Annotated in this window: 224 protein-coding genes, 2 pseudogenes and 2 riboswitches (2 of these 228 running past the window's edge); of the genes and pseudogenes, 93 read left to right on the forward strand and 133 right to left on the reverse strand. The window is 63.6% G+C overall.

Annotated elements, in window-relative coordinates; genetic code table 11:
* Both CLV78_RS07925 and CLV78_RS07930 read right to left on the reverse strand, forming a co-directional pair.
* Positions 1–1,918, reverse strand: the 5' portion of a protein-coding gene (locus tag CLV78_RS07925; RefSeq protein ID WP_425427925.1) for a type I secretion system permease/ATPase. It extends 332 nt beyond the left edge of the window; the window shows 1,918 of its 2,250 coding nt (coding positions 1–1,918); it begins with the start codon at positions 1,916–1,918; the stop codon falls past the left edge of the window.
* Between the two features lie 16 nt (positions 1,919–1,934).
* Positions 1,935–3,335 carry a TolC family protein gene (locus CLV78_RS07930; RefSeq protein WP_106204241.1) on the reverse strand — a complete coding sequence of 467 codons (1,401 nt, stop codon included), beginning with the start codon at positions 3,333–3,335 and terminating at the stop codon, positions 1,935–1,937.
* 181 nt (positions 3,336–3,516) lie between these two features.
* On the opposite strand from CLV78_RS07930, the gene CLV78_RS07935 reads away from it, so the two are divergent.
* Entirely contained in the window at positions 3,517–4,194 is a 678-nt protein-coding gene (locus CLV78_RS07935; RefSeq protein WP_245924876.1) for an OmpA family protein, read from the forward strand.
* Between the two features lie 196 nt (positions 4,195–4,390).
* Here CLV78_RS07935 and CLV78_RS07940 read toward each other — a convergent pair whose 3' ends face one another.
* Together CLV78_RS07940 and thyX are read right to left on the reverse strand one after the other, a co-directional pair.
* A complete protein-coding gene (locus CLV78_RS07940) occupies positions 4,391–4,723 on the reverse strand; it encodes a TraR/DksA family transcriptional regulator (protein ID WP_106204242.1) in 333 nt (110 codons plus the stop codon).
* A 346-nt stretch (positions 4,724–5,069) separates the two neighbouring features.
* Positions 5,070–5,975, reverse strand: coding sequence for an FAD-dependent thymidylate synthase (gene thyX / locus CLV78_RS07950; protein WP_106204244.1), 906 nt, complete (start codon positions 5,973–5,975; stop codon positions 5,070–5,072).
* Positions 5,976–6,173: 198 nt separating this feature from the next.
* Between thyX and CLV78_RS07960 the strand changes: the two genes are divergently transcribed.
* The 4 genes from CLV78_RS07960 (at position 6,174) to CLV78_RS07975 (ending at position 10,010) form a co-directional block, all read left to right on the forward strand.
* A complete protein-coding gene (locus tag CLV78_RS07960) occupies positions 6,174–7,280 on the forward strand; it encodes a hypothetical protein (RefSeq protein ID WP_158263477.1) in 1,107 nt (368 codons plus the stop codon).
* Positions 7,281–7,455: 175 nt separating this feature from the next.
* On the forward strand, positions 7,456–8,667 hold the full coding sequence (locus CLV78_RS07965; RefSeq protein WP_211300962.1) for a surface lipoprotein assembly modifier: 1,212 nt from the start codon (positions 7,456–7,458) through the stop codon (positions 8,665–8,667).
* A 94-nt stretch (positions 8,668–8,761) separates the two neighbouring features.
* Entirely contained in the window at positions 8,762–9,190 is a 429-nt protein-coding gene (locus CLV78_RS07970) for a VOC family protein (RefSeq protein WP_106204247.1), read from the forward strand.
* Between the two features lie 43 nt (positions 9,191–9,233).
* Positions 9,234–10,010 (forward strand): DUF1194 domain-containing protein, encoded by a 777-nt coding sequence (locus CLV78_RS07975; RefSeq protein ID WP_245924877.1) that lies wholly within the window; start codon positions 9,234–9,236, stop codon positions 10,008–10,010.
* A 164-nt stretch (positions 10,011–10,174) separates the two neighbouring features.
* On the opposite strand, the gene CLV78_RS07980 is transcribed toward CLV78_RS07975, so the two are convergent.
* From CLV78_RS07980 to CLV78_RS23855, 10 genes and pseudogenes are all read right to left on the reverse strand, one after another.
* Entirely contained in the window at positions 10,175–10,672 is a 498-nt protein-coding gene (locus CLV78_RS07980) for a MarR family winged helix-turn-helix transcriptional regulator (RefSeq protein WP_106204248.1), read from the reverse strand.
* A 395-nt stretch (positions 10,673–11,067) separates the two neighbouring features.
* Positions 11,068–11,349: an FAD assembly factor SdhE gene (locus CLV78_RS07985; RefSeq protein WP_106204249.1), complete on the reverse strand. Its 282-nt coding sequence runs from the start codon at positions 11,347–11,349 to the stop codon at positions 11,068–11,070.
* Positions 11,346–11,747, reverse strand: a complete 402-nt coding sequence (locus CLV78_RS07990; protein ID WP_106204250.1) for a helix-turn-helix domain-containing protein — start codon at positions 11,745–11,747, stop codon at positions 11,346–11,348. Before CLV78_RS07990 ends, CLV78_RS07985 begins: the two co-directional genes overlap by 4 nt.
* Before the next feature lie 554 nt (positions 11,748–12,301).
* Positions 12,302–13,084, reverse strand: coding sequence for a hydroxypyruvate isomerase family protein (locus tag CLV78_RS07995; RefSeq protein WP_106204251.1), 783 nt, complete (start codon positions 13,082–13,084; stop codon positions 12,302–12,304).
* Position 13,085: 1 nt separating this feature from the next.
* Positions 13,086–13,608: pseudogene (locus CLV78_RS08000) on the reverse strand (class II aldolase/adducin family protein); the annotation flags it as partial.
* A 33-nt stretch (positions 13,609–13,641) separates the two neighbouring features.
* Positions 13,642–13,773 carry a hypothetical protein gene (locus CLV78_RS24760; RefSeq protein ID WP_281261137.1) on the reverse strand — a complete coding sequence of 44 codons (132 nt, stop codon included), beginning with the start codon at positions 13,771–13,773 and terminating at the stop codon, positions 13,642–13,644.
* 167 nt (positions 13,774–13,940) lie between these two features.
* Positions 13,941–14,696 (reverse strand): tripartite tricarboxylate transporter permease, encoded by a 756-nt coding sequence (locus CLV78_RS08005; RefSeq protein WP_106204252.1) that lies wholly within the window; start codon positions 14,694–14,696, stop codon positions 13,941–13,943.
* A 385-nt stretch (positions 14,697–15,081) separates the two neighbouring features.
* The gene (locus tag CLV78_RS08010) at positions 15,082–15,675 is read right to left on the reverse strand and encodes a hypothetical protein (RefSeq protein ID WP_106204253.1); all 594 of its coding nucleotides are present in this window, start codon (positions 15,673–15,675) and stop codon (positions 15,082–15,084) included.
* Between the two features lie 257 nt (positions 15,676–15,932).
* A complete protein-coding gene (locus CLV78_RS24265; protein ID WP_146136663.1) occupies positions 15,933–16,124 on the reverse strand; it encodes a hypothetical protein in 192 nt (63 codons plus the stop codon).
* A 285-nt stretch (positions 16,125–16,409) separates the two neighbouring features.
* Positions 16,410–16,562 (reverse strand): hypothetical protein, encoded by a 153-nt coding sequence (locus tag CLV78_RS23855; RefSeq protein ID WP_158263481.1) that lies wholly within the window; start codon positions 16,560–16,562, stop codon positions 16,410–16,412.
* A 116-nt stretch (positions 16,563–16,678) separates the two neighbouring features.
* On the opposite strand from CLV78_RS23855, the gene CLV78_RS08020 reads away from it, so the two are divergent.
* Positions 16,679–17,050 (forward strand): FCD domain-containing protein, encoded by a 372-nt coding sequence (locus tag CLV78_RS08020; protein ID WP_106204255.1) that lies wholly within the window; start codon positions 16,679–16,681, stop codon positions 17,048–17,050.
* A gap of 476 nt (positions 17,051–17,526) precedes the next feature.
* Here CLV78_RS08020 and CLV78_RS08025 read toward each other — a convergent pair whose 3' ends face one another.
* The 8 genes from CLV78_RS08025 to CLV78_RS08060 all read right to left on the reverse strand — a co-directional run bounded on the left by CLV78_RS08025 (position 17,527) and on the right by CLV78_RS08060 (position 26,333).
* Positions 17,527–18,612 carry a M24 family metallopeptidase gene (locus tag CLV78_RS08025; protein ID WP_106204256.1) on the reverse strand — a complete coding sequence of 362 codons (1,086 nt, stop codon included), beginning with the start codon at positions 18,610–18,612 and terminating at the stop codon, positions 17,527–17,529.
* A gap of 59 nt (positions 18,613–18,671) precedes the next feature.
* A complete protein-coding gene (gene dgoD, locus CLV78_RS08030; RefSeq protein ID WP_106204257.1) occupies positions 18,672–19,820 on the reverse strand; it encodes a galactonate dehydratase in 1,149 nt (382 codons plus the stop codon).
* Between the two features lie 2 nt (positions 19,821–19,822).
* Complete coding sequence (locus CLV78_RS08035) at positions 19,823–21,058, reverse strand: CaiB/BaiF CoA transferase family protein (protein ID WP_158263483.1); 1,236 nt, start codon at positions 21,056–21,058, stop codon at positions 19,823–19,825.
* Positions 21,059–21,074: 16 nt separating this feature from the next.
* A complete protein-coding gene (locus tag CLV78_RS08040) occupies positions 21,075–21,860 on the reverse strand; it encodes an enoyl-CoA hydratase/isomerase family protein (protein ID WP_106204259.1) in 786 nt (261 codons plus the stop codon).
* 14 nt (positions 21,861–21,874) lie between these two features.
* Complete coding sequence (locus CLV78_RS08045) at positions 21,875–22,708, reverse strand: hypothetical protein (RefSeq protein ID WP_106204260.1); 834 nt, start codon at positions 22,706–22,708, stop codon at positions 21,875–21,877.
* Positions 22,709–22,713: 5 nt separating this feature from the next.
* Entirely contained in the window at positions 22,714–23,769 is a 1,056-nt protein-coding gene (locus CLV78_RS08050) for an ABC transporter permease (RefSeq protein WP_158263484.1), read from the reverse strand.
* 22 nt (positions 23,770–23,791) lie between these two features.
* Complete coding sequence (locus CLV78_RS08055; RefSeq protein ID WP_106204509.1) at positions 23,792–25,291, reverse strand: sugar ABC transporter ATP-binding protein; 1,500 nt, start codon at positions 25,289–25,291, stop codon at positions 23,792–23,794.
* Positions 25,292–25,361: 70 nt separating this feature from the next.
* Entirely contained in the window at positions 25,362–26,333 is a 972-nt protein-coding gene (locus tag CLV78_RS08060) for a substrate-binding domain-containing protein (protein WP_106204262.1), read from the reverse strand.
* Positions 26,334–26,426: 93 nt separating this feature from the next.
* Between CLV78_RS08060 and CLV78_RS08065 the strand changes: the two genes are divergently transcribed.
* Positions 26,427–27,221 carry an SDR family oxidoreductase gene (locus CLV78_RS08065; RefSeq protein ID WP_106204263.1) on the forward strand — a complete coding sequence of 265 codons (795 nt, stop codon included), beginning with the start codon at positions 26,427–26,429 and terminating at the stop codon, positions 27,219–27,221.
* 42 nt (positions 27,222–27,263) lie between these two features.
* Here the strand turns inward: CLV78_RS08065 and CLV78_RS08070 are convergent, their stop codons facing one another.
* Positions 27,264–28,337, reverse strand: coding sequence for a glycoside hydrolase family 88 protein (locus tag CLV78_RS08070; RefSeq protein ID WP_106204264.1), 1,074 nt, complete (start codon positions 28,335–28,337; stop codon positions 27,264–27,266).
* Positions 28,338–28,360: 23 nt separating this feature from the next.
* Positions 28,361–29,155, reverse strand: a complete 795-nt coding sequence (locus CLV78_RS08075; RefSeq protein WP_158263485.1) for a FadR/GntR family transcriptional regulator — start codon at positions 29,153–29,155, stop codon at positions 28,361–28,363.
* A gap of 477 nt (positions 29,156–29,632) precedes the next feature.
* Here CLV78_RS08075 and CLV78_RS08080 point away from each other — a divergent pair, with 477 nt between their 5' ends.
* A complete protein-coding gene (locus CLV78_RS08080; RefSeq protein ID WP_106204266.1) occupies positions 29,633–30,835 on the forward strand; it encodes a pyridoxal phosphate-dependent aminotransferase in 1,203 nt (400 codons plus the stop codon).
* Between the two features lie 342 nt (positions 30,836–31,177).
* On the forward strand, positions 31,178–31,591 hold the full coding sequence (locus CLV78_RS08085; protein ID WP_106204267.1) for a hypothetical protein: 414 nt from the start codon (positions 31,178–31,180) through the stop codon (positions 31,589–31,591).
* A gap of 3 nt (positions 31,592–31,594) precedes the next feature.
* Here CLV78_RS08085 and CLV78_RS08090 read toward each other — a convergent pair whose 3' ends face one another.
* Positions 31,595–32,962 carry an MATE family efflux transporter gene (locus CLV78_RS08090; protein WP_106204268.1) on the reverse strand — a complete coding sequence of 456 codons (1,368 nt, stop codon included), beginning with the start codon at positions 32,960–32,962 and terminating at the stop codon, positions 31,595–31,597.
* A 449-nt stretch (positions 32,963–33,411) separates the two neighbouring features.
* Between CLV78_RS08090 and parE the strand changes: the two genes are divergently transcribed.
* Positions 33,412–35,373 (forward strand): DNA topoisomerase IV subunit B, encoded by a 1,962-nt coding sequence (gene parE / locus CLV78_RS08095; RefSeq protein WP_106204510.1) that lies wholly within the window; start codon positions 33,412–33,414, stop codon positions 35,371–35,373.
* A 162-nt stretch (positions 35,374–35,535) separates the two neighbouring features.
* Positions 35,536–36,126: a hypothetical protein gene (locus CLV78_RS08100; protein ID WP_146136665.1), complete on the forward strand. Its 591-nt coding sequence runs from the start codon at positions 35,536–35,538 to the stop codon at positions 36,124–36,126.
* 232 nt (positions 36,127–36,358) lie between these two features.
* Here the strand turns inward: CLV78_RS08100 and CLV78_RS08105 are convergent, their stop codons facing one another.
* Together CLV78_RS08105 and CLV78_RS08110 are read right to left on the reverse strand one after the other, a co-directional pair.
* Positions 36,359–36,790 (reverse strand): methylglyoxal synthase, encoded by a 432-nt coding sequence (locus CLV78_RS08105; protein ID WP_245924878.1) that lies wholly within the window; start codon positions 36,788–36,790, stop codon positions 36,359–36,361.
* Positions 36,791–36,812: 22 nt separating this feature from the next.
* Positions 36,813–37,919: an isocitrate/isopropylmalate dehydrogenase family protein gene (locus CLV78_RS08110; protein WP_106204270.1), complete on the reverse strand. Its 1,107-nt coding sequence runs from the start codon at positions 37,917–37,919 to the stop codon at positions 36,813–36,815.
* A gap of 408 nt (positions 37,920–38,327) precedes the next feature.
* Here CLV78_RS08110 and CLV78_RS24270 point away from each other — a divergent pair, with 408 nt between their 5' ends.
* The 17 genes from CLV78_RS24270 (at position 38,328) to CLV78_RS08185 (ending at position 55,815) form a co-directional block, all read left to right on the forward strand.
* Positions 38,328–42,797 (forward strand): LamG-like jellyroll fold domain-containing protein, encoded by a 4,470-nt coding sequence (locus CLV78_RS24270; protein WP_158263486.1) that lies wholly within the window; start codon positions 38,328–38,330, stop codon positions 42,795–42,797.
* 500 nt (positions 42,798–43,297) lie between these two features.
* Positions 43,298–43,507, forward strand: a complete 210-nt coding sequence (locus tag CLV78_RS08120; RefSeq protein ID WP_106204272.1) for a hypothetical protein — start codon at positions 43,298–43,300, stop codon at positions 43,505–43,507.
* Complete coding sequence (locus CLV78_RS08125; RefSeq protein WP_106204273.1) at positions 43,507–44,391, forward strand: 5-bromo-4-chloroindolyl phosphate hydrolysis family protein; 885 nt, start codon at positions 43,507–43,509, stop codon at positions 44,389–44,391. Before CLV78_RS08120 ends, CLV78_RS08125 begins: the two co-directional genes overlap by 1 nt.
* 29 nt (positions 44,392–44,420) lie before the next feature.
* Positions 44,421–45,620: a toxic anion resistance protein gene (locus CLV78_RS08130; RefSeq protein WP_106204274.1), complete on the forward strand. Its 1,200-nt coding sequence runs from the start codon at positions 44,421–44,423 to the stop codon at positions 45,618–45,620.
* Between the two features lie 5 nt (positions 45,621–45,625).
* Positions 45,626–46,576 (forward strand): DUF2927 domain-containing protein, encoded by a 951-nt coding sequence (locus CLV78_RS08135; RefSeq protein WP_106204512.1) that lies wholly within the window; start codon positions 45,626–45,628, stop codon positions 46,574–46,576.
* Positions 46,577–46,644: 68 nt separating this feature from the next.
* A complete protein-coding gene (locus CLV78_RS23860) occupies positions 46,645–46,815 on the forward strand; it encodes a hypothetical protein (RefSeq protein ID WP_158263487.1) in 171 nt (56 codons plus the stop codon).
* A gap of 130 nt (positions 46,816–46,945) precedes the next feature.
* Entirely contained in the window at positions 46,946–48,103 is a 1,158-nt protein-coding gene (locus CLV78_RS08140; protein WP_106204275.1) for an SPFH domain-containing protein, read from the forward strand.
* A gap of 15 nt (positions 48,104–48,118) precedes the next feature.
* On the forward strand, positions 48,119–49,315 hold the full coding sequence (locus tag CLV78_RS08145) for a TFIIB-type zinc finger domain-containing protein (protein ID WP_146136666.1): 1,197 nt from the start codon (positions 48,119–48,121) through the stop codon (positions 49,313–49,315).
* Between the two features lie 314 nt (positions 49,316–49,629).
* Positions 49,630–50,562, forward strand: coding sequence for a carbohydrate kinase family protein (locus tag CLV78_RS08150; RefSeq protein ID WP_106204276.1), 933 nt, complete (start codon positions 49,630–49,632; stop codon positions 50,560–50,562).
* Positions 50,559–51,005, forward strand: a complete 447-nt coding sequence (dtd, locus tag CLV78_RS08155; RefSeq protein ID WP_106204277.1) for a D-aminoacyl-tRNA deacylase — start codon at positions 50,559–50,561, stop codon at positions 51,003–51,005. Before CLV78_RS08150 ends, dtd begins: the two co-directional genes overlap by 4 nt.
* 139 nt (positions 51,006–51,144) lie before the next feature.
* On the forward strand, positions 51,145–52,572 hold the full coding sequence (locus CLV78_RS08160; RefSeq protein WP_106204278.1) for a circularly permuted type 2 ATP-grasp protein: 1,428 nt from the start codon (positions 51,145–51,147) through the stop codon (positions 52,570–52,572).
* Between the two features lie 4 nt (positions 52,573–52,576).
* Positions 52,577–53,518, forward strand: a complete 942-nt coding sequence (locus CLV78_RS08165; protein ID WP_106204279.1) for an alpha-E domain-containing protein — start codon at positions 52,577–52,579, stop codon at positions 53,516–53,518.
* A gap of 3 nt (positions 53,519–53,521) precedes the next feature.
* A complete protein-coding gene (locus CLV78_RS08170) occupies positions 53,522–54,328 on the forward strand; it encodes a transglutaminase family protein (RefSeq protein ID WP_106204280.1) in 807 nt (268 codons plus the stop codon).
* A 31-nt stretch (positions 54,329–54,359) separates the two neighbouring features.
* Complete coding sequence (locus CLV78_RS08175) at positions 54,360–55,112, forward strand: proteasome-type protease (RefSeq protein ID WP_106204281.1); 753 nt, start codon at positions 54,360–54,362, stop codon at positions 55,110–55,112.
* Positions 55,113–55,189: 77 nt separating this feature from the next.
* Entirely contained in the window at positions 55,190–55,330 is a 141-nt protein-coding gene (locus CLV78_RS23865) for a hypothetical protein (RefSeq protein WP_158263488.1), read from the forward strand.
* A 5-nt stretch (positions 55,331–55,335) separates the two neighbouring features.
* Positions 55,336–55,497, forward strand: coding sequence for a hemin uptake protein HemP (hemP, locus tag CLV78_RS08180; protein ID WP_245924900.1), 162 nt, complete (start codon positions 55,336–55,338; stop codon positions 55,495–55,497).
* Between the two features lie 102 nt (positions 55,498–55,599).
* The gene (locus CLV78_RS08185; protein ID WP_281261142.1) at positions 55,600–55,815 is read left to right on the forward strand and encodes a DUF1289 domain-containing protein; all 216 of its coding nucleotides are present in this window, start codon (positions 55,600–55,602) and stop codon (positions 55,813–55,815) included.
* A 70-nt stretch (positions 55,816–55,885) separates the two neighbouring features.
* Here CLV78_RS08185 and CLV78_RS08190 read toward each other — a convergent pair whose 3' ends face one another.
* Positions 55,886–56,860, reverse strand: a complete 975-nt coding sequence (locus CLV78_RS08190; protein ID WP_106204283.1) for an SLAC1 anion channel family protein — start codon at positions 56,858–56,860, stop codon at positions 55,886–55,888.
* A 57-nt stretch (positions 56,861–56,917) separates the two neighbouring features.
* Here CLV78_RS08190 and CLV78_RS23625 point away from each other — a divergent pair, with 57 nt between their 5' ends.
* The 3 genes from CLV78_RS23625 to CLV78_RS08200 all read left to right on the forward strand — a co-directional run bounded on the left by CLV78_RS23625 (position 56,918) and on the right by CLV78_RS08200 (position 58,850).
* Positions 56,918–57,265, forward strand: a complete 348-nt coding sequence (locus CLV78_RS23625; protein WP_146136667.1) for a hypothetical protein — start codon at positions 56,918–56,920, stop codon at positions 57,263–57,265.
* Positions 57,266–57,549: 284 nt separating this feature from the next.
* Positions 57,550–57,990, forward strand: a complete 441-nt coding sequence (locus CLV78_RS08195; RefSeq protein ID WP_106204284.1) for an Rrf2 family transcriptional regulator — start codon at positions 57,550–57,552, stop codon at positions 57,988–57,990.
* A gap of 98 nt (positions 57,991–58,088) precedes the next feature.
* Positions 58,089–58,850, forward strand: coding sequence for a YbaY family lipoprotein (locus CLV78_RS08200; RefSeq protein WP_106204285.1), 762 nt, complete (start codon positions 58,089–58,091; stop codon positions 58,848–58,850).
* Positions 58,851–58,854: 4 nt separating this feature from the next.
* Here CLV78_RS08200 and CLV78_RS08205 read toward each other — a convergent pair whose 3' ends face one another.
* The 5 genes from CLV78_RS08205 to CLV78_RS08225 form a co-directional block, all read right to left on the reverse strand.
* Complete coding sequence (locus CLV78_RS08205; RefSeq protein WP_106204286.1) at positions 58,855–59,547, reverse strand: HAD-IA family hydrolase; 693 nt, start codon at positions 59,545–59,547, stop codon at positions 58,855–58,857.
* Positions 59,544–60,212 carry a phosphoglycolate phosphatase gene (gph, locus tag CLV78_RS08210; RefSeq protein ID WP_106204287.1) on the reverse strand — a complete coding sequence of 223 codons (669 nt, stop codon included), beginning with the start codon at positions 60,210–60,212 and terminating at the stop codon, positions 59,544–59,546. The genes CLV78_RS08205 and gph overlap by 4 nt, the downstream gene beginning before the upstream one ends.
* Before the next feature lie 4 nt (positions 60,213–60,216).
* Positions 60,217–60,765 carry a thioredoxin family protein gene (locus CLV78_RS08215; RefSeq protein WP_106204288.1) on the reverse strand — a complete coding sequence of 183 codons (549 nt, stop codon included), beginning with the start codon at positions 60,763–60,765 and terminating at the stop codon, positions 60,217–60,219.
* Positions 60,766–60,994: 229 nt separating this feature from the next.
* Complete coding sequence (gene rpe, locus CLV78_RS08220; RefSeq protein ID WP_106204289.1) at positions 60,995–61,678, reverse strand: ribulose-phosphate 3-epimerase; 684 nt, start codon at positions 61,676–61,678, stop codon at positions 60,995–60,997.
* A 96-nt stretch (positions 61,679–61,774) separates the two neighbouring features.
* Positions 61,775–62,110 carry a hypothetical protein gene (locus CLV78_RS08225; protein WP_106204290.1) on the reverse strand — a complete coding sequence of 112 codons (336 nt, stop codon included), beginning with the start codon at positions 62,108–62,110 and terminating at the stop codon, positions 61,775–61,777.
* A 172-nt stretch (positions 62,111–62,282) separates the two neighbouring features.
* Here CLV78_RS08225 and CLV78_RS08230 point away from each other — a divergent pair, with 172 nt between their 5' ends.
* Positions 62,283–63,110, forward strand: a complete 828-nt coding sequence (locus tag CLV78_RS08230) for a sulfite exporter TauE/SafE family protein (protein ID WP_106204291.1) — start codon at positions 62,283–62,285, stop codon at positions 63,108–63,110.
* A gap of 105 nt (positions 63,111–63,215) precedes the next feature.
* Here CLV78_RS08230 and gap read toward each other — a convergent pair whose 3' ends face one another.
* The 3 genes from gap to CLV78_RS08245 form a co-directional block, all read right to left on the reverse strand.
* Positions 63,216–64,217, reverse strand: a complete 1,002-nt coding sequence (gene gap / locus CLV78_RS08235; RefSeq protein ID WP_106204515.1) for a type I glyceraldehyde-3-phosphate dehydrogenase — start codon at positions 64,215–64,217, stop codon at positions 63,216–63,218.
* Between the two features lie 600 nt (positions 64,218–64,817).
* On the reverse strand, positions 64,818–66,179 hold the full coding sequence (gene melA, locus CLV78_RS08240; RefSeq protein ID WP_106204292.1) for an alpha-glucosidase/alpha-galactosidase: 1,362 nt from the start codon (positions 66,177–66,179) through the stop codon (positions 64,818–64,820).
* Positions 66,180–66,734: 555 nt separating this feature from the next.
* Complete coding sequence (locus tag CLV78_RS08245; protein WP_106204293.1) at positions 66,735–67,085, reverse strand: phasin family protein; 351 nt, start codon at positions 67,083–67,085, stop codon at positions 66,735–66,737.
* A 324-nt stretch (positions 67,086–67,409) separates the two neighbouring features.
* Here CLV78_RS08245 and CLV78_RS08250 point away from each other — a divergent pair, with 324 nt between their 5' ends.
* Together CLV78_RS08250 and CLV78_RS08255 are read left to right on the forward strand one after the other, a co-directional pair.
* Entirely contained in the window at positions 67,410–68,036 is a 627-nt protein-coding gene (locus CLV78_RS08250; protein ID WP_106204294.1) for a 50S ribosomal protein L25/general stress protein Ctc, read from the forward strand.
* A 229-nt stretch (positions 68,037–68,265) separates the two neighbouring features.
* The gene (locus tag CLV78_RS08255) at positions 68,266–68,823 is read left to right on the forward strand and encodes a rhodanese-like domain-containing protein (RefSeq protein ID WP_106204295.1); all 558 of its coding nucleotides are present in this window, start codon (positions 68,266–68,268) and stop codon (positions 68,821–68,823) included.
* A 109-nt stretch (positions 68,824–68,932) separates the two neighbouring features.
* Here the strand turns inward: CLV78_RS08255 and hmuQ are convergent, their stop codons facing one another.
* Entirely contained in the window at positions 68,933–69,244 is a 312-nt protein-coding gene (gene hmuQ, locus CLV78_RS08260; protein ID WP_106204296.1) for a heme-degrading protein HmuQ, read from the reverse strand.
* 107 nt (positions 69,245–69,351) lie between these two features.
* On the opposite strand from hmuQ, the gene pth reads away from it, so the two are divergent.
* The 3 genes from pth to CLV78_RS08275 all read left to right on the forward strand — a co-directional run bounded on the left by pth (position 69,352) and on the right by CLV78_RS08275 (position 71,547).
* Complete coding sequence (gene pth, locus CLV78_RS08265) at positions 69,352–70,050, forward strand: aminoacyl-tRNA hydrolase (protein WP_106204297.1); 699 nt, start codon at positions 69,352–69,354, stop codon at positions 70,048–70,050.
* Complete coding sequence (locus tag CLV78_RS08270; RefSeq protein WP_106204298.1) at positions 70,047–71,099, forward strand: DUF2332 domain-containing protein; 1,053 nt, start codon at positions 70,047–70,049, stop codon at positions 71,097–71,099. Before pth ends, CLV78_RS08270 begins: the two co-directional genes overlap by 4 nt.
* A 70-nt stretch (positions 71,100–71,169) precedes the next feature.
* The gene (locus tag CLV78_RS08275) at positions 71,170–71,547 is read left to right on the forward strand and encodes a DUF2237 family protein (protein WP_106204516.1); all 378 of its coding nucleotides are present in this window, start codon (positions 71,170–71,172) and stop codon (positions 71,545–71,547) included.
* 9 nt (positions 71,548–71,556) lie between these two features.
* Here CLV78_RS08275 and trpB read toward each other — a convergent pair whose 3' ends face one another.
* The 15 genes from trpB to CLV78_RS08350 all read right to left on the reverse strand — a co-directional run bounded on the left by trpB (position 71,557) and on the right by CLV78_RS08350 (position 85,972).
* Positions 71,557–72,789, reverse strand: a complete 1,233-nt coding sequence (gene trpB, locus CLV78_RS08280) for a tryptophan synthase subunit beta (RefSeq protein ID WP_106204299.1) — start codon at positions 72,787–72,789, stop codon at positions 71,557–71,559.
* A 158-nt stretch (positions 72,790–72,947) separates the two neighbouring features.
* Positions 72,948–73,400 (reverse strand): GNAT family N-acetyltransferase, encoded by a 453-nt coding sequence (locus tag CLV78_RS08285; RefSeq protein ID WP_106204300.1) that lies wholly within the window; start codon positions 73,398–73,400, stop codon positions 72,948–72,950.
* Positions 73,397–74,038: a phosphoribosylanthranilate isomerase gene (locus CLV78_RS08290; RefSeq protein ID WP_106204301.1), complete on the reverse strand. Its 642-nt coding sequence runs from the start codon at positions 74,036–74,038 to the stop codon at positions 73,397–73,399. Before CLV78_RS08290 ends, CLV78_RS08285 begins: the two co-directional genes overlap by 4 nt.
* Positions 74,039–74,045: 7 nt before the next feature.
* Positions 74,046–74,411, reverse strand: a complete 366-nt coding sequence (locus tag CLV78_RS08295; protein WP_106204517.1) for a LapA family protein — start codon at positions 74,409–74,411, stop codon at positions 74,046–74,048.
* Positions 74,412–74,425: 14 nt separating this feature from the next.
* Complete coding sequence (gene ihfB / locus CLV78_RS08300) at positions 74,426–74,713, reverse strand: integration host factor subunit beta (protein ID WP_106204302.1); 288 nt, start codon at positions 74,711–74,713, stop codon at positions 74,426–74,428.
* Between the two features lie 340 nt (positions 74,714–75,053).
* Positions 75,054–76,733: a 30S ribosomal protein S1 gene (gene rpsA, locus CLV78_RS08305; protein WP_245924879.1), complete on the reverse strand. Its 1,680-nt coding sequence runs from the start codon at positions 76,731–76,733 to the stop codon at positions 75,054–75,056.
* Positions 76,734–76,989: 256 nt separating this feature from the next.
* The gene (locus CLV78_RS08310) at positions 76,990–77,610 is read right to left on the reverse strand and encodes a (d)CMP kinase (RefSeq protein ID WP_106204304.1); all 621 of its coding nucleotides are present in this window, start codon (positions 77,608–77,610) and stop codon (positions 76,990–76,992) included.
* 66 nt (positions 77,611–77,676) lie between these two features.
* Complete coding sequence (locus tag CLV78_RS08315; protein ID WP_106204305.1) at positions 77,677–78,081, reverse strand: GFA family protein; 405 nt, start codon at positions 78,079–78,081, stop codon at positions 77,677–77,679.
* Positions 78,082–78,088: 7 nt separating this feature from the next.
* The gene (aroA, locus tag CLV78_RS08320; RefSeq protein WP_106204306.1) at positions 78,089–79,441 is read right to left on the reverse strand and encodes a 3-phosphoshikimate 1-carboxyvinyltransferase; all 1,353 of its coding nucleotides are present in this window, start codon (positions 79,439–79,441) and stop codon (positions 78,089–78,091) included.
* A 301-nt stretch (positions 79,442–79,742) separates the two neighbouring features.
* Positions 79,743–80,456: a tRNA (guanine(46)-N(7))-methyltransferase TrmB gene (gene trmB, locus CLV78_RS08325; protein ID WP_106204307.1), complete on the reverse strand. Its 714-nt coding sequence runs from the start codon at positions 80,454–80,456 to the stop codon at positions 79,743–79,745.
* A 136-nt stretch (positions 80,457–80,592) separates the two neighbouring features.
* Entirely contained in the window at positions 80,593–81,762 is a 1,170-nt protein-coding gene (gene metK, locus CLV78_RS08330; protein WP_106204308.1) for a methionine adenosyltransferase, read from the reverse strand.
* Between the two features lie 3 nt (positions 81,763–81,765).
* Positions 81,766–81,814: riboswitch (SAM-SAH riboswitch) on the reverse strand.
* 32 nt (positions 81,815–81,846) lie between these two features.
* Entirely contained in the window at positions 81,847–83,379 is a 1,533-nt protein-coding gene (gene lnt / locus CLV78_RS08335) for an apolipoprotein N-acyltransferase (protein WP_170111656.1), read from the reverse strand.
* Positions 83,380–83,385: 6 nt separating this feature from the next.
* Complete coding sequence (locus CLV78_RS08340; protein ID WP_106204310.1) at positions 83,386–84,360, reverse strand: transporter associated domain-containing protein; 975 nt, start codon at positions 84,358–84,360, stop codon at positions 83,386–83,388.
* 38 nt (positions 84,361–84,398) lie between these two features.
* Positions 84,399–84,899, reverse strand: coding sequence for an rRNA maturation RNase YbeY (gene ybeY / locus CLV78_RS08345; protein WP_106204311.1), 501 nt, complete (start codon positions 84,897–84,899; stop codon positions 84,399–84,401).
* A gap of 56 nt (positions 84,900–84,955) precedes the next feature.
* On the reverse strand, positions 84,956–85,972 hold the full coding sequence (locus CLV78_RS08350) for a PhoH family protein (RefSeq protein ID WP_106204312.1): 1,017 nt from the start codon (positions 85,970–85,972) through the stop codon (positions 84,956–84,958).
* A 592-nt stretch (positions 85,973–86,564) separates the two neighbouring features.
* On the opposite strand from CLV78_RS08350, the gene CLV78_RS08355 reads away from it, so the two are divergent.
* Entirely contained in the window at positions 86,565–86,897 is a 333-nt protein-coding gene (locus CLV78_RS08355) for a hypothetical protein (RefSeq protein ID WP_106204313.1), read from the forward strand.
* A gap of 81 nt (positions 86,898–86,978) precedes the next feature.
* On the opposite strand, the gene miaB is transcribed toward CLV78_RS08355, so the two are convergent.
* A complete protein-coding gene (gene miaB / locus CLV78_RS08360; protein WP_106204314.1) occupies positions 86,979–88,292 on the reverse strand; it encodes a tRNA (N6-isopentenyl adenosine(37)-C2)-methylthiotransferase MiaB in 1,314 nt (437 codons plus the stop codon).
* Positions 88,293–88,458: 166 nt separating this feature from the next.
* Between miaB and CLV78_RS08365 the strand changes: the two genes are divergently transcribed.
* Complete coding sequence (locus CLV78_RS08365) at positions 88,459–89,322, forward strand: glycosyltransferase family protein (protein ID WP_106204315.1); 864 nt, start codon at positions 88,459–88,461, stop codon at positions 89,320–89,322.
* 67 nt (positions 89,323–89,389) lie between these two features.
* Here CLV78_RS08365 and irr read toward each other — a convergent pair whose 3' ends face one another.
* Positions 89,390–89,806 carry a Fur family transcriptional regulator Irr gene (gene irr / locus CLV78_RS08370; RefSeq protein ID WP_106204316.1) on the reverse strand — a complete coding sequence of 139 codons (417 nt, stop codon included), beginning with the start codon at positions 89,804–89,806 and terminating at the stop codon, positions 89,390–89,392.
* Between the two features lie 176 nt (positions 89,807–89,982).
* On the opposite strand from irr, the gene fabA reads away from it, so the two are divergent.
* From fabA to CLV78_RS08415, 9 genes are all read left to right on the forward strand, one after another.
* Complete coding sequence (gene fabA / locus CLV78_RS08375) at positions 89,983–90,495, forward strand: 3-hydroxyacyl-[acyl-carrier-protein] dehydratase FabA (protein WP_106204317.1); 513 nt, start codon at positions 89,983–89,985, stop codon at positions 90,493–90,495.
* A 28-nt stretch (positions 90,496–90,523) separates the two neighbouring features.
* Positions 90,524–91,756 carry a beta-ketoacyl synthase N-terminal-like domain-containing protein gene (locus CLV78_RS08380; protein ID WP_106204518.1) on the forward strand — a complete coding sequence of 411 codons (1,233 nt, stop codon included), beginning with the start codon at positions 90,524–90,526 and terminating at the stop codon, positions 91,754–91,756.
* A gap of 10 nt (positions 91,757–91,766) precedes the next feature.
* A complete protein-coding gene (locus CLV78_RS08385; RefSeq protein WP_106204318.1) occupies positions 91,767–92,555 on the forward strand; it encodes an enoyl-ACP reductase FabI in 789 nt (262 codons plus the stop codon).
* 185 nt (positions 92,556–92,740) lie between these two features.
* On the forward strand, positions 92,741–93,427 hold the full coding sequence (locus tag CLV78_RS08390) for a haloacid dehalogenase type II (RefSeq protein ID WP_106204319.1): 687 nt from the start codon (positions 92,741–92,743) through the stop codon (positions 93,425–93,427).
* A complete protein-coding gene (locus tag CLV78_RS08395) occupies positions 93,424–94,260 on the forward strand; it encodes an alpha/beta fold hydrolase (RefSeq protein ID WP_106204320.1) in 837 nt (278 codons plus the stop codon). Before CLV78_RS08390 ends, CLV78_RS08395 begins: the two co-directional genes overlap by 4 nt.
* Entirely contained in the window at positions 94,257–95,228 is a 972-nt protein-coding gene (locus tag CLV78_RS08400; protein ID WP_106204321.1) for a threonine ammonia-lyase, read from the forward strand. Before CLV78_RS08395 ends, CLV78_RS08400 begins: the two co-directional genes overlap by 4 nt.
* A gap of 58 nt (positions 95,229–95,286) precedes the next feature.
* Positions 95,287–96,072 (forward strand): 3-oxoadipate enol-lactonase, encoded by a 786-nt coding sequence (pcaD, locus tag CLV78_RS08405; RefSeq protein ID WP_106204322.1) that lies wholly within the window; start codon positions 95,287–95,289, stop codon positions 96,070–96,072.
* A gap of 4 nt (positions 96,073–96,076) precedes the next feature.
* Entirely contained in the window at positions 96,077–97,327 is a 1,251-nt protein-coding gene (locus CLV78_RS08410) for a TCR/Tet family MFS transporter (protein WP_106204323.1), read from the forward strand.
* Positions 97,328–97,360: 33 nt separating this feature from the next.
* Positions 97,361–98,443, forward strand: coding sequence for a Zn-dependent alcohol dehydrogenase (locus CLV78_RS08415; protein WP_106204324.1), 1,083 nt, complete (start codon positions 97,361–97,363; stop codon positions 98,441–98,443).
* A gap of 256 nt (positions 98,444–98,699) precedes the next feature.
* Here CLV78_RS08415 and CLV78_RS08420 read toward each other — a convergent pair whose 3' ends face one another.
* Positions 98,700–98,960, reverse strand: a complete 261-nt coding sequence (locus tag CLV78_RS08420) for a hypothetical protein (RefSeq protein ID WP_106204325.1) — start codon at positions 98,958–98,960, stop codon at positions 98,700–98,702.
* Positions 98,961–99,355: 395 nt separating this feature from the next.
* Here CLV78_RS08420 and CLV78_RS08425 point away from each other — a divergent pair, with 395 nt between their 5' ends.
* The gene (locus tag CLV78_RS08425) at positions 99,356–100,591 is read left to right on the forward strand and encodes a mandelate racemase/muconate lactonizing enzyme family protein (RefSeq protein ID WP_106204326.1); all 1,236 of its coding nucleotides are present in this window, start codon (positions 99,356–99,358) and stop codon (positions 100,589–100,591) included.
* Positions 100,592–100,669: 78 nt separating this feature from the next.
* On the opposite strand, the gene CLV78_RS08430 is transcribed toward CLV78_RS08425, so the two are convergent.
* Complete coding sequence (locus CLV78_RS08430) at positions 100,670–101,779, reverse strand: CaiB/BaiF CoA transferase family protein (protein ID WP_106204327.1); 1,110 nt, start codon at positions 101,777–101,779, stop codon at positions 100,670–100,672.
* Here CLV78_RS08430 and CLV78_RS24765 point away from each other — a divergent pair.
* From CLV78_RS24765 to CLV78_RS08440, 3 genes are read left to right on the forward strand one after another with little or no spacing between them, the layout of a single operon-like run.
* A complete protein-coding gene (locus CLV78_RS24765; RefSeq protein ID WP_281261138.1) occupies positions 101,778–101,909 on the forward strand; it encodes a hypothetical protein in 132 nt (43 codons plus the stop codon). The two genes, CLV78_RS08430 and CLV78_RS24765, sit on opposite strands and share 2 nt — an antisense overlap.
* Before the next feature lie 20 nt (positions 101,910–101,929).
* A complete protein-coding gene (locus tag CLV78_RS08435) occupies positions 101,930–102,583 on the forward strand; it encodes a CoA transferase subunit A (RefSeq protein WP_106204328.1) in 654 nt (217 codons plus the stop codon).
* A 1-nt stretch (position 102,584) separates the two neighbouring features.
* Positions 102,585–103,238 (forward strand): 3-oxoacid CoA-transferase subunit B, encoded by a 654-nt coding sequence (locus CLV78_RS08440; protein WP_106204329.1) that lies wholly within the window; start codon positions 102,585–102,587, stop codon positions 103,236–103,238.
* Positions 103,239–103,314: 76 nt separating this feature from the next.
* Here the strand turns inward: CLV78_RS08440 and urtE are convergent, their stop codons facing one another.
* The 23 genes from urtE to hutI all read right to left on the reverse strand — a co-directional run bounded on the left by urtE (position 103,315) and on the right by hutI (position 127,026).
* Positions 103,315–104,010 (reverse strand): urea ABC transporter ATP-binding subunit UrtE, encoded by a 696-nt coding sequence (gene urtE / locus CLV78_RS08445; protein WP_106204330.1) that lies wholly within the window; start codon positions 104,008–104,010, stop codon positions 103,315–103,317.
* Between the two features lies 1 nt (position 104,011).
* On the reverse strand, positions 104,012–104,752 hold the full coding sequence (gene urtD, locus CLV78_RS08450) for an urea ABC transporter ATP-binding protein UrtD (protein ID WP_106204331.1): 741 nt from the start codon (positions 104,750–104,752) through the stop codon (positions 104,012–104,014).
* Positions 104,749–105,981: an urea ABC transporter permease subunit UrtC gene (gene urtC, locus CLV78_RS08455; RefSeq protein WP_106204332.1), complete on the reverse strand. Its 1,233-nt coding sequence runs from the start codon at positions 105,979–105,981 to the stop codon at positions 104,749–104,751. Before urtC ends, urtD begins: the two co-directional genes overlap by 4 nt.
* 34 nt (positions 105,982–106,015) lie before the next feature.
* The gene (locus CLV78_RS08460) at positions 106,016–106,423 is read right to left on the reverse strand and encodes a DUF6636 domain-containing protein (RefSeq protein ID WP_106204333.1); all 408 of its coding nucleotides are present in this window, start codon (positions 106,421–106,423) and stop codon (positions 106,016–106,018) included.
* Positions 106,424–106,494: 71 nt separating this feature from the next.
* Complete coding sequence (urtB, locus tag CLV78_RS08465; RefSeq protein ID WP_106204334.1) at positions 106,495–108,450, reverse strand: urea ABC transporter permease subunit UrtB; 1,956 nt, start codon at positions 108,448–108,450, stop codon at positions 106,495–106,497.
* A gap of 70 nt (positions 108,451–108,520) precedes the next feature.
* Entirely contained in the window at positions 108,521–109,795 is a 1,275-nt protein-coding gene (gene urtA / locus CLV78_RS08470) for an urea ABC transporter substrate-binding protein (RefSeq protein ID WP_106204335.1), read from the reverse strand.
* A gap of 741 nt (positions 109,796–110,536) precedes the next feature.
* Positions 110,537–110,776: a hypothetical protein gene (locus CLV78_RS08475; RefSeq protein ID WP_106204336.1), complete on the reverse strand. Its 240-nt coding sequence runs from the start codon at positions 110,774–110,776 to the stop codon at positions 110,537–110,539.
* Between the two features lie 176 nt (positions 110,777–110,952).
* Entirely contained in the window at positions 110,953–111,690 is a 738-nt protein-coding gene (locus CLV78_RS08480) for an ABC transporter permease (RefSeq protein WP_106204337.1), read from the reverse strand.
* Positions 111,678–112,415 (reverse strand): ABC transporter ATP-binding protein, encoded by a 738-nt coding sequence (locus tag CLV78_RS08485; protein ID WP_106204338.1) that lies wholly within the window; start codon positions 112,413–112,415, stop codon positions 111,678–111,680. Before CLV78_RS08485 ends, CLV78_RS08480 begins: the two co-directional genes overlap by 13 nt.
* A gap of 4 nt (positions 112,416–112,419) precedes the next feature.
* A complete protein-coding gene (gene tenA / locus CLV78_RS08490) occupies positions 112,420–113,106 on the reverse strand; it encodes a thiaminase II (protein WP_106204339.1) in 687 nt (228 codons plus the stop codon).
* Positions 113,103–114,038: an ABC transporter substrate-binding protein gene (locus CLV78_RS08495; RefSeq protein ID WP_106204340.1), complete on the reverse strand. Its 936-nt coding sequence runs from the start codon at positions 114,036–114,038 to the stop codon at positions 113,103–113,105. The genes tenA and CLV78_RS08495 overlap by 4 nt, the downstream gene beginning before the upstream one ends.
* Positions 114,039–114,055: 17 nt before the next feature.
* Complete coding sequence (gene thiD, locus CLV78_RS08500) at positions 114,056–114,868, reverse strand: bifunctional hydroxymethylpyrimidine kinase/phosphomethylpyrimidine kinase (protein WP_106204341.1); 813 nt, start codon at positions 114,866–114,868, stop codon at positions 114,056–114,058.
* Positions 114,865–115,506, reverse strand: coding sequence for a thiamine phosphate synthase (gene thiE / locus CLV78_RS08505; protein WP_106204342.1), 642 nt, complete (start codon positions 115,504–115,506; stop codon positions 114,865–114,867). Before thiE ends, thiD begins: the two co-directional genes overlap by 4 nt.
* A complete protein-coding gene (thiM, locus tag CLV78_RS08510; protein ID WP_106204343.1) occupies positions 115,503–116,288 on the reverse strand; it encodes a hydroxyethylthiazole kinase in 786 nt (261 codons plus the stop codon). The genes thiE and thiM overlap by 4 nt, the downstream gene beginning before the upstream one ends.
* Positions 116,289–116,332: 44 nt before the next feature.
* Positions 116,333–116,427: riboswitch (TPP riboswitch) on the reverse strand.
* Positions 116,428–116,664: 237 nt separating this feature from the next.
* Positions 116,665–117,723, reverse strand: coding sequence for a branched-chain amino acid ABC transporter permease (locus CLV78_RS08515; protein ID WP_106204344.1), 1,059 nt, complete (start codon positions 117,721–117,723; stop codon positions 116,665–116,667).
* 1 nt (position 117,724) lies between these two features.
* Positions 117,725–118,753, reverse strand: coding sequence for a branched-chain amino acid ABC transporter permease (locus CLV78_RS08520; protein WP_106204345.1), 1,029 nt, complete (start codon positions 118,751–118,753; stop codon positions 117,725–117,727).
* Complete coding sequence (locus CLV78_RS08525) at positions 118,750–119,490, reverse strand: ABC transporter ATP-binding protein (protein WP_106204346.1); 741 nt, start codon at positions 119,488–119,490, stop codon at positions 118,750–118,752. Before CLV78_RS08525 ends, CLV78_RS08520 begins: the two co-directional genes overlap by 4 nt.
* A complete protein-coding gene (locus CLV78_RS08530) occupies positions 119,483–120,247 on the reverse strand; it encodes an ABC transporter ATP-binding protein (protein WP_106204347.1) in 765 nt (254 codons plus the stop codon). Before CLV78_RS08530 ends, CLV78_RS08525 begins: the two co-directional genes overlap by 8 nt.
* Before the next feature lie 197 nt (positions 120,248–120,444).
* Entirely contained in the window at positions 120,445–121,617 is a 1,173-nt protein-coding gene (locus tag CLV78_RS08535; RefSeq protein ID WP_106204348.1) for a substrate-binding domain-containing protein, read from the reverse strand.
* 228 nt (positions 121,618–121,845) lie between these two features.
* Positions 121,846–123,513, reverse strand: a complete 1,668-nt coding sequence (hutU, locus tag CLV78_RS08540) for a urocanate hydratase (RefSeq protein ID WP_106204349.1) — start codon at positions 123,511–123,513, stop codon at positions 121,846–121,848.
* A complete protein-coding gene (gene hutG / locus CLV78_RS08545) occupies positions 123,510–124,298 on the reverse strand; it encodes an N-formylglutamate deformylase (RefSeq protein ID WP_106204350.1) in 789 nt (262 codons plus the stop codon). Before hutG ends, hutU begins: the two co-directional genes overlap by 4 nt.
* The gene (gene hutH / locus CLV78_RS08550; RefSeq protein WP_106204351.1) at positions 124,295–125,833 is read right to left on the reverse strand and encodes a histidine ammonia-lyase; all 1,539 of its coding nucleotides are present in this window, start codon (positions 125,831–125,833) and stop codon (positions 124,295–124,297) included. Before hutH ends, hutG begins: the two co-directional genes overlap by 4 nt.
* The gene (hutI, locus tag CLV78_RS08555; RefSeq protein ID WP_106204352.1) at positions 125,833–127,026 is read right to left on the reverse strand and encodes an imidazolonepropionase; all 1,194 of its coding nucleotides are present in this window, start codon (positions 127,024–127,026) and stop codon (positions 125,833–125,835) included. Before hutI ends, hutH begins: the two co-directional genes overlap by 1 nt.
* A 76-nt stretch (positions 127,027–127,102) precedes the next feature.
* Between hutI and CLV78_RS08560 the strand changes: the two genes are divergently transcribed.
* Both CLV78_RS08560 and CLV78_RS08565 read left to right on the forward strand, forming a co-directional pair.
* A complete protein-coding gene (locus CLV78_RS08560; RefSeq protein WP_106204353.1) occupies positions 127,103–128,467 on the forward strand; it encodes a formimidoylglutamate deiminase in 1,365 nt (454 codons plus the stop codon).
* Positions 128,464–129,171, forward strand: coding sequence for a histidine utilization transcriptional repressor HutC (locus CLV78_RS08565; protein WP_106204354.1), 708 nt, complete (start codon positions 128,464–128,466; stop codon positions 129,169–129,171). Before CLV78_RS08560 ends, CLV78_RS08565 begins: the two co-directional genes overlap by 4 nt.
* Positions 129,172–129,345: 174 nt before the next feature.
* Here CLV78_RS08565 and CLV78_RS08570 read toward each other — a convergent pair whose 3' ends face one another.
* Positions 129,346–130,860, reverse strand: coding sequence for a malonate--CoA ligase (locus CLV78_RS08570; RefSeq protein ID WP_106204355.1), 1,515 nt, complete (start codon positions 130,858–130,860; stop codon positions 129,346–129,348).
* Between the two features lie 302 nt (positions 130,861–131,162).
* On the opposite strand from CLV78_RS08570, the gene CLV78_RS08575 reads away from it, so the two are divergent.
* The 3 genes from CLV78_RS08575 (at position 131,163) to CLV78_RS08585 (ending at position 134,479) form a co-directional block, all read left to right on the forward strand.
* Entirely contained in the window at positions 131,163–132,167 is a 1,005-nt protein-coding gene (locus tag CLV78_RS08575) for a C4-dicarboxylate TRAP transporter substrate-binding protein (protein ID WP_106204356.1), read from the forward strand.
* 264 nt (positions 132,168–132,431) lie between these two features.
* Positions 132,432–133,070, forward strand: coding sequence for a TRAP transporter small permease subunit (locus tag CLV78_RS08580; RefSeq protein ID WP_106204357.1), 639 nt, complete (start codon positions 132,432–132,434; stop codon positions 133,068–133,070).
* Entirely contained in the window at positions 133,070–134,479 is a 1,410-nt protein-coding gene (locus tag CLV78_RS08585) for a TRAP transporter large permease (protein WP_106204358.1), read from the forward strand. The genes CLV78_RS08580 and CLV78_RS08585 overlap by 1 nt, the downstream gene beginning before the upstream one ends.
* Positions 134,480–134,926: 447 nt before the next feature.
* On the opposite strand, the gene CLV78_RS08590 is transcribed toward CLV78_RS08585, so the two are convergent.
* Positions 134,927–135,487: a tetratricopeptide repeat protein gene (locus tag CLV78_RS08590; protein ID WP_106204359.1), complete on the reverse strand. Its 561-nt coding sequence runs from the start codon at positions 135,485–135,487 to the stop codon at positions 134,927–134,929.
* A 97-nt stretch (positions 135,488–135,584) separates the two neighbouring features.
* On the opposite strand from CLV78_RS08590, the gene CLV78_RS08595 reads away from it, so the two are divergent.
* Entirely contained in the window at positions 135,585–136,313 is a 729-nt protein-coding gene (locus CLV78_RS08595; protein WP_106204360.1) for a rhomboid family intramembrane serine protease, read from the forward strand.
* A gap of 30 nt (positions 136,314–136,343) precedes the next feature.
* Here the strand turns inward: CLV78_RS08595 and CLV78_RS08600 are convergent, their stop codons facing one another.
* Complete coding sequence (locus CLV78_RS08600; protein WP_106204361.1) at positions 136,344–137,132, reverse strand: inositol monophosphatase family protein; 789 nt, start codon at positions 137,130–137,132, stop codon at positions 136,344–136,346.
* Positions 137,133–137,697: 565 nt separating this feature from the next.
* Here CLV78_RS08600 and CLV78_RS08605 point away from each other — a divergent pair.
* The gene (locus CLV78_RS08605) at positions 137,698–138,666 is read left to right on the forward strand and encodes a cation efflux transmembrane domain-containing protein (protein ID WP_158263489.1); all 969 of its coding nucleotides are present in this window, start codon (positions 137,698–137,700) and stop codon (positions 138,664–138,666) included.
* Here CLV78_RS08605 and CLV78_RS08610 read toward each other — a convergent pair.
* Positions 138,647–139,552 carry a LysR family transcriptional regulator gene (locus CLV78_RS08610; RefSeq protein WP_106204519.1) on the reverse strand — a complete coding sequence of 302 codons (906 nt, stop codon included), beginning with the start codon at positions 139,550–139,552 and terminating at the stop codon, positions 138,647–138,649. The genes CLV78_RS08605 and CLV78_RS08610 overlap by 20 nt on opposite strands.
* A 91-nt stretch (positions 139,553–139,643) precedes the next feature.
* Between CLV78_RS08610 and metF the strand changes: the two genes are divergently transcribed.
* Positions 139,644–140,510, forward strand: coding sequence for a methylenetetrahydrofolate reductase [NAD(P)H] (metF, locus tag CLV78_RS08615; protein ID WP_106204363.1), 867 nt, complete (start codon positions 139,644–139,646; stop codon positions 140,508–140,510).
* 46 nt (positions 140,511–140,556) lie between these two features.
* Positions 140,557–141,042, forward strand: a complete 486-nt coding sequence (locus CLV78_RS08620) for a PaaI family thioesterase (protein ID WP_245924880.1) — start codon at positions 140,557–140,559, stop codon at positions 141,040–141,042.
* Here CLV78_RS08620 and CLV78_RS08625 read toward each other — a convergent pair.
* Positions 141,039–142,007, reverse strand: a complete 969-nt coding sequence (locus CLV78_RS08625; RefSeq protein ID WP_106204365.1) for an NAD(P)-dependent oxidoreductase — start codon at positions 142,005–142,007, stop codon at positions 141,039–141,041. The genes CLV78_RS08620 and CLV78_RS08625 overlap by 4 nt on opposite strands.
* Before the next feature lie 149 nt (positions 142,008–142,156).
* Here CLV78_RS08625 and CLV78_RS08630 point away from each other — a divergent pair, with 149 nt between their 5' ends.
* Entirely contained in the window at positions 142,157–143,455 is a 1,299-nt protein-coding gene (locus CLV78_RS08630) for a DUF3422 family protein (RefSeq protein WP_106204366.1), read from the forward strand.
* A 37-nt stretch (positions 143,456–143,492) separates the two neighbouring features.
* On the opposite strand, the gene CLV78_RS08635 is transcribed toward CLV78_RS08630, so the two are convergent.
* Positions 143,493–144,266 carry a gamma-glutamyl-gamma-aminobutyrate hydrolase family protein gene (locus CLV78_RS08635; RefSeq protein ID WP_106204367.1) on the reverse strand — a complete coding sequence of 258 codons (774 nt, stop codon included), beginning with the start codon at positions 144,264–144,266 and terminating at the stop codon, positions 143,493–143,495.
* Positions 144,267–144,397: 131 nt separating this feature from the next.
* The gene (locus tag CLV78_RS08640) at positions 144,398–145,288 is read right to left on the reverse strand and encodes a DMT family transporter (RefSeq protein ID WP_106204368.1); all 891 of its coding nucleotides are present in this window, start codon (positions 145,286–145,288) and stop codon (positions 144,398–144,400) included.
* Between the two features lie 234 nt (positions 145,289–145,522).
* On the opposite strand from CLV78_RS08640, the gene CLV78_RS08645 reads away from it, so the two are divergent.
* The 3 genes from CLV78_RS08645 (at position 145,523) to CLV78_RS08655 (ending at position 148,145) form a co-directional block, all read left to right on the forward strand.
* Entirely contained in the window at positions 145,523–146,710 is a 1,188-nt protein-coding gene (locus CLV78_RS08645) for an aspartate aminotransferase family protein (RefSeq protein ID WP_106204369.1), read from the forward strand.
* Between the two features lie 78 nt (positions 146,711–146,788).
* The gene (gene argF / locus CLV78_RS08650; RefSeq protein WP_106204370.1) at positions 146,789–147,715 is read left to right on the forward strand and encodes an ornithine carbamoyltransferase; all 927 of its coding nucleotides are present in this window, start codon (positions 146,789–146,791) and stop codon (positions 147,713–147,715) included.
* 130 nt (positions 147,716–147,845) lie between these two features.
* The gene (locus CLV78_RS08655) at positions 147,846–148,145 is read left to right on the forward strand and encodes a hypothetical protein (protein WP_106204371.1); all 300 of its coding nucleotides are present in this window, start codon (positions 147,846–147,848) and stop codon (positions 148,143–148,145) included.
* A gap of 161 nt (positions 148,146–148,306) precedes the next feature.
* Here CLV78_RS08655 and hrpB read toward each other — a convergent pair whose 3' ends face one another.
* The gene (hrpB, locus tag CLV78_RS08660; RefSeq protein ID WP_106204372.1) at positions 148,307–150,748 is read right to left on the reverse strand and encodes an ATP-dependent helicase HrpB; all 2,442 of its coding nucleotides are present in this window, start codon (positions 150,746–150,748) and stop codon (positions 148,307–148,309) included.
* A gap of 8 nt (positions 150,749–150,756) precedes the next feature.
* Entirely contained in the window at positions 150,757–151,461 is a 705-nt protein-coding gene (locus tag CLV78_RS08665; RefSeq protein WP_158263490.1) for a DUF3108 domain-containing protein, read from the reverse strand.
* Positions 151,462–151,774: 313 nt separating this feature from the next.
* On the opposite strand from CLV78_RS08665, the gene CLV78_RS08670 reads away from it, so the two are divergent.
* Positions 151,775–152,470 (forward strand): NAD-dependent deacylase, encoded by a 696-nt coding sequence (locus tag CLV78_RS08670; RefSeq protein ID WP_106204374.1) that lies wholly within the window; start codon positions 151,775–151,777, stop codon positions 152,468–152,470.
* Between the two features lie 562 nt (positions 152,471–153,032).
* Here the strand turns inward: CLV78_RS08670 and CLV78_RS08675 are convergent.
* The 3 genes from CLV78_RS08675 to rpmB form a co-directional block, all read right to left on the reverse strand.
* The gene (locus tag CLV78_RS08675; protein ID WP_106204375.1) at positions 153,033–153,482 is read right to left on the reverse strand and encodes a copper chaperone PCu(A)C; all 450 of its coding nucleotides are present in this window, start codon (positions 153,480–153,482) and stop codon (positions 153,033–153,035) included.
* A 61-nt stretch (positions 153,483–153,543) separates the two neighbouring features.
* On the reverse strand, positions 153,544–153,891 hold the full coding sequence (locus CLV78_RS08680; protein ID WP_106204376.1) for a hypothetical protein: 348 nt from the start codon (positions 153,889–153,891) through the stop codon (positions 153,544–153,546).
* A gap of 105 nt (positions 153,892–153,996) precedes the next feature.
* A complete protein-coding gene (gene rpmB, locus CLV78_RS08685; RefSeq protein WP_106204377.1) occupies positions 153,997–154,284 on the reverse strand; it encodes a 50S ribosomal protein L28 in 288 nt (95 codons plus the stop codon).
* A gap of 317 nt (positions 154,285–154,601) precedes the next feature.
* On the opposite strand from rpmB, the gene CLV78_RS08690 reads away from it, so the two are divergent.
* Positions 154,602–155,666 carry a dipeptidase gene (locus CLV78_RS08690; RefSeq protein WP_106204378.1) on the forward strand — a complete coding sequence of 355 codons (1,065 nt, stop codon included), beginning with the start codon at positions 154,602–154,604 and terminating at the stop codon, positions 155,664–155,666.
* Between the two features lie 99 nt (positions 155,667–155,765).
* Positions 155,766–156,182, forward strand: a complete 417-nt coding sequence (locus CLV78_RS08695; protein WP_211300963.1) for an acyl-CoA thioesterase — start codon at positions 155,766–155,768, stop codon at positions 156,180–156,182.
* 51 nt (positions 156,183–156,233) lie between these two features.
* On the opposite strand, the gene CLV78_RS08700 is transcribed toward CLV78_RS08695, so the two are convergent.
* The 3 genes from CLV78_RS08700 to CLV78_RS08710 all read right to left on the reverse strand — a co-directional run bounded on the left by CLV78_RS08700 (position 156,234) and on the right by CLV78_RS08710 (position 159,043).
* Positions 156,234–156,995 (reverse strand): ABC transporter permease, encoded by a 762-nt coding sequence (locus CLV78_RS08700; protein WP_106204379.1) that lies wholly within the window; start codon positions 156,993–156,995, stop codon positions 156,234–156,236.
* A complete protein-coding gene (locus CLV78_RS08705; RefSeq protein ID WP_106204380.1) occupies positions 156,992–157,942 on the reverse strand; it encodes an ABC transporter ATP-binding protein in 951 nt (316 codons plus the stop codon). Before CLV78_RS08705 ends, CLV78_RS08700 begins: the two co-directional genes overlap by 4 nt.
* Before the next feature lie 504 nt (positions 157,943–158,446).
* Positions 158,447–159,043 (reverse strand): GcrA family cell cycle regulator, encoded by a 597-nt coding sequence (locus CLV78_RS08710; protein WP_106204381.1) that lies wholly within the window; start codon positions 159,041–159,043, stop codon positions 158,447–158,449.
* Between the two features lie 135 nt (positions 159,044–159,178).
* Between CLV78_RS08710 and CLV78_RS08715 the strand changes: the two genes are divergently transcribed.
* The gene (locus tag CLV78_RS08715) at positions 159,179–159,994 is read left to right on the forward strand and encodes an ABC transporter permease (protein ID WP_245924881.1); all 816 of its coding nucleotides are present in this window, start codon (positions 159,179–159,181) and stop codon (positions 159,992–159,994) included.
* Between the two features lie 330 nt (positions 159,995–160,324).
* On the opposite strand, the gene CLV78_RS08720 is transcribed toward CLV78_RS08715, so the two are convergent.
* Positions 160,325–161,386 carry a DUF2235 domain-containing protein gene (locus CLV78_RS08720; RefSeq protein WP_106204382.1) on the reverse strand — a complete coding sequence of 354 codons (1,062 nt, stop codon included), beginning with the start codon at positions 161,384–161,386 and terminating at the stop codon, positions 160,325–160,327.
* Positions 161,387–161,561: 175 nt separating this feature from the next.
* Positions 161,562–162,701, reverse strand: a complete 1,140-nt coding sequence (locus CLV78_RS08725) for a type III PLP-dependent enzyme (protein ID WP_106204383.1) — start codon at positions 162,699–162,701, stop codon at positions 161,562–161,564.
* Positions 162,702–162,896: 195 nt separating this feature from the next.
* Between CLV78_RS08725 and CLV78_RS08730 the strand changes: the two genes are divergently transcribed.
* On the forward strand, positions 162,897–163,328 hold the full coding sequence (locus CLV78_RS08730) for an Lrp/AsnC family transcriptional regulator (protein ID WP_106204384.1): 432 nt from the start codon (positions 162,897–162,899) through the stop codon (positions 163,326–163,328).
* A 25-nt stretch (positions 163,329–163,353) separates the two neighbouring features.
* On the opposite strand, the gene CLV78_RS08735 is transcribed toward CLV78_RS08730, so the two are convergent.
* Both CLV78_RS08735 and CLV78_RS08740 read right to left on the reverse strand, forming a co-directional pair.
* Complete coding sequence (locus tag CLV78_RS08735; RefSeq protein ID WP_158263491.1) at positions 163,354–164,223, reverse strand: aminoglycoside phosphotransferase family protein; 870 nt, start codon at positions 164,221–164,223, stop codon at positions 163,354–163,356.
* A complete protein-coding gene (locus tag CLV78_RS08740) occupies positions 164,220–165,371 on the reverse strand; it encodes an acetoin utilization protein AcuC (RefSeq protein WP_245924882.1) in 1,152 nt (383 codons plus the stop codon). The genes CLV78_RS08735 and CLV78_RS08740 overlap by 4 nt, the downstream gene beginning before the upstream one ends.
* Before the next feature lie 631 nt (positions 165,372–166,002).
* On the opposite strand from CLV78_RS08740, the gene CLV78_RS08745 reads away from it, so the two are divergent.
* Positions 166,003–166,440 carry a DUF1178 family protein gene (locus CLV78_RS08745; protein WP_106204387.1) on the forward strand — a complete coding sequence of 146 codons (438 nt, stop codon included), beginning with the start codon at positions 166,003–166,005 and terminating at the stop codon, positions 166,438–166,440.
* Positions 166,440–167,105, forward strand: a complete 666-nt coding sequence (locus CLV78_RS08750) for an SDR family oxidoreductase (protein WP_106204388.1) — start codon at positions 166,440–166,442, stop codon at positions 167,103–167,105. Before CLV78_RS08745 ends, CLV78_RS08750 begins: the two co-directional genes overlap by 1 nt.
* Positions 167,106–167,212: 107 nt before the next feature.
* Here the strand turns inward: CLV78_RS08750 and CLV78_RS08755 are convergent, their stop codons facing one another.
* From CLV78_RS08755 to CLV78_RS08770, 4 genes are all read right to left on the reverse strand, one after another.
* Positions 167,213–169,387, reverse strand: a complete 2,175-nt coding sequence (locus tag CLV78_RS08755) for an esterase-like activity of phytase family protein (RefSeq protein WP_106204389.1) — start codon at positions 169,385–169,387, stop codon at positions 167,213–167,215.
* Between the two features lie 144 nt (positions 169,388–169,531).
* On the reverse strand, positions 169,532–170,269 hold the full coding sequence (locus tag CLV78_RS08760) for an Nmad3 family putative nucleotide modification protein (protein ID WP_106204390.1): 738 nt from the start codon (positions 170,267–170,269) through the stop codon (positions 169,532–169,534).
* A gap of 89 nt (positions 170,270–170,358) precedes the next feature.
* Positions 170,359–170,997: a VPLPA-CTERM sorting domain-containing protein gene (locus CLV78_RS08765; protein ID WP_146136669.1), complete on the reverse strand. Its 639-nt coding sequence runs from the start codon at positions 170,995–170,997 to the stop codon at positions 170,359–170,361.
* Positions 170,998–171,083: 86 nt separating this feature from the next.
* Entirely contained in the window at positions 171,084–172,568 is a 1,485-nt protein-coding gene (locus CLV78_RS08770) for an NAD-dependent succinate-semialdehyde dehydrogenase (RefSeq protein ID WP_106204392.1), read from the reverse strand.
* A gap of 85 nt (positions 172,569–172,653) precedes the next feature.
* On the opposite strand from CLV78_RS08770, the gene CLV78_RS08775 reads away from it, so the two are divergent.
* Positions 172,654–173,460 (forward strand): alpha/beta hydrolase, encoded by an 807-nt coding sequence (locus CLV78_RS08775; RefSeq protein WP_106204393.1) that lies wholly within the window; start codon positions 172,654–172,656, stop codon positions 173,458–173,460.
* A 92-nt stretch (positions 173,461–173,552) separates the two neighbouring features.
* On the opposite strand, the gene CLV78_RS08780 is transcribed toward CLV78_RS08775, so the two are convergent.
* From CLV78_RS08780 to CLV78_RS08795, 4 genes are all read right to left on the reverse strand, one after another.
* Positions 173,553–174,113: a hypothetical protein gene (locus CLV78_RS08780; RefSeq protein ID WP_106204394.1), complete on the reverse strand. Its 561-nt coding sequence runs from the start codon at positions 174,111–174,113 to the stop codon at positions 173,553–173,555.
* A 64-nt stretch (positions 174,114–174,177) separates the two neighbouring features.
* Positions 174,178–175,173, reverse strand: a complete 996-nt coding sequence (locus CLV78_RS08785) for a P1 family peptidase (RefSeq protein ID WP_106204395.1) — start codon at positions 175,171–175,173, stop codon at positions 174,178–174,180.
* Positions 175,174–175,183: 10 nt separating this feature from the next.
* Complete coding sequence (locus CLV78_RS08790; RefSeq protein ID WP_106204396.1) at positions 175,184–175,510, reverse strand: hypothetical protein; 327 nt, start codon at positions 175,508–175,510, stop codon at positions 175,184–175,186.
* A gap of 3 nt (positions 175,511–175,513) precedes the next feature.
* The gene (locus CLV78_RS08795; protein WP_106204397.1) at positions 175,514–176,254 is read right to left on the reverse strand and encodes a glucose 1-dehydrogenase; all 741 of its coding nucleotides are present in this window, start codon (positions 176,252–176,254) and stop codon (positions 175,514–175,516) included.
* Positions 176,255–176,304: 50 nt separating this feature from the next.
* On the opposite strand from CLV78_RS08795, the gene CLV78_RS08800 reads away from it, so the two are divergent.
* Both CLV78_RS08800 and CLV78_RS08805 read left to right on the forward strand, forming a co-directional pair.
* Positions 176,305–177,291, forward strand: coding sequence for an aldo/keto reductase (locus CLV78_RS08800; RefSeq protein ID WP_106204398.1), 987 nt, complete (start codon positions 176,305–176,307; stop codon positions 177,289–177,291).
* Positions 177,292–177,358: 67 nt separating this feature from the next.
* Entirely contained in the window at positions 177,359–177,628 is a 270-nt protein-coding gene (locus CLV78_RS08805) for a DksA/TraR family C4-type zinc finger protein (protein ID WP_106204399.1), read from the forward strand.
* Between the two features lie 47 nt (positions 177,629–177,675).
* Here the strand turns inward: CLV78_RS08805 and CLV78_RS08810 are convergent, their stop codons facing one another.
* The 8 genes from CLV78_RS08810 to CLV78_RS08845 form a co-directional block, all read right to left on the reverse strand.
* Positions 177,676–179,127 carry an aldehyde dehydrogenase family protein gene (locus CLV78_RS08810; RefSeq protein ID WP_106204400.1) on the reverse strand — a complete coding sequence of 484 codons (1,452 nt, stop codon included), beginning with the start codon at positions 179,125–179,127 and terminating at the stop codon, positions 177,676–177,678.
* A gap of 14 nt (positions 179,128–179,141) precedes the next feature.
* On the reverse strand, positions 179,142–180,710 hold the full coding sequence (locus CLV78_RS08815; RefSeq protein ID WP_106204401.1) for an ABC transporter ATP-binding protein: 1,569 nt from the start codon (positions 180,708–180,710) through the stop codon (positions 179,142–179,144).
* On the reverse strand, positions 180,707–181,528 hold the full coding sequence (locus CLV78_RS08820; protein ID WP_106204402.1) for an ABC transporter permease: 822 nt from the start codon (positions 181,526–181,528) through the stop codon (positions 180,707–180,709). Before CLV78_RS08820 ends, CLV78_RS08815 begins: the two co-directional genes overlap by 4 nt.
* A complete protein-coding gene (locus tag CLV78_RS08825) occupies positions 181,525–182,472 on the reverse strand; it encodes an ABC transporter permease (RefSeq protein WP_106204522.1) in 948 nt (315 codons plus the stop codon). The genes CLV78_RS08820 and CLV78_RS08825 overlap by 4 nt, the downstream gene beginning before the upstream one ends.
* A 338-nt stretch (positions 182,473–182,810) precedes the next feature.
* The gene (locus tag CLV78_RS08830; RefSeq protein WP_106204403.1) at positions 182,811–183,848 is read right to left on the reverse strand and encodes an extracellular solute-binding protein; all 1,038 of its coding nucleotides are present in this window, start codon (positions 183,846–183,848) and stop codon (positions 182,811–182,813) included.
* 19 nt (positions 183,849–183,867) lie between these two features.
* Complete coding sequence (locus CLV78_RS08835; protein ID WP_106204404.1) at positions 183,868–184,674, reverse strand: ABC transporter permease; 807 nt, start codon at positions 184,672–184,674, stop codon at positions 183,868–183,870.
* Positions 184,674–185,603 carry an ABC transporter permease gene (locus CLV78_RS08840; protein WP_106204405.1) on the reverse strand — a complete coding sequence of 310 codons (930 nt, stop codon included), beginning with the start codon at positions 185,601–185,603 and terminating at the stop codon, positions 184,674–184,676. The genes CLV78_RS08835 and CLV78_RS08840 overlap by 1 nt, the downstream gene beginning before the upstream one ends.
* Positions 185,603–186,691, reverse strand: coding sequence for an ABC transporter ATP-binding protein (locus CLV78_RS08845; protein ID WP_281261139.1), 1,089 nt, complete (start codon positions 186,689–186,691; stop codon positions 185,603–185,605). The genes CLV78_RS08840 and CLV78_RS08845 overlap by 1 nt, the downstream gene beginning before the upstream one ends.
* Positions 186,692–187,126: 435 nt before the next feature.
* On the opposite strand from CLV78_RS08845, the gene CLV78_RS08850 reads away from it, so the two are divergent.
* From CLV78_RS08850 to argE, 7 genes are all read left to right on the forward strand, one after another.
* Positions 187,127–188,395, forward strand: a complete 1,269-nt coding sequence (locus CLV78_RS08850; RefSeq protein WP_106204407.1) for a flavin-containing monooxygenase — start codon at positions 187,127–187,129, stop codon at positions 188,393–188,395.
* 74 nt (positions 188,396–188,469) lie between these two features.
* Positions 188,470–188,886 carry a RidA family protein gene (locus CLV78_RS08855; RefSeq protein WP_106204408.1) on the forward strand — a complete coding sequence of 139 codons (417 nt, stop codon included), beginning with the start codon at positions 188,470–188,472 and terminating at the stop codon, positions 188,884–188,886.
* Positions 188,887–188,890: 4 nt separating this feature from the next.
* Positions 188,891–189,565, forward strand: coding sequence for a DUF1028 domain-containing protein (locus CLV78_RS08860; RefSeq protein ID WP_106204409.1), 675 nt, complete (start codon positions 188,891–188,893; stop codon positions 189,563–189,565).
* Positions 189,566–189,581: 16 nt separating this feature from the next.
* Positions 189,582–190,139 (forward strand): aldehyde dehydrogenase family protein, encoded by a 558-nt coding sequence (locus CLV78_RS08865; protein WP_158263492.1) that lies wholly within the window; start codon positions 189,582–189,584, stop codon positions 190,137–190,139.
* A gap of 32 nt (positions 190,140–190,171) precedes the next feature.
* Positions 190,172–191,113, forward strand: a complete 942-nt coding sequence (locus CLV78_RS08870; protein WP_106204411.1) for a LysR family transcriptional regulator — start codon at positions 190,172–190,174, stop codon at positions 191,111–191,113.
* 108 nt (positions 191,114–191,221) lie between these two features.
* Complete coding sequence (locus CLV78_RS08875) at positions 191,222–192,592, forward strand: aminotransferase class III-fold pyridoxal phosphate-dependent enzyme (protein ID WP_106204412.1); 1,371 nt, start codon at positions 191,222–191,224, stop codon at positions 192,590–192,592.
* 18 nt (positions 192,593–192,610) lie between these two features.
* Positions 192,611–193,777 (forward strand): acetylornithine deacetylase, encoded by a 1,167-nt coding sequence (argE, locus tag CLV78_RS08880; protein WP_106204413.1) that lies wholly within the window; start codon positions 192,611–192,613, stop codon positions 193,775–193,777.
* 386 nt (positions 193,778–194,163) lie between these two features.
* On the opposite strand, the gene CLV78_RS08885 is transcribed toward argE, so the two are convergent.
* The 4 genes from CLV78_RS08885 to CLV78_RS08900 form a co-directional block, all read right to left on the reverse strand.
* The gene (locus tag CLV78_RS08885; RefSeq protein ID WP_106204414.1) at positions 194,164–194,934 is read right to left on the reverse strand and encodes a 3-ketoacyl-ACP reductase; all 771 of its coding nucleotides are present in this window, start codon (positions 194,932–194,934) and stop codon (positions 194,164–194,166) included.
* Positions 194,931–196,079: an acyl-CoA dehydrogenase family protein gene (locus tag CLV78_RS08890; RefSeq protein ID WP_106204415.1), complete on the reverse strand. Its 1,149-nt coding sequence runs from the start codon at positions 196,077–196,079 to the stop codon at positions 194,931–194,933. Before CLV78_RS08890 ends, CLV78_RS08885 begins: the two co-directional genes overlap by 4 nt.
* A 112-nt stretch (positions 196,080–196,191) precedes the next feature.
* Entirely contained in the window at positions 196,192–196,968 is a 777-nt protein-coding gene (locus tag CLV78_RS08895; protein ID WP_106204416.1) for an enoyl-CoA hydratase/isomerase family protein, read from the reverse strand.
* Between the two features lie 5 nt (positions 196,969–196,973).
* Positions 196,974–198,557, reverse strand: coding sequence for an acyl CoA:acetate/3-ketoacid CoA transferase (locus tag CLV78_RS08900; protein ID WP_106204417.1), 1,584 nt, complete (start codon positions 198,555–198,557; stop codon positions 196,974–196,976).
* 238 nt (positions 198,558–198,795) lie between these two features.
* On the opposite strand from CLV78_RS08900, the gene CLV78_RS08905 reads away from it, so the two are divergent.
* Positions 198,796–199,428 carry a TetR/AcrR family transcriptional regulator gene (locus CLV78_RS08905; protein ID WP_245924883.1) on the forward strand — a complete coding sequence of 211 codons (633 nt, stop codon included), beginning with the start codon at positions 198,796–198,798 and terminating at the stop codon, positions 199,426–199,428.
* Positions 199,429–199,733: 305 nt separating this feature from the next.
* Here CLV78_RS08905 and CLV78_RS08910 read toward each other — a convergent pair whose 3' ends face one another.
* Complete coding sequence (locus CLV78_RS08910) at positions 199,734–200,207, reverse strand: NUDIX hydrolase (protein ID WP_106204419.1); 474 nt, start codon at positions 200,205–200,207, stop codon at positions 199,734–199,736.
* A 240-nt stretch (positions 200,208–200,447) separates the two neighbouring features.
* Here CLV78_RS08910 and CLV78_RS08915 point away from each other — a divergent pair, with 240 nt between their 5' ends.
* The gene (locus CLV78_RS08915; RefSeq protein WP_106204420.1) at positions 200,448–201,932 is read left to right on the forward strand and encodes an inorganic phosphate transporter; all 1,485 of its coding nucleotides are present in this window, start codon (positions 200,448–200,450) and stop codon (positions 201,930–201,932) included.
* Positions 201,933–202,055: 123 nt separating this feature from the next.
* On the opposite strand, the gene CLV78_RS08920 is transcribed toward CLV78_RS08915, so the two are convergent.
* From CLV78_RS08920 to CLV78_RS08945, 6 genes are all read right to left on the reverse strand, one after another.
* Positions 202,056–202,313 (reverse strand): hypothetical protein, encoded by a 258-nt coding sequence (locus CLV78_RS08920; RefSeq protein WP_106204421.1) that lies wholly within the window; start codon positions 202,311–202,313, stop codon positions 202,056–202,058.
* Positions 202,314–202,373: 60 nt separating this feature from the next.
* The gene (locus tag CLV78_RS08925; RefSeq protein WP_106204422.1) at positions 202,374–204,176 is read right to left on the reverse strand and encodes a Na/Pi cotransporter family protein; all 1,803 of its coding nucleotides are present in this window, start codon (positions 204,174–204,176) and stop codon (positions 202,374–202,376) included.
* Positions 204,177–204,191: 15 nt separating this feature from the next.
* Positions 204,192–205,763 (reverse strand): inorganic phosphate transporter, encoded by a 1,572-nt coding sequence (locus tag CLV78_RS08930; RefSeq protein ID WP_106204523.1) that lies wholly within the window; start codon positions 205,761–205,763, stop codon positions 204,192–204,194.
* Positions 205,764–206,110: 347 nt separating this feature from the next.
* On the reverse strand, positions 206,111–206,821 hold the full coding sequence (locus CLV78_RS08935; RefSeq protein ID WP_106204423.1) for an alpha/beta fold hydrolase: 711 nt from the start codon (positions 206,819–206,821) through the stop codon (positions 206,111–206,113).
* A gap of 209 nt (positions 206,822–207,030) precedes the next feature.
* Positions 207,031–208,011, reverse strand: coding sequence for an alpha/beta hydrolase (locus CLV78_RS08940; RefSeq protein WP_106204424.1), 981 nt, complete (start codon positions 208,009–208,011; stop codon positions 207,031–207,033).
* Complete coding sequence (locus CLV78_RS08945) at positions 208,008–208,760, reverse strand: alpha/beta hydrolase (RefSeq protein WP_106204425.1); 753 nt, start codon at positions 208,758–208,760, stop codon at positions 208,008–208,010. Before CLV78_RS08945 ends, CLV78_RS08940 begins: the two co-directional genes overlap by 4 nt.
* 104 nt (positions 208,761–208,864) lie before the next feature.
* Here CLV78_RS08945 and CLV78_RS08950 point away from each other — a divergent pair, with 104 nt between their 5' ends.
* Positions 208,865–209,968 carry a pyridoxal phosphate-dependent aminotransferase gene (locus tag CLV78_RS08950; RefSeq protein ID WP_106204426.1) on the forward strand — a complete coding sequence of 368 codons (1,104 nt, stop codon included), beginning with the start codon at positions 208,865–208,867 and terminating at the stop codon, positions 209,966–209,968.
* Positions 209,969–210,039: 71 nt separating this feature from the next.
* Positions 210,040–210,222 (forward strand): hypothetical protein, encoded by a 183-nt coding sequence (locus CLV78_RS08955; RefSeq protein ID WP_106204427.1) that lies wholly within the window; start codon positions 210,040–210,042, stop codon positions 210,220–210,222.
* 71 nt (positions 210,223–210,293) lie between these two features.
* Here the strand turns inward: CLV78_RS08955 and CLV78_RS08960 are convergent, their stop codons facing one another.
* On the reverse strand, positions 210,294–211,490 hold the full coding sequence (locus tag CLV78_RS08960; protein ID WP_106204428.1) for a pyridoxal-phosphate-dependent aminotransferase family protein: 1,197 nt from the start codon (positions 211,488–211,490) through the stop codon (positions 210,294–210,296).
* Between the two features lie 370 nt (positions 211,491–211,860).
* On the opposite strand from CLV78_RS08960, the gene CLV78_RS08965 reads away from it, so the two are divergent.
* Both CLV78_RS08965 and CLV78_RS08970 read left to right on the forward strand, forming a co-directional pair.
* Positions 211,861–212,562, forward strand: a complete 702-nt coding sequence (locus CLV78_RS08965) for a tyrosine-protein phosphatase (protein WP_106204429.1) — start codon at positions 211,861–211,863, stop codon at positions 212,560–212,562.
* Positions 212,559–214,352 (forward strand): ABC transporter ATP-binding protein, encoded by a 1,794-nt coding sequence (locus CLV78_RS08970; RefSeq protein ID WP_106204430.1) that lies wholly within the window; start codon positions 212,559–212,561, stop codon positions 214,350–214,352. Before CLV78_RS08965 ends, CLV78_RS08970 begins: the two co-directional genes overlap by 4 nt.
* A gap of 72 nt (positions 214,353–214,424) precedes the next feature.
* Here the strand turns inward: CLV78_RS08970 and CLV78_RS08975 are convergent, their stop codons facing one another.
* A complete protein-coding gene (locus CLV78_RS08975; protein WP_106204524.1) occupies positions 214,425–215,150 on the reverse strand; it encodes a TIGR04283 family arsenosugar biosynthesis glycosyltransferase in 726 nt (241 codons plus the stop codon).
* A 147-nt stretch (positions 215,151–215,297) separates the two neighbouring features.
* Here CLV78_RS08975 and ygfZ point away from each other — a divergent pair, with 147 nt between their 5' ends.
* Together ygfZ and CLV78_RS08985 are read left to right on the forward strand one after the other, a co-directional pair.
* Complete coding sequence (gene ygfZ / locus CLV78_RS08980; protein WP_106204525.1) at positions 215,298–216,050, forward strand: CAF17-like 4Fe-4S cluster assembly/insertion protein YgfZ; 753 nt, start codon at positions 215,298–215,300, stop codon at positions 216,048–216,050.
* A gap of 57 nt (positions 216,051–216,107) precedes the next feature.
* On the forward strand, positions 216,108–216,911 hold the full coding sequence (locus tag CLV78_RS08985) for a fructosamine kinase family protein (protein WP_106204431.1): 804 nt from the start codon (positions 216,108–216,110) through the stop codon (positions 216,909–216,911).
* A 118-nt stretch (positions 216,912–217,029) separates the two neighbouring features.
* On the opposite strand, the gene efp is transcribed toward CLV78_RS08985, so the two are convergent.
* Positions 217,030–217,593, reverse strand: a complete 564-nt coding sequence (gene efp / locus CLV78_RS08990; protein ID WP_106204432.1) for an elongation factor P — start codon at positions 217,591–217,593, stop codon at positions 217,030–217,032.
* 212 nt (positions 217,594–217,805) lie between these two features.
* Here efp and CLV78_RS08995 point away from each other — a divergent pair, with 212 nt between their 5' ends.
* Complete coding sequence (locus CLV78_RS08995) at positions 217,806–218,126, forward strand: DUF6280 family protein (protein WP_106204433.1); 321 nt, start codon at positions 217,806–217,808, stop codon at positions 218,124–218,126.
* A gap of 664 nt (positions 218,127–218,790) precedes the next feature.
* On the opposite strand, the gene CLV78_RS24770 is transcribed toward CLV78_RS08995, so the two are convergent.
* From CLV78_RS24770 to rsmI, 5 genes and pseudogenes are all read right to left on the reverse strand, one after another.
* Complete coding sequence (locus CLV78_RS24770) at positions 218,791–218,976, reverse strand: alpha/beta hydrolase fold domain-containing protein (protein WP_281261140.1); 186 nt, start codon at positions 218,974–218,976, stop codon at positions 218,791–218,793.
* A pseudogene (locus CLV78_RS24775) lies at positions 218,973–219,434 on the reverse strand (alpha/beta hydrolase). The gene CLV78_RS24770 and the pseudogene CLV78_RS24775 overlap by 4 nt, the downstream one beginning before the upstream one ends.
* A 136-nt stretch (positions 219,435–219,570) precedes the next feature.
* Complete coding sequence (gene gshB, locus CLV78_RS09005) at positions 219,571–220,515, reverse strand: glutathione synthase (protein WP_211300964.1); 945 nt, start codon at positions 220,513–220,515, stop codon at positions 219,571–219,573.
* Between the two features lie 64 nt (positions 220,516–220,579).
* Positions 220,580–220,936 (reverse strand): YraN family protein, encoded by a 357-nt coding sequence (locus CLV78_RS09010; protein ID WP_106204434.1) that lies wholly within the window; start codon positions 220,934–220,936, stop codon positions 220,580–220,582.
* Positions 220,933–221,835, reverse strand: coding sequence for a 16S rRNA (cytidine(1402)-2'-O)-methyltransferase (gene rsmI / locus CLV78_RS09015; RefSeq protein ID WP_106204435.1), 903 nt, complete (start codon positions 221,833–221,835; stop codon positions 220,933–220,935). Before rsmI ends, CLV78_RS09010 begins: the two co-directional genes overlap by 4 nt.
* Before the next feature lie 93 nt (positions 221,836–221,928).
* On the opposite strand from rsmI, the gene CLV78_RS09020 reads away from it, so the two are divergent.
* Both CLV78_RS09020 and CLV78_RS09025 read left to right on the forward strand, forming a co-directional pair.
* The gene (locus CLV78_RS09020) at positions 221,929–223,104 is read left to right on the forward strand and encodes an ABC transporter substrate-binding protein (RefSeq protein ID WP_106204436.1); all 1,176 of its coding nucleotides are present in this window, start codon (positions 221,929–221,931) and stop codon (positions 223,102–223,104) included.
* Positions 223,064–224,712: the 5' portion of a [protein-PII] uridylyltransferase gene (locus CLV78_RS09025; protein WP_106204437.1), read on the forward strand. 1,168 nt of this gene lie beyond the right edge of the window; 1,649 of the gene's 2,817 nt are visible here — the first part of the coding sequence; its start codon is at positions 223,064–223,066; its stop codon lies beyond the right edge, outside the window. Before CLV78_RS09020 ends, CLV78_RS09025 begins: the two co-directional genes overlap by 41 nt.

The raw sequence follows: 224,712 nt of genomic DNA on the forward strand, positions 1-224,712 counted from the left end.
TCGCGAACCCCTGCGGATGGGCGGCAGCGATCCGGTCCACGCCGGCGATACGGGCGGCCTCAAGAACGTCGCTGTCACGGGCCTGCGGAACCCCGAAGGCAATGTTCTCTGCCAGCGAACCGGAAAACAGCACTGCATCCTGCGGCACAAGCTGCACCTCGCTGCGCATCTGCGCAGCCCCGAGTTGCTTGATGTTGGTGCCATCCAGCAGAACCATTCCCGAGGTCGGCTGGTAGAGGCCGGCCATCAGGCGCACCAGCGAGGTTTTTCCGGCGCCAACCGGGCCCACAAGGGCCACCCGCTCCCGTCCGGCAATGTCGAGCGAAATGTCTTCGACGGCGTTCAGTTCGGTGTCGGGATAACGCAACCCGACCGCGTCGAGGCTCAGTGCCCCCTGGTCGATCCGGGCATTGAGCGGCTTGTGTTCGGGCGCAGAATCGGAGGCCATGCCCATCACTTCGTTCAGGCTCTTCAACGTGGAAAAGGCAAAGCTGCCGCGTAGGAAAAGTCCCGATAGTGCCGCGCAGGGCGCCAATGCGCGGCCGGACAGGATCATTGCCGCGATCACGGCGCCCATGGTGATCCGCCCCTCAAGCGCGAGATAGACGCCAACGATGACGATCCCGACGGATGACGCCTGCTGGAACAGGGCCGTCGCCGTGGTGGCGAAGGTTGCGAGCCGCCGGTTGCGTTCCTGCGCCATGGCGCTTTCGGTCACCTGGGTCTCCCAGCGGCGCTGCATCCGCCCCTGTCCGGCCACGGCCTTGAGCGTTTCAAGGTCGGTCACGGCCTCCACCGCCACCGCGTTTTTAACACTGCCCGTGGCTCGGGCGGCGCTGGCGGCACGGCGCATCGGGATCAACACTCCGACCCCGATCAGCAGTGTCAGGGTCAACGCGATTGCGGGCGGGATCGCAAGCGGTCCCCCGATATAGGCGATGACAGCGAGAAACAGCACGGAAAACGCCAGATCCGTCAGCGAGGCGACGGTCTGGGAGCCGAAGAAATCCCGCACCTGTTCGTAGTCCTTGAGCGTGTTCATCAAGGCACCGGTGGAGCGGTTCTGCGCCTCCAGCTTCAGGTCCGCGATGTGACGGAAAAGCGCCGATGACACCGAGAGGTCGACACGCCGCCCCACCTTGTCCACCACGCCTGCTCGCAGCCACTTCAGCGCGGCGTCCAGTGTCAGAGCAATGCCCACACCGGCCACCAGAGACCAGAGCGTGACCGTCGCAGCATTGGGAAACACCCGGTCATAGACGTTCATTGTGAAGAGGGGCACCACGAGGGCAAGCAGATTCACCACCATGGAGGCAAGTACAACCTGCATGTAGTCGGGCCAGTGCCGGTTGACCGCCCCCCAGAACCAGTGCCCGTTGCGGGTGGCGTTTGGAGCGGTCTCCGCCACCTCCTCGCTCTCGGGGCTCAGGACCAGCGCGTGTCCGGAGTAGGCCTTCTCGACCGCGCCGAGCGGCAACGTCATTGCCTCCTCGCCCTTCGCCGGCCAAATCACCCGCGCCTTGCCGCCCGGCTCGCGGGACACCAGCAGGCAGGCATCGCGACCATCGAGGAACAGCACCGCGGGAAGAACGGCCTCCGGCACATCGGCGAGCTTTCCACGGCGGGTGACCATGGCCCGAAAGCCCTGCGCCCGCGCCGCGTGCAGCGCCACCTCCGGTGTCATTCGCCCGTCGGCGGGCAATGCAAGGCCCGCACGTAGCGTGGGGAGGCTCACGTCGTGCCCGCGCAAACGCATCGCTTCAGCCAGCGATGCGGCCAGCGCATCTATGGGACCTTCGGGGAACGCCCAGCCGGGGGCCGAAGGCTGGGCCGATCTGGCCTCAACCCTGATGCGCCCTGCCGGTGCCGTGTCCTGTGAATCCGGCGTGGAAATGCCGCCCCCCTCTGCCCCGGCCAATCCGCGGCGATGGCACTCAGTTGTCGAGGCTCTTGCGCCAACTCCGGAAATCCCGCGCGTCAAACCGGGCACCGGTCTCGGCGGCATTCACCGGCGGTGCACCAACCTTTTCGCGGGCATAGATCTCCGAATCCTCCGGAGGCTCGATGCCCAGCGAGCGCAGAAGCACGCCGGAGGCCGCCAAAACACGGTACTTCACATAGGTGTCCAGAACGCGCGTGTTCACGAGGCTAGCCTCGGCGCGAAAAAGCGCGTTCTGGGTATTCAGCACATCGAGCAGTGACCGGGTCCCGACCTGGAACTCTGTCTCGTAGGTCGCGCGCAACTCGCGCAGTTCCGCGACCTGCTCCGACAGCAGGCCGACCCGTTCGCGGGCGGTCTCCATGTTGGACCAGCTCTGGCGCATCTCGCGTTCCACGAGCCGGGTCTGCGATAGCAGCCTCGCGCGGCTCTCGTTCACGCGACGCACGTGCTCCTGACGGTTGGCCTTGTTGGCGCGGCCCTGGAACTCGTAGCGGAACTTCAGCCCGACGGAGACATCGTTCACGGTGCCTTCGAGCCCCTCGACATCCTCGCCGTAGCGCCCTTCGACCTCGAGGTCTACGGTCGGAAACCGGTTGTGCGCGACGCGGCGCGACAACGATTCGGCAGAACCGACATCGGCCTGCATGAAGCGGATCGTCGGGTTGGTACGACGCGCCGTGGACAAGGCTGCGTCCAGTGATGACGGCATCCGGCTGGCAACGCTCGGCACCGAGCCGAGGCTCTCTGCCTCGACGCCGACGACCTCCAGGAAGAAGGCCCGCGTGTCGTCATAGTCGAGCTCGAACTCCAGCAGCACATCTTCGGCCACGAGCAGCCGTTCTTCGGCCTGAATCAGGTCCCCGGGGCCAACAACCCCGGTATCGAACGCCCCCTGGATACGGCTCACCACCTCCCGGTGATAGGCGACGTTGCTTCGGGCCAGACCGAGAAGTTGCTGCATTCGAAGTACGTCGGCGTAGAGGCGTACAGCCTCCAGTGCCAGGAACTCGGACCGTTCGAGAACGCGCAGCGCCGCGGCGTCTATGCGGTACGCCTGCCGTTCGATCTCCGAACGGGTGAAAAAGCCGTCGAAGATGCGCTGACTGACGATCGCACTGACTTCGTATCCTTCGACGGGACTACCCGGCCCCGCGGAATTGCTGCCGAAATCGCGGCTGGACCCCGCCCAACCCTCGAGCCTGAACTTTGGCGTCCGGAAAGCCTGTGCCCGGTCCAGTTCGAACTCGATTGCCTGCTTGTTGGCTTCAGCCGCCTGAATATCCGGATTGGTTTCAAGAACATAAATGATCGCGTCTTCAACCGTGAGGGCCGACGCCGGAAGTGCTGCCGCGGAACAAAGCAGGAGGCTGCGAGCCAGTCTCAAAAATTGCACAACGAACCCCTCTCGTGGATACGCTTGAAGATAGCCCAATCATCCAGACTCGCAAGCAATTCAACGGCGCAAGTGTCGCCTGTACGGCGGTAATGCGTCAATCCTGCCACCTGCACTTGCCCCGTCAGGGACTTGGCGACAGTATGTCGACGAAACAGCGCTTTCAAATAAAGGTAAAGCCATGCGTATTCCGGCCTTCCTCCTCGTGGCTCTCTTGTCGCTGCTACCGCTCCAGCTGCATGCGCAGACGGTCGGCACCATCAATTTCGATTTTGATTCGGCAACACTGGACGCCGAGGCTCTGGCAAAGGTCGCCACGATCGCCGAACAGCTCAAAACCAACCCGAGCTACAAACCCACGGTTGTTGTCGGCCATACCGACGCGGTGGGCAGCTATGGCTACAACCAGTCCCTGGGTCTGCGCCGGGCACAGGCCGTTGCCAACGCACTGGTCGCCGCGGGCGCACCAGTGGCGCGCGTCGGAACCGTGGAAAGCCGAGGCAAGAACGAGTTGCTCGTCGCGGTGTCCGGCCCGGAGCGCCGCAACCGCCGGGTGACCGTGACCCTTGAGGATATGCTGGCCGCCTGCCGCAGCTGGCGGGACATTGGCCTCGATGCCTCTGCCGTGGGCGAGGCGCTGCAGAACGACCTGAACACACGCCTCGGCGAGGCCGTATCCTTCTACCAACAGCTTGCGTCAAGCGGAGGCAACGGGCCGGCATTCCAGATGGCCGGTGCCGCGCGGGAGGATTGCGGCAACGCGGTTGGTTTCGATGGCGGATCCGTGCGCAAGGTCGAATATGCGCAACGCTGCATGTGCTCTTCTGCAAGGATGCGGGTCGCAGCCGGTATCAACTGACCTGCCCGGCAGCACAGACCAGCCCTGCCCTCTGATTGTGACGACGAAGCAATCGCGTTCGGCAATAGCCGACTGAAAGGTGCCCGCAAGTTCGGTTGGCTTCACTGTCCGACACCGCTCTTCATCGCGACCATCGAATGAACCCGCGTGCCGCCCGGACATCGCCACACGGGCACGCGCGCCGACCGCCGTACGATCAGGCGTTGCGAGTGCAATCGGCGCACCGGGCGAGCGCCGGGTCCACCTGCAATCGGGCGGGCGCGATGGACTCGCCGCAATCGGTGCAGAAACCGTATTCGCCGTCCTCCAGCCGCGCCAGCGCCGCTTGCAGGCGCAGCCTTTCTCCGGCCCGACGACGCAACTGCGCCTGTGCCATGGCCTGATGCTGAAGCGCGTCCATGCGTGACAGGCGCCCCGTAGAACTCTGGTCAAGCTCGACGATCTGCCGTGCCCCTGCACTGGCTTCGTCCTCCGCATCGAGCGTGGACAACAGGGCTTCAAGGCGGTGGCGGATCTCGGCGTCAGTCATCCAGGGAGCGTCGCAGGCCCGGTGCGGAGGATCAACCCGGTGTTGCGTCCGCTGTCGCGCACCGCACGGTGGACCGACCCAAAGCGCAACACCCGGCAGCACGGGGTAATGTGTCCGTGCAACGGGGCGCGGTGAAACTGCAGTTGGCTCCTGACCGATCCGCGTCCCGTTTGCCCGTCCGCCTCCCCCGGATGCAGATGCTCGGCCCGCGGCTGCCCGCGAGACACCGCTGCCGGAATGCCCTCAGCCTGTCCGGGCGTATCCTCCGTGCCTTTTTTCAGGGCCCTTGGGATCGCGAGATCGGGCTGCCGCGTTGGCTGCGAACGCTCGATCAGACCAGAGGACCTCAGGCGATCGTTGCCTCGAACTCGCGCCATTCGCCCTTGGACATTCCGGACGTCTCCTGTGTGACGTCTTCTCCCTTCAGCATCCGCCGCACGCAGTCCAGCGCCTTTGCCGAGAGGTTTACGCCACCCAGGCGATAATCCTCGAAGGCGCCGTAGGCCGCGGGCACCCAATCGGCAACGATATCGCAGATCGTCTCGGCATAGACGCGGATTTCGTATTGCGCATGCTCGTCCGCGCGTAGCCGCAGAAAGTGGAACAGGTTGTGCAGATCCACCTTCCAGTACCATTGGGTGTAGATATTGGCCGGCAGGTTCATCCGCGCCAATTCGCGCGCAAGGCCTTTCTGCCCCTCCTGGTTCAGCATCGCCTCGTAATTGTCATAGCTCCGGCCAGCATCCGTTTTCAGGATCTCGAGAACCCGCGCAGCTTCGTCTCCGGTCAAAACCTCGCCCCGGCCCTGGTTGTTCACCGTCGATTGCGCCGCAAGGTTTTCCGGCGCCGGAATATAGAACTCACGATCCAATATCGAATAGCGCGCCGAATACTCGTTCACATTCGCCGTGCGGTGACGGATCCATTGCCGTGCAACGAAGACAGGCAGCTTCACATGCAGCTTTACTTCGCACATCTCGAAGGGGGTGGAATGCCAGTGCCGCATCAGGTAGCGGATCAACCCGCTGTCATCGCGGGACTTTTTCGTTCCCGCCCCGTAGGACACCCGCGCCGCCTGGACGATGGCCGCATCGTCGCCCATGTAGTCCACCACCCGGACAAAGCCGTGATCAAGCACCTCGTGCGCGGTGTAGAGGTGCTTTTCCATCCCCGGGGACACGGCCCGAAGCGTGGATTGCGGAGAGGTTCGCAGGGTGGCGATTTCGGACTGTTGGTCGTCGGAGAGTGGCATGAGGCGAATCCCTTGAGGTTCGGAACCGGTTGACTGGCACCGTATCTATGCTCCGCCCGGCAGGAAACCTCCATATCCGGTATGTTCGCAGAAGAGTCACAGGTTCACCTTTTTGCGAGGCCCCAAGGGGTTGACAGTTGACAGAATTGCGAGCGGTTGCGCACATTTGCACAAAACAAACCGAGGCAGAGCAGTCCAATGACAAAGAATCTGGCGCTACTACTGGCGCTTCTCGGCATGCTTGCGGCATGCGGTGACGGCAGTGGGTCGAACCCCGTCTACAACACCGGCGACGATACCGAAGACACCGATGACGGTGACGACGGCGACGATGGTGACGACGGCGATGACGGTGACGACGGCGATGAGGACGATGGCGACGGCATCGGCGGCGACACCGACCTGCCGCCGGGCACGTCCAGCCCAACCCCCCAAAGCGCAATTGTCCGCTATGAGTCCAAAGCGGATGGAAACGGCAACGGCTACGCCCAGTCCATCTCCTACAACGCAAAGAACGATACGTTCAGCGTCGACAACCTCGCCTTCGACGGCGACAATGTGTACCAGCGAGCGAGTATCGGCGGAAAGAAACTGGGCAGCCTCGGCCCCTTCGCCGTTTACGAGAACGACGCAGAGTTCCTTGATTCCGTTACCGGCAAACCCGTCGACCAGCTTGAGCACAAGGCCATCTATGGCGTCAGCAAGAGCGGAAACACCCGCTTTGCCCTCGTCCGCACCGGCGCCTACGTGGAATACGGCTTTGGTGGTTTCGTCTACCAGCGCGACGGCGGGGTAACGCTGCCGACAACGGGTCAGGCGATCTACTCGGGCGACTACGCAGGCCTGCGCGATCGCAACGGCGCGGGCGGTATCGAGTATTCGACCGGCGACATGACGGTGAAGATCGACTTCGAGGACTTCAACAGCCCGACGGGTGTGCGCGGGTCGGTTTCCAACCGTGCAATCTTCGACACCAACGGCAACGACATCACCCAGGAGCTGGTGGATGCCATCAGCGACACGACCGGCTCCAGTGCCTCGTCGCTGCCGGTGCTGAACTTCGTCGTCCAGGCTGGTGTGCTCGACAAGAACGGCGAACTGGCCGGGTCGATCAACTCCTATGTGGCGGGTTCCGGCGGCACCTCGGAAGTGTTCGAGAGCGGCAATTACTACGCGGTCATCGCCGACGGAAAGAACGGCAAGGCAGCCAACGAGATCGTCGGCGTGATCGTCGTCGAAGGTGAAGACCCCCGATTTGATGGTGTGACCACACGTGAAACCGGCGGATTTATCGCAACCCGGTAAGCGCCCGGGCCGGCGCATTGCCCGGCCCTGGTTGCAGCTTCTGACGGGCGCTTCCCTGCTCTTGGGGAGCGCCTTTTCGGCATTTGCAGACACCGGACCACTCACGCTTTCCGTTGAGGAGATGCGGGCAGCGGCAACAGCCTCCCTGCAGGCACGCAACCCGGAACAGGCACTCATGCTGACCGACGCGCTTATCGCCCGCGACCCCGGCGATGTGGAGGCTCTGGTGCTGAAGTCCCGTGCGCTGCGGGACATGGGCCGGTTTGACGAGGCCACCGACATTGCGCGCGAAGCCTATGGCAAGGCGGAGACCGATCAGGAAATCTTCGCCGCCGCGATGGTTCGCGCCCAGGCGCTGGCCTCCAACGGCGCGCGCACCCGGGCACAGCTCTGGCTCCGGATGGCCGGCCAGCATGCACCAAACGAGCAAGCTCGAGCTCAGGCCGTGCGCGACTTTCGCTATGTCCGTAGCCGCAACAAGTGGTCCACGAGTCTTTCCTTTTCCGTGGCACCGAGTTCCAACGTTAACGACGGTTCGACCCATGACCGTATCAGCTTCGGCGGGTTGCAAGGTGTGGTGCTCAGCGGCGCGGCCCGCGCGCTGTCCGGCCTCGAGTTTTCGGCCGGGGCAACCACCGGATACCGCTTCTCGGAGGGCAAGAATCACTCGACTGAAGTGGGCCTGCACCTCTATCACGAGACCTACATCCTTTCCGATGAAGCCAAGGAAATCGCGCCGGACGCGAAGGGCAGCGATTTCGCCTACTCGTCCGTGGCTGTTGGTCTTCGTCACCAGTTCCGGCTCGACGACTGGAACACCCCGATGGAGCTTTCGGTGCTGACCGGACGCGGCTGGTACGGGGGCGAGGACTACTCGCGCTACACGCGGACCTCTGTCGCCAAGGCCTTCTTGCTCGGAAAGGGCAACATCTTGCGTGTGTCAGCGGGGGGAGAGACCTTCAACCGGGTCTGGGACGACGCAAGTTCCCATACGCTCCATACCAATGCGATCTGGCTGCGCGAGTTCGACAACGGCGCCGGGCTCAGGCTGTCCCTTGGCGTGCGTGACACGCGGTCCGATCTCGATTCGCTCGACTACCTGCGCAAGATCGGCGGCTTCGGCTATACGCTTCCCAAACCGGTGGGACCGGCGCTTGCAACTCTGATGCTCGACTTTGAAGAAAAAACCTACGAGGAGTACCCATTCGAAGTGGACGGGCGCGAGGATTTGCGAGCGACAGCGGGCGTGCGGTTCCTCTTCGAGCGGATGGACTACTATGGTTTCGTACCGACCGTCACCATCAGCCACGCCGAAAACCGCTCCACGTCCGATCGCTATGACACGGTGGAGACGGGTGTGAAGGTCGGCTTCCTGTCGGCCTTCTGAGGTCACGGTAAACTCACGAGATTGGCAGCGCATTCCGATTCAGCTTCGAGTTGAAATGGGCTAGGCTCTCCAAGAGTATGAATGGGAGAGGTCGATGGGACCCAAATATCTGCACACGATGGTCCGGGTGAAGGACCTGGAGGCCTCCATGGCCTTCTACCGGTTGCTCGGGCTGGAAGAGATCCGGCGCAGCGACAGTGAAGGCGGGCGTTTCTCGCTGATTTTCATGGCACCGCCGGACCAGCCCGAATGCCCAATTGAATTGACGTTCAACTGGGATGGGGACGACGGATTGCCGTCGGACGGACGCCATTTCGGGCACCTCGCCTATGAGGTGGACGATATTTATGCGACGTGCCAGCACCTGATGGACAACGGTGTGACAATCAACCGGCCACCGCGCGACGGCCGCATGGCCTTTGTTCGATCGCCGGACAATATCTCTGTGGAACTGCTTCAGAAAGGCGAGGCGCAGGCGCCGGCCGAACCCTGGGCAAGCATGGAGAACACCGGTCACTGGTAGGATCAGACGCGGGCTGGCCGCATGCGTTGCGGCCACTGCCCTGTTGCCGGCGCCTGTGGCCTCGGCGCAGGATGCCTGTCGGCTGGCCCTTCAGTTCGGGCTCGACGTTTCGGGCTCGGTCAGCGCCGCGGAGTACGATCTTCAGTTACAGGGGCTCGCCGCTGCACTAGAGGATGCCGAGGTTCGTGCGGCGCTGTTGGCCATGCCGCAGGTCCCGGTTGCCCTCTCGGCCTATGAGTGGAGTGGACGGGATGCGCAGCGGCTTCTTGCGGACTGGCAACTGATCCGCGACGAGGCCGACCTGTCCATGTTCGCCAATCAGGTTCGCGGAGCGACACGGGCCGTGATGGGCGTGAGTACTGGCCTCGGCACGGCGCTTCTCTACGGACAGGCGAGGTTCGCCAACGCGCCTGGCTGTTTGCGGCGTGTGATCGACATCTCCGGCGACGGCAAGAGCAATGACGGGCCGCGTCCGCAGGATGTTCCCGCGGACACACTTGACGGCACATTGGTGAACGCCCTGGTGATCGGGCCGGACCAGGCCAATGCCATCGGTGCGCAGGCGACAGCGATCACGGAACTCATCGCCTATTTCCAGGCCTACGTGATCCGCGGGCCGGAGGCTTTCGTGGAGGTCGCCGTGGGGTACGATGACTACGCGGCGGCCATGAAACGAAAGCTCCTGAAAGAGTTGGACGTTATCGTTCTCGGGCAGGCGAGGCCTCCGATGCGACCTTCGACACCGGGAAAAGCGTCCGACAGGCACCCACCGCGTCATGAACGCTTCGTAGCTGGGCCGGTTCCCGTTTCCTCTCCCTGATCGAAGAAGCGTTTGAAGCCTGTCGTCCGTGGGCCTCCGCCGCCGGACCACGGGCACGGGTTCGGGTTCGTCACCGCCTGCGTCCGGGAGCCCCCATCCCAGACGCAGCACGACGACAACCCGGCAAACGCGGCCCGGCTAAAATGGCCAGGTCGCGGCCGGGATCAGTAGATGTAGCGGATCTGCTCACTCCAGTATCGCTCCAGACGTCGCAGTGAAGTGGTGATATCCTCCAACCCCTCGAATGTGATGATTTCCCGGTCGATCAGACCAGTCGCATGCCGCTCGAAAAGCTCCGAGACAATCGAGCGGATGTTGCGCCCCTTCTCCGTCAGGCGCACGCGCACGGCCCTCCGGTCGATCTCACATCGCTGGTGGTGCATGTAGTCCATCTCAACCAGTTTCTTGAGGTTGTAGGAGACGTTGGACCCCTGGTAGTAGCCGCGGGTCTTCAGCTCGCCGGCGGTGACTTCGTTGTCACCGATGTTGAACAGCAGCAGCGCCTGCACGGCGTTGATATCGAGAATTCCCACGCGTTCGAATTCATCCTTGATCACGTCCAGCAACAGACGATGCAGACGTTCCACCAAGGCAAGCGTTTCCAGGTAACCGGACATGATGCCATGCCGTTCTCCGGGAAGGACGCTGCTGTGGATACTCATAATGGCCTCCGCCTTGGCTTCTTGCCTTTTGGTACGCGGAAAAGTCCCAACAACCCGTTACGAAAGTTTCAGAAATTTGCAGGGAAGTGCGCATGCAAGTGCACACGGCCTTTTTGGACCATAACTACAAGGCACTACGCCCCACGGTGCGGATGAGAACTGCAGAGTCTTCGGGCCCGTCGGGCCCTGCCATGCCGCGAGCCTGCCGGTGCGCGCAAGCTTCCGACCGGTGTTGAAGGCCGATGGAAGCCGATCACGGTTGCGGGCTCGGCTGGTGTCCGGAGATGTCGCAGACCAGAATCTGCCTCGCGATTTCAACGCGATAAGCGACGCGTCTGGCTGCGCGGGCAAATACCGCGGCAGGCGACGGCTCCGGCCCTGCCGAGCGCTTCACTTTACGAGCGCGCCGTGCCCCGAGAATGCGCATGATCGGAGATTCGCGCGAACAGGTCACCATATGGGGCAGGCACCGGATCCTGCCCGGTGATCCAGCGCAACATGTCCTGATCGTTCTCCGACAGCAACGCATCGTAGAGCGCAAGATCATCGTCGCTCAGATCTCCGAGGTGGTCATCAGAGAATTTTCCGAGCACAAGGTCCATTTCCTTGATACCGCGTCGCCAGGACCGCATGTGCAGCCGCTTCAGCCGGTTCTCGCGGCTCTCGTTGGGGTTCATTTCTCAGGGGCCTCCAGCAATGCGGTCCGGAGCCTCTTCTCGACCCGCGCCAACCTTTCGGCAGCGTCATCGACCTCGCTGCGGATCTGCCGCATCTCCAGCAAGAGCAAACGGATCTCCGGCACCAGCGAGTCGGGTTCCTCGGACGGGGCTTCAAGCCCGTCGCCCTCTCCATTGAGCAGCCATGTGAGCGACACGCCAAGGATGCCCGAGAGCATCTGCAACTTGTTCGCACGCGGTTCACTCAGGTCGTTTTCCCAGGCCCGGACGGTTTTGACCTTGACCCCAAGGCGCTTTGCCAAACCGGGCTGATCCAGCCCGACCGCCTCACGTGCACCTGCGACGCGATCACCGAATGTCGCTGTTTCGGCACCAAACCAGTCTGAATTGTCTTCCATAGGGGTCTCCATGGGGTCGGTTAAACCTTGAATAGCCTCGGGTGCAAGCCCGGGATGTGCGCACTGCGTCCTTGTGACATTGGCCTGCACGCCCTCATCGGAAAGATCGCGATCACGACATGTCCACCAGCCGCGACCGGCCGAGCAAATTGCCCTGCCCCACCGCTCATTCAGCGTCGTATGTGCCACTTGGAACTGGGGCGTTCTGGTCGGGTTCCGACCCCCCGTCACCATGTCGCGACACGGCGAGCTTGATCCGGACTGCCGCATCTCCCGATGGACAGCTTCCAGGGGCGAAGGGCGACTCGTCCCGAACCTCTCCGCGCGCACCCCTGGGCAATTGACCCGCCGCCAAGATGCTCCGCCCTCATTTCGGGGGCCGGCAATGCGCGAAGCGGCCGCCAAAGGCGCCGGGCATCAGCGAGCCTGCGCGAACGGGCCAACCAAGGGCCGTCAGTCGTTGGCGTCTCCAACGTGGCGCCAGTTCATGCGTAAACAGTCCTCTGCGCCTTGCGACGCTGGATCTCTGCAAGAAAAGGCATCAGGCGACGGCGCTATTGCCCCGGGCTGGCGTCCCTGTTCTGTTGGAACTTCAACCAGCCGAGGCCGTCGTCGGTGCTGCTGCGCGGCCTGTACTCGGCGCCGAGCGGGGCTGTGTATCCGAGCGCGTCAATATGGTCGAAGATGTGGGTGTAGTTGACCTCGCCGCAATCGGGTTCGGTCCGGTCGGGGACGGAGGCGAACTGGATGTGGCCGATCACTGGCATCAGGTCGGTCAGCCGCCGGGTCAGATCGCCCTCCATGATCTGGAGGTGGTAGCAGTCGAACATCAGCTTCAGGCTCGGGTGGCCGATCTTGGCGATGATCCGGGCAGCTTGCGCAGAGGTTTTCAGGAAGTAGCCCGGCGCGTCGTGGTGGTTGAGCGGTTCGATCAGGATCGTGACGTCGTGGGGCGCTGCCCGGTCGCAGGCGTATTGCAGGTTCGACAGGAAGACGCTCCGCGCTGAGGGCCCCTCTGCGACACCGGCCATGACATGAACGTTGGCGGCCCCGATGGCCACGGCATAGTCGATGGCCTGGTCGATGGCCGCACGCGCCTCCACTTCGCGCCCGGCCAATGCCGCGAGACCGTTTTCACCGGGTTTGCCACGGACGGTGTTCAGGCCCAGCATGGCAAGGCCGGTCTCCGCCAGCGCCGCCGCGACCTCTTCGGCCGGGATATCATAGGGCCAGTGACATTCCACGGCGTCAAACCCGGCCGCCTTCGCCGCACGGATTGCATCGGACAGGGAAAGCTCGGTCCAGAGGAATCCGAGGTTGGCGGAGAAGCGGGTCATCTCAATCGTCCCAATCTACATTGAACTTGCGCACCAGGCCCCCAATCTCGGCGTCGGTGAACAGCTTTGGGTCCAGGCCACGTGTCAGGATGGCGATTTTCGGGGTCTCTTCAAGCTCTTCCATCGCATAGCAGGCGGCCTCGATGTCCTTGCCAACGACCACCGGTCCGTGATGGGCCAGCACGACTGCGCTGCGCTTGCCCGCCAGCCCCGCCCATCGCCGGATCGCCCGGCATGAAATGGGGCAGCAGCTTCACCTTGCCGAGTTTCATGATGCCATAGGCGGTCAGCAGCGGGATCATGTTGTCTGGGTCGGTGTCCGGCAGCATCGACAGCGCGACCGAATGGGTCGAATGCAGGTGCACCACCGTGCCGGTCCGCGCTGGTCGGGTCTCGTAGAAGGTGGCGTGGAGTGCCACCTCTTTGGTGGGCTTGTCACCGTGGACACGGCGCTGGGCGCCATCACGCACCGAAAGCCGCGCCGGATCGACCCGGCCGAAGCAGCTCTCGGTTGGCGTAGCCAGCGGCCGCGCCGGGTGCCTGTTGTGCATTTGGAGTCAGCGGGTCATCCTCATCGGGTTCTCTGCCAGCAGCGGCTCGCCAACGAACCGGTTGCCCATGAAGGTCGACCGGTCGGTTTCCGCGAACGCCGGGAAAAAAAACCTCTTATGTGCATCCAGATCGGCCATCTACGCCTCGACCACGGGGCCGATATCGTCCTCGGCCGTGCTGTCGAAGGTCGATCAAGGCGAAGAAGTTCCTGCTGTGGCTGTTGAGGACGCGCCTGAAACTGCGGTCCGCCAGCAACCCGAACACGAAGCCCAGCACCGGGGAAGCGGGGTGGTATCCGTACTCCTCAGACACGTAGCCAATGCTGCCCGCTATCACGAGCACGCAGATATAGAGCATGTTGTCGGACACCGAGTGTGTGCCTGCAGACGCACAGGATCGCAATCAAGGGGGCGAGGATGCGCGGTGGCACTTTCAGGATCATGACCACCGGTCTTGCCGACAGGATGCCAATGACCTGCAACATGATCGTCGCCCAGCAATGCCACACCCCCTTGTCGAACAGAAACTCGGCAAACCCGATCGGCAGCATCGGACCCGAGCGGATGTTGTGCAGCACCAGCGCGCCCATCAGCACGGCCGTCGGCGGGCTGCGCGAAATGCGGAGAACAAGGAGGACAAGCACGGCGCCGGAAATAGTGGCGTTGATTGCCGTCTCCGGCGCAATGGTGCCCGCCATCACCCCCTTGCCAAATCTCTCTGGCTCATCGGAGGAGTTCCTTGCCATACCATAAGCGCCGCAGGCGGCGATGTTCTCGCTCACACCTGAAAGTGCACCGATCCCGACGCCGGTCACGGCCCATTTGACGATGCCGGCTGCGTTCTCCACCGGGTTCCGGAGTACTTGGATCCAGCGCCCCGTATCCGAACGGAAGTCGGCCAAAAGCGTCTTCTGTAAATATTGATGCGTGCGGAATGGCGAACAGACCGATCGCATCGGCACCCAGCGCAGGCCCCCATAGAGGTCGAGACTGCCATAGCTGAACCGCTCATAGGCCCAGAGAACCTCGGTCCCTGCGGGCGACGACATGATGCCGATCAAAATGGCAACGCCCCGAAGAAGAAACCCAGCACCGACGAAATGGCCATGAGACCCGATTGGCGTCGATTGATAAACTCGACGATGGCTCCCAAGAACTGGGCGAAATCGCCGACAATACTCGCAAGATACTCCACCGGTTTGGCATCTGCTCAGGCGCGTTCATTTGCGGCACGGATCGCAAACGCCGCGGGACACCAGCTCGACCAGCCAAGAAATGGTCGGATCGTTCGGAAACTGCGTCGCGGCAATACGGGTTAAGACTGAACGACGAGCACCACGTAGGGCACTATGATCGCAAGAATGGCCCAAAAACTCGCAGCGCGGCGGATCGCCATCTTGGCGATTCCGAAGGCCGCCGTGGCCGACGAGAACGGCACCCATCCGATCAGATCAAAAAACGAAGAAGAGCGCCACAGCGATGACAGGCTCTCACATTTCCCATTGCCCGAAATACGCCTTGAGCACGTCTGGAGGCAGGAATCAGTACCCTACGCGGGTGCGAATGGCCCCCAACACAGACCCAGCAGGAGCGGCGAAAGATCAGGACACTGGTCAGCGTCGAGAACAGACCCGGCGATGTGGCAATCTTCGACACGCCCGATGACACGGTATTGTGGATCATCAGAGCCGACTGGATTGCGAAAACGAGCGAGATCAGCATCAAGATCGGACTGATTACCAGATCCCCGGAGCGCAATCTGCGGGTTCCTTCCTCGAGTTCGAATGTGCTTCCGCCGGGGCTGGCGGCTATGTCCTTTCCGCCTTCCGCATCGTGGGGCTGGGGTCCGGTGTCAGGATCGTGTGTCATATCATCCCGCAGGGCCTGTTCGCGACCTTGGGTCACGATCGAAGAGTGGGAGAGGTGGTGGCCCATGGGCAGGAATTTCTCGGTTTTCGGGAGATTCTTGGTCATCGATGGTGAAATACCGCCATTGGCAAAGGTGAAATCATCTAGCTCGGCGGCGGCAGGAACACGCATCTTGCCATCCTAGACGTAGGAAGCGACTTCGACCGTGTTGGCACTGGCGGCAGCCACTTTGCCAGTCAGAGCCAAGGTATCACCGGCTTGGAGCCATGGAGCCCACCGCCCCTGTATTTCACGTCTCCGGCCTTTTCAAACATCGCGACCTCCACGTACCACAACTGGCCGATGCCCAAGTTGGCGACCGTAGCCGTCTCCGGGGCTTCTTTCGCGGCGGCAACGAGACCCTCGAAGGTCACGTATGGAGAATCGGCCTAGGCGGCGATGACGCCCGGCGAGCCACCGAACACGAAGTAGTTCCAGCCTTTTACAGTTGTTGTCGAGGCACCGTTGACACCGTAGGTCGTCCAGGTTTCCGACATGACTAGTACGGTGCAACCGTCTGTCGGCGCCTGCCATACGGCTTCGCCTACCTTGCCGCCAAGGCCGCCGGGCATGTTCGTCACTCCGAACGCCACGCCAAGCGGCGCTTCGACCAGTGCCCTGACTTGCGCGCGAATCTGTCTGTTCCGACGCCGGCGCTCGATACAACAATGACCCGAATGGTCTTGCACGGTTTATCGACAGCGACCACCGATCCGGCCGCCCCCTCGAACAACAACGAAACTGCAGCGAACCCTGCAAAAGCCCTCTTCATCCGTCGGGTCCTTCTTGTCAGGCTGAAACGCACCACCTCGTGCTTTCGTGTCCACCAGTCCTTTTTTGTGCTTCCGCCGTTCCGGGCGGAGCCATCAGGCGGCTTCTGCGTGGACGGCCAAGGGCGCGGCCGCCAGACTTCCTGCAAACAGCTTGGAGATTTCGGGGGTAGAGGCGCACTGCGCGAACATGTCCCGCAGTCGGACCCCGCCAAAGGCCTTGGTGACATGGCATATACCGTCGATCATTCGTGCATTGCACGCTCGCGGAAGGGATGGGGAAAAGTCGGCCACCGGTACGATAGGCGCTGCAGCGCCTGTCCAACGAGGGTCTGGCGTCCGTTGGTCTCCGGCACGGCATTCGCGTGTTGCGGTTGCCGCCCCACGACCCGCGGGAGATCTACGAGGAATTGACAGGAATCGAGACGATGGCGGTGGATTTGCTTGGCCATCGAAATCCCACCCACGAGGATCTCGCGCCGCTCTACGAGGTACTGGACGAAATGGACAAGCAACTCGCGAAAACGGACCTTGATGGCTTTGCGAACGCCGCCGAGAAGTTCCACCGCACCCTGCTGACGCTTTGCGGCAACCGGCGGATCGCCTCGATCGCGTATTCCCTTTGGGACCTTGCATTGCCCTCGCGCCGCCTGACGCTCAGGCTGCTTCCCGTTCCGCACCGCCCCAAACATGCATCGCCGCACGGTCGTTATTCTGACAGAAGGGCGGACCGATGAGGCGAGAGCGTTGCACTCTGAACAACGTGCCAGCGGTAGTACCGCAATTACCGAAGCTGTCGCTCGGTTCCACATCGAGCGCATGTAGGCGACAACCGGGCTACCTGCGATTCTCACAACCTGTCTCCAACCGCAACGGTTCCGGGGCGCGGTCCTATTCCACCAGATCGGAACGGGCCAACATGGCCGAACCCCATTGCCTCGCAGGCTCCAATCCAAACCGCGCCCGCCTGTCCCGGCCGGGCACGGGGACATAGCTGTTTCGGGCCAACAATGTGCGGACTGTGCCGCCATTCCCCGCAACGGCCGTGAGGCCCCCTTTGGCCTGGAACCGGTCGCAGGTATGGAAAGCCAAAGACCGTCACCAAACTACGCCAGGCGTGGTCGCATCGCCCTTGAACCATGGGGTTGGAACGCCAAGATCCCGCCCATCAATCCGAACGACGCCGTTGCGACGATGGCCAGCAATACAACGGTCAGAACGTCGCCATCGGCTCCGCGCCGTCGTGCGTGACGCGCAGCATGAACTCGCAGCGGATGCCGCCGAGGTCGGGCAGGTAGCTTCCGGGTTCGACCATGAGGACCATGTTTTCCTCGATCAACGCGGTCTCGTCCGGCACCAGCCGGGGCCATTCATGCACCGACGCGCCGATCCCGTGGCCGGAATGGTGCGGATAGGAATAGCCAGCGGCCTCAAGGTGCTCCCGCAAGAGGCGGTCGAAATCGCAGACCCGCATGCCGGGACGCAGCTCCGAGATGGCCAGTTGCAGCGTGCCGAAACAGGCCGCGTGCATCTCCCGATAGGCCTCGGACCCCTCGCCATCGACGATGAACCCGCTGCAACTGTCGCCCCAGTAACCCTGCACCCGCGGGGCAAGGTCGCAGACAACCGGATCGCCCGTCCGGAGCCGGTAGGCACCGGGCGGCAGGCCGAGCGTTGACGACCGTTCGACACCGGCCAGATACTCACCCGCCAATGCGCAACGAATGCCGGCTTCCGTCTCCATCCGCGCCCGGATCGCGTTGAGCACGTCGAGTTCGGACCGCCCCGGAACGGAGGCGGTCAGCGCCTCGCGCTGGCCCATCGCCGCGATCTCGGCGGAGCGTTTCAGCAAGCCCAGTTCGCGTTCGGTCTTCACCGCGCGGAGGCGCTTCAGGGGCGTGTCGATCACCACGCGCTCCGAGGGCAAGAGATCGGCCACGGCCGCCGTCAGGCTCGCAGGCTCCACCGCGACCCGGCCCGAGATGCCGAGTTTCGCGATCATCTCCTGCGTGGCCTTGAGATAGTTCCCGACCTGATCCACCACCGAACAGGCGAAGCCGGGATAGGAAACCTCTTCCCACTCGCCCCCCTGCCCTGCATCCGTGTTGGGGCAAACCACCCCGACCGCCTCGTCACGACCCACGAAGGCGATGGTCGGCCCGCCCGAAAACGGGTTCGGCCCGATCTCCACCGGCACGACATGGCCCGTGGCAAAGCATACGGAATCCGGCCCGGTCAGAACCGCCCAGTCCGCCCCGATCTCGGCCAGCATCCCGGCCAGGCGTTTTGCGTTCTCCATTCCATCCTCCCTGTGCGGCCCCTGCCGCGCGTGTGCTCAAGGCTTCCCCGAAAGGGATGTTACCATTCCGAGATCGACCCGTCCTCATGCCGCCAGACCGGCGCGCGCCAGCGGTGGCCTTGTGCTGCGGCCTTCTCCACCACGGCCTCGTCCACCTCGATCCCAAGGCCCGGGCCGGTGGGGATGGCAAGAAATCCATCCTCGACCCGCAGCCCGTTGCCCGGTGTCGTGTAATCGCCCAGATCGCTGGTGGAGTTGTAGTGAATCCCGAGGCTCTGCTCCTGGATGAAGGCGTTGTAGCAGACCGCATCCACCTGCAAACAAGCGGCCAGCGCAATGGGGCCAAGCGGGCAATGCGGGGCAAGCGCCACGTCATAGGCCTCGGCCATATGCCCAATCCGCACCATCTCGGAAATACCGCCCACATGGGCCGTGTCCGGGTTCACGATGCTGGCCGCGCGCTTCTCGAACACCGGCTTGAAGTCATACCGCGAATGCAGCCGCTCCCCGACCGTGAGCGGGATCGACGTGCCGGCGGCAAGGTCGGCCATCAGGTCGATCTGGGTCGAGACCACCGCATCCTCGACGAACATCGGCCGGATCGGCTCCAGCTCCCTGAGCAGCACCTTGGCCATCGGCCCATGCACCCGGCCATGGAAATCAAAGGCAAGGTCCATCGACGTGCCCACCGCCTCGCGCAACTCGAAGAGCTTTTTCACGATACCGTCGACCTTGGCGTAGCTGTCGACGATCTGAAGCTCCTCGCAGATGTTCATCTTGGCGGCCGTGTAGCCCTGCGCCTGAAGGCCCTTCACGCCCTCGATCAGGTTTTCGGACCGATCTCCGCCCACCCAGCAATAGGTGCGCACCTTGTCCCGCACCGGCCCGCCGAGCACAGAATGCACCGGGGCGCCAAGGTGCTTGCCCTTGATGTCCCACAGCGCCATGTCGATGCCGCTGAGCGCGCTCATCAGCACCGGCCCGCCGCGATAGCAGCCGTTGCGATAGAGCATCTGCCAGATGTCCTCGATCCGCATCGGATCGGCACCGATCAGGAAGTCTTCGAGTTCCGCGATCTTGGCGGCCAGCGTTTCCGCGTGGCCTTCGAGCACGGGCTCGCCCCATCCGGCGAGACCTTCATCGGTCTCCACCTTCAGGAACAGCCAGCGCGGCGGCACCACATAGGTGCGCAGGGCCGTGATCTTCATTGTCAGCTTTCGTTTGCCAGCACTGCGCCGCTTTCGACCAGCCCTGAGATTTCATCTCCGTCGAAACCGTAGGACGCAAGAACGTCCCGGGTGTCGGCACCGTATTGCGGGGCGTGCTTCAGCTTGGGCTCGGGGTTTTCGGAGAAGGAAATGCCCGGCGCGACAGCGGTATAGGTGCCCCCAACCGGATGCTCGATCTCCACCAGCCGGTTCCGCGTCTGCGGGTGATTGAGGAAGTCGTCGTAGTCGTTGACGACCACGCACCACACGCCGAGCGGCGCCAGCAGCCCGTCCCAATGCGCCGCCGTGTTGGTCAGCAGCAGCGCGGCCACCTCGGCATAGATCGCATCCCGCCACGCGGCCACGGTCTTTCCGTCCGATTGCTCGGGCCGGGCGGCCTTCATCTCGGCCAGCTTCGGCAAGCCCAGCGCCTGCGCTAGCACGTCAAGATCGGCTTGCGCGATGGACAGGAACCCTTCCGAACACTTGTAGATGCCGTAGGGCGGCTCCTGATAGATCGAGACCTGCGGCGAGGTTCCGCGCTCGGGCGGCGCATCGGCGGCGATATAGGACATGATCTCCTGGCACTGCATCTCCATGATGGCACCCATCATGGTGACCTTCACCTCCTGCCCCTCGCCGGTAATCGAGCGTGCGACCAGCGCGGCCAGCACGCCTTCGCAGACCATGTGCGAGGCAGAGACATCGACCATGTAAAGCGGGCTGGCCTGCGGAAGCTCGCCCGCCTTGCCGCCGTTCATCGTCAGGCCGGTGAAGCTCTGCAACAGAAGGTCCTGGCCGGGGCGGTCCTTCATCGGGCCGTCCTCGCCGTAGCCCGAGACCGAGCCGTAGACGAGCCGTGGATTGATCTCGCGCAGGGTTTCGTACTCGATCCCCAGCTTCTTCGCCACGCGGGGGCGGAAGTTCTGGATCAGCACATCGGCCTGCTCCACCATGCGATACAGAACCTCTCGGCCAGCGTCGGATTTCAGGTCCAGCACCAGCGACTTCTTGTTCTGGTTCAGCGTCACGAAACAGGTCGCATCGCCGAACTTGGTGATCCCGGCCATCGGCGCGTGGCGGGAGAAATCCCCGCCTCCCGGCGCTTCGATCTTGATGATCTCGGCGCCCATCTCGCCCATCCGCTGCGTGCAGAGCGGGCCAGCCATGGCAATTGTCAGGTCGAGCACCTTCAGCCCTTCGAGCGGTGCGCGGGTCGTGGTGGCGGTGTCAGGCATCACTTGGTCCTTCATCTTACCGTCCCCGGAAAACGGGTTCGCGCTTCTCGCCGAAGGCAGCCATGCCTTCCTGCGCATCCTCGGTCATCATGCAGAGCGTGTAGCCGTCGTTTTCCATTGACAGGCCCTGTTCGAGCGACGTGCCTTGGCTGCGCTTGATGACGTTCTTGGCGGACTGCACGGCAATCGGCGGGTTCTTGGCGAGCCGCACGGCAATGGCCTTCGCGGTCGGCATCAGGTCGTCTACCTCCACCAGGCGCTGCACGAAACCAACGCGATAGGCTTCCTCGGCGGGGAACTTGTCCCCCGTCAGGATCCAGAGCGCGGCATTGCCGAAGCCGATCATGCGGGGCAGCACCGACGTGTTGCCCGCGCCGGCGTGCCAGCCGCGCTGCACTTCGGGCGCACCGAACGTCGAGCGCGGGGTGGCAACACGAATGTCGCACATCATCGCCACTTCCAGACCACCGCCGAGGCAATAGCCGTCAATCGCGGCGATCACCGGCTTGCGCATCCGCTGGATCGGCTCGACATAGTCGCGGTCGTATTGCGCGCGGTTGCGTCCGTCCCACGGTGTGCCGAGGTCATCGAGCATGTTCACGTCGCTGCCAGCGGCAAAGGCGCGCTCCCCTGCCCCGTCGATGATCAAAACCTTGACGGTATCGTCGATGTCAATCTCCCGGCAGAGCTGCGCGATGCGGCTGCCCATGGCGGCGGTGATGGCGTTCATCTTCTCGGGGCGGTTGATCGTCAGGTAGGCGATGCCGTCCTCGACGCGGTAGAGAATGTTTTCCTCCGACATGATCGGGCTCCTTGTTATTCTGGTGTCCTGGGCAGGATCGCAATCTCGACCTGCCAGTGTTCTGTCTGACCGGGCTCCAGCCAGCGTTCGGTGCCGCTGGCCCGAGCGACCGCAAGGTCATCGGCGGGGGCCGTGGTCGGCTCCAGCGCCATCTGGTGCAGCGGGGCTTCTGGCGTCGGCCAGCCGCCAAAGCCCAGCCAGACACCGCAATAGGGCATCTGCGCTGCGCTCCACCGCAGGCGGATGCCGCCATCGGTGCCGTCGATGCCGATGCAGGCCTGATCCTGCACGGTCCCGTAGGTCTTTTGCGCAAGCCCGGAGGTCAGGTCCTGAACCTGCATCGTTTCAGGAACCGTTCCGTGGTCCTCCCACTGGCCGACTCCGTCGAGCACGATCCGTTCGCCCGGATGTGTCGCCAGCAGAAGGTGCTGGCTCCACATCCACGGCAGGCGAGCGTGAGTGGTGGCGGTGATCGTGTAGTCGCAGAGAAGGCACGGACCATCGAGGCGCAGGCCACGCGTGAACGTGAACTCCGGGCCCTCGAAACGGTTGGTCACGTTGCCCCGAGCCCGTTCGGCTTTCCAGGGCCGGCCCCAGAGATCGCCATGATCCCGCAGACGCCGCCCCCAGTCGGGGTCTTCACAGGGCGCGACGGTTGGGGCGCATTCGTCCCACCCGCGCGCTTCGGTTCCCAGATAGGCCGCAGCCTCCCCGGTGTCGCCCTCGCAAGCACCACCGACCAGCCAGTTGCGGCCCGAGCGGCGGTCCACAAGCTCGGTCACACGTGCGCCGAACTCCGGCGCGATGCTGATCGCGATGTGGTCGTTGGAGAGGGAAATCTGAGACATCGGACTTACTTTCCGGCGGCGGCCAGCTTGGACTGCTGCTTCTCGGCCCGGGCGAGGCGCCATTGACCGATGGCAACGGCCAACACCAGCAGCAGGCCCTTGGCGACGAGCTGATAGAAGGTCGCGATACCAAGCAGGTTCATCCCGTTCGACAGCGTCGCCAGCAGCAGCACCGCCAGCATCGAGCCCACGATTGTGCCCTTGCCGCCCGCCATCAGCGCCCCGCCAAGAAACACGGCCGTAATCGCTTCAAGCTCAAGGCCCTGGGTTCCGGAGGCCGGCTGACCAGAGGAGGTCCGCGCCGTGACGATGACACCGGCCAGACCGGACAGCGCGCCGGAGATGGCGTAGATCGCATAGCGCATGCGGGTCAGGTTGATACCGGCAAGGCGTGCCGCCACCGGGTTGCCGCCCATGGAGTAGATGGAGCGGCCAAAGACGGTCGAGCTCATCACGAAATGGGCGACACAGGCCACGATGATCAGGATGATGAAGGCAACCGGCAGACCGGGGAACGTTTCGGTCTGGAACAGGCGGCCAGAGCCGAGCCAGGCAAGGTTCTGGTCCAGAACGCCGATCGGGCGACCGCCTGGTGCAATCAGGAAGGCCACGCCGCGGAACGCCGAAAACGTCGCCAGCGTCGCCACGACCGGGTTCACCCGCAGGATAGAGATGATCGTCGCGTTGATCAGCCCGAGCACAACCCCGATGCCCATGCCGAATGCAACGCCGCCGATGACCGTTCCCATCTGGGTCACGGTCAGCGCACAGACAACGGAGGCACAACCGGCGATCGAGCCCACGGAAATGTCGAGCCCGGCAGAGACGATGACCAGGGTCATGCCCACGGCGATCAGGCCGACGACGGCCATGTTCTGCCCGATGTTCATCAGGTTGCGCGGAGAGAAGAAGAACTCCGTCTGCGTGGTGATCAGCGCCACCATGATGATCAGCGCAATGACCAGCGACAGGTTCTCGGCGCCGACTGCGTTGGTGATCCGCTTGAAGAGCCCGGGCCCCTCAGGGGCCATTTGCGGCGCGGCTTGTTCGGTAATGCTCACTGTCTTGTCCTCCGTGGGCATGTCAGGCGGCCTTTGTTCCGAGAGCAAAATTCACGATTGCCTCCTCGGTGGCGTCTTTCTTTTCGATTGGGTCGGAAATCACGCCGTCGCGCATGACGATGATGCGGTCGGACATGGAGAGCAGTTCGGGCATTTCGGAAGAGATCATCATGATCGCCATGCCCTGCTTGGCCAGATCGTCGATCAGCCTGTAGATTTCGGCCTTGGCCCCGACGTCGACGGCACGGGTCGGCTCGTCGAGGATCAACAGGCGCGGCGCCGCCGCCAGCCAGCGAGCCAGGACGACCTTCTGCTGGTTGCCGCCCGAAAGCTTGCCGACCTCCTGCTCCATGCTGGGGGTCTTGATCTCCAGCTGGCGCACGAAAGGCGACACCTTGTCGACCATCTGCTGGGTGCGCAGGATGCCGAAACGCGCGAGCGCGGAATAGACCGCCATCGAGGCGTTCTCGATCACTGAGCGGACGAGGATCAGGCCCTCGGCCTTCCGGTTTTCGGGGGCGAAACCGATATTGGCGGCGATGGCATCGGCGGGGGAGCGAATATCCTTCACGTCGCCGCAGATCTTGACGGTGCCGCCTTCCTTTTCAAATTCGCCGAACAGAACCTTGGCAAGCTCTGTGCGACCCGCGCCGACCAGCCCGGCAAAGCCCACGATCTCACCGGCGCGGATCTGGAAGCTGATCCCGTCGTGCCAGCGGCTGCGGAGGTTTTCGACCTCAAGCACCACTTCGTCCGTGGTAACCTCATCGCGCTTGTAGCCATGCGCCAGTTCGCGCCCGACCATCAGGCGGACGATCTCTTCCTCGTCGGTGTCCTTGATCATCAGGTTGCCGGTCGGCACACCGTCTTTCAGCACGACGACCCGGTCCGAGATCGCCATGACCTCGTGCAGCCGGTGCGAGACATAGATGATGCCCAGCCCTTCTTCGCGCAGCTTGCGGATCAGGGCAAAGAGGCGGTCGGCCTCCTTGGTGGTCAGCGACGAGGTCGGCTCGTCGAAGGCGACGACCTTCACGCCTTCCTTCAACGCGCGCAGGATCTCCACGATGTGCTGCTGCGCGGGCGAGAGCGTGCGCCCGAGGGCGTCGATATCCAGCACACCGGCAAAGCCGTAGCGCTCAAGCAGGTCGGTGGTGATCCGACGCATTTCCGCGTGATCGACACGCCCGCCGGGCAGGCGTGGATACTCGCCGATGAAGATGTTTTCCGCCGCCGAGATATGCGGCACGATTTCCGGCTCCTGCCGGACCAGCCGGAACCCGGCATCGCGGGCCTCGAGCGGGCTGGCGTGGCTGACTTCGGCGCCGTCGAGGTACACCGTGCCCTCGTCCAGCGTGTAGTCGCCACAGAGAATTTTCAGCAGAGTTGATTTTCCGGCCCCGTTTTCGCCGACGAACGCGACGACCTCTCCGGGGTGGACCTTCATATTGACATCAGAGAGCGCCTTCACACCGGGGAAGGACTTGCCTACTCCCTGAACGTCGAGGATGGCAGACGACATTGCCTGGTCCTTCTTGTTCTGGAAATTGGAGGCGAGCACCACGATAGGTGCCCGCCCGCCAGGGAGGAAATCAGTCGCAGGGCATAACGTCTGCGTAGTTGCTCGGATCAACGATCGTGGTGTTGGCCACGGTCTTGAGCGGCAGAGGCTCGCCGGTTTCGATCGAGTTGATGAGCGTGCGCGCGGCGGCGTCACCTACATCGGTGCCCGAGAGGTACAGCGCGGCCTTGAAGCCCGAGGGGATGCCGGCTTTCCAGGGGCGGCAGGCCTCGTAAGCGCCCAGACCCACGGCGATCACGTCGTCCGGCCCGTAGCCCGCGTTCTTCAGCGCGTTGTTGGCGCCCAGCACACCTTCGTCGTTGCAAGCAAAAACCACCCACTTGTCGATGCCCGGGTTCGAGGTCAGAACCGGCCCGGTCGCGGCGAGCGAGGTGTCGGCGGTGCCATCGTAGGACACGTGCACGATGCTGTCGGCGCTTGCACCGGCGGCAATGACTTGCTCCTGCGCGGCGTTGGTGCGGTCGTTGCAGACCGAAAGGGTCTGAACCTCTACGCTGAGCACACCGTACTTGGCGCCGTCCAGCCAGCCGCTTTCGACAAGCAACTCGCCGGCGCGCTTGCCGACCTCGGTGCCCATGGCCTTGCCGTCAAACCCGACGAAGGGAACGGGATTGCCGTCTTCCTGCATGATCGGGTCATCGGTCGCCACCATGAGAACACCGGCTTCGGCGGCTGCGCGCGACACGGCCGGCCCCATCGCCTGGTCGGGTGCGGTGATGCCGATCCCCTTGGCGCCGGACGCGATGGCGTCGGAAACGGCGGAGATTGCAAGGTTGGCGTCCAGTTCGACGTTGATGATCTTGGCGGTGTAGCCAAGTTCTTCTGCCGCTGCTTTGAAGCCGTCGCCCTGGTCGATGAAGTACTGCTGCGTGCCGCTCTTGTAGATCGCCACAATCTCCTTGTCCTCGGCAATGGCCGCACCGGCGCTCAGAATCGCACCGGATACAGTCGCAAGGAGTGCAGTTTTCAGATTGATGCCCATTTTTTCCTCCCAATGGTGTTCTCATCTGGATAGGTAAAGGATATGATCTGTTTATCTTATAAAGTCAACGACCAGATCGAGGAGTAGGTTCAAGTGCGCAGGTTGGAAGGAAAAATCGCCATCGTGACCGGAGCGGGACGCGGAATCGGAGAGGCAATCGCAAGGCGATTCGCCTCCGAGGGCGCCCGTGTTGTCATCGCGGAACTGGACCAAGAGCAGGGCCCGAAAACCGCAGAAGCGATCGCCGCTGACACAGGCTCCGAGACTCTGTTTGTCAGAACGGACATTTCTGACGCCGCCAGCGTCTCGGCGATGCATAAGGCTGCGCTGGAGGCTTTCGGCCCCGTCGACATCCTCGTCAACAACGCCGGCATCGCGGTGTTCCGCCCGCCGTTGGAGACCACCGACGACGACTGGGACCGGTGCATGAACGTCGACCTGAAGGGCGCATGGACCTGCACGAAAACCGTGCTGCCCGACATGGTCGGCAAGCAGAACGGCGCGGTGATCAACATCATCTCCAACCACGCCTTCTCGATCATCAAGGGAACCTTCCCCTATCCCGTCGCCAAGCATGGGCTGTTGGGGCTGACCCGCTCGCTGGCGCTGGAGTACGCCGATCAGGGAATCGCGGTGAACGCCATCTCGCCGGGATACACGGACACGCAGATCGCCGAAGACGATTTCCGGGCGACCGGCAATGCCGCCAAGGCACGGGCCAAGGTCGAGGCCATGCAGCCGGTGGGCCGCCTCTGCCGCCCCGACGAGATCGCCGCAGTCGCCGCGATGCTTGCTTCGGAGGAAGCGCGGTTCATGATCGGGGAAAACATCGTCATGGATGGCGGCGTCACGATCCGCATGTATGACGACATTCGCACGGCCGACTGACCGGACAGCCGGGCCACCTTGGGCCCGACCATCCCGTGCGCGTCACGCCAGCCAGGCCGCCCGTGCGGATGCGGCCGTCAGGACAGGCCCCTGCCCCCAGGGCACGATTCGGTCCAGCGGCACGTGCCAATAGTGTTCGTCGACAAGCGCCGACATGACCGCCGCGGACACACCGCGCAGGTTGCCCGCCTCGTCCAGATTACCGACCATCGCGCGGAATGCCTTGTCCGCGGGACCGGCAAAGGCCTCTTGCAGGACACCCTGCTTCATCCCGCGATAGAAAGCCGTCGCCATGAACGCGGCGGTCGAGGATTCCGGACCTGAGCGCGGCTCATGCACCATGCAATGCCAGTTTCCGTCCTCAAGCTGGAAGTCGACCATGGTCTCGGCCAGTCCCACGGCCTGGGCCTGAAGGGTGTCCGCACCTTCGACGTTGCCGCAGAATTTCAGAACATCCAGCATACCGAGCAACGCCCAGCCCTGTCCGCGCCCCCACCCGGGGATCTGCGAATGGCCCAGCTTTTCCAGCCAGTAATGGCGATAGGTGCCGGTGGCCTCGTCGAACAGGAAGGGACGATAGCCAAGGATCTCCCGCACGGCCGCCGCGGCCCAATCGCCATCCGCATCAACCTTCGACAGGTGGGCAAAGAACGGCGCGTCGAAATGCATGCAGTCGAGCCAGATCCCCGCACCGGGGTCGTCCATCAACGCCTGTTGCTCCGAAGAAAGCGGCACGCCGCCATAGGGCTGCCGCAGGGAACGCAAAGTGTCCTCGAATGTCACGGAAACGCCGTCGATCTTCCGCCGGTCCCGCAGATGCTGCGCGAGATCCAGAACGGCGTCCCGCAACACGGCATCCCCGGTGCGGTCGACGATGTCGCACATCACATGCCCCGGCGCGGTGTTGTCGTCGGGATGGAACGGGCGTCGACGGGTGGCCCAGGCACGGAAGAACCCGTGGCTGAAATCGACCCACTTCGGATCATCCAGCATGTCCGCCGCTGCCACCAGCCCTTCGAAACCGACCGAGTCCCCGTAGAACCAGCCCTTGAACTCATGCGCCGCCAGGCGTTCGGCAACTGCCGCAATCAGCCCTGGCTGAAGCGTCTCCGACATGATCGTCTCCACGTTGTCTGTTGTTAGGGTGTCTGCTGCGCGAGGCCGTCCTGCATATCCCGGATGGCGTTCTCGATCACCTTGCGCATCGCGGTGCCGGCGCGTTCGGCGTCGCCATCCATGAAGGCGAGATAGACCCTTTCGTGCAGTTCATGGCTCTCGTCCATTCCGACCATCTCATAGACATATCCAACGGCCGCCATCTGCAGGTCGATCGATATGCTCAAAGACGCCTCGATCACGGAGTAGAGTTGATCCAGAAGCTCCGAGTCGACGCATTCGATCAGCGCACGGTGAAAATCCAGATCGGCATCGATGAAGTTCTGCCGCTGATCGGCGGCGTCGGCCTCCGTGTCCTCCGCCACTTCGACCTTCCGGTTCCATGCCGCCTGAACCCGCGACCGCTGCTCCGGCGTCGCCATCTGGGTGGCGGTGAGCGCAATCCCCGGCTCCATGACCAGCCGCACCTTCTGTAGGTCGTCCAGCAAGGTAATCGTGTCACCGGCCTTGATACGCCAATCCATCACGTCCGGGTCCAGCAACCGCCACTCCGACCGCGGCGTAACCCGGGTCCCGTCAGAGGTCCTGCTACGGATCAACCCCTTGGCGCCGAGAATCCGAAATGACTCCCGGACAACGGACCGGCTTACGCCCAGTTCCTCGACCAGATCGGCCTCCCGGCTGATGGCATCGCCCTCCGCCCAGTCTCCGCCAACGATCCGTGTGCCGAGGTTTTCGACCGCTGCACCCAGAATCCCGCGGACTTCGATAACGCCGCCAATAGCAGACTTTCGACTGAGGGGACTCCGCTTGATCATTTCAATGTCCTTTCTTTTGTAAGATAAACGTATAAAGAACTTCCTGCAACCGGGTAATTCAGCGCCTCGCCTGCGAAGAAAGTCCGCTTTCGGCAGAGCGACATGCCATCTACACCCTGACTCGGCCCTTGGATCAAAGCTCAGCACCTGTCCCGCCGATGCCAGCATCGGCAGCGCACTGCCTGCCAGCCGCTACCGGAAAGTCCAGAGCGTATTCCCATTCCGCTTGCCCATCGGCGGCACATCGAGAAACCCCGTGCCGTCCCCGGCTTTCCGCCAGCCAAGAAAGACTGCGAGGCGCCTGAGGAACAGGCGTCCTGTGGCCAGCCAAGCAGTTGTTTTCCAATGGCTTCCAAAAGCCGGGATCCCGGGAGACCGGCAGCGGTCGCAGCCGTCGCGCAGTTGACCGCACGCCCCCGCAAGCCTAAGAAGCCCGCGGACCAATTTGCCACAACCACAAAACACCGGAGGCTGCCCATGTCTTTCCTCTCCGCGACCCTCGACCGGGTGAAACCCTCGCCGACCATCGCCGTGTCGACCAAGGCCCGCGAGTTGAAAGCCGCCGGCAAGGACGTGATCGGCCTCGGCGCGGGCGAGCCCGATTTCGACACGCCCGACAACATCAAGGCCGCCGCGAAGGCTGCCATCGACGCGGGCGACACGAAATACACCGCCCCTGACGGTACGCCGGCGCTGAAGGATGCGATCTGCGCCAAGTTCAAGCGCGACAACGGGCTGGAGTACACGCCGGCACAGATCTCCGTTGGCACGGGCGGAAAGCAGATCCTATACAACGCGCTGATGGCGACGCTGAACCCCGGCGACGAGGTGATCATTCCCGCCCCCTACTGGGTCAGCTACCCGGACATGGTGCTTCTCGCCGGTGGTGAGCCGGTTTGCGTCGAAGCCACCGCCGAGACGGACTACAAGCTGACACCGGCCGCCCTGGAGGCCGCGATCACCGACAAGACCAAGTGGTTCATCTTCAACTCGCCGTCGAACCCGACCGGTGCCGCCTATACCCGCGCCGAGTTGAAGGCGCTGACCGACGTGCTGGTGAAGTACCCGCATGTCTGGGTGATGACCGACGACATGTACGAACACCTCGTCTATGACGGGTTCGAGTTCTGCACCCCGGCGGAGGTCGAGCCGGCGCTTTATGACCGCACATTGACCTGCAACGGTGTGTCGAAGGCCTATGCGATGACCGGCTGGCGGATCGGCTATGCCGGCGGGCCGGAGAAGCTCATCGCGGCGATGCGCAAGATTCAGTCGCAATCGACCTCCAACCCCTCCTCGATCAGCCAGGCGGCGGCCGTCGAGGCGCTGAACGGCACCCAGGATTTCATCCCCGCCAACAACGAAGTGTTCAAGCGCCGCCGTGATATGGTTGTGGAGATGCTGAACGCCGCCGAGGGTATCTCCTGCCCGAAGCCGGAAGGCGCCTTCTACGTCTATCCTTCCATCGAAGGCTGCATTGGCAAAACGTCCCCCGGCGGTGTGAAAATCGAAAACGACGAGGTCTTCGCGACCGCGCTTCTGGAGGAAAAGGGAGTTGCCGTGGTCTTCGGCGCGGCCTTCGGCCTGTCCCCCTGCTTCCGCGTGTCTTACGCAACGTCGGACGAGAACCTGAAGGAAGCTTGCACCCGTATCCAGGGTTTCTGTGCGTCTCTGAACTGACGGGTTTCAGACAAGAAGCAAGCCGCCACATCCACGGGTGTGGCGGTTTTCCATTTGGACAACAGGCCCATCCACGGCGCCACGCGTGACCGTCCGATGGCTCGCCGGATCGCCCGCCGGAGGTGCGGTTGCCACTGCCGCCAGATGGCCAACACCCGTGTCCGGGACTTTCTCTCCGCCCTGATTGCCCACGTTCTCACCGCGTGCCGTGCCCGCGAAACGTCGCGCCACTCCGGGATCTGAGGGTGGCACCCCTTGCCGCCCGAGACGACAAGACCGCCCTTTGACAGGCCTCCCCCCCACCAATAGGGTTGGCTGCAGGCCGAGACGAAGGGCGCGGAAATGTCAGATCTTCCAAAGTATTACTTCCGGGTGCGGGAGAACGGAGCCGCGGTTTTCCGGGTCGACACCGAGAACCGGCACAAGCGGCTCGACATGGAGCAGATCGCAGTCCTCAACATCCGAAACGGCGAGGTGAAGCCCCAGGGGCAGAAGGTCCTGACAGAGCGTGACCTCGCGGAGATCCACACATGGATGGCGGCCCGCAAGGAGACGCTCGCCCGGCGGGATATCGACGACATCTACCGGGCCGTCGACCACCTGAACCTGACAACCCAATGGGCTCAGGCTCGGGCCACCGAGGAACAACTGGAAGAGGTTACCGACGCGTTGCTCTTCGCCATGCACGACCTGCGAACGATGCTGGTGCGGAAGAAGGCGGACAGGATGCTGAAGGCCCGCGCGACAGAAGGGTGATCGTCAGGCGGCCTGTGCCTGCAAGCGCGGCAGCGACCGGCGCCAGAAACGCCACATGAGCAGTACGTTTGCCACCAGCAGGCCAAAGACAAGCCCCGCCCAGACCCCGATCGCCCCATAGCCCAGCGTAAAGCCCAGCAGATAGCCGCTCGTGATCCCGACTGGCCAGTAGGCAGCGGCCGACATGAACATCGGCACACGTGTGTCCTGAATCCCACGCAACAACCCATGTGCGATGACCTGCCCCCCGTCAAAGAGCTGGAACAGCGCCGCCATCGCCATCAGACCGACGCCAATGGCAATGATCTCCGGCTTGCGCGGATCGTCGGGGTCGAGGAACAGGCTCAGAAGTTCCTCGGGCCAGGTCAGGAAGATCGCAATGGTGATAGCGGCAAAGAGGATGGACATCGCGATGGCGACCTCCGCGCCTCGTTTCAGCCGCTCAACCTCTCCCCGACCGAAAGCCTTGCCCGCACGAATTGTCGTGGCGTTGGAGAGACCGAGATGCACGAGGAAGGTCGCGGAGGCGAGTTGCAAGGCGATGCCATGGGCAGCCAGGGGGATCGTGCCCAGCCACCCCACCATGACTGCAGAGAAGGCGAAGAGCCCGACCTCGGACAGGTTGGTCAGGCTGATCGGCCAACCGAGCTTGAAGACCTGTGCGAAGGCGACCCAATCCGGCCTCCAGAACCTCACGAACAGCTCATGCTGAGGAAACGCCCGGATCGCATAGAGCATCAGCCCCACGAGCGATGTCACGTGAACGGTCACCGAGGCTATGGCGGCACCACGTATCCCCAACTCGGGAAAGCCGAAGGAGCCGAAGATGAGCAGGTAGTTCACCAAAGCGTTCACAACCGCGGCGAGGATCGTCACCCACAGCACGACGTCAGCCTTCTCCAGCGCGCTGAGGTAGGATTTCAGCGCCATGACGCCAAGCGCGGGTATCATGCCCCAACCGGCAATGGAGAGGTATTGCGAGGCTGCCTGCGCGATCTCGGGTGGCTGGCCGATCGACAGGAGGATCGGCTCCGACCAGATCATGATCGGCATGGCAAGGGCAGAGTACATCAGCGAAATCCACAGCCCCATGCGGGTCACGCGGCGAATATGCGCATCGCCTTCCTCATTTTCCGTCGCGGCCGCGACCATGGGCATCACCGCAAAGGCAAAGCCCGAGCCCATGATGAAAAACGTGAAGAACAGCGATCCGGCAAGCACCACGGCGGCAAGCGCCTCGACATCATACCAGCCCAGCATGATCGTATCGGTCGCCTGGATCGCGAATTGCGCCAGGTGGCCGCCGATCAGCGGAACGCCGAGAGTGAGCAACGCACGCGCGTGCCCGAGATATGACATCGATGTGGACATGCAGCCCCTTTAGGGCTGACGGTCGAACTGCACAAGCGCGCGTGTGCCAAAAAAAGGGCACCAACAGCAGCCAGGGCGCGCGAACGGCAGCGGATCGGCGGAAAGGCGCGGATGGCAAAGGGTCACCGTCTTGCCTGGCAGGTTCGACACCGTGCAAACCCTGCAACCGATCGGGATGGAAGCGACGACGCTTGCCGCCAGCGGTGAAACTCTCACAGTTTGCCGCCCGGAGCGGCCGCCTGACGTCCCTCTCATGCTCCGCGCGGGCCTGCGACCTGTCCAACGGGTCTGTCCGAGGTTCTCCAGCAGCAACGCGGCCCGTGCAAGGAAACCGATCCATCGGCTCGCCGCACGCACATCGCAGCCCGACGCGGCCTCTTCCCCAGACTGGCCATTCCTGCCAGTATGGGCCACAAGATATGCCAATGAACAAGAGCAAGAGCAGTTCCATGCCAGAAGATCTCCTTGCGGGCGGTCTCGCTGACCAGTCCTATGATGCCTCCTCCATTGAAGTCCTCGAGGGCCTCGAACCCGTGCGCAAGCGCCCGGGAATGTACATCGGCGGCACCGATGAGCGCGCATTGCACCACATGGTGGCCGAAGTGCTCGACAACTCCATGGACGAGGCCGTTGCCGGGCATGCCAACCGCATCGAGGTCGAGTTGCACGCCGACTACGCCATCACCATCCGCGACAACGGTCGCGGCATCCCGATCGATCCGCACCCCAAGTTTCCCGACAAGTCGGCGCTGGAGGTGATCCTCTGTACGCTGCACGCAGGCGGCAAGTTCTCCGGCAAGGCGTACCAGACCTCGGGCGGGCTGCACGGCGTGGGAGCCTCGGTCGTCAACGCGCTGTCCGATTCGATGGTGGTCCAGGTGGCGCGGGACCGGCAGGTTCACGAGCAGCGGTTCTCGCGCGGGCTGCCCCTCGGCCCGGTGGAGATTGTCGGCAAGGCTGCCAACCGTCGAGGCACGACGGTGACATTCCACCCAGACGAAGAGATCTTCGGCTCCCACCGCTTCAAGCCGGCCCGCCTCTTCAAGTCGATTCGCTCGAAGGCCTACCTCTTCTCAGGTGTGGAGATCCGCTGGAAGTCGGAGATCGACGATGGTGAAACGCCCACAGAGGCCACGTTTCACTTCCCCGGTGGCCTCGCGGACTACCTGAAGGAAACGCTGGGCAAGTCGACCACCTATTCGGAGGTCCCGTTCTCCGGCAAGGTCGATTTCCAGGAGAAGTTCGGGGAACCCGGCTCCGTCGAGTGGGCGATCAACTGGACGCCGGTCCGCGACGGGTTCATCCAGTCCTACTGCAACACCGTGCCGACCCCCGAAGGCGGCACCCATGTCGCCGGCTTCTGGGCCGCCATCCTGAAGGGCATTCGCGCCTATGGCGAGCTTTCCGGCAACAAGAAGGCGGCGCAGATCACCCGCGAAGACCTGATCTCCGGTGGGTGCGCGCTGGTCTCCTGTTTCATCGCGGACCCGTCCTTCGTCGGCCAGACAAAGGACCGGCTTTCCACCGAGGCGGCGGCGCGGATGACCGAGAACGCCGTGCGAGATCACTTCGACAACTGGCTCGCCGCTGACACCAAATCCGCCGGCGCCATCCTCGACTTCCTCGTGCTGCGCGCGGACGAACGGCTCCGCCGGAAACAGGAGAAGGAAACCGCCCGCAAATCGGCCACCAAACGGCTGCGCCTGCCGGGCAAACTCGTCGACTGCTCCAACTCCAACCGCGAGGGCACCGAGTTGTTCATCGTCGAGGGGGACTCCGCGGGCGGCTCCGCCAAGATGGCCCGCAACCGCAAGACGCAGGCCCTGCTGCCATTGCGGGGCAAGATCCTGAACGTGCTTGGCGCGGCGTCCTCGAAACTGGGCAGCAACGCGGAGATCAGCGACCTCACACAGGCTCTCGGCACCGGGCTGGGCACCAAGTTCGTGCTCGACGACCTGCGCTACGACAAAGTCATCATCATGACCGACGCCGATGTGGACGGCGCCCATATCGCGGCGCTGCTGATGACCTTCTTCTACAGCCAGATGCGCCCGATGATCGACGCCGGGCACCTCTACCTCGCCTGCCCGCCGCTTTACCGGCTGACGCAGGGCGCGAAACGCGTCTACTGCCTCGACGAGGCGGAGCGGGATACATGGCTGGAAAAGGGCCTCGGGGGCAAGGGCAAGATCGACGTCAGCCGCTTCAAGGGCCTGGGCGAAATGGACGCCAAGGACCTTAAGGAAACCACGATGGACCCCAACTCCCGCAAGCTGATCCGGGTGAGCATCGACGAGGACGAACCCGGCGAAACCGGCGACCTGGTGGAGCGCCTTATGGGCAAGAAACCGGAAATGCGGTTCCAGTACATCCAGGAGAACGCTCGGTTCGTGGAGGAGTTGGATGTGTGAGTGGTTTTCTCGCCCACCTGACGAAGCAATCGCTCGTACAATCGGCGAAGGATCACAACTAGCGTGAACCGCTCCCCCGAGAAGACCCGAAAGTGGGCTCCGCTACGGCGATGGCCCGGCCTTTGGGGACGACACCTCATGTCTGGGTGGCGCGGTTTGACAATGTCGTTCGTCGCAGTTTTGTTGGTGCTTGCACCGTTTTACGTGGATTTCAACTCACAGGACAGGCTTGAGACTTGGGTCCGGTGGTACGGGATGATCCTGCAGCTCATCGGCTTTGGCATGGCATTCTGGGGCGTCGAAGGATCACTCAAACAGCTAGGCGTCCCGACGATCCGACACAGGATGTCATCCTACGCAACTGGGTTCCTCTCTGCCCTTCGCGTGAAGAACGTCACCGCCAATCCAAAAGCTGGGAAAGCTCAGGGAGGCGGGTTCAGAGCCGGCTCAAAAGTCACTCCCGGCCCCGACGCAACGCTAAAGCACCGCATCGAGTTGCTTGAAGGCGCTCTTTCCTCGCTACAAGACGAAGTCGATGGGCTGACAAGCTCAACCAATAGTCAGTTCTCGGAGATGGCACGGGAATTGAAAAACGTAGATCGGTGCGCAGAGCGAAGAACACTAGACGAAAAGAAGCGAGTTAGCGATCTCTTGGTTGGCAACGCGAGTTTGGAAGCCGCCGGCATCCTCTTGTTTTTTCTCGGAGTTGTGTTTGCAACGGCTTCTCCAGAAATTGCCAAGGCGCTCATGTAGCTCTCTCACTTCCACATCTGAATCTACCAGAAATTCGCGTTTGGGGCCGCGCCCGATCCTAGGTGGGCGCTTCGGAACGCCAGTTCCTCGCGTTTTCTGGCGCGCGGCACTCCAACGACATCTCGGTCCACAGCCTCTCAAATGCGCCCTGCCGGGGGGAGGGTCGGGCGCAGCCCGGACTGCTTGCCTATGCCAAGCGAGATCGAAAGGGACGGTCTCAGGTCGAGAACGCTCACCCCGAGTGCGCGGCTTCATCCTTCTGGGGCGTGTACTCTGCATCCAGCATGTCGGAGGCCACCACGAAGTCTGCCGTGGCGGCATTGCAGGCGATCACGACCTGTTCCAGCGTCGAGATTCGCAGCAGTGCCTTCACGTCCACGTCATGCGGCATCGCCGTAAGGGGATCGGAGAAGAATATCAGCACGTCGAGATTGCCTTCCGCGATCATGGCGCCGAGTTGCTGGTCGCCGCCAAGCGGGCCGCTCTTCAGCCGTGTCACGTCGAGCCCCGTGCCCTCGGCCACCCTGCCCCCTGTCGTCCCGGTGCCATAGAGCTCATGCCGCGCCAGAGCCTCCCGGTTCCGTGCCGCCCATGCGACCAAAGCGGGTTTCATGGCGTCATGCGCCACCAGCGCGATACGCTTGCGCGCGGGCATCCGTGTCATGCGAAAATCCTTCAGCGGTTCATCAGCCGCGCGCCGTCACCAACTTCAGCAACTGGTCCGTGACCGCCCGCGTGCCCATATCGCCGCCGAATTCCATCGGACGCAAGAGGTTCTGTTCGAACCCGGTCTCCACCGCGGTGTCGATAGCCGCCGCCGCCTTGGCAAGGGTGGCCTCGTCCAGTTTTTCAGCGAGGTAGTCGAGCATCAGGGCGCCGCTCAGGATCGCGGCCAGCGGGTTGGCCTTGTCCTGGCCCATGATGTCCGGCGCGGAGCCATGCGCGGGCTGGAACAGCCCGATCTTGTCGCCGATCTCTCCACAGGCCGCCATGCCCATACCGCCGACAAGCCCGCCGGCGAGATCGGAGAGAATGTCTCCAAACATGTTCTCGGTCACCATCACGTCGAATTCCCAGGGCTTGCGGATCAGGTCCAGCGCCTGGGCGTCAACGTAGTTGTAGCCGACGTCCGCATCGGGGAATTCCGCCTTCACCTCGTCGAAGATCTTGCGGAAGAAGGCCATGGACGCGAAGACATTTGCCTTGTCCACGCAGGTCACACGCCCAAGCTTCCCCCGGGCCTTGCGCTTCGCGGCCAGCCGGAAAGCAAATCGGTGCAGCCGCTCGCAGACAGAGCGGGAGATCTTCATCGTGTCGTAGGCTTCCTCGTCACCAACAAACCGGGTGCGACCGTGAACCGCCGCGGAATAGAACAACCCTTCGGTCGATTCCCGCACGATCACCATGTCGATGGCGGCGGCGCGCGGGTCGGCGAGCCGCTGTGGAGCATTCGGGAAGGCTTTCACCGGCCGCATTCCAGCATAGAGCTCGTAGCGGTCGCGCAACCGCAGGTGGGGAGAGATCTCGGTTCCGTCCGCGTGGCGAATCGCCGGAAGACCGATGGCCCCTAGGAATATCGCGTCCGCCTGCCCGGCTTTCTCCTCACCCCCGGGCTCGATATCGACGCCGTGGTCGCGGAAATAGCCCGCCCCGGCCAGCACCTCTTGCGTGGCAAGCGCCGGTCCGCCCACGGACTCGAGGGCTGCGGACACCACCTCCATGGTAGCATCGGTGACATCGACACCGATTCCGTCGCCCTTGATGATGGTGATCAGCGGTGTCTTCGTGCTCATGGAGCGGCCCTCGTTCCCGGCTACCGCGCCAAAGTCGGCGCAACCGGATGGTTTACGGTTACGCATACATTAAAGCATCCATTGACAGTTTCAATGGCCAATTGCGCACTGGGGAGCTGTGACTCCGTGGACACAATTCGTCTCAACCTTGCGCATCAGAGAAACAAAGCGGTCTATCGCCGAAACCGTTTCGCAATCGTGCAAAATCCTGCCGCCCTCTCGGTGCTTAACCCTTCTGGTGTGGCAGGCAGATAAAATCCAACGAAAAAAGGAGCTTCCGACGTCACTGTGGCGCAACTACCGGCCTTGGCCCGAGGTTTCGGGAAAAGGGCAGCGGTCTTGCCACATTTTTTCCATGATCCGATGCCACGCCCAGTGCGCCGGGGGGCAAGAAACAGGACGAGAACGATGGCCGCGCGCGCGAACACGACCACCCTTCCCTCCGGGAGCACTCCCGTATTCAGCCGGATGGCAGATCGCCGCTACAGCGGCGAGTCGGGCGACCACATCCAGGTCGGCCATTCCAGCAAGCTTGCGCTTGGCAAGGGAACGATCTCACTTAGCTTCTCTGCCGACAGGCTCTACGGCAGCGCGGCGCTTGTTTCGAAAGACCTCGACGGCAACGGCAAGGGTCAGTTCAGCGTCTGGATCAAGGACGGCACGCTGGTGGCCTATTTCGAAGACGGCAAGGAGGCCGAGTACCTCAAGGTCCCCGATCTCGTACTGGCCGAGGACAAGACATACCAGCTGGCGATCAGCTTCGGCGGTCGGGGGCTGGAGATCTGGGTGAACGGGCAATTGGCGGCGACCGAGCCGACCTGGAAACACGGGCTCGACGGAAATGGCCAGCCGCTGCTGATCGGCGCCACCCGGGCATGGCGCGACAAGAAACAGGACGCACCGCACAGCCATTTCGACGGCGATATCGGCAACGTCCAGATCTTCAACAAGCAACTCGGACAGGGCGACATGCAGGCGCTGGCCGCCGATGTCTCGGCGGCTGCGGGCCGCAAGGCAGCCATTGCCAATGCGATGGCCGACCTGATGCCCGGCCTCGACCAACTGCACCACGGCTCCGACACCCTGAAAGATATTGCCGCGAAGTTCGGGATCTCGGAGCACGGGCACCTGATGCGGCCTGTCACCATGAAAGCCGGTGGCGGTGGCAACAACACCTTGTCCGGCACCGGCAAGGACGACACCATCGACGGGCGCGGCGGCAACGACAGGATCAATGGACAGGGCGGTGACGACCTGCTGCAAGGCAGCGCGGGCAATGACCGGCTCTATGGCGGGGCCGGGCGTGACATCCTCGACGGCGGACATGGTGAAGACATCCTGCAGGGCGGCGCCGGGCGCGACCTCCTGATCGCGCGATCCGATGCCCGCGAGCCAAAAGTCGCCTTTGATCCAAACCGTGACGAGGGAGATCCCTACCGGGAACTGACCAAAGGCAAACTCTACCCGAATCAGCCGGTCCCTGGTGACGATGTCCTGACCGGCGGCGCGGGCGCCGACATCTTCTATTTCCAGACCCTGATCAACGCCAAGAAACGCTACATCGAAAAGCACACCGGCGATGATGGCATGGTGAACTGGCATGGGGTCGCTGGCGAAAACGACAAGATCCACGACCACTGGGTCGATCACCTCGGCAACGACGTCGTCACCGACTTCAGCTTCGCCGAGGGCGACCGGATCATCATCGAAGGCCACACGACGAAGCTGCGCTCGATCTCCTACGGTGATGCCAACAAGGACGGGATGATGGATCACACGTTGATCCGCCTGTATTCCGACCAGGGCAGCAATGGCGGCGCACACAACGACGACAGGCTGGGCAGCATCACGATCTATGGCGACCTGCTGAAGCCGTCGGACATCGAAACGACAGCAAAGCCTGCCTATGGCATCGTGAAGTCCAGCGTGGACATCGCGGAGGCCGTCAAGGCGCCGGCAGCGAAGGATCGCGGTCCTATCAAGGCGCCGGCCGACCTTGCCAAGGCCCCCGACAACCCGACGTCCGGCAAAGGGCCTGTGCTTGCGCTGCCGGGCAAGACCCGACTGTCGGGTGAAGATGGCGACTATCTTGATGTGGGCCATTCCAAGGCGCTGGAGATCGGGCGCGGCACCGTTGCGCTGAGCTTCTCGCTCGACAAGCTGGCCGGAACATTCGCGTTGGTGTCCAAGGATCTGAGGGACCGCTCCAAGGGCGAGTTCACGCTCTATGCCAAGGACGGGACACTGTTTGCGGTGATGGAGACCAACGGCGAGTATGAATACCTCAAGGTCCCGGACCTGATGCTCAAGGCCCAGACCACCTATCACATTGGCCTGACCTTCGGACCGCGGGGGCTGGAGATCTGGCTCAACGGGCAACTCGCCGCCTCCGAACCGGAGTTCAAGACCTCGCTGTCAACCAACGACGCCCCGCTCGTTGTGGGCGCAACCCGCGCCTGGCGGGAAAAGGCAACCGACAGCGCCCACGACCTGCTCGACGGCACGGTGGGCCATGTGAAGGTCTATGCCCGGCAGTTGAGCGAAGCCGACATGGCGGCGCTGGCCGGCGAGGTGGCCCCAAAATTTGCCAAGGCCGGCCTCATGGCCCGGAATATGGAAGACCTGATGCCGGGCCTGACCCAGTTGCATCATGGCTCTGAAGAGTTGCAGGCGATCGCCAAGGGCTATGGCGTGAACATGCATGGCCACCTGACCCGCGACATCATGATGAAGCGCGGCACGCAAAAGGCCGATACGCTGAATGGATCGGTCAAGGCCGACGGCATCGACGGTCGCGGCGGCAACGACAGGATCGACGGCAAGGGCGGCAATGACATCTTGCAGGGCGGCTATGGCAATGACCGCGTGACCGGTGGCGGCGGGCGCGACATCCTGGACGGCGGGCATGGCGAGGATATCCTGGCTGGTGGAGGCGGCAATGACCTTCTGATCGCCCGGGCCGATGCCCGGGAGCCGAAAATCGCCAATGATCCCGGACGCGACGAGGGCGATCCTTACAAGGAATTGACGAAGGGCAAGCTCTACCCCGGCCAGCCAATCAACGGCGATGACCAGCTCTGGGGCGGCAACGGCGCGGACATCTTCTATTTCCAGACCCTGATCAACGCGAAGCAGCGATATATCGAGAAGCACACGAGCGACAACGGCATCATCAACTGGCACGGCGTAGCTGGCGAGAATGACAAGCTGCACGACCACTGGGTCGACCACCTCGGCAATGACGTCGTGATGGACTACTCCCGTGCAGAGGGCGACAGGATCGTCATCGAGGGCCACACCACCAAGATCGCCTCGATTCGTTATTCGGATGCCAATGGCGACGGTGTTCTGGACCGTTCCGTGATCCAGCTCTACTCCGATCAGGGAAGCAATGGCGGCGCGCACAACAAGGACAAGTTGGGCAGCGTGACGGTCTACGGCGACCTTGTGAAACGCTCGGACATCGAGACGACCGCCAAGCCGGCCTATGGCATCGTGAAGGCAGCGACAGACATTGCCGAGGCGATGACACCGGAGGCCGGGGCGAAAGACCGCGGGAAAATCAAGGCACCTTTCGCCAACTTGCCAAAGGGCAAGGACCTGGTTCTGGAGAAAGGCATAAAGCCGGTGCTTGCGGTTCCGACGAAGCAGTTTTTTTCGGACGATGTCGCCGATGCGATGATCTTCCAGCACAGCCCGAAGCTGGCGCTGACCCAGGGGACCGTCGCTTTCCGTTTCAAGGTGGGCCAGGAGCTGAACTGGCAGGGGCTGTTCTCCAAGGATGCCGAGGACTACGGCAAGGGCGGACATGTCTCGGCCATCGTTGAAGATGACGGCGACCTTGTGGTGCGCGTGCAGACGAAGATGGAGAGCCAATGGTTCTCCGCCCCCGGGGCGATCAAGCCCGGCAGCGCCCACGACTTCGCCTACAGTTTCGGACCGAAGGGCGTAGCCTTCTACCTCGACGGGGTGAAATTCGCCTACGACCCGAACCTCAAGGTCAACTGGAGCAGCAATCCGGAGGCATTGATCGTCGGCGGCATCGGATGGCGCAACAAATCCGGCAGTTCCGATGACGTTATCGGGCGCTTCGACGGCATGATCGACGATTTCGCGGTCTATGGACGGCAGGTCGACTCCCAGACGCTCTACGGTGACGCGGCGCGCAAGAACTACGTCTATATAGACGGAAAGGCGGCGAGTTTCGACTTCGCGGAGAAGAAGTCCGGAGCGCTCCTGATTTCAAAAGGCAACAAGACCAAGAACGTGGATGCCGGGACCAAGCAGGTCGTGTTCGATGACATGACCGTCGACCCGGACAACGTGAGGATTGGCACTGGCAGGGCGGACGAGATCGAGGGCAGCAACGCCTCCGACATCGTGATGGCGGGCAATGGCGACGACCGCGTCAATGGCCACGGCCACGACGACGTTCTTTTCGGCGGCAATGGCGATGACGCGCTCTATGGAAGCGGCGGGCAGGACCAGCTTTTCGGGCAGAATGGCGACGACTACATCGATGGCGGCGACCACGACGACATCCTGAAAGGTGGAAGCGGCAACGACCAGCTCAAGGGCGGCAATGGAAACGACCGGTTCTTTGGCGGCACCGGCGATGATTTCATTTTCGGCCAAAGTTGGGGTGACGCCGGGACCGCAAGAAATGACCGGGCTGTCTTCAGCGGCAACTTTGCCGACTACCGGTTTGAAACCGAGACGATGGGCAATTCCAGCCGCGGCAAGGACATGAAAGTCCTCGTGGTGACGGACCGGGCCAACGGCGGCAGGGACGGAATCTACGAAGGACGTGACAAGCTTGTGGACATCGATGTCCTCGTCTTCGCCGACCGCAGTGTCGACTTCATGGACCTGATCTGAAACCACAGGGCTTGTCTGTCTGCTGGCAGCGTCATTGCGGGATGTGCGCGGGAAGCGACCGGGCGGCCAGCGTTCGGTGCAATGACGCCAACGGGCGCCAAGCTGTTCTATGGCTGCGTCCTGTCGGCACCTTGGCGGGCTTCCCGCAAGATTGACCGTTGGCCGTGGTGACCTGTGGGCCAGGTGCATTCGGGGGCACTGATCCCGTGGCCGCCGATTGCCAGGTGCCGCCGTGCCCGTCCGGGGCTTTGGCGCAGAGGCTTCCCTTTTTCAAAGGTGTTCTGCCCGACGCGGGGCTTGCCGTCGAGCAAAGCTCGTACGGCGATGGCGCCGCTTCGCGGCGTGCGCAGGATTGGATAGCGCCAAGCACCCAGTGTCTATCGCAACGCATGCGATACCCGGTGCGGCGCGGCAAGGCGCAGACTGTCAAACCTTGACGCTGGCCGACGCCAATTCCATGTCCTATAAGCAAACTCAGGTGAGGCGAAAGGGGCGACCCCATGCATATCCTACTGTCCCTGGTCCTGGCACTGGCGGTGATGATCGCGCTTGTCTTCGGCATCGTGTTCCTCGGTGTGTCGCTTGCTGGATCAGCCGGGAAAGCCGTCCAGCATGGCCCGATGAAAAGCGGCCTTGTCCCGCGCATTGCCTTCGTCCTGCTTTGGGTGCTGATATTCGGCACCTCCTTCGGAATGATCGGAGCCGCCTGATGGCACAACGTTTCGGCGGCAAATACTCTCCTGACGGCGACACCCGAACCGAGCATGTAGCTCCCGTTCAGGCGCCGGTGACACGCGCACGCGCCGCAGCACGGGTGAACCTGCTGTACCTCGCTCCCGCACCGCTTCTTTTTACGGCCTTCGGCCAAAACGCCGTTGGCATGGCAGTCGACCTCGCCGCTGCCGCGGTTCTCGTCTTCGCGACCTTCACGCTCTCCGAAGGCCTCAAGGCCGAAGCCGCATACAATGAACGCAAGGTCGCGCGCCGCCCCGCCCTGCCGCGCAAGATCATCGCCGCAGCTCTGGCGGGGTTCGGCGTCGTGCTTGCGACCTTTTCGCCGGAGGCCGGAGGGCTTCTGGAGCCGCTGATCTATGGCGCCATCGCCCTGGTCTTGCATATCGCGGCCTTCGGACTCGACCCGCTGGCGAACAAGAACCTCGATGGGATCGACACGTTCCAGCAGGATCGGGTGGCCCGTGTCGTTGACGAGGCGGAGGAGCAGCTGGTGCGCATGGGCGCAGCAATCGCGCGGGCGAACGAACGCGGCCTGGAACGTCGTGTCGAGGGTTTTCAAGCGACAGCCCGCCATATGTGCCGAACGGTCGAGGAAGACCCGCGTGACCTGACGGCAGCACGGAAATTCCTCGTCGTCTACCTCAAGGGCGCGGCAGAGGCGACGATCAAGTTCGCCGACCTCTATAGCCGCAAACGCGACCCCGAGGCCCGCGCGAAGTATATTGCTCTCCTGGATGACCTGGAGCGCAATTTCAGCGCCAAGACCGAGACACTGATGGTTTCTGACCGCAGCGCGCTCGACGTCGAAATCGAAGTTCTTCGCGACCGCTTGCAGCGCGAAGGCGTGAGAATGGATTGAACGCCATATTTTTTTGGGAGGGAAACGCGATGTCACAGGAAGTTCAGAAGAAGGCCGCGGAAGTTGTGACCGCCGTCGAGGAAGTGACCGCCGTGGTCCTGCCGGAACCAGCCCACGCGACCGACATCGTGCCCCTGGAAGAGGCCGACGCGCCGATTGGTGCAGAGATCCGCAAGCGGATGGACGAGATCGACATGGGCGACACCAACTCCATCGTGGCGTTCGGGTCTGCCGCGCAGGCCGAGCTTCAGGAGATCTCTCAGGCGATGCTCGCCGACGTCAAGAACAAGGATGTCGGGCCGGCCGGGGACAGCCTTCGCAACATCGTCGGCACGATCCGTGGCTTTTCTGTCGATGAACTCGATGTGCGTCGCGAGCGCACCTGGTGGGAGAAGCTGCTGGGCAGGACCGCGCCCTTCGCCAACTTCGTGGCCAAGTACGAGGACGTCCAGGGGCAGATCGACAAGATCACCGACGATCTGCTTGGCCACGAGCACACGCTGCTCAAGGACATCAAGTCCCTCGATCTGCTCTATGACAAAACACTCCAGTTCTACGACGAGCTGGCACTCTACATCGCTGCTGGCGAAGCGAAGTTGAAAGAAATGGACGAGAATGTCATCCCGGCAAAAGCCGCCGAGGTCGATGCTGCCCCGGAACAGGAGCAGGTGATGAAGGCGCAGGAGTTGCGTGACCTGCGGGCCGCGCGCGACGACCTGGAGCGCCGGGTTCATGACCTCAAGCTCACCCGCCAGGTGACCATGCAATCGCTGCCCTCAATCCGCCTGGTGCAGGAAAACGACAAGTCGCTGGTCACCAAGATCAACTCGACGCTCGTCAACACCGTGCCTCTGTGGGAAACGCAATTGGCGCAGGCGATCACCATCCAGCGCTCGGCCGATGCAGCCACCGCGGTGCGGGATGCCAACGACCTGACCAACGAGTTGCTGACGTCCAACGCTAGGAACCTGCGTGAAACCAACAAGGTCGTGCGCGAGGAGATGGAACGCGGCGTGTTCGACATCGAGGCGGTCAAACAAGCCAACGCCGACCTGATCGCGACCATCAACGAGAGCCTCGCCATTGCTGACGAGGGCAAGGCGCGCCGGGCGGCCGCCGAGGAAGACCTGGTAAAAATGGAGCATGAATTGCGCGACACACTGGCCTCAGCGAAGGCCCGCAAGGACGGGTTGGGCGACACGGCCTCCACATCGGTACCGGCCAGCTAGGCGTGGTGCGAGCGGTCCTTCGAACGGCTCTGCTGGGCGCGGGGCTTGCGGTTCTTGCCGGCTGCGAGCCCACCGGAACCTCCACGTCGGCGCCCGGCCCGGTGGCCGTCCCAGACATTCTCGTTCCACAGCAGACGATTACACGATCCGAGACCAGCCTCGCGCTTGAAAGGCACTACGCCCGTGTTCAGGCCGACCTGCTTGCGCAGGGACTGCTGCGAACCGATGGCGGCGGACCGGACACGCCGTTCGCGGCCCACACGCTGGTCAACAATTTCGTCCGTATCGCGCTTTATGATGAGTACGTGTCGCGCGGCGGAACGCTCGTGGCACAGCAAACAGCAAGCCAACTCCGCCGTTGGGAGCAACCGGTTCGGCTGCACATGAGCTTTGGCGCCTCGGTTCCGAAGGCCAAGCAGGATTACGACAGCGCCGCGCTGAACACCTATGCCCGGCGCCTGTCTCGCGCGGCCAACCACCCGATTTCAGTGTCCAGCCAGGCCAGTGCCAACTTCCACGTTCTGGTCCTGCACGAGGACGAGCGCCGATCCTACGGCCCCGAATTGCGCCAGCTGATCCCGGGGATCGGCGACACGGCAGTACGCACGGTCGAATCCATGCCGCGGGAGACATTCTGCCTCGTCTTCGCCTTTTCCCGCGGAGACAACCCAGCCTACACGCGCGCCGTGGCGGTCATCCGCGCGGAGCACCCCGACCTGCTGCGTCTGTCCTGCCTGCACGAGGAGGTGGCGCAAGGCCTGGGCCTTGCAAATGACAGCCCCGCCGCGCGCCCGTCGATCTTCAACGACGACGAGGAGTTCGCGCTGCTGACGCGCCATGACGAGCTGCTTCTGCGCATTCTGTATGATCGGCGCCTGTCTACCGGCCTCGACGCCGAGACCGCGCGCCCGATCGTGGCAGGCATCGCCAAGGAGATGATGGCCGGCGGCAGCTGACCATTCCGGCCCCGAGTGATCCGACCGCGCACATCCGCCGTACACGGAAGTGTGAAACGGAGGACATCATGAAAACACTTCTCACCATTGCCCTGATCGTGACTGCATCCGGCGCGTCAGCAACCGAGTACTGCCTGGTCAAGCGAGCGGGTGGCGAGCCCGCAAAGTGCTTCAAGACCAGCGGACAATGCGATTCCAAGGCCGACCGCATGAATGGCTGGCGGTGCGAGAAGCGCTAGCCCGCGCGCGATCCACACATCGGCTGGCAGGGAATGGCCCTGCGGCCCCCGATATTTGGCGCTCCGCTGTTGGAACAGCGACGGGCGGTGCCTATAGTCTCCGCAACCAATTTGCTGCGAGGATATGCTGATGGGCATTCTGGATTTTCTTTCGGGTCAATTCATCGACGTCATCCACTGGACCGATGACAGCCGGGACACGCTGGTGTGGCGTTTTGAGCGACAGGGCCACGAGATCAAATACGGCGCCAAGCTTACCGTTCGGGAAGGTCAGGCGGCTGTGTTCATCCACGAAGGCCAGATGGCGGACGTGTTTACTCCCGGTCTCTACATGCTGGAGACCAACAACATGCCGATCATGACGTCGTTGCAGCACTGGGATCACGGGTTCCAGTCGCCCTTCAAGTCGGAGATCTACTTCGTCAACACGAACCGCTTCACGGATCTGAAGTGGGGCACCAAGAACCCGGTGATGCTGCGCGATCCGGAATTCGGCCCGACCCGCATCCGTGCTTTCGGCACCTATTCGATCAAGGTCACGGACCCGGCGAAGTTCATGACGGAGATTGTCGGAACCGACGGCGAGTTCACCACGGACGAGATCACGTTCCAGATCCGCAACATCATCGTGCAGGAAAGTTCGCGAGTGATGGCAGGCTCCGGCATTCCGGTGCTCGACATGGCAGCCAATACGGCGGACATGGGCAAACTGATCGCCACGACCGTTTCGGACGTGTTGGCCGAGTATGGCCTGATCATGCCGGAATTCTACATAGAGAACATTTCTTTGCCCCCGGCGGTCGAGGAGGCACTGGACAAACGTACCTCCATGGGGCTGGCCGGCGATCTGGGAAAGTTCACGCAGTATTCGGCGGCCGAGGCGATGACGGCAGCCGCGCGCAACCCCGCAGGTGGCGGCATGGGAGCCGGTCTCGGAATGGGCATGGGGATGGCCATGGCCCAGCAAATGGCGAACCCCGGCGCGGCCGGCCCATGGGGCGGTGCACCGCAGGGCCAGCCAGCCGGCGGGCCCTCCGCCGCGCCTGCTGCGGCGCAACCCGCGCCACCGCCACCACCGGTCGAGCATGTCTGGCACATCGCCAAGGACGGCAAGACCTCCGGCCCCTTCTCCAAGGCCGACATGGGCCGGATGGCTGCCGACGGTTCGCTTGCACGCGACAGCCATGTCTGGACACCAGGTCAGGATGGCTGGATGAAAGCCGGCGATGTGCAGGAACTCGCACAACTCTTCACCATCCTTCCGCCTCCGCCGCCGCCGGGCGTATAGGGCAGGTTTCCAACGATGAGCGACATCCCGAAGGTATCGCGCTCGCGGCGTGGCGGGGCACCCACCCCGCCGCCCGCGCCCGAAGACGAGTGGCCCGAGGACACCACCCCCGAGGAGAGGGCGGCCGTCGAAGAGCATCGCTTTCCCTGCCCCGCCTGTGGCTCCGACCTGAGGTTCTCTGCCGACGCAGGGGACCTGGTGTGTGACCATTGCGGCTATGTGGAACACGTCGCCGCCACTGGCCGCGCCCAGCAAGACGAGGCGCTACGCGAACTCGACTACGAGGCGGCGCTCCGCAATCAGGTCCCGGCGGACGAGGTTATCGAGGTCCGCGCCGTCCACTGCGAGAGCTGCGGCGCCGATGTCGAGATGTCCGGGGTGGAGCAGGCCAAGGAATGCCCGTTCTGCGCCTCTCCCATTGTCACCGACACCGGAACCAGCCGGCACCTGAAACCGCAGGCACTGCTGCCATTCGCGCTCGACGAGAAGACCGCGCGCGGCAAGATGACCGACTGGCTCGGCCGGCTGTGGTTCGCGCCAAACGGGTTGAAGGAATACGCCCGCAAGGGCCGAAAGATGAAGGGGATCTACGTTCCCTACTGGACCTATGACGCCGACACACGCTCCCGCTACACCGGCCAGCGCGGCGACGATTACTACACCACCCGGACCGTCATGCGGGACGGCAAACGCGTGACCGAGCGGGTGCGAAAGACCCGCTGGACCCGTGTGTCCGGACGGGTCGCACGGGATTTCGACGACGTTCTGGTGCTCGCCTCCGACAGCCTGCCACGTGACTACACGGATGCGCTGGAGCCGTGGGACCTTGGCGAGTTGAAACCATACAGCCCGGAATACCTCGCCGGATACATCGCGGAGGGGTATTCTGTGGATCTGGAACCTGGCTACGCCATCGCCCGGCACAAGATGGACGCGGTCATAGCCAGCGATATCCGCCGCGACATCGGCGGCGATCACCAGCGGATCGGCGATGTGCAGACTGCTGTCAGTGACGTGACCTTCAAGCATATCCTGCTGCCGGTCTGGCTCGCGGCCTACAAGTTCAAGGGGAAGTCCTACCGGTTCGTGGTCAACGCGCGCTCCGGCGAAGTGAAGGGGGAACGCCCCTACTCGCCATGGAAGATCTTCTTTGCCGCTCTGCTTGCGGTGATCGTGATTGGCGGGCTGATTTACCTGAATCAGGGGGGCTGAAATTTCTTCAGCAGCTCGCCGCTGTCACTTGAACGCCGGTCGGGGCACCGGCGATCCGGCACTCGTCGTTGGCTGGCTCTCGACCCTCTGCCGTGTCCGTTTCGCGAGTGCGATGTGGAGTTGGAGAGGCTTCACCCCGTGCGTGTCCGAAGGGCACGTCTCCTTCGTGCCGAGTGTCGAAATCCACCCCAAAGCCCACACCAGGGCGCCCGAGCACCAACCAGCCCAGCGGGAGTGAGAATCTCGGCGGTGATGGACCTTCGGGCGCAGCGCCGTTAGGAATGCATGACGTTCGTGACAAGGAAGCAGACGCAATGATCCTGTGTGCCGGGGAAGCCCTTATCGACATGCTGCCGCGCAGCTCCACCGAAGGGGAGCCGAGCTTTGCCCCCGTCGCGGGCGGGGCCGTGTTCAACACCGCCATCGCGCTGGGACGGCTGGATATTCCCGTGAAGTTCTTTACCGGACTGTCCACGGACCTCTTTGGCAAGAAGCTCGAAGACTCGCTGGCAACCAGCAATGTCGATGCCACACTGTGCAACCGCTCCGATCGCCCGACAACGCTGGCCTTCGTCGAACTGACTGATGGACACGCAAAATACGCGTTTTATGACGAGAACACGGCCGGGCGCCTGCTGGGGGTCGATGACCTGCCACCGCCAGAGGCACTCGACGGGATCGAAGCGATCTTCGTCGGTGGCATTTCGCTGCCGGTGGAGCCGTGTGGCAAGGCCTACGAAGCACTTGCCCTGCGCGAAAGCCCCAGGCGGCTGGTGATGATCGATCCAAACATCCGGCCCGGGTTCATCAAGGACGAGGCCAGCTATCGCGCCCGGATCGACCGGATGATCTCTGCCGCCGATATCGTGAAAGTCTCCGACGAAGACCTTGAGTGGATCTCCGGTGATGGCGACATTGATACGCTGGCCAATAACTTGCTGACCAAGGGACCACGAATCGTCTGTGTGACCAAGGGCAAGGAGGGCGTGACAGCATACCTGCCGGGCCGCAGCCACACCGCCGTGGGGAGCCGGGTCGAAGTGATCGACACGGTGGGCGCGGGCGACACGTTCAACGCCGGCTTCCTCGCCGGGCTGTCGCGCCTTGGTCTTCTCTCCAAAGATGGCATTGACGGGCTGAACGAGGAGGAGGTGCTCTCCGCGTTGAACCTTGGCAATGCCGCCGCCGCGGTGACTGTCAGCCGCGCCGGTGCAAATCCCCCGACGGCCGCGGAACTCGGGCTTTGAGGGCACTGGTTCAACGGGTCAGCCGCGCCTCTGTCACCGTGGACGGGGAGATCCTTGGGGAGATCGGTCGCGGGGTTCTGGTGCTTGTCTGCGCCATGCAGGGGGACACCACGTCGGAGGCGGAGAAGCTCGCCGCGAAACTCTCCAGGCTGCGCATCTTCCCGGACGATGACGGCAAGATGAACCGCTCGCTCCTGGACACCGGCGGAGACGCCCTCGTAGTAAGCCAGTTCACGCTGGCCGCCGACACCTCCCGCGGCAATCGTCCGGGGTTCTCCGCCTCGGCCCCGCCAGAGCTGGGAAACCGCCTCTACGAGCATTTTGCCGACCATCTTGCGAGCCTGGGCCCCCCGACCGAGCGCGGAAAGTTCGGCGCCGACATGCAGGTGGAGCTGGTCAATGACGGACCGGTCACGATCTGGCTCGACATGCCCCCGGCGTAGCCCTTTTCTTGGGCGATTGTCCCGACGATTGCCCACGCCGCGCACCCGACGCACGTTTTCATCGCTGATAGCCTGCGCTTTCAGCCGCGGATGCGCGCCACCGGTTGCGCGAAGGCAAAGGCCACGCCAATGTGATGACATGACCAAGCAGGCCACGTTCTTTGATGAATTGCTCGGGACCGACAACGTCCCCCGCAGCCCCTATTCCAATTATCACGAATGGTTCGAGAGCGAAGATATCGCCCGCCTTCGGAAAAAGTCATCCGAGGCTGAGGGGTTCTTCCGACGCACCGGAATCACGTTCAATGTTTACGGACAGGAAGAGGCTGACGAGCGCCTGATCCCTTTCGACGTGGTGCCGCGCATCCTTTCGTCGCGGGAATGGGGTCGCCTGCAACGCGGGATCGAACAGCGGGTGCGTGCAATCAACGCCTTCCTCTATGACATCTACCATCGGCGGGAGATCCTGCGTGCCGGCCGGGTGCCGGTCGAGTTGATCGAGGGCAACGATGCCTTCCTACCGCAGATGGTCGGCGTTTCGCCACCGGGCGATGTCTATACCCACATCGTAGGCACGGACCTCGTACGAACGGGCGAGGATCAGTTCTACGTTCTGGAGGACAATGCCCGCACGCCGTCCGGTGTCTCCTACATGCTGGAGAACCGGGAGACGATGCTGCAGATGTTCCCGGAGCTTTTCAACAAGATCCGCGTGCGACCGGTGCAGGACTATCCGACGCGGCTCTCCCGGTCGCTGGCGGCCTGCGCGCCACGGGCCTGCTCGGGCAAGCCGGTGCTTGCCGTGCTGACGCCGGGAATTCACAACTCCGCCTACTACGAGCATTCCTTTCTCGCCGACAACATGGGCGCCGAGTTGGTCGAGGGCTCCGATCTTCGAGTGGTCGACGGACGGATCGCGATGCGCACGACCGAAGGATACAAGGCCATCGATGTGCTCTATCGCCGGGTCGACGACGACTTTCTGGACCCGCTGAACTTCCGCCCGGACTCCGTCCTGGGTGTCCCGGGCATCATGGACGTCTATCGCGCCGGCGGGATCACCATCGCCAATGCACCCGGGACAGGGATCGCGGACGACAAGGCCATCTATTCCTACATGCCGGACATCATCGAGTTCTACACCGGCGAGAAGGCGATCCTCCAGAATGTGCCGACCTTCCGCTGTTCGGAGCCGGACAGCCTTGCCTACGTGCTGGACAACCTGTCCGAACTGGTGGTCAAGGAAGTCCACGGCTCCGGTGGCTACGGCATGCTGGTCGGCCCGGCCGCCTCGAAAAAGGAGATCGCGGCCTTCCGCGCCAAGCTGGAGGCCAAGCCCGCCAACTACATCGCCCAGCCGACGCTGGCGCTGTCCACCGTGCCGATCCTTTCGAAGGCGGGGCTGGCGCCACGCCATGTGGACCTGCGGCCATTCGTGCTGGTCTCGCCCAAGGGGATCGACCTCACGCCGGGAGGGTTGACCCGCGTCGCCCTCAAGGCCGGATCGCTGGTGGTGAACTCTTCGCAAGGGGGCGGCACCAAGGACACCTGGGTGCTGGAGGACTGAACGCATGCTCGGAAAGACCGCCGGCGGGCTCTACTGGATGTACCGCTACATGGAGCGCAGCGAGAACACCTCGCGCCTGATCGAGGCCGGGTTTCGCATTGCGCTGACCCGTGCTGCAACTTCGGACGACGAATGGTCGAGCGTGCTGGAAGCCGCCGGGGTCCGCGAGGCCTATCTTGCCCGCCACGATCAGTTCGAGCAGAGCGCCGCCATCGACTTCATGCTGCGCGACAAGTCGAACCCGTCGAGTGTCCTGAACACGATCGAGGCAGCGCGCAACAACGCCCGCCTTGTGCGCACCGCATTGAGCCGCGATGTGTGGGAGGCCACCAACGACCTGTACCTTCAGGTGAAAGCCGCGCTGGCCCGTCCTGTTCGCGACCGCGACCTGCCGGAGGTGCTGAACCTGATACGGCAGCAGAACGCCCTCGTGCGCGGCTCTACACACGGCACGATGCTGCGCAACGATATCTTCAACTTCGCGCGGGTCGGGACGTTCCTCGAACGCGCTGACAGCACGGCCCGGATCCTCGACGTGAAGTACTACGTGCTGTTGCCATCCATCAGCCAGATCGGGTCGGCGCTCGACAATGTGCAATGGGAGAACATTTTGCGATCTGTCGGGGCGCAAAGCTCGTTTCGCTGGCTCTACGGCACCGATGTGAACGCCATGGGCATCGCGGAGTTCCTGATCCTCGACCGCCGCATGCCAAGGTCACTGACCTTCTGCGCCAGCAAAGCTGCCGGTAACCTGGCCTACCTTGAAAAGGAATACGGCACGCGCCACCCGTGCCACGACCAGGCGGACGCCTTGGTCGGGCGGTTGTCGGCCACCACTATCGACGAGGTCTTCGACAATGGGCTGCACGAGTTCGTTCTCGACTTTCTTTCCGATACCAGCAAACTCGGTGCGTCAATCGAAACCGATTATCGTTTCAACGGATAAGACATGCGGCTGAAGATCCAGCACCGGACGACCTACACCTATTCCGAGCCCGTGGCCTATGGGCTGCAACAGCTGCGATTGACCCCCAAGAGCCGCCACGGACAGAGCGTGCTGACCTGGCAGACGCAGGTCGAGGGCGGCAAGATCGAGCTCGAGTTTGATGACCAGCACGCCAACCGCGTCGAGCTGATGTCGTTCAGTGGCGAAGGACACGACGTGGTGGTCAGTTGCCAGGGCGAGATCGAGACCGCCGACACCAACGGCGTGGTCGGCAAACACGCCGGTTTCGCCCCGCTGTGGTATTTCGAACGCCAAACGCCGCGCACGCGGCAAGGCGCCGGCATCCGGTCGCTGGTCAAGGGTTTGAATACGGAGATCGATGACCCGATAGCCCGGTTCCACGCGCTTTCTGACAGGGTCCGGGAGGCGGTGACCTACGAGGCGGGCAAAACCGATGTCACCACCACTGCCGAAGAAGCGTTGAGCATCGGCGCAGGTGTCTGCCAGGATCACGCCCATGTCTTCATCGCTGCAGCCCGGCAGCTTGGCCTGCCCGCGCGGTATGTCTCAGGATATCTCCTGATGAATGACAGGGTGGAGCAGGAGGCCAGCCACGGCTGGGCCGAGGTACATATCGCCCCCATCGGCTGGATCGGCTTCGACGTGTCGAACGAGATCTGCCCGGACGAACGCTATGTCCGGGTCGCCACGGGGCTCGACTATTCAGAGGCCGCTCCGATCCACGGCTTGCACTTCGGCGAGGCCGATGGTGAAAGCCTCGGTGTGGACATCCAGGTTCAGCAACAATAGGCCCGAACGGCCCCGAGACACGGAAATCGCCATGACCTATTGCGTCGGCCTGAGGCTGAATCGGGGCCTCGTCATGATGTCTGACACGCGCACGAATGCGGGCGTCGACAATATCTCTACCTTTGGCAAGATGCACACATGGTGCGTCCCCGGGGAGCGGATGATCACGCTCATGTGCTCGGGCAACCTCGCCACCACGCAGGCGGTTGTCTCCCTGCTGGAGGAGCGGTCCAAGGCGCAGGTCGACCGCAGCCCATCGATCCTCGAAGAACCCTCCATGTTCCAGGTCGCCCGCCTGGTGGGCCAGACCCTGCGCGAGGTAATCGCGGCCCAGAGCGGCGACGGACAGACCGCCGAAAGCCCTTTTGGTGCAACGCTTCTCATCGGGGGCCAGATCGCGCCGGGACCGACCCGCCTTTTTCTCGTTTACCCGGAAGGCAACTTCATCGAGGCCTCGGAGGATACGCCCTTCTTTCAGATCGGAGAGAACAAGTACGGCCGCCCGATCCTGCTGCGTGCCCATGATCCGGAAATGAGCTTCGAGGAAGCCGTGAAGCTCTTGCTGGTCAGCTTCGATTCCACGCTGAAGGCAAACTTGTCAGTGGGCATGCCATTCGATCTGCAAACCTATGAAAACGACAGTTTCAGGATCGGCCACCAGGCCCGGATCTTGCAGGACGATCCCTATTTCAAAGAGATATCAGACGGTTGGGGCGAGGCGTTGCGCACGGCCTTCGGGCACCTGCCGTCCTACAGCTTTTCGGAAGATCCATCGGAACCTTAGTTCCCGAGTAATTTATTCAGGATTGACAAGGCAAACTGTTTTAATAAGGTATCGGGGAACCTTCACTGGAGACCCCGATGACACACCTTGTCCGGCACATGATCGACACGCCACGCGCCGCGCTGCTGGCCGCCGGCGTGAACGACATGACCCAGCTGCTGCTTCCACGGGGCCTTCGTATCGAAACATTGCTCGACAGGATTGAGACTCACCAATGACCATGATGACCCAGATCAACCTGGAAAGCGGCGCTGCGCTTTCCGGCCTACCGACCTTTGATGCCCGCGCCATGACCGGCGCCGATGGACTTGCGCAGATCGTGCTGGACGAGAAGGTCTATACATTGCGCATCACGAGGGCCGGTAAGCTCATCCTTACGAAGTGATCGTAGGAGTCGGGTTCCGGGCCCGTTCAAGGCAGTTCAGCCACGAGGCACCTCACGGAGGAACTGAGTCCATCAACCTCCGTCCCGACTCCGTCACCCTGTATCGATATCTGTCGCTACACCCGCCGCGGCCATTGCAGCGGCTGCTCCACGACCCAAGCCCGGAAGCGAACCTTCAACGGGTTGAAGAAGCCCGGTGAGCGGGCGGAGTTCGTGGACATGATCCGGGCGCAGCAGGGCAGCCTCGGCCGATACGACCAATGGCACACCGCCTACACAGAGAAATGCCAACGCCTGGGCTACGGTTCAAAGGTGTGACCGCAACCGCTGCCAGGTTCCAACGGCGAGCGGGCCGCCCGCATCCGCAGACGGCACCGGGTGTACCAACTTAGTCGGGAATGCAGATTTCCTCCCGGCGAATGCCGACATAGGTCCGCCCGATCAACGCCGTCATGATCACCAGCAACAGCGCATAAAACAGCCCACCAAGGATGGCATGAACGGGCGATCCCGTGAGAGTGGCATAGTGGAACGTCGCTGTCGTCAACGCAGCAACGGGAAAGCTCAATGCCCACCAACTCAGCGCGAAGGGGCTTTTCGTGAACTTGACCGCCTGCACTGCAACCAGCAGCGCAAAGACATAAGCGGCATTCAGCAGCACACGCGCCAGCGCATCCACCTCGCCTCCGTTGAGGTTGATCCATGCGAGAAAGCCGACCGCCGGCGGCGCGATCAGGATGGTCAATGTCGGCATCAGCTTGCCGGGAAGCGGCTCGTGGAAGATCAGCCGGTTCATGACCAGTGTAAGCAGCACAAGCCAGAAGATCATCCCGGCCGAGAAGAAGAACCAGGACAGTTCCACGAAACCGAGGGCGACACCCCCGAGTGGCGCCACGACATTGCCGACCGCCGGTATGAACCAGGCCGGCGAGATATGCGGCGTCTGGTACGGCTCGTGCCCGATCCAGCCCGAGATGACGCCAAGCACGAGCGCCACCTGGAGCACCGCGCCCAGCAACCAAACGACAGTCGCAAGTCCCGGCAATACCGGGGTCAATGCGGTCGCGATCAGGAGGAGAGAAATCGAGATCGCCGGAAAAAAGGCCTTTTTGACCGGGTGTTTCCACTCCGCCAGGAACTCGGCCCGGTGGCGCCGGTACTTCCGCACCATCGCGACGGATATCGCCAGGAACGCCGCAATCGTGGCAAGCAGGAAAACGGATGACAGCACATTGGGCATGCCCCAGGTCTGCTCAACGACGTGGGTGGCCAGGCTCAGCCCCGCGAGACCCATGACCGCCGCATAGAACGCGATCGGAAAATAGGCGAGGCCGGACGCCTGGGTTGTGGTTGTGTCGGTCATTCTTCGGGCACTCCTGCGGTGTGGACCTCGGGCGATTTGACATCGGAGGTGGGGGCGATGCCTGCAGCCAATGCGTTACGGATCGGTGCGCCGACGTCAATGATACCTCCACTTTCGCCGTTCCCGGAACCGGATGTGACCGATCTGGCTGGCCAGGTAGCGAAGGCTGTCGCCAAGGCCACAGCCCTGGCTGCGCCAGTGTCCAAAGGGCCGCAGCAGGTATTCGACACCCGCCTACGAACCAAGCTGTCCGCGCAACCACCGCTCAACAGTATTGTGGCGTCTTCGTCCCTGTCTCGCTGCAAGTTCCTGTTGCTGTCAGGCTCGCCGGAAGGACCAAACTCTATCCGCATTGCAGAACACCCCGCGATCATTCATTTCCCCGACCGACGCAACACACCTTGATCTCGGTCAATAGAGGCATTCTGCACACATCTTTAATTTGGAGTGGGACCCTCAAGCGTCCTAGTCGCGCCATAGCCGCCAGGAAGCCTCGACAGAGGAAACCGGCCTCGTTCGACAACGGGGCAAAAAACCGTGTGGAACCTGACAGCCTTGTGCAGCCGCCATGCCATTGGTACATTCGCAATACACTAAAATGAGAAATCCGACTGGTCTCGTGACCTGAACCAAGCTGTCCGTGGGCACTCCGGCCCGGAAATCCAGGTGTTGGAAAGGATGTCCCCGCCATGCGTTTGACCGTTCGCACCAATCTCGCCATGCGCGCCTTGATGTTTTGCGCCGTCAACGAGAACCGCACGGTGCGAAAGGCCGAGATCGCCGAAGCCTGTAATTCCTCCGAAAACCACCTCGGCGTGGTCATCAACATGTTGGGTCAGACAGGGTTCATCGAAACCACGCGTGGCCGCAACGGCGGGGTTCGCCTGAAGGTCGATCCTCAGGTGTTGTCGGTCGGACAGGTGTTCCGCGTCTTCGAGTCGAATGTTCCCTTTGCCGAATGCTTCGCGGGCTCCGAAAACCATTGTCCGCTGACGGCAAGCTGCCGTTTGCGGGGCAAACTCTCCATCGCGCTGGAGGCTTTCTACATCGCGCTGGACGACGTGACGCTGGCGGATCTCGTCGAAGACAACACCGGGCTGCACAGCCTGCTGCAACTCGAAACCGCCTGAGACCGGACACGACCTTTCCGCATCGTCACCTTCGCCGGGAGTTGATAGCATGGCGTTGCACGCCCACATGTGCTCTCTCGCCCTGACCGGAGAATGAAATGCGCCGTCTCATCCTGGCCACCCTGGCCCTCCTGCTTGCCCCGACCCTCGCCGCAGCCGACATGCTCACCGGAACCGTCACGTATTTGCAGCGTATCATGCCGCCTCCGGGCGCCGTGCTGGAGGTGACCTTGCAGGACATCTCGCTGGCGGACGCGCCGGCAAAGGAACTGGCGACCTTCACGAAGACGGATCTCGGCGGCCCGCCCTACCGCTTCGCGTTCAAGTACGATCCGGCGACAATCAACCCATCCAACAGCTACGCGCTCCGTGCGACCATCACCAAGGATGGGGCGCTCTGGATGACGACCGATACCGTTTATCCGGTTCTTACCCGCGGTGGCGGGACCGAGGCCGAGATGATCCTGAAGATGGTTGCCGGAATGGAAGAGAGCAGCGCCAAGCCCAACTCGGACTTCGTGAACACCTACTGGAAGATCGAGACACTCGGTGGGGAGGCCATCCCGGCCCCTCAGAATAGCAAGCGCGAGGGTCATATCATCCTGCGCGCAGATGGAAACTACAGCGCAACCGTCGGCTGCAACATGATCCAGGGCGGCTACGCAGTTGATGGCGCAAAAGTGGATTTCAAGCCCGGCCCGATGACGATGATGGCCTGTGTGCCGCCGTGGGACACGTTGGAACGCACTCTTGTCGAGGTTCTCGGCTCCGCTGCGAGCTTCGGCATCAGCGGCGAAACGATGGAACTGGTCGATCCGGCGGGTGGGACGCTGGCAACTTTCCGGGCGGTCTATTTCTGAACTCTCAGGCCGCGGGCGGGAAGCCGAACCGCGGCCAGTGCTCCCGCGCAAGTGAGGGCAACACGGCAAGCGCGCCCTCCAGGTCACCAACCGGTGGACCATGCTCCGACGGTGTCACGACCACCGGCACCCCGGCAGCACGCGCCGCGGCGTATCCAACCCGGCTGTCCTCGAAGACCATGACCTCACCCGGCGCCATCCCAAGCCGCGCGAGCGCCAGTAGATAACCTTCCGGATCGGGTTTCTTCCGCGCCACGTCGTCTCCTGTCAGCACGAGGTCGAAGAGCGCCTCCGCCGGTGTCCCGAAACAGCCCGCAAACAGCGCCTTCAGGCTTTCACGCGTGGCAGCCGTCACCACCGCCAGCCGCATTCCCTCAGCCCGACCGGCAGTGATCAAATCGCGCACGCCCGGCCGCAAGGGCAATGCGCCCCCGGACAACAGGTCCGTGTAGTGGCGCCGTTTGCTGCGATGCACCGCGCGCAACAGATCGTCGGACGCACGCGCCGTCGCCGGCAACCGACTTTGATAGGTCGACATGCGCTCGAACCCGCCAGAAACCGCCAGCAACTCCTGGTTCAACTCTTCATCCCAGTGCCACGCCAGCCCATGTTCGGCAAAGGCGGCGTTGAAAGCCCGCCGATGCGCGTCCTCAGTCTCGGCCAGGGTGCCGTCGACATCAAAGATCAGCGCCTTCATTCGGCTGCCGTCTGTCGCGCACGGGCCTCGCGAACGATCTCTTGAAGGCGGTCAAAATGATCGAACGCCCAATCATGGGGCATCTCCGCCACGGGAGACTTTCGGTAGCCCTCTGTGTAAAGCGCGAAGGGAACCGCCGCCGCCCGGGCCGTTTGCGCATCGGTCTCGCTATCGCCGACATAAAGCGTTGGCCCACCTCCAAGCTCGGCAATACAGACATGCAGCATCTCCGGATCAGGCTTGCGGCTGGCCACCATCCCACCAGCGATGACGACGTCGAACACCGGATCCAGCCCCATGTGCCGCATCACAGCGCGGGCAGGCAACTCGGGCTTGTTGGTGCAAAGGCCCAGACGATGCCCCTGTGCCTTGAGGACCGCAAGCGCATCAACAACACCGGGATAGAACACCGCGAGATCAACGGCGCTCTCGTAGCGCGCCACGAACTGCCCGTAGATTTCTGCATGCCGCGCGGGCGTTTCGGGGATCTCGCGGGCATTCATCATCCGGCTGACCAGCACGCCGGCCCCCTCGCCCACGAAACTGCGCACCTCCTCCAGGCTCAAGGGCGCCTTGCCGAGCCCGTTCAGGATATCAGCGGCAACCGCCTGAATATCCGGTGCGCTGTCGATCAGCGTTCCGTCGAGGTCAAAGACAATGTTCATCGCGTCACTTCCATTTGATCGAGCAGCCCATTGACGGCACCTGTTCCGCCGGCCCCTTTCCTGTGTCAGCGACCAGTCTCATCGCCTCGAACAGATCCCGGCGCAGATCCGGCGACCCGGCCCCAGCGCGGGACGCATCTAGGCGCCCGCGATATTGTAACGCGCCGCCGGCGTTGAATCCGAAGAAATCCGGGGTGCAGGCAGCGCCATAGGCCCGTGCGACGGACTGGTCCTCATCGTGCAGGTACGGGAACGGCAGGCCCCACTCCGCCGCCTTCACGACCATATTGTCGAAATTGTCGGCCGGATAGCTCGCCGCGTCATTGGAACAGATGGCTGCAACGCCGATGCCCACTCCCTGAAGCTCGGTCGCGTCGCGAACGATCCGATCAATCACCCCCAGCACGTAGGGGCAGTGGTTGCAGATGAACATGATCAGGGAGCCGTTCGATCCGGCCACGTCAGCCAGCGAATAGGACTTGCCGTCTGTGCCGGGAAGCGTGAAGTCAGCGGCCGGCCAGCCAAAATCGCAGACGGTTGGGGTTGTGGCCATGGGATCTCTCCTTGTCCGGGACTGCCGCCGGGGTCGGCGGCCATCTGCCCCGTCCTTGAAGACTACTCCGATCCTACGGCAGCCGCACGACCAATCACCTCCCCGGAGCCGTCGCTGGCCGATCCGCCGCAGGCTTCATCGTGCAGGCCTCAACTGCCTGCGAGATGCACTTCGACAGGTCCGGAAACACCGCGCCCGCACTTCTGACAAGGCCAGACAAGGTCGGGTATCAGGGGGTATCGACAGAGGCCCGGATGGCGCGGATATTCTCCCCATAGGGCGCTGGATCCTCAACCGATCCGCCCTTGAACACGGCCGACCCCGCGACGAGCACATCGGCACCGGCCGCGGCCATCAGTGGTGCGGTCTCCGGGGTGATGCCTCCGTCAATCTCGATGTGGACCGGCCGATCGCCGATCATCGCGCGCAGGTTCCGAACCTTCTCCACCTGCGAATGGATGAACTTCTGTCCGCCAAACCCCGGGTTCACGGTCATCACGCAGATCAGGTCCACCATGTCGAGAAGGTAGTCGATATCTTCGATCCCGGTGCCCGGGTTCAGCGCCAGCCCGGCCTTGCAGCCCGCCGCCCGGATTGCCTGCAACGTGCGGTGAATGTGCGGACCGGCCTCCAGATGGGCCGTCAGCACATCGGCACCGGCATCGGCAAACGCATCAATATACGGATCGACGGGCGCAATCATCAGGTGAACGTCCATCACCGTGGAGATATGCGGACGGATCGCCTTGCACAGCGGCGGTCCGAAGGTGAGGTTGGGCACGAAATGCCCGTCCATGACGTCGACATGGATCCAGTCGGCGCCCTGCGCCTCCACCGCGCGGATCTCCTGCCCGAAATTGGCAAAATCCGCCGAAAGGATGGACGGTGCGATCTTTACACTGCGATCGAACATGGCTTTCTCCCCTGCCCTGCCTGTCGCGAAGGCATGTGACAGGAACGAACGCCCGTGTCGAGCCATTCCCCACGTCGAGACGGGACCACGCGGCACTCAGACGGTGTCGAGACGGTTCCAGTGCAGCATCTCGGACTCGACCACCCGTCGGGCAAAGGGCGCCATGCCCTCCGGCCCCGAGGCACGGTCCTTGAGGTGGATGCACAGGTCGGGCCTGCGCGCGGCAATCACACCGACGAGATCGCCGCGGATCGTATCGTCCAGCCCGGCGCCGATGACGACGCACTGGATGTTCGGCTCCGCCTCGATCTGCGCGATCACCTCCTCGCGGTTGTGCGCGCCGAGCCATTGGATGGGCAGGTCCTCCAGTTCCCGAATGACGGTCTTCATCACATCAGGCAGGCGGCCGACCAGAAGCACGACAGGTTTCATTCCCCACTCCTTTCCGCAGCCATTATCCGGGTGCGCGCTCCCTTCGACGCACCCGCCCGATCATAGCACGTTTTGATCCGCAGGTCCGCCCTGTCCGCTTCCGGTTTGCGCCCCCGCGCCAAGCCGTTACAACGAACCGACGCTTCGTGGCGCCCTGACGAAAGAGACCTGAATGTCCGATCTCCCCACCCTCCAGATCATTGCCATCATCACCGGCCTTGCCGGCACATCCGTTTTGGCGGGGATCCTTGCCGGCTTGCTGGGCGTCGGCGGCGGGATCGTCCTGGTGCCGGTCCTGTTCTGGCTACTCTCGGCGACGGACTTTCCGCCGGAGCTGTCGATGCACATGGCTGTCGCGACCTCGCTGGCGACGATCATCTTCACGTCGATCTCGTCCGCCCGCGCCCACAACAAGCGCGGCTCGGTCGACACCGCTCTGTTACGGCTCTGGGCGCCGGGCATCGCACTCGGCGCGCTTACCGGTGGGTTGGCCGCGAAATACATCGACGCGGACGGCCTGAAGCTCGTCTTCGGCTCCATTGCGGTGCTGGTGGCCATCAACATGGCGCTGCCGAAAACGCTTGTGATCTCTGACCACATGCCGCGAAACCGCGCAGTGAACGCGGCGATTTCCTACGGCACCGGCGTCTTCTCCGCACTGATGGGGATCGGAGGTGGCACGCTGTCCGTGCCGTTGCTGTCCGCCTTCTCGGTCGAGATCCGGCGGGCGGTCGGCACTGCCTCGGCATTCGGCTTCCTGATCGCGGTGCCGGCGGCGGCGGGGTTCATCTACTCCGGCCTCGGTGTCGAGGGGCGCCCCCCCCTCTCGCTGGGTTACGTGAACCTGCTCGGCGCGGTGATCATCCTTCCCTTCACGGTGGGCTTCGCCCCGGTAGGGGCGAAGCTGGCACACACGCTCGAAACAAAGTGGATCAAGCGGGCCTTTGCGCTCTTTCTCGGGATCACGGCCGTCCGGATGCTGATGTCTGCCCTTGGATAGCCCGGCAGCGAGACCATTCCCCAAAAACAGCACGACCCCGCCACAAGGACGGGGTCGCACTTTCTTGAGGCTGACCGGGCAGGCCGCCCGGTCAGTCGAGGGAACTCAGAGGAACTTCGCCATGGCGACGGCGGTGTCGGCCATGCGGTTGGAGAAGCCCCATTCATTGTCGTACCAGCTGAGCACGGAGCACAGCTTGCCATCCATGACCTTGGTCTGATCCATGTGGAAGATGGAGGAATGCGGGTCGTGGTTGAAGTCGATGGAGACGTTCGGCAGGTCGGTGTACCCCAGAACACCCTTCATCGGGCCTTCCGCGGCAGCCTTCACGGCGGCGTTGATCTCTTCCACGGACGTGTCACGCTTGGCGATGAACTTCAGGTCCACGACCGAAACGTTCGGGGTCGGCACGCGGATGGCGAAACCGTCGAGCTTGCCGGCAAGATCGGGCAGCACGAGGCCCACGGCCTTGGCAGCACCGGTCGAGGTCGGGATCATCGACATTGCGGCGGCGCGGCCGCGGTAGAGGTCCTTGTGCAGCGTGTCCAGCGTCGGCTGGTCGCCGGTGTAGGAGTGGATCGTCGTCATCATGCCCTTCTCGATGCCGATGGCGTCGTTGATCGCCTTGGCAAACGGGGAGAGGCAGTTGGTGGTGCAGGACGCGTTGGAAACGACGACATCGTCTGCGGTCAGCACGTCATCATTCACACCGTAGACGATCGTCTTGTCGGCGCCTGCGCCGGGAGCGGAGATCAGAACGCGCTTGGACCCATTTTCGAGGTGGAGGGCGGCCTTGTCACGTGCGGTGAAGATGCCGGTGCATTCCAGTGCAATGTCCACATCGCCCCAGGGCAGTTCCTTGGGGTCGCGGATCGCGGTGACCTTGATCGGGCCGCGGCCGACATCGATGGTGTCATCAGTGGTGGTGACGGTGCCGGGGAACTTGCCATGCACGGAATCGAAACGGATGAGGTGGGCGTTGGTCTCGACCGGTCCCAGATCGTTGATCGCAACGACTTCGATATCGTCACGGCCATTCTCCACGATGGCGCGGAGCACGTTCCGTCCGATGCGGCCGAAACCGTTGATGGCAACTTTCACTGTCATGGTCATGTCCTCATGTCTGAGCAGGATCATCGCGGGGATTGCCACGGGACGGCCCATGGCGCCGAGATGGGGATAAAGTCCTCTTGCTAGGGCATACACCCTTGGCCGTTGTCATACTGACATAGGCGCGGTTGTCACCCAACAAAAGCGCAGACCGGGAAGTCGCTGACTGGGTGGCAGATGTTGGATGGGTGCGCGAACCGCTGGTTCGGATCTGGCCAAGGCGCCCCAGGACGCAGAGTTCGGGCGGGGGGGGCTGATGCCGCGAAGGCGCGCGCCTGCCCGGCCAGACCGGCCCCATATCCCTTTTTTTCAAGGCATATCGGCGCATCCGAAGTGCAATGAAGAACGCACGCACCGGCTTTGCAACCATCTTGAGAGATGGTCGGACGGTTTTCGAAATCGGTGGCAATTCGCTCTGTTTAGCGCTCTCAACAGACGGTTTCGCGCTGCCAAAACGGGTTTCGGACGCATTGCGGCGTCAATCTGCCACGCCCCGCCCCGGTTGTGCGCAGCGCGCCGAGACTAGGTCGCCGCGTCAGGCTTGAGCCGTAGCAGCCCGAGTCGCCCATCGACAGCGCAGTTCGACAGCGACCGCACTCAGTCCCGAGCGTGAACCCAATGCGGCAACAGTACCCCGTGGGCCTGGATCAGCTTGTCGACCACTTGCCAGATCTGCTCCAGGTCGAGCTCGGCCCCGGTGTGTGGATCGAGCATGGCGGCATGGTAGATATGCTCCCGCTTCTCCTCGATCAGCGCCGCAACCGTCAGTTCCTGGACGTTCACATTGGTGCGCATCAGCGCCACCAGTTGCGGCGGAATGTCGGAGACGACCGAAGGCTGCACCCCGTTGCCATCGACGAAACAGGGCACCTCCACGGCGCAGCCCTCGGGCAGTTGAGGGACGTAGCCGTGGTTTGGTACGTTGCCGGCCACCCGGACAGGCGTGTCGGTCCAGACGGCATGTACGATATCGGCAGCCTCCTCGACCCGCGTCGAGAGGTCGATTTCCCCCGACGCGTCTAGGCGCGCCTGGCGGGCCTTCCACTCGTCGATCTGCTCTTCGCACCGCTTGGGGTATTCATCCAGAGGGATCTGGTATTTCTCGATCAGGTCAGGGCGGGATTGCTTGATGAACCACGGCGTGTACTCGGCAAAATGCTCCGAACTCTCGGACACGTAGTAACCGAGGCGCCCCATCATCTCGTAGCGGACCAGGTTGGCACATCGCGGATAGGTCCTGTTGTCCGGTCTGGGCAGCACGCCGGCCGCATAACCCTCCCGCAGCGCAGGGTACAGGTCGCGGAGGCTCCCATCCGACTGGACCTGGCTCAGTTCCAGAAAGAACGCCATGTGGTTGATGCCCGCACAGCGGTAGCGCATTGTCTCGACCGGGATCTGAAGATCCTGCGACAGTTCGAGGATCGACAGCGGCACCGAATGGCAGAGCCCGACCTGGCGGATGCCCGGGTAGCGTCGCGCAATTGACCAGGTGTTGATCGCCATCGGGTTGACGTATTGCAGCAGAAGAGCCTCGGGACAAAGCTCCATCATGTCCTCGCACAATGCCCAGAGATGCGGGACCGTCCGAAGCCCGCGCATGATGCCGCCAAGCCCCATGGTGTCGCCGATGGTTTGGCGCAACCCGGCTGCGGTCGGGATGTCGAAATCAATCGCTGTTGCGGGCATGTAGCCGCCGACCTGGAACGCAGCGATAACGAAATCCGCCCCGGCAAGTGCAGCGCGCTGATCATGGTGACAGGCGAAGGTCGCCGAAACGCCCAGCTGTGCCACGAGCGCCTCCGCCACGCGCCCGGCCTCCGCCAATCGCTCCGCATCCACATCGACGAGCGCCACATGCGCCCCAGCCAGCGCAGCACGGCGCAGGATGTCGGCGATTACGTTCTTCATGAAAACCGTGGAACCGGCGCCAATAAAGACAATGCGGGGACCGTCGCTCATGCATAGTGTCCTTTTGCGGAGGGATTTCCGGAAAACGCAGGCCGTGTCGGATGCTCGTCAGGGTTCGCTGCCCCAACTTCCCCGAAAACCGGTGGGAGCGGAAGGGACGTGCCGCGCATGCGCAACGACCATGGCACAGGCCGGTCAAAGAGGTCGCCTCCAACTTCGCGTCCCGTGTCCCGGTTGCCCTGCCCGAACCGGGCCGCCTGTATGTCCGTGCGTGTCGACACTACCACCATCTCACTTTCCGGATGCACTACATTACCTTTGGTGGGATGGCCTACAGCTTTTCTAGCCGTCGCATAAGGGTGCGGCAAAGAGACAGGGCCTGACGCCCGTCCACAACGGGCGGGCAATGCGCTGGCATCGGATAGGGTGAAACACAGGGGCACGACGAAACGCCGACGATGGTCGCCAGCGCGGGCCGTCACACGGACACACAAAAAAATCACCGCCACGTCCTTTCGGAACGTGGCGGCGACCAGAAACAGGTTCCAATTCTCCGAAAGCGCCGCCCCGATGGGTCCTCCCCGGCGTCTCCCGGCTACCGGCGATCTAGCCTCCGGAATTTCGGCCCAGCAATGCATCGATTGCGCAGCGGTTCATTCGAACCAGCTTGCCCGTCTCGGCGCTATACTGATCAAAGGCCGTTTTTAAGAACCGTCCCTGTATCTCTCGCATCTCCACCGGGTTGTCACAGTCAAGCAGTTCCGACTGGGTCCGGAGGTCCTCACGGATCCGATCGGAAATGAACTGTGCGACCTCGGCGCTCATGTCTGCCATCTGCTGTACCCAGACCGGATTGGGCCACCCGAAGGCCGCCACGCCAATACGCTGCCAATGTGCGAAGACCTCCCCGCCGCGCACCATCGGCATGTCCCGGGCCCAGTTGGCATCGGCTGTCATGTCTTCCTCCCCTGCCCATGTCGGTTGAGTCGACACCACAGCATTACGTATGGTTAATGCCCTGTCTTTGACCCGGATCAATGCCGGTGGGTCTGTTTCGGGGCAGGTCACGGGCGTCGAGGGTTGCGATTCGCCGCCCCTCCGGGAGAGGCACCTGTCCCGGCGATCTCCGCAATTTGGCAAAAAACGATGCACGAGCCCCCGAACCCTGCGGCCCGAAGCGCGCTTTTCCCTTTCCAACCACGGAAAACGGCCCTATACGGCGGGCTTCCAAACCCACCGGGCATACACCCTTGGAGGATGCCCATATCTAGGAGAATACCAATGGCTGGTGAGATTCCGGATCTTTACGCCACGGTTCGTGCGGGGACAGGCAAGGGGGCCGCTCGCCAAGCTCGTCGTGACGGGCTTGTACCTGGCGTTGTCTATGGCGGCGGCGAAGACCCCGTCTCGATCAACATCCCCTTCAACGAGCTTCTGAAGCGCCTCAAGGCAGGCCGCTTCCTGGCGACCCTTTTCAACCTGAAGGTTGAAGGCCGGGACGATGTTCGTGTGATCTGCCGTAGTGTCCAACGTGACGTCGTGAAGGACCTTCCGACCCATGTCGACTTCATGCGCCTGCGCCGGACGTCGAAAGTGGCATTGTTCATCCCGGTCGAGTTCACCGGCGAAGCCGATTGCCCCGGCATCAAGCGTGGCGGTGTGCTCACCGTTGTGCGTCCGGAAATTGAGCTTGTCGTGACCGCGGCCGATATCCCCGAGAAGATCGAGATCTCTCTGGAGGGGCTGGACATCAACGATCACATCTCGATCTCCATGGTCAAGCTGCCGGAAGGCGCCAAGGCCACCATCGATCGCGACTTCAACATCGCCTCGATCTCTGCACCGTCTGGCCTGGCCGCCAGCGGCGATGAGGAGGAAGAGGAAATCGAAGAGGTTGAAGAGGTCTGACCTCTCGCTTCTGACGTTTGCGAAAGGGCGTGTCACAGGGCGCGCCCTTTTTCTGTGGAGCCACGCCGGCGATCCGTCTGTTCGGAACCTGGCCACCGCCCACCCTGCCCGCTCGCTCGGCACCCACACCGTTCCGGCGCACCTATCTATCTTGCCGCCAGATGCGGTTGCCATTTGCGCGCCATCACCGAAACCGTGTAGTTTTGTGGCAAGTTGTTGTGAGGATGCGATGAAACCGATCCTGCCCGCGCGCGCCACCCTGGTCGCCATCGCTCTGCTGGCAAGCGCCGGCCTTGCTTTCGCCAGTGACCTGCCAACCTCGAAGCAGACAGCTCTCGGCCTCTATCTTTCCGCGTCGGAGGCGGCGCAGTTCCTGCAGGAGACCCCCGACGCGATCATGATCGATGTCCGCACGCCGGAGGAAATCGACGAAACCGGCATGGCGGAAACAGTCGACGCGCTGATCCCGCTGGCGGTGCTCGACCACGGCCGCTTGATCTTCAACAAGGACTTCCTGCCCGGCGTCGCGAAGCTCGCCAACGACAGGAAGCTTGTGCCAGATCAGCCGATCGTCGTCATCTGCCGCTCCGGCAATCGTTCGGCCGAAGCGGTCGATGCGATCTCACGGCTCGGCTTCACCCGGGTCTACACGGTCACGGATGGGTTCGAGGGCGATCGCGCTGCAACCGGCAATCGCAACGTCAACGGCTGGAAGAATGCCGGCCTGCCGTGGCGGCCGCAACGCGCCAGCAGTTGCGCGCCCGCCCGTGAGGGCGGGTCCTGCTAGCTGTCAGAACACCGCTCGAAATGGGCGCGTTTTTACCCTTGGATGCGAGACGAACCAGCAGCCTTCCTTGTGGCTTCAATTGCCGAGCCAAGGACTTTCGCCACACGGCTCAGCCGATGGATTGCACTGAAGAGAAAACCTCCAACTCAGGTGCCCCGATATAGATATCCTTGCTCGATCGCACTCCGGAATGGGCTTGTCGAAACGCCTCGGACTTCGTCCAGTCGCGGAAGGCGTCCTCGCTGGCCCACATGGTGTGCGAAGCATATAGCGTGTGGTCGTCCATCTCCGGGCCTCGCATCAGGTGAAATGACACGAAGCCGGGCACGTCCGGGAGCTTTGACTCGCGGCCCTTCCAGATCGCCTCGAACGCATCCTCGCAGCCCGGCTTGATCTGGAAGCGGTTCATTGTCAGGAACATGGCACTCTCTCTGTCGTTTTCACCCGCCGGCCAGAGGGCTGGCATTGCATCGCAGTTCAGGGCAAGAGAAGGACAAGGTCAACCACCCGGAACAAAGGAAACCGCCCGTGCAGTTGTTTGTCGGCCTCGGCAATCCCGGCGCCAAGTACGCCCAGAACAGACACAACATCGGCTTCATGGCGCTGGACCGCATCGCCGCGGATCATGGATTTGCCCCATGGCGCGGGAAGTTCCAGGGCGCGCTCAGCGAAGGGCGGCTCGGGTCGGAGCGAGTGTTGCTCCTGAAGCCTGAAACCTTCATGAACCGCTCGGGTCAATCGGTGGGTGAAGCGATGCGCTTCTTCAAGCTGGAGCCGGACGATGTCACCGTGTTCCACGACGAGCTTGACCTTGCGCCGGGCAAGGTGCGGGTCAAGCAGGGTGGCGGGCACGCGGGTCACAACGGTCTGCGCTCGATCCACGCGGCCATCGGCCCGGAGTATCGCCGCGTTCGCCTCGGCATCGGTCATCCCGGCCATAAGGACGCCGTTTCGGGCTATGTCCTTCGTGACTTTCCGAAGGCAGACGCGGACTGGTTGGACGATTTGCTGCGCGGCATATGCGACGGCGCCCCGCAACTGGCGTCAGGCGATACCGGCAGGTTTCTGAACGCGATTGCCCTGCGCGTGAACCCACCCCGCTCCTCGACGACACAGCAAAAAGAGGCAAAGGCCCCGCCAAAGCAATCGCCGGATGAGCGGAAGCCCGAACAGCCAGCTCCGGAGTCCCGGTCGCCCCTGCAAAAGCTCGTCGATCGGTTCAAATGACACCCGCGGACGCGGTTCGTGCCTCCTTCGCGGAGCAAGCGCCGACACTGGAGCGGTTGGGATCGCCTTTCATGGGGCGACTGATGCGGTTGCTGGCGGAGCGCCTCGCACCGGGCACGCCGATCAGTGACAAGGTTCTGGCATGGAAGGGAGATCCCCGGGCCGCTGCGGACAATGTGTCCCTGCGCCTCGCCGGTGGGCTGCATGCGCTCGTGATCTCAAACACCGAGCCGGAACTCGCTTCGGCCTACCCGCCAAACGACGTATCCGACGACGTGCTCTGGTCGGCCATCGATTCTGCTTTCAGGCGGCATTCCGACACGCTTTCCCCATGGCTCGACAGACCGCCGCAGACCAACGAGGTCCGGCGCGCCGCGGCATTGATCCCGGCGCTCCACCTGCTTGCTCGCGAAACCGGCAAGCCCCTGGCCGTGTGGGAGGTTGGATGCAGTGCCGGTCTTGCGCTCCGCATGGATCGGTTCCACCTCTCCGCCGGTTCAACCAGCTATGGCCCAGGGGAGAGCGCTGTCCGTCTGCGGCCCGACTGGACGGGAGCGCCACCGGCACCGTCCCGGATCGAGATTGTCGACCGGCAGGGTGTCGACCTTTCGCCCCTCGATCCCGCCGATCCGGAGCACCGGCTGCGGCTGCTGTCCTACCTGTGGCCTGACCAGCCGGACCGCCGGGCCCTCACCAAGGCCGCCATCTCCGTGGCGCTGGAAACGCCCGCGAGGATCCAGAAGGCGGATGCCCTCGACTGGCTGGCCAGAACACTCCCAACCCGCAGGGAGGGCGTCGCGACACTTCTCTTTCACACGGTTGCCTGGCAATACCTGCCACCGAAGGCGCGTGCCCGCGGTGAAGCGATGATCGCGGCGGAAGGCGCCCGCGCGACACCGGACAGCCCGCTTGCGCGGCTCTCGCTGGAGGGCGACGGCGAGCCGCAGGCCGCGTTGACACTGCAGGTCTGGCCGGGAGGCCGGTGTCGTCACCTCGGGCGTGCGGATTTCCATGGACGGACCGTGGAGTGGGGTTCGTCCAAGAGCTGAGGCGCGCGCCGGACGGTGGACGGCGACAAAGGTGACTTGGCGGCAGGACGCGCCTATCATGGTCGCCAACATGCAAAAGGACCCGTCGCTCAACGTTCTCGGCACCGATCTGCGACCGTGCTCGCAGGATCCCCTGACCGGCTTTTTCCGGGACGGCGCCTGCAACACCTGCGCAGAGGATCAGGGCAGCCACACGGTCTGCGCCGTGATGACAGCCGAGTTCCTCGCATACTCAAAATACGTCGGCAATGACCTCAGCACGCCCAGACCGGAGTTCGGCTTCTCTGGATTGCTGCCGGGCGATCGCTGGTGCCTCTGCGCTGCCCGTTTTCTGCAAGCCTACGGAGAGGGGTGTGCGCCGAAGGTTCACCTCGACGCCACACATGTCCGCGCACTGGATATCGTACCGCTGGATTTTCTGAAGGCGAGCGCCGCGACAGAATCCTAGGCGCCTCTTTTAGTCGGCTTCGCCCATGTCGATGCCAAGCGCACGCGCTACGGTGAAGATGTCCTTGTCACCACGCCCGCACATGTTCATGCAGATAATGTGATCGGACGGCAGTTCGGGTGCAATCTTGATCACATGGGCCAATGCGTGGCTCGGCTCCAGCGCGGGGATGATTCCCTCCTGTTCGCAGCAGAGCTGAAAGGCAGCCAGCGCCTCCACATCGGTGACAGAGACGTATTTTGCCCGCCCGATATCGTGCAGCCAGGAATGCTCAGGCCCGATACCCGGGTAGTCCAGGCCGGCCGAGATCGAGTGCCCTTCCAGGATCTGCCCGTCGTCATCCTGCAACAGATAGGTCCGGTTGCCATGCAACACGCCCGGACGGCCACCCGTCAGCGATGCGCAATGCTCCATCTTTTCGTTCACGCCCTTGCCGCCCGCCTCGACGCCGATGATCGCGACCTCCTTGTCGTCGAGGAACGGGTAGAAAAGACCCATGGCATTCGACCCACCGCCGATGGCGGCGATAATGGTGTCTGGCAGACGACCCTCGCGCTCCAGCATCTGTGCCTTGGCTTCCTTGCCGATGATGGTCTGGAAGTCACGCACCATCGCCGGGTAGGGATGCGGGCCCGCCACGGTGCCGATGCAGTAGAACGTGTCGCGCACATTGGTCACCCAGTCGCGCAGCGCATCGTTCATCGCGTCCTTCAGCGTGCCCCGACCGGAGGTCACCGGCACCACCTCGGCGCCCAGAAGCTTCATCCGGAAGACGTTCGGCGCCTGCCGCTCGACATCCGTCGCACCCATGTAGACGACGCACTTCAATCCGAACTTCGCGCAGACCGTCGCCGTGGCCACGCCATGCTGGCCTGCGCCGGTTTCGGCAATGATCCGGGTCTTGCCCATGCGCCGCGCCAGGATGATCTGGCCAAGCACATTGTTGATCTTGTGCGCGCCGGTGTGATTCAGCTCGTCCCGCTTGAGGTAGATCTTCGCGCCGCCAAGATGCGCCGTCAGGCGGTCTGCGAAATAGAGCGGCGAGGGCCGGCCGACATAATGTTTCCACAGGTCGTCCATCTCCGCCCAGAAGCTCTCGTCGGTCTTCGCGAACTCGTACTGGGCCTCGAGATCGAGGATCAGCGGCATCAGCGTCTCCGACACGAACCGCCCGCCAAACTTGCCGAAACGCCCGTTTTCATCGGGCCCGCTCATGAACGAATTGATCAGATCCTCAGGCATCTCTTCCTCGCTTCTGCCACCGCCCCTGCGGACAGTCCGCAGACCCTACACCGGCCGGGTGCGGGGGAAAACCACTCTGCACGGTGATCTGTTCGAAAATATCCCGACCGACGTGGGTTTTCCGGACGGCTGGCCACTTGCTCCGAAGCGCTCGCACGCTAAGCGCACAGCACCTTCTTGAACCCAACGTGCGAGGCCTCGTAGCCAAGCCCGCGGTAGAAGTCGTGGGCCCTGTCGCGGGATGCGTTGGACGTCAGTTGAATCAAACTGCATCCGGCGTCCCGGGCTCGCGCTTCGGCGTCCGCCATCAACGCCACCCCGATCCCCTGCCCGCGCAACTCGCCATCTACACGCACACTTTCGACCTGTGCCCGCCGCGACGCCTTGAGCGACAAGCCAGATATGAACGTCAATTGGTAGGTCGCGACGATCCGCCCCTCTGACTCCCCGACGATCAGATGATTACCGCCCTCCATGCGCATCGCATCGAAAGCCGCAAAGTAAGGATCGGGATCGGTGTCCTCGCGGGCCTTCCCCAGAACGTCATCGGCCAGCATCGCGACGATGACCGGAACATCGTAGCGCAGCGCCTCGCGCCACAGGAGGGTCATTCGCGGGCGGCCGCAACGAAGGCGGCGATGCGCGCCGGGTCCTTCACCCCGGGCGCGCTTTCCACGCCGGAGGAGACATCAACCTGGTTGGCACCCGTCAGGTGAACGGCTTCACGGACGTTCGCCGGCGTCAACCCTCCGGCCAGCATCCATGGCACCGCCCAGCGGCGCCCGGCAATCAGGCGCCAGTCAAAGGCAAGTCCATTGCCCCCCGGCAGATCGGCGCCTTTCGGCGGCTTTGCATCCACGAGGAGTTGATCGGCCACCTGACTGAACTCGGCAAGCGCGGGCAGATCCTCTTCCGACGCGACACCCAATGCTTTCATCACCGGCAACCCATAGCGCGCACGGATCTCTGCAATTCGGTCGGGGCTTTCGGACCCATGCAATTGCAGCATGTCCAATGGAACGGACTCGACGATGCCATCCAGTTCGGCCTCGCTGGCGTTCACCGTGAGGCCGACCTTCGCGACCCCTTCAGGCGCCTCGAAGGACAGCACCCGCGCCGTTTCCGGCGAGACGTACCGTGGCGATTTCGGAAAGAAGTTGAACCCGACATAGACCCCGCCAGCCGCCGCCACGGCGCCGAGGTCCTGCGGACGTGTTACGCCGCAAATCTTTACCCGGATGTCTGGCATGAGTGCCTCAGCTGGCCTTCTTGACTGCCGCTTCGTCGAGAATGGCGAGCACCTCGTCCTTGCCGGCATGCTTTTCGGTCTTCAGGCGGGACACCTCACGGTTGAGGTCCTTCACCTGCCGCTGCCGCTTGGCAACTTCCGACCGATGCTTGGCTTCGCGAATCCATTCGAGCACGTAGCCAAGGAGCAGCCCCACCGCCACGCCCCCAAGTAGCGCCACGAAGAGCGGCAATTGCAGGGAGAAGTTCCAGGCCGCAAGATTGGCAAGCTCATCAGGCAGCACAGTCAGGGTGACCGCCTGTCGGTTGGCCATGGCCATGACAACAAGACCGGCGATGATAATCGCCAGGAACAGGTAACGGATGTAACGCATCATGCTCGAACCTTTCAGGTCTCCAGGCCGTTCAAGCGGTCTCGCAACAGCTTACCCGTCTTGAAGAACGGCACGTGTTTCTCCTCCACTTCGACGGCTTCGCCGGTCCGTGGATTCCGTCCTGTCCTCGCATCCCTTTTCTTCACCGAAAAGGCGCCGAAACCGCGCAGTTCGACACGATCACCACGCGCCATCGCGTCGATGATCTCCTCGAAGACCGTGTTCACGATCTTTTCGACGTCGCGTTGATAGAGATGCGGGTTCTCTTCGGCGAGAATCTGGATGAGTTCCGATCGGATCATGTATCTCCCCCTCGCCCGCCGGGAATTGACGGTGCACCGTTCGCTCTTCCCGGAGACTATAGGGCCATTTTCCCCAGCGCGGAATGAAAAAGGCGCCGAATCCCCTGAGATTTAACGCACTAAAGCGCGGGAATCAGATGAAAAAAAGGGGCATAGTGGCCAGCGGGTACGTTTACCCTCGTTCCGCAGGCAACGCCGATCGGCATGAAAAGCGGACCGATTCGGCTCACCAATGCCTATGTGGGGGCGGTATCGTCCATAGATCGGGGACATGAAAAAGCCCCCCGCGACACATGTCGCGGGGGGCGGATTTTCTTCAGCGCCCAGGGGACGCCTGAGCTTACTCGTCGCCCTTCAGGGCCGCGCCGAGGATGTCGCCCAGCGACGCACCCGAATCGGAGGAGCCAAACTGCTCGACCGCTTCGCGCTCTTCGGCGATCTCGCGGGCCTTGATCGACAGGCCCAGACGACGGGTCTTGCTGTCGATGTTGGTGACGCGAACGTCGAGCTTGTCGCCAACCTGGAAACGCTCGGGACGCTGCTCGCCACGGTCGCGGGACAGATCGGAGCGACGGATGAAGGACTTCATGCCTTCGTACTCGACCTCGATGCCGCCATCCTCGATCGCGGTGACCGCGACGGTGATGATGGAGCCGCGCTTCACGCCGCCCGTGGCTTCGGCGAACTTGTCGCCGCCCAGCGCCTTGATGGAGAGCGAAATGCGCTCCTTGTCGACGTCCACTTCGGTGACCACGGCCTTGACCACGTCGCCCTTGCGGTACTCCTGGATGGCTTCTTCACCGCGCTGATCCCAGCTGAGATCGGAGAGGTGAACCATGCCGTCGATATCGCCCGGCAGGCCGATGAACAGACCGAACTCGGTGATGTTCTTGACCTCGCCCTCGACCTCGGTGCCCTCGGGGTGGGTCTCGGCGAAGACATCCCACGGGTTGCGCATGGTCTGCTTGAGACCGAGAGACACGCGACGCTTGGCGGTGTCGATCTCCAGCACCATAACTTCCACTTCCTGGGAGGTGGAGACGATCTTGCCCGGGTGGACGTTCTTCTTGGTCCAGGACATTTCGGAGACGTGCACCAGGCCCTCGACGCCCGGCTCCAGCTCCACGAACGCACCGTAGTCGGTGATGTTCGTGACACGGCCGGTGTGCACGGTTTCGAGCGGGTACTTGCCCTCGACGGTGTTCCACGGATCGTCCTGCAGCTGCTTCATGCCGAGGCTGATGCGGTGGGTCTCCTTGTTGACCTTGATCACCTGGACTTTGATGGTCTCGCCGATCGACAGGATCTCGGAGGGGTGGTTCACACGGCGCCAGGCCATGTCGGTGACGTGCAGCAGGCCGTCAACGCCACCAAGGTCGACGAATGCGCCGTATTCGGTGATGTTCTTGACCACGCCGTCAACCGCATCGCCTTCGGACAGGCGACCGATGACCTCGGCACGCTGCTCGGCGCGGGACTCCTCGAGGATCGCACGGCGGGACACAACGATGTTGCCACGGCGGCGGTCCATCTTGAGGATCTGGAACGGCTGCTTGAGACCCATGAGCGGGCCGGCATCGCGCACGGGGCGCACGTCGACCTGGGAGCCGGGCAGGAAGGCCACTGCACCGCCGAGATCGACAGTGAAGCCACCCTTGACGCGGCCGAAGATCGCGCCCTCGACGCGGGCTTCGTCAGCATAGGCTTTCTCCAGACGGTCCCATGCCTCTTCACGGCGGGCCTTGTCACGGGAGATGACGGCTTCGCCACGGGCGTTCTCGACACGATCGAGGAACACCTCGACTTCGTCGCCCACGGCGATTTCCGGGGCTTCGCCCGGGTTCGCGAATTCCTTGAGATCGACGCGGCCTTCCATCTTGTAGCCAACATCGATGATGGCCTGACCAGCCTCAACGGCGATCACGGTCCCTTTGACAACCGAACCTTCGTTCGGGGTGTCGATTTCGAAGCTTTCCTTCAGCAGCGCTTCGAATTCTTCCATGGTTGCTTTAGAGCACATTCAGTTGGGTTTCCTTTACTTGACGCTTTATCTGGCCGAGCGGTTGTCTCCGCCGGTCTTTGGATTGGTCGGGAAAGGCGTATCGAAACAACATACAGGGCCGGAGGTTTCCCCGACCCTGCCCGCATTCCGACGTTGACCGCCTCTTGTTTGACAAGGGGGCTATACGGCCTTCCGTCGCGCAAGGCAAGGGCGTATCGCCTTTGTTTTCATGACTCCGGCAGTGGCGCGCTCACGGCGCCCAGGGCCCCGGCGATCAGATCGCGGCGCTGGCCTGTTGGCCGACACGCTCGATCGCCCTGGCCACGGCATCGTCGATACTCAGTGTCGAGGTATCGAGCAGGAGCGCATCGGCAGCCGCAGTCATCGGCGCCGTGATCCGCGCGGCATCGCGACGGTCGCGTTCTGCGAGATCGGCGGCAACCTCTTCCAGTGTCACCTCATGCCCCTTGCCGACCAGTTCCTTGTGCCGGCGTCGCGCCCGCACATCGTCGGTGGCGGTGACAAAAAGCTTCACCTCGGCATCCGGGCAGATCACTGTGCCAATGTCCCGCCCATCGAGCACGGCACCGCCAATACGGCGGGCGAAGGCCCGCTGGAAGTCCACAAGGGCCGCGCGCACCTCGGGCATCGCCGCCACTTGGCTTGCCGCCTGCGCCACATCCGGCGTCCGCAGCGCGTCGGCATCGGCGACATCCTCGGCCGTGAGCGATTGCGCCGCCATGATGGCGCCTTCGCCATTCAGCGTACGCCGACCAACGGCGCGGTAGAGCAGTCCTGTATCCAGATGGGCGAACCCGAAATGCTCCGCGACCGCGCGGGCAATCGTTCCCTTGCCCGCTGCGGCGGGGCCATCAATGGCAACCGTGAGACTCATTCCCTGCCCTCCTCGCATGAATGGACATTTCTCATAGCCCATTGGCGCGGCGGGGGGAATACGGGATCAGCGTACCATCGTGGTGAGGTCCGGATCGTATCCCTCCGCCCGCGGAAGGTCGTCCGGGATCTCGTAGTAGTCGCCCTTGTCGGCGCAGTAGATGTGGCCGGCGCAGGCGAGCCCGGTGGCCCCGTCAATCGTACCCGCGAAGATCGAGAGGTTCTCGCCCGCTCCATCCCAGAACAGGTTCGACCCGCATGTCGGACAGAAGCCCCGTCGGGCTCTTGGTGAGGATTGGTACCAAGCCGGAGACCCGCTGATTGCGACGTCGTCACGACGCGCCGAGGTGGCGGCAACGTGGTGACCGCTTGTCTTGCGGCACTGGGTGCAGTGGCAAGCAATGACGGGCCGCAATGGGCCGGAAACCTCATAGCGCACCGCGCCGCAAAGGCAGCTTCCAGACAGTCCCACGCCGCCCTCAGCCGTTGCTGCGCACCAGCTGGGCGCCAAGATCGCGCATCAGCTGCTCGAAGATGGGGAAGGAGGTGGCGATCGGCCCGGCATCGTCCACCGTGACCGGCTTGTTGGCCGCCATCCCACAAATGAGGAAGGACATTGCGATCCGGTGATCGAGCCGTGCCTCAGCCAATGCCCCGCCCGGCACACCGCCGGGTCCCATGCCATGCACGGTGAAGCTGTCCTCGGTCTCGTCTACCGTCACACCACAGGCCCTCAGGCCAACCGCCATGGCATCGATCCGGTCGCTTTCCTTCACCCGAAGTTCGTGAACACCGGCCATCACGGTTGCCCCTTCGGCGAAGGAGGCCACGACAGAGAGGATAGGGTACTCGTCAATCATGGAGGCGGCGCGCTCGGGGGGGACGTCGATCCCCTTCATGTCAGGCGAGTACCGGGCGCGCAGGTCGGCCACGGGCTCGCCGCCCTCTTCGCGCTCATTCTCGAAGGTGAGGTCAGCCCCCATATCCTGCAAGGTCTGGAACAGGCCGGCGCGGGTCGGGTTCAGCCCGATGTTCGGCACCAGCACGTCAGAGCCCGGAACGACAATCGCGGCGCACACCGGGAAAGCCGCCGAGGACGGGTCACGCGGAACGGTGATGGTTTGCGGCTTCAGTTCGGGCTGTCCGGTCAGAACGATCCGGTGACCGTCCTCGGTCCGTTCGGTTTCGACTTCCGCCCCGAAGCCACGCAGCATCCGTTCGGTGTGGTCGCGGGTCGCCACGCGTTCCGTCACCACGGTCTGCCCGGGCGCATTCAACCCGGCCAGCAACACTGCCGACTTTACCTGGGCTGAGGCCATCGGCGTGACGTAGTCGACAGGTACCGGGTCGGAGGCGCCGACAATGGTCATTGGCAGGCGTCCGCCGTCTCGGCCAAAGGCCCGTGCACCGAACAACCCAAGCGGATCAGTGATCCGCCCCATCGGCCGGGAGCGCAGGGACGCATCGCCAGTGAAAGTCGCCGTGATCGGAGACGTCGCCATGGCGCCCATGATCAAACGCACACCGGTGCCGGAATTGCCGCAGTCGATCACCTGCTCCGGCTCACCAAAGCCTCCGACACCGACGCCGCGCACCGACCATTCACCAGGGCCGTGGTGCTCCACTTCTGCACCGAATGCCGCCATCGCCTTCGCTGTGTCGAGAACGTCGTCCCCTTCGAGAAGGCCCGCAATGCGGGTCTCTCCCACGGCCATCGCGCCGAGGATCAACGAGCGGTGGGAGATCGACTTGTCGCCGGGCACATCGGCGCGCCCCTTCAACGGTCCGCTCGCGCGGGCGGTCATCTTCTGAGCGGGTCCATTAGACGACATTGGCGGCTCCCTGTCCTGTCGGCATTCCTGTCCCTGCCGGTTACCCCAGCCCCGCCCCAGCGTCCAGCCAGCTCGGTCGGTGGAATGTGCGTCTTCGGTCTGGTCGCAACTCGGGAAGAAAGGCCAGATGGCTCCTACCGCCCCGGCAGACCGCTGACAGGGGCCTTCACCAACCCCTCTCGTCGAGTGATCCCATGCCAGAAACAGGCGACAACTCGCGGCACGCCATGCGCGCAACCGCAACGACGGTTTCGCCGCTGTCGGGGTGCTACAAGTGGAGTTCCAGCAGCCTGCCGGGTGATCAGTCCCGCCGGAATGTCAGGTAGTGTGGGACACGTCCCTCCCGAATGGCCTTCTGTTCATACCGCGTGGAGAACCAGTCATCCCAAGGCTCCCGCCAATCGGCCGGGCGTTCCGCCATCCAGTGAAACCCGTGCTTCGGGACCTGCTCAAGGGTCTGTCGGACATAGTCCGGGATATCCGTCGCAACGCGCAAAACCGCACCGTGCTTCATGACTCGCGCCAGGGGGGCCAGGTGTTCTGGCGTCACGAACCGGCGTCTGTGGTGCTTCTTCTTGGGCCAGGGATCCGGATAGAGCAGGAATGCGCGGGCGATGCTTTGCTCTGGCAGGACATCGAACATGTCGCGTGCGTCGCCGGGATGGACCCGGATATTGTCGGCGCCGGCGGAACGGATCTTGCCCAGCAGCATCGCGACACCGTTGATGAAGGGCTCGCAACCGATGATCCCGACATCGGGGTTTCGGCTTGCCTGGTGCACCATGTGCTCGCCACCGCCGAAGCCGATCTCCAACCAGACGTCACGCCCGCCAAAGAGACCGGCCAGATCCAGAGGGACCCGGTCCGGGTTCACATCCCAGTCGACCGCCCCCGGCGAGAGCTTTGACAGGTCCTCGTCAAGGTAGGTGAGCTGGCTGGGACGCAGGGTCTTGCCATGGCGGCGGCCATAGAAATTGCGCCAAGGGGCGCCGGAGGGAGACTCTTTCTTCGACATGCCGGGCCTTTCGCAAACCCGCGCCGTCCCGTCAAGCTCGCGTCAGGCCGCGCGCCCAACGGGATGAGGGGCCGAACGGCCCTGAAGACGGGCGGGAGTACCCTGCCGATGGCAGGGTCGCCGCCATCCTATCGCGTTACCTCACGGCCTTCTTCAGCGCTTCGACCAGATCGGTTCGCTCCCAGCTGAACCCACCGTCGGCTTCGGGATCGCGCCCGAAGTGACCATAGGCCGCCGTGCGCTGGTAGATCGGCCTGTTCAAGCCGAGGTGGGTCCGGATCCCGCGTGGCGTCAGGTCCATCACGCTTGCAACCGCCCGTTCGATTGCGACCTCATCGATCGCTCCGGTGCCGTAGGTGTCCACATAGATCGACAGAGGCTTGGCCACGCCGATGGCATAGCTCAGCTGCAGGGAGCACCGTTTCGCCATACCCGCCGCCACGATGTTCTTTGCAAGGTAGCGCGCGGCATAGGCCGCTGACCGGTCCACCTTGGTCGGGTCCTTTCCGGAGAAGGCCCCGCCGCCATGCGGTGCCGCACCGCCATAGGTATCGACGATGATCTTTCGCCCGGTCAGGCCAGCATCACCGTCGGGCCCGCCGATCACGAATGTCCCGGTCGGGTTCACCCACCATTCGGTCTTGTCGGTCACCCATTCGGTGGGCAGCACGTCACGAATGTGCGGCTCGACGATGGCACGGATGTCGTCCGAGCTCTGACTTTCTTCCGCGTGCTGCGTGGACAGGACCACCGACGTCACCTCGACGGGCTTGCCGTCTTCGTAGCGGATCGACAGCTGCGACTTCGCATCGGGCCGGAGGCTCGGCTCTGCGCCGGACTTGCGCACCTCGGCCAGCCGACGAAGGATCGCGTGCGCATACTGGATCGGGGCCGGCATGAGATCCGGCGTCTCCTCCACCGCGTAGCCAAACATGATCCCCTGATCCCCGGCACCTTCGCGGTCCACACCCTGCGCGATATGCGCAGACTGCTCGTGCAGGAAGTTCAGGACGTGGCAGGTGTTCCAGTGGAAATGCTCCTGCTCGTAGCCAATATCGCGGATACAGTCGCGGGCGATCTGGCCGATCCGCCCCATGTAATCCTTGAGACGTTCCTGCTCGGACAGCCCCACCTCTCCGCCAATCACGACCATACCGCTGGTCGCGAAGGTCTCGCAGGCCACGCGCGCCGTTTCCTCTTCGGTCAGGAAGGCGTCGAGGACCGCATCCGAAATCCGGTCGCACACCTTGTCGGGGTGCCCCTCGGAAACAGATTCCGAGGTGAAGATATAGTTCTGTCGGGACATGATTGCTCCATTGAAATTCTCCCGCCACGCCAGGAAGCCGTTGTGACGGTCAGGTTTCGGGCTTAGGCCCGTTTGCAGGTGGGGTCAACCGGCCGCCTTCCGCCGTCGCCGTGCAATCAAGACCAGTGTCACCAGCGCCATACCGCCCGCGATTGGCCCATCGCCCGATCTGGCGTAAAGCGGCGCGGCAATCGGCGCGGGCAGGTGGGCGTCCGCATAGCCCGCTTCGCCGAGGTCCACGCGCACAATCTCCCGGCCGTAGGGATCGAACAGGGCCGAAATGCCCGTGTTTGCGGCACGGGCGACCGGAAGCCCCTGCTCCACCGCACGCAGCCGGGCCAGCGCCAGATGCTGGTACGGGCCGGATATCCTGCCGAACCAGGCATCGTTGGTGATATGCACGATCCAGCCACCGCGGTCGTCAAGTGCAGCAATGTCTTGCGGAAAGATCGCTTCGTAGCAGATCAGGGGCACCGCGCGCCCCGCCCGGCCAAGATCCACGAGCCTCGGGCCGGGACCTGCCGAGTACCCTCCCGTGGCATTCGCCGCGAGGCCGAAGACCCCCCAGCGGGAGAACACATCCATCAGCGGCATGTACTCCCCGAATGGCACAAGGTGGTGCTTGTCATAGGTGTCCCGCACAGCACCAGACGCGTCCAGCACCGCAAGGCTGTTGAACCACCGCCCGGCATCGTCACGCCGCTGAACGCCGATCACGACCTCTGCACCATCCGCCGCCTCCGCGATCCGGCGCAGGACCGGATCGGCATGGCGCAATAGGTAGGGCACCGATGTCTCGGGCCAGACAACGACATCCGGCCGAGCACCTTCCGAGGTTGCAGCGGCGGTGTAGCGCAACTTCCGGTCCAGAAAGACCGGGATGAGGGCCGGGTCCCATTTCTCATGTTGCGGCGCGTTGGGTTGAACAAGTCGAATGATCACCGGCCGGTCAGGCCCCGCAGCTGACTCCTCGGGAACACGCAACCGCGCATAAACCGCGGGAAGGGACAGCAGCGACACAGACACGAGGCAGCCCAGAAGCGCCCGCCTGCTGCCGAACAACACCGGCATGGCCGCCGCGAGCAGCGTCATCAGTGTCAGGCCGTGCGCACCGAATATGGCCGCGCCCTGCATCTGCGGCAGGCCGATCCAGATGTGCCCGATCAAGGCCCAGGGGAAGCCCGTGAGGATGTACGACCGCAGCATCTCTGCCGTTCCCAACAGCACGATCAGCCACAACACTCTCTCCCCTGGTCCCCTCCCCAACCACGTTGCGAGCGCAAAAGCCGTGGCCCAGAACAATGCCAGGCCGCCGGCCATGAACACCAATGCAAATGGGGCCATCCACCCATGGCGGGCAAGATCGACAAGGAATGGCTCAACAATCCAGGACAGTGCAATCGCGAAGTGCCCGGTGCCAAGCGCCCACCCCCGCCACCAGGCGATCCGCCCGTCTTCGATCTGGCTGAAAAGTGCGATTGCGGCGCACATCGCAACCATCGCCAGCCAGGCCCATCCAAGCGGTGCCTGCCCCAGCGCGACCAGTGCGCCCAACGCAAAAAACGCGACCAACCCGGAGCGTCGACCAACCATTGCACGCGACACTGCTGTCGCCATTCCAGACTACTCTGCGGCCGCTGCCGTCGGCACGGCCGAACCTGACAACGCGGGGCCGGACATCGAGGGACCGGGAACTGCGGCTCCAACGCCCGGGACACGCACCCGAAGGCGCTTGATCCGGCGCGGATCGGCGTCGATCACCTCGAACTGGGCACCGGACGGATGCGGAATGACCTCGCCGCGGGCCGGAACGCGACCGATCTCCATGAACACGAGCCCGCCGAGTGTGTCGACCTCCTCCTCGTCCTCAGCCTCGACCAGTTTCAGACCGATCTCGGCCTCGAATTCCTCAAGGGGTGTCCGTGCGAAGGCGAGGTAGCAACCGGGCTTCTCCTCGACCCAAAGCTCTTCCTCCTCGATGTCGTGTTCGTCCTCGATCTCACCGATCACCTGTTCGATCAGATCCTCGATCGTCACGAGCCCGTCCACGCCACCATATTCGTCGATCACCAAGGCCATGTGGCGCCGGTCGGTCTGCATCTTTTGCAGCAGCACGCCGATCGGCATCGAAGGCGGCGCGAAGATCAGGGGCCGCAGCATCGTCTCCAATTCGAACGTTTCCGGGTTCCTGCCATTGAAGCCATGCCGGAGAGCAACGTCCTTCATGTGGACAAGCCCCAGCGGGCTGTCGAGCGTGCCGTCGAAAACCGGCAACCGCGTGTTGCCACTGTCGCGGAAGACATCGATCAGTGACTCGAGGTCGATGTCGACCGGCACCGACGTGATTTCCACACGGGGGATGGCGACGTCCTCGACCCGCATCTGGCGCAGGTTGGCCATGCCACGCGACAGGCCATTGGCCGGCGCCACCGCCCGCCCTTCGCCAACTGTGGCGACGGTCGTGAATTCGTCAGGGAGGTTTTTCCGATCACCGAACAGGAGCCAGTGAAGCCGGCCCCAAAACCCCATTCGGTTCGATATGTCGGGCTCTGGCGCGCGCTGCGCTGCGCTAGAAGAGCCCTCGGGAGTGTCGCCCATATGTCCTTTCCAAAATCAACTGGACCTTCCGGTCCGCCCTAATATGGGTTCGGAAGACCGAGTTCGCCAAGTATTGCGACCTCAATTCCTTCCATCAAGGCCGCATCTTCATCACAAATGTGATCATAACCCAACAAATGAAGGATTCCATGGACGATCAAATGCGTCACGTGAGCCTCCACCGGCTTGCCGGCTGCCGCAGCCTCCGCCCGGCATGTCTCCCAGGCGAGCGCGATGTCGCCCAGAAAGGTCGGTTCACCGGGGAAATCGGCCTCTGGCAAGGCCGGCTGTCCGCCGGGTCGTTCGGCTGAAAGGTCTTCTGCTGGCCACGAAAGCACGTTGGTTGCGGTTTCCTTTGCCCTGAAATCGGCATTCAGCACCGCAATCCGCGCGTCATCGGTTGCAAGCAGCGCGATCTCCGCCGCCTCAGGGAGTCGAAGGTGGCGCAGAACCCGGATCGCCGCGGCTTCGGCCAGTTCAGGCAGCCCGATGGTGTCCCAAGGCTCGGCCTCGACCACGATTTCGACAATCTCGTTCATCTTGCGTCCTGCGGCAGGTTTCCGCCGCCCGGAGCGCGTGATCGCGGTGAACGCGATCAGCCCGGCGGCGAATCAGTGTCATAGGCCTCGATGATCCGGGCCACAAGCGGGTGTCGCACGACGTCCTTTGCGGTGAAATAGTTGAAGGAGATTCCGTCGACACCCTTCAAGAGCTGCTCCGCCTCGATCAACCCGGACTTCACACCGCGTGGCAGGTCCACCTGGCTGCGGTCGCCGGTGACCACCATGCGGGATCCCTCTCCCAGACGGGTCAGAAACATCTTCATCTGCATCGTCGTCGCATTCTGCGCCTCGTCCAGAACGACAGCCGCGTTCGCCAGCGTGCGGCCGCGCATGAAGGCGAGCGGCGCGATCTCGATCTTCTTCTCTTCCTTCAGCTTGTTCACCTGCTTGCCGGGAAGGAAGTCGTTCAGCGCGTCATAGAGCGGCTGCATGTAGGGGTCGACCTTCTCCTCCTGCGTTCCGGGAAGGAAACCAAGACGCTCGCCGGCCTCGACCGCCGGACGGCAAAGGATGATCTTGTCCACATGCCCTTCCACGAAGAGGTTTACCGCGACCGCGACCGCAAGATAGGTCTTGCCCGTGCCCGCCGGGCCGATGCCGAACGCCAACTCGTTGGACATCAGCGAGCGTACATAGGCTTTCTGTGCCTCGGTCCGAGGTTCCACGATCTTCTTGCGGGTCTTGATCTCCACGCGCCCGCCCTGGAACATCTCCAGCTGATCGGCGGCCCGCGGCGCGGCCTCGTCTTCGAGCGTCCCGAGCCGGATGGCTCCGTCGATGTCGCCGGGCTCCAGAGAACGCCCCGCTTCAAGACGTTCGTACAACTCCTGAAGGATCACGGCCCCGCGGGCTCGGCTGTCGCCATCGCCGATCAGCGCAAGATGATTGCCGCGCCGGATGATCTGAAGTCCAAGCTGGTGCTCTATCTGCGACAGGTTCCGGTCGAACTCGCCGCAGAGTTCCACCAGTAGGCGGTTGTCGGGAAATTCCAGAGGGGTTTCCAGGATCTCGGAAGATTGCGTCGGGGGGGTCAGGGCGCTGATTCCCAAAAATGCGGCTCCGCTGCTCGTGTTGTCCGTGGTTCAATGCTGCCCTGCTTGCTGCACCTCTGGCAAGTGAAACTGCGGAAAAATCACGTGAGTGACACAAAAAGAGCCGCATGCGCGCGTCACGACTGCCATATCTAGCGTCTGGCACCGTCTCGCACTTCGCGCGCGCCGGTCCCCGCGGATGCTGCGATCCGGTGTGGAAACAACTGCTTGAACCATCCCCGTGCCCACCGCACTGAAACGCATTTTCGCTGCCCCGGCGCCAGCGGTCCGCCAGCTTCACTGAACGGGCCCGTTGTGCGAATCGCTGTTCGACCCGGATTGAGCGGAAAACCGCACCAATGCGGCGATCATTTTGCGACTGTTCCCGATATGGACACAGAAACGGCCGGGATGGGATGGTTTCAATCGGGAGGACGGGACGGCGCGAAGATAATCATTTGAAAATAGTAATGAAATTGATCGTTTCTCGATCCCGGGCTTAACAATCGACGCGGGGCGGGTATGATTTCGTGGGGTTTTACCAAAAATACACCGCTCCGGGGGCTGTCTCGGCTAGTAGGTTGCGTTCAAAAACGGGAAGGACGGTACAATGAAGAAATTGACCATGGTGGCGGTGGCCGCCGCGATTGCGTTGCCTGTGGGAGGGGCAGCATTTGCACAAGGCAAGCCCTCGCATCCCGAATCCTCCGGCAAAGGGACCATCAACATCAGTTGCTACCGCGGCGCCCTGAAGACGGTGGCCTGGGATCGTCCCAATGCCGTCTTCATCGAGGACCTTCTCAGCTACGGCTATACTTGGAAGCAGGCCCACACAATTGGTGAGCGTGTCTGTCGGGACGAATATGGCGTCGGCAATGGCGAACACAAGATCGCAACGCTCAAGCGCCTGATGGTCGAACATCCGGTCGGGTCCGACTTCTGATATACCGCTGACTCTGGCGCAATTTGAAGGGCATCGCTCCGGGCGATGCCCCGAATGCGTTCGCGCGGTTCGCACATTCCCTCAGACGAGCACACCACCCAGTGAGTTGGGTCCGCTTTCGGAAATCAGAACGCGCGCGAGCGTTCCGGCCGGCAGATCGGTCTGAACATGCACGGCATGGAGGTGGTCGGACTTGCCGACCATCTGTCCGTCCATCCGCCCGGCCCTTTCGAACAGCACACCGACCTCGCGTCCAACCATTGCGTCCTGCGCCTCGCGTTGCTGCTTGGTCAGCAATGCCTGAAGGCGTTGCAGGCGATCGTCGGCAGCCTCCGGGTCGACAAGCGGGCGTTCCGCTGCCGGTGTGCCCGGGCGGGAGGAGTATTTGAAGGAAAAACACTGCCCGTATTTCACGGCCTCCACGAGCTCCATGGTGGCACGGAAATCAGCCTCCGTCTCTTCCGGGAAGCCGACGATGAAATCGCCCGAGATCAGGATATCCGGACGCGCCGCACGGATGCGTTCGATGAGCCGGATGTACTCTTCCGCCGTATGCCCCCGGTTCATCCGTTTGAGGATGCGGTCGGAACCTGACTGCACAGGCAGATGCAAATAGGGCATGAGCTTTGCGCAATTGCCGTGTGCAGCGATCAGATCATCGTCCATGTCATTCGGGTGCGATGTGGTGAAGCGAATCCGCTCCAGCCCGTCGATCTCCGCGAGGCGCCGGATCAGGCTGGCCAGCCCCCGGCTCTGCCCGTTTTCCTCACCATGATAGGCATTCACGTTCTGCCCCAGCAACGTGATCTCCCGCACGCCCTGCTCCACCAGTCCCTCGGCCTCACGCAGCACCCGCGAGACCGGGCGGGACGCTTCGGCGCCACGGGTATAGGGTACCACGCAAAAGGCGCAGAACTTGTCACAGCCTTCCTGCACCGTCAGAAACGCGGTCGGACCGCGCTTTGGCTTGGGCCGCCTGGGCAGGTGGTCGAACTTCAGCTCCTCGGGGAATTCGGTATCCAGCGCCTTGCCACCGGCCCGTGCCTGCCGCTCCAGTTCGGGCAAGCGGTGGTAGCTTTGCGGACCGACAACAAGGTCAACCATCGGCTGGCGCCGCATGATCTCTTCGCCTTCGGCCTGGGCGACACAGCCTGCCACTCCAATCTTCAGGTCGGGATTGCCGGCCTTCAGTGGCTTGTACCGGCCAAGCTCCGAATAGACCTTTTCAGCCGCCTTTTCGCGGATATGGCATGTGTTGAGCAGGATCATGTCCGCGCCTTCGGGGCTGTCGACCTGCTCATAGCCCTGCAGCGCCTCTGCCATGCGCTCGCTGTCATAGACATTCATCTGACAGCCATAGGTCTTGATGTAGAGCTTCTTCGGCGTCTCGGTCATCTGCCACATCTCCTGTACGCTGGCGCGCCGGATACCCCAGCCGCATCAAATGCGCAACGTCCGCGCAAGCTGTGCGGCCGCTGTTGCGCGGAACCCGGCCTTGACCGTAGGCTGCCGGCCAAAGCGAGCCGGTCAAGGCGCTTGCAACCAAGGCGACAGGCAACGGATGCACTATCCCGATATCGACTCCTTCGTGAAGGCGGGCAAGGCAGTGCTCGACCGCGGGCCCATTGCCGCGATTTTCGTGGAGGACGACATAGAAATCGCCTCCACCGTCGAACACCATGTCAAATGCGGGTTTCAGACCCTGGTCTTGCTGACGGCCCCCACGGTCGAACTTCCCGGCGATCTGCCGGACTTTGTGCATTCGCTTCCCAACGATCCCCATCGCGACGAGGCCATTTGCGACCCGCTCAACCGCATTGTCGCCGCCGCCCCGGCGGGGACGTGGATGTACTATGGCTACAACGCCGAGTACCTGTTCTACCCCTTCTGCGAAGATCGCACGGTGGGCGAGATGCTGGCATTCCACGCCGAGGAACGGCGGGATGCGATGGTCACCTTTGTCGTGGATCTCTATGCCGACGACCTCGACACCTACCCGAATGCTGTCGCGTGCGACCGAGCGCACCTCGACCGCGCCGGATATTTTGCCCTATCCCGCAATGGCGAGCATGGCCCCAAGGAGCGGCAACTCGACTTCTTCGGAGGCCTGCGCTGGCGGTTCGAGGAACATGTGCCTAAGGACCGGCGCAAGATCGACAGGGTGTCGCTGTTCCGCACGAAACCCGGGCTTCGGCTGCGGCCCGATTTCACCTTCAACGACGAGGAATACAACACATTCTCCTGTCCTTGGCACCACAACCTGACGGCGGCTGTGTGCTCTTTCCGGACGGCGAAGGCGCTGAAGCTCAACCCCGGGTCATCGCCGGAAATCAGGAGCTTTGGCTGGTTCAACAGCACGCCGTTCGAGTGGTCATCCCAACAATTGATGGATCTTGGGCTGATGGAACCGGGTCAGTGGTTCTAGCTGCGGCACGACGTCTGATTCGCGAGGCACTGCAAATCCTGTTGTGCCTTTGAAAGGCGCTTCGGGATCAGGTTCGCCGAAGGCGGATCACCACATCGACACTCGCCAGTTCCGCACCCTCCGGGATCTCCGGCAGGCTTGCGATTTCGAGTTGGTCGGCCGGGGCGTCGGTCAGGCTCTGGCTGTCTTCCCAGTAAAAATGCGGATGATCCTCGGTGCAGGTGTCAAAGTAGCTCTTTGTTCCGTCCACCGTGATCTCGCGCATCAGCCCAGCTTCGCAGAAGGCCCGAAGCGTGTTGTAGACCGTTGCGAGCGAAACCCGCTCCCCGGACTTGCGCGTCGCCTCGAACAGGCTCTCGGCGGTGACATGGCGATTGCAACCGTCGCCAACCAGTAGCGCGGCCAGAAGCAGACGCTGACGCGTCGGCCGCAGGTCTCCCTGCACAAGCCACTCCGATCCGCGCTGTCTTTCCTGGGTATTCATCATGCCTGTCCGTCGCGCTGCCTGACCCATGTTATATGCGGTCCAATGTCTGGAATTCAATTGAAAACAGATCGCAACGCGCCACCGACGGGACGGTCTGGCGCCCTTGCGCCTGATCAATTTGCGGTGATAGACAGCCCGAAACACCTGTAGGGCGCATTGGGAGGCACGGCGGAATGGCCGAGAGAAAAACGAGTTTCGACAAGGAAGACCTGCTGGCGTGTGCCCGTGGAGAGATGTTCGGCCCCGGCAATGCACAACTCCCGCTTCCGCCGATGCTGATGGCCGACCGGATCACCGACATCTCCGACGAAGGTGGCGAGTTCGGCAAGGGCTACCTTGAAGCCGAGTTCGACATCGATCCGGAACTCTGGTTCTTCCCTTGCCACTTCCCCGGAAACCCGGTCATGCCCGGCTGCCTTGGCCTTGACGGGTTGTGGCAACTCACCGGGTTTGGCCTGGGATGGCGCGGGCTGAATGGCCAGGGCTTTGCGCTCGGCGCCGGCGAAGTGAAGTTCTCCGGCATGGTGCGCCCCTCCACGAAGATGATCACCTACAGGATCGACTATTCCCGCGTCATCGACCGCAAGCTCAAGCTGGGCGTCGCCAACGGCAAGGTCTATGCTGACGGCGAAGAGATCTACAACGTGACCGGCCTCAAGGTCGGCCTCGCTGAAGCCGAATCCTGATCCGCAATCGGTCTCAAGGAGAGCCATGATGCGTCGCGTCGTCGTCACCGGTCTGGGAATCGTCTCCCCCATCGGCAATTCCGCAGATGAAGTCACCGACTCCCTGAAAGCCGGCGCCTCCGGCATCGCCTTCGACGAAACGATGGCGGAGCATGGTTTCCGCAGCCAGGTTTCCGGGCAACTCAACATCAACACCGCCGAGCACATCGACAAGCGCACGCTGCGCTTCATGGGCCCGGGGGCGGCCTTCGCCCATATCGCGATGCAGCAGGCCATTGCCGATGCCGGCCTTTCGGACGACGACGTCGTCAACGTCCGCACCGGGCTGGTGGCTGGATCTGGCGGGCCCTCCACCTCCGCGATGCTAACCGCGCACCAGACCGTTCTGAAGACAGGCGCCACAAAGCGGATCGGGCCCTTCGCGGTGCCCAAGTGCATGTCGTCGACCATCTCTGCGAACCTCGCCACAGCGTTCAAGATCAAGGGGATCAACTACTCGATCACCTCCGCCTGCTCGACCTCGCTGCATTGCATCGGCAATGCCTCCGAACAGATCATGATGGGCAAGCAGGACGTGATGTTCGCCGGCGGCGGCGAAGAACTGGACTGGACGCTCTCCTGCCTCTTCGACGCGATGGGCGCCATGTCGTCCAAGTACAACGACACCCCGGAGACCGCTTCGCGCGCCTTCGATGCCTCACGTGACGGTTTCGTCATCGGTGGCGGCGGCGGGATCGTGGTCCTGGAAGAGCTTGAACATGCGAAGGCGCGCGGTGCGAAGATCTATGCGGAAGTGACGGGCTTTGCCGCGACCTCCGATGGTCACGACATGGTGGCGCCCTCTGGTGAAGGCGGCGAGCGGGCCATGCGCCTGGCGCTCGACTCGCTGCCCGAGGGCCGCTCCGTCAGCTATATCAATGCGCATGGCACCTCGACGCCGGTGGGCGATGTCGGAGAGATCGAGGCGGTTCGCCGGGTGTTCGGCGACGGCAGCACACCGCCGGTATCTTCCACCAAGTCGATGACTGGCCACGCTCAGGGTGCGGCCGGGGCGATGGAGGCCGTGTTCTGCCTGCTGATGCTGAAGGGCGATTTCATTGCCCCTTCGATCAACGTGACCGATCTCGACCCGGCCCTGAAGCCGGAGGAAATCGCTACCTCGCTGGTCGAGGGTGCGGGTCTGGACACGGTCATGACAAACAGCTTCGGCTTCGGCGGCACCAACGGGTCGATGCTGCTTTCGCGGTTCAGGGACGGGTAGAGAATTCCAGATGGCAGATCTTCTCAAGGGCAAACGCGGCCTCGTCATGGGCGTGGCCAACGACCGCTCCATTGCCTGGGGCATAGCAAAGGCCATGGCCGGTGAAGGGGCAGAGCTTGCCTTCTCCTATCAGGGCGATGCCTTCGGCAAACGTGTCGAGCCACTGGCAGAATCAGTCGGGTCCGATTTCCTGCTCGATGTGGATGTCACCGACGACGACTCGCTCGACGCGGCCTTCGGCTCGATCCGGGAGCGTTGGGGCGGTTTGGATTTCCTGGTCCACGCCATCGCATATTCCGACAAGAACGAACTCGGCGGCCGGTTCGTCAACACCACGCGGGAGAACTTCCGCAACTCGTTGACGATCTCCTGCTACTCGCTCATCGACGTGGCGCGGCGAGCCGCGCCACTGATGTCCGGCAGCGGTACGATCCTCACGCTGACCTACCAGGGGTCCAACCGGGTGACGCCCTACTACAATGTCATGGGCGTGGCGAAGGCGGCCTTGGAAAGCACCGTGCGCTACCTTGCCAACGACCTTGGCCCGGACGGCATCCGCGTCAACGCGATCTCGCCCGGCCCGATGAAGACACTGGCAGGGGCCGCCATAAGCGGCGCGCGCAAGACCTTCCGTCTGACAGAGGCCAATGCCCCGATGCGGGCGAACGCCACGCTGGAGGCAGTGGGCGGTACGGCGGTCTATCTCGCTTCAGATGCGGGTGCCTGCACAAGCGGCGAGATCATCCACGTCGATGGCGGCTACCACGTGCTGGGCATGCCACAGCCCGAAAACATCTGACGCACACCCGTTTCCCGAGAGGGAGAGAACCGGAACTGGAGGGCGGAGCGATCTCTGCCCTCCTTTCTTTTTCGGGTCCCGGCCCGGGATTTCACGGCCGGCAACGGCCTTCGCTGCGAAGCGGCATTTCCGCCATTCCCATCGTTCGGTCGCTGTGCCAGATTTGCCGCCCAAGGGAGGATGGGATGTCACGGCGTATTGTAGTGTTCGATGCCTATGGCACGTTGTTCGACATTTCTGCCGCCGCTCGACGCGCGGCCGGGGAGCCGGGTGGCGAGCCCCTGCGGGATAATTGGCAGGCCCTTGCGACGCTTTGGCGGGAAAAGCAGCTATCCTACTCATGGCTGCGCGCGATCACCGGCGCACATACCGATTTCTGGCATGTGACTTGCGATGCGTTGGATTTCGCGCTCGAAACGATGGGCTTGTCCGGCAACGCGCTACGGTCGAGGCTGCTGCAACTCTACCGAGAGCTTGACGCCTATCCAGAGGTGCCCGCGATGCTCGGGGAGCTGAAGGCACAGGACCACCAGACGGCAATCCTGTCCAATGGCTCGCCAGAGATGCTTCTGGCCGCGATCACGTCTGCTGGGGTCGGCTCGCACCTCGACGCGGTACTCTCCGTCGAGGACGCCGGGGTCTTCAAGCCGGATGCCCGGGTCTATGATCTTGTCGGGCAACACTTCGGCTGTAGCGCATCGGACGTCCTCTTTGTCTCCTCCAACGGGTGGGACGCGGCCAGTGCCACAGGCTACGGTTTCACCTCCGCCTGGGTCAATCGCACGGGGCAACCATGCGACCGCCTTCCATGGACACCGACCCATACCCTCACCGACCTTGCTTTACTTCCGGAACTGGCTGGAACGCTATGACACAGTTTTTTACCACCACCGACGGCCTGAAACTTGCCTATGACGATCGCGGCAGTGGCCACCCGGTTCTTTGCCTTCCCGGCCTGTCCCGCAACATGGCGGATTTCGAGCCGGTCGTGGATCAATTCGCGGACAAGGCGCGGATCATCCGCCTCGACCTGCGGGGGCGGGGCCAGTCCGACCACGACCCCGACTACCACAACTACAACACGATCCGCGAAGGACAGGATGTGCTGGAACTGCTCGATCATCTCGGGTTGGCGAATGTCACGATCCTGGGCACATCGCGCGGCGGCCTGATTGCGATGGGGCTTGCCATGGGGCACCCCGACCGGCTGCAAGGGGTGATCTTCAACGATATCGGCCCCGTTGTGGAGCCCGCCGGGCTTGCCCATATCTTCGGCTATCTCGGGGTCGTGCCAGAGTACCGCGACCACGAGGACGCGGCACACAAGATGGCGCACGCAATGGCGCCCGACTTCGCGAATGTTCCGCATGAAACCTACCTGCGCCACGCTCGCGCGCTCTATGCCGAGACCGAATCCGGCGTCGCCCTGCGCTACGATCCCCTACTGCGGCAGTCGATCATGGAACAGGCCGCCGATGGTGCCCTGCCCGACATCTGGCCGCTGTTCGACGCATTGAAGGGGTTTCCGACCGCATTGATCCGGGGGGCAAACTCGAACATCCTGTCGGCGGAAACCGCCGCAGAGATGTGCCGCCGCCAACCCGACATGTTTTTCGCCGAAGTCCCTGATCGTGGACACGTTCCCTTTCTGGACGAACCGGAGGCCGTGGCCGTGATCGACGCATACCTGGAGCAGATCTCTTGAACATCTCCGATATCCGGGCCGCCGATGCGCGGCTGGCCGGACGCAAGCGGGTCACACCGCTGCTGTCTTCCCCCTTTCTCGACGAGATTGCCGAGCGCCCTGTCCTCGTGAAGGCCGAATGCCTGCAGCACACCGGCAGCTTCAAGTTCCGGGGCGCCTGGTCGGCGATCTCCGCATTGCCCGAGGGCACCGGTGGCGTGCTCGCCTTCTCCTCGGGTAACCATGCCCAGGGTGTGGCCATGGCCGCGCGGATGCGCGGGCTGCCGGCGGTGATCGTCATGCCCGCCGATGCCCCCCGGCTGAAACTGGAAAACACCGCGGCGCTTGGGGCCGAGGTTGTGACCTACGATCGGGAAACCGAAGACCGCGACGAGATCGGCAGTTGCCTTGCCGACATGCGTGGCCTGTCCCTCGTCAAACCCTTCGACAACCCAGATGTCATTGCCGGGCAAGGAACCTGCGGGCTTGAGATCGCGTACCAGGCGAAAGAGGCGGGAGTGACGGAGGCGACTGTACTCACCTGCTGCGGCGGCGGTGGTTTGACATCCGGTATCGCACTCGCACTGGAAGCCGACGCACCCGGCATGAAGGTGAGACCGGTGGAGCCCGAGGGGTTCGACGACGTGTGTCGCTCCCTCAAGGCCGGCGAGATCCGCTCGAACCCGACGATGGCCGGCTCCATCTGCGATGCGATCGTCACCCCACGACCCGGGGACCTGACATTCCCGATCATGCACCGCCTGTGCGGCCCGGGCCTTGCAATCCCCGACGAGGACGCCCGCCGGGCGATGGCGCTCGCCTTCGTGCGGCTCAAGCTCGTTCTGGAACCCGGAGGCGCCGCCGCGCTCGCGGCCGCGCTGTTTCATGGCAATGACCTGAACGACGGGCCGGTGATCTGCACCGCGTCCGGCGGCAATGTCGATCCCGGGGTTTTCCGAGCGGCGCTGGACCGCTACCCAGAGGGTTGAACCAGTCGTCGTTTTCCCGGGACTCGGGCGCCCGACCGGCATTGGCAAGGAGATCGACATGCACATGGCAGACCTGGGCGATGTGGCCCTGCATTGGCGCGAGGACGGGGATCCGAAGGGCGCACCCATCGTCTTTGCCAATTCGCTCGGCACCGATCTCAGGATCTGGGACAAGGTCGTCGCCCGGCTTCCAGAGACCTACCGGGCGATCCGCTACGACAAGCGCGGCCATGGCCTCTCCGATTGTCCGCCAGCGCCCTACACTATGGGAGCTATGGTCCGCGACGTGGAGCGGCTTCTGGATCGGCTCGAAGTGCGCGATGCGGTGTTCGTGGGCCTCTCGGTCGGCGGCATGATCGCCCAGGGTCTGGCCGTGAAGCGGTTGGACCAGGTGCGGGCGATGGTGCTCTCCAACACCGCGGCAAAGATCGGCACGAAGGAGACCTGGCGCGGCCGGATCGACGCAGCCGAGCGGAGCGGGATCGACACCTTCGCCGATGACGTGATGGAGAAGTGGTTCACCCGGGCATTCCGGGACACCGCGGAAATCAAGATCTGGCGCAACATGCTGATCCGCTGCCCGCTGCAAGGCTATGTCGGGACCTGCCACGCAATCGCCGGCACAGATTTCTACACCCCGACCTCCGGCCTGACCCTGCCCACGCTGGCCATAGCCGGCAGCGAGGACGGCTCCACACCACCTGACCTCGTTCGGGAAACCGCCGAGCTTGTGAAGGGATCGGAGTTCTGTCTTCTGCGCCGGGCCGGTCACATTCCCTGCGTGGAGCAACCCGACGCCTACACCGCACGCCTGGTGGAGTTCATGACCCGGATCGGTCATTGACACGATGACGGTTGAGGCCACGTCCCCGCCGGTCGATCGCCGCGAGCGGCTCTCGCTTACGTTCATCCTGATGACGCTGGTGATCGATGCCATGGGGATCGGGCTGATCCTTCCGGTCATGCCCGACCTGATCCGGGATGTGAACGGCGGCTCGCTCGGACAGGCGGCGGTCTGGGGCGGTATCCTTGCCACTGGGTTCGCGGTGATGCAGTTCCTCTTTGGGCCGATCCTCGGCTCGCTTTCGGACGCCTTCGGGCGCCGGCCGGTGCTGCTCATCTCCCTCGGTGTCATGTCGGCGGACTACCTCGTCATGGCAGTTACCGACTCGATCTGGATCTTGCTGGTTGCCCGTATCATCGGCGGCATCCTTGCCGCGACCCACGCGACGGCAACGGCCTTCGTTGCGGATATCTCCCGCCCGGACCAGAAATCGGCCCGCTTCGGCCTGACTCACGCGGCCTTTGGGGTCGGTTTCGTGCTCGGTCCGCTCATCGGCGGCATGCTGGGGGCACTTGGCCCTCGCGCACCCTTCTACGCCGCGGCCCTACTGGCATTGTGCAACCTGGTGCTCGGCTATTTCGTGCTGCCGGAGACGGTGACGGACCGTATCCGCCGCCCCTTCCGGTGGTCCCGGGCCAATCCCTTCGGCGCAATCTCACATGTGCGCAACCTGCCCGGGCTCGGCCGGCTCCTGTCAGTGTTCTTCATCTACGAATTCGCCCTCTACGTGTACCCGGCCATCTGGGCCTATTTCACACAGGCCCGCTTCGGCTGGGACACGCCCATGGTTGGACTGTCGCTGGGCCTCTATGGCGTCGGCTATGCCATCGTGCAGGCCGGGTTGATCCGGCCGATCCTCAGGCGCCTCGGCGAGCGGCGGACCATTCTCGCGGGGCTCATTTTCGAAGCGGGTCTGCTCGTCGTTCTCGGACTGCTGACCAATGGAACCCTGGCGCTGATCCTGACCCCTATCTCCGCGCTCGGCTCGGTCGCTATCCCGGCGCTTCAGGGACTCATGTCGCAACGGGTCAGCGACGACGCGCAGGGCGAATTGCAGGGTGTGATCACCTCCACCATATCGCTCGCGACAATTCTCGCGCCGCTGGTGATGACGCAGGTGTTCTATTTCTCCACCCGGGAGGGGGCGGCTTTTCACGCGCCCGGCGCCGCATTCCTGCTTGCTGCGGTGCTGATGGTCGTCTGTGTCATACTCTATGTCGCTGGATCACAAGAATCCGACGGCGATCCGAACTGAGCTGGAGGGCACCGCCACTTCGGGAGCGCCCCAATGACCAGTATCAAAGCCGCCGTCTGCCGCGAGTTCAATGCGCCCCTGAGCGTTGAAACCGTCACCCTTGCCAATCCCGGAGCGGGAGAGGTGCAGGTTCAGATGGAAGCCGTCGCCATATGCGATTCCGACATCTCCTACATCGACGGTGGATGGGGCGGTGAGTTGCCGGCGGTCTACGGCCACGAGGGCGTCGGTCACGTGCGCGCCGTCGGCCCGGGCGTACAGGGTGTGGCGGAGGGTGACAGGGTGCTCGTGACCCTGATCCGGGCCTGCCGCGAATGCACCAGTTGCTCCTCCGGTCACCCGGCCTATTGCGAGGGAACCGCGGGCGATGGGACCGGCCCAATCACCGATGCTGCCGGCGCGCCGCTGCTCAACGCAATGAACTGCGGCGCCTTTGCCGAAGCCTCGACCGTCCATGTCAGCCAGGTGGTGAAGATCCCGGACACGATCCCGGCCGAGAGCGCCTGCCTGCTCTCCTGCGGAGTGATCACCGGGGTTGGCGCGGCGATCAACTCTGCCGGGGTTCGGCCCGGGCAGACCGTCGTGGTGATCGGTGCCGGTGGCGTCGGCCTCAATGCTATTCAGGGGGCGATGATCGCAGGCGCGGCGCGGATCGTCGCCATCGACATGTCGGCGGAGAAGCTGGAGATCGCAAGGGAGTTTGGCGCCACCGACGGCATCCTCGCCACATCAAACGCGCCGTGGGAGACACTTCGACGGATCGCGCCCAAAGGTGCCGAAGCCGTGCTGCTGTGTACCGGAGCGATCCAGGCCTACCGGGGGGCTCTCGACTACCTTGCTCCGCGCGGCAAGGTGGTGCTCGTAGGGATGCCACATGTCGGGCAAACCGTCGCGTACGAGCCGGTCAACATCGCCTCCGCTGGTCAGGGCATTGTCGGATCGAAAATGGGGGATGCCGTTCTCGCGCGCGATATTCCGTGGATGATCGACCTGTACCGACAGGGGCGCCTGAAGCTCGACGAACTGGTTTCCGGCCGCTGGGCGTTGGAGCAGATCAACGAGGCGATTGCAGACACCAAGACAGGCGGCGCGCGCCGAAATGTGATCCTGTTCTGACTCGGCGCCTACCGGGTCACTGTATGTTCTTTCCGATGCCGGGGTGGCAATCCGGCACTCCGAAATGCCCGCTCACCTGGAGGGCTGACAGTCTGGCGAGGCTGGTAGCCGACAGGACAAAAACGGCCCGTTCGACTGCGTTGCCTCCCCTGCACGGTGTCGTTCCGCCAGCCGGACCCACGACCGGACAGCGGTGCAGTCTGCCCGCCACATGGCCATGGTGACCCGCCCAGACAGGCGGATCAATGGTCCAGCATCACCGCATCGCAGACAGGTTCGCCATCAGCAACCCGCGCCGGCGCTCGGCTTCCTCGTTGATTTCCTGCGCAACGCCACTGCTGTGACTGAGGTGTTCGGCAACGAGTTCAGCATGTTCTGCCACCCAAACACCGGTCGCCGCGTGGAGCGCGCGTTCGATCACCGCGAGGATCTCGGCATCGTGCTCGTTGCTCAGCCCGCTGCCCTCGATCGCCTTCATCTCATCCAGCGCCGTCCGGGCAATTTCCTTCATCGACATCGCAATCTCCTCCCTTTCGACAACAGGTGGCACGTCCCTTCGGGCTACTCAAGTGCGCCGCGACGTTCGGTCTCGCAGACCGGCCGCCTCCATGGCGCGAAGTCCAGTCCGCGTCGGGCTTGGCGCAGTGACATCCGGAATGGCGTTGCGCGCCCGGCCGCCAGATGCAAATGCCCCGACCCCATCGCCCCACCAGTTGCAAAGCCCGGCATCCCGGCTGCTCATGGCCCGGGCGGGCACTTCGCTCGCCGTGCTGTTCGCTGTTGCCAGATGCCGTCTCGCGCGCCAGACATATCCTACCGGCCCGGCACCGCCTGCCCTATCGCCGCACGTCGCCTGCAAACCGTCACCCGGCACCCGTCCGCGCACCGCCCGACACCATCAATGAGCGATCCATGAAACTTGCCGATCTCGATATCATCGTCACTGCGCCGCCCGCCCCCGGCTGGGGCGGCCGCTACTGGATTTTCGTCAAGCTGACAACGGCTTGCGGGATCATCGGCTGGGGAGAGGTCTACGCCAGCGCGGTCGGGCCAGAGGCGATGGGGGCCGTCATCCGCGACGTCTTCGCCCGCCACATGGAAGGAGAAAGCCCCGAGAACATCGAGCTCATGTTCCGCCGCGCCTATTCCGCGGGCTTTACACAGCGCCCCGACCCAACCGTCATCGGTGCGTTCTCGGGGTTGGAGATCGCCTGCTGGGACATTCTCGGCAAGGCCCGTGAACGGCCGGTCTGGGCGTTTCTTGGCGGCAAGACGAACGAGCGTTTGCGGGCATATACATACCTCTACCCCGGCGCGGACAACGCCCTGCCCGACTTCTGGGGCGACGCGCAGGCGGCCGCCACGGTCGCGGCGCAGCGTGTCGCAGAAGGCTTTACCGCGATCAAGTTCGATCCGGCCGGTCCCTACACGATCCGCTCCGGGCACCAGCCGTCGATGCGCGACATCGCCCGCTCGGTCGAGTTTTGCGCCGCCATCCGGGCCGCCGTCGGTACGAAGGCCGACCTGCTCTTCGGCACGCATGGGCAGTTCTCCACCGGGGGCGCGATCCGCATGGCCAAGGCACTTGAACCTTACCAGCCACTTTGGTTCGAAGAACCCGTCCCCCCCGACAATGTCAACGCCATGGCGCGGGTCGCCGCTGCAACCTCGATCCCCGTTGCCACGGGGGAGCGGCTGTCGACGAAGGCGGAGTTCGCCCCGATCCTGCGCAACGGGGCCGCGACGATCCTGCAACCTGCGACCGGCCGCTCCGGCGGGCTGTGGGAGACGAAGAAGATCGCCGCCATGGCCGAAGTGTACAACGCGCAAGTCGCGCCGCACCTCTATGCGGGCCCAATCGAGTGGGCCGCCAACGTTCACCTGGCCACGACGCTGCCGAACCTGCTGATGGTGGAAACCATCGAAACCGGCGGCGCCTTTCACCGTGCGCTCATTGGCGACACGATCCGCTTCGACAACGGCTACCTTGTCCCGCCGGACGGGCCGGGCCTCGGCATCGAAGTGGACGAACCGCTTGCCCGCGCGCACCCCTTCACAGGTAGCGGGCTACACCTGGAGATGCAGGAGGCCCCCTGCGACTACCATTCCGAAAACCTGTTCGAAGGCGGTGCACCGGTCAAAAGGTGACACGCACCGAAGGCGCACCCGGCCGCGACCCGTCGGCGGCGCGTCAGCGCCAGAGCCGACGGGGCAGTCCGCCTGTGGTCAGTCGCCGGAGCCCAATATGGGGGCGCTTCGATCCAGAGCCAGTTCGGCGTCGGAGAAGCGCCAGGGCCCCCGGACGCCGGGGATGCCATCCGGCGTGATTTTCAGCCCGCGATGCTTGACTTGCGGATCGTCGAACACGCCATGCATGTCGTTGATCGGGCCGCCCGGCACCGTCGCCTTTTCGAGAGCTTGCAGGAGGTCGCTGGTTGTCCACCCCGACGTGAGCGGCTCCAGGAATGCTGTCAGGGCATCGCGGTTGGCGACCCGCGCGGGATTGGTCGCGTAGTCGGGGTGGTCGGCAAGGTGGGGTTGACCGAGGATCTCGCACAAGCGCCGGAACTGACCATCGTTGCCGACGGCCACGATGATGTGCCCTTCGGCGGTCGGCAGAACCTGGTAGGGCACGATATTGGGGTGCGCGTTGCCCCGCCGTTTGGGGGACGTGCCGGTCACAAGGTAGTTCATTGCCTGGTTGGCCATGAGCGCCGTGGCACAGTCGAGCAGCGACAGGTCGAGGTGTTGACCGCGCCCTGTACGGTGGCGTTGCTCGACGGCCGCCAGGATGCCCACGGCACCGTAAAGGCCGGTCACGATGTCCGTGACCGCAACGCCGACTTTCTGCGGCTGGCGGTCCGGCTCGCCGGTGATCGACATCAGCCCCGACATGCCCTGGATCAGGAAGTCATATCCCGCGCGGCTGGCATAGGGGCCGGTCTGGCCGAAGCCGGTGATGGAGCAATAGATCAGGCGCGGGTTGAGTGCTGCCAGCGATGCGTGGTCGAGCCCGTATTTCGCGAGCCCGCCGACCTTGAAGTTCTCGATCAGGATATCGGCGTCGGCTACAAGGTCCCGGACCTTCTGCTGTCCTTCCGCCGTCCGGAAATCTGCCGTGACGGAGGTCTTTCCCCGGTTCGCGGCATAGAAATAGGCCGCCGTGCTGTCACCATCGCGTTCGATGAAGGGAGGGCCCCAGCGGCGCGTGTCATCCCCTTCGGGCGCCTCGACCTTGACCACCTCGGCGCCGAGATCGGCAAGGGCCTGCCCGATCCAGGGTCCGGCGAGGATACGGGCAAGTTCAACGACCTTCAGACCGGACAGCGGCGTCATGGCAGGCTCCTCCAATGGTCCGGCCGTTTTGGCCGATGCGACCCTCGGGCGCAAGGCGGGGGCCGGGCTGCCGCTTGACATGGCCATGTCGCATCGCCGCATCATGGCCCGTGAGGATGTACCGGAATGACATGTACGGGGGACGCGCCGATGAAGACCGCCACCAAGGTTGCGGAAGCCGCCGAGATGATCCCCGAAGGGGCTGTCCTGCTGATCGGCGGTTTCATGGCCGTTGGCACGCCGGAGCGCATGATCGATGCGCTGGTGGCGCGTGGGGTCGGCGGGTTCACGATCGTGGCCAATGACACGGCGATGCCGGGGCATGGCATCGGAAAGCTGGTGTCCGCCGGCCTCGTGGCGAAGGCAGTCGTAAGCCACATCGGCCTGAACCCCGAGACCCAGCAGAAGATGATTTCCGGTGAGATGGAGGTCGATCTGGTGCCGCAGGGAACCTTGGTGGAGCGCATCCGCGCGGGCGGTGTCGGTCTCGGCGGTGTGCTGACAGCCACCGGTGTGGGAACACCGGTCGAAGAGGGCAAGCAGACAGTCGAGATCGATGGCAAGACCTACCTTCTGGAAAAGCCGATCCGCGGCGATTATGCCCTGATCGCGGCCCGTCAGGCCGACTACAAGGGCAACCTCGAATACGCGCTGACGGCCCACAACTTCAATCCGATCATGGCGCTGGCGGGTGCCACCGTGATCGCCGAGCCGCATGTGATCGTGCCGGTGGGCGCGATCCCTCCGGACGCGGTGAAGACACCCGGAGTACTGGTGGATCACCTTCTGGAACGGGGGCAATGAGATGAACGCAAAGGAAATCATCGCGCGCCGGGTTGCACTGGAAATCTCCGACGGGATGCTCGTGAACCTGGGCATTGGACTGCCGAGCATGGTCGCGAACTACCTCCCCGACGATGTCGACGTCTTTTTCCAGGCGGAGAATGGCGTGATCGGCTTGGGCGCGCGACCGCCTGAAGGGATGGAAGATCCCGACCTGACGGATGCCGGCGGCGGGTTCGTGACAGCGGTGCCCGGCGCGGCCTCGATCGATTCCGCGATGTCCTTCGGGTTGATCCGTGGTGGGCACCTGGACATGACGGTTCTTGGCGGTTTGCAGGTCGATGCTCGCGGCTATCTTGCCAACTGGATGGTTCCGGGCAAGATGGTGCCGGGCATGGGCGGGGCGATGGACCTCGTGGCCGGGGCGAACAGGGTGATCGTCGCGATGGTGCACAGCGCGAAGGGCGCGCCCAAGATCGTGCCGGAATGCACCTTGCCCCTGACCGCGGCGCGTCGGATCGACCTGATCGTGACCGAGATGGCCGTGATCGAACCGACAGATGCCGGGCTTGTGTTGCGCGAGGTCGGGCCGGGTGTCACGGTGGAGCAGGTCCGCAGTGCAACGGCGGCCGATCTGATCGTTGAGAGCGACGTGTCGGAAATGCCGGTCCCGTAGGGAGGGGGAAGCGATCGTCCCCTTCTGGAAGACCGCGACCCGGTAGAGCCAAGCTTGGGCGGACGTCCGACGCCGGTCAGACCGAGACGGCGCCCTTGAGGTCCTCCTTGGCCAGGTCGGCCTTGGCGCCAGACATGGAGACATCACCGCGCTTCATCACGACGAAGCGGTCGGCAAGCGTGTAGGCGAACTCGAAATACTGTTCGACCAGAACGATTGCCATGTCGCCCTGGTCGCGCAGGTATTCGATCACGCGCCCGATCTGCTGGATGATGTTGGGCTGGATGCCTTCCGTGGGTTCATCCAGCAACAGCAGCTTGGGCCGGGTGATCATCGCCCGCCCGATTGCCAGTTGCTGCTGCTGCCCGCCGGAGAGATCGCCGCCGCGGCGGCCCTGCATCTCTTTCAGCACTGGGAACAACTCGAAAATCTCGTCGGGCACCGCGTGGTCGGACTTCGGCAGGCAGGCATAGGCCGTTTCCAGGTTTTCCCGAACCGTGAGCAGCGGAAAGATGTCCCGCCCCTGCGGCACGTAGCCGATCCCTTTTCTTGCCAGTGCATGGGCCGGGAGCTTGCCCAGCAGCTCCCCGTCCAACGTCACCGAGCCGCCAGAGCGGGGATGAGTGCCGGAAATCGCCTTGAGCAGGCTGGTCTTTCCGACGCCATTGGTCCCCATGACGCAAGTGACCTCGCCGGAGGCGGCTTCCAGGTCGATGCCATACAGGATCTGGCTTCCGCCGTAGTGGAGGGTCAGGCCTTCGGTCTTCAGCATCTCAGCGCCCCAGGTAGACGTCGATGACGTCCTGATTTTTTGTTACGTGATCGAGGCTGCCCTCGGCGAGGACAGAGCCCTCGTGCAGCACGGTCACCTTGCAGTCCAGACGACGGACGAACTCCATATCGTGCTCGACGACAACGACCGCACGGGTCTTGGCCGCTTCCTTGAGGAGGTCGGTCGTATGTTCCCGCTCCGCCAGGGTCATCCCGGCGGCGGGTTCGTCAACCAGAAGCAGGCGAGGTTCCTGCGCCAGAAGCATGCCGATCTCCAGCCATTGCTTCTGGCCGTGGGAAAGTTCGCCCGACTTTCGGTCGAGTTGCTCTGCGAGTCCGATTTCCTCTGCCAGTTCCCTGATCCGGGTATCGTCGGCAGGTTGTGGACGGGAAAAGAGGACCCCCCAGGGGGTGCGGTCCTTTTTCAGCGCCATGGCGAGATTGTCATAGACCGATTGGTCTTCAAACACCGTCGGGCGCTGGAACTTGCGACCGACGCCCGCGCGGGCAATCTGACTTTCGTTCAGCTTCAGCAACGACTGGCTCATGTCGCCCCAACGGACGGACCCTTCGTCGGGCCGGGTCTTGCCGGTGACGATGTCCATGAAGGTGGTCTTGCCGGCGCCGTTGGGGCCGATGATGGCACGCAACTCCGCCGCGCCGATGGAGAAGCTGAGGTTGTTGATAGCGCGGAATCCGTCGAAGGTGACGGAAACCCCGGACACTTCGAGAAGCTGGCTCATTGTTCCGCCTCCTGTTCCTGCAAGCTGCCGGAATCGGGACCGAGGTCGGCGCCGTGCCGGTTGGGGGGCAGGCGACCGGTGAAGTAGTCGAAGAGGCCACCGATGCCCTTGGGGGCGAAAAGCGTAACGAGCACGAAAGAGATCCCGAGCAGCACCTGCCACCAGTCCACCCAGTCGATCGTGTAGAACCCGAGCGGGATCGAGGGGGCCTGTCCGCCGGTGAACCAGGTCGAGAGCAGCGAGACGACGGCAGCACCGATCACCGCGCCATAGAGGCGCCCGCGCCCGCCGATGGCGACCCAGACCGCGAGGTAGATCGAAGCGATGGGCGCAATTTCGGCAGGGTTGATGATGCCAGCCTGCGGATAGTAGAGCGCGCCCGCGATGCCGGCGATGACAGCGGTGAGGGTGAAGACAAAGAGCTTGTAGCCCTCGACCGAGTAGCCAAGGAAACGGACGCGGGCTTCGTCGTCGCGGATACCGCGGATGACCGAGCCGAACTTGCCCGAAACGACCCACGCGGCGAGAAGGTAGCCCAGCCCGAGCGCAAGGGCAGAGGCCCAGAAGAACCACAGCGAGATGTCGGCCTGCGGGATGGCATCGGCGCCGGGCAGGTTCTGCAGGCCGGAGAGGCCGTTGTTGCCGCGCAGGCCGCTGTCGTTCTGGAACAGGTAGAGGGCAAGGGCCAGCGTCATCGCCTGCGTCAGGATCGAGAGATAGACCCCGGTGACGCGGCTGCGGAAGGCGAGCCAGCCGAAGACCAGCGCCAGCAGCCCCGGGACCAGCACGACCATGAGCAACTGCAACGTGAGGCTGTCGGCGAACGCCCAGATCGTCGGGAAATCAGAGGAGCCGACGACCCCGAAGATCTGCGTTCCGATGGCGTCGATAATTTCCTGATCCGTGGGTGGGATCTCCGCGTTTGCCATAGATGCAGTGACGATCGCCTCGGTCCGGGCATACATCAGCCACATGCCGATCATGTAGCCGCCGAGACCAAAGAAGGCCATGTGACCGAGGCTGAGGATACCCGCGAAGCCCCAGATCAGGTCCATCGCGATGGCCACGAGGCAGAGGCAGAGAGTCTTGCCCAGTGTCTTCACGAAAGACGTCGAGATCGCGCCCGAGCCGATGGATTCGCTCATGACCGTGACCGCAAGGGTAAACAGCGCAAGGCAGGCGATGAAGATCAGCGCGGACGGATTTCGAGCAAAGAAGGAGCGGCTCATACGTGGGCTCCTTCGCGTCGATCCGAAGGCTCGCTCAGAACAGTGTTTGCTTGCGTCGGGACAGGAAGAACCCGTGACCGGATGCATTGCGACACTGGAACCCTGTTCGTTCCGATTGGCAGGTTATGCGCCCGAACTCTCCCGTGACGCCATAGGGAGCCTTGTCGGTGTATCCCACCCGCCTGGGTGGTTTGCCCAGGCACTCCATTCGGGCAGGGCCGGTCTCCGACACGGTGAAACTGTGCCCCCAGGTGCCGGCGCAGGAGGCCGGTTTCGGGCGCGCGACCGGTCCGTTGCGCACGACAATACTGCACGACACCACCGCGCCGCCTTGCAAATGGCCGTTGCAGTAGATGTTCCCCGATGGCGTCTCGAACCCGAAGCCATCCGCATGAGCGGACCCTGCGAGGGCCGCAAAAAGGACCATGGCAATTCGTTGCATTGGCAATTCTCCCACAATTATCAATGGGAGCGAGCATACCGGGAACGGGTATATCCGTTAAGCTCATCGTATTAGTCCCCTGCTGCGCGGCCCTTGAGGGCGATGATGCCCCGCGGCCGGAACTGGATGAAGATGATGATGAAGATGATCATGTAGGTCTGCGCCGCGAGCGTGTTGGACGGGTTCATCCACTCGATGCCCTTTTGCAGGAAGCCGATCATCGTGGCGCCGAGCAGCGTGCCCCAGATATTGCCCACGCCGCCGACGACAACGGTCATGAAGCTCTGGACGATGTAGTCGGAGCCAAGCTCGGACGTGACCTTGGCATAGAGGCCGATGGCGACGCCGGCGATGCCGGCGATGCCGGAGCCGAGCCCGAAGGTCAGCATGTTGATACGGTCCGGGTTGATACCCATGGAGGCCGCCATGCGTGGGTTCTGGGTCACGGCGCGCACTTCCAACCCCAGCCGCGTGCGCTTCATGATGAAGAGGAACACGCCGAGGAAGATCAGCGCCAGGACGAAGATCGCGATGCGGATGTAGCTGATGGAGACCACGTCGTTCAGCACCAGCGCACCATCCAGCCATGCCGGAGAGGTCAGTGGGCGGGCCTGTGTGCCGAAGATGTTCTTGGCTAGCTGTTGAAGGGCGATCGAAATACCAAACGTCGCCAGCAGTGTCTCCAGCGGACGGTTGTAGAGCCAGCGGATCACAAGCCGTTCCATGGCGACCCCGGCGGCGAATGTGACGGCGAATGCCAGCGGCAGGGCGACGAGGATCGACACAGTGTAGTCAGGGATGACCTGCTGCACGACGTAGCCGGTATAGGCGCCCATCATGATAAACTCGCCATGGGCCATGTTGATCACCCCCATCACACCGAAGGTGATGGCGAGGCCGATCGCGGCGAGAAAGTAGATCGAGGCGAGCGACAAGGCGTCGAGCGCGAGGTCGGCGGTCTGGTTCAGGCCGACCTGGGTGTTGATGCTGCCAAGTGCCTTGGCGGCCGCGTCGGTGATGGCCTCGGACGGCTCTGCGTAGCGGTCGAAGAAGATATGGGAGGCAAGCGCCGCAGCGACCTCCGCCTCGGTTGCCGTTGCGGGAACGGTTCCGGCTTCGGCAAGCGCGACATAGGCACGCTCGCGGGCTTCGTCCGTGTCGAGTTGAGCCACGGGGACGCCGCCGACAGAACCGCCTTCGATGTTGTCCTGAAGCGCCATGCGCTTTTCGCTGGCGCTGATATGGGCTGGCGCGAGGTTGCTGGAGACCAGCAGGGCATAGGCTTCGGCTTCGCTGAAATCCTCGCTGCCGGGCTTCAGCCGCTTCGCCACATTGGCATCGTCGGGGATGGCGGCGGCCGCCGTGCGGGTGGTGGCAACAAGCGGGTTCAGGGCACCGCGGGCATCGACGCCGAGATCGCCGGAGAAGCTTTCGATCGCCGAGATCCGCTCGGCGTCGTCCCGGCCATAGGTGATCGTGAGCAGCCGGACGAGGCGCTCCTTGCGCGCACGGATCTCCGGGTCGACCTCCGTCTCGATGGCGCCTTTCAGGGCAGTCAGGTGCTCCGGTGCAGGATCGCGCTGGATTGCGTCGAGCGCCTCGACCCGCTTGGCCGGATCATCGGCCATGAGCTGGAACTGAACCAGGGCCGCGCCGATCATGGAGCGGATGCCGGAATTCGGCTTGAGCTGTTTGAGCTCCTTCTTGGGAAACTCCCCCTCGATCTCGCCGGTAGCGATGTCCAGAAGGCGGTAGGTCTTGCTGTCGATCTTCTCGCCGAAGAAGAACAGCTTGTCCGCCTTGCGCTGCCAGAGCGCCTTGGCCTGCCACTGCTCAAGGACGGCTTGGGCTTCGGGAAGGCCCGAGTCGCGAAGCGCGTCGATCGCCGGCTCGATGGACTTGCGGGAGCTTTTCTCGATCAGGGTCCGATGCTCCTGAAGGAGCTGTTGGATCGGGCTGTCCTGAGCCATGGCCGTGCAGACGCAGAGCATCCACGCAGCCAGTGCTGCAAATATCGTTCTTGTCATTGGTGCCTGCGCAGCGAAGGGAGCGGGAGGGCGCAATGCACGCCCTCCCTTGTGTCGGTCTCGGCTCGGATCAGTAGTTGGACTTGATCTGAACGCAGCTGGAGGTCTCGGTGTTGTACATACCGCAGTCGAGCTCTTTCCAGTCGGACTTCAGCACTGCGGATTCTGGCAGGAAGTCGGTCCAGGCGTCGCCCGGGACTTCCTCGGTCTGGCTGATGATGTCGAACTGACCATCTTCCAGGATCTCACCGATCAGGACCGGCTTGGACAGGTGATGGTTGGTGCCCATCACGGCGGTGCCACCCGTCAGGTTCGGGTATTCCTGGCCCCACATCGCCTCGCGCACGGAGTCGACTTCGGTGGTGCCAGCTTCTTCGACAGCGTTCACCCACATGTTGAAGCCGATGAAATGGGCTTCCATCGGGTCGTTGGTCACCCGCTCTTCGCCCATCTTGGCCTTCCATGCCGCGATGAACGCGTCGTTGGCATCGGACTCGGCGGACTGGAAGTAGTTCCATGCGGCCAGGTGGCCTTCGAGGTTTGACGTGTCGAGGCCGGAGAGCTCTTCTTCGCCCACGGAGAAGGCCACGACGGGGATGTCGTCGGCGGAGATGCCGGCGGCGGCCAGTTCCTTGTAGAAACCGATGTTGGCGTCGCCGTTGATCGTGGAAATCACGCCGACCTTCTTGCCGTCCGCGCCGAGGGCGACGACGTCAGCCACGATCTTGGACCAGTCGGAATGGCCGAAGGGGGTGTAGTTGACGAAGATATCCTCTTCGGCGATGCCCTTGCCCTTCAGGTAGCTCTCGAGAATGTTGTTCGTGGTCCGCGGGTACACATAGTCGGTGCCCAGCAGCGCGAACTTCTCCACGCCAAGCTCTTCGAGGTAGTAATCGGTGGCCGGGATCGCCTGCTGGTTGGGTGCCGCGCCGGTGTAAAAGACGTTCTTGGACGATTCTTCGCCTTCGTACTGCACCGGGTAGAACAGCAGGCCGTTCAACTCCTCGATGACGGGCAGGACGGATTTCCGCGACACGGAGGTCCAGCAGCCGAACATCACGTCGACCTCCTCGACGGTCAAAAGCTCGCGCGCCTTCTCGGCAAAGAGCGGCCAGTCGGAGGCCGGATCGACCACGACCGCTTCAAGCTGCTTGCCGAGCACGCCACCCTTGGCGTTCTGCTCTTCGATGAGCATCAGCATGGTGTCTTTCAGCGTGGTCTCGGAGATGGCCATCGTGCCGGAGAGCGAGTGCAGAACGCCCACCTTGATGGTGTCGTCAGCGGCCATTGCGGAGCTTGCGAAGGCCAGTGCGCCAACCAGCGCGGAGGTCATACGGAGTTTCATGACAATAGGTCCCTGTCATTGGATCGCTGCGGATATGGAGGGTCCTTCATCCCGGGCGCATGGCGCCGGGATGCCACCAGATTGGTCGCAACGCCGGTTATTGTTGGTGCGCTGGCGATGCGATGCACCGCTTGCGCGACTGGACGAGGCGGACGTTCGCTGTCCGCGCGACCTGAATGAACGGCATGCCTCCCGATTGGGCAAATTTCAGGCAGCCGGAATCCGGTCCGAAAGGCGCCTGGCCTCGGTTCGCTCAAAAATTAGGCGCAATTTCCCCACCAAGCCTTCGGTCGGGGCGGCGTACGGTCGTTCCGGCAGCAGAATCGATACCCGGTTGAACAGGGAATGGGCGCTGCGACCTGCCGTTTTGGACAGGTTGGCAGGTGGAGATTCTGAGGAAGACCGGTGAGTGTTGGCGCTAAAACCGTCGGTGCAGGCCCGGCAAACCGGCATTCCGTGCCACCTATACGCAGAACAGGTGACAAGTGAGGGTGTGGTAGGAAGGGTGCGCAACCTCGGTTCTGCGGCGTACCGGGGCGATCAGTGATGCCGCAGCGAGAACCGAAGGCGATGGTGTCAGAAAATGTGCGCCGCCATTCAGGGCACAGGGAACGGTCGCCACCTGCACCTCCGGCACCCTGCCCTTCCGTGCGGAAGTTCGTCGACGGTGGGCGCCTGCTACGCGGGCGGATCTGGGCGCGGGATCTCAGGCTGTGGGCCTATCCTGGATCCGCACTGCGATCAGTCGACGGCCTTCTTGAACCGGTCATAGGCGGCCTTCATCCTCAGTCCAAGTTCCTTGGCCGCCTCTCCGACTTCTTCGCTGCTCTTGTCGAACTGAGCGCGGGTCAGGAACTTGTCCCATTCTCCGGTCAGTTCACCCCATTCGTTCTCGGCTTCCTTGCTGGCGAGATGCAGTTGCAGGCGCATCTCGTCGCGGGTCCGCTTGAGATCTTCCATGAGTTTGTCGATGTCAGCCATGATCAGGAACCTCCGTGGTGCAATCCGGTGGGGTTGGTTTCGGGACCCACTGTAATCCGACCATTCCGGAGTCTCCAAGCGGAATGGCAGGGCCGGATGCCGGCTGGACCCAACGCGGGTTTGGTCGCGGCAGGTGCGGCGGGAGGCAGGCTTTCAGGAGTGCGGCCAAGGCTCGCTCAGTCGAGCCGGCGCAGCAGGCGGTCACACCCCCAGCCGACCAGCCGATGCAGGACCAGTGTCAGCAAGGCCAGCACGATGAGGGTGGCGAACATGAGATCGATCTTCACCCGCCCGTTCGCGAGCAGCATCAGGTAGCCCAGCCCGCCGGCCGCCCCGACCCATTCACCGATCACGGCACCGATGGGAGCGTAGACGGCGGCAAGCCGCAGGCCGGAGGCAAGCGCGGGGATGGCAGCCGGCACCCGGATGCGCCAAAGCTGCCGGGCCGGTGAGGCGCCCATGGTCTGCCCAAGGTCGAGCCATCCCTTGGGAGTGCGCATCAGCCCGTCGAAGAAGGCCGAGGCGACGGGGAAGTAGATGATCAGCACCGCCATCAGGACCTTCGACCAGATGCCGTAGCCAAGCCACAGGGTCAGGATCGGTGCCAGTGCGAAGACCGGGAGCGATTGCGTTGCCACCAGTGCCGGGCGGATCAGGTAGCGGGCAAGAGGCGAGACAGCCAGGTTCAGAGCCGTTGCGATGCCGAGCGCCGTGCCGAGAACGAGGCCGAGCACGACCTCTGCCAGAGTGATACCGGCGTGCCAGGCGATCAGGCCCGCGTTGTCGACCAGTGCACCGGCGACGCGCCACGGACCGGGGAGGATGAAAGGTGGCAGCCCTGCGAAAGTCACCAGCGCCTGCCAGAGACCAAGGAAGAGCGCGGCGGCTGCCAAGCCGCGTTTTACGCTTTCCATTGGTGCCCCTCCCTCAAGGCGGTCAGAAGCCGCGCCTGGAACGCCAGCGTGTTTGGATCGTCGACCGGGCGAACCGTCGGGGTTGCCGGCGGGACCGCCTCCATCATGCCGCCTTCGTCAAGCAGGAAGACCCGGTCTCCCAGACGTGCCGCTTCGCCCGGGTCGTGTGTGACGAGCAGCACGGTGCGGCCGGAAAGCGTCTCGGCGGCAAGATCCTGCATGTCGGCGCGGGTTCGGGCGTCGAGGGCAGAGAACGGCTCGTCAAGGAGCACGATGGGCCGGTCCTCCATCAAGGTCCGGGCCAGTGCCACACGTTGACGCTGTCCGCCAGAGAGTTGGGAGGGGCGCTTGTGCAGATGGGGTTCCAGCCCAAGCCGCGTGACCAATGCCCGCGCGGCATCCTGATCGGGCGCCTCTCCGCGAAGCCGGGCGCCGAGGGTCACGTTGCCGAGGACATCCAGCCACGGCATCAACAGGTCTGTCTGCGCCATGTAGGCGACGCGATCAGGGATCGGCGCGCCATCGCTGGCCGAGATCCGCCCCTCGAACGCCGCACCGGTGTCCAGCCCCGCAATCAGCCTCAGGATCGTGGTCTTTCCGCACCCCGACGGGCCGAGCAGGCAGGACCAGCCGCCTGCGTCGATCTCCAGCGAGACCGGCGGGAAAAGCACGGTCTCGTCGAAAGAGGCCGATCCGAGCAGGTCCACTCCGGGCGCGATCTTCATCGGCCTAGCTCCGGTCCCAGCCCATTTGCCAGAAATCCACCTCCAGCCGGGTGGCGGTCGCGAAACGCTCGCTCAGTTGCGCCCAGCGGGGGGCAGCGGCGAAGTCGGTCCCGATCCGGCGCTCCAATGCCCGGTCGATCATCCCGCCGACATCGCGGCACAGTTGCTGATAGTCGTCGGCTGCATAGGTTTCGATCCAGTCGCGATAGGGCGTGTCGGCGGTGGCCTCGCCGGCGAGCCGCGCGCCGATCTCTCCGTAGCCCATAACGCAAGGCGCCAGCGCAGCCATCAGGTCGGCGAAATCGCCCGAAAGACCGGCGTCCATCACGTAGCGGGTGTAGGTCAGGTTTGCGGTGCTTTCGGATGCTGAATAAAGATCGGCCTCCGGAATGCCCGCCTCCTCGCAAATTCCCACATGCAGGCGCATCTCGTGATTGACCAGCCCGTCCACCGTGGCAGCAGCCGATTTCATCTCCTCCAGTGTCTCGGACTTGACCACGGCCAACGCCCAGGCGCGGGAAAAATGCACCAGAAAGACATAATCCTGCACGAGGTAGTGCAGGAAACACTCTCTCGGCAATGTGCCATCCTTCAGGCCCTCGACGAAAGCGTGCCGGGTATAGGCGGCCCATTCCGTCCGCGCGGCCTCCCGCCAGAGCCCGAAAGCCCGTCCATACTCAGGCACGCTCATTGGGCACCGAGGTCAATGGCCAGATCAGAGACCGACCGGGTGCCCTCGATCAGGCCGGAATCGGCGAGGAAGGCCTCGAACCGGGCGTAGCGACCGGCATCCAGACCGGCAGGCGCCAGCGAAAAGCGCGGCCAGGTATCGACCCAGGCCTTGGCGTTCAACTCGTCCTGCAGTTCGGCCGCGGTGCCGGAGAACACCTCCCATGCGTCTTCGGGGTTGTTGACGATGTAGTGGGTCGCCTTTTCGGTCGCGGCAATGAAACGCTGCAACTTGTCGGTGTCCATCAACTCAGGGTTGGCGACGTAGATCAGTTCGTCATACGGCGGCAGGCCCTCCTCTTCGAGGTAGAAGCAGCGCCCGCCGACACCCTCGATCTCCATCTGGTTGAGTTCGAAATTGCGGAAGGCTCCCATGACGGCATCGACCTGCCCGGTCATCAGCGACGGGGACAGCGACCAGTTGACGTTGATCAGGTCCACGTCGTCCATGCTCAGCCCGCCATTTCCGAGCACCTTCGTCAGCAGCACTTCCTCAACCCCGGCCACCGAGAACCCAACCTTGCGGTCCTTCAGGTCGGACAACTCCTTGATGGGTCCGTCTTCCAGCACCAGAAGGCAGGTCAGGGGCGTGCCGACCAATGTGCCGACACGTTTGAGCGGCAAACCCTCGGCGACCTGCAAATGCAGTTGCGGCTGATAGGAGATTGCAAGATCGGCCTTTCCGGCAGCGACCAGTTTCGGCGGGTCGGAGGGGTCGGAGGGTGCGACGACCTCGACTTCCAGGCCGGCCTCGTCGAAGTACCCAAGCTCTTCGGCAACGATGATCGGCCCATGGTCGGGGTTCACGAACCAGTCGAGGATCAGGGTCATCTTGTCTGCGGCGAGTGCCGGCGTGGCCGTCAGCAGCGCCGCCGCAAAGGCGAGATTTCTCATGGTGTGTCTCCGTTCGGTCAGGCCGTGGCGACGGGCCAAAGCGCATGGAAATGGTGTGTGGGGCCGTGGCCGTGGCCGACCGCAAGGCTGTCGGCCCCCTCGATGGCTCCTGCCAGCCAGTGTTTCGCCGTCCGGACGGCCGAGGCGAGACTTTCGCCCTTGGCCAGCTCCGCCGCGATAGCCGAAGAGATCGTGCAGCCGGTGCCATGTGTGTTCCTGGTCTCGATCCGGGGGCCTTCAAGCCAGGTGGCGGTATCTTCGGAGATCAACAGGTCGGGGGAGTCCGCGCTTTCCAGGTGGCCGCCTTTCATGAACACCGCCGCGGGGCCATGCTCAATCAACTCGCGGCCCTGGGTCTGCATCTCCCCACGGGTGGCTGCCGTGTCACAGCCAAGCAGCGCGGCGGCTTCCGGAAGGTTCGGGGTCAGAACAGTTGCAAGTGGCAGCAGGTCTTGCCGTAGTGCCGCGACCGCATCCTCTGGCAGCAGGGGATGCCCGCCCTTGGCGACCATCACCGGGTCCAGCACTACCGCACCGGTGAAATCTGTCAGAGCCTCGGCCACGCCCGTCGCAATTTCCGCATTGGCAATCATGCCGATTTTGACCGCGTCCACTCGGATGTCGTCGAAGACAGTGCGGATCTGCTGGTGGACGAACTCGGCCGGCACGACATGCACGCCGGTCACGCCTTGCGTGTTTTGCGCGGTCAGTGCGGTGATCGCGGCCATGCCGTAGACACCACGGGCAGAGAAGGCCTTCAGATCCGCCTGGATCCCCGCGCCGCCCGAAGGATCAGATCCGGCAATGGACAGGGCTGTTGGTATGCTCATTCTTGCTGCTCCCTTTGCACCGCCTCGATCAGTTTTCGGCTGGCCGCCTCCGGCTTCGGCTGACCGCAGATCGCGGACACCACCGCCAGCCCCTCCGCACCGGCGGCAAGAACCGGCCCGGCATGCTCTGCCCCAAGACCGCCAATTGCAACAGCCGGGACAGGGCATTCGGCCACGACCCGTGCCAGCCCGTCGAAGCCGAGCGGCGTGGCGTGGTCGGACTTGGTCGCGGTGGCGAAGACCGGCCCCACGCCTACGTAGTCGACAATGGCGGGATCGACCGCACTGGCGTTGGCGACGTTCTCGACAGAAAGGCCAAGGATCATGTCCGGCCCGATGCGGTGTCGAGCTTGCTCGGGGGGCATGTCGCCCTGACCGATGTGGAGCGCGTCGGCCTGCAACTCGATCGCCGCAGCGACGTCGTCGTTCACAACGAGCTTGCTGCCAGTACCGGCAAGAACGGCCTGCACCTGTCGGCCGATGGCGACCATTTCCGCGGTGGACGCCGTCTTGTGGCGCAACTGTACCGTGCGGACACCGGCGGTGACGGCGGCCCTGGTGGTGTCGGCCATGCCATAGGCGGCGCAAAGCCCGGGATCGAGGACGAGGTAGACCGAGAGGTCGAGCGTGCCCCTCATGCCACGCTCACGCGGTCTTCGTTGAGCGTGTCCGGGCCGACGGCGGCCAGCGCATCGAGGAAAGCCGGGATGAAGCTGCCAGGCCCCTCTGCCTTGTCGGCGGCGAGTTCCCCGGCGGCGGCGAAGTGGACAAGGGCCGCGACAGTGGCGTCGAAGGGCTCTACAACGGCCGCATAGGCGCCGCACACCGTGGTGAGCGAGCAGCCGGTCGCGGTGACCCTTGGCATCAGCGCAGAGCCACCGGCGATGCGGACGGCGCGGGTGCCATCGGTTACATAGTCGACCTCACCGGTGACGGCGACGACGGAGCCCGAGGCTTCGGCTACCTTCCGGGCGCCGGCTTCGGCAGCGGCAACCGGATCGCCGGCATCGACACCCTGACCTGAACTGTCCTCTCCCGCAATGGCCATGATCTCGGACGCGTTGCCACGTACGATTGTAGGCTGCATCTGCAGGAGCTTGCCTGTCCCTTCGCGGCGCAGGGTGGTTGCGAAGCAGGCAACCGGATCAAGGACCCAGGGGGTGCCCGCCTTTTGGGCGACGGCGACGGCCTCGCTCATCCCGGCGAGCCAACGGGGCGAGAGGGTGCCGATGTTGACCGTCACCGCACGCGCAACGGCGGCGAACTCGCCCGATTCCTCCGGGTCGTGGACCATGGCAGGCGCCGCGCCTGCCGCCAGCAAGGCGTTCGCAGCAAAGTTCATCGCGACGAAGTTGGTGATGCATTGAACCAGAGGCGCGGCGTCGCGCATTGCGACGAGGGATTCGGACGGGGTGGGCATATGTCTGGGCCTCCTCGGCGGAGCTTCCCGGACATCGGTTCTGACCTCGGATGTCCGCGACTCCCTCCGCCAGCATGATCTGGTTCAGGTTCAAAGGGTGCTTCTCAGTCCGATTGAACGGACGCCCCTGTCGATGGCCGACCAATAACCAGAACGGCGAACGATTGTCACGACCGAAAACGACAGCGAGCCCGCCGCAGGCGCCGCGTGCGAAGCGCGCGGCCCGGCCCAACGGGTGCGGGTGCATCTTCGATGCGCCTGCGGCGGGCGGGAGCCCTCCCGCCGAGGCTCGACGCTTGCGCATCTCGCCCCGTTTGGGCCGGGCGCGCCTTCGGCGCGAAGGACGTCACACGGGTGCCGACGCGGATCCCAAAGGTCAGCCTCTGCCGCGCAATCGGCCGACGACACCGGTTGGAAAGAAATAGACGCTCAAAACGAAGAGGACGCCAAGCCAGAGCAGCCAGCGGTCGGGGTTCAGCAAGAGCGGCAGAACAGGGACGCCTTCCAGACCCTCGGCGGCGGCGCCCATGAGAGTCTGAAGGTAGTTCTGCGCGACGATGAAAAGCGTCGCGCCAATCACGGCGCCATACATCGTGCCCATACCGCCGATCACCACCATGAGGAGGATATCGACCATGATCTCGAAGCTGAGCGTGGTGTCCGGTCCGACGTAGCGCAGCCAGATGGCATAGAGCGAGCCGGCCAGCGCGGCGGCAACAGCCGAGAGGCAGGTCGCGGCGGTTCTGTAGTAGACCACGCGATAACCTATAGCTTCGGCCCGGAAGTCGTTCTCCCGGATCGACTGTAGGACACGGCCGAAGGGCGAGTTCACGATCCGCAGCAGCAGCAGGAACAGCAGCGTGGAGCAGGCGAACACGAGGTAGTAGTTCAACAGCTTTCCGTTCACGCGGACGCCGAACAGCTTCTCGTCCATGTATTTCTGTGCCGATGTCAGGGCACGCGGGATCTTGTAGTTCAGCCCGTCCTCGCCACCGGTGAGCCCGGAGAGCTGCGAGACGAGAACGGCAACCGCCGAGGCGACGGCCAGCGTGATCATCGCGAAGAAAATCGCACGCACCCGCAACGAGAACAGTCCGATGACCAGGGCAAGGGCAGCTGCCGCGATGCCCCCCGCGAGTGTGCCCACGATCAGCGCATCGAAACCGCGGCCCATGTGAATGGAGGCCAGCGCAACCCCATAGGCCCCCATGCCGAAAAACATGGTGTGGGCGAAGCTGACGATGCCGGCATAGCCCAGCATCAGATCGTAGCTGGCCACCAGAACGATAAAGACACAGATGCGCGCGGCCGTGTCCACGGAGCGGGTGCCGGGAAAAAGGAAAGGCGCAAGAGCCAGGCTGACGAGAATGGCCAGCAGGATCAGGGTCAGCGGGAGCGAGCGCGGCGTGTCGCCGGAGAGGAGTCTGGTCAGCATGTCACTTCGCCTTCACGACCGGCATCATGCCCTGCGGGCGCCACATCAGGATTGCCACCATCAGACCGATATTGGAGATCAGCGCCAGCTTGGGTTCAAGGAAGGCGACGTAGTTCTGCATGAGCCCCACCAGCAGCGCGCCGATGAAACAGCCTTCGACCGATCCGAGCCCGCCGATGATGACCACGATGAAGATCATCACCATGAGGTTGGCGCCCATGTGGGCGGTGATGACCTCCTGGTAGAGGCCCCACATCACGCCACCGAGCCCCGCCAGCGCCGATCCGGCGACGAAGACGCCAATGAAGACAAGCCGCAGACGGTAGCCGAGGGCCTCGACCATCTCCCCGTTCTCGACGCCGGCGCGGACGATCAGGCCGATCCTGGTCGAGCGCAGCATCCAGCGCATGACGAGAAAAAGCAGCAGCCCGAAGCCAACCGCAACCAGACGGTATTTCTCGATCGCTGCCCCGGCGAAGGTGACGGCGCCCTTGAGTGCCTCCGGGCGGGTGAGGAAGATCTCGTCGGGCCCCCAGATCACGAGGATCAGCTGTTCCACGATAATCAGCCCACCCATGGTCACCAGGATCTGCTTCAGGTGGTAGCCATAGACCGGCTGCACGATGACCTTCTCGAAGGCGAGACCGAGCAGGCCGGTGGCAAGGGCGGCGGCGGTGATCGCGAGGATCACCGCCAGCAGGTTCAGCCAGAGCGACGGGGCGCCGGTGAGGCCCGACAGCCCCAGCAACACGGTCACGCCAACGAAGGCCCCAACGGAGATGAAGGCGCCGTGGCCGAAGTTGATGACGTCCATCAGCCCGAAGACCAGCGTCATGCCGGAGGCCATGATGAAGATCATCATGCCCATGGCGAGGCCGGACACGGTGAGCGTGAGCCAGGAGGAGGTCGAAGGGATAAGCAGAAACCCGAGCAATGCCAGCACCGGGATGAGCAGCAATGGCACATGTGGCTCCAGCCGCTGCCAGGGGCTGGCCTGTGCCATGGTGGGTAAATGGTCCGGGGCGCTCATGCTGTCTCCATGCTCAGGCCCATCAGGCGTTCCTGAAGGGATGTGTCGTCGGCCAGGTCCGCCATTGCACCGGTCCAGACCGTGCGCCCGTCATCCATCACCGCACAGGTGTCGCCCAGCATTCGCGCGACGCCGAAATTCTGTTCGACCAGCAGGATTGACGCCCCTTGCGCCTTCAGGTCCCGAAGGGCTCCGGCCATCGTGGCGATGATCGCCGGGGCAAGGCCCTTGGTGGGTTCGTCGATCAGGTAGAGCTTGCGCTCCTCCGCCATTGCGCGGGCGATAGCGAGCATTTGCTTCTGGCCACCAGAAAGCGTGCCGGCTTCTTTCTTCCAGAAGGTCTTGAGTGGCGGGAAGGCCGCGAAGATCCAGTCGAGCCGGGCGCTGTCCAGCGGGCCAGAGGCTGCCGCCAACGTCATGTTCTCCTCGACGGTCAGATCAGAGAAGATCCCCATGTCTTCCGGCACGAAGCCGATGCCTGCACGGGAAATCGCTGGTGTGGGCAGCGCGGTGATCTCCTGCCCATCGAAGGTGATCCGCCCCCTGTGGGCGCGCCAGAGCCCCATGATGGTGCGAAGGGTCGTGGTCTTGCCCACGCCATTGCGACCGAGCAGCATGGTCACGGCGCCCGCCGGCACCTCCAGGTCGACACCTTGCAGGATGTGGTATTGCGCGATGTTGGTACACGCTCCCTCTATCCGCAGGATTGGGGCCTTTTGCGGTGCCGGTTCAGACATCTTCCAGCGCCTTTCCCATGTAGGCTTCCTGCACGACGTCGGATGCCATGACCTCCGCGGGGGGGCCATCCGCGGCGAGCGCACCATTGTGCAGCACGATGATGCGGTCCGCGAGCGTCCGGATGACATCCATCTTGTGTTCGACGAGCAGGATCGTCCGCGACGTGTCGGCCTTGAGTTGCGCGATCAGTTCGAGGACCACGGGCGCTTCATCCACGGACATCCCGGCGGTCGGCTCGTCGAACATGTAGACGACCGGGTCGAGCGCGATCAGCATGGCAACCTCCAGCTTGCGCTGGTTGCCATGGGACAATTCCGAGACCGACTGTCCCGACAGGTCCCACAGCCCGACACGCAGAAGCACGTCGCGCGCAGCATCGTTGATACCGTCATGCGCGGCAGCCATGGAGAAGAGGTCGAACCCCTTTTTTCGCCGGGCCTGCATCACCAGCCGGACGTTCTCGAAAACGCTCAGTCCCGGAAAGAGATTGGTCAACTGGAAGGCGCGACCGATGCCAAGGTCGGTGCGGTCGGCAACCGGCAGGCGCGTAATCTCGCGATCCTTGAGGGTCACGGACCCCTCTGTGGCCGGTATCTGGCCGGAGATCAGGTTGAAATAGGTGGTCTTGCCAGCGCCGTTCGGTCCGACGATGGCGGTCAGCTGGCCCGCGTGAAAGTCACATGTGACATGATCGACGGCGACATGGCCGCCGAAGCGGACGGTCAGGTCTCGGGTCGAGAGGAGCGGTGAGGGCATCGTGGATGTCCGGTTGTGCACGGAGACAGAGTGGCAGAGACCCGCGGGGCGAACATGGTGCGCGACCTGCGGGCGCCGTTGCAACCCGGCGGCACCGCCAGGCCAGTGCTTTGAATGGGGTGATGCGCTTCGGCCCGGCCCGGTCACGCATCGCGACCGGGCCGGAGGTCCGAACGGCGCGAACGCCTGCGGCCCGATCAATTCCGGATCGGGATCTCCATGTCCTCGATCGTCAACTCGCGGACAAGCTCGGGAACGCCGTAGTCCACGTCATCCTTCACCACGGTCTTGAAGTGATACATGGATTGAAGCGCCTGATGATCTTCGGCGCGGAACTTCATGGTGCCCTTCGGCGTTTCCCATTCCATGCCTTCCATGGCGGCGATCAGGTCGTCGGTTTCGGTGGAGCCGGCCTTCTTCAGCGCCTCGACCGCGGCGATACCGGCAGCCATGCCACCCGCGGTAAAGAAATCGGGCGGCGTGTCGAAACGCGCCATGTGCTCTTTCACCAGCCAGTCATTCACCGCGTTGTCAGGGATCTCGTAGTAATAATAGGTCGCGCCCTCCATGCCGGGCAGTTCCCGGTACCCCTTGAGCGCGGCGAGGATGTTCCCGCCGGTGGAGATCTCCACGCCGAAACGTGAGGGGTCCATGGCGTTGATCTTGCCCATCGGGTTGCCGCCACCGGCCCAGATGATCCAGAGCTTTTTCTCGCCCTCGATATCCTTCATCGCGGTGAAGATCCGCTCCGCGGCGGCGGTGAAGTCTGTGGTGTCCGTCGGCACGTATTCCTCGTGCGCCAGCGTCGCGCCGGTTGCTTCCAGTGCCTCCTTGAAGGCGGCCACGCCGTCGCGGCCAAAGGCATAGTCCTGCGCCAGTGTCGCCACGGTCACGCCCTCGCCACCGATGGCGACGGCGTTGGAAATCGCATCCTGGCTGGAGTTCCGTCCTGTGCGGAAGATGTAGCGGTTCCAGTTCTCTCCGGTGATCGAATCGGCGACGGCGGGCTCCACGATCAGAATCTTCTCGTATTCCTCGGCCACTGGCAGCATCGCCAGCGCGACACCGGAACTTACCGGCCCGACGGCCAGCGTGACCTCGTCGTCGCCATAGGCTTCTTCCAGCATTGCCTTGCCGATATCGGGCTTCAACTGGGTGTCCTTCTCGATGATGACGATCTTCTCGCCATTCACCTCGCCGGTGCCGCCGGTGGCATATTCGATCCCCATCTGCAGACCGACATGGCTCTGCTTGGCATAGGCCTCGAAGGGGCCTGTCTTGCCGTAGACATGGGCGATGGTGATATCGGCGCTGGCCGCGCCCATACACGCCATCAGTGCCGCGACACTCGCGGTTGCAAGTCGTTTCATGGTGTCCTCCCCTGTCGCCCTTCCCGGGCGATCAATATCCCTGTAGCCGGTGTTCGCGCACCTTGCAGGACGTTTGCGCCACGACACAATAACGGCACCAACGAAAAAAACGATCCCGTCCCGGTGGAATTGTGGAACAAAATTGCGCTGCGGGGCAACCTGTGGAAAGTGGGTATTGCGCAAGGGAACCCGCGGGCGTGCCGCAACGCATGGCGTGTGAAAGATGGACTACAAAAGCCCCGGCAGCTTCAGACCATGTGCCCGCGCGCAGTCCCGGGCGATCTCGTATCCGGCATCGGCATGGCGCCAGACACCGGAGGCGGGATCGTTCCAGAGCACACGTTCGATCCGCTTCGCGGCCTCCGGTGTGCCGTCGGCGCAGATCACCATGCCGGCGTGTTGGGAGAAGCCCATTCCAACCCCGCCGCCGTGATGAAGACTGACCCAGGTGGCGCCCGAGGCGGTGTTGATCAGCGCATTCAGCAGCGGCCAGTCGGAGACCGCGTCGGAGCCATCGCGCATGGCCTCCGTTTCCCGGTTGGGCGAGGCGACCGAGCCTGAATCGAGGTGATCGCGGCCAATCACGACGGGCGCTTTCAACTCCCCGCTGGCCACCATCTCGTTGAACTTCAGCCCCGCCTTGTGGCGATCCCCCAGGCCGATCCAGCAGATCCGTGCGGGCAATCCCTGAAACGCGATGCGCTTCCGCGCCATGTCGAGCCAGCTGTGGAGGTGCTCGTTGTCGGGAAACAGCTCCTTCATCGCCTGATCGGTCTTGTAGATGTCCTCGGGATCACCGGACAATGCGACCCAGCGGAACGGACCCACGCCGCGACAGAAAAGCGGTCGGATGTAGGCGGGAACGAAGCCCGGAAAGGCAAAGGCGTTTTCCAGACCCTCCTCGAAGGCCACCTGGCGGATGTTGTTGCCATAGTCCACCGTGGGCACTCCGGCTTCGTGAAAGCCGACCATCGCCGCGACATGCACCTTCATCGAGGCCCTCGCGGCGGCTTCCACGGCGGCGGGATCGGTTTCGATCCGCGACCGCCACTCCGCCATGCTCCACCCCTGCGGCAGGTAGCCATTGAGCGGATCATGGGCCGAGGTCTGATCGGTCACGATGTCCGGACGTATGCCGCGGGCGAGGATTTCCGGGACGATATCTGAGGTGTTGCCGAGAAGGCCCACGGATTTCGCCGTGCCGGCCCGTGTCCAGCGGTCGATCATTTCCAGCGCCTCGTCGAGGCTTTCCGTGCTTTCGTCGAGGTATTTCGTGCGCAAACGGAAGTCGATGCTGTCAGGGTTGCACTCGATGGCGAGGCAGGAGGCCCCTGCCATCACGGCCGCCAGCGGCTGCGCCCCGCCCATGCCACCGAGCCCCCCGGTCAGGATCCAGCGCCCCGCGAGCGTGCCGCCGTAGTGCTGCCGCCCGGCTTCGGCAAAGGTTTCGTAGGTGCCTTGCACGATACCTTGCGAGCCGATGTAGATCCAGCTTCCGGCCGTCATCTGGCCGTACATCATCAGGCCCTTGCGATCGAGTTCGTTGAAGTGATCCCAGGTGGCCCAATGCGGCACGAGGTTGGAATTGGCGATCAGCACGCGCGGGGCGTTTTCATGGGTGCGGATGACCGCCACAGGTTTGCCCGATTGCACAATCAGCGTCTCGTCCGCCTCAAGGTCCTTCAGGCTCTCGACGATCAGGTCGAAATCCTCCCATGTCCGGGCCGCGCGGCCGATGCCGCCATAGACGACCAGCTCATGCGGGTTCTCCGCAACATCCGGATGAAGGTTGTTCATGAGCATTCTCAGGGGCGCCTCGGTCTGCCAGCTTCTGGCATTCAGCGTCGGGCCGGTGGGCGGAAAGATGTCACGCGTGTTCTTGCGGGTGTTGCTCACGAAGGCCTCCAGTCACACAGGGATTGCAGAAGCGGGCGGAGGATGACGCGTAGCCGATCCGCCTTGGCGCTGTCCCACGGCCAGGGCGGTGCCTCCTCCGCGAGGTAGGTGGACTGCGCGATTTCCATCTGGATCGCGTGCACGCCGTCCTGGGGACACCCATAGTGGCGGGTGGTCCAGCCACCGCGAAACCGGCCGTTCAGCACGCTTGTCAGCCCGTACGCACCGTCACAGGCCGCGCAGACCAAGGCCTCGACCTCCGCATGGCAGGTTGCGCCACCGTTTGTGCCGATGCTGAGGTCGGGAAGTCGGCCGTCGAAGAGGAACGGGATCCGCGACCGGATCGAGTGACAATCGTAGAGCACGGCAAACCCGAACTGCGCCTGCGCCCGATCCAGCTCAGCGGTCAGTGCGGCGTGGTAGGGCGCATGATGGGCGATGCGGCGTGCCTCGATTTCGTCCGCGTCGGGCGCCTGATGCTCCCGATAGATCGGCCGGCCGTCAAAGTCGGTGGTCGGGCAGAGCGCGGTTGTGTTCTGGCCGGGATAAAGGCTCCCGCCGCCAGGGTCGCGGTTGGCGTCGATGACGTAGCGATGGGTGGTGGTACGGACGGTGGTGGCATCGACCAGCCCGTCATAGAGACGGTGGATATGCCAATCCGTATCTGCCAGCGCGCGCCCATTGGCGTTCAGGCAGTCCAGAACGGACTCCGGCACATATGTCCCGGTGTGCGGCAGGCCGAGCACAAGCGGGCTGTTGCCACGGGTCACCTCGACGACACTCATGTGCGGCCTCCGTCGCTCAGCACGGGCAGGTCAAGGCCGGAGGCCAGCCGGCCATCCGCCACCAACGCGGCGGCCGCGGCGATATCCGGAGCCAGAAAGCGGTCGACGCTGATCGACGGGACCTCTTCGCGGAGGCGGGCCACGACATCCTGAAGTGTGGCGCTGGTCCTGAGAGGGGCACGGAATTCGATGCCCTGCGTCGCGCAGAGCGCTTCCACGGCGAGGATCGTGGCAAGGTTCGCGTTCATCTTGCGCAGGCGCCGCGCCGCGTGGGCTGCCATTGAGACGTGGTCTTCCTGATTGGCCGAGGTCGGCGTGCTGTCGGTCGTGCAGGGATTGGCAAGATGCTTGTTCTCGCTCATCAGCGCGGCGGTGGTAACCTCCGCGATCATCAGGCCGGAATTCAGCCCCGGTTCCGGTGTCAGGAACGGCGGCAGATCGAAGCTCAGGGTCGGGTCGACCATCAGCGCGATACGCCGCTGTGCGATGGCCCCGATTTCCGAGAGCGCCAGTGCGATCTGATCGGCGGCGAAGCCCACCGGTTCTGCATGAAAGTTGCCGCCCGAGACGATCCGGCCACTCTCCACCAGTACCAGCGGGTTGTCGGTCACCGCGTTGGCCTCGATCTCCAGGGTTCGGCCGGCGAACCGAAGGACGTCCAGCGCCGCCCCGGTGACCTGTGCCTGGCACCGGATGCAATACGGATCTTGCACCCGGGTGTCGCCATCGCGGTGGCTTTCGCGGATCTCGGAGCCTGCCATGAGCGCCCGTTGGGTGCTGGCCACTTCGATCTGGCCGGGATGGCCGCGAAGCGCGTGGATCTCGGGCAGCAGCGGCGCCGTCGACCCCATGATGGCATCGGTAGAAAGCGCGGCGGTGACGATGGCATTGGTTGCGTGGCGCCACCCGTCAAAGAGCCCGGCAAGCGCGCAGGCCGTGGAGAACTGCGTGCCGTTGATCAGGGCCAGACCTTCCTTCGGGCCCAACACCAATGGAGACAGCCCGGCCTGCGCCAGTGCCGCGTCCCCTGCGAGAATCTCGCCGTCGAGCATGGCCTCGCCGGCGCCGATCATCACGGCGGCCATATGCGCCAGCGGTGCGAGATCGCCCGATGCGCCAACAGAGCCCTGTTTCGGGATCACCGGGGTCACGCCGCGTGCGAGCATCCCTTCGAGAAGCGCCACGGTTTCCCACGCGACCCCTGATGCGCCACGGCCCAGCGAGAGCAGTTTGAGCACCATCATCAGCCGCACGGTCGCGCGGTCCAGCGGCGTACCCACACCACAGCAATGCGACAGGATCAGGTTGCGTTGCAGCGTGGCGGTATCCTCGGCAGCGATCTTGACCGACGCAAGCTTGCCGAAGCCGGTGTTGACGCCATAGACCGGCGCGTCCTCTCGGGCGGCTTTCCGGACCAGCTCGGCGGCCGCGTCAATGCCGGGACGGGCGTCGGGCGTCAGGCGCACGGACATCTCGTTGCGCCAGATCTCTTCCAGCAGATCGAGCGTGACCGTTCCGGGGGCAAGCTCGTGCATCAGGATGCCCCCGCAAACAGGCGTTCGGCGAGCGGGTTGAAGCCGATCCGGTAGGCAAGTTCGGCCGGTTGCGCCACATCCCAGATCGCCAGATCGGCGCGAAGACCGGCCCTGATCTGCCCACAATCGGGGAGACCAAGGGCGCGGGCCGCCTCTCGCGTGACGCCTGCCAGCGCCTCCTCCGCCGTCATCCGGAACAGCGTGCATCCCATGTTCATGGCAAGAAGCAGGGATGTCATGGGGGAGGACCCGGGGTTGCAATCCGTGGCCAGCGCCATCGGCACGCCATGATCGCGAAAGGCCGCAACCGGCGGATGTCGGGATTCGCGCAAGGTGTAGAAGGCCCCCGGCAGCAGGACGGCGACCGTCCCGGCATCGGCCATGGCTTTCGCGTCGGCCTCTGTTGTGTACTCGACATGATCCGCCGACAGCGCGCCGTATCGTGCTGCAAGCCGGGCACCCCCAAGGTTGGAGAGTTGCTCCGCGTGGAGTTTCGGCGGCAGACCCAACTCGCGGGCCGAGCGAAACACACGCTCGATCTGTTCGGGCGAAAACGCGATACCTTCGCAGAAACCGTCAACGGCATCCGCCAGGCCCTCTGCATGGGCGGCGCGGAGCGCCGGAATGCAGATCTGGTCGATGTAGTCGTCCGCGTTGCCGTCAAAGTCACCGGGCACCGCGTGAGCCCCGAGAAAGCTGGTGCGGACGCGGATGGGCCGCGCGGCCGCGATCCGCCGGGCCGCACGCAGCATGCGAAGTTCGGTGTCGATATCGAGCCCGTAGCCGGACTTGATCTCGATCGTTGTGAGCCCCTCGGCGATCAGCGCATCGACACGTGGCAGGGCCGTCGCCACCAGGTCATCTTCGCTCGCGGCGCGCGTCGCCCGCACGGTCGAGACGATGCCGCCACCGGCACGCGCGACCTCCTCGTAGGAGGCGCCCCGAAGCCGGAGTTCGAACTCGGCGGCGCGGTTTCCGCCATGCACGACATGTGTGTGGCAGTCGATCAACGCAGGCGTGACCAGCCGTCCGCCAAGATCCCGTTGCGGCAGTTCCCGGAGAGCGTCTGGCAGGTCTTCCTCCGCTCCGACCCAGGCAATTCGGCCATCTTCCAGCGACACCGCACCGTTCGGGATCAATCCGAACGGGCGGCCCACCACCATCGTGGCGATCGTTGCGTTCCTGAGAAGCATGTCCCGGGGCCTTGTCTTTTTGCGTGGTTTCAGATTTTTATGTCTGCACATATTAACCTGTCAAGGATGTTCACGAATGCAAAGGCTCTGGGCGCGACAGGCGCTGGTCGACGGCGCATGGCAGCGCGATGTGCTGGTCGAGATCGGTGTCGACGGGCGCATCGCGCATGTTGCCGCCGGGCGACCGGCCGAAGGGCAGACGGTCGGACTGCTGTTGCCCGCACCGGCGAATGCGCATTCCCACGCCTTTCAGCGCGCCATGGCAGGCCTGTCAGAAGGACGGGGTCCGGGCGGACAGGACAGTTTCTGGACCTGGCGCCATCTGATGTACCAATTCCTTGGCCACCTGACTCCAGCAGATGTGGAGGCGATTGCCGCTTTCGTGCAGATGGAAATGCTGGAAGCCGGGTTTGGTGCGAGTGTCGAATTCCACTACCTGCATCACCAGCCCGACGGCGCGCCCTATGCTCATCTGGCGGAGATGTCGGAGCGAATTGCCGCCGCTGCCGCAACATCCGGAATCGGGCTCACGCTCCTCCCGGTGGCCTACCAGTTCGGCGGCTGCGATGGACGCCCTCTCGGAGAGGAACAGCGGCGGTTCGGAAACGACCCCGAGCGGTTTGCGCGCCTCGTGGCGGAGGCTGGCGTGGCCTTGGCCGGGCTGCCGGACGATGCCGTGCTTGGGGTGGCGCCCCATTCGTTGCGCGCCGTCGGAGCCGCGGACCTGTCGGGTTTCGCGAAGCTGGTGCCCGGAGGACCGGTCCACATGCATCTGGCCGAACAGATCGGAGAAGTGGCGGAGGTCGAGCATTGCTACGGGCACCGACCTGTCGACTGGATCCTCGACAAGGGGCTGGTCGACGACCGCTGGTGCCTGATCCACTGCACTCAGATGACCCCGAACGAGACAACCGGACTTGCGGCGACCGGCGCGGTTGCGGGGCTGTGTCCGATCACGGAATCCAACCTCGGCGACGGGATCTTCGATGGCTTGCGCTGGGCACGCGCCGGTGGCGCGCTGGCGGTGGGATCGGACAGCAATATCCGGATCTCTCTGAACGAGGAGCTGCGGGTGCTGGAATACTCGCAACGCCTGCGGGATCGGAGCCGGGCTGTTTTAGCTACGCCGGAGATGAGCACCGGGCGGCGGCTGTTCACGGCCGTTGCCACCGGCGGGGCGCAGGCGGCGGGCCGGTCCAGCGGCAGGCTCGCGATTGGCGGATGGGCGGATCTGGTGGCATTGAACGCGGAGGACCCGGCGCTGGCGGGGCTTGACGGCGACCCGCTGCTCGACAGTTGGATCTTTGCTGCCGGTGACAAACTGGTCTGGCAGGTCTGGAGTGCCGGCAGGCATCTGGTACAGGAAGGACGGCATGTACGCCACGAGGAGATCACGGCTGCCTATTGCAAGGTGATCACACGATTGAGGGAACAGCTATGAGCGTGCAGGAATTCAGGAACTGGCGGTCCATCCGCGAGGAAGTCCTGCGGCGGATCGAGGCACGGGAATGGGAGCCGGGCGACGTGATCCCGCGGGAGGTCGCCCTGGCCGATGAGTTCAACTGCGCCCGGGCAACGGTCAACCGCGCCTTGAGGTCGCTTTCGGACGAGGGAATCCTGGAGCGTCGGCGGAAGGCGGGGACCCGGGTCGCCGAGCTTCCGACACGGCGCGCGACACTGGATATCTCCATCCTGCGGCTGGAGATCGAGGCACAGGGCCAGCACTACGGCCACCAGCTTCTTGCGCAGGACCACGAAACGGCGCTGCCACCCGACCTCGAGGCGCTGGCGGGGGTTCCGGTGCCGCACAATCTGCTGCACCTGCGGTCGCTTCACCTCGCGGACGGGGTGCCATATGCGCTGGAGGAGCGCTGGATCAACCTCGAAACCGCCAGAGAAGCGGAAGCCATGGATTTCAGAGAGATCAGTCCCAACGAATGGTTGGTGAACCATGTGCCCTACACGGCCTGCGACTTCACCTTTTCGGCCATGGCAGCCGATCCGGTTGTAGCGCGCAGCCTGAAGGCGCGCTCCGGCCAGCCGCTGTTCCGCATCGACCGGACCACACGCCAACGCGGCGCGCTTGTGACGGCCGTGTGCCAGATCTTTCCGCCCGGATACAGGTTGCGAACAGGCGTGGCCTGAGGGACATCGGATCCATTGCATGGCCCCGGGGGCTCCCGCCCCTTTGCGCAGCAGCAAAGCTGACGCGAAAAGCGTTGGGCCGGGCGCGCCTTCGGCGCGCGTGGGGCGCATCAAGCGGCGGAGATCGTACGCAGCAAATGGGCCCGGACTTCGGAAACTGCACCGGTCCCCAGGTCAGGCGGCGAATACATCGCCATAGGTCTGGCGCAGGATCTTTTTCTGAACCTTGCCCATCGTGTTGCGTGGCAATTCGTCCACGATCACGTAGTGCCGCGGTTGCTTGAACCGTGCCAGCCGCCCGTCCAGCGCATGTTCCACCGCTTCGATATCAAGCGCTGCGCCCGGCTCGGGCACCAGCACAGCCACCACGCTCTCCCCGAAATCGGGATGTGGGGCACCGATCACCGCACTTTCCAGCACGCCAGGCAAGTCATCCAGCACGAGTTCGACATCCTTGGGATAGACGTTGAACCCGCCCGAAATGATCAGGTCCTTGCCCCGCCCAACGATCGTGACATAGCCGTCGTCGCTCATCCGACCCAGGTCGCCGGTGATGAAAAATCCGTTCGGTCGCAGCTCCTCCGCTGTCTTTTCCGGCATCTGCCAATAGCCCTTGAAGACATTGTCGCCGCGCACCTCGATCATCCCGACATCACCGCGCGGGACCTCCTCTCCGGTGTCCGGGTCGGTGATCTTCAACTCCACGCCCGGCAGCGGCATGCCCACCGTGCCCGCCCGGCGTTCATGCCTGTAGGGGTTGGAGGTGTTCATATTCGTCTCGGTCATGCCGTAGCGTTCGAGGATCCGATGGCCGGTCCGCTCCTCGAACGCCTTGTGGGTCTCCGACAGGAGCGGCGCGGAGCCGGAGATGAAGAGCCGCATGTTGGAGCAAAGCTCCTTAGTGAAGGCGGGATCGTCCAACATCCGGGTGTAGAACGTCGGCACCCCCATCATCGTTGTTGCATGCGGCAGGGCCTGCATAACCTGGTCAAGGTTGAACCGCGGCATGAAGATCATCGCTCCACCGGCCAGCAGCATCACGTTGGTGGCCACGAAGAGCCCGTGCGTGTGAAAGATCGGCAGCGCATGGATCAGCACGTCACTGTCGGTAAAGCGCCAGTATTCCTTGAGCACAACGGTGTTCGAGAGCAGGTTGCGCTGGGTGAGCATCGCGCCTTTCGACAGCCCCGTCGTACCGGATGTGTAGAGCAGCGCGGCAAGATCTGTCTCAGCCCGGTCGACGACGTCGAAATGGTCCGGCTGCGATTGTGCCGCTTCCGGGAAGGACCCGGTTCCATCAAGTTCCAGAGTTTCGAACCGGACGCCCATGCGGTCGCAATCCCGTTGCAGGTCCCGCAGCGCGTCCTCCCGGCCCAGCACCAGATTCGCGCCCGAATTCTCGATGAAATAGTCGACTTCGAGATGGGTGTAGCCGGTGTTGAGCGGCAGGAAGACAACGCCGGCCATCACACAAGCCGCGTAGACGGCCAGCGCCTGCGGTGACTTGTCGACCTGCGCGGCAAGCCGGTCGCCGGGTTCCAGCCCCATGTCGCGAAGCACATGGGCGTATTGCGCTGCCATGGACATGAAGGTCCCGTGGCTTATCACGCCGCCCTCGGGCAGCATCAGGAATGGCGTTTCCTTGCCGATATGAGGCGCAAAGAGGGCATCGAACAAAGGGTTGGACATCGGAGAAGACCTCTGGAAGTGCTACCCTTCACCTACCCTTCCGCCGGCCCCGAGGGCAAGATGCCGAATGGCCCCGAGTTTTGCAGTGTCGTCGTGCCGCCTGCTATTGCCGAGGTCATGGCGACAGAGAACCGCAGTTGCCTGCCCACTGTCCCTGCCGCGCGCTGCCATGCCCCGAACATGGTTTGCCCGAAATTTGGGCAAACGCCGCCTTGCAAATCGCCAGTGGCCTGCGCAGGCTCTGAACGAGCCCGCGTCAGGATGTCCCGGCCGGGCAAGAAAAAAGTATCAGGGAGAAAAACATGCACACCGTTGTCAAGGCGGGCACCATTGCCGCGCTGACCCTTGCCTTCGCAGGCGAGTCGTTCGCAACCGAGTGGAACGTCTCGCTCTGGGGAAAACGCCGCGCCTTCACTGAACATGTCGAGAAACTGGCCGAGCTTGTCTCCGAAAAGACAGGCGGCGAGTTCACTCTAAACATCTCCTACGGTGGCCTCTCCAAGAACCGCGAGAACCTCGACGGGATCGAGATCGGCGCGTTCGAGATGGCCCAGTTCTGTGCAGGCTATCACCCCGACAAGAACCCCTCCATCACGGTGATGGAACTGCCGTTCCTCGGGATCGACAGCCTGGAAAAGGAGATCGAGGTCTCCAAGGCGGTCTACGAGCATCCGGCAACCGTGAAGGACCTTGGCCGCTGGAATGCGACGCTGCTGATGCCCTCGCCCCTGCCGCAGTACAATATCATCGGCGTCGGTGGTGCCCCGCACAGCCTTGAGGATTTCGCAGGGCTCTCCGTGCGGGCGACCGGTGGCATCGGCAAGGCGATGGAAACTATCGGCGCCGTGCCGACCTCCATGTCGGCCTCGGAAGTCCGGCAGGCGATGGATTCCGGCGTGATCAAGGCCGCAGCCTTCGCGCCGCATGCGCACATGTCGTTCGGCACCGTCGAGAACGCCACCTGGTGGACGACCAACCTCAACCCGGGCGCCGTCAACTGCCCGGTGGTCGTGAACACCGACGCCCTGGAGATGCTCTCCGATGCAGAGCGCGAGGCTCTGCTCGGCTCGGTGGACGAGGCGCTCGCGCATTACGTCGATTTCTACAACAACAATACGATGGCGAAATGGGGACCGCTGCTGGAGGAAAAGGGCATCGAGCAGGTGACCTTCTCCGATGACGCGCTCGCCGCCTTCCGCGAGAAAGTTGCGGGTCCTGCCGCAGCCGCTTGGGTCGAGGAAAACAGCAAGCGTGGCCTGCCCGCGCAGGAGCTTCTGGACCTCGTGCATTCCAAGGTGGGCATGTAGCACCGGAATGGCCCTTCGCCCCGCCTGGCAGGGCGAAGGGCCACCTCCGAAGCGGTCAGAATGCCATTGCCCACCAAGGGTGACATGGCGCCAACCTGACAAAGAACGCACCGGGAAGCGGCCGCATTCATCCGTACCTCCCGGGAGGCTACCCAAACGCGAAGTGGCCACTTCCCGGGATTTCCCACTCATCGAACGCGCGCAACCACCCGGACGCCCGACCACGCGGACGTCCCTTTCACGCAACAACACCCGAGGGACCACATGGCCGGCGCCTCTTCCGTCCTGACCGACGATTCCGCCCTCAGCCGCACCGACCGCGCGCTGTTCAGACTTGAAACATTCCTCGCCCTGATCGGCGGCATTGCAATCTTCGGGCTCATGATCCTCGCAGTGATCAACGTTGCCGGTCGGAACGGGTTCAATCGCCCGCTGGCAGGGTATGTCGACTGGATCGAGCAGTTCATGCCTATCATCGCCACCATCGGTGTTGCCTATGTCATGCGGCTTGGAGGCCATATCCGGATGGATATCCTGGTTAGCCAGCTCTCCGGACGGGCGCTCTGGCTCTTCGAGGCCATCTCCACCCTCTGCATGCTGCTTGTGACCCTGCTTCTGGTCTGGGGAAGCTGGGCGCATTTCCAACGGAGCTTCGACATGGCGATGCCGATGTGGAGCCGCGACAGCTCCATCGACATCGGATTGCCGATCTGGCCGGCCAAGCTCATCGTTCCCGTGGCCCTGTCGGTCCTCGCACTTCGGCTGCTGCTACAGCTTTACAGTTTCACGCGCGCCTTCCTGCGAGGGGACGAACGCCCGGTCGCCGTGCCGCTCATAGAGGACGCGGCCACGCAGGCCGCGCATGAAGCGGAGCACGTCTCCGGAATGGAGGACGACCGCTGATGGAACCCATTGATATCGGCCTTGTCGTCACCGGCATGCTGCTGGTCCTCGTCCTGATCGGAACACGCGTCGCCTTTGCAGCCGCGATTGCCGGCGTGGTCGGCCTTGTCTGGATCTTCTGGGCCAAGAAGGGCTACGATCCCGAGCAGTTCATGTGGGCCCTCACCGTCGCGACCAAGACAGCAGGCCAGGTGCCCCATTCCAAGGTCACGAGCCAGGCACTCAGTCTGATTCCTACGTTCATCCTGATCGGCTACCTTGCCTACTACGCCGGACTGACCAAGGCGCTCTTTACCGCTGCAAAACGGTGGGTCGGATGGCTGCCCGGCGGGCTTGGCGTGGCAACGGTCTTCGCAACCGCGGGCTTCGCCGCGGTTTCCGGGGCCTCCGTCGCCACCTCGGCAGTCTTCGCGCGCATCGCCATCCCGGAGATGCTGGAGGTCGGATACGACAAGCGCTTCGCGGCCGGTGTGGTCGCCGCCGCCGGCACACTGGCGTCGCTCATTCCGCCCTCTGCGATCCTCGTCATCTACGCGATCATCGTGGAACAGGATGTGGGCGCCCTGCTCCTTGCCGGGTTCATTCCCGGTGCTTTCTCAGCGCTGATCTACGGCGGGATGGTGATCGGCATGGCCCTCGTCTGGAAGAAGCTCGGCCCCCCGGTTTCCGGCTTCACCTGGCGGCAGCGGTTCGAGGCGCTCCCCGGGGCGCTGCCGATCTTCGCGGTTGTCGTGATCATCCTGTTCTTCGTCTACAACCCCTTCGGCGGCGATGCCTGGGGGACACCGACCGAGGGCGGTGCGCTCGGCGCATTCGTGGTCTTCTGCATCGCGGTCTGGCGCGGCATGCGCTGGAGCCAGCTCAAGGATGCCCTTCTGGAGACCGCCAAGCTCTCGGTGATGATCTTCACCATCATCTGGGGCGTGCTGATCTATGTCCGCTTCCTCGGATTTGCCGATCTGCCGGGCGCATTCTCCGACTGGATCACCAGCCTGCAACAACCGCCAATGATGACGCTGCTGCTGATCCTACTGGCTTATGCGGTGCTGGGCATGTTCATGGACGCCATCGGTATGCTGCTTCTGACGCTGCCCATCGTCTATCCGGCCGTGATCGCGCTCAATGGTGGCGAAGGCGTCGCGGCCGCGGATTCGGCCTTCGGCATGTCCGCCACGGGCTGCGCGATCTGGTTCGGGATCATCGTGGTGAAGATGGCGGAACTCTGCTTGATCACCCCACCGATCGGGCTCAACTGTTTCGTGGTCGCCGGGGTTCGGCCCGACCTGTCGGTTCAGGACGTGTTCCGCGGGACGTCGCCCTTCTTTGTCGCCGATGCGCTCACCATCGCAGGGCTGGTGATGTGGCCCGCCATCGTCCTCTACCTGCCGGGATTACTGCTCGGACTATAGGGATTTCCGGCCCTCGCGACCCTGTCCGCGGGGCCGGTTCATCTTCCGTTCACGCAGGTTCCGCGATGCCGGGCTTCAGGCTGTGGATAACTTCCGCCACTCCGAATCCGTTTTCAGCCCGGCTATGACCCGAGGTTACCCCTTGACCCGACGCACCGATCAATGGGTGCGACGATTCTTACAGACACAGGTGTAAGACTTTGATTTATTTTCATATTTTCAGAACTCGACCAAAGTTGGAACGTATGCATTAAGGCGAGAAACCACTGACATTTCTATGCTGCCCCGCCCTGCCCTGTGGATAAGTTTGTGAGCCGTTTCGGCTCCACACCTGAGCAACTTGCTGCAACGCAGCGTTATCGCACACAAATCTCCGGGGGCTCCGAAACGTTTGCGTCGATGGCCCGCACCCGCCTCATCAGGTCCGACAGTGTCGGCTGGGAGATGCTAGAGATCCTGTTCGCCGAGACGGTGGCGCAGGACCGGAACCAGATCGCGCTCCTTCAGCCACGGGTTCATGGTCAACGCCGCCTCAAGATCCGTCAACGCGTCGCGGTTCCGCCCAAGCGCCATGTAGGTCATCGCCCGTCCCGTCAGCGCACCGAGGTGTTCCGGGCTTCGATCCAGCGCGCGGTGCAGGTCTTCCAGCGCCAGTGCAAAATCCTGGCGGATAAACAGCACGAAGGCACGCTGGTTGTAACCCTCCGCATAGTCCGGGCAGTAGGCGATCAACGCCTCGAAGGCCGCCTCCGCATTGGCGAGATCGAAAGCCGCCCGCCGGTCGATCCCTTCGTCCAGAAGCTCCTGCGCATGTGCGTCCGGCGCCTCGGCCCAGATCTCCCAAAGCTCGTTGGCAAGGATCTGCCCGGAGCGGGCATCGGGCGCCTGCTGGACACGGCGCAGGATCTCGTCCCGGCGATCCAGATCGGGATCCGCGGGCGGACAGGTCTCCGCCATCGCGCCGGAGGCGATAGTGGCGAGGGCGACAATGGAAGCGATGCGGATCATGGATCAAGTGTCCCAACGCGCCGGCCCCACCGTCAACTCACGGCTGCGTCATCGTTTCTTTGCTTGACCCCGCAAGCGACACCGATAGCCTCCGCCCATGTTTCCAATCCGCGATCACAATCCTTCCGGCCGCACGCCCTACGTGACCTTCGGGTTGATCGCTGCCAATGTGCTGATTTTCCTGAGCTACTGGCCTCTGTTCGACCAGCCCCGCGCATTGGGCCTGTTCTATGCCAACTACGCACTGGTCCCCGCGCAGGCCGACCTGCACAGCTATCTTACATCCATGTTTCTCCACGGCGGCGTCCTGCACCTGCTGGGCAATATGCTGTTCCTGTGGATTTTCGGCGACAACCTCGAAGACATGATGGGCCACCTGGGGTTCCTGGTCTTCTACCTGGCAAGCGGGATCGCGGCGGGGGTCTTCCACGTTGCCTTTTCGCCGGGATCGATGGTGCCGACGGTCGGAGCCTCGGGCGCGATCGCGGGCGTGATGGGGGGCTACCTGCTGCTGTTTCCGCGTGCACGGGTCGACATATTGCTGATCATCATCATCTTCTTCCGGGTCTTTTCGATGCCCGCGTGGGTGATGCTGCTGGCGTGGTTCTTATTGCAGGTGATCGCAGCGACCGGAGCCAACCCCGATGAAGGAGGCGTGGCCTACTGGGCGCACGCCGGCGGGTTCATCATCGGCGCTGTGCTGACTCTTCCGGTCTGGCTGCGGCTTGGTGGACGGGCATTCTGGTCCCGCACACTTGGCCACCCGCCACACCCGGCGGCCAACTACCGTGTCACGAGCATCCCCACGGTCCGACGTCGTCGCTAGGCAACGGTTTCGGCCACTGACGCTCTTTGATCAGCGGTCCCGCAAAGTCTTTGCGAATTTCTCGAATACGCCGCTGTTGCAGGCGATCACGGCCCCCTGGTCGAAGATGCTGCCATCGGCGCGCAGCGGTTCGACAAAACCACCGGCCTCCCGCACCAGGATAATGCCCGCAGCGACGTCATGGGCGCTGATCTCACGCTCCCAGTAGCCTTCGTACCGGCCTGCCGCGACATAGGCGAGGTCGAGCGACGCCGCGCCCCAGCGACGCACACCAGCGCATGTCGGCATCAACTGTGCCAGGTCGTGCACGGTGGCGGGCAGTGTTTTCTTCGCCCCCCAAGGCACGCCCGTGGCGAAGATCGCCTCGCTCATCCGGTTGCGGCCTGAAACCCGAATGCGGCTCTCGTTCATCCAGGCTCCCGCGCCCTTCTCGGCGTAGTACATCTCGTCCTTCGCCGCGTCGAAGACGACACCAGCCACGATTTCGCCCTTGTGCTCGAGCGCGATGGACACGGCCCAATGCGGCAACCCATGCAGGAAGTTCGTCGTGCCATCCAGCGGATCCACGATCCAACGGCGCGTTGGATCCTTGCCCTCGACCTCGCCGGTTTCTTCGCCAACCCATCCGTATGTCGGACGCGCGGCCATCAACTCGTCGCGGATGATCTGCTCCGCGGACATGTCCGCCTTGGTGACGAAGTCGCCCGGCCCCTTGCGACCGACCTGCAGGTTTTCCACCTCGCGGAAATCCTTGACCAGCGAACGGCCCGCGTTTCGAGCGGTCTTGATCATGATATTGAGATTGGCGCTGCCCTGCATGGCGGAGGCTCCTTTGGTTCAGGCAGCGCGTATAGCGAGACTGATCGCGGAAGGGAACCCGCTTGGGCACATGGCCGGGGTGACACGCGCGGATGACTGCCGCCGGCCTGCTTCGTGGCCGGGGGGGGGCTTGGGCCACAACTGACTGAGAAATGGCCCGCGTTCCGGTATCTGGTGGCCCCTAGGATGCCGATACTTGCTCGTGGGACGGCTTCTCTCTGCCGGAAGAGGCGCGGCATCGTGTGCTTGCCGTTAGATATCTGGCCGATCGGCCGCTCCTCAACGCGATCAACCGGGCCCCGTTTACAGATCAAACCGAAGGGCGCCTGCCGCACCGGACTCCCCCGAAGTGTCGTCGGTGCACCGTGTCGGACAGGCCCATGCCAGCCAACGCGACAATGGCACGAGGCCGCCGCCCAAGAGGCCCGAACACGACGGCGCGGATTTGTCGAACCGGATGAGGCTCGCCCCAAGGCAACTGCCTGTTGGGCGCGACAGGAATATCGCGTATCGCTGTCGGAACGCCCCACGGCCCGTGCGGGCAAGGACATACAGGAGCCCGACTGTGCCTGATCCAGCCAGCCGCCCCGAAGAGATTGCCGAGAATCGCGCCCTGCGTGTTGGCATGGTTGGCAACCTGTTCATGGGGGCCTGCGGGGTCCTCGCCGCGGCGCTGTCCAATTCGCAGGCGCTGCTGCTCGACGGCTTGTTTTCCCTGATCGGTTTTTTCGCGGCTTTTGTTGCACTCCGCATCAGCCGCAAGGTCGCAGCCGGTCCCGATCGGCTGCGACCCATGGGATATGCCGTGGACGAGACGATCTTCACGACATTCAGGTCCCTGTCGCTGCTGGTGCTGGTGTGCGTCGCCAGCGTCTATGCCATCACTTCCATCCTCGCCTATCTGGACGGCACGCAGCCGCCGCCGCTCCAGTACGAGCCGATGGTGGTGTATTTCGCCATCGTCGGGCTGACCTGCGCGGCGCTTTGGTTCTTTCACTACAGTGCGTGGCGCAAGGGCGGACGGCGCAGCGAGATCCTGCACCTCGAAGCCAAGGCCGCGGCCTTTGACACGCTGATAACGGCAAGCGCCGCTGGGGGTCTTCTGGCCATCGCGTTCTTCAAGGACGGTCCACTGTCCGGCATCGCGCCAATTGGTGATTCCATCGTGGTCCTGGCGCTCTGCTGTGTGGCCACGACCAGCTACATAAGCGATTTCCGCTCCAGTCTTGGCGAGTTGGCAGGCGTTACGGCCGCCCCGGACAAGATCGCGATCGCTCGCCGTACAGTGCGCGCACAGGTGCAGCAGGCAGGACTGCGGATCGTCGACCTTACGGTGATGAAGCTCGGGCGCAGCTTTCTCGTGGTGATCTATGTCGACACCGGTGCTCCGGTAACGGCGGCCGACGTCGACAAGCTGACCGCGACGCTGGAACCGGCTCTGGGCGAGGCGCTGGGGCGCACGGATCTCTTTATCGTGCCGTCGCAATACGGTCGGGCCTTTCCCGCGCCGCTGCCTACCCGCGCTGCAACCTGACCGGAACCGTCCGCGCCAGGCGCAGGAAATGCGCCATGAAGGGCTTCTCGATATCGTCAGAGCGGGTCGCGGCAAAAAGCCTGCGGGTGATTCCCGCCTGCGTGATCGGGCGAGTCACATAGTCCGAGTTGTACCGCACCTCCCGCACGACCCAGTCCGGCAACACGGCCACGCCGCGATTGGAGGCCACAAGCAGAAGAATGACGGCGGTCAGTTCCACCTGTCTCACGGAGCGCGGCTCCACCTTTGCCGGCGTCAGGAGTTGGCTGAAGACGTCCAGCTTGCTCCGTTCGACCGGATAGGTAATCAGGACCTCACCCCGGAAATCCTCCGCCTCGACGTACTCCTTTTCCGCCAGGGGATGGCGTGAGGACGCGACGAAGACCGGCGCGTAGTCGAAGAGCGGGTTGAAAGTGACGCCGTCCATATCCTCCGGATCGGAGGAAATCACCACGTCCACCTCCTCCTTCCACAGCGCCGGCATGGCGTCGAATGCAAGCCCGGGACGAATATCGACATCGACGTCAGACCAGGCCTTGCGGAATTCCTCCAGCACCGGGAACAGCCATTCGAAGCAGGCGTGGCACTCGATTGCGATGTGCAACCGGCCGGACTTTCCCGCGCGCAGCCCGCTGAACTCCTCTTCGAGGGCCGCCATTTCAGGCAGGACACGCTCCGCGGTGCGCAACATGCGCAAACCGGCGGCCGAAAGCTTCAGCGGCTTGGAGCGGCGCACGAACAACTCCATCCCGGCCTGGTCTTCCAGCCCCTTCACCTGATGGCTCAACGCGGATTGCGTGATATTGAGCAGATCCGCCGCACGCGCCAGCCCACCGGCCTCGTGGATGGCCTTGATCGTCCGAAGGTGGCGCAGCTCAACATGCATCAGGCACATAACCTTCTTGATGATTATGAAATTGCTTCACCCGGCGTGATATGCGAAGCCCCTTTGCGACACAAGAGGATCAAAACGCGCCATGACCGTGCCCAACGTCTCGTTCGAATTCTTCCCCCCGCGCTCGGTGGAAGCCTCCTTCCGTTTGCACGACACCGTGCAGGCGCTGGCCCCGCTGCAGCCGGAGTTCGTCTCCGTCACCTACGGGGCCGGAGGCACGACGCGGCGACTCACGCACGAAGCTGTCTCCGCGATCCACAGCACGACGGAGCTGCGTGTGGCCGCGCATCTGACCTGCGTGGACGCCACACGGCAAGAGACGCTGGCCATCGCCAAAAGCTATGCCGAAGCCGGTGTGACCGACATCGTGGCGCTGCGCGGTGACCCTCCCAAGGGGGCCACGCGTTTCGAGCCGCACCCCGACGGGTTCCGCGACAGTTGCGAGTTGATCTCTGCATTGAAAGCGTCCGGCGACTTCACCATCCGCGTCGGCGCCTATCCCGACCGCCACCCGGAAGCCGCCTCCGACACGTCGGATGTCGAGTGGCTCAAGCGCAAGATCGATGCCGGCGCAGACGGGGCGATCACCCAGTTCTTCTTCGAGGCGGAGACGTTCTTCCGGTTCCGTGACGCCTGTGCGGCGGCCGGAATCGATGCACCGATCCTTCCCGGCATCCTGCCGATCGAGCATTGGGCGAACACCAAGCGGTTTGCCACGCGGTGCGGCGCGAGCATTCCCGGCTGGCTCGACGATGCATTCGCCCACGCGATTCGCGACGATCGCGAGGAACTGCTGGCCATTGCCGTTGCCACCGAACTCTGCTCGGAACTGATCGACGGCGGTGTGGAGCACCTGCATTTCTACACGCTCAACAAGCCGCACCTGACGCATGACATCTGCCACGCGCTCGGGATCACCCAACAGGCTGCGCTCGAAAACGTCGCGTGATGGGACCGACGGTCCCCACCCATCGCACGATGCCCGGCAGCCGCGTGTGACAGGGCCGTTTTTTGCCAGCACCCGCGAAGAGCTGTCCGACAGGGAAACACTGCTCTCCCTGTCCGGGTTGGACTTCATGCGTCGCGTGCAGGATGGCAGGATCTCCGGACCGCCTATCGGGGCGCTGCTGAACTATCGCGTGGAGGAGGTCGCGCAGGGACGGGTCGTCATTCGCGGCACGCCGGAGTTCGGCCATCTGAACGTGTTGGGCGGTGTGCACGGTGGCTGGTACGGCACCCTCCTGGATTCCGCGATGGCCTGCGCCGTGATGACCCTGCTGCCGAAAGGGTCAGCGCAAACAACCCTTGAGTTCAAAGTCAATCTTGTCCGTGCACTCTCCGAGGGTACGGAGGTTCTCTGCATCGGAACCAGCCAGCATGCAGGCCGCAGCACCGGTGTCGCCAGTGGTGAGTTGCGCGGAGCGGACGATGGGCAGCTCTATGCAAGCGGGTCGACCACCTGCCTGATCATGTCCAGCTAGGCGCCCCGGGCGCGGTGTCTCGGGACGACTTCATAGCCCGGCGCCTCCGGCTCGTCGTCGACCATCTCGGACGGGAAGCCGGAGGCGCGGATGTCCAGACCCGTCGCCTCCTCCAGCCGCTTGATGATGTTGGGAGAAAGTTCGCGTCCGCCAAAGCGTCGCTCCCCATCCTGAAAGATCCGATTGAGCAGGGGCGAAACTTCCAGCGGCACGCCATTGGACTCCGCTATGGACTGGAACAGGCCGATATCCTTGTTCACCAGGTCCATGGTGAAGGAGATGTCGCGAGAGCCATTCAGGATCACCTGGCTTTCTGTCTCGTGCACGAAGGAATTGCCCGAGGAAATGCGTATGGCTTCGTATGTCGTGCCGAGGTCCAGCCCTGCGGCTGCGGATGTGGCCAGAGCCTCGCACAGCGTTACCAGGTTGGCCGTGGCGAGGTAGTTGGTCATCACCTTGAGGACAGAGGCCGTGCCGATGTCGCCGGTATGCAGAACGCGGCGGCCGAGCGTGGTCAGGATCGGCAGCATCCGCTCGAAGGTCTCCCGGTCGCAGCCTGCAAAGATGGAGATATTACCGGTGTCCGCCCGATGACAGCCCCCCGACACCGGGCATTCCACCGCGGCCGCGCCGGTCGCATGCACCTTCTCTGCAAGGCGCGCCACTTCGGACGCGTCGGTTGTGGACATCTCTGCCCAGATCTTGCCGGCGCCCAATCCTTCAAGCAGCCCGTCGGGACCCTCGACAACTGCCGCGCAGGCGACCGGACTTGGCAGGCAGGTCATGACCAGATCACAGGCCTCCGCCATCTGGCGAGGGTCCTTTGCCGCCACCGCTCCGCGCTCGACAAAGGGCGCAACAGCCGCTGGGTCGAGATCCAGTACCATCAGGTCGAACCCGTTTCTCGACAAGCTCCCCGCGAGCTTTGCGCCCACGTTGCCCAAACCCACGAACCCGACACGCATTGGCATCTCCATCCCGCTGTTCCCCACATTGCCCAATTGGCGGGACCTTGAATTGCCTGCATGCGACAGGTGGATGTCGTTCGCGCGGTATGCCAAGGCATGCCCAAAAACCCTTTTACAGCGCTGTTTCCGCTACGTTATCTGACCGCATGACCAGGACCGACCAAGTTGCCGCCATGGCCGATCACCCCCGCCGCTATGACCTCGCCAACGAGTTGCATGCGCGGCCATTCCCCTCGCTCGCTGCACCCGGGCGGGCGTTTTTCCTCGCGCTCAAGCAACCTAAAAACGCCGCAAGGAGGGATCGGGACGCGGATCGCGCCCACCTTTTGGCGCTGCTGGACCGGTTCGGCGCCCCGCATCCGCAACCCGGGGCGACGCATTGGTTCGGCACTTTGGGGCGGCACAAGCTGAAATGGGAATGCCACACCGAGTTCACCACCTACACGCTGTTTCTCGACGGGTTGGAGGACCGCCCTTTCGATCCAAGCGCCTACGAGGTCCTGCCGGCGGACTGGCTCGCGGAGGCGCCAGGCGCTGTCATGACCTCGGCGCTGATCCGCATCGAGCAGTTCGAGGACGAAGCAATGATCGCGGCGAGCCTCGTGGACTGGTTCGTGGCAGAGAGCCTGGCGGCGTCCAGAGTGCTTGACGATGTTGCAATCGCAGCCAGCGATTTCCGGATCGACACGACAGGACATGTCCGCATAGCGCTGTTCGTGCGGCCGGACATGGGGGAACGCCGGGTTGGCCGGATTGTTCAGCGCCTGACAGAGATCGAGATCTACAAGACGATGGCCTTGTTGGGATTGCAGCGGGCGCGGGACCTCGACCGGAAGATGGGCCCGCTGGATCTGCAACTAACGGAGTTGGTTGGCGGGTTGTCAGGGGCTGGCACGGATGCCGAGGGCTCGCTCGGACAATTGCTGGACATCTCCGCAACGCTGGAAAACCTGCTCGCGACGTCAACCTTCCGCTTTGGCGCAACGGGCGCCTACGAGGCCATCGTAGACGATCGGATCCGAGTGCTTCGGGAGGGCCGATTCCAAGGGCGGCAGACCCTGCGGGAGTTCATGACACGCCGATTCGATCCGGCCATGCGCACGGTGCTCTCCACGGAGAAACGCCTTCAGGCGATGTCCGACCGGGCCGCGCGCGCGGGCGACCTTCTACGGACGCGGGTGGATGTGGAGAGACAGGCCCAGAACCAGAAGCTGCTTGAGAGCATGGACCGGCGCGCCGACCTTGCGCTGCGACTACAACAGACTGTCGAGGGGCTCTCCGTCGTTGCGATCAGCTACTACGCGCTGAACCTCGCAAGCTACCTGACCTACCCGCTGCAAGAACCACTGGGGCTCAGCAAGGGCACGACCACGGCGATCCTGACACCATTGGTCGTGCTGATTGTCTTCCTGTTGATCCGCCGCATCCGGAAATCGATGCACTAAGGGGCGCCCCACGGATCAGGACAGATCTCCGCCGCGTTCAGGCGCGCTTCAGGACCGCGTGCCGACCACTGGCCCAGTTCCGCACGGCATCGCCGAACGCCTCGAAGAGTGGCCTTGAAACCGGATCGCGTGCCGCCCGGTATTCCGGATGCCATTGCACGGACATCGTGAATCCCGGCGCGCCCTCGACATAGATTGCCTCAGGTGTGCCGTCCGGTGCGTGACCGTCGATGACGATCCGTTTGCCGGGGTCCTTGATCCCCTGCCCGTGGAGGGTGTTGGTCATGACCTCACGCGCCCCGAAAAGCCGGTGAAACGGCCCGCCCTCGGTGAAGGTGACCGTGTGGCGCAGGGCAAATTTCTCCTCCAGCGTGCCATCCGGCGGCATGCGGTGGTTCGACCGTCCGGGCAGGTCGCGGATTTCCGGGTAGAGCGTCCCGCCCATGGCCACGTTCACCTCCTGGAAGCCACGGCAAACCCCGAGGAAAGGCTGTCCGCGCTCCACCAGTGCGCGCACCAGCGGCAGGGTAATGGCATCGCGGGCACGATCGAACTGACCGTGCGCCTCGGTCGCGGCCTCTCCGTATTCCTCGGGATGCACATTCGGCCGCCCGCCGGTCAGAAGGAACCCGTCGCAGACCTCCATCAGATCCTGCACCGAGACAAAGCGCGGATCGGTGGGGACAACCATCGGCACGGCATCGCAGACCTCTGCCACGGCCTCCGAGTTCATCGTGCCACCGGCATGGGTCGGGTATTCGTCATTGATCAGGTAGTGGTTGCCGATAATGCCGACGACAGGTCGCGCCATGGTGCCTCGCAAGATCTTGTTTGAACCTTCTTAACCGGTGTGGCGGGCCGGACAAAGGGGCAGTGACGCACAGACGCCCTTCCGGATCCGCAGAGACCGAAGTACGGGCGCCTCCGGCCGGCGACGCGCTGTCATTGCGCCCGCCGGGTCTCCCGCCAGGCGAGGAGCGCCGCGCCGCCAAGGATCGTGCCGGCACCGAGGAACGAGATCCAGTCCGGCAGGACACCGAAGATCGCACTGTCATAAATCGTGGCAAAGACCAGTGTCGCATAAGCGAATGGCGCCACGAAGCTCGCCTCGGCTCGCGCAACCGCATTGATGTAGCAGGTCTGGGCGAGCGCCATCGCCGCCCCGAGCCCGCCCATCGCAGCCCATTGCCCCGCCGTCGGCATCTGCCAGACGGGCAGGACAGCGCAGGTCGCAATGCCAAGCCCGATCATGTTGTTGATCAACAGCACCTGAAACGGGCGTTCCCGCCCTGCGAGCTTCTTGATGAAGATCACCTCGAGCCCCATCACGGCCGCCGAGCCTACGGCCAGCAGCGCCGCGGGCTGGAAGGTTCCCGGCCCGGGACGCAGCAGGATGACAGCCCCCAGAAGTGCAATCGCCGCAGCCGACCACCGGACGCGTCCGACGTTCTCTCCCAGCAGCGGGATCGCCAGCATCATCGCAAAAACCGGATTGAGGAAGGTGATTGCGGTCGCGTCCGCCATCGGGATCCGGGCAACGGCGGCGAACATCAGCGTCACCCCCGCGAAACCCGCCGTGGAGCGCGCCACATGCAGCCCCCAATGCGGCCGCCGAACCGAGGGTCGTACAACCGCCGCTACGCTCGACAGCACCAGGAAGGCGAACAGGAACCGGCCGTGGGTGACCTGGACCGGGTGCAGGGCAGGGCCAAGCACATCCGTCCCCAACGCCTTGGCGAACAAGGTCGTAACCGCCACCAGCGAGGAGGCGGCCAGCATCAGCGTCAAGGCCAGCGATTTCGACTGGGCGGGGGCTACGAATGTGTCACTCATGCCGCCCCGCTATCCCAGCTTTGCCCTCACTGCCAGAAAGAACTGGCCCTGTCGGGGGATCTGCGCTATCGCGCTCGACATGACATTGCTGCGCGCCCCCTCTCTCCGACGCATCCGACGTCGCGCCTGACCGCGTTTCACGCGTCCGGTCCGTTCCGCGCACCCTGTCCTTCCCGCATTGACACCTAGCCCCCCCTCGGGCACTCAATTCACTCCTATTGCGAGGATTTTTCGATGATCGCCCCCGTTCTGCCGACCTACAATCGCGCTCCGCTTCACTTCGTGAAGGGAGAGGGCGTCTGGCTGACGGAGAAGGATGGACGACGTTTTCTCGATCTCGGTGCAGGCATCGCGGTGAACGCCCTTGGCCACGCAAACCCGCACCTCGTCCGGGCCTTGACTGAACAGGCCGGCGCGCTTTGGCATACGTCCAACCTCTACCATGTGGACCGGCAGCAGGCCCTGGCGGAACGGTTGGTGGACCTGACCTTTGCGGACACCTGCTTCTTCACCAATTCCGGAACCGAAGCCTGCGAACTTGCCGTGAAAATGGCACGCAAGTACTGGCACGAGACAGGCAGCCCGGAGCGCATGACGATCCTTGCCTTCGAGGGCTCGTTCCACGGCCGCTCAACGGCTGCGATTTCCGCTTCGGGTTCGGAGAAGATGACCGCCGGCTTCGGCCCGATGCTGCCGGGTTTCGTGACATTGCCTTACGGCGACACCGATGCGCTAGAAGCGGCGATGAAGGACACGCATGTCGGCGCCATTCTGGTCGAGCCGTTGCAAGGCGAAGGTGGTATCCGCCTGCTCGACGACGACGTGCTGAAGCTCATGCGCAAGCTCTGCGATGAAACCGGAACGCTGTTGATCCTCGATGAAGTTCAATGCGGCATGGGGCGTACCGGAAAGCTTTTCGCCCATGAATGGGCCGGGATCGCTCCTGACATCATGATGGTCGCCAAAGGCATCGGCGGCGGCTTTCCCATTGGTGCCGTGCTGGCCACGGAGGCCGCGGCCTGCGGCATGGTCGCCGGAACCCACGGATCCACCTATGGCGGCAACCCCCTGGGCTGCGCCGTAGCGCTCGCCGTACTCGACGTGGTGTCGGATCCCGCCTTCCTCGACGAGGTTGTCCGCAAGTCGGGCCAGCTTCGCCAGCGGCTCGAAGGGCTCGTGGCGACACATCCGGACGTCTTCGAGGCGGTCCGCGGCGAAGGTCTCATGCTCGGCCTGGCCTGCACCGCCCCCAATACGGAGGTCGTCGCCGCCGGCTACGCAGAGGAACTGCTCGTGGTGCCGGCCGCCGAAAACGTAGTCCGCCTGCTGCCGCCGCTCAATATCACCGATTCGGAGATCGACGACGCCCTCGCTCGCCTGGAGCGAACCGCGCGCCGCGTCGCAGGCGCCACACCTTCCTGATCCCTATTCTCAATCCCCGTCGCGGGGAGCGCGCATTGCGCCGGGGCAATCGGCCCCAAGACAGACGAAAGCAAAACGATGAAACATTTTCTGGACATCCACACCACCGACGCCAGCGACCTGCGGTCCATGATCGACCAGGCGCGCAGCATGAAGGCCGCGCGGGACGGGCGCCCGAAGGGCACGCATGACGACCATCTGCCCCTCGAAGGGCAGATGGTCGCCCTGATCTTCGAAAAGCCGTCGACCCGGACGCGGGTGTCCTTCGATGTCGGCGTGCGGCAAATGGGCGGGCAGACCATGGTGCTCTCAGGCAGTGAAATGCAGCTCGGCCACGGCGAGACGATCGGCGACACGGCACGGGTTCTGTCCCGCTATGTCGACCTCATCATGATCCGGACTTTCGAGGAAGCGACGCTTCTGGAACTGGCCGAAGCCGCGACGGTCCCGGTCATCAACGGGCTCACCAACCGCACGCATCCCTGCCAGATAATGGCGGACATCCTGACCTTCGAGGAACACCGCGGCCCCATCGCCGGCAAGAAAGTGGTCTGGTCAGGCGACGGAAACAACGTCTTCAACTCCTTTGCGCATGCCGCCGGGCAATTCGGCTTCGACCTGACCTTTACCGGCCCGGAGACGCTCGATCCGGAGAAGGTCTTTGTGGATGGCGCGCGCGCAAGGGGTGTAAAGGTCGAGATCGAGCGCGATCCGTTCAAGGCGGTCAAGGGCGCCGACCTCGTGGTCACGGACACATGGCTTTCCATGCACGATTCCCAGTCCGCCCAGGAACGGCGCCACAATCAGCTGCGTCCCTACCAGGTGAATGCGGAACTGATGAGGGCCGCCGGCGATCAGGCGATCTTCATGCACTGCCTGCCCGCACATCGCGGCGAAGAGGCCACGTCCGAAGTCATGGATGGCCCGCAATCGGTGATCTTCGACGAGGCCGAGAACCGCCTGCACGCCCAGAAGGCCGTGATGCGGTGGTGCCTCGGCGTTTGACGCGATCCTTGCGCGGCGGACCGCCGAAGGCTGGGCCCGCGCAAGAAAACTGTTTGAAACCGCCTCTCTGCATGCGAAAGTTGCGCAAGTGGGTGTATTCTGCTGCCCGCTCTTTTTTGGAGGACGATTCATGAAAAAGAACTATCTGGCCCTCTTCGCCGCAATGGGTTTTGCAATCGCAGCCGGAACGGCCTCGGCAGACACGGTTACCGTCATGTGCGAAAGCGGCACAGCCGGTACGAACAACGCGATCACGTTCAATGAAGAAGACGGCGCGATGCTCAAGGAAGAACTCGGCGCCGGCTTCGAAGACACTGTTTGCGAGGTTGGCAAACAGCTCAACTGGCCGGACTACGAGACCCCGACGCAGGTCAAGGTGACCATGTCGAACGGAAACGAGTACGACATCATGGCGCAACAGGTGAAGTGATCCAACTGGCGGGGGGTACTCCGCCTGAACGCAGATCCGGGCCGTGACGAACCATCGTCGCGGCCCGACTTTGTCCGGAGACTGATGCCCTGCGGACGAGGCCTCACAAAGGTCCCGTTTCGGGTCGTGTCCCCCAGCCCGTGCCACCTGTGGCCCTGACTTCAGCCCTTTCGGCGTTTCGCGCGCAGCGTCGGATCAGCCTGCGTCGGATCCTCCGGCCACGGGTGTTTGGGGTATTGCGCCCGCATGTCCTTGCGAACGTCTGCGTAGGACGCGGCCCAGAAGCCCGGAATATCCATCGTGGTCTGCACTGGGCGGCCGGCGGGTGACAGCAGCGTGACCCGCAGCGGCAAACGGCGCGGTCCGACGGTCGGATGGTCGGTCACGCCGAACATCTCCTGCACGCGCAACTGAATCGCGGGGTGTTCGCCACCAAAGTCTATCGGGACCTTGCGGCCAAGCGGGGTGACGAAAGCGCCGGGGATCTCACGGTCGAGCCGTTGTTGCCCCTCCCATCCGATGTGCAGGCGAAGCGGCTCCACGAGGTCGAGGCGGCGAATATCCTCCGCCGTGCGCACAGCGCCCAGATGCGGCAGGAGCCAGTCTCCGGCCGTTTCCAGCAGTGTCGCATCCAAGAGGTCGACGATCTCGCCCCCCTCGGTACGATAAAGCACCGCCCGGGCCTGCAACCTGCGGGAGGCCTCGCTCCACGGAAGGCCAAGCTGGCGCACGCCTTCAAGCGCAGCTTCGGCGAGAACCTCCGCCGGAGCATTCCGCCAGATCTGGTCGGCCAGCACCAGGGCGCCGAACATCTCCTGCCTGCGGGCAACCACGCGCCGGTCCCGCTTCGACCAGTCCGCAATGTCCCGCCAACTGATCTGCTCGGCGTAGAGGCCTCTCAACTCGCTTTCCGCCAACGGGACGGCGAGGCGGATCTTCGCATCCCGCCGGTCACCGTCGAGATCGGTGGCAACGAGCAGGCGCTGCCCGGCCAGGGCGTCGCTTTCGGCCATGGTCGCCCCCTTGCCGCCCGACAACAGCCACCGCGGCACGTCTCCCGGACGACGCAGGCCGATGCGGTCGGGATAGGCAAGCGCCGCCGCCTCCGCCGGGGACAGCAGGCGCTCTGTTTCCGGGGCGAGGCGGCGAAGGCGCCTTGCCTCCGACCGGATGCGCTCGACGGCCGCGCGGTTGACCTCTCCGGGCAGGTCCCTTCGCCCGTCGAGGGCTTGCAGGCGCAGGGCCAGATCCGCCGGCGCACCGCGCAGCGGGTCGCGATCCGCGAGCAGCGCGGCAAGGGGCGCCGCAGGTTTGCCGGCAAGCAGCAACATATGCGCAAGGCGTGGGTGCAACGGCAGCCGGGCAAGGGCACGGCCATGGGCGGTGATCGACCCTGTCGCATCCAGCGCCCCAAGCGAACGGAGCAACGCCTGCGCCTCGGCCAATGCCCCCTCTGGCGGCGGCGTCAGAAACGGCAACTCGGCGTTGCCCCATAGGGCCAGTTCCAGCGCGAGCCCGGTAAGGTCGGCGGCTTCGATTTCTGCCGGTGGGAAAGCCTGCAGCGCGCCTTCCTCGCCCTTCGTCCAGAGCCGATAGCAGGTTCCGGGCGACAGGCGGCCGGCACGCCCTGCCCTCTGGGTCGCTTCCGCCCGCGTGACCCGTTCGGTCACCAGTCGCGACATGCCCGAGTTCGGGTCGAACCGGGCCCGGCGCGCGCGGCCGGCATCCACAACGCATGTGATCCCGTCGATGGTGAGCGAGGTTTCGGCGATGGAGGTGGCCAGAACAACCTTGCGTCCCTCTCGCGCTGGCGCGATGGCCGCCCGCTGCGCCCGGAACTCCATGGCACCAAAAAGCGGGCGGATAACGGTCGCTGGCGGCAAGTCCCTCGCCAGCAGTGCCTCGGTGCGCCGGATCTCTCCCTCGCCGGGCAGGAAAACCAGCACGCTGCCGTCTGTCTCTCCCAGTGCCCTTCGGGTCAGTTCCGCCGTCGCCTGGTCCAATCTGGCCCGCTTGTCCAGCGGTCGCTCCAGGTGACGGATCGAGACCGGGAAAGCGCGCCCCTCGGAGGTAACAACGGGCGCCCCGCCCATCAGCTCCGCCACGGGGCCAGCGTCCAGCGTGGCCGACATCGGCAGCAGGATGAGGTCATCCCGCAGGGCGTCGCGCACCTCAAGACACAGGGCGAGCCCCAGATCGGCATTCAGCGAACGTTCGTGGAACTCGTCAAAAAGCACGGCACCGATGCCCGACAGCTCGGGATCGGATTGCAACATCCGCGTGAGGATGCCCTCCGTGACGACCTCGATCCGCGTGTCCTTGCCCACCCGGGCCTCGCCACGGATCCGGTAGCCGACGGTCGCGCCCACATCCTCCCCAAGCTGCTCCGCCAGCCGCTCCGCGGCGGCGCGCGCGGCCAGCCGGCGCGGCTCCAGCATCACGATCCGCCCGGCACACAGCCCGGCCTCCAGAAGTGCCAGCGGTACCCGGGTTGTCTTGCCAGCGCCGGGCGGCGCCTGCAATACCGCCTGCCCGGCGGCACGTAACGCCGCCACAAGGTCCGGCAGCACGGCATCGATGGGCAGGACGGGCAGGTCTTTCATGCGGGCCTTCAGCGGCGGCGCAGGACCACCGCGCCAATGGTTGTGGGGACCCGCACCTCTTCCACGCGATGCACACCGCCGTCAAGCACACGGTAGGTGACCGAGAAAGGCCAGTGCACCTTCTCCGCCATATCCTCGTCCGAGAAACCGGCAATGCGGGAATAGGTGCCCGGACATACCAGCCTTTCACCCTGCCGCTTGCCGCCGTTCATGCGGATACGAGTCCGCTCCCGCCCGTCATAGGGGGAGATATCGAGTGCGCAGGCCAGCTCCGCCGGACGGTCGCGCAGGATCGCATAGGCTGTCGTCAGCGGGTCCACCGTTCCGCCCTGGCCTGCCGGATCGGCGTGGTACGACTTTCGCCGGGTGTCGGGCGGCGTTTTCGTTATCGACGGCACTCCGCCACGGTAGCGGTATTTCGCGGTCGTGGTTTTGCTCCGTTTCGCCACCTCCTCGGCATAGGCCGATGGACGATAGCGGTTGCCGGAGACAGATCCATTGGCCGCCGCCTTGACCCGCGCCGGGTACAGGCTCCGCGCGAGCCCGGTGCTGGCCACCTGCCCGTTCACCTTGTAGCGCCCGCCGCTTTCGTTCCCCCGGAACGCAATGGTCCCCGCCCCGATGCCCGCGATGGACACCGAAAACGTGCCCTCCTCGGCGAATGTGGGCAGGGGAAGCAGGAAGGCAAACAGAATGGGAAACAGGCGCCGCATGGAAATCTCCGGACTGACAAATCGGTTGACCCACAGGGGGGCGGAAGCGTCGGTTCGGGTCAAGGCCACCGCTTCCAATGTTTCAACCCTCGGCGAAAACCCCCACATCCCCTATTCGAACCTTTTCCAACGGGATCCTTTGCGACCAAGCATGGATCGGGATTTGTCCGCTCGGACGCGCAAGAGCCGTTGTCCTCCCCCGCGAGAGCAAGCATACCTTGACCATGGAACCGGGCGATCCGGCCCGTCCTGAGCCCCCTTTCTTCGTGTCCCTTGCGGACGCGTTCGCAATGATCGGCGCAAGGAGTCGCAAATGCAGAAGATCGTCCTCCTCACCGGCGCCGGAATCTCTGCCGAGAGTGGCCTCGGCACGTTCCGCGATGCGGGAGGGATCTGGTCCCAATACGACCTTGAGGAAGTGGCCACGCCAGAGGGATTCGCGCGCAACCCCGCGCTCGTCCACTCGTTCTACAACGCACGCCGCGCCAATGCGCTGGATGCTGCGCCCAACGCCGCACACGAAGCGCTCGCCCGGTTGGAACGCGACTGGCCGGGCGAAGTGGTGCTCATTACCCAGAATGTCGACGACCTCCACGAACGTGCAGGGCACAATCGGGTCATCCACATGCACGGAGAGCTGACGCAAGCCCTATGCGCGGCCTGCGGTGCCCATTGGGAGGCACCGCGGGAAATGTTTGCAGAAGATCCCTGCCCGGAGTGCGGAGAGCCCGCCACACGCCCCGACATCGTCTGGTTCGGAGAGATGCCCTACGATATGGACCTGATCGAGCGGCACATCGCGAGTGCTTCATTGTTCGCATCCATTGGCACATCCGGGCAGGTCTTCCCTGCCGCGGGCTTCGTCATGCAAGCCAACGCCGCGGGCGCCGAAACGGTGGAACTGAACCTCGAAGCTTCGGAACTGTCGGGCATGTTCGACGAACGTCACGAGGGCCCGGCGAGCGATGTCGTTCCGCAGTGGGTGGAGCAGATGCTCGAGACACTCTGAAGCGCGACGGGGTGTATTCTCCTCGATGCACCCCACGGGGACGGATTGAAACTCTTACGATGGTATCAAAAGCGCCCCTTTGCAGCAGATACAGTTGCCCGGCGCCCCCTCTCCGCAACTGACCCGGCCGAACGGCCACTGCGCGTTTTATCGCGGTTTTTGACACCATCGAGGTCGGCCCGGACGACCACCATGGCTCCTGCGACTGTCGCCGAAACGACTATCGGCGGCGTCCAGCAACAGAACCAGCCCGACGAGCACCACTTTGGACTTCGCCTGCGCGGGTGCGAGTCCGACCCGGAGTCCGGGTCATCAGGGCGGTTCCCCGGAATGCCCGCGTTCCATTCCTGCCACCCCGTCCATCCACGAATCGAAACGTGCGCAAGGCTGCATCTCTCAGCGGTCGACCTCAGGCCAGGGCCGTCGTTTCCTCTAGCGGCGATGGCCACCGGCGTTGCACCCTGCGCCACGCCTCCGCGGCGCGATTCCCGCACCACGCGCGCCCGGTCGGCGCGTGACGGCCGGCGGATGCCGGCCCGAGCGGGCCGACACCCCGTTTGCCTCAGTGGCTCATCTTGTCCTTGCGCTTCAGGTCGACCGGGATCTCCACGGTCACATCCCCGGCCTTCTCAAAGGACAGGGTCACGGTCACGCTGTCGCCATCGTTCATCGGGCCCTTGAGCCCCATGAACATCACGTGGTCGCCGCCGCGTTTCAGCATGTGCATGCCGCCTGCGGGGATCGCGAATCCCTCTTCGACATGCACCATTTTCATCACGCCATCGCCTGCATCCTTGTGGGTGTGCAACTCGGTCTTGCCGGCGATCTCGGAACTGGCGCCGACCAGGCGATCATCCTCGGTGCCGGTGTTGACGATATGCATAAAAGCGGCGCCAGCCTTGGCATTCGCCATGGCCGCACGGGCATAGGCGTCCTCGATCTTGATCTCGGCAAGCGCGGGGGTTGCGAGGGAAAGTGCGGCCACAGCCGCGAGAAGGGACTTGAGGGACATCTGTCGTCTCCGATGGTCTGTTTGTCGTTGAAAGGGTGTCAGGTGCGGTTGTACCAACCGCTCACGCCACCGGCGGGTCCCGCGCCCCGATCCCGTGCGGTACTGCAACCGCACATTGATCCAACCGCGCCGACGGCCAGTTGCACTGGGACACCATCATGTCTCCGGCGACCACCTTCGTGGGCGACACCGCGGTTGCAGCCATCAGCGACGCGACAGCATCCGGGCACAGCGTCAACGATTCGACGGGCTTGCCATCGGCATCCACGCTGACTGTCAGAAGGCCATGACCGCTGCAAATCACGATCTGGCCGGCGGCCGGCGCCTGCCCGATAGCCATGCCGAACCCGACGGCCGACAGGCCCAGGCTCAGTATCAGGAGAAGGGATATCAGGCGCAGGCGAAACATCGGGCGCACCCTACGGCTGCGCGGAAAAAAGGCAATCTGAAAAACAAAACGGCCTCGCCCGTTTGGGCGAGGCCGTTCTTCATGTCCGGGTTTTCGTGGAAGTGATCAGGCCGCGGCCTGAGACTTCACGATATCCTTCTTGATCTTCAGCGCCTTGGCGGACAGCTCCTCATCCTTGGCTTTCGCCAGGAATGCGTCCAGACCACCGCGGTGGTCGACGGAGCGCAGCGCAGCAGAAGAGATCTTCAGCTTGAAAGAGCGCCCGAGGGCGTCAGAAATCAGCGTCACGTCCTGCAGGTTCGGCAGGAAACGGCGCTTGGTCTTATTATTGGCGTGGCTGACGTTGTTGCCAACCATCGGGCCTTTACCGGTCAGTTCGCAGACACGCGACATGGGGTTTTCCTCGACGTTCGTATGACAAATAGGGCGCAACCCGGGCCAACAGGTTTCGGCCGGGGCGCCCCGAATTCCGTCCGGGGTTTTAAGAGCATGTAGGAAGCGGTGTCAACCCGATTCCCGGCGGCACCTGATCAGCGACGTTCACCAGGCATCCGGCCCCCGCGCCCGCAATCATATCGCCCCTTTCGGCCACCGTGAACATGTCGATTGCACAAACCCATTGCACAAATGCTGCGACATGGGTGGTTCCTCAACGGCAGGCTTTTGGCAACGGACGTGCTGACGTATGGCAGACGCAGGAGGTGCTTGCGATGACCCAACCCATTCCCGTCTTTGACGGACACAATGATTTCCTGCTGCGTCTGGTGCAGGCCCCCGAAGCGCGGGAGCAGCTCTGGCTGGAGCGGGGCGACGAAGGGCACCTCGATCTGCCACGCATGCGCGAGGGCGGCTTCGCCGGTGGGCTCTTTGCGATATTCGTGCCCTCGCCGGACGAGCCGGGCGCGCCCAACATCAACGAGCTCATGGCCAACCCGCCGTATGATGTCCCATTGCCGCCGTTGATGAATGCCCCCGCCGCACTGCCGGTCGCGCTGGCCGAGGCCGCGCTGTTGCTCTGGATGGAGCGGGCCGCGCCGGAGGATTTCACCGTTTGCCGCACAGCCGGAGAGATTCGCACGGCCATGGATGCCGGCCGGATTGCCGGTGTCATGCACATGGAAGGCGCCGAGGCCATCGACGGAAACCTCGATACACTGCACGCCTTCCACGCCATGGGCCTCCGCTCGCTCGGTCCGGTCTGGAGCCGCCCGACGATCTTCGGTCACGGCGTGCCCTTCCGCTTCCCCGCCGCGCCCGACATCGGTCCCGGCCTGACGGACACCGGGAAGGCGCTGGTGCGCGAATGCAATGCGCTCGGCATCCTGGTGGACCTCTCGCACCTGAACGAAGCGGGCTTCGACGACGTCGCGAAAATCTCCGACGCTCCGCTCGTTGCCTCCCACTCCAACGCCCATGCCTGCGCGCCCACCCCGCGCAACCTGACCGACCGCCAATTGTCCATGATCGCCGAGACGGGCGGCATCGCCGGGCTCAACTTTGCAACCTTCTTCCTGCGCGAGGATGGCGGCGGCGTGACTGACTGCGGCTGGGATCCGGTGCTGCGCCACATGGACCACCTATTGGAACGGCTGGGGGAGGATCATCTCGGGTTCGGCTCCGATTTCGATGGCTGCCTCGTCCCGGACGTGATTGGCGACGTGACCGGCCTGCCCGGGCTGCTCGACGCGTTGCGGACACATGGCTATGACGAGCCGTTGCTTCGCAAGATTGCCCACGAAAACTGGATCAACGTACTTGAACGTACCATCGGCTGACCGCGGGCGGCCGCCGCGCCTCTGGCGTCGGCCGCATTTGCCATTTGCCCGAACCGGTCAGATGATAGCCGCGATGCTTCCTGTCCCAGGTCAGCCCGTATGACGATGATCGACAGATCTGCCCCCCACGAGATCGATATCGAGATCCGCGCCAGCGACATCGATATGATGGGGCATGTGAACAATACCGTGTACCTTCGGTGGGTTCAGGACGCGGCAACAGCCCATTGGGACGTCATCGCCACCGATGAAGACCAGGCCAACCTGCTCTGGATCGTGGCGCGGCACGAAATCGACTACAAGCGACCGGCCTATGCCGGCGACGATGCAGTCGCTCGGACGTGGCTGGGGGCTGCAACTGGCGCCTTCTACGAGCGCCACACCGAGATCCTGCGACGCCGGGACGGCCAGCTTCTGGCTCGGGCTCTGACGTTGTGGTGCCCGCTGGATGCGGCGACTCGCAAGCCGGTCCGGCTGACCCCGGCACAGCGGAAACGCTATACCGGTCAAGGTTGAGCCCTGCCACTTGTGTCCGTGACGCCCCGGTCCCGGGCGACGCGACGGGTCCTAGGGTTTGATCCGCCAGCCGGTGCGGAAGATCGCCCAGATCACCGCGATGCAGATCGCGAGGAACACGCAGATCGCGGCGATGGAGATACCGACCGGCACATCCGCCACTCCGAAGAAGGACCAGCGAAAGCCGGAAATCAGATAGAGGACCGGGTTGAACTGCGTCACTGTCTGCCAGCCCGGCGGCAGCATGGACACCGAGTAGAACGCGCCACCAAGGAAAACCAGCGGCGTGATGACCAGCAGCGGGATCAACTGAAGCTGTTCGAAGTTCCCTGCCCAGATGCCGATGATGAAGCCCAGAAGGGCGAAACTCACCGCTGTCAGCACAAGAAAGGCAAGCATCCAGAACGGGTGCGCAATCTGCAGGTCCACGAAGAAGGTGGAGGTGATCAGGATGATTGCCGCGATCATCAGCGCCTTGCTGGCTGCCGCGCCGACATAGCCAATCACGATCTCGATGAAGGAGAGCGGCGCGGAAAGCAGCTCGTATATCGTGCCGATGAATTTCGGAAAATAGATCCCGAAAGAGGCGTTGGTGACCGATTGCTGCAACAGGGTCAGCATGACAAGGCCGGGCACGATGAACGCGCCGTAGTCGATGCCCTCGACGGTGTCGATGCGCTGCCCGATGGCGGAGCCGAAGACCACGAAATACAGCACCGTGGACAGCACAGGGGAAACGATCGACTGCGCGATGGTGCGGAAGGTCCGGTTCATCTCGTAGCGATAGATGGAGAAGATCGCCTGCCAGTTCATTCCGCGCCCTCCTCTGCCGTTGCCCGACCGTCCTGAACCAGTTTCAGGAACACGTCCTCAAGCGAGCTTTGCCGCGTGGATAGGTCCTTCAGGCTCAGTCCTGCTTCGGAAATGGCCCCCATCAACCGTGTCATCCCCGTGCGTTCGGCATGGGCGTCAAATTCGTATGTCAGGTGCAGCCGGTCATCGGAAAGCTCAAGGTCGTATTCCGCGAGGCTCCCGGGCACCTCATCCAGCGGCTCGGCGAGCTCCAGCAGGAGTTCCTTGCGGCCAAGCTGGTGGAGCAGCTTCTGCTTTTCCTCAACCAGCAGAAGCCTGCCGTGGTCGATGACGCCGATCCGGTCGGCCATTTCCTCGGCCTCCTCGATATAATGCGTAGTCAGAATGATGATCACACCGTCGGCACGAAGCTGGCGCACAAGTTCCCACATCTCCCGGCGAAGGGTGACATCGACCCCGGCCGTGGGCTCGTCGAGGAAAAGCACGCGCGGTTCGTGGCTCAGTGCCTTGGCGATCAGTACGCGGCGCTTCATGCCGCCGGAAAGCTCCTGGTTGCGGTTGTTTCGTTTTTCCCAGAGCGACAGCGAGCGCAGCACCTTCTCGATATGCGCGTCGTCCCGCCGTTTGCCAAAAAGCCCGCGGGAGAACCGCACGGTGTTGATGACCTTCTCGAAGGGCTCGATGGTGATTTCCTGCGGCACCAGCCCAATGAGCGAACGGGCCGCGCGGAACTCGCTGGCGATATCGTGGCCACCGACGGAAATCTGCCCGGCGGAGGGCGTGACCAGACCGCAGACCGTAGAGATGAGCGTGGTCTTGCCCGCGCCGTTAGGTCCCAGCAGCGCAAGAATCTCACCCTCGTGGATGTCCAGGTCGACGCCCTTCAGGGCCTCGAAACCATCCGCGTAGGTCTTTTCCAGCCCCTTGATCGAAATGATTGCCGTCACGAAATGTCCTTCCTGTTCCCTTCTGTCCCTAGCGCGAATGTCGCGACAGGCCAATGCACAGACCTCTGCGCAGGTGCACAGAGCGGAAGGTTGATCGCGCGGTACGTGCAAATTCGACCGTGGCAGCGCGGGGCATCCGCGTACATCCGATCTACAATGCTCACGCGCTCGGCGGCTGGGGGCGGACAGGTCACGGCCAGCCATGGACCCTGCCCGGAGTGGCTTGTTGTCAGAAAGCCAACCGGAATCAACGCCCCCATTCGGACGCCGCTTGCCGCGAAAACCTGCCCAGGCTGTAGGATTGCGAACCCGGCCACTACATGGCGACGGCGGAATGAAGGAGACGGTCCTTCGATTGCGAGGGTCATTCCCCTTTTCGGAAACGGCACGGCTGAATGTCAATGGCCCCGACCGCCGGATCTCCAACTGAGAGATCCACAGAAAACCAGAAAACCCGCGACGCATGCCACGGGTACTCGTTGATTCAAATCTGGTCGAGAGTGCCTAGCGGCGGCGATCCCTGCGCGAGGACATCGGCTGGAAGGCAACGCCGACATGCGCCTCGCAATAGGGTTTTCCCGCCTGCACCGGCAGGCCGCAGAACCAGAACTCTTCTGTCGCGGGGTCGCCGATCGGCCATTTGCAGGTGCGCTCGGTCAGGTCCATCAGGCTCAACTTGCGCGCCTTTTTCTCGACCTCGCGAACGGACGCCAGCGCCTCGGGGCTGATTTCATTGGCGGACGGCTGCGGCGGCAGCGGCTGGCCGGCCGGGATGATCTGACGGCGGGCCGGGACGACAGGCGCCTCGCTGGCGGGTTCCGGCTCCGCGGCAGCGACCGGCTCCGGCTTGGCTTCCGGCTTCGGCGCGTCTTTCACGGGCTTGGGCTTGGCCTCTGCCTTCGGCTTCTCCGGTGCGGCCTCGGCCTTCGGCTTCTCCGCGGCCGCCGCGCCAGTGGTCCGGTTCGACAGACCGAGGCGATGCACCTTGCCGATCACCGCGTTGCGGGTAACCCCGCCCAGCTCCTTTGCGATCTGGCTGGCACTCTGGCCTTCGCCCCACATCTTCTTGAGGATCTCGACACGCTCTTCGGTCCAGGACATCGACCATCTCCAACACATGAAGGGCGCCTCCGGGAATGAGACCCGGCGCCGCCCTCGCTTTCAGGTTTCTTCTATTCTATGTCTCCCCATCCGGGGTTACAAGCAGGCGCAACGGCAGTTGGTGGGATGAGACAGATGACGGACCAGACGACAGGCTTTCCGGACATGGGCGTGCGCCGCTTTGGCCGGTTCAACTGGCTGGGTCTGTGGACCCTGATCGTGCGCGAGATGCGGCGTTTCCTGACCGTCTGGATGCAGACGGTGCTGGCGCCGCTTGTCACGGCGGGGTTGTTCCTGGCGATCTTCTCCATCGCCATCGGCCCCAGCCGCGGCGACGTGATGGGCGTGGGATTCCTTCAGTTCATCGCGCCGGGCATCCTGACCATGACGGTTATCCAGAATGCCTTTGCCAACACCTCCAGCTCGATCCTCGTGTCAAAGGTCCAGGGAAACATCGTGGATACCCTGATGCCGCCCCTGTCGGCCGGGGAACTCGTGGCTGGCTACATCGCCGGAGGTGTCGGGCGCGGGCTCTTCGTGGCGTTGCCAATCGGGTTGCTGGTCCTGCCCATGCTCGGTATCACGGTGCAATCCCCGCTGCTGGCGCTCGCCTTCATCACGCTGGGCGCCGCGTTGATGAGTGCGCTTGGCATGGTGGCCGCGACCTTCGCCAACAAGTTCGACCAGATGGCAGCGATCACCAATTTCATCGTCACACCAATGGCGTTCCTGTCTGGCACGTTCTACTCGGTCGAAGCCGCACCGCCGGCGATGCAGGCCCTGCTACACTGGAACCCGATGTTCTACCTCATCGATGGGGTACGGTTTGCGGTGCTGGGGATCTCCGACAGCTCCCCGTTGCTCGGATTCGCCGTACTCCTTGTCACCACAGCCGCCGTCACGGCGCTGTGTTGGTCCTGGATGCGCAGCGGCTACCGATTGAAGGCCTGATACAGGAGCCTTCGTGCTGCGCGTCCACCTTTGTTGGGCGATCGGGAGAGCACCTTGCCATGGCCGGAAGCGCGACGCACGCAAGCCGGCTGGGAGCCGAATTGGGCCAGTCTGAATTCGGACCCGTTGGCCCATTCGCCCGGTCACGTATGCGAGCTACCCCGATCGGGAATCTTCCTTGCGGAACACCACTCGGCGTGGAAGCCTCAATCGCAGCCTGCGGGGAATGCCCGTCGTTTCCATCCGGCACTGCGCGCGAAGCGCGCCCGGCCCAACGGGAGGAGATGGATCCCTGATCCGTTGACGACGGACGGGAGCCGCCCGGCGGCACTATCCGGCGGTCGCGGCCCGCGCGAGATCTGCCTGGCGGTCGATGACCGGATGGAAGGTCTCCGACGGATCGCTGCCGACGCGACGGCGCGTTCGGAGCCAGAACATCTTGGCAAATCCTCGGAACGTGCCGACTGATGGCGCGGTCACATCCCGCGGGAACCGCGCACGCCAACCTTCGGGGAACTCCAGCCCGGCGGCTTCCGCATTCTCCAGCATCCAGACCAGCGGCACATTCGCCAGCGGCCTTGCGTCCTCAAAGCCACCGAGCTGCCCACCGACATCGCCGTGAGCGCCGGGAAACCAGCGTTGCTCGACCACGCCCTGGCTCTCCGGGCGCGTCTCCCACAGAACCGGTTCGAAGGCGAGGCGGGTCTCGTCATGTGCGAGCGCGTGATACCCGCGCCGCACATGCGCCCCCAGTGAATGGTTGTGAAAGGCATGGGTCGGCTCCGTCAACCGCCAGACCAGCGGGATACGAAGCCCCAGCGCCTTGACCGTATCCCAGACGCCAATCATCTCGATGGGCACGTCGCGGTGACAGAACCGCTCCGCAAACAGTTCGGCAGATTCGCTGTTCGGCCCGCACTCGTAGTGACGATACGCGAGCCGCACATTGCGTTCCGTCGCGTGCCGCGCCTGCAGGAGCCCGATCTGGTCGATCACCCCGGCCAGGGAGCGAACCGCGAAGGCGCCCCGGGAATAGCCAAAGAGGAAGATCCGGTCGCCAGGTCGATAACGCGAGGCCAGAAAACCATAGGCGCGCCTGATCTGGCGGTTCAGCCCGCGCCCCATCAGCACATGGTGGGTGGTTGGCCAATCGCGCCACTGCAACCCCGCCTCGTAGAACAGCGAGAGCCCCGCGCGCGGTCCCTCCTCCGCCAGCAGCCGATAGGTGCGCCCGGCGTTGGTCTCCTCGCCTTGCTGAAGCGACGACATCGTCCCGTCGAGGATCACCACGTGGGTGACGGCACCACGCTTGTGCGACGGCGTCCGTGAATGGCGGTGCTTTCGACTTCGGCGAAGGCGGGTCCAAGCCATGAACTGACGGGTCAGGCGCATGGGATTGCTCCCCGCTCTGTCCGTCCGTGCCGCCTCATTACACCACTCCTCGCATGAGCCTATCCTGCCACAGATCTGGGACAGGTCCAGCCCTGCTACCAGTGCAATGAAACCCAACCCCCGAAATCGTGTCCCGCCGGGAACGCTTCGGCCTGACCTCGGAGCGGGATCCGCGTCACGACAAGGCCAGGACCGTCACCACCTCAAGGTTGCCAAAGCCGTTGAACCGGGTTCCCATTGCCGTCGAATAGGCCCCCATGCCGTGAAAGATCATCACGTCGCCCTCAGCAATGTTTCCCGGTAGCCGCAGCGTTCCCGGCAGCCGGTCGATGGAATCGCACGTCGGCCCGAACACAATCCGCGCTACCGCCGCGCCACGTCGCAACGCCCCATCGGTGTTGCGAACCTCGTAGCGATCGGTCGCGCCAATCTGGGGGAACTCCATCAAACCGCCATAGACACCATCGTCGAGGAACACATCCGCGCCGTCCCGCACCGCCCGGACGCGCGTCGCCAGCGAGAAACTCTCCGCCACCATCGCCCGGCCGGGCTCGCAGACCAGCGCCGGGGCATCGGGGCCAAAGGCTTCTCGCGTGACCTGTCCGATACGCGCGAAGATCCGTTCCAGGTCGGGCAGTTCCGCAACTTTGCGCCGCGCGGGAAAGCCACCGCCCACATTCAGCCGGCGAAGCCGCACGCCCGCTGCGCGCGCGATCTCCGCTGCCTCGCGGATATAGGCCTCCCAGGCGTCCGCGCCCATGCATTGCGTGCCCGGGTGAAACGTCATTGACGGGACGAACCCCGCCGCCTCCACCCGCCGCAGCAGATCTCGGGCAAGAGCCGCCGAGGCGCCGAACTTCGACCCGAAATCATAGGCCGCGCCCGCCACAGGCAGCGCGATCCGCACCGACACTTCCGCCCCGGCCGGCACTTGCGCCACCAGCTTCTCCAACTCGCTGCGCGCTTCCACGCTGAAGGAGCGCACACCAAGGGTGACAGCCCGCGAGATCTCTGCCCTGGACCGAACCGGGTTGTTGAAATGCAAAACGGCATCTGGTGCCTGGGCCCTGAGCAGCTCGATTTCCGGCACGGAGGCGACATCGAACCCGGAGATCCCGGCCGCGACGAGGTTCTGCAACACGATCGGATCGGGATTGGCCTTCACCGCATAGGTGACGAACCCGGGAAATCCCCCGAGAAACCGCCGTGCGGTCTGTTGCAGAACAGCCGGAACGAAGAAAAGAACCGGCCCGCCATCGGGATGGGCGCGGATGTATTCGGCCGGTGAGTTCCAGATCGTTTTCGACATCCCCATTGGCTGTCCTCCTGCCAACAAGGCACCCGTCGGCACCCGGGTCGCGGGTCCGTTCAGAATGCGCGTTTTCACTCCTGCACCCACCATCGGGCGCGTCCTGCATACAGTATGACGCAAACTTTGGTTGATACGCCCGGACAATTCGATTGAAACAACGAATATTTACGTCAAAATGACGAAAAACGAGTCAGAAAGATGGACGAGCTCGACCAAAACCTCATCTCGGCGCTGGCCGCGGACAGCTCCACCCCGACCGCGCAACTGGCCCGGAAACTGGGGATCGCCCGTTCGACGCTTCAGGCACGGATCGAGCGCCTCGAACGCACCGGCGTCATCGCCGGCTATACGATCCGGCTGGGTGAGGCGGTCGAACGGCGGCGCATTCGTGCAACCGTGCTGATCCATGTGGAGCCCCGCAGCACGGCGTCCGTTCTGCAACGGTTGCGCCCGATGCGAGCGGTAGAAGCCTGCTACACGACGACCGGGCGCATGGACATGGTGTTGCTGATCGTGGGTGAAACCACGCAGGAACTCGATGAAACGCTGGATGCCATCGGTGCAATCCCGGGCGTCCGCGACACCGAATCCCTGATCCATCTGTCCACGAAATTCGACCGGCGCACCTGACCCCGGCCAACGGCCCGTAGGCCAGTCACGACCGCGTAAGTGGCACGTCCGCCTCGCTGATTTCGAGCAGGATCGACAGGATGTCTGCCTCTTCATGCTTGCCGAGGTGCCCGCCGCTCGACCAGGCCATGGACAACGCCGCTTTGGCCGCCGCCCATTTCAACAACCTCCCGCGGTCCACGCCGAACCCGACCGACCAGAGGTCGGCCAGTCGCCGAATGCGATCGGGTTGGCGGATCAGGTCATCGGCACCGACCGGGTTTCGGAAAGCGTTGGCCAGCTCGTACCCGCGATCGCCGATCACACCCTTTGCATCGAAAGCCAGCCATCCCCGCGCGCCCATTCGGATGTTGTCATGGTGCAGGTCGCCGTGCAGTGGTGTCACATCCCGAGGAGACGCCAGCAACCCGCGTGCAATCGCCTGCGCCCGTCCGATATCGCCGCGTAGTTCGGACGGGCAATCGGAGGTCATGCGCAATGCAAACAGCGCGCTGAACCACGCCTCCAGCGTCGGCAGCGGCTCCGGAAGATCCATCGGCCCGGAATGGAGCTGTCGGGCAACATCAAGCAGGTGTTCACTCGCCACATCGTCCTGCCCGTCCCGAACGAGATCCCCGAGCGATGGCCCCTCCAGCCACTCCAAGAGCGCCAGACCCGGTTCGCGGTCGAGGAGCCGCGCCACACCGCGACCGTCCAGCGCCGCCAGCAAATCGAAGCCGTGGCTCTCGTTGCGCATGTCCCCGCCGTGGTAGAGCTTCAACGCGGCAGGTCCGGACGGTCCGCGCACTTTCCAGACCGTCGCGAGCCCTGTCACGGCAACTCTGGCTTCCACCACGCATTGATGGCGGCGCAACAGGACCTCTGCGGCGTGGCCGATCCTGCCGCCCCGCGTCACGAGAGCCCCTCCCGGTGTCGCAGGACGGCAAGGCGGGCTCGCACGTCGTCGCGGATCGCCCCGTCGCGAGGCGTATCGCGCAGCGTTGTGAACCAGTGTTCCGGCGGGGATTTCCCGCGCCGGTTTCCATCCCACCGGAGGTTTCGCATCACGACCTCTGCGGTAGGTGGCAGGCGGTCAGGGATCTCCAGACCGTTCAACACCGCCCAAACTCCGCTCCAAAGGCGCCCCACCGACCACGGATTGTACCCGCCGCCGCCCAGAACGAGGTAGCGTGGCGCCAACGAGCGCAGGGCCGCAACGACTGCCCAGTGGGCATTGTTGGAAAGGGCCAGATGGGACAGCGGGTCTTCCTCCACCGCATCGGCACCGCATTGCAGCACGATGGCGTCTGCGCGGAACCGCTCGACCAACGGCAGGATCAGCGTCTCGCGCACCAGTGCCATTTCCGTGTCATTGAACCCGGCCGGCACCGGCAGGTTCACCGCGGAGCCGCCCGCGCGCGCGTCAAGGGCACCGGTGAAGGGCCAGCGGCGCTCCTCGTGGACAGAGATCATCAACACGTCCGGATCGGCGGCAAAGGCCAGTTCCACACCGTCGGGGTGATGCGCGTCGATATCCACATAGGCGATCCTGCGTACCCCCGCGCGCCGCAGCGACAACATGCCGAGAACGGGATCATTGAGGTAGCAGAATCCGTTGGCGCGCCCGGGAAGCCCGTGATGCGTCCCACCAGCCGGATGATGGACCACCCCGCCCCTGGCCAGAAGCTCACCGGCGAGCAGCGAGCCACCGGCCGCCGTCGCCGGTCGGCGAAACACCTCAGCATAGACGGGATTGGAATGGGTGCCGAGCCCGAAACGATCCCGCTCCGCATCGCTCACCGCCTGTCGGACCTCGGCGCGCTGAAGCGCCGAAATGTACTCGGGTTCATGCCAGTGTGTCAGCGCCGCAGGACGTGCGCGGGGCGACGTAAGGTACTGGCTTCTGTCCAGCCAGCCCAGCGCCCGGCACAGGTCCATGACGGTCGACACGCGGGGCACGCGCAATGGGTGCCACGCACCATAGCTGGAGCCTCGATAGATCTCCGACCCGATGAAACTCGGCACCTGCTCCACGGCTTTCCTTCCACGTTTGACAAGTGGCAAGCTAGGTCACCCTATCTGCTCATCAACGCGGAGCACCAGAGACGCCCGTACCAGCGCGACGAGCGCATTAGCCTCCCCTCTGCTGTAGCAATTCGGATCGCGTCGCGCGCGCCACACGCTGGTTCGGGGGAGCGTGGTGGGCACAGACACACGCCAGTCGGCCCAACCCTGCCCCCGGATGGAGCAAAAGGCAGGATTGCCCGGCGGCCCGGTGCGCCGCAATCGTATCTTCAAGAGGAAGGTCGGGATCCTGTCCACCTCGCCCCGAGTTCTTCGATGGCGCATCCCCAAGGGTTGGCCGATGAACCTCCGCAGGTTGAGACAGCCACCCAACATCGAACCCGGCAAAAAGGTGGGAGACGCTGACACGCCGGGGACCGGAGCATCGTTTGAAACAGCGACCGGAATGCCGGCAGGAACAGCCATCCCGGCAGCATATCTTCGTCGCAGTCGAGCCGCTGAGGGTTCCTTTGCTAGCTGGCATCGTTGAACGCTATCTCTTACGCGACGCAATGGCGGGATCGCGCCTTCCCGTGATTTTCAGAGGAATTGACCCGGATCGGCACTGTGCGGCCCCTGCGCGGGCCCGAGTTGTCTTGCAACCGGCTGCGGTTTCCTTAAATCTCACCCTATGATCCGCTACAGCCTTCTTTGCGAAAGCAAGCACCGCTTCGACAGCTGGTTTGCCTCCGCCGATGCCTACGAAAAGCTCCACGGCGCCGGCATGGTGTCCTGTGCCGTCTGCGGCTCCACACAGGTGGAGAAGGCAATGATGGCACCCAACGTGAGTTCCGGCGAGAGCACAGCGCAACCCGAAGTGTCGGATCGCCCGCTCTCCAAACCCGCCAGCCCGGCCGAACAGACCGTTGCGGACCTGCGAAAGAAGATCGAAGAAAACAGCGATTACGTGGGCACCGAGTTTGCCCGCGAAGCGCGCGCAATCCACGACGGAGAAGCCCCGAAGCGTTCTATCCATGGCGAGGCCAACGCGAAGGACGCCAAGAGCCTGATCGATGATGGGATTCCCGTCCTGCCCTTGCCCTTTGCCCCCGGTCGAAAGACCAACTGATGCCCGCCAACACCCTGATCACCGGCGCCAATCGCGGTATTGGCCGCTCGATGGCAGCGGCCTTGGCAGCCACCGGCAATGTGATCGGGACGTACCGGGACACGCCACCCGATGCGCGCGGCATCCGCTGGGAACGGCTTGACGTTGCCTCTCCCGACAGCCAGCAGGCGCTGGCAAAGCGGATCGAGGGCCTGCCCGTCGATCTGCTCGTCTGCAATGCCGGGGTCTTTCTCGACAAGGGACACCGGCTGGAGGACGGCTACGCGCAGACTCTATGGGAACAGAGCTTCGCGACCAATGTCACCGGTGTTTTCATGACGATCCGGTCGCTGCTGCCAAACCTCCGCCTGTCGCACACCCCCAGGATCGCGATCATCTCCTCGAAGATGGCCTCCGATGCCGGGGCCCCGGGCGGCAGCTATATCTATCGCGCATCGAAGGCGGCAGTGCTCAACCTTGGTCGAAATCTCGCGGTCGATCTCGCGCCAGAGGGGATCGCCGTGGGGATCTACCACCCGGGATGGGTGCGGACGGACATGGGCAGCGCTGCGGCCGATATCTCCGTCGAGGAATCTGCAATGGGGCTGCTTGAGCGGTTCGACGCGCTCTCGCCCGAGACGACAGGCACATTCCAGAACTACGACGGAACCCCAATCGCGTTCTGACCGCTCCTGCGGATTGCCTGCGAGACGACGGCAAACCCGCCGCGAGCAAAGAGGGCGCCCGCAAAGACCGGACGCCCGAAGACGGTGACATCTGCTGCCGGGCAGACCTACTGGAACGTGCCGACTGAGAAGAACAGCGTCTCACCGGAGTGATCGTCGACCCCGTCGTTGTCGGTGGAGACGAATGCCTCACCGGACACGTCGATAGCCAGCCCCTCGACCTTGTCCTGAACGTAGCCGTTCAGCTGCCGCAGGTCCGGCAGAAGGTCCCGGACCTCTTCCTTGGACACCACTTGCAACGTGCCACCAAGCGGGGCGGGAACCATCTCCGCGGCTGGAATTCGGTAGATCTTCTTGGTCACGGCAGCTTTGCCAATCTGGTTGTCCCGCTCGATCACGTAGACCCAGTCGCCATGAGCCACGATCTCGGAAAGGCCAACCCACCCGGTCTGCGGCGCGGCCTTCGGATAGAGCACGGCTCCCCATTCCTCCGTCTTGGTGTTGTAGGACACCAGCTTCACGTGGTCTTTCGGGTCGTCCCTCCACTCGCGCTGCACCGCCATCCAGAGTGAGTCCCCGATCCGCGTAATACCCTCGAAGCCAAAGCGTCTCTCAACCGCCATCAGCTCCGCCGGCAGGCCGATCTCCTGCTGGATCTCGCCATCGGCGCCCAAGCGGTAGATCGCATGCGGGATCACGCGGTCCGTCCGCCCCTCCGAGGCGATCCAGAAGCCGCCGTCACCATCGAGGGTGATACCCTCCATGTCGAGCTTCTGCGCCGGTTGCCCGTCGCGGGTCACGCGGATGAAGTCCACGATCTTCGCCGGGGTGCTCGTCGCGTCGATCCGGAAGATGGTCGGCTGCTGCCTGTAGAAACTGTCGTTCACCGCATAGAGAATACCGGGCAGCTTTGCGTCAGCCACCTGGCCGGAGATCGCGCCCCAGCCGACGGGCGCGCCGTTGTCCAGCGTGATGCCCCTGGAGGTCAGCATCGGGTATTGCGCCGCGCCTTCGGCCAGTTCGTAGATCATGACATGCGCGCGGACGCCGCCATCCTCGATCAGATCGACCTCGTTGGCGGAGACCAGCAGGTTGCGCTCGGGGATGGCCATGAAACCCTCCGGCCCGATGCCCGACGGCAGCAACTGCCTGAGCACGGGATTTTCCGGATCGGTGGCGTCGTAGACCCCGATAACAGAAGAACGCTCCGCGCCGATGAAGATGTAGGGCGTGTCGCCAAACGTTGCGACCTCGACCGATTCCGGCTCGACACCCTTGTTGCCCGACCGTCTCTCTGGATAGTGGCCGATCTCCACCACGGCGCGTTCGAAATCGAGACCGCTGTCATAGACAACCGAGCCGTCCTTGCGAAAGATCGTCCAGCCGCGGGATCCGCCATCCATGTCACCCTCGTTGGCGGTGACGAAATGCATGTCGTCCAGCCACTTCACGGCATCCGGTTCCCGCACGCGGCCCATCTGCGCCCCGTCGAAGGTGAGAGCCCCTTCTTCGGCAATGTCGACCTTCTCCAGATCCACCGCGCCGGCGGAGAAATCGGCGATCAGCTCGCCCTCCCGGGAGATCACCACGAGGTGGTTGTTCTCCTGCATCGTCACGACCACCTCGCCAAGGCCGTTCACATCGACGAACTCCGGTTCGGGATCCTCGGGCGAGACCTCGGCCAGGCCGGTCACGTCCACGACCGTCAGGCTGTCGCAATCGGCAGCCTCTTCCGCCACCTTCACCAGAACCACGGTTCCGGCCGGCATCTGGCCGGTGCGGCCGTCGCCCGCGTCCTCATCGCGTTCGTTCTCGATCGCAATGGCGATGAAGGAGCCATCCCCGGCCGCGGCGATCGAATCCGGCTGCCCCCCGAGGTCGCAGGAGCCGATGATTTCAGCAGAGGCGATGTCGATCATCGCCAGGTACCCCGAAGGACTGGTGTAGCTCTCGGACGTGTTGATGCCCACGAATGCACGGCCACCGACGATGGCGACAGAGGTCGGCTCGCCATCGAGCGCAACATTGCCGAGCGGCTGCGGTGCCTTCGGATCGGTGATGTCGATCATGCCCACGACGCCCAGCGGGCTGTCGGTATAGACCAGCGTCATGCCGTCCGCAGTCGCGGCGATGATTTCTGCCGAGGTCTCGCGTGCCATGTCTTCGCCCGCGGCCATGTTCATCGGCGTTGCAAAGGATGCGATGCGGTTGAAGTTCATCTCGGCCTGCGCGGCGCCGGATGCGAGCGCCATGGCAGAAGTGAGCAGCAGTAGTCTCTTCATTGGTATCCCCGGTTTGAGTTCCGGGGCACCAGTGACGGCAAAGGTTGAAAGGCAGGTAACACTTGCATGTCGGTTTCATGAAAGCTGCGAGATTGCCGCGAGGGGCGCCATGTCGCGGCCGGGACAATTTACGCCACCGCACGCTCAGCCGCTGGCGCCGGGTGCCAGACGTTCGAGGATTTCGGCCAGCCAGGTTCGCATCTCCGCACTGCCGGAGATATCCACCACGCCTTCCTGCCAGCGCCCCGCCACCGTGAGCCGACCCGGCACACGCCAACGGTCCGGACGCGCGTGGTAGCTCATGCCGCAACCGGCGAGAGCCTCCGGGATTGCCCAGAGCGTCAGAGGCCCGCCCGGAACCGTCAGGCGAAGCGCATCCGATGCATCCCCCGCGCAGCCACCCTGCCCGAGGTAGAGCACGTTGTTTGCATCCCACTCGCCCAGCGTATGGGGATGTGCCGTTCCGCCGATCGGCGCCGCAGGCACCGGCAGGCGGCCCAGTTCCACAACCTGCTCGACCTGTAGAAAACCGAAGATCCGGTGATGGCGTTCCCCGGTCGCGGGATCGGCGAACAGGCCGAAGAACAGGAAGGTATCGCCGATCCCCACACCCTGATTGCGCAGATGGCCTTGGGCGGCGCCATGTTGGCCAAACGCACAGCGCCCCCCACGGAAGAACGGATCCGCATGGCACAGATCTTCTGCGCCGAGCCGCCCACGGGTGGCTTTCGCGACGAGATCTCCCAGCCCGAGATCGCCGTAGCTCGACACACTGTTGCCTTCCGCCGGGATCGGCAGGCTGACCGGGCGTCCCTCGACAATTGGTGACGGCGCGCCGCCAGAGGCGCTGTCAAAGCCTTTCCGCGAAAAGATGATCTTCATGCGCCCCTCGTATCGAAGCCATGCACCCGGCACCAGCAACGAAAAACGGCGCCGAAGCGCCGCCCGTCTGGTAGTGCAGGTCTGTCCGGTCAGGCGCGCCTGTTTCGGCGCAGGACCAGCAGCGCCCCGGCGCCTGCCAGAAGCATCGGAAACCCGGCAGGAAGCGGAACCGGCGCGGTCGGATCCATGTCCGAGACAGTCAGGAAAACGCGGCTGATGGCGCCGCCGGGTTCTCGCCAGACAGGCACGTTGAACGACAGCGACGAAAGCGGATTCTGGGTTCCGAAACGTTTCAGCGTCACCGGGTTTCCGAGAATCGATGTCACATAGGGCCCACTGCCGTAGGAGTTGACATCCCCCCGGTTGCCCAGAACCCCGATCACGTCACCTGACGAGACCGCGATGCTCAGCCCCGACACCGCTGTCGCCTGGTTTCGGACATCATAGAGCACGTCATAGGTCGAAGTTGCGCTGGGAAAGGACGGCGGATTGGCAGGCAACCGCAGGACTGCGGCATGGAAATTGGCGGATGAGGCATCTGTTGGCACATCTATGCCCACGATCCAGAAATCCGTTGGCGCCGTGAACCAGAAGCCGCGAACATCGTTCGAAAACGTCGAGATCTGTGTCCCAACGTCAATGGTGTCCACAGTTGCCGCGGAACCGTCATTGGCCGACAGACACAAGCCCGCGCTTACCAGCGCAACACCCAACCATCCAAATCTCATGGCAATGTACCCCTGCAATCTACCGCAAGGCTAGCACGACCTCTAGCCCGTTGGAAAGACATGGAATTGCGTTGCTCGGCGGAAAGCTACACCGTCATGCAAATATACTTCATCTCAAGGTAGTCCTCGATCCCGTGGTGGCTGCCTTCGCGGCCAAGCCCGGACTGCTTCACGCCGCCGAAGGGCGCAACCTCGGTCGAAATGATCCCTGTATTGACGCCGACGATGCCATATTCAAGCGCCTCGGCGACCTTGTACACACGGCTCAGATCCTTGGCATAGAAATAGGAGGCCAGCCCGAAGATGGTGTCGTTGGCAAGGGCGATGACCTCGTCCTCGTCGGTGAACCGAAAGAGTGGCGCCAGTGGGCCGAAGGTCTCGTCGTGGGCAAAGAGCATGTCGGAGGTGGCGTCCGTCACGATGGTCGGCTCGAAGAAAGTCCCGTCGTTGCCCATGCGCGCACCGCCCATGGCTACGGTCCCGCCCTTCGCCACGGCGTCGGCAACATGCTCCTCGACCTTGGCCACGGCAGCCTCGTTGATAAGCGGACCGAAGGCCACGCCGTCCTCCATTCCGTCGCCGACCTTCATCGTCGCCAGCTTTTCGGCAAGCTTCTTCGCGAACGCGTCATAGACACCGTCCTGCACGTAGATCCGGTTGGCGCAGACACAGGTCTGACCATTGTTGCGGAACTTGCAGATGATCGCCCCCTCGACAGCCGCATCGACATCGGCGTCATCGAAGACGATAAAGGGCGCGTTGCCGCCAAGTTCCATCGAGCATTTCATCACCTGGTCGGCCGCCTGCCGCAGCAGGATGCGCCCCACAGCGGTAGACCCCGTGAAGGACAGCTTGCGTACCGCGTGGTTCTCGCAGAATTCCTTGCCGATGTCGGAGGCGCCGCCATGACCGGAGGTGACAACCGACAGGATCCCCTTCGGCAGTCCGGCCCGATCTGCCAGCTCGCCCAGTGCCAGCGCGGACAGCGGGGTGGACTCGGCCGGGCGCACGATGAAGGCGCAGCCAGCGGCAAGCGCCGGCGCGGCCTTCCGGGTAATCATCGCGTTGGGGAAGTTCCAGGGCGTGATCGCGGCCGCAACCCCAATGGGCTGCTTGATCACGGTAATCCGCTTGTCGGCCTGATGGCCAGGAATGGTCTCCCCGTAAATCCGCTTCGCCTCCTCGGCGAACCACTCGATGAAGGAGGCGCCATAGCCGATCTCGCCCCGCGCCTCGGCCAGCGGCTTGCCCATCTCGGCGGTGAGGATGACAGCAAGGTCTTCCTGGTTCTCCATGATCAGGTCGTACCAGCGACGCAGCATGCCGGCGCGTTCCTTGGCCGTTCTCGCGGCCCAGTCCTTTTGTGCGGCCTCGGCCAGCGCAATAGCTCGGGCCACCTCGGCGCGGCCCAGATGGGGCACCGTGGCCAGCGTGCCGCCATTTGCCGGGTTTATGACGTCGTGGGTCTCGCCACTGTCGGCATCCACCCATTCACCACCCAGATAGGCCTGGGTCCGGAGAAGATCGGGGTCGGAAAGGCGAGCCTTCAGGCTGTCCATGGAATCGAGCATCGCGGTATCCTCCGTTGCATGGCTCTGGCGTGTCTGTGAGGGTGATGCTTAACTCACTGCCGGCCCAGACGCGAGAGACAAGAGAATGACTGACCCGACTGCCTATGACAACGCGGACTTCATCCCCGACGGGCACAGCTATTTTCCCAGATGGGCCGCGGCGGCAGAGGCCTTTCGCGCCGCGCTTCCTGCCTCACGCCAGCGTCTCGACAGGGTCTACGGACCGCATCCGTCCCAGGCATTCGACTTGTTCCTGCCCGAGGGGACGCCCGAGGGGCTGATGGTCTTCATCCACGGTGGTTTCTGGCGGCTTAGTGGTCGAAAGGACTGGTCCCACCTCGCAAAGGGATTCCTGGGCAATGGCTGGGCGGTCGCGATTCCCTCCTATCCGCTTGCCCCGGAGGTCCGGATCGCGGAGATCACCCGCTCCATCGCCCATGCAATGCCGGTCATGGCGGCCGAGGTCGCCGGACCGATCATCATCTCGGGTCACTCGGCCGGCGGCCACCTGACCTGCCGGATGCTGTGCCCGGACGTTGACCTGCCACGGGACGTGTCCGCGCGGATCTCCGGCATCCTGCCAATCTCGCCGCTGGCCGACCTCAACCCGTTGATCATGCTCCCAATGAATGCCGATCTCCGGATCGACGCGGCGGAGGCCGATACCGAGAGCCCGATCCTGCACCCGGAGCCCACCTGCCCGGTCCAGATCGTCGTGGGTTCTGCCGAGCGCCAGTCCTTCATAGATCAGGCGATCCGGCTGGCCGATGTCTGGAATCGCTCCGATCTTTCCATTTCCGATGGATGCCACCATTTCGATGTCATCGACCCGCTGGAGGATCCCCGGAGCGAGATGGTCCTGAAAGCCATTTCAATGGCTTCTACCGACTAGGTGCAGCTGGCCCCAACCGATCGACAGGCGCAAAGGTCCCAATCCGGGTTCAGGACTTCTGGCCGAGGAAGCAGGGCACCTCCGTCGCCCGTTCAGCGTCCGAAACCGCCCATCGCCTCGAAGTCGATCTGCTCCAGCACCGGGATCATGACTTCGACGGCGGCGCCGCTGGCCTGCACGAGAATGCGGTTGTCCACCAGCCCGGTCAGCTCACCGTCCTGGTTCATGAACTTCTCGCTTCCGACGCGCACCCGTTTTCCCATGAGCTGTCCAACACCGCTCAACATGCCTGCGAAGCCCTGAACCATGGCATTGTCGGCCATGATCGTCACATTGAAGCTCTCTCCGTTGCCGGCATATGTCGCTTCGGCACCGACGCCGCCGCCGAACATCGCCATCGCGGCACCCATGTCGGTGTTGATCTCGCGCGTCCAGCCATCGGGGGCGGGTGGCAGGAAATCAGTGAAGCCGGCGGTCTTCATGTCGCGCACGATCTGCTGGGCATAGGCCAGCTCTTCCAGCGTGTCCTGGATGTTCCCATCCTCGTAGGCGACCCGGGCCGCGTCGAGTGTCTCCAGGAACTCGTCGGCGACGGCCGTGTGCGCGCAGAGCGACACGCCAAGTGCAAAGGGCAAAAGGGTTTTACGAAGCATTTTCTATCTCGTTCGTTGGAAATTCACGGGGGACGCTAGCGGACGTCCCCCGGCCGCACAATTGTCAAACCATCGTGGTCCCGAATTTCTCCTGCCATGTGGGAACCGGGTCTCCCGGCGCAGTGGAGGCATGGTAGACTCCACGCGCAATCGCCCGAGCAAGGCAGCACGCGGCGGCGTGACCGAGCGCCGTCGGGCCCAGCAACGGATCCTCAACCTTCCGCGCACCGGTTGCCGCCGCGAAGACAAGATCGCCGTCGAACGGCGTGTGTGAGGGCACCAGCGCCCGCGCCATGCCATCATGGGCAGCGGTCGCCATGCGCTGCGCCTCGGCCTGCGTAAGCGCGGCATCGGTCGCGACAATCGCGATCGTGGTCGCCTGCCCCTCCTTGAGCTGCGGTTCCTCGCCGGGGCGTGGGTCGGTAACGGGACCCAGCCCGCCGAACTCCTCGCCGAACTCCCAGGACCCGGCCCAGAACGCCGCACCGTCCCCACCGGTAGGATTGCCGATCGCATTGACCGCCACGAGCGCCCCGACGGCAATGCCGTTGTCGAGCACCAGCGAGGAAGACCCCAGCCCGCCCTTCAGGCTGCGGGTTGTCGCACCGGTCCCGGCGCCCTCCGTCCCGAGAGCGAAACGGTCCGACGCTGACGCCAGTGCGGCCCGGCCGAGATCCTTGTAGGGGTTTGTCGCCCAAGCCTTGTCGCCGCCATTGAGCAGGTCGAAGAGGATGGCGCCGGGCACGATTGGCACGATCTGGTCGCCCACGGGAAATCCGCGCCCCATGCTGCGCAAGCCGTCCGCCACGCCGGACGCCGCATCGAGGCCGAATGCCGAGCCACCCGAAAGCACCAGCGCGTCGACCTGCTGCACCATCTTGTCCGGGGCTAGCAGGTCGGTCTCCCGCGTTCCGGGGGCACCTCCCATGACGTGCACCGCCGCGGTGAAGGGCGCCTCGCCCAGCAGAACGGTCACCCCGGATTTCACGCGCGCGTCGCTTGCATTGCCAACCCGCAAGCCGGGCACATCGGTGATCAGGTTGGTCTTGCCGGGGCGCATGGCGCGTTCCTCATTCTGGTTCGGGACGATGGCGATGCCCGTCGAAAGTGCCGAGGTGCCGCAACAGGTCGGTGGCATCGGGCAAAGCACCGGGCATGGTTGCCACTGCATCGGGAAAAATCAGCACGCATGTATCGTCCAGCCCCATGGCATCCTCGACCGCCTCCGCTGCTTCGGCAAGAAAAGCATGCGCCAGCCTCCGCCGCGGATCGACACCGCAGATCACCTCGACATCGTCCAGCCGAAGCCCGGGCATTGCCGCACCGAGATGGGCGAAGACCAGCGGCTGGCTGGCAAAGCTGCCGGAATACACATCTATGCGGCAGACCTCACGCATGGCTCAGATACAGCGCCCGCCATCGACCTCCAGCACGGCCCCGGTGACCATGCTGGCCTCGTCCGAACAGAGGAACGCCGCCGTGTTCCCCATGTCCTCCGGCGTGGAGAACCGTCCAAGAGGGATCGTAGAAAGGAACTTCGCCCGCATTTCCGGCGTGTCCTCGCCCAGGAAGGAGGACAACAAGGGCGTTTCACCGGCGACCGGAGCGAGGGCGTTCACGCGCACACCCGAAGGCGCGAGTTCCACCGCCATCGCCTTGGTCGCCGTCACCATCCAGCCCTTCGATGCATTGTACCAGTTGAGCCGCGGCCGCGGCGACAGTCCTGCGGTGGAGGCAACATTGAGGATCGCTCCGGCGCCGCGTGCCTTCATGGCCGGCACAAGTTCTACCGCCGTCAGGTAGACGGACTTGGCATTCACCGCCAGCACGCGATCGAACTCCTCCTCCGTGACCTCCTCCATCGGCTTGGGCAGATGGGTGATGCCTGCGTTGTTCACGAGGATGTCGACGTCACCGAACGCCGCCGCAGCAGCACCGCCCATGGCCTTGACGCTGGCCCGATCCGCGACGTCCACGACCTGCGCGATACCGCCGACCTCCGCCGCGATGGCCTCGGCCGCCTCCCGGTTGATATCAGCCACCATGACCCGCGCGCCTTCGGCTGCGAACTTGCGCACGATGCCGGCTCCGAATCCCGAACCGCCCCCTGTGACGATCGCGGTTTTTCCTTCCAGTCTCATGCAATACCTCCCTATGATCGCACGTGAGCCACGAGCGCAGGAGACACCCGATGACGCTGGACCTCAATAGCAATCCGAGACTTGGACTAGGGTGTTGGGCCATAGGCGGCCCCTTCTGGGAAGGGGAGACGCCGCTTGGCTATGGCGAAATCGAGGACAGCACATCCATTCGCGCGATTCACGCCGCGCTCGATGCGGGCGTTCGGTTTTTTGACACGGCATCGGTCTATGGCGCCGGCCATTCGGAGGTGGTGTTGGGAGAGGCGCTTGCCGGGCGGGACCACGTTGTGATCTCCACCAAGATCGGCCCGCTTGCCGACGAACGGAGCAAGCAGGTCACCGGGGCGATCACGTCGCGGGACGAGGCACTCGCGGAAATCGATCGCTGCCTGCACCGGCTTGGGCGCGACCATGTCGACATGGTTTTCCTTCACCTGAACGAGATGTCGCCGGACGACGCCCTTCAGATTTTCGATGCGCTCGAATCCGCGCGCGAGGTGGGCAAGATCGGCAACTTCGGGTGGAGCACCGACTTCCCTGACTCGGTGCGGGCCTATTCCGATTGGCGCGGGTTCACGGCAGTGCAACACACGATGAACCTCTGGGTGCCTGCAAGCCAGGTCCTTGATGCGGTCGAGGAAAACGGCCTGCTATCGGTCAATCGCATGCCGCTCGCGCAGGGCGTGTTTGCCGGAAAATACACCGCCGACACGACGTTGCAGCCCTCTGACATCCGCACCAACTCCCTGGACTGGATGGAGTATTTCAAGGGCGGCAAGGTGGTGCCGGAGGTGCTGGACATGCTGGAGGCGGTCCGCGAGTTGCTTCAGACCGATGGGCGGACGGTGGCGCAGGGTGCGCTCGGCTGGATCTGGGCAAAAAGCCCCAACACCTGCCCCATCCCGGGTTTCCGCACGGTGGAACAGGCCGAACAGAACGCGCGCGCGCTGGAATTCGGCCCCCTGCCCGACAGCGTCATGGCAGAGATCGAGGCGCTGGTGTCCCGACCGCCGGAGGGCGCCCCGCGCGCACGCTAGGGCCCGCCCGTTGCGCCACATGGGACGGCGGCTATACTTGGCTCCTGGCAAGTAGGAGGGGTGAGACATGGCTGGTGGCTGGGCGAAGGACGGCGCGGTGAACGAGCAGATCGAGGCCTCGATCCAGGACGAGCTGGCACGGATGCGCACCCATGCCGGGCCCGCCGGCGAAAGCGCGACCCATTGCGTTGAATGCGAGGAGCCCATCCCTGAGGCGCGGCGCGCGGCGATCCCCGGCGTGAAGATCTGCATCGACTGCGCTCAACAGCGGGACAGCGCTCCGGTTCTGCGTGCCGGTATCAACCGGCGCGGCAGCAAGGACAGCCAGCTCAAGTAGTGCCCCGCCCACCCGGGCCAGCCATCGCACCGCTACACGCCGGCCTGTCAGCCGTGCAGGCAGGCCACTGTTTTGAGTTCCGAAAACGCATAGAGCGCCTCGAATCCCTTCTCCCGGCCATGGCCCGATTTCCCGACCCCGCCGAAGGGAAGCTCCACACCGCCGCCAGCACCGTAGTTGTTCACAAAGACCTGCCCGGCGCGAAGCTTCCTGGCCATTCGCATCTGCCGTGCCCCGTCGCGTGTCCAGACCGAAGCGACCAGCCCAAGCCCGGTACCGTTTGCGATGGCAACGGCCTCCTGCTCCGAGCCGAAGGGTAGCAGGATCTGCGCGGGGCCGAAGATCTCCTCCTGCTCTAGCACGTGCCCGGGCTGTGCGCCGGCAATCAGGTGCGGGGCAACGTAGTGACCGCCCGCGGGCGCGCCGTCGGCGATCTGACCGGTGGCAAGCACCTCCAGATCGGAGCCGAGGCGCAGATAGCCCTCCACGATCTGCTTTTGGCGGGCGGAAATCAGCGGCCCGACCTCAAGGTCATCCAGTGCCGGACCGACACGCAAGGCGGCATACCGCTCGGCCATTCGGGCCGCGACCTCCGCAAACCGGCTCTCGTGGACGAGGATGCGCGAAGAGGCGGAACAGGTCTGCCCGGCGTTCTGGATGCCCGCATTGACAAGAAACGGCAGCGCGGCATCGAGATCGACATCCTCGAACACCACCTGCGGGGACTTGCCACCCAGTTCAAGCGTGACCGGCACGACATTCCCGGCGGCCGCCTTCTGCACCATCTGCCCCACGGGAAGTGAACCCGTGAAGGAGACATGGTTGATACCGGGATGGGCCGACAGAGCGGCACCGGCTTCCTCGCCCAGACCGGGCACCACGTTCAGGGCACCCGCGAGCAAGCCGGCCTCTTCGGCCAGCCGCGCGAAGGCGAGCGCCGTGAGGCACGCCTCCTCCGCCGGCTTCAGCACCGCCGCATTGCCCATGCAGAGCGCCGCGCCAACCGACCGGCCGATGATCTGCATCGGGTAGTTCCAGGGCACGATATGCGCCGTCACCCCCAGCGGCTCGCGCAGGGTATAGACGGTGTAACCCTCCATGTAGGGGATCGTCTCCCCCATGATCTTGTCAGCCGCGCCGCCGTAGAATTCCATGTAGCGAGCAAGGGCGATGGCATCGTTGCGGGCCTGTGTCAGCGGCTTTCCGACATCCTGCGATTCCAGTTTCGCCAGGTCGTCGACCCGTTCGAGCACGAGTTGGCCGATACGCGACAGAATGCGCCCGCGTTCGGCTGCGGTCGTCCTGCCCCAGGGACCGTCAATCGCGGCGCGTGCGGCTGCCACCGCCTCGTCGACCTCCGCCGTTCCCGCGCGCGCAATCTCACCAATCTCCTGACCGGTGGAGGGGTCTTCCAACGGCAGCGTCGCAGGCGGCTGGCGCCAGCTGCCGCCAATGAACATTTCCCGGCTGTCGAACCAGCCTGCGGTCGCTTCCCTCATGGGCTTCCCTTTCATCATTCGGCCGCCAGAGGCAGCACTGGCGCTGCCTCCAGCAGCGCACGGGTATATGGATGAGACGGGGCATTGAAGACTGCCTCGGTCTCTCCCTGTTCCACGATCCTGCCGGCCTTCATCACCAGCACACGGTCAGTGATCGCACGCACAACCGTGAGATCGTGCGAGATGAAGAGGTATGTCAGACCGTGCCGGTGTTGCAGCTCCGCCAGAAGGTCGAGTATCTGCGCCCGGATCGAAACATCGAGGGCGGAGACCGCCTCGTCCAGAACGATCAGTTCAGGCCGGGTGATCAGCGCGCGCGCGATCGCGATGCGTTGGCGCTGGCCGCCGGAGAACTCGTGCGGAAACCGGTCGGCATCGGCGGACGACAGCCCCACCTGCTCCAGCACCTCGCCGATCCGTGCATCGAGATCCGCGGGCCGGCCCAGAAGGTGGAACGGTTCGGACAGCAGGCGGCTGACCTTGTGGCGGGGATTGAACGAGCCGTAGGGGTCCTGGAACACCACCTGCATGCGGCGGCGCAGATCGGCGGGCATATCGGGTGTGACGGTCTGGCCGTCGAGCCTGATCTCTCCGCCTTGCAATGGCTCTAGCCCGAGGATCGCGCGTGTCAGCGTAGACTTCCCGCAACCGGATTCGCCAACCAGCCCCAGGCTTTCACCTCGACGGATCCGAAGGTCGACCCCATCGACGGCCCGAAAACTCGGGCGCGGACCGAACAGGCGCTGTCGGCGGAGGGTGTAGTCGCGCACCGCGCCGGACACTTCGAGCAAATGCGCCTCGTCCATCTGGGGAATGCGGACCGGGCAGTGCCGGGATGCCTCAAAAAGCGCCTTCGTGTAGGGATGCTGCATGTCGTGCAGCAACGCGTCGGTCGCACCCCGCTCCACCACCTGACCGGCCTTCATCACCGCCACGTCGTCCGCCATCTCCGCCACCACGGCCAGATCGTGGGTGATGAACAGGCATCCCATCCCCTCCTCCCGCACCAGTTCGCGGATCAAGCCGAGAATCTGGGCCTGGGTCGTCACGTCCAGCGCGGTCGTCGGTTCGTCCGCGATCAGCAACTTCGGGCGCAGGGCGATGGCCAGCGCAATGCAGACCCGCTGGCGCTGCCCTCCCGACAGCTCATGCGGATAACGGTCGAGCGGGAAGCGGTCCGACGTGAGGCCGACACGGGCGAGCCGTTCCCGGGCAATCCTCGCGGCTTCGGACCGGCTGGCCGCCCCGTGGATCAACAACGTCTCCGCCACCTGGTCGCCGATGCTCTGCACAGGGTTCAGCGCGGTCATCGGCTCCTGGAAGATCATCCCGACTTCCGCGCCACGCACCGCGCACATCTGCCGCTCTCCAAGGGCCGTCAGCTCGCGCTCCTCCAGCGTCACCTTGCCTGACAGCTCCGCGCCTTGCGGCAGCAGGCGCATGATCGACAGCGCGGTCATCGACTTCCCCGACCCGCTCTCGCCGACGATCCCGAGCGTCTTGCCGGCCTGCAGCCGCAGGGAGACATCGCGCAGGATCGGCTTGCCGCCGATGGAAAGGTTGATCTGGTCGAGCGTGATCACTTCATCGCCCTCCGCAGCCGTGGATCCAGCAGATCCCGCAGGCCGTCCCCCATGAGGTTCAACCCCAGGACCGTCATCACGATGCACAGGCCCGGTAGGATCGCCAGCCGCGGATAGGCGTAGAAGAAGGTCTGCGCATCGGCCAGCATCCGTCCCCACGACGGCGTCGGCGGCTGTGCACCGAGGCCGACATAAGACAATCCCGCCTCCGCCAGGATGCCCATGGAGAACTGGATCGTGCCCTGCACCACCAGCAGGTTGGCGATATTCGGCAGGATGTGCTCGGCGGAGATCAGCGCCCGCCCCTTGCCGGCCACCCGCGCAGCCATGATGAACTCCCGCGGCCAGATCGTCAGCGCCGCCCCCCGGGATACACGGGCAAAGACGGGGATGTTGAAGATCCCGATGGCAATGATCGCGTTGAGGGCGGACGGGCCGAACACGGCGGTGATCAGGATGGCGATGACGAGCGACGGAAAGGCAAAGACAAGGTCATTGCCGCGCATGATGATCTCGTCCAGCAGCCCGCCACGATTGGCTGCTGCCGAAAGCCCGAGCGGCACGCCGAGGACGATGCCAATGCCGACAGCCACCAGGGCCACCGCGATGGAGGTTCGCGCCCCAGCCATGAGCATCGACAGCATGTCGCGCCCGAGGTGATCGGTCCCAAGCAGGTAGCCATCACCGGAGGGCGACAGCTTGGCGGCGATGTTGAGGTCGGTGACGTCATGGGGCGTCCAGCCGAGTGACACAATGGCCGCCACGAGAAAGACGCCGAAGAGGATCGCACCCGCGACGAGTTGAACCGGCCACTTCATCTACCGTGCCTCAGGCGTGGGTCGACGAGCGCATAGGCAAGATCGACGAGGAAGGTCACGAGGATCACGGCAAAGACCAGTAGCATCACGACGGATTCCACCACGATCAGGTCACGCTGGGTGATCCCCTGGAAGATCAGCAACCCGAGTCCCGGCAGGAAGAAGACCTTCTCGATGATGATCGCCCCGGCCAGAAGAAAAGAGAATTGCATGCCGATGATCGTCAGCACCGGGATCATCGCATTGCGCATCCCGTGCCGCCGGATCGCCTGCCCCTCGGTCAGGCCCTTGGCGCGAGCGGTACGGATGTAATCCTGGTTCAGAGTTTCGATCAAAGCCGATCGCATGACCCGTGCAAGGATCGATGCTTGCGGCAGCGCCAGCGCCACCGCGGGCAGGGTCAGCGCCCGGAGCGCCGGGCCGATGCCTCCGTCCCACCCGGGGAAGCCGCCGGACGGGAAGATCGGCCAGGTGATGGCGAGGAGCACCACGAGCAGCATCGCAAACCAGAAGTTCGGCACCGCGATCCCGAGTTGCGTGGCCCCCATGATCCCGTAATCCGTAGGCCGTCCCCGGCGCGCGGCCGCCAGCATCCCCACCGGCAATGCGATCACAGTGGAGAGCGCGAGCGCGTAGAGTGCCAGCGGCAATGACACCCAGAGCCGCGCCGCCACCAGTTCTGAGACGGGCACGCGATAGGTGTATGAGGTCCCGAAATCCCCAGTGAGCATGCCTCCGACCCAAGCGACGTAACGTTCCAGAAGGCCTCCGGACAAACCAAGGTCGTCTCGCAGGGCGGCCACCGTGTCTTCGGAGGCATTGAGCCCCAGCATGAACGAAGCGGGATCGCCCGGAATGACCTCAACCACCGCAAAGATCACAAGGCTTGCCGCCAGCAGCGACAATGCCAGAGAGATCAACCGGGTGGCGGCATAGTGGATCATGGGGCGGACGTTAGTGCCCCCCACGGCGCGATGCCAGAGGGAAGCGTCGCGGGATGCCATCCGGGATGGCATTCCGGGATCGCCTTCACCTCGCAAGCAGGTCCGCGGCATACCCGAGGACAGGTGGGATATGGGAAACCGGATGTCCCGAAGGACGCGGTGAGGCATTGGACGGGGTACTCGGCAATTCTCCAGAACTTGCCGCTGCATCAAAGATATCCGGCAGGCAGTGCGCGGAAGGCGCGGCGCTTTGCCGGTCCCGCGGGTGTGGCCGGGATCCCGCCAGCCCGTATGGACGGGGCCCGCCGCAGGATCGCGGCGAGCCGATTGAACGCGACCTACTTCTTCAGGTTGGTCCAGATCTGGTCATACACCGCCTGGGTCTGCTCGTCGCAGACTGCGATAAAGGCACCGGGGCCGGCATCGGCCGGCGGGTTCGCTTCCGGCAGGGTCGCCAGTTCCGGGTCGAGGAATTCTTCCACGCCCTTCACCCCGGCGCCGTAACGGGCATAGTTGGAGACTGCGGCGATATTCTCCGGTTCCAGAAGGAAATCCATGAACTTCAACGCGTTCTCCCGGTTCGGCGCATCCTTCAGCAGCACGACATTGTCCATCCAGACCACATATCCCTGCTTGGGGAAGGCGTATTCGAGCGAGGCACGTTCGGCGCGGGCCTTGGCACCGAACCCGTCATAGATCTGGCCCACGGCGGCATCGCCCGAGACCAGCACTTCCTTGGCGGTGTCCGAGTTGAAGGACGCCCAGTGCGCCTTTGCCTCCGTCAACATCGCGTTCAGCGCCTTGAGCTTGTCGCGATCCTGGCTGCATTGCTCGATCCCCATGTGGATCGCGGCCATGGCAAGAACCTCGCCCTGGCTGTCCAGCATGTTGATCTTGCCAGACAGCTCGGCTGGCGGGTTGAACAGGATGTCCGTGGTGCTGATGTCGCCATCGTAGACCTCGCGGTCGACCATGAACGAGGTCGAGCCCCACTGGTAGGGGATCGAGTGCTTCCGGCCCGGATCGAAGGCCGGATCTGCCCAGTCGGCGGTGACGTTGCCGATATTGGCCAGTTCGCCGTCGCCGATCTCGTCGAGGATGCCCTCGTTTGCCATGATCTCGACCATGTAGTCGCCCGGCACCGCAACGTCATAGGTCCCCAGGCCGCCGGCCTTCAGGCTGGCCAGCATCGCCTCGTTGGAATCGTAGGTGTCCATTGTCACCTCGATGCCGGTCTCGGCGCTGAACTTGTCGAGAAGCTCCTGCGGCATGTATTCGAACCAGTGATAGATCACGAGCTTGCCCTCGGCGCTCGCGCCCTGCGCGGCGACCGAAAGGGCGAGAGCGGCTGCGCTTGCCTTCAGAAGTGTCTTCATTGCATTTCCCCTTGCTGGACTATTGTGTGTTGTCTTTCTTCGAAACGAAGTAGCTGATCGTGACCATGACGACGGACACACCAAGCAACATGGTCGAGATCGCCATGATATTCGGCTTGATCCCCTGTTTGACCGATCCGAAGATCGCCGTCGGCAGGGTCTCCACCCCGGCGCCCTTCACGAAATTGGTGATGATGAAGTCATCGAGCGAGATAATGAAGGCGAGCAGGAACCCGGAAATGATGCCCGGCCCCATGAGCGGTAGCAATACATATCGGAACGCCTGCACCTTGGTGGCATAGAGGTCCTGAGCCGCCTGTTCGTAGGTGCCCTCGATCCCCTGCATCCGGGCCGCGATCGGGAGATATGCGAAGGGAATGCAGAAAGCGATATGTGCCGCCAGGATCGTGGTGTAGCCGCGCGTGAACCCGATTGCGTTGAAGAAGATCAGCGTGGCAACAGCGGTCACGATCTCAGGCACCATGAGCGGCAGCGATATCAGCCCGAAGGAGAGGGTCCGCCCCCTGAACCTGCCCCCGCGCACCATGGCCGTCGCGGCGCAGGTCGCGATCACCGTCGCCGTAGTCGCCGCCATGATCGCGATGGAGAAGGAGTTGACGGCCGCGGTCTTGAATTTCTCGCTGTCAGGGCCGGTGAAGACATCGGCATACCAGCGCAGCGACACGCCCTCCCAGACCGTGATCGAGGCCGAGGCGTTGAAGGAATAGACAGTGACGACAATCAGCGGCGCATAGAGAATCACAAGGCAGAGAATGGTGATGCCGACGAAGCCGGGATAGTTGCGGACATCGGTGTTCGACGCCATCAGCCTGCCTCCTTTCCGGACTTCGCCTGCTGGCGCGCAAAGACCATCAGGATGACCAGCACCATGCTCAGAAGGATCATCGCGGCGGCCGCACCGAACGGCCAGTTGCCCGCACTGCCCTTGAACTGCTCCTCGATCAACGAGCCGATCATGAAGTTCTTCGCCCCCCCCAGCAGGTCCGGCGCGAGGAAGGAGCCCAGAGACGGGACGAAGACGAGGATACAGCCCGCAATCACGCCGGGTTTGACCGTTGGCAGAAGCACGCGACGGAGCGTGGTCCATTTGCTGGCATACAGGTCGGCCGCCGCTTCGGAGAGGGTGAAGTTGTAGCGCTCCACCGATGCGTAGACCGGCAATACCATGAACGGCAGGTAGGAATAGAACAGCCCCAGCTGCACGGCGAAGTTGGTGTTGATGATGTGAATGGGTTCGGAGACCACGCCAACCGACATCAGGAACTCGTTCAGCGGCCCGTTGTCGCGAAGCAGGAACTTCATCGAGACGGTCCGGATCAGCAGGTTGACCCAGTAGGGAATGGTGATCAGGAAGACCCAGATCGGGCGCACCTTTTCCGGTCGCGTGGCAATGAAGTAGGCCGTCGGGAACCCGATCAGAAGCGACATCACCGTCGCCAGCCCCGCCTGCCAGATCGAGCGCCAGAAGATGTTGATATAGGTCCACTCGATCTTCGGCGCCTCGTCCCCGAACAGCCCGCGGTCGAAGAAGAACTGGTCATAGGCGGCGAGGCTGAACTCCCAGATAACGCCACCGCGGAATTCCTTGGTCAGGAAGGAATAGACGAGCATCATGCCGACGGGCGCCAGCACGAAGAACCCCAGAACCGCCCAGGCCGGAAGCAGCAGCCAGGTCCGCGCCTCGGCGTATGTGTCGGTGGTGACGCTGGCGCCTGTTGCTGCTCCGCCCGCCATCAGTCCACCAACAGGCGCGCCGCGCCCCTGTCCCCGTTGACGAAGACCGGGCTGCCCTCGGGAAAGACCCTGGCGTTGCCACGGTCGGAGTTTGCCGCCCGGATGGTGAAATTCGGCCCGTCGTCCAGATCGACGATGGTCATGATGTTGGTGCCGACAAAGACATTCTCCAGCACCGTCGCATGCAATGCGTCCGGGTCGATCTTCTCATCGGTCAGGAACAGCCGTTCGGGCCGGACCGAAAGGTGGACCTTGGACCCGACGCCGATCCCCTCGACCGCATCGACCTTCATCTCGTGTCCGCCACCGAGGTGACAGACCGCCCGCCCTTCGGCGAAGGCATCGACCGACACTTCCAGCAGGTTCGTTTCGCCGATGAAATCGGCCACGAACATGTTGCGGGGGTATTCGTAGATCTCCCCCGGAGTCCCCAGTTGCTGCAACTCGCCGGCTGACATGACAGCAATGCGATCCGACATGGTCAGCGCCTCTTCCTGGTCATGTGTGACGAAAATGAAGGTAATTCCGGTCTCGCGTTGAATATGCTTCAGCTCGATCTGCATTGCCTTGCGCAGCTTCAGATCCAGCGCCGAAAGCGGCTCGTCCAGCAGAAGCACCTTGGGTTGCGGGGCGAGGGCACGTGCAAGGGCCACCCGTTGCTGCTGCCCGCCCGAAAGCTGGTTGGGCTTGCGGTTTGCAAACTGGGACAGCTGAACCAACTCCAACATCTCGCCAGCCCGCGCCCTGGCCTCGCGCCCCTTGCCGAGCATCTCCAGCGGGAACATGACGTTTTCGAGGACGGTCATGTGAGGAAAGAGCGCGTAGTTCTGGAAAACCGTGTTCACCGGGCGCCGGTTCGGCGGCAGGTCCTCGATTTCCTTGCCATACAGGAAGATCCCGCCTTCGGTGACGTCCTCGAAACCGGCAATCATGCGGAGCAAGGTTGTCTTGCCGCAGCCCGAAGGCCCCAACAGGGTGAAGAACTCGTTGTCGTGGATCGACAGCGAAATCCGCTTGAGTGCAGTGAAGTCGCCATAGCGTTTCACCGCATCGCGAACATCGATCGCGATCTGTCTTGCCTCGGCCACGCACGTCTCCCTGGCAGATCGGTTTTGGGCAATGGTTAGCGCTGACGCCGGAAATTGCGGAGTAATCTGTTCCGCAGGGCACATTAGGTATTTCCTAAGCGCGGCCGAACTCGAGGGCAAGTCAGGCGCGTGCCACCACGCACAACCGCCCTGCACAGGCTCTCAGCACATAAGCCGGAATTTCGTGCGGAATGCAAAAAGCCTTCACGCAGGATGCTCCGATGCGTGTGCTTGTGGAACTCTGGCGCAAACTCTCGCGCTGGCGCCGCCCGCCTGCTGATTAGGGCCAGCCTAATCTTCGCTGTCGCAGGTTGTACTTTTTCGGCGCGACGGTGCTGTGACTTTTGAGGGGACGACATCGCGCAGTCATCTCCAGAACGGGTCAACCTGCATCCTGCGCGATCGACACGGCCGGACAGCCGGGAAAGGCGCGACATGCAGACAGAGACGACAGATACGCTGGTTGTCGGCGGCGGTCAGGCCGGGATCGCCATGAGCGAGCATCTCGGCAAGGCCGGTGTGCCGCACCTGGTGCTGGAGCGGAACCGTATTGCCGAACGTTGGCGGTCGCAGCGGTGGGATTCCCTCGTGGCCAATGGCCCCGCCTGGCACGACCGTTTTCCCGGCCTCGAGTTCAAGGGAATGAGCCCGGACGCCTTTGCCCCGAAGGAGGACGTGGCCGACTATCTTGCTGCCTATGCCGAAAAGATCGGCGCGCCGATCCGCTCGGGCGTGGATGTGAGGTCCGTGCGCCGACTTGAAGGCAGCGCTGGGTTTCGCATTGAAACATCGCAGGGGGTGATCGAGGCAGTGCGTGTGGTTGCAGCCACCGGCCCCTTCCAGAAACCCGTCATCCCGCAGATCGTGCCGCCGACGCCGGGCATCACGCAGATCCATTCCGCCGACTACCGCAACCCGGGTGCGCTGCCGCCAGGCGGGGTGCTGGTTGTCGGCGCCGGGTCGTCCGGTGTCCAGATCGCGGAGGAACTGATGCAGGCGGGCCGCAAGGTCTTCCTTTCCGTCGGGCCGCACGACCGTCCGCCGCGGCGCTACCGCGGGCGGGATTTCGTCTGGTGGCTCGGTGTGCTGGGTCTCTGGGATGCCGAGGCGCCAGGCAACGAGCATGTCACGATATCGGTCAGCGGAGCACATGGCGGCAAGACCGTCGATTTCCGCAAGCTGGCCCATCAGGGCATGACGCTGGTGGGGCGCACTGAGCGCCATGCCGAGGGCGCGTTGCATTTTGCACTGGACCTGGCGGAGAACCTGGCCCGGGGCGATCTGAATTACCTCTCGGTTCTGGACGCCGCCGATGAATATGTCCGGCGCAACGGGCTTGACTTGCCCGAGGAACCGGAAGCGCGCACCACCCTGCCCGAGCCCGATTGCGTGACCACGCCGCTCCGGTCTCTCGATCTCTCGTCGGCCGGGATTTCCACCATTATCTGGGCGACCGGGTTTGCACAGGACTACGGCTGGTTGCAGGTCGATGCCTTCGATGCCGATGGAAAGCCGGCCCACCAGAGGGGGGTGTCAAACGAGCCGGGGGTCTATTTCCTCGGCCTGCCATGGCAGTCCCGCCGGGGGTCCTCCTTCATCTGGGGGGTGTGGCACGACGCGAAATTCATCGCCGATCAGATCGCGATCCAGAGGAGCTATGCGGCCTACGTGCCCAGCCCGGAACGCGAAACCGAAAACGCTTGAAGCCACAACGCGCCAGCCGCTTTCCGGAACATGATGCCGGGGCGTTTGCCGCGACAAGGAAATTGGAGCACCGAATGGCCCATACCCGTATCCGGAAATTCAACACTGCGCAGACATACCCGGAACAGGCCCTCGACAACGATCTCTGCCAGGCCGTTGTCACGCGGGGCGGCAGAACGGTCTGGCTGCGTGGGCAGTGCCCGCAGGATCTCGATGATGCCCGGAACATCGACAGTCACGACCCGGTGGAGCAAACGCACAAGGTCATGCAGAATATCCGGCAGTTGATCGAGGAAGCCGGCGGGTCGATGGAACACCTGGTGAAGGTCGTTGTCTACATCACCGATATTCGGCACCGGGAGGCCGTCTACCGGACGATGGGCGAATACATCCAAGGCGTGCACCCTGTTTCCACCGGGCTCGTCGTCTCCGCTCTGGCGCGCCCCGAATGGCTGGTTGAAATCGACGGCACCGCCGTCATACCGGATTGAGCTGATGACCTTCTCCCTTGTCGCCCGCTGCGCCGAAACGGGCATGTTCGGCATCGCCATCTCGTCCTCCTCCCCCGCCGTTGCCGCGCGGTGCTCCTACGCCCGTGCCGGAGTCGGCGCCGTTGCCTCGCAGAACGTGACCGACCCGACGCTCGGTCCACTCACACTCGACCTGATGGAACAGGGGGCGTCAGCGACGGAAGCCATCGCGGCCATCGTCGCACAGGGCCGGTTCATCGAGTACCGGCAGGTTCTGGCGGTGGACGGCACCGGTGATACAGCAATCCACTCGGGGCCGAATTCGCTCGGCATCTGGACGCAGGCGCAGGCTGACAACGTGGCCTCCGGCGGCAACTTGCTGGCCAACGAGGGAGTGCCACAGGCCATCGTGGACGGGTTCCTCGCTGCCTCAGGCCATCTTGGAGATCGCCTGATCGCGGCGATGCGGTCCGGACTGGCGGCGGGTGGAGAGGCCGGGCCGGTGCATTCGGCGGGCCTGAAGATCGTCGATATGGTTGCGTGGCCTGTGGCCGACCTGCGCTGCGACTGGACGGAGGACTGCCCGATCGAGGCCGTGGCCAAAACCTGGGACGTCTACAAACCGCAACTGGACGCCTATGTTCAGCGCGCGCTCGACCCGCGCGCGGCACCTTCGTACGGCGTACCGGGCGACGAATAGCGCGACGGAGACGTCCATGCCGGACCTTTCTCGCGCCCAGAGGCACGCCGGGGCCGCGGCGATGCGGCCGGGCGTTCCGCTCCCCCCGACCTCGAGTATGGGCGCCATCATGGACGGACAGCAGACCGAGCGAAGCATTCGATTTGCTGACGAAGGCCAGAAATCCGCCAATCGGGTCGCGAGCGGCAAACAAGTGACCGTCGAGGGCAAGGGGCTTTTTGTGCAGCCGACGAACTTTGACGACGTAGGCCATGATAGTCCGCTGATAGGAGACGAGGTTTTCGGCCCCGATTGCGCCACTACGCCCATCGACACCGAGGCAGGTTTGATCGTGATGACCAACGACTCGATATTTGGCACTAGCTGTTTTGCCCGGACCTGCAACCTGAGCCGCGCGCTTCGAACCGCCGAGCCGCTGGATGCGGGTAGCTGCCACCTCGCCACGGTGGATGCTCTCCTGACACGGACGCCGTTTGGCGGGTTGACCCGATCCGGCTTCGGGCGTGAACCGTCGATGCACTGTTCCGACAGGCCCGCCGCACTGAAGACCATCTCGGTTCAGTATCGCTCTTGAAGCCCCGGAACCGCATAGGCTACTTCGGCACCATGCCATTGCGGTTTACCCTTCGCCAACTGGAATACTTCGTCGCCGTTGGCGAGGCGGGGTCGATCTCGCTTGCCTCCGACAAGGTCAATGTCTCCTCCCCCTCCATCTCCGCGGCTATCAGCCAACTCGAAGAGGAGTTCGGCATTCCGTTGTTCGTGCGAAAACACGCCCATGGGCTGTCGCTCAGCCAGGCCGGGCGCCAATTCATGGTTCAGGCCAAGAAGGTGCTGGAGGAAGCGAACTCGCTCAACCATCTGGCCGGGGACGTGATGGGCAAGGTGCAGGGGCCGTTGTCAGTTGGATGCCTGTTGACCTTTGCGCAGCTACTGGTGCCCCGGTTGCGCCGGTCCTTCCAGGACCGATTTCCGGGTGTTGCCGTCAGCCAGCACGAGCTCACGCAGGCACAGATATTCGACTGGCTGCGCCGCGCCGAGATCGACATTGCCCTGTCCTATGACCTTGAGGTCCCGGCGGAGCTGGAATTCGTGCCGCTTGCCGAACTGCCGCCCTATGTGCTCGTAGGGGAGGACCATCCGCTTGCCGAACGGTCCGAGGTTTCCATCCCCGAACTGGTCGACCACCAGATGATCCTGCTGGATCTGCCCTATTCCTCGGGCTATTTCCTGTCACTTTTCACCGAACTGGGGGTCAAGGCCCGGATCGCGGAGCGTACGCGCGACATGGCCGTGATGCGATCGCTGGTCGGCAATGGGTTTGGATATTCCATCGCCAACATCCGTGCCATTTCGGAGCGTTCGCCCGACGGGCGCGTCCTGCGTTCCATTCCGCTGTCCGGAGACGTGCGGCCAATGAAACTTGGCCTGCTCATGACGCAGGGCGCCCGTTCGATCCTGAATATCTCGGCCTTTGTGGAGCATTGCCGGGAGATCGTCGACGTCAACAGCTTCCCGGGGTTGCAAGCGCCGAAGGGGCGCCCTTAGCGTCGCGACCGCGAGTTAACCGCAGCCTAATCCGTGCTTTCGACCGTGATGCTTTAACCTGCCCTACGGATCCGGGAAACTTGCCCGAAACCCAAACAGGGAAACGCCATGACCAAGATGCCCTCGACGGACGAGATCCTGACCAAGGATGCTCACCTGATCCAGTCTTTCGCCAACCTTGACGCCCTCAAACAGGCCGACGCGCGCACGGCCATTGTCGGGGCAGACGGTGTCCATGTCATCGATAGCGAAGGCAATCGCCTGCTCGACGGTATCGGGGGGTTGTGGTGCGTAAATGTCGGCCACAAGCGTCGGGAGATTATCGACGCCATCACGGAGCAACTGGAAACGCTCGATTACTATTCCACCTTCTACAACTTCACCCACCCCAAGGCCGCCGCCCTCGCCGCCAAGGTGGCGTCGCTTGCCCCGGGCAATCTCAACCGCGTGCATTTCGGCAACTCCGGTTCTGTTGCCAACGATTCCGCCGTGCGTATGCTGCACCACTATTTCAACCGTCTCGGCAAGCCGAAGAAGAAGAAGGTCCTGTCACGTCACGGTGCCTACCACGGCTCGACCCACCTCGCGATGGCGATGACGACGCCGGCCTATTCCGATGGCTGGGACACCGCCGCCGATGGGCTGGTGCATCACCTGATGGAGCCTTGCCACTACCACAGGACCGATCCGGAGATGACCGAAGCCGAGTTCCTCGACGTGCTGATCGAGGATGCGCGCAAGGCGATACACGACATCGGACCGGAGAACATCGCCTGTTTCATTGCAGAACCGATCCAGGGAGCCGGCGGCGTGCTGGTGGCACCGGATGGCTATAACAAGGCGATGCGGGAGCTGACGGCCGAGAACGAGATCAAGTACATCGCCGATGAAGTGGTGACCGCCTTTGGCCGGCTGGGGGCGATGTTCGCCAGCCAGGACGTGTTTGGCATGACCCCCGATATCATCACGACGGCAAAAGGCCTGACATCAGGCTACCAGCCCCTGTCGGCGACCATCATCGACGACGAGATCTACGAAGTGATCTCCGAGCCCGGCGCGATGTTCCTTCACGGCATGACCTATTCGGGGCACCCGGCCGCCGCCGCAGCCGCGTTGGCCAATATCGAGATCATGGAGCGCGAGGATATCCCGGGCCGGGTAAAAACAACCGGCAAGCAGTTCGAAACCGGCCTGAAGGGCCTTATCGATCTGGACATCGTCGGAGACGTTCGGGGCAGCCACTTCATGATCGGGCTTGAGTTCGTGCGGGACAAGGCAACCCGTACACCGTTCGAGGCCGACGCCAATGTCGGGATGGCGGTCGCGCAGCATTGCCAGAAACGCGGTCTTGTTGCGCGTGCACTTGGAAACAGCCTGATCCTGTCGCCGACGTTGGTGATGACGCCGGAACAGATCGACGTCGTTGTCGGGACTGTCGGCGAGAGCATCCGGGCGACGATGGCCGACCTTGGCCGGTGATCAGGACCCGGAGCAGGCATGAGCCGAACGCTTGAGATTCTCGATCGGTTGATCGCCTTTCCGACTGTCAGCGCCGACAGCAACCTGTCGTTGATCGACTACGTGCAGGAGTTGCTGCAAGGTTGTGGCTTCCAAACGCACCGAATGAACGACGAGTCCGGCACCAAGGCCGGGCTCTTCGCGTCCATTGGACCAGCAGGTGCAGGCGGCGTGATGCTCTCTGCCCATTCCGATGTCGTGCCGGTCGATGGGCAGCGCTGGCGCCGCGACCCGTTTCGGTTGACCCGGGACGGCTCGCGCCTCCATGGCCGCGGCGCGACCGACATGAAGGGGTTTCTCGCCTCGGCGCTCGCCCTTGCGGAACGTGTCCGTGCGGAGAGGCTCCGGGAGCCCCTCAAGTTTTCGATTTCCTGGGACGAGGAAGTCGGCTGCAAAGGCCTGCCGCAGATGCTGCCATTTCTTGACGGGACCATCGGTGCCCCGAGACTGTGTATCGTCGGCGAACCGACTTCGTTAAAGGTCGGCATCGGCCACAAGGGCAAGGCGGTGTTCCGCGCCAAATGCCATGGACAGGCCGGGCATTCGGCAATGGCCCCCGATCATGTGAACGCGCTGCATCTCGCCGCGGAGTTCATTCAGGGCATACGGGGGCTACAGGCCGACCTTGCCGTGAACGGTGCCCGGGATCCGGGGTACGAAATCCCCTACACAACGGTGCATGTGGGGAGGATAAGCGGAGGAACGGCTCTGAACATCGTCCCTGAGCTTGCCATTCTTGACCTTGAGTACCGCAATATCGCCGGGGATCCTCCCGAGACAATTGCGGACGCGATCGGGGACATCGCACGCGTCGCGGCGGCAAGCGTAGCGGCGGGACAGCCCGGGATCGGGATAGAAGTGGAGAAAGTCGGCGGATACCCGGGGCTGGACGTGCCGGAGCATTCGCCCGCGATCGCCGAGGTCGCCCGCTGCGCCCGCGCGACCGGGACCCTGAAGGTCGGCTACGGAACGGAGGCCGGGTATTTTGCCGGCCTTGGCATTCCCACACTTGTCTGCGGACCGGGATCGATGGCGCAGGGGCATGTCGCCGACGAATACATCGAACGTGCGCAGATCGATGCATGCGACAGATTCATGGAAAGGCTTCACGAGCGGCTCCGAAAGGGCGTGCATGAAGTGGGATAAACTGCTCGCCGACCCTCATACGGCGCTCGCGCATTTCGCTGGGTGTCAGAGGTGAGCTGACCGCGAGCGAAACTGACCCTCTGCCTGTGGGGTGACAGTGCCACGCTCGTCCGATGTCGGGTGCACGAACGGTTCCGCCCCAGTGCCGATGACGATGCGTACGCGTCTGCCGCTGCGGAGACTGTCGGTGGTCGTTCCGAGTGTCCGGTTGTGAGTTGCTTTCGGATGGTGCCACGAGACGGCCACGAGACCACGAAGGACGGAACCAACCGACACCGGTTGTCCAAACGCCAATCGGGTTGGAAGCCAAAGCCCGGGACGGCGTTGCACAAAACAGGTCGAACGCGTGTTTCCAGCCACCATGTGGCGAAACCGCCGCGCCCCGCTCAGAAACGCGGGATCAGCATACCACCGTCGGCGGCGATCACCTGCCCGGTTGTATAGGGCACCTTTCCGGAGGCGAGCGATGCGATGATCCGACCGACCTCCCAAGAATGCCCCACTCGTGGCAACACCGTCAGCCCATCTTCGGCCCGCTGCCGGTAGTGCTCGATCACCGGCGTTGTCATGGCGGTCTCGATCAGGCCCGGACGGATGTCGTAGACGTGGATTCCCTCGCCTCCCAATCGAACCGCAAAGGCCTGTGTCGTCATCGCTGCCGACGCTTTCGACGCGCAGTATTCCGAGCGAGCGACAGAGACCGCGGCGGCATTGGAGGAGGTCACGTTGACAATGGAATGGAACAGGTCGCCATCCCGGTCCCGTGCCAGAAGCTGCCGCGAGAAAGCCTGGCAGAGAAAGAACACAGCCTTGGCATTGACGGCCTGGCAACGGTCATAGCTTTCCTCTGACACATCCAGCGGATCGCCGCGCGACATCACTCCGACACCGGCATTGTTGACCAGGGTGGTCAGGGGACCGATGGCTGCCTCGATCGCCGCCAGGTGCCCGCCATGCGCTCCGACCTCGGAGACATCGAAGGCGGCAGCGACCACGGGTACCCCCTCGGCCCGGACGGTCTCAACCGCGGCCGCGAGCTCGTCGTCTTCCGCCGGGCCGTTGATCGCAATGGCGAAACCTTCACGGGCAAGTTCGACGGCAGTCGCGAGCCCGATCCCACGGCTGGAGCCTGTTACCAACGCAGCCTGCATCGTCATTGGACCTCTGCCCCGTTCTTCAGCAACTCTCGGGCGATGATCATCCGCTGGATCTGGTTCGTCCCCTCATAGATCTGGCAGATCTTGGCATCGCGATAGAGACGCTCGACCTCGAACCCTCGAATATACCCCGACCCGCCGAACACCTGTACCGCGTCGGCACTACGGGCGACGGCCATGTCGCCGGCAAAGCACTTCGCCATCGAGCAGGCCATGGTCGCATCCTCGCCCGCGTCGATCTTCATTGCCGCCGAGCGAACCAGAAGGCGTGCGGCCTCGATATCCTTGGCCATGTCCGCAAGAAGCCACTGCACCCCCTGGAAATCGGCAATCGGGCGTTTGAACTGGCGTCGTTCCTGTGCATAGTCCACCGCCGCTTCAAGGCCGCCCTGACCGATCCCGACGGCAAGCGCCCCGATACCGACACGCCCCTTGTCGAGCACGCTCATCATCATGTGGAAACCGCGCCCTTCCTCGCCCAGCAGCGCATCCGCCGGAAGCCGCACGTCATCGAATGTCAGGCCTCCGACCTGGCTGGCGCGCTGTCCCATCTTGTGCTCTTTCGGCCCACGGGAGACGCCGTCGGCATGAAGGTCGACGATGAAGATCGACATGCCACGGTGGCCGGCCTCCTTGTCCGTCCGCGCCAACACGAAGCCGATATCGGCCACCGGAGCATTGTGTATCCAGATCTTGCCGCCGTTCAGGATCCAGCCGTCACCATCGCGTCGCGCCTCGGTCCGGATGCCAGAGACATCCGTGCCGGCCTCCGGTTCGGTGATGCAATAGGCGACGAGGGTCTTGGCCGTCATCACATCAGCCAGCCACCGATCCCGCTGCGCCTCGGTGCCGTGCCGGACAAGCAGAGTGGTGATCAGTTCGACCAAACCGCATTGATCGGCGACGGAGGCATACCCACGGGAGAGTTCTTCCATAATCAGCGCATAGGTCAGTGTATCGAAACCGGGTCCGCCCATCTCTTCGGGAACACCGATGCCGAAGAGCCCGAGGTCGCCCATTTGGCGGAATATCTCCGCTGCAAAGCGCTCCTCCCGATCAAGTGCCTCGGCGGCAGGCCGGATCACGTCGTTTGCGAAATGTCGGGCCATGTCTCGGACCTGAATATGCGTCTCGCTCAGCTGCATCGTCATCCCCTATGTAACTATATGGTTACTTATCTGGAAGTCGCTCGCTCGCGTCAAGACGCACAGGCGACGAGACCAGCGACCGGTTGCCGCCCTGCCCACGTCACCGGACCTACCCTTCGTCGCCCGGAAAGACCGCAGGACGCTTCTCCCGAAAGGCCGCCGTTCCCTCGGCAACTTCGGGGGTATCACTGGCAGCGGCACTTGCGAGGACATCCAGAACCCGTTCACGCTCTTCGCCTTCTGCCGCGTTCACCAGCATTTTGGTCAGTTCCGTCGCCCTGGGCCCCCGCGCCACGACCCGTTCGGCTAGCTGAAGCGCGGCCTTCATACCGGCCCCGCTTTCGACCACCTGATCCACAAGGCCGAGGTCAAGCGCCCGCGCCGCCGGGAACACGTCTCCGAAGATGGTCATGCGCCGGACGACCTGTTGACCGAACCGGCGGACCGCACGCTGGGTTCCGGACCAGCCCGGGATCATGCCAAGGCCCGTCTCCGGCTGCCCGAGCTTCACGTGCTCTTCGGCGATGCGGTAGTCGGCACAGGCCGCAAGCTCCAGCCCGCCGCCAAGCGCATGTCCGTTCAGCACCGCAATGACCGGCAAGCGCAATCGCGCCAATGCGTCAAAGGCGTCGTGCCCATCCCGGATCCAGCGCCGACTGAACTCGGTTGCACCAAGCCCGCCCCAGGAGGTGATGTCGCCGCCAGCACAGAACGCCTTTCCTTCACCGGTGAGAACAACGCCCCGCAGGCCCGGCATCCGCTCGATCTCCGCGCAGCACCTGGCAAGATTTGCAATGGCCTCGGTCGCGAGCGCATTCAGCTTCTCGGGCCGGTTCAGCCTCAGGATCGCAACAGGACCTTCGACTTCGAGAACGATCCCGGTCATGCCGATCAGCCCGCCCCGGCGAGCGAGAGTCCCATGGGCGTGTCCCGGAACAGGCGGGCGTCCATCTCCCGCAAGTCGTGGGCCACCCGAAGCGGTGTTTGCGCCTGATCCAGAATGTCACGCTGCAAATCGATGCCGGGAGCGATTTCCGCCACGGTCAGCCCCTCCGGTTCCAGACGCAGAACGCACCGCTCGGTTACATAGGTCACGTCCTGACCCAGTTCCCGCGCCCTCCGGCCCGAGAAGGATACCTGGTCTACTTTCTCCACGATCTTGGCGACCTTGCCCTCCTGGTGGATGACCAGCCGCCCGTCCTCGATGGACATCTTCGCACCAGCGTTGAAATTCCCGGAATAGACGATCTTGCGCGCCCGGGAAGTGATATCCACGAAGCCGCCAGCCCCCGCCGTGCGATGCGGCACGGCGGACAATCTGGAGACATTGACCGACCCGTCGCTGTCGATTTCGAGGAACGACAACAGCGCGGCGTCAAAACCACCGGCCTGGAAATAGGCAAACTGGTGTGGCGAGGTGACGAAAGCTTCCGCATTGGCGGCACAGCCGAACTTGAAACCCAGCAGCGGCACACCACCGACCGGCCCCTGCTCGATGACCCATGTCACCGCGCCGTGCAGCCCCTCCTCGATGAAGATCCGCGGCACGTTGGCCGAAATGCCAAACCCGACATTGACCGCCCAGCCGTCCTGCAACTCCTGTGCCACACGCCGGGCCAACACCTTTCCAATGCCGAATTCCGGGATCTCGAAACTTTCCAAAGGCACGATGAGTTCGCCCGAGATCGCGGGATCATACGGGGTTGCGGTGGTTTGCAGCATGTCCGGCGCCTCCACCACGACATCCACCAGTATCCCCGGAACCCGCACGTCGTGAGGTCGGATCGATCCGTTTTGGGCAATCCGCCGGACCTGTGCAATCACGATGCCGCCATTGTTGCGCGCCGCCAGAGCCATCTCCATGGCGCCAAGGTACGCGCCCTCCTGTTCGAAGCTGAGGTTGCCGCGTTCATCGGCGGTGGTGGCCCGGATGATGGCCACATCCGGAACAATGGCCGGGAAATAGAGCCATTCCTCCCCATCGAAGTCCCGTCTTTGCACTATGGGTTGCGCGCGCGCCCTGCCATTCATCGCACAGCCTTCGAGCTCCGGATCGGCATATGTGCCCATACCCACTTTCGTAAGAACTCCCGGACGTTGCCCTGCCGCTTCCCGAAGCATGTCGAAAACGATCCCGGAGGGGACATTGTATGCCGCGACCTGGTCGGCCGTGATCATCTGCCAGATTTTGGGAGGCTCCGCATTTGTCGGCCCCGACGCGTAGGAACCGCCTACGATTCTGGACAGTTGCCCGGGTTTGGCGATGTGGTCGGTTCCCGCAGTGCCGAACATGTCCCCCGCAGCGATCGGGTGAATCGTGGTCAGGTTCCCGGGCGCCCCGGTTTCGTCGAACCTGGCGCCGACAGCCTCCAGGATGGTATCCGGGCAGCAAAGGCCGCTGGAGGAATTCACGGCGACAACCGCGCCGTCTGCGACCAGTTCCGCCGCCTGCCTTGCAGTTTTGACCTTGGACATTTTCTCGCGCCTCCGGACCCATAAGTAACCATTTGGTTATTTATTTCACGATCCGATCTGTCGTACAAGAAGATCCGGAAGGGAATGCCGCAGAGTCGCAGGTCCAGGCCGACCGGGATCCCGGCCCGTAGGTTTGACACCTCCGATGACGGGTGCGACGCCTGTGCCTGTCGATGCAAGCCAGCGCGGGACGGCGGCAGCCCCACGCGAAACCGCCGATCACTGGAGGCAATCAGTCTTGGAAAGCGAACCCCGCAAGACACGTGACGCAGAAGCAACGAAGGCACGCATCCTCTTGGCCGCGAAGCATGAGTTCGCCGAGAATGGCCTCGGGGGAGCGCGGGTCGACGAGATTGCGCAGCGCGCAAACTCCAACAAGCGCATGATCTACCACTATTTCGGCAACAAGGATGCGTTGTTCCAGGCCGTGCTGGTCCAAGCCTATGTCGATATCCGGTCCGCTGAGCAGGAACTCGAACTCGACCACCTCTCGCCGGAAGATGCCCTGATCCGGCTCGTGACCTTCACCTGGTCCTACTATCTCGACAACCCGGAATTCCTGACGCTGGTCAACAGTGCCAACCTGCACAAGGGGCGCCACCTGGAGGGCTCCGACACCATACGGACGGTCAGCCGACGTTTCGTCGGCATGGTGAAGGCCATTCTCGACCGGGGCGTTGCGGACGGCACGTTTCGACCCGGCGTCGACCCGGTACAACTCAACATCACGATCGCGGCGATCGGCTACTACTACCTGACAAATCGCTTCACCGGGTCGATCCAGTTCGAGCGTGACCTGATGGCTCCGGACACGCTTCGGGAAAGGCTGTCCTTCAATATCGAGACAGTATTGAGCATTGTGAGAGCATGACCGGAAGCCGCTGTGGCGGACCGGCCACCAAGCCCTGGGGGGCTTTGGGGGTTCATCCTGCGACCTGAAAAAACTTGAAACGACCGTCTGCTCCACGACGCTGGGCAAAACGACCTCGCTCCGCCCCTCAAGCCACCGGAATCTGGGAACAATGCGTCATCAACAAGATGTCAGCCAGTGACTTGCCAGTAGGGGCGCTTCAGCTTCGGTGCAGCGCAAACAGGGCACGAAACCGGCACCCGGCTTGAACTGGCGCTCAGCCTCGACCGGGCAAGCAAACGGTGAAGGACTGCAAACGCGTCGCGCTATCCTTCCTCTATCCGAGCTCGCATCTTCTTTTTCTTCAGCTTCCGGAGCAGCGACGCCAGTTGCGGCTCCTGAACCAACCGCGCGGCGCGATCTGCCGGGAACCATACCCGCTTTCGTTCGTTTTTTTCCTTCCACGCCGGGATGAGATCTTCCACAACCATGGGGAACACCTCCACGTCGCAGATCATTCCCGACCCGTCGCGCAGGATCTTGATGTATTCGTAGCTTCCAATCGGGTTTGGTCGAACCTTGCCCTTCGCGCCGGCCTCTTCGTGGGCCTCTATCCCCGCGGCTTTCCACGGTTTCTTGCCTTCCATCGTCCAGCCCTTCGGGATGATCCAACGGCGGGTCGTGCGGGATGTGACCAGAAGCACCTCGGGCTCGCCATCCGCATTCCAGCGCACCGGCAAGGCAGCGATCTGCCGTCCTTTCGGGCCTCTTCGAATACGTGTCGGCTTGCGTTGCTTCATCGGTCTCCACCTTCGGCGAACAGTCTCTGCCCGGCAAGTTGAGGGGCGTTCGCCTGCGGAACTACCAGCGCGGACTGAACGTCCGCCCTGTTTAGGCGCGACACACGCCCGCAACAACCACGCAAGGCCTCGAAACGCCAAGCGAACCGAAAGTGCGGCATATTGCCGTTACGAATCTGTTACGCGAAGCGCCGACCGGCTGTATTGAGGCGACCAAATGCAAGCTGCAAGGGGCACCCCGTGGCCGACAAGAACTTCGAACCGCGTCATTTCGAGACCCTGGACCGGGACCTCGACCGCATCTCCAAATTGGAAGCTGCCAACGCCTTCGTTGCCCGCCCGATGGCTGCCCCGGCACTCGCCGCGGCTTTCATCCTTCTGGCCGGGCTTTTTGCCGCCTTTCTGGTGGACGGCTCCAACGGAGCACTGGTGACCGTCCTTGCGGCGGCAATTGGCGCCTATATGGCCGTGAACATCGGCGCGAACGATGTCGCCAACAACATGGGACCCGCGGTCGGGGCAAATGTCCTGACGATGGGCGGGGCGATCGGGATCGCCATTGTCTTTGAAAGCGCCGGGGCGCTGATCGCGGGCGGAGACGTGGTCTCGACGGTTGCGAAGGGCATCGTCTCGCCGGAATCGACCGCATCGGCGGATGTGTTCGTCCAGGCCATGATGGCCGCGCTCTTCTCGGCCGCATTGTGGGTGAATATCGCGACATGGGTCGGAGCCCCGGTTTCGACCACCCATTCCGTTGTCGGCGGCGTCATGGGCGCAGGGATTGCGGCGGCCGGGTTCGGCGCCGTCAACTGGTCGACGATGTCGGCAATCGCCGCAAGCTGGGTGATCTCTCCCGTGCTTGGCGGGGTCATCGCGGCAGGGTTTCTGTGGTTCATCAAGGAACGCATCATCTACCAGCCGGACAAGATCGCGGCGGCGCGCACCTGGGTGCCGGTGCTCGTTGGCATCATGGCCGGCGCCTTCTCGGCCTATCTCGCGCTGAAGGGGCTGAAGAAGATCATCAAAATCGATTTCGGCACGGCGCTCGGGGCCGGGCTGCTCATCGGCATCGCCGTCTGGCTGCTTCTCATTCCCGTCATCCGCAATCAATCGAAGGGACTCGAAAACCGGAACAGGTCCCTGAAGAAACTGTTCTCTATCCCCCTGATCTTCTCCGCCGCGTTCCTGAGCTTTGCACATGGCGCGAACGACGTTGCAAATGCTGTTGGCCCGCTCGCGGCCATTGTCAGCGCCAACTCCAGCGGCGACTTCACCTCGGCGATCAATATCCCGTTCTGGGTGATGATGATCGGGGCTTTCGGCATCTCCTTCGGGTTGTTCCTGTTTGGACCGAAACTCATCCGAATGGTCGGAAACGAGATCACGCGGCTTAACCCCATGCGCGCATTCTGCGTTGCCCTGTCCGCCGCGATCACGGTCATCATCGCAAGCTGGTTGGGCCTTCCGGTCAGTTCGACCCACATCGCCGTCGGCGGCATTTTCGGGGTCGGGTTCTTCCGCGAATGGTATGCGGAACGGAGGCTGGTGCGCGCGCGACAGATGGTGCCGGATCGTCCCGTCCACACGCCGAGCGAACGACGCCAGCGGAAACTGGTTCGACGTGCGCACATGATGACGATCGCCGCGGCATGGATCATCACAGTACCTGCGGCTGCCATCCTGTCCGGGGTTGTCTTCTTCAGCATCCGCCTTGTCGCCAGCTAAGCGCGGGACTTGGCGGAGTTTTGCAAGGCCGGCGTGGCGTGGGTTCATCATGCCGGACTTGCAGAGGGGTTTGCAGGAACCGACTGACCTGGGTGCCCTGGCGCAGACGCTGCACGGCAGGAATCAGTCGCCCTTCTTGATTTCCTTGCGCAGCCATCGCGCCCGCGCGATCTGGTTTCGGACGACCTTCTGCTTCGCCTTCAGGCGCTCTTTCTTGCCCGGCTTCTTCGCCTCCTCAAGGCGCCGGTTCAGGTCAACCTCCTTGGCCTCAAGCTTCTCGATGACCTTGTCGACGTGGCTCACCTTGATCCGGTGAGCTTCCTTTCCCTGCAAGCGGTCGTGGTACTCGTTCAGCCGGGCGATCGTTTTCTTCAGAGCCATCTTGCGCGCCTCCAGATACGTCGTTTCGCTTGTGGATCGACACCGCGATCCCCTTCCGGATCACCGGCCATTGGCCGACAGTTCCTCGATTTCATCCTCTTCGAGCGCAAGGATCCGTTCGACTTCGGCAATAGCTCCATCTGTCTCGATATAGAAGACACGAGCCGCCTCGATCAGATCCGACATTGCCTCGTATGCATAGTCGGAATCGTTGAGGAACGACGTCGCCGTTGCCGCACCTATCTGGCGCTCGCGGATCAGACCCTCAATCATCCTCGTCGAGTTCTTCTTGTCGCGTTCCACCTGCACGCGCTCGTCGTCCAGCCAAAGGCTCGACCGGAGCTCCGGATCGCTCTCGTCGAGTTTGTGGATCTCCACCAGGATCCGCGCGATCTCCGTCCGCAGACCATTATAGAGATCGGTCGCCTTTCCTTGCGGATGGCTCGTATACGCAGTCGCGTTTCGGCGCATGTGCTTCACTGCCTTCACCGCACGCACATTGCGCTGTGCGGAATCCCGCAGCAGATAGATCCGCTCCATGAAATCCGCCGGCAGGTTTCTGGTCCCCGCCCGCGTGGCAAACTCGACAATCGCGGAATAGAGGGTCTTGACCCTTGTCTCGTAAGTCTCGTCGATATCCAGTTCCATCGGACTGGTACTCGCCGCCACGGTCGCGGCGACATCGTCACTCTCGTAAAGGTCGTGCCGGTGCAGGTTCAACCCATGCGCAATCAACTCGATTGCATTGTCTTGCAGGTGCTTGACCTCCTTGCGCATCGCGACCTCCATCGTCGCCGGGAACCCGTCGACCGCCTCGCTCAGGTAGCGCGGCTTGCTGACATCGGGCTCCGGCTCCGGGATTGTTCGCTCAAGGAATGACAACAGCCGTTGCATCATCGGCACCATGATCGCGACACCGATCACATTGAACATCGTGTGGAACACGGCCAGTTTGAGCGCGTAATCTTCCGCCCCGATCCCGAGCCAACCGCTGATCCGGTCCACCCCGGCAACCAACTGGTTGATCAGAACAAGGCAGACGACCGCGGTCACCAGCTTGAAGATCACATGTGCTAGCGCCAGGCGCTTGCCCTGGAAATTCGCCGTCAGGGACGCGAGAATCGCGGTGATCGTCGTGCCGACATTCGCCCCGACCACAAGCGCAATGGCATTCTCATAGGAGACCTGGTTGGCGGCCATCGCGGTGATAACCAGCACCATCGTGGCGTGGCTGGACTGCATGACAACGGTTGCCAGAGCGCCAATCAGCGTGAACACAACCAGTCCGACAGCACCGGTCATCGCAAACTGCGCCAGATCGAGCTGTTCGTTGAAAGCGGCGAACCCTTCCTTCATGTGGTGAATGCCGAGGAACAGAAACCCAAGCCCGGCAAGCACGTATCCCGCCCCGCGGATATACTTCGAGCGTTGGAATACCAGCACGATGCTGATGGCCAGCATGGGCATCGCATAGGTCGATATCTTCACCTTGAGTCCGAACCCCGCCACCAGCCACGCCCCCGTCGTGGTGCCGATATCGGCGCCGTACATCAGGCCGACGCCGGCGGCGAGCTTCATAAGGTCCGCGCTCAGAAACGAGATCGCGATCACGGAGACCAGCGAGCTTGACTGCATCGCTGTCGCCGCGACAAAGCCCGTGCACAGCGCCTTTGGCGTGGAGTCGGTTATTTTCTTGAGGATCGATTCCAGTGTGCCGCCGCTATACAGCTTGAAGCCGTCTTCGAGCATGAGCATTCCGAAGAGGAAGATTGCCACGCCGGCCGCGATCTCCTGGAAGTCCTGGCTGTTCCAGAACCCAAGGATGAGCGCCGCGAGAATGACCGGCAAGAGGAGTTTCTTCATCGACACCTGGGAATCCTATGGCAGCATCATGCCACGCAGGGCGAAAAAGAACAGCGCGGCCATGAGTGCGGCCACGGGAACGGTTATGATCCACGCCGAAACGATCTTCAGCAGAGACGAGCGCTTCACCAACTGCCGCTTCAGCGCGACGCGCAATTCCTTGCGCTGTGCCTTGGTGATAACAGCCTCGGCACCCATTTCCTTGATCTGGCTGAGCATCTCGACCTTGGCCTCGGGCTGGGCATTCTCGAAGTCCCTCAACACTCTCTCGACCTCGTCGAAATGCGGATCGCCCTCGTGCTGCGCCAGCACGTTTTCGACGACACGGTGCATCCGCTGTTCCAGGAACTCCCGCAGGAAACCGACCCCGAACACAGCGCCAAGGGCGACGTGGGTCGAGGAGATCGGCATACCCAACTGACTGGCGATGATCACCGTGATGGCCGCTGACAGCGCGATGCAGAACGCACGCGATCTGTCGAGCTCAGTGATCTCCGATCCCACCGTGCGGATCAGCTTGGGTCCGAAAAGCGCAAGGCCGACGGAAATTCCCAGCGCGCCAATCCCCATGACCCAGAATGGAATGGCGACCTTTGCGCCGCCGTCGCCTTCGGTCAGGACATCGACGATCCCAGCCAGCGGCCCAACGGCGTTGGCCACATCGTTTGCACCATGTGCAAAGCTGAGCAGCGCCGCCGCAAAGATCAGGGGCACGGTGAACAGCTTGTTCACGCCATTCCGGTCTCCGGAGAGGCTCGGCACGGCCCGACGCACCATCGGCGTCACGATGGCCCAGGTTAGAATTGCCGCGACCAGCCCGAACAGCAAAGCCGCCGGAAACGAGATCGCAACGAGTTTCTTGATGCCTTTCAGGCAAATATAGGTCGTGAATGCCCAGGACATGATCGCAATCATGATCGGCACGACGCCTTGCGCCGCTTGCAGGGGATCTTTCTTGAAGAACACCAGCCGTTTCAGCAGGTAAAGCGTGAGGGCCGCAATGATCCCGCCGGTCAACGGGGAGACCACCCAGCTCAGCGCGATCTTGCCCATCGAGTCCCAGTTGACGATCTCCCATCCGGCCGCCGCGATCCCCGCACCCATCACGCCACCAACGATCGAATGTGTCGTTGAAACCGGCGCCCCGAGCCAGGTCGCGAGGTTCAACCAGATCGCCGCCCCGAGCAATGCCCCCATCATGACCCAAACAAAGGTGTCGGGATTGTCGATGTCCGCCGGATCGATAATGCCCTTCTTGACTGTCGCGACCACGTCTCCCCCGGCGACAATCGCACCTGCGGCTTCGAACACCGCCGCAATCACAATCGCCCCTGTGAGGGTCAAAGCGAAGGAGCCAACGGCAGGCCCGACATTGTTCGCCACGTCGTTTGCGCCGATGTTCAGTGCCATGTAGGCCCCGATCACGGCCGCCGCGACCAGCAGGTAGGATTGCTCGACATGGGCGAAACGCGTTCCGGTGAAGATCATCACCGCCACGATGAAGATAACCGCCGTGCCCAGCCGCCCCACTTCAGTGCGACTGAGATCGGCCGCGCTTTCAATCTTGAGGTATTCCTTGACCTTCATGTCCCCCCCCATCTGGCATTGAGCCAAGCTCAAACCTGCACGACGCGAGGCAGCGGTCGTAGCAAACGAGCCTTGTCAACTGGATGCTAGAGGCCATCGCCGTCGGGACACCTTGATGCGAATCAACACGTGATCAATGCCGCCCGCATATGTCACTATTTTGTGACAGGCCGGCAACGCTGCACCGGGCGGCAAGTCGACTCGCGCAGCCGAATCCAACCCGCGCAGATCCGGTGACGGCCCGTCGACGCCAGAAGACTCAGCAGGCAAGTCTCAGTCAGTCAGATTTTACGGGCCTGACATTGGCGCGCAGCGGCTTTGGCCGCAAAGCGTACCGAGGCAGGTTGTCAGCGCAGGACCAGCGGGCTGTCCAGCCATGCCTCCAACGCGGCGCTTGTTGCGTCCGGTTGCTCCAGGGTCGGCAGGTGACCCGCGTCAGGGATGATCTCCAACGTGGCGTTCGGGATCAGCTCCGCCATGAACTCATGCCGTTTGACCGGGCAAAGCGCATCATGCTCGCCACAAAGGACGAGCGTCGGAACCCTGGTGGTGCGCAGCGTCTTCTGTTGGTCCGGACGACGCTGAAGTGCACGCGATTGCGAGATGAAGATCTCGGGACCGAGCGCCTCTGCCATCTCCATCACAAGGCTCAACACATCGCTGCGACGCGGCCCCGGCGCAAGGTAGCGCGGCTTCATCTCCTCCCGCATCACCTCCAGCAGGCGCCCGGTCCGGGCGGCGACGATCTGAGGCTCTCGGGCGGCCGCGACCTGTGGAGTTTCAGGCAACGGGTTGGTGTCCATCAACGCGATCCGGGTCACGCGTTCCGGTGCCCGGCGCAGCACTTCCATCGCGACGATGCCCCCCATGGAAAGACCTGCCAGCGCAAACCTGCGTGGTGCGGCCTCCAGCACGGACGCGGCAATCGCCCCGATGGACGAAGCCCCCGTCACCGGGGCCACCATGACGGCGCGACGGCTGCCGAAGTGCAGCAATTGGGGCCAGAAGAGCCGGGCATCGCACATCATGCCGGGCAGAAGCACCAGTGGTTCGTTCATCTAGGTGAAGCCTCGCTGTCCTCGTGTCCGGCCCGCTGCGGGACCTTGGCACCATGCTATTGTGCGGGATCGAAATGCGGAAGCGTTGAATGACGTTTCCACCTTCATTCCCGCCCTGCGTCAAGGTTGGCACACCATTGTGACCAAGGGATATGCATCGCTGTTCGCCCAGGTGCGGGAAACACGCGGACGGACGCCATCCAGCGGTGCTAGAGCCCCTGCACCCATTTCGTGATCACGGCACTTGCGCGGTCGGTCTGCCCCGGGCTCATGATATCCCCTGCAATGACATGACTGCCTGGATCGTCGCCCGGCCCCATGACCAGCAGTTCCCGCGCCTTTGCCTCGCCCCATGCGTCATACACCGCAAAGGTGGCCTCGGGGGACACGATTACATCATCTTCCGAATAGACGAAGAGCGCCGGGACCCTCGCCCTTCCGAAGTCCAGAGATGCAGCATGGTCCACCAGGGCCGCCATCGGCACCGTGGCAGCGATCGGATAGCGCGTTGTCCAGTAGGTCGAATGACCCTCGTTGCGGGGTTCGAATCCCCGCTCCGCACCGGCGACAACCGGCCCCCAATGCCGCACGAACGGCAGGCTCAACAGCTTTGCCGCCGGGTTGCGCAACCCGAAATTGGGGGAGACAAAGACAATTCCGGCAACATCCCTCGACAGGGCTTCGTCCACAGCCGCAAGGGAAGCAAGCGTACCACCGGTGGAGGTCGCGACGATGACCACCCTCTCCCCGATCCGCCGTCCAATGGCCAGCGCCTCGGCCAAATCCTCGATCCAGTCGCCGACCACCGGTTCGGCCATTGCAGCCGATCCGCGCCCATGGCCGGACAGGCGGGTATAGAACAGGTTGGCACCCAACGCCTCGGCCACCCTGTCGGGCACCGGCCGGATCTCCTCCGAAGTGGCGGAGAACCCGTGCAGGTAGATCACCGACACGGGTGTCACGGCACCCGGTGCACCAGCCCAGTGGATCCGCCTTTCCACGCCCGGCGTGACATCGCCCAATGCAGCCTCCCGCTCGGCCAGCCAGCTGTCCAGATCCTCGGGAAGGTCCGCGGCATCAAAGGTGACCTCGGTTTCGACAGGTTCCCGGGGCCCGAACAGCAACACCGCGCCGATCCCCAGAATCAGTACCACCAGTATCCAGCCCAACACCCGCAATACCTCGATCATGCCGCTTCCCCCCGGGCCAGAACCTCTTCAATCGCAGCCTCGATCATGGACAGGTTTTGAGGTCTGGAGAACCTGTGGTCGGCGCCCTTGACCAGCCTGAGTTGAATATCGCCCCCCTCCGCATGCTCCAGCAAGCGTAGCGCAACCGACATATCCACATCCGCGTCCGCGGTGCCATGCAGCGACCGCACCGGGAAAGGCAGCACCAGCGGGCTGCGCAGGACCAACTGGGTGCGACCGTCTTCGATGAGCCGCCGGCTGATCTTCAGGTCACCGTATTCGGTCGGCACAACCGTATAACCCCGCTCCTTGACCTCCGTTTTCCGGGCGTCCGGCAGGGCCGCCCACATGGAATCCTCTGTGAAATCGGGCGCAGCAGCAATGGTCACCATTCCGGCAATCCGCTCTGGCATCAGCCGCGCCAGAAGCAGCGATATCCACGCCCCCATGGACGACCCGACAAGGACCATCGGCCCCGATTGCGCCCGCAACACCGCCGCCGCATCGGTCGCCCAATCCCCGATGCATCCATCTTCGAACTCGCCGGAGCTTTTCCCGTGCCCGGAGTAATCCAACCGCAGAAAGGCGCGCTGGCGTCTCTCTGCCCAGTTCTGCAAATGCAGCGCCTTGGTTCCGGACATGTCCGAACGGAACCCTCCGAGGAAGACCACAAGCGGCCCGGCGCCGCAGGTCAGGTGAAAGGCGATACGTCGCCCCTGCGGGGTTTCAAAACATTCTGGATCGCTCATGTCCTGGTCCCGCACCCTCTCCGAGATCGTTGCGGCCACCCTAGCCATGCCCGCCGCCCTCGCAAGCCTTGCCGTGGCGTGCTGCATTCGCCACAAAGGCGGTCATGACCGGACCCCGACTGACACCGCTTGCCGCCTCGCTTCCCGCAACCGTACCCTTCGTGGGGCCGGAAACGCAGGAGCGCCAACGCGGCCGCCCCTTTGCTGCGCGTGTCGGTGCGAACGAAAGCGGCTTCGGACCGGCGCCATCGGTGGTGCAGGCCATCCGCAACGCAGCGCCGGATGCCTGGATGTACGGCGATCCGGAGAGCCACGACCTGCGCCACGCACTGGCCGCGCATCATGGCATCGCACCGGAGACCATCGTCGTCGGCGAGGGCATCGACGGGTTGCTGGGGTACCTGGTGCGATTGCTGGTCGGACCGGGGGACAGCGTCGTCACGTCCGACGGTGCCTATCCGACCTTCAACTACCACGTGGCGGGTTTCGGCGGCACTCTTCACAAGGTGCCCTATCGCGACGACCACGAGGATCCCGAAGCGCTCGTTGTCCGGGCAGCGGAGACGGGCGCCAAGCTGATCTACCTCTCGAATCCCGACAATCCGATGGGCACCTGGCATGACGCCGAAACAATCGCCCGCACAATCGCGGCCGTGCCGGAGGGCTGCGTGCTGCTCCTCGACGAAGCCTACGTGGAATTCGCTCCCGACGGGACCGCCCCACCGATTGACCCGAGCGACGCGCGGGTGATCCGCATGCGCACATTCTCCAAGGCACACGGGCTTGCCGGCATGCGGATCGGCTACGCCATCGGCCACCCGGAGTTGATCCTTGCCTTCAACAAGGTCCGCAACCATTTCGGCATGTCGCGACTGTCACAGCAAGCCGCGCTGGCGAGCCTCGCCGACCAGGCCCACCTTGCCGGAACACTCCAACGCGTTGCCAGTGCCAGATCGCGCATTGCCGAAATCGGTGCGGCAAACGGGCTACGCGCGCTTCCCTCCGCCACCAATTTCGTGACCCTCGACTGCGGTCGCGATGGCGAACACGCACGGGCGCTTCTCGCGGCACTGGTCGCCCGCGACGTCTTTGTGCGCATGCCCTTCGTCGCCCCGGAGGATCGCTGCATTCGCATTTCCTGCGCGCCGGACGCCGAACTCGACATCGTCGCAGAGGCACTTCGCAAGGCGCTCGCCGAACTCCGCTGAGGTCGCAAAAAAGTCACCACCCGGTGCCCGAAACCGCGGTATCCTATCGCACGTCTTTGTGGGAGGTCGGGATGAATCGCCACAATCTTGGCAGCGCGCCGAACTACACCACCGCCGCCCTGATCACACTTGGGGTCAATGTCTTCTGCGCGATGTACCTTCTGTGGGCCACGTTGGGATTCGCGGCGGTGCTGTTCGTGGCCTTCGCCGCAAATGTGGTCCTGACCCGCATCGATCGCCACCGAACCCGGTAGCACTGGACACTGGCGCTCCCCCGAGGCAATCGGTGCGCGCATATCGAAGGCCGGATCGTGGCCTTGCCAGTTCAGGCTCGGGCCAGAACGGCGGTCGCGGCTTCCAACGCCCCATGTCCATGCGGGATCCCAAGTGCCTTGAGCCCCGTATCGATGCTGCCCAGCGCACCGAGCACCATCTGCGCATTCACATGGCCCATGTGCCCAATCCGAAAGTAACCGTCGGCGGCCGGATCCTCGTCGCTGGCCATGCCAAGTCCGATCCCCAAGGTGACGCCCGCATGCTCGCTCACCCAGTCCCGAAGCCGCGCGCCATTTTCCTTGCCGATCCGGATCGCGGTCACGCCATGGCTGCGGATTGCCGGATCGCTGAGGTTCATCTCCAGCGGTCCCTCCGCCCCCCAGGCATCGAGCGCCGCCCAGATCGCCCTCGCCAGCGCGGCGTGCCGATACCATACCGCTTCCATCCCCTCGTCATGGATCAGATCCAGCGCCGCTCGCAGGCCATAAAGATGATGCGTCGGCGCCGTGCCGCAGAAATACTGGTAGAACCGCTCGGCATTCACCCTCGGACGCCAGTCCCAGTATGCGGTCGCGAGGTCGGCACCATCCCGTGCAGCATCGGCCCGACCGTTGAAGTAGACAAACCCAAGCCCCGGCGGGGTCATCAACCCCTTCTGCGACCCTGTCACCATGACATCCACGCCCCAATCGTCCATGCGGAGCTCGTCGACACCGAGGCAGGCAATGCAATCCACCATCAGGAGCGCAGGATGGCCGACCCGATCCAGAACCGCGCGGAGACCGCGGATATCGTTCCTCACCGATGTTGCCGTATCCACCTGCACGCACATCACTGCCTTCAGCCGGTGATCGACATCGGCTCGCAGCGCCGCCTCCACCTTGTCGAGATCGATCGCGGCGCGCCGTCCGAAGTCCAGCCGTTCGACCGCGATCCCCAACTGCTCGGCCACATTCGCCCAGCCATGGGCGAAATGCCCCGTCGCCAGTGCCAGAGCCGAGTCACCGCGGCTGAAGACGTTGGAAAGGGCCGCCTCCCAAGCACCGTGCCCGTTGCAGATGTAGATCGCCACATCGCCCGATGTCATCGCCACCCGCTTCAGGTCCGGGATGATCGTGTCCACGATCTCGTGCAACTCACCGGTGTATATGTTGGGCGCCGGACGATGCATCGCGCGAAGGACCTCGTCGGGAATGACCGATGGACCCGGAATCGCAAGATAGTGGCTGCCGCGCGAAAGCGTCATCGAAGGTCTCCTGAAAATCCGACGGACAGCCGGGGATAGGACGCGCCCACCATATCGTCAATTGGTGTCGGCCGCCGGCGCCGGAACAGGCCCGCCAAGCGGGCGGATACTCACCGTGTTGCCCGAAAGATGGGCAGGGCGCATGGCTGTTTGGGCACCGGCCCCGGCGCTGCCGGCGGCGCCCGCCCGCCCCGCGCACCGCGCCCTTATGACTCCGTGATTGCCCGGGGCAACACCGCGTCCCGTGCCCTGTCTAGATGGCCGCCCATGCGCCACGGCCTTCCCCGCTTGCTCTGCGCCCCTTTTTGGGGATAGACCGCATCAATCCAAGCTCGACCTTTCCCGCGCGCGTCCCAACCCGATCAGGCCCATGTTCAAACGACTTCACGATTGGTTCGACACCACCGAGCGGCGCCTGCGCAACTCCTTTGGCGACGACCTTTCCACACCTCGGACCCGCCGACAGGCCTGGTGGCATTTCAACCTTTTCGATCACGCCTTCCTGCGGATCCTGTGGACCAATTTCGACGAGGTCGCGCCGGGCGTCTATCGGTCCAACCACCCGGGCCCGCAGAGGTTGGAAAAGTACAAGGAGATGGGAATCCGCTCGATCCTCAACCTGCGCGGGGTAGACGGCCGGTCTCCCTGGCTGTTCGAGAAAGAGGCCTGCGACGAGCTTGGCATGGAGCTGAAAGTGGCAAAGATCTACGCCCGCAAACCGGCGAAACGCAAGGAGATCCTCCACCTCATCGACACCATGCGCGAGATGGATAAACCCTTTGTCATGCATTGCAAGTCCGGTGCCGACCGCGCGGGCTTCGCATCGGTTTTGTACAAGGCCATTATTGAGGGCGCTCCGCTGGAGGAGGCCAGAAAGCACCTTTCCCTGCGCTATATCCATACCGATTGGACCGAAACGGGCATCGTGGACCACATCATCGACATGTACGAGCAACGCAACGCGCAGTCGCCGATCACGATGGAGGAGTGGTTCCGCACCGAGTACGACCACAAGGAAGCAGCCGCGAGTTTCGCAGCCAGGCGCGCCGGCAAACGGGCAAAGGCCGCATGAGCAAACTTACAGATTTCGACTCCGCTGAACTGACGGCCTCCAAGCAGCGGGAACTCTTCGGCTGGCTCTGGCATGGCTGGATGAAGCCCTACTGGCCCGCCATCTTGCTCGCAGGGATCCTGATGTCGGTCGAAGGCTCCATGCTCGGGCTCATGTCCTACATGATGAAGCCGATGTTCGACGACGTCTTCATCGGCGGGAACACCGACGCGCTCGCCTGGGTCGGCGCAGTGGTCATGGGCATCTTTCTGACCCGAGCGATCACCAATATCTGCCAGAGGGTGCTGATCACCCGCACAGCGTCGCGCATCGTCTTCCAATTGCAGACCGAACTCCTTCAACACGTGATGAAGCTGGACACGCTGTTCCACCAGGCAAACCCGCCAGGCGCCCTGATGGACCGCATCCGGGGAGACACCGGTGCAATTCGCAACGTGTCCAACGTGATCATCACCGGTGTCGGCCGGGACGTGATGTCCCTTTTCTCCCTGATGGCCGTCGTCCTCTATATAGACTGGCGCTGGACCATCATCGCTTTCATCGGTGCCCCGCTGATCGTGGCGCCCTCGCTGATGGTGCAGCGTTTCGTGCGCCGCACCGCGCTGCGCAACCGTCAGAATGCGGGCAAGATGACCACGCGCCTTGACGAGATCTTCCACGGCATCACGCCGATCAAGCTCAATGCGCTGGAAGCCTATCAGGCCGGGCGCTTCCGGGAACTTGCCGACAACCAGATCCAGACCGAGATCCGCGCAAGCTTCGGCAAGGCCCTGATCCCCGCGATGATCGACATCATGTCCGGGATCGGCTTCCTGGCCGTCCTCTACTATGGCGGCTCCCAGATCATCGAGGGCGAGAAATCCGTCGGTGAGTTCATGTCGTTCTTCGTCGCCATGGCCCTTGCCTTCGAGCCGCTGCGTCGGCTCGGCGCCGTGTCCGGTGTCTGGCAAACCACCGCCGTCAGCCTCAACCGGCTTCAGACGCTGTTCTACATGGAACCCGGCCTCAAGAGCCCACCCGACCCCGTGCGCCTGCCCGAGGCCCTGGGCAATATCCGGTTCGATGACGTGTCGCTCTCCTACGGCACCCTGCCTGTCCTGAATGGCACCAGTTTCACGGCGGAGGCGGGAAAGACCACCGCGCTCGTGGGACTGTCCGGCGCCGGCAAGAGCACGGTCTTCAACGTGCTCACACGTTTGGTTGACATCAACGGTGGGGTCGTATCGCTTTCGGACACCGACATCCGAAATTTCGACCTGGCAGAGCTGCGCGGGCAGTTTTCCGTGGTCACGCAGGATGCGCTCCTGTTTGACGAGAGCCTGCGGGACAACATCCTGCTCGGGCGCACCGATGTCTCCGAAGAGGAGTTGCGGCGCGCGATGGATGGCGCCCATATCTCGGATTTTGTCGGCAACCTGCCTAACGGGCTGGATAGCCCGGCGGGACCGCGCGGCTCCTCGCTTTCCGGCGGCCAGCGGCAACGGGTGGCAATTGCTCGGGCGCTGCTTCGGGACACGCCGATTTTGCTTCTGGACGAAGCAACCTCGGCGCTCGACGCACAGTCGGAACACATCGTGCAGGAGGCACTGGAGCGCCTTTCCGAGGGACGCACGACTCTGGTGATCGCCCACCGGCTTTCGACGGTGCGTAACGCCGACAAGATCGTTGTCATGGAGGCCGGACAGGTTGTCGAAGAGGGATCGCACGATTCGTTGATCGCCCGGAATGGCGCCTATGCAGAGCTCTACCGGTTGCAATTCAACGAAGCCGAGGAGCAGGAGAACGACTGACCACCCCGGTGGACCCTGACGTGCAGCAACTCGGCCCTGCCTGTCCCCGGAACACCCGCCAGGCAAGCGTCTTCAGGTGTCAGAACGTCCCCTGGCCGCTGCGCCGGAGCCGGTTCTCCGGGTCTCGTAGCGCGCGACCAGTGTCTCGGGAGCGGTCCCGGCCAGGTAGCGCGCAAGCGTTCCAAGGTTGCGCGCCCCTCGACGTATCCAGCCCTCGGCCTCGTAGCGCGTCGCGCTTGTCGTCACCGTGGCAGGCAACATCCGCAGGCGCCCACGCAAGGCCCGCGCCAAGGCCACGTCTTCCATCAATGGAATGTCCGGATAGCCACCGACCTCATCATAGAGACTTCGGGAGATCAGCATTCCCTGATCACCATAGGGCAGGCCCAGAAACCGTGTGCGCAGGTTCGCCCAACCGGCGACGCAGGCAGCCGGCATCCCCCTCGACCGAAACGCCAGCCGGAAAACATGTGCCTTCGTCGGCGCCTCCATGGCTTCCCGGACCTGTTCCGGCCAACCGGTGGGAAGTTGGCTGTCGGCATGGAGAGCCAGGATCCATCCCCCACGCGAGGCTGCGATTCCCCGCGCCAGTTGCCCGCCTCGTCCGGCGGTGCCCTCTATCACGACGGCCCCTGTCGCGCGGGCAAGCCTGACGCTCGCGTCCGTCGAACCACCGTCCGACACCACGACTTCGCGGACCAACCCCGTGGCAACACCCTCCATGACCCCAGGCAAGCATTCGCGCAGGGCTGCCTCCGCATTGAGGGTGGGAATGACGACACTGAGGGGTGCGGGCATCGGCCGATCCTTGGACTTCGCCCTTGTCATGCGCCAAGCCGGCTCCCAGTTCAACGCCCGATCTAGGCATTGCCGCCCGGTGCTCCGAATGGCAAATGTCAACGACAGCCACGGCGCGAAGGACGCAAGACCATGCAAGGCGAACGCATCGACAACCGTACCATCCTCGCCATATCCGGCACCGACAGGGAGAAATACCTCCAGGGTCTGGTGACCAACGACACCGCCCGGCTCGCCGATGGCCTCGTCTATGCCGCGATGCTCAGCCCGCAGGGCAAGTATCTGGCCGATTTCTTCCTGAAGGCCGACGGCGACCGCATCTTGCTCGATGTGGCCAGCCCGCTTGCCCCGGATCTGGCCAAACGGCTTGCCATGTACAAGCTGAGGGCCGACGTGGCGATCGAGGAAACAGACTTGTTTGTCTCGCGCGGCATCGGTCCCGCCCCCGCCGGAGCGCTGTCAGACCCCCGCCATCCATCGCTTGGTTGGCGCCTCTACGGCGACACGCCGGGCGAAGCGTCAGAAACGGATTGGGAGGCGCTGAGGGTGGCCGCCGGTGTGCCGGAAGCCGGGGTCGAGTTGCTCCCGAACGACAGCTACATCCTGGAGGCCGGGTTCGAGCGTCTGAACGGTGTGGACTTTCGCAAGGGCTGCTACGTCGGGCAGGAAGTCACCGCACGGATGAAGCACAAGACCGAATTGCGCAAAGGTCTGGCCATCGTGGAGGTCGAGGGAACCGCCGCGCCCGGAACTGAGATCACGGCGGATGGCAAGCCGGCCGGGACGCTTTTCACCCAGGCAAACGGACGGGCGCTGGCGCACTTGCGGTTCGATCGTGCCGGCGAGGGGATGCGGGCCGGCGACGCCTTGGTCAACTGGAAGGGTTCCCGCGCAGACTGACCCCGCAAACCGGGCCGGTTGCACGGGACTTCCCCATAGGGCACTTCTGGGCCGAACATGCCCCTTAAACACGCCACCCGACTTATCTTCGGACACCCCGCTGCCACCATTCGCCCGCTCCATGGCGGAGACCTGTCGACGGTGTCGCTCCTGACGTTGCCGTCCGGGCGCAAGATCGTTGCGAAGCAGGGCCCGCAGGTTGCACGAGAGGCCCGTATGCTGTCAGCGATGGCCCGCGCCGGGGCCCCGGTGCCGGAGGTGCTGGGTCTGTCCGGTACCGTACTCTTCCTCGAGTTCCTCAGGGAAATCACTCCGGATGCGGATGGCTGGTCCACGCTCGGGCACGCGTTGCGCCGTTTGCATGGAAACCTGTCGCCAACTTTCGGCTGGAACGAGGACTATGCCTTCGGCGCAGTCGCCATCCCCAACACGCCACGGGAAAACTGGCCTGATTTCTGGGCCGAGCAGCGACTTTTCGCCGCGCCAGAAGCCCTTCCAACAGAGATTTCCCGCAGGCTGGATCAAGTTTGCAAGCATCTGGACACCTTGCTGCCCGCGCGACCTCCAGCCGCCCTGCTGCACGGAGATCTGTGGTCCGGCAACCTGCTGTTTGGCCCAAACTGCCGAGCCGCCTTCATCGATCCGGCCTGCTACTATGGCGACGCGGAGGTGGATCTTGCGATGCTGCACTTGTTCGGGGCGCCTCCCGGCGAGTTTCTTCGGGCCTACGGCCCCCTCGCTCCCGGGTGGGATGTTCGCAGAAACATCTATCAGCTCTGGCCGGCGCTAGTGCACCTGCGCCTGTTCGGGAACGGCTACCTGCCGATGATCTACAGCCGTCTGTCGGCATTGGGCTTCTGACCGATCGCCCGGCACGCCATAGCGGCCGTTCAGCCTTTTGGCGTGGCGTGCAAAAAAGGGCCGCCCAATGGCGACCCTGTGTGACGCGTTCCGGCTCAGCCGGACCAGCGCAAATCCATCACGCGCGTTCAGCGTATTCCATTGTCTCGGTGTTGACGATGATATCTTCATCCTGACCGACGAATGGCGGCACCATGACCTTCACGCCATTGTCCAGAACGGCGGGCTTGAAGGAATTCGCCGCCGTCTGGCCCTTCACCACCGGTTCCGTCTCGATGACTTTGCAGGTGACCTTCTGCGGCAGCGTCGCGTTCAACGCCTCGTGCTCGTAGTACTCGATGACGATGGTCATTCCGTCCTGCAGGAACGGGCGACGCTCCCCAAGGATTTCCACCGGAAGCTCGATCTGCTCGAAGGTTTCATTGTCCATGAACACGAGCATCCCGTCGGATTCATAGAGAAACTGCTGGTCCTTCTGCTCCAGCCGGACCCGCTCGACCTTGTCTGCACTCCGAAAACGCTCGTTGAGCTTGGACCCGTTGCGCAGGTTACGCAGTTCAACCTGCGCGAACGCGCCGCCCTTTCCGGGCTTCACGTGGTCGACCTTCACGGCGGCCCAGAGACCATCATTGTGCTCCAGCACGTTGCCGGGGCGGATTTCATTTCCGTTGATCTTTGGCATAAAGAAAACCTTGCGGAGGTTGAACGCAATCTGGCGGCCTCTATATCTGGGAGGCACGCTGCTGACAAGCCGACGATATACGGCTCGCGGCGACACAAGCCATGCGCAAGGCGCATAGGAGACATTCCGAAACGGAAATACCGAATCGCAACAAAACCGTCATATTCGGCCCTACGCCGAAAAGACAAGAGCAAGAATAAAAGGACGACGAGATGACCGATTTCGTTGACGGCACGGCTTTCAACTACGAACAAGGCCAACGAGCCCGCAAGCTCTTTGCTGCTGTTGTTCTGGCCGCGCTGGACGACGCCATTGCCGACGACAAGAAATACGGCAATGGTCCTGAGCAAATAGCCCGCTGGGCACGGTCTCGTGACGGCCGTGAAGTGCTCAGCTGTGCCGGCATCGACCCCAATGAACGGGTCGTGTCGGGACTTATGGAGTTCGTCTCCAATGGTGTTCGCACGTCGGTGGCCCTGTCCCGCGAAGAAAGCGAGCGCCGTCAGGCCGCAGAGCAGGCAGAAGCCCCCTAGCGTTTTGGCTTCGGTTCAGCCGAAGCAGCCGACGAGCCCTTGGGAAGACCAAGAAGAACAGCCGCGATCAAGTGATCGCGGCTGTTCTTTTGGGCTGGAAGCAACAAGGTCGCCCGATTGTCCAATGCCGGCCAGTGTCGGAACCGGCGTAAAATCAACTTGATCGCGCGGACGCCCGATTAAATGGCGAAGCCCTTTGATTGACCTGCGGAGCGCTCCTCGGCCGAGCTGGATCACGTTGGGAAAACCGTCGAATTCCGGAGCCGGTCGCAGCTCCGTCCGACAGACATGCCAGCATGTACCCGGCGTCTGGACGACGGCGAATGGCAGGATGTGCGGCGTATTGACCGGCGTGGAACTGGTGAGTGTTTCGTTTGCCGGTGTCAATCGACGTAAAGATCGCGGCTCACACCTGCCTCCCGATATCGTTTCCGGCACAGAATTCACCGTGCGATCCGGGCCTCCGATCCGCCCGACGCGTGTCGTGCTAGAGGCAAAGCGATCATCGCCACCATCCGTGCACCGATCCGTCACTCCCCCTTTGCCGACGCCAATTGCGCCAGAAGCCGCTCTATGAACGCCGCGATCCATCGAAGTGTTTGGCGGGCTTCCGGTACATAGCCGTCGAAGATCGGCCAGATATGCGGCGCTTCTGTCCATTCGGTCAGCGAGACCTGCCCCCTGCATTTCGCAATACCTCTGCAACGCGCCTGGCATCGTCGCGAAAGAGCTCCGTGGTCCTGACGTGCAAGGCCACTGGCGGTGGATCCCTGAACGAGGCGAAGAGTGGTGACACCCGCGGATCGCGCGGGTCGAATGCCCCGAGTGCAAACGTCGCCGCTTCGCTCATACGGTTGGCTGGCAGGAAGGGGTCGTTGCGGCGTTGGACGAAAGGCTCACTCCCGACAGCGATAGGTCCACCCAAGGCGACAGGGCAAAGACCCCAGCCGGGCGCAGGTCCCGCGCGCAAAGATCGGAAAGCAAGGCGAGCGCAAGTCCCCCTCCCGCACTGTCACCTCCCAGTATGATCCGATCGGGGCAATATCCCAGGTCGAGAAGTGCCGCATGGGCGGCCCGTGTGTCCTCGAACGCGGCCGGTGCCTAGTGTTTCGGTGCCAGGCGGTAGGCAGGTGCGGCCACGCGCAAGCCTGTGAGTTTCGACAGACGAGCGATCATGCCCGCATGCGTGTCCGGGCTTCTGGCGATATAGGCTCCCCCATGCAGATACAGGATCACGTGATCCCTCTGCACCGGCCCGACGTTGATCCAGTGCAAAGGCGGATGCCCAGGTGTCACGAGGTGCAACATGTGGGGCGGCGCGCGAAATGTCCGGCGAGCAAATCGCGCGAACTCCCGCCGCGCCTCTTGCGGTCTTGCCGTCGCCACAAGGCGTGGGCGGACCGAAAAGCGTTGAGCCCCCGGAGCCGTCGACTTGGCTGCATGCCTATCCGGCCCGACGTGCCTCGATCACCTGCCAGATGCGTTCGGCCACGTTGATCCCATCGAAACGCTCAAGCTCCTGGATCCCGGTCGGTGAGGTCACGTTGATCTCTGTCAGGTAGTCGCCGATGACGTCAATTCCGACGAAAATCTGTCCCCGTTCGCGCAATGTCGGCCCGATGGCCTCGCATATCAACTGATCACGCTCGGTCAGGCCGATCTTCTCCGGACGGCCGCCGACATGCATGTTGGAGCGAGTCTCGCCGGCGGCGGGGACGCGATTGATCGCACCAACAGGGTCGCCATCAACCAGAATGATCCGCTTGTCGCCATTTGACACGTCGGGAATGAACTTCTGCGCGATCAACGGCTCGCGTGAAAGCGACGCAAAGAGCTCATGGAGCGATGCAAGGTTGCGGTCGTTCGGATCCAACCGGAACACACCGGCGCCGCCATTGCCATAAAGTGGCTTGAGGATGATATCGCCGTGCGTCTCCTTGAAGGCCCGCAGATCCACCAAATCTCGCGCAATCATGGTCGGCGGGATCAGGTCCTCGAATTGCAGTACCAGCAGTTTTTCCGGGCAATTGCGGACCCAAAACGGATCATTGGCCACCAGCACATCCGGGGACAACTGCTCCAACAAGTGAGTCGTGGTGATGTAGCCCATATCGAACGGCGGATCCTGACGAAGCCAGACAACATCCATTCCGCTCAGATCCGCTTCGAACGCCGTGCCAAGGGTGACATGGTCACCTACAACGCGTCGCACTTCCATGGGCTGGACCCACGCAAGTACCTTTCCTTCTCTCCAGACCAAACGATCCGGGGAATAGAAGAACAGCTCATGCCCGCGTGACTGCGCCTCTTCGGCAAGGCGAAACGTGCTGTCGGCGTTGATATCGACCCCGGCAATCGGGTCCATCTGGAACGCGATCTTCAATGACATGGCGGTACCTCTTGTGGACTTCGGCCTTCATGGCCGAACTGCCGGAGCGAGGCAACATCGGTATTTAGAAGCCGATTGCGTTCTCCACGACCTGAACCCGCCCGACACCATCTACAAGCGCGACATCGAACCTGACATCGGTCATCTGCCCGTCAGGTAAATTCCCGAGGTATTCGGATGCGGTGGCATAAATCCTCTGCATCTGCCGACGCGAAACGCGCTCGGCCGCACGCGCGAAATCGCGCGCTTTCTTGACCTCAACAAAAACAAGCCTCTCCCCTTCCTGCACCACGAGGTCCAACTCGCCACCACTTCCGCGCCAGCGGCGATCGGCGATCCGCCAGCCATTTGCTTCGTAGTGTCGCCCGACGATGTCTTCGGCCTTCAAGCCGGAATGGTATCGAACGGATCCGCTTTTCATGGCTGCTCGTCACCGCCTTCTTTCAGTTGCAACGCCGCCTGGTACACATCGCGCCGCTTCATTCCGAGGCTTTGAGCAACCTGAGTTGCCGCCTCTTTCACCGAATGATCTGCCAACGCCTTGCGCAAGGCGTCTTCCAGATCGTCGGCCGATACCTCCCGCTGGCCCGGTCGGTCGACAACGAGAACGATCTCCCCCTTCAGTGTCTTGCCGTCGAGCGATTCTGCCAACTCGCCCAAACTGCCGCGCAGCGCCTCCTCGAATCGCTTGGTCAGTTCGCGACAGACGGCTGCCTGCCTCTCTGCGCCGAAGACTTGCACCATGGACCCTAACAATCGGCTAATTCGCTTGGGGGATTCGAAGAGCACAATCGTTGCGTCGACGCCGGCGAGCCCTTCGAGCCAGGACTTGCGCGCGCCCTTTGCAGTTGGCGGAAACCCCGCGAACAGAAACCGGTCACTCGGCAAGCCCGACAGGGACAGTGCCGCAAGGACAGCCGATGGGCCCGGCGCGCTGGTGACCATCAAACCCTCCGCAATTGCAGCGCGCCCGAGTTGAAACCCGGGATCGGCAACCAGCGGCGTACCGGCCTCCGATGCATATGCCACCGACTTCCCCTCTCGGATCAATCCCATAATCCGGGGCCGCTGTGCAGCGCCATTGTGGTCGTGGTAGGCAATCATCGGGCGCCCGCGCAGGGGCACGCCATGCAGATCCATCAGGTGCCGCGTCGTCCGCGTGTCCTCCGCCGCGATCACATCGGCAGAGGCCAGGATATCGAGCCCCCTGAGTGTGATATCCCGGGCGCTTCCAATCGGGGTCGCAACAAAGTGGATGCCTGGTTCCAGCGTCACTTCACGGAACGCACGGCTTCCTCGGGTCTCATCTGCTTGGGACATTTACTTGCCGCCTTCCACGGAATACGGTCGGGTCGACCAGGGCCCAGCTTTGCCCGTGCCCTCAGCCTGACCTGGAAGAGCGAGATTTAACCCATGTTTTCTGCATTTAGAAACCCTTTCGCGCTGGCCACCCGCGGTCTTGCGCTTGCCGGCGCCCTGTTGCTGGCGGCCTGTGACGGCGTTCCCAACGCTTCAGGAGGCGGCGGCCCCTCGATCGATACGAGCGCGCCGGTCCCGGTTGCGTTGCTTGTGCCCGGTGGGGCTGGCGGTGACGCGATCGTCTCTCAAAGCCTCGAAAATGCAGCCCGCCTTGCGATTGCAGATCTCGACAAGGTCCAGATCGACCTCCGGGTCTACCAGACGGGCGGCAATGCCGGCGGCGCCTCTGCAGCCGCCTCCCGCGCCGCCGACGAGGGCGCGAAGATCATCCTGGGACCGCTTTACTCCGAGGCTGCCAACGCCGCCGGTCTCGCTGTGGCGAATCGCGGTCTGAACGTGCTGGCCTTCTCCAACAACGCCTCGATCGCCGGCGGAAATGTCTTTGTCCTCGGCAATCTCTTCCAGAACACCTCCGACCGGTTGACCCGCTACGCCGCCTCCCGCGGCAAGGGCAACATCTTCGTGGTCAATGCCCGCACCACCGCCGAGGAAATCGGCCGGGATGCGATTCTGAACTCCATCAACAGCAGCCGCGCGAACCTCGCCGGCAGCGCCTCCTTCGATTTCTCCCAGCAGGGCATCGTTGCCGCCGTGCCGCAGATCTCGCAACAGGTTCAGGCCTCCGGCGCCAACTCGGTCTTCTTCACCTCGGACAACGACGGCGCCATGTCCTTCCTCGCCCAGATGCTGCCGGAGAACGGCGTCGGTGCGCCGAACCACCAGTTCATCGGCCTCGCGCGGCTGGATATCCCGCCCGAGGCACTCTCGCAGCCCGGTCTTCAGGGCGCCTGGATGGCACTTCCGGATCCCGGGCTCTCGGCCAATTTCCGCTCCCGCTACGCTTCGGCCTACGGTGGCGCTCCGCACCCGCTCGCCGGGCTCTCCTACGACGGCATCGCCGCCGTGGGCGCGCTCGTCGGCAAGGGCAAGTCGGACGCCCTGACCCGCGCTGCCTTGACACAGGGCTCCGGTTTCGTCGGCGTCAACGGCATCTTCCGCCTCCTCCCGGACGGCACAAACCAGCGCGGCCTCGCGGTCGGGCAGATCCAGAACAGCCAGGTTACAGTCATTGACGCTGCCCCAAGAAGCTTCGGCGGATTCGGTTTCTAAACCGGCCCCCGCCATCACGACCCCGCCGCTCCCGCAGGACCTCATCTGTCCCGCAGACAGGATATTCGACGTCAACGGCCTGAACGAACGCCTCGCCGCCGCGGTTGACGGCGGCGAAGGCACGGGCCGGCGCGTCCGTGCCATTGGCGTGCTGGCCGAGGCGCTTGCCAACGGGCGCGCCGCCATCGAGGAGGCTTTCGAGGCCTCGCCGCGGTCCGCCCGTCCGCTGGTGCATTCCTATGCCTGGCTTACCGATTGTATCATCCGTTCGGCCTTCTGGACTGCGAAGTTCCTGCTGGTGGAGGGCGGTGCCGACGCCAGTGACCAGCACATGTCGGTGATTGCCGTGGGCGGCTATGGCCGGGCGGAGATGGCGCCCCACTCGGACGTCGACCTGCTGTTCCTGGCCGAGGACAAGATCAGCCCTCGCATCGAGTGCATCGTGGAGGAGATGCTCTACATCCTCTGGGACCTGCGCCTGAAGGTTGGCCATGCCACCCGCACGATCCGGGAATGCCTCAAGCTGGGGCGTGAGGACTACACGATCCGAACCTCGCTGCTGGAGATGCGGCATGTCGATGGCGATGCGATCCTGACGGAGATGCTCACCTCCCGGCTGTGGAACGAACTCTTCAAGGGGTCGTCAAAAGACTACATCGAGGCCAAGCTCTCCGAACGTGCAGAACGCCACCGCAAACAGGGCGGGCAGCGCTACATGCTCGAACCCAACATCAAGGAGGGCAAGGGCGGCCTGCGCGACCTGCAATCGCTGTTCTGGATTGCGAAATACGTGCATCGCGTGAACCGGATCGAGGACCTCGTCGGGATCGGTGTGTTCACACCGGAGGAGTTCTGGTCTTTCGAACAGGCCGAGACCTTCCTGTGGGCCGCACGCGGGCATCTGCACCTGATCGCCGGGCGACCTGCCGAACAGTTGACCTTCGACATGCAGGTTCCGGTGGCCGAGCGGCTCGGCTATTCCGATCACTCTGGTCGCCGGTCCGTCGAGCATTTCATGCAGGACTACTTCCGCCACGCTACCCGGGTCGGCGAACTGACGCGAATTTTCCTGACCTCTCTGGAGGCCGCCCACGCGAAGCGCGAGCCCATGCTCGCCGGGCTTTTCCGCCGCCGAAAGGTCGAGCGGGAGGGGTTTGTCTGGCAGGGCGGGCGGCTTGCCATTGCGGACGACACAGCCTTCCTCGCCGACAAGTTGAACATCCTGCGGCTCTTTGACGAGGCACTTCAGACCGACACCCTGATCCACCCTGACGCCATGCGGCTCGTCTCTGCCAATCTGCATCTGATCGACGCGGAAATGCGCCGCGATCCCGAAGCGGCCAAGATCTTTCTGCGCCTGATGCTTGATCACGGAAACCCCGAACGGGCGTTGCGACGTATGAACGAAGTGGGAGTGCTCGCCGCTTTCGTGCCGGAATTCGAACCCATCGTCGCGATGATGCAGTTCAACTTCTACCACGCCTATACCGTGGACGAGCACACGATCCAGTGCATCCGCGTCCTCGCCCAGATCGAACACGGCGAGTTGGTGGAAGAGCTTCCCGTCGCCTCGCGAATCCTCGAAAGGGGCGTGGACCGAAAGGTGCT

It is taken from the genome of Aliiruegeria haliotis (assembly GCF_003003255.1).
GTDB lineage: Bacteria > Pseudomonadota > Alphaproteobacteria > Rhodobacterales > Rhodobacteraceae > Tropicimonas > Tropicimonas haliotis.

What these genes read in the sequence shown, in the direction of transcription:
- CLV78_RS07935 (WP_245924876.1), top strand. Translation starts at nt 3,517, where the DNA reads ATGCGTATTCCGGCCTTCCTCCTCGTGGCTCTCTTGTCGCTGCTACCG.
- CLV78_RS07940 (WP_106204242.1), bottom strand. Translation starts at nt 4,723, where the DNA reads ATGACTGACGCCGAGATCCGCCACCGCCTTGAAGCCCTGTTGTCCACG.
- thyX (WP_106204244.1), bottom strand. Translation starts at nt 5,975, where the DNA reads ATGCCACTCTCCGACGACCAACAGTCCGAAATCGCCACCCTGCGAACC.
- CLV78_RS07960 (WP_158263477.1), top strand. Translation starts at nt 6,174, where the DNA reads ATGACAAAGAATCTGGCGCTACTACTGGCGCTTCTCGGCATGCTTGCG.
- CLV78_RS07965 (WP_211300962.1), top strand. Translation starts at nt 7,456, where the DNA reads ATGCTGACCGACGCGCTTATCGCCCGCGACCCCGGCGATGTGGAGGCT.
- CLV78_RS07970 (WP_106204247.1), top strand. Translation starts at nt 8,762, where the DNA reads ATGGGACCCAAATATCTGCACACGATGGTCCGGGTGAAGGACCTGGAG.
- CLV78_RS07980 (WP_106204248.1), bottom strand. Translation starts at nt 10,672, where the DNA reads ATGAGTATCCACAGCAGCGTCCTTCCCGGAGAACGGCATGGCATCATG.
- CLV78_RS07985 (WP_106204249.1), bottom strand. Translation starts at nt 11,349, where the DNA reads ATGAACCCCAACGAGAGCCGCGAGAACCGGCTGAAGCGGCTGCACATG.
- CLV78_RS07990 (WP_106204250.1), bottom strand. Translation starts at nt 11,747, where the DNA reads ATGGAAGACAATTCAGACTGGTTTGGTGCCGAAACAGCGACATTCGGT.
- CLV78_RS07995 (WP_106204251.1), bottom strand. Translation starts at nt 13,084, where the DNA reads ATGACCCGCTTCTCCGCCAACCTCGGATTCCTCTGGACCGAGCTTTCC.
- CLV78_RS24760 (WP_281261137.1), bottom strand. Translation starts at nt 13,773, where the DNA reads ATGGCCGATCTGGATGCACATAAGAGGTTTTTTTTCCCGGCGTTCGCG.
- CLV78_RS08010 (WP_106204253.1), bottom strand. Translation starts at nt 15,675, where the DNA reads ATGCGTGTTCCTGCCGCCGCCGAGCTAGATGATTTCACCTTTGCCAAT.
- CLV78_RS23855 (WP_158263481.1), bottom strand. Translation starts at nt 16,562, where the DNA reads ATGATCGACGGTATATGCCATGTCACCAAGGCCTTTGGCGGGGTCCGA.
- CLV78_RS08025 (WP_106204256.1), bottom strand. Translation starts at nt 18,612, where the DNA reads ATGGAGAACGCAAAACGCCTGGCCGGGATGCTGGCCGAGATCGGGGCG.
- dgoD (WP_106204257.1), bottom strand. Translation starts at nt 19,820, where the DNA reads ATGAAGATCACGGCCCTGCGCACCTATGTGGTGCCGCCGCGCTGGCTG.
- CLV78_RS08035 (WP_158263483.1), bottom strand. Translation starts at nt 21,058, where the DNA reads ATGCCTGACACCGCCACCACGACCCGCGCACCGCTCGAAGGGCTGAAG.
- CLV78_RS08040 (WP_106204259.1), bottom strand. Translation starts at nt 21,860, where the DNA reads ATGTCGGAGGAAAACATTCTCTACCGCGTCGAGGACGGCATCGCCTAC.
- CLV78_RS08045 (WP_106204260.1), bottom strand. Translation starts at nt 22,708, where the DNA reads ATGTCTCAGATTTCCCTCTCCAACGACCACATCGCGATCAGCATCGCG.
- CLV78_RS08055 (WP_106204509.1), bottom strand. Translation starts at nt 25,291, where the DNA reads ATGTCGTCTGCCATCCTCGACGTTCAGGGAGTAGGCAAGTCCTTCCCC.
- CLV78_RS08060 (WP_106204262.1), bottom strand. Translation starts at nt 26,333, where the DNA reads ATGGGCATCAATCTGAAAACTGCACTCCTTGCGACTGTATCCGGTGCG.
- CLV78_RS08070 (WP_106204264.1), bottom strand. Translation starts at nt 28,337, where the DNA reads ATGTCGGAGACGCTTCAGCCAGGGCTGATTGCGGCAGTTGCCGAACGC.
- CLV78_RS08075 (WP_158263485.1), bottom strand. Translation starts at nt 29,155, where the DNA reads ATGATCAAGCGGAGTCCCCTCAGTCGAAAGTCTGCTATTGGCGGCGTT.
- CLV78_RS08080 (WP_106204266.1), top strand. Translation starts at nt 29,633, where the DNA reads ATGTCTTTCCTCTCCGCGACCCTCGACCGGGTGAAACCCTCGCCGACC.
- CLV78_RS08085 (WP_106204267.1), top strand. Translation starts at nt 31,178, where the DNA reads ATGTCAGATCTTCCAAAGTATTACTTCCGGGTGCGGGAGAACGGAGCC.
- CLV78_RS08090 (WP_106204268.1), bottom strand. Translation starts at nt 32,962, where the DNA reads ATGTCCACATCGATGTCATATCTCGGGCACGCGCGTGCGTTGCTCACT.
- parE (WP_106204510.1), top strand. Translation starts at nt 33,412, where the DNA reads ATGCCAGAAGATCTCCTTGCGGGCGGTCTCGCTGACCAGTCCTATGAT.
- CLV78_RS08100 (WP_146136665.1), top strand. Translation starts at nt 35,536, where the DNA reads ATGTCGTTCGTCGCAGTTTTGTTGGTGCTTGCACCGTTTTACGTGGAT.
- CLV78_RS08105 (WP_245924878.1), bottom strand. Translation starts at nt 36,790, where the DNA reads ATGACACGGATGCCCGCGCGCAAGCGTATCGCGCTGGTGGCGCATGAC.
- CLV78_RS08110 (WP_106204270.1), bottom strand. Translation starts at nt 37,919, where the DNA reads ATGAGCACGAAGACACCGCTGATCACCATCATCAAGGGCGACGGAATC.
- CLV78_RS24270 (WP_158263486.1), top strand. Translation starts at nt 38,328, where the DNA reads ATGGCCGCGCGCGCGAACACGACCACCCTTCCCTCCGGGAGCACTCCC.
- CLV78_RS08120 (WP_106204272.1), top strand. Translation starts at nt 43,298, where the DNA reads ATGCATATCCTACTGTCCCTGGTCCTGGCACTGGCGGTGATGATCGCG.
- CLV78_RS08125 (WP_106204273.1), top strand. Translation starts at nt 43,507, where the DNA reads ATGGCACAACGTTTCGGCGGCAAATACTCTCCTGACGGCGACACCCGA.
- CLV78_RS08130 (WP_106204274.1), top strand. Translation starts at nt 44,421, where the DNA reads ATGTCACAGGAAGTTCAGAAGAAGGCCGCGGAAGTTGTGACCGCCGTC.
- CLV78_RS23860 (WP_158263487.1), top strand. Translation starts at nt 46,645, where the DNA reads ATGAAAACACTTCTCACCATTGCCCTGATCGTGACTGCATCCGGCGCG.
- CLV78_RS08140 (WP_106204275.1), top strand. Translation starts at nt 46,946, where the DNA reads ATGGGCATTCTGGATTTTCTTTCGGGTCAATTCATCGACGTCATCCAC.
- CLV78_RS08145 (WP_146136666.1), top strand. Translation starts at nt 48,119, where the DNA reads ATGAGCGACATCCCGAAGGTATCGCGCTCGCGGCGTGGCGGGGCACCC.
- CLV78_RS08150 (WP_106204276.1), top strand. Translation starts at nt 49,630, where the DNA reads ATGATCCTGTGTGCCGGGGAAGCCCTTATCGACATGCTGCCGCGCAGC.
- CLV78_RS08160 (WP_106204278.1), top strand. Translation starts at nt 51,145, where the DNA reads ATGACCAAGCAGGCCACGTTCTTTGATGAATTGCTCGGGACCGACAAC.
- CLV78_RS08165 (WP_106204279.1), top strand. Translation starts at nt 52,577, where the DNA reads ATGCTCGGAAAGACCGCCGGCGGGCTCTACTGGATGTACCGCTACATG.
- CLV78_RS08170 (WP_106204280.1), top strand. Translation starts at nt 53,522, where the DNA reads ATGCGGCTGAAGATCCAGCACCGGACGACCTACACCTATTCCGAGCCC.
- CLV78_RS08175 (WP_106204281.1), top strand. Translation starts at nt 54,360, where the DNA reads ATGACCTATTGCGTCGGCCTGAGGCTGAATCGGGGCCTCGTCATGATG.
- CLV78_RS23865 (WP_158263488.1), top strand. Translation starts at nt 55,190, where the DNA reads ATGACACACCTTGTCCGGCACATGATCGACACGCCACGCGCCGCGCTG.
- hemP (WP_245924900.1), top strand. Translation starts at nt 55,336, where the DNA reads ATGACCCAGATCAACCTGGAAAGCGGCGCTGCGCTTTCCGGCCTACCG.
- CLV78_RS08190 (WP_106204283.1), bottom strand. Translation starts at nt 56,860, where the DNA reads ATGACCGACACAACCACAACCCAGGCGTCCGGCCTCGCCTATTTTCCG.
- CLV78_RS23625 (WP_146136667.1), top strand. Translation starts at nt 56,918, where the DNA reads ATGCCTGCAGCCAATGCGTTACGGATCGGTGCGCCGACGTCAATGATA.
- CLV78_RS08195 (WP_106204284.1), top strand. Translation starts at nt 57,550, where the DNA reads ATGCGTTTGACCGTTCGCACCAATCTCGCCATGCGCGCCTTGATGTTT.
- CLV78_RS08200 (WP_106204285.1), top strand. Translation starts at nt 58,089, where the DNA reads ATGCGCCGTCTCATCCTGGCCACCCTGGCCCTCCTGCTTGCCCCGACC.
- CLV78_RS08205 (WP_106204286.1), bottom strand. Translation starts at nt 59,547, where the DNA reads ATGAAGGCGCTGATCTTTGATGTCGACGGCACCCTGGCCGAGACTGAG.
- gph (WP_106204287.1), bottom strand. Translation starts at nt 60,212, where the DNA reads ATGAACATTGTCTTTGACCTCGACGGAACGCTGATCGACAGCGCACCG.
- CLV78_RS08215 (WP_106204288.1), bottom strand. Translation starts at nt 60,765, where the DNA reads ATGGCCACAACCCCAACCGTCTGCGATTTTGGCTGGCCGGCCGCTGAC.
- rpe (WP_106204289.1), bottom strand. Translation starts at nt 61,678, where the DNA reads ATGTTCGATCGCAGTGTAAAGATCGCACCGTCCATCCTTTCGGCGGAT.
- CLV78_RS08225 (WP_106204290.1), bottom strand. Translation starts at nt 62,110, where the DNA reads ATGAAACCTGTCGTGCTTCTGGTCGGCCGCCTGCCTGATGTGATGAAG.
- CLV78_RS08230 (WP_106204291.1), top strand. Translation starts at nt 62,283, where the DNA reads ATGTCCGATCTCCCCACCCTCCAGATCATTGCCATCATCACCGGCCTT.
- gap (WP_106204515.1), bottom strand. Translation starts at nt 64,217, where the DNA reads ATGACAGTGAAAGTTGCCATCAACGGTTTCGGCCGCATCGGACGGAAC.
- melA (WP_106204292.1), bottom strand. Translation starts at nt 66,179, where the DNA reads ATGAGCGACGGTCCCCGCATTGTCTTTATTGGCGCCGGTTCCACGGTT.
- CLV78_RS08245 (WP_106204293.1), bottom strand. Translation starts at nt 67,085, where the DNA reads ATGACAGCCGATGCCAACTGGGCCCGGGACATGCCGATGGTGCGCGGC.
- CLV78_RS08250 (WP_106204294.1), top strand. Translation starts at nt 67,410, where the DNA reads ATGGCTGGTGAGATTCCGGATCTTTACGCCACGGTTCGTGCGGGGACA.
- CLV78_RS08255 (WP_106204295.1), top strand. Translation starts at nt 68,266, where the DNA reads ATGAAACCGATCCTGCCCGCGCGCGCCACCCTGGTCGCCATCGCTCTG.
- hmuQ (WP_106204296.1), bottom strand. Translation starts at nt 69,244, where the DNA reads ATGTTCCTGACAATGAACCGCTTCCAGATCAAGCCGGGCTGCGAGGAT.
- CLV78_RS08270 (WP_106204298.1), top strand. Translation starts at nt 70,047, where the DNA reads ATGACACCCGCGGACGCGGTTCGTGCCTCCTTCGCGGAGCAAGCGCCG.
- CLV78_RS08275 (WP_106204516.1), top strand. Translation starts at nt 71,170, where the DNA reads ATGCAAAAGGACCCGTCGCTCAACGTTCTCGGCACCGATCTGCGACCG.
- trpB (WP_106204299.1), bottom strand. Translation starts at nt 72,789, where the DNA reads ATGCCTGAGGATCTGATCAATTCGTTCATGAGCGGGCCCGATGAAAAC.
- CLV78_RS08285 (WP_106204300.1), bottom strand. Translation starts at nt 73,400, where the DNA reads ATGACCCTCCTGTGGCGCGAGGCGCTGCGCTACGATGTTCCGGTCATC.
- CLV78_RS08290 (WP_106204301.1), bottom strand. Translation starts at nt 74,038, where the DNA reads ATGCCAGACATCCGGGTAAAGATTTGCGGCGTAACACGTCCGCAGGAC.
- CLV78_RS08295 (WP_106204517.1), bottom strand. Translation starts at nt 74,411, where the DNA reads ATGCGTTACATCCGTTACCTGTTCCTGGCGATTATCATCGCCGGTCTT.
- ihfB (WP_106204302.1), bottom strand. Translation starts at nt 74,713, where the DNA reads ATGATCCGATCGGAACTCATCCAGATTCTCGCCGAAGAGAACCCGCAT.
- rpsA (WP_245924879.1), bottom strand. Translation starts at nt 76,733, where the DNA reads ATGTGCTCTAAAGCAACCATGGAAGAATTCGAAGCGCTGCTGAAGGAA.
- CLV78_RS08310 (WP_106204304.1), bottom strand. Translation starts at nt 77,610, where the DNA reads ATGAGTCTCACGGTTGCCATTGATGGCCCCGCCGCAGCGGGCAAGGGA.
- aroA (WP_106204306.1), bottom strand. Translation starts at nt 79,441, where the DNA reads ATGTCGTCTAATGGACCCGCTCAGAAGATGACCGCCCGCGCGAGCGGA.
- trmB (WP_106204307.1), bottom strand. Translation starts at nt 80,456, where the DNA reads ATGTCGAAGAAAGAGTCTCCCTCCGGCGCCCCTTGGCGCAATTTCTAT.
- metK (WP_106204308.1), bottom strand. Translation starts at nt 81,762, where the DNA reads ATGTCCCGACAGAACTATATCTTCACCTCGGAATCTGTTTCCGAGGGG.
- lnt (WP_170111656.1), bottom strand. Translation starts at nt 83,379, where the DNA reads ATGGCGACAGCAGTGTCGCGTGCAATGGTTGGTCGACGCTCCGGGTTG.
- CLV78_RS08340 (WP_106204310.1), bottom strand. Translation starts at nt 84,360, where the DNA reads ATGGGCGACACTCCCGAGGGCTCTTCTAGCGCAGCGCAGCGCGCGCCA.
- ybeY (WP_106204311.1), bottom strand. Translation starts at nt 84,899, where the DNA reads ATGAACGAGATTGTCGAAATCGTGGTCGAGGCCGAGCCTTGGGACACC.
- CLV78_RS08355 (WP_106204313.1), top strand. Translation starts at nt 86,565, where the DNA reads ATGAAGAAATTGACCATGGTGGCGGTGGCCGCCGCGATTGCGTTGCCT.
- miaB (WP_106204314.1), bottom strand. Translation starts at nt 88,292, where the DNA reads ATGACCGAGACGCCGAAGAAGCTCTACATCAAGACCTATGGCTGTCAG.
- CLV78_RS08365 (WP_106204315.1), top strand. Translation starts at nt 88,459, where the DNA reads ATGCACTATCCCGATATCGACTCCTTCGTGAAGGCGGGCAAGGCAGTG.
- irr (WP_106204316.1), bottom strand. Translation starts at nt 89,806, where the DNA reads ATGAATACCCAGGAAAGACAGCGCGGATCGGAGTGGCTTGTGCAGGGA.
- fabA (WP_106204317.1), top strand. Translation starts at nt 89,983, where the DNA reads ATGGCCGAGAGAAAAACGAGTTTCGACAAGGAAGACCTGCTGGCGTGT.
- CLV78_RS08380 (WP_106204518.1), top strand. Translation starts at nt 90,524, where the DNA reads ATGCGTCGCGTCGTCGTCACCGGTCTGGGAATCGTCTCCCCCATCGGC.
- CLV78_RS08385 (WP_106204318.1), top strand. Translation starts at nt 91,767, where the DNA reads ATGGCAGATCTTCTCAAGGGCAAACGCGGCCTCGTCATGGGCGTGGCC.
- CLV78_RS08390 (WP_106204319.1), top strand. Translation starts at nt 92,741, where the DNA reads ATGTCACGGCGTATTGTAGTGTTCGATGCCTATGGCACGTTGTTCGAC.
- CLV78_RS08395 (WP_106204320.1), top strand. Translation starts at nt 93,424, where the DNA reads ATGACACAGTTTTTTACCACCACCGACGGCCTGAAACTTGCCTATGAC.
- pcaD (WP_106204322.1), top strand. Translation starts at nt 95,287, where the DNA reads ATGCACATGGCAGACCTGGGCGATGTGGCCCTGCATTGGCGCGAGGAC.
- CLV78_RS08410 (WP_106204323.1), top strand. Translation starts at nt 96,077, where the DNA reads ATGACGGTTGAGGCCACGTCCCCGCCGGTCGATCGCCGCGAGCGGCTC.
- CLV78_RS08415 (WP_106204324.1), top strand. Translation starts at nt 97,361, where the DNA reads ATGACCAGTATCAAAGCCGCCGTCTGCCGCGAGTTCAATGCGCCCCTG.
- CLV78_RS08420 (WP_106204325.1), bottom strand. Translation starts at nt 98,960, where the DNA reads ATGTCGATGAAGGAAATTGCCCGGACGGCGCTGGATGAGATGAAGGCG.
- CLV78_RS08425 (WP_106204326.1), top strand. Translation starts at nt 99,356, where the DNA reads ATGAAACTTGCCGATCTCGATATCATCGTCACTGCGCCGCCCGCCCCC.
- CLV78_RS24765 (WP_281261138.1), top strand. Translation starts at nt 101,778, where the DNA reads ATGGCAGGCTCCTCCAATGGTCCGGCCGTTTTGGCCGATGCGACCCTC.
- CLV78_RS08430 (WP_106204327.1), bottom strand. Translation starts at nt 101,779, where the DNA reads ATGACGCCGCTGTCCGGTCTGAAGGTCGTTGAACTTGCCCGTATCCTC.
- CLV78_RS08435 (WP_106204328.1), top strand. Translation starts at nt 101,930, where the DNA reads ATGAAGACCGCCACCAAGGTTGCGGAAGCCGCCGAGATGATCCCCGAA.
- CLV78_RS08440 (WP_106204329.1), top strand. Translation starts at nt 102,585, where the DNA reads ATGAACGCAAAGGAAATCATCGCGCGCCGGGTTGCACTGGAAATCTCC.
- urtE (WP_106204330.1), bottom strand. Translation starts at nt 104,010, where the DNA reads ATGCTGAAGACCGAAGGCCTGACCCTCCACTACGGCGGAAGCCAGATC.
- urtD (WP_106204331.1), bottom strand. Translation starts at nt 104,752, where the DNA reads ATGAGCCAGCTTCTCGAAGTGTCCGGGGTTTCCGTCACCTTCGACGGA.
- urtC (WP_106204332.1), bottom strand. Translation starts at nt 105,981, where the DNA reads ATGAGCCGCTCCTTCTTTGCTCGAAATCCGTCCGCGCTGATCTTCATC.
- CLV78_RS08460 (WP_106204333.1), bottom strand. Translation starts at nt 106,423, where the DNA reads ATGCAACGAATTGCCATGGTCCTTTTTGCGGCCCTCGCAGGGTCCGCT.
- urtB (WP_106204334.1), bottom strand. Translation starts at nt 108,450, where the DNA reads ATGACAAGAACGATATTTGCAGCACTGGCTGCGTGGATGCTCTGCGTC.
- urtA (WP_106204335.1), bottom strand. Translation starts at nt 109,795, where the DNA reads ATGAAACTCCGTATGACCTCCGCGCTGGTTGGCGCACTGGCCTTCGCA.
- CLV78_RS08475 (WP_106204336.1), bottom strand. Translation starts at nt 110,776, where the DNA reads ATGGCTGACATCGACAAACTCATGGAAGATCTCAAGCGGACCCGCGAC.
- CLV78_RS08480 (WP_106204337.1), bottom strand. Translation starts at nt 111,690, where the DNA reads ATGGAAAGCGTAAAACGCGGCTTGGCAGCCGCCGCGCTCTTCCTTGGT.
- CLV78_RS08485 (WP_106204338.1), bottom strand. Translation starts at nt 112,415, where the DNA reads ATGAAGATCGCGCCCGGAGTGGACCTGCTCGGATCGGCCTCTTTCGAC.
- tenA (WP_106204339.1), bottom strand. Translation starts at nt 113,106, where the DNA reads ATGAGCGTGCCTGAGTATGGACGGGCTTTCGGGCTCTGGCGGGAGGCC.
- CLV78_RS08495 (WP_106204340.1), bottom strand. Translation starts at nt 114,038, where the DNA reads ATGAGAAATCTCGCCTTTGCGGCGGCGCTGCTGACGGCCACGCCGGCA.
- thiD (WP_106204341.1), bottom strand. Translation starts at nt 114,868, where the DNA reads ATGAGCATACCAACAGCCCTGTCCATTGCCGGATCTGATCCTTCGGGC.
- thiE (WP_106204342.1), bottom strand. Translation starts at nt 115,506, where the DNA reads ATGAGGGGCACGCTCGACCTCTCGGTCTACCTCGTCCTCGATCCCGGG.
- thiM (WP_106204343.1), bottom strand. Translation starts at nt 116,288, where the DNA reads ATGCCCACCCCGTCCGAATCCCTCGTCGCAATGCGCGACGCCGCGCCT.
- CLV78_RS08515 (WP_106204344.1), bottom strand. Translation starts at nt 117,723, where the DNA reads ATGCTGACCAGACTCCTCTCCGGCGACACGCCGCGCTCGCTCCCGCTG.
- CLV78_RS08520 (WP_106204345.1), bottom strand. Translation starts at nt 118,753, where the DNA reads ATGAGCGCCCCGGACCATTTACCCACCATGGCACAGGCCAGCCCCTGG.
- CLV78_RS08525 (WP_106204346.1), bottom strand. Translation starts at nt 119,490, where the DNA reads ATGTCTGAACCGGCACCGCAAAAGGCCCCAATCCTGCGGATAGAGGGA.
- CLV78_RS08530 (WP_106204347.1), bottom strand. Translation starts at nt 120,247, where the DNA reads ATGCCCTCACCGCTCCTCTCGACCCGAGACCTGACCGTCCGCTTCGGC.
- CLV78_RS08535 (WP_106204348.1), bottom strand. Translation starts at nt 121,617, where the DNA reads ATGAAACGACTTGCAACCGCGAGTGTCGCGGCACTGATGGCGTGTATG.
- hutG (WP_106204350.1), bottom strand. Translation starts at nt 124,298, where the DNA reads ATGAGTGTCGTCGAGGTGACCCGTGGCAACAGCCCGCTTGTGCTCGGC.
- hutH (WP_106204351.1), bottom strand. Translation starts at nt 125,833, where the DNA reads ATGCACGAGCTTGCCCCCGGAACGGTCACGCTCGATCTGCTGGAAGAG.
- hutI (WP_106204352.1), bottom strand. Translation starts at nt 127,026, where the DNA reads ATGCTTCTCAGGAACGCAACGATCGCCACGATGGTGGTGGGCCGCCCG.
- CLV78_RS08560 (WP_106204353.1), top strand. Translation starts at nt 127,103, where the DNA reads ATGCAAAGGCTCTGGGCGCGACAGGCGCTGGTCGACGGCGCATGGCAG.
- CLV78_RS08565 (WP_106204354.1), top strand. Translation starts at nt 128,464, where the DNA reads ATGAGCGTGCAGGAATTCAGGAACTGGCGGTCCATCCGCGAGGAAGTC.
- CLV78_RS08570 (WP_106204355.1), bottom strand. Translation starts at nt 130,860, where the DNA reads ATGTCCAACCCTTTGTTCGATGCCCTCTTTGCGCCTCATATCGGCAAG.
- CLV78_RS08575 (WP_106204356.1), top strand. Translation starts at nt 131,163, where the DNA reads ATGCACACCGTTGTCAAGGCGGGCACCATTGCCGCGCTGACCCTTGCC.
- CLV78_RS08580 (WP_106204357.1), top strand. Translation starts at nt 132,432, where the DNA reads ATGGCCGGCGCCTCTTCCGTCCTGACCGACGATTCCGCCCTCAGCCGC.
- CLV78_RS08585 (WP_106204358.1), top strand. Translation starts at nt 133,070, where the DNA reads ATGGAACCCATTGATATCGGCCTTGTCGTCACCGGCATGCTGCTGGTC.
- CLV78_RS08590 (WP_106204359.1), bottom strand. Translation starts at nt 135,487, where the DNA reads ATGATCCGCATCGCTTCCATTGTCGCCCTCGCCACTATCGCCTCCGGC.
- CLV78_RS08595 (WP_106204360.1), top strand. Translation starts at nt 135,585, where the DNA reads ATGTTTCCAATCCGCGATCACAATCCTTCCGGCCGCACGCCCTACGTG.
- CLV78_RS08600 (WP_106204361.1), bottom strand. Translation starts at nt 137,132, where the DNA reads ATGCAGGGCAGCGCCAATCTCAATATCATGATCAAGACCGCTCGAAAC.
- CLV78_RS08610 (WP_106204519.1), bottom strand. Translation starts at nt 139,552, where the DNA reads ATGCATGTTGAGCTGCGCCACCTTCGGACGATCAAGGCCATCCACGAG.
- metF (WP_106204363.1), top strand. Translation starts at nt 139,644, where the DNA reads ATGACCGTGCCCAACGTCTCGTTCGAATTCTTCCCCCCGCGCTCGGTG.
- CLV78_RS08625 (WP_106204365.1), bottom strand. Translation starts at nt 142,007, where the DNA reads ATGCGTGTCGGGTTCGTGGGTTTGGGCAACGTGGGCGCAAAGCTCGCG.
- CLV78_RS08630 (WP_106204366.1), top strand. Translation starts at nt 142,157, where the DNA reads ATGACCAGGACCGACCAAGTTGCCGCCATGGCCGATCACCCCCGCCGC.
- CLV78_RS08635 (WP_106204367.1), bottom strand. Translation starts at nt 144,266, where the DNA reads ATGGCGCGACCTGTCGTCGGCATTATCGGCAACCACTACCTGATCAAT.
- CLV78_RS08640 (WP_106204368.1), bottom strand. Translation starts at nt 145,288, where the DNA reads ATGAGTGACACATTCGTAGCCCCCGCCCAGTCGAAATCGCTGGCCTTG.
- CLV78_RS08645 (WP_106204369.1), top strand. Translation starts at nt 145,523, where the DNA reads ATGATCGCCCCCGTTCTGCCGACCTACAATCGCGCTCCGCTTCACTTC.
- argF (WP_106204370.1), top strand. Translation starts at nt 146,789, where the DNA reads ATGAAACATTTTCTGGACATCCACACCACCGACGCCAGCGACCTGCGG.
- CLV78_RS08655 (WP_106204371.1), top strand. Translation starts at nt 147,846, where the DNA reads ATGAAAAAGAACTATCTGGCCCTCTTCGCCGCAATGGGTTTTGCAATC.
- hrpB (WP_106204372.1), bottom strand. Translation starts at nt 150,748, where the DNA reads ATGAAAGACCTGCCCGTCCTGCCCATCGATGCCGTGCTGCCGGACCTT.
- CLV78_RS08665 (WP_158263490.1), bottom strand. Translation starts at nt 151,461, where the DNA reads ATGCGGCGCCTGTTTCCCATTCTGTTTGCCTTCCTGCTTCCCCTGCCC.
- CLV78_RS08670 (WP_106204374.1), top strand. Translation starts at nt 151,775, where the DNA reads ATGCAGAAGATCGTCCTCCTCACCGGCGCCGGAATCTCTGCCGAGAGT.
- CLV78_RS08675 (WP_106204375.1), bottom strand. Translation starts at nt 153,482, where the DNA reads ATGTCCCTCAAGTCCCTTCTCGCGGCTGTGGCCGCACTTTCCCTCGCA.
- CLV78_RS08680 (WP_106204376.1), bottom strand. Translation starts at nt 153,891, where the DNA reads ATGTTTCGCCTGCGCCTGATATCCCTTCTCCTGATACTGAGCCTGGGC.
- rpmB (WP_106204377.1), bottom strand. Translation starts at nt 154,284, where the DNA reads ATGTCGCGTGTCTGCGAACTGACCGGTAAAGGCCCGATGGTTGGCAAC.
- CLV78_RS08690 (WP_106204378.1), top strand. Translation starts at nt 154,602, where the DNA reads ATGACCCAACCCATTCCCGTCTTTGACGGACACAATGATTTCCTGCTG.
- CLV78_RS08695 (WP_211300963.1), top strand. Translation starts at nt 155,766, where the DNA reads ATGACGATGATCGACAGATCTGCCCCCCACGAGATCGATATCGAGATC.
- CLV78_RS08700 (WP_106204379.1), bottom strand. Translation starts at nt 156,995, where the DNA reads ATGAACTGGCAGGCGATCTTCTCCATCTATCGCTACGAGATGAACCGG.
- CLV78_RS08710 (WP_106204381.1), bottom strand. Translation starts at nt 159,043, where the DNA reads ATGTCCTGGACCGAAGAGCGTGTCGAGATCCTCAAGAAGATGTGGGGC.
- CLV78_RS08715 (WP_245924881.1), top strand. Translation starts at nt 159,179, where the DNA reads ATGACGGACCAGACGACAGGCTTTCCGGACATGGGCGTGCGCCGCTTT.
- CLV78_RS08720 (WP_106204382.1), bottom strand. Translation starts at nt 161,386, where the DNA reads ATGCGCCTGACCCGTCAGTTCATGGCTTGGACCCGCCTTCGCCGAAGT.
- CLV78_RS08725 (WP_106204383.1), bottom strand. Translation starts at nt 162,701, where the DNA reads ATGGGGATGTCGAAAACGATCTGGAACTCACCGGCCGAATACATCCGC.
- CLV78_RS08730 (WP_106204384.1), top strand. Translation starts at nt 162,897, where the DNA reads ATGGACGAGCTCGACCAAAACCTCATCTCGGCGCTGGCCGCGGACAGC.
- CLV78_RS08745 (WP_106204387.1), top strand. Translation starts at nt 166,003, where the DNA reads ATGATCCGCTACAGCCTTCTTTGCGAAAGCAAGCACCGCTTCGACAGC.
- CLV78_RS08750 (WP_106204388.1), top strand. Translation starts at nt 166,440, where the DNA reads ATGCCCGCCAACACCCTGATCACCGGCGCCAATCGCGGTATTGGCCGC.
- CLV78_RS08755 (WP_106204389.1), bottom strand. Translation starts at nt 169,387, where the DNA reads ATGAAGAGACTACTGCTGCTCACTTCTGCCATGGCGCTCGCATCCGGC.
- CLV78_RS08760 (WP_106204390.1), bottom strand. Translation starts at nt 170,269, where the DNA reads ATGAAGATCATCTTTTCGCGGAAAGGCTTTGACAGCGCCTCTGGCGGC.
- CLV78_RS08765 (WP_146136669.1), bottom strand. Translation starts at nt 170,997, where the DNA reads ATGAGATTTGGATGGTTGGGTGTTGCGCTGGTAAGCGCGGGCTTGTGT.
- CLV78_RS08770 (WP_106204392.1), bottom strand. Translation starts at nt 172,568, where the DNA reads ATGCTCGATTCCATGGACAGCCTGAAGGCTCGCCTTTCCGACCCCGAT.
- CLV78_RS08775 (WP_106204393.1), top strand. Translation starts at nt 172,654, where the DNA reads ATGACTGACCCGACTGCCTATGACAACGCGGACTTCATCCCCGACGGG.
- CLV78_RS08780 (WP_106204394.1), bottom strand. Translation starts at nt 174,113, where the DNA reads ATGCTTCGTAAAACCCTTTTGCCCTTTGCACTTGGCGTGTCGCTCTGC.
- CLV78_RS08785 (WP_106204395.1), bottom strand. Translation starts at nt 175,173, where the DNA reads ATGCGCCCCGGCAAGACCAACCTGATCACCGATGTGCCCGGCTTGCGG.
- CLV78_RS08790 (WP_106204396.1), bottom strand. Translation starts at nt 175,510, where the DNA reads ATGCGTGAGGTCTGCCGCATAGATGTGTATTCCGGCAGCTTTGCCAGC.
- CLV78_RS08795 (WP_106204397.1), bottom strand. Translation starts at nt 176,254, where the DNA reads ATGAGACTGGAAGGAAAAACCGCGATCGTCACAGGGGGCGGTTCGGGA.
- CLV78_RS08800 (WP_106204398.1), top strand. Translation starts at nt 176,305, where the DNA reads ATGACGCTGGACCTCAATAGCAATCCGAGACTTGGACTAGGGTGTTGG.
- CLV78_RS08805 (WP_106204399.1), top strand. Translation starts at nt 177,359, where the DNA reads ATGGCTGGTGGCTGGGCGAAGGACGGCGCGGTGAACGAGCAGATCGAG.
- CLV78_RS08810 (WP_106204400.1), bottom strand. Translation starts at nt 179,127, where the DNA reads ATGAGGGAAGCGACCGCAGGCTGGTTCGACAGCCGGGAAATGTTCATT.
- CLV78_RS08820 (WP_106204402.1), bottom strand. Translation starts at nt 181,528, where the DNA reads ATGAAGTGGCCGGTTCAACTCGTCGCGGGTGCGATCCTCTTCGGCGTC.
- CLV78_RS08825 (WP_106204522.1), bottom strand. Translation starts at nt 182,472, where the DNA reads ATGATCCACTATGCCGCCACCCGGTTGATCTCTCTGGCATTGTCGCTG.
- CLV78_RS08830 (WP_106204403.1), bottom strand. Translation starts at nt 183,848, where the DNA reads ATGAAGACACTTCTGAAGGCAAGCGCAGCCGCTCTCGCCCTTTCGGTC.
- CLV78_RS08835 (WP_106204404.1), bottom strand. Translation starts at nt 184,674, where the DNA reads ATGGCGTCGAACACCGATGTCCGCAACTATCCCGGCTTCGTCGGCATC.
- CLV78_RS08840 (WP_106204405.1), bottom strand. Translation starts at nt 185,603, where the DNA reads ATGGCGGGCGGAGCAGCAACAGGCGCCAGCGTCACCACCGACACATAC.
- CLV78_RS08850 (WP_106204407.1), top strand. Translation starts at nt 187,127, where the DNA reads ATGCAGACAGAGACGACAGATACGCTGGTTGTCGGCGGCGGTCAGGCC.
- CLV78_RS08855 (WP_106204408.1), top strand. Translation starts at nt 188,470, where the DNA reads ATGGCCCATACCCGTATCCGGAAATTCAACACTGCGCAGACATACCCG.
- CLV78_RS08860 (WP_106204409.1), top strand. Translation starts at nt 188,891, where the DNA reads ATGACCTTCTCCCTTGTCGCCCGCTGCGCCGAAACGGGCATGTTCGGC.
- CLV78_RS08865 (WP_158263492.1), top strand. Translation starts at nt 189,582, where the DNA reads ATGCCGGACCTTTCTCGCGCCCAGAGGCACGCCGGGGCCGCGGCGATG.
- CLV78_RS08870 (WP_106204411.1), top strand. Translation starts at nt 190,172, where the DNA reads ATGCCATTGCGGTTTACCCTTCGCCAACTGGAATACTTCGTCGCCGTT.
- CLV78_RS08875 (WP_106204412.1), top strand. Translation starts at nt 191,222, where the DNA reads ATGACCAAGATGCCCTCGACGGACGAGATCCTGACCAAGGATGCTCAC.
- argE (WP_106204413.1), top strand. Translation starts at nt 192,611, where the DNA reads ATGAGCCGAACGCTTGAGATTCTCGATCGGTTGATCGCCTTTCCGACT.
- CLV78_RS08885 (WP_106204414.1), bottom strand. Translation starts at nt 194,934, where the DNA reads ATGACGATGCAGGCTGCGTTGGTAACAGGCTCCAGCCGTGGGATCGGG.
- CLV78_RS08890 (WP_106204415.1), bottom strand. Translation starts at nt 196,079, where the DNA reads ATGCAGCTGAGCGAGACGCATATTCAGGTCCGAGACATGGCCCGACAT.
- CLV78_RS08895 (WP_106204416.1), bottom strand. Translation starts at nt 196,968, where the DNA reads ATGACCGGGATCGTTCTCGAAGTCGAAGGTCCTGTTGCGATCCTGAGG.
- CLV78_RS08900 (WP_106204417.1), bottom strand. Translation starts at nt 198,557, where the DNA reads ATGTCCAAGGTCAAAACTGCAAGGCAGGCGGCGGAACTGGTCGCAGAC.
- CLV78_RS08910 (WP_106204419.1), bottom strand. Translation starts at nt 200,207, where the DNA reads ATGAAGCAACGCAAGCCGACACGTATTCGAAGAGGCCCGAAAGGACGG.
- CLV78_RS08920 (WP_106204421.1), bottom strand. Translation starts at nt 202,313, where the DNA reads ATGGCTCTGAAGAAAACGATCGCCCGGCTGAACGAGTACCACGACCGC.
- CLV78_RS08925 (WP_106204422.1), bottom strand. Translation starts at nt 204,176, where the DNA reads ATGAAGAAACTCCTCTTGCCGGTCATTCTCGCGGCGCTCATCCTTGGG.
- CLV78_RS08930 (WP_106204523.1), bottom strand. Translation starts at nt 205,763, where the DNA reads ATGAAGGTCAAGGAATACCTCAAGATTGAAAGCGCGGCCGATCTCAGT.
- CLV78_RS08935 (WP_106204423.1), bottom strand. Translation starts at nt 206,821, where the DNA reads ATGAACGAACCACTGGTGCTTCTGCCCGGCATGATGTGCGATGCCCGG.
- CLV78_RS08940 (WP_106204424.1), bottom strand. Translation starts at nt 208,011, where the DNA reads ATGATCGAGGTATTGCGGGTGTTGGGCTGGATACTGGTGGTACTGATT.
- CLV78_RS08945 (WP_106204425.1), bottom strand. Translation starts at nt 208,760, where the DNA reads ATGAGCGATCCAGAATGTTTTGAAACCCCGCAGGGGCGACGTATCGCC.
- CLV78_RS08950 (WP_106204426.1), top strand. Translation starts at nt 208,865, where the DNA reads ATGACCGGACCCCGACTGACACCGCTTGCCGCCTCGCTTCCCGCAACC.
- CLV78_RS08955 (WP_106204427.1), top strand. Translation starts at nt 210,040, where the DNA reads ATGAATCGCCACAATCTTGGCAGCGCGCCGAACTACACCACCGCCGCC.
- CLV78_RS08960 (WP_106204428.1), bottom strand. Translation starts at nt 211,490, where the DNA reads ATGACGCTTTCGCGCGGCAGCCACTATCTTGCGATTCCGGGTCCATCG.
- CLV78_RS08965 (WP_106204429.1), top strand. Translation starts at nt 211,861, where the DNA reads ATGTTCAAACGACTTCACGATTGGTTCGACACCACCGAGCGGCGCCTG.
- CLV78_RS08970 (WP_106204430.1), top strand. Translation starts at nt 212,559, where the DNA reads ATGAGCAAACTTACAGATTTCGACTCCGCTGAACTGACGGCCTCCAAG.
- CLV78_RS08975 (WP_106204524.1), bottom strand. Translation starts at nt 215,150, where the DNA reads ATGCCCGCACCCCTCAGTGTCGTCATTCCCACCCTCAATGCGGAGGCA.
- CLV78_RS08985 (WP_106204431.1), top strand. Translation starts at nt 216,108, where the DNA reads ATGCCCCTTAAACACGCCACCCGACTTATCTTCGGACACCCCGCTGCC.
- efp (WP_106204432.1), bottom strand. Translation starts at nt 217,593, where the DNA reads ATGCCAAAGATCAACGGAAATGAAATCCGCCCCGGCAACGTGCTGGAG.
- CLV78_RS08995 (WP_106204433.1), top strand. Translation starts at nt 217,806, where the DNA reads ATGACCGATTTCGTTGACGGCACGGCTTTCAACTACGAACAAGGCCAA.
- CLV78_RS24770 (WP_281261140.1), bottom strand. Translation starts at nt 218,976, where the DNA reads ATGAGCGAAGCGGCGACGTTTGCACTCGGGGCATTCGACCCGCGCGAT.
- gshB (WP_211300964.1), bottom strand. Translation starts at nt 220,515, where the DNA reads ATGTCATTGAAGATCGCGTTCCAGATGGACCCGATTGCCGGGGTCGAT.
- CLV78_RS09010 (WP_106204434.1), bottom strand. Translation starts at nt 220,936, where the DNA reads ATGAAAAGCGGATCCGTTCGATACCATTCCGGCTTGAAGGCCGAAGAC.
- rsmI (WP_106204435.1), bottom strand. Translation starts at nt 221,835, where the DNA reads ATGTCCCAAGCAGATGAGACCCGAGGAAGCCGTGCGTTCCGTGAAGTG.
- CLV78_RS09020 (WP_106204436.1), top strand. Translation starts at nt 221,929, where the DNA reads ATGTTTTCTGCATTTAGAAACCCTTTCGCGCTGGCCACCCGCGGTCTT.